197 protein-coding genes and 3 pseudogenes (1 of these 200 only partly in view) are annotated in these 230,686 nt (G+C 71.6%); 104 read left to right on the top strand and 96 right to left on the bottom strand.

All coding sequences use genetic code 11. From position 1 onward, the window contains the following. Positions 1-83 precede the first annotated feature (83 nt). Positions 84-593, top strand: a complete 510-nt coding sequence (locus tag HEP85_RS36025; RefSeq protein ID WP_168531673.1) for a methylated-DNA--[protein]-cysteine S-methyltransferase — start codon at positions 84-86, stop codon at positions 591-593. A 163-nt stretch (positions 594-756) separates the two neighbouring features. Then, positions 757-1,740: an alpha/beta hydrolase gene (locus tag HEP85_RS36020; protein WP_356011111.1), complete on the top strand. Its 984-nt coding sequence runs from the start codon at positions 757-759 to the stop codon at positions 1,738-1,740. 4 nt (positions 1,741-1,744) lie between these two features. On the opposite strand, the gene HEP85_RS36015 is transcribed toward HEP85_RS36020, so the two are convergent. Further along, positions 1,745-2,575 carry a peptidoglycan-binding protein gene (locus HEP85_RS36015; protein ID WP_248002214.1) on the bottom strand — a complete coding sequence of 277 codons (831 nt, stop codon included), beginning with the start codon at positions 2,573-2,575 and terminating at the stop codon, positions 1,745-1,747. Between the two features lie 249 nt (positions 2,576-2,824). Between HEP85_RS36015 and HEP85_RS36010 the strand changes: the two genes are divergently transcribed. The 5 genes from HEP85_RS36010 to HEP85_RS35990 all read left to right on the top strand — a co-directional run bounded on the left by HEP85_RS36010 (position 2,825) and on the right by HEP85_RS35990 (position 9,628). Beyond that, positions 2,825-5,263, top strand: coding sequence for a SpoIIE family protein phosphatase (locus HEP85_RS36010; protein ID WP_369657996.1), 2,439 nt, complete (start codon positions 2,825-2,827; stop codon positions 5,261-5,263). Between the two features lie 120 nt (positions 5,264-5,383). Continuing rightward, on the top strand, positions 5,384-6,070 hold the full coding sequence (locus HEP85_RS36005) for a DUF6445 family protein (RefSeq protein ID WP_369658151.1): 687 nt from the start codon (positions 5,384-5,386) through the stop codon (positions 6,068-6,070). Positions 6,071-6,235: 165 nt separating this feature from the next. Then, entirely contained in the window at positions 6,236-6,631 is a 396-nt protein-coding gene (locus tag HEP85_RS36000; protein WP_168531670.1) for a luciferase family protein, read from the top strand. Between the two features lie 203 nt (positions 6,632-6,834). Next, positions 6,835-7,917 carry an aldo/keto reductase gene (locus HEP85_RS35995; protein WP_168531669.1) on the top strand — a complete coding sequence of 361 codons (1,083 nt, stop codon included), beginning with the start codon at positions 6,835-6,837 and terminating at the stop codon, positions 7,915-7,917. Between the two features lie 532 nt (positions 7,918-8,449). Continuing rightward, positions 8,450-9,628 (top strand): acyltransferase, encoded by a 1,179-nt coding sequence (locus tag HEP85_RS35990; protein ID WP_168531668.1) that lies wholly within the window; start codon positions 8,450-8,452, stop codon positions 9,626-9,628. A 174-nt stretch (positions 9,629-9,802) separates the two neighbouring features. Here the strand turns inward: HEP85_RS35990 and HEP85_RS35985 are convergent, their stop codons facing one another. Then, positions 9,803-11,566, bottom strand: coding sequence for a M48 family metallopeptidase (locus HEP85_RS35985; protein ID WP_168531667.1), 1,764 nt, complete (start codon positions 11,564-11,566; stop codon positions 9,803-9,805). Between the two features lie 474 nt (positions 11,567-12,040). On the opposite strand from HEP85_RS35985, the gene HEP85_RS35980 reads away from it, so the two are divergent. Beyond that, the gene (locus HEP85_RS35980) at positions 12,041-13,297 is read left to right on the top strand and encodes a VanZ family protein (RefSeq protein ID WP_168531666.1); all 1,257 of its coding nucleotides are present in this window, start codon (positions 12,041-12,043) and stop codon (positions 13,295-13,297) included. 291 nt (positions 13,298-13,588) lie between these two features. On the opposite strand, the gene HEP85_RS35975 is transcribed toward HEP85_RS35980, so the two are convergent. Next, a complete protein-coding gene (locus HEP85_RS35975; RefSeq protein WP_168531665.1) occupies positions 13,589-14,086 on the bottom strand; it encodes a GNAT family N-acetyltransferase in 498 nt (165 codons plus the stop codon). Between the two features lie 576 nt (positions 14,087-14,662). On the opposite strand from HEP85_RS35975, the gene HEP85_RS35970 reads away from it, so the two are divergent. Next, positions 14,663-16,123, top strand: coding sequence for an MFS transporter (locus HEP85_RS35970; protein WP_329528254.1), 1,461 nt, complete (start codon positions 14,663-14,665; stop codon positions 16,121-16,123). 177 nt (positions 16,124-16,300) lie between these two features. Here HEP85_RS35970 and HEP85_RS35965 read toward each other — a convergent pair whose 3' ends face one another. Further along, positions 16,301-17,239 (bottom strand): LAETG motif-containing sortase-dependent surface protein, encoded by a 939-nt coding sequence (locus tag HEP85_RS35965; protein WP_369657995.1) that lies wholly within the window; start codon positions 17,237-17,239, stop codon positions 16,301-16,303. Positions 17,240-17,730: 491 nt separating this feature from the next. Between HEP85_RS35965 and HEP85_RS35960 the strand changes: the two genes are divergently transcribed. Together HEP85_RS35960 and HEP85_RS35955 are read left to right on the top strand one after the other, a co-directional pair. Then, positions 17,731-18,399 carry a TetR family transcriptional regulator gene (locus tag HEP85_RS35960; protein WP_168534397.1) on the top strand — a complete coding sequence of 223 codons (669 nt, stop codon included), beginning with the start codon at positions 17,731-17,733 and terminating at the stop codon, positions 18,397-18,399. Between the two features lie 193 nt (positions 18,400-18,592). Continuing rightward, positions 18,593-19,009, top strand: coding sequence for a Zn-ribbon domain-containing OB-fold protein (locus tag HEP85_RS35955; RefSeq protein WP_248002212.1), 417 nt, complete (start codon positions 18,593-18,595; stop codon positions 19,007-19,009). A 66-nt stretch (positions 19,010-19,075) separates the two neighbouring features. Here HEP85_RS35955 and HEP85_RS35950 read toward each other — a convergent pair whose 3' ends face one another. From HEP85_RS35950 to HEP85_RS35930, 5 genes are all read right to left on the bottom strand, one after another. Continuing rightward, a complete protein-coding gene (locus HEP85_RS35950) occupies positions 19,076-19,906 on the bottom strand; it encodes a pectate lyase (RefSeq protein ID WP_168531663.1) in 831 nt (276 codons plus the stop codon). Between the two features lie 31 nt (positions 19,907-19,937). Continuing rightward, entirely contained in the window at positions 19,938-20,918 is a 981-nt protein-coding gene (locus HEP85_RS35945) for a polysaccharide lyase family 1 protein (protein WP_329292660.1), read from the bottom strand. Between the two features lie 339 nt (positions 20,919-21,257). After that, on the bottom strand, positions 21,258-21,485 hold the full coding sequence (locus HEP85_RS35940) for a hypothetical protein (protein ID WP_168531662.1): 228 nt from the start codon (positions 21,483-21,485) through the stop codon (positions 21,258-21,260). Positions 21,486-21,783: 298 nt separating this feature from the next. After that, positions 21,784-22,170: a PPOX class F420-dependent oxidoreductase gene (locus tag HEP85_RS35935; RefSeq protein ID WP_168531661.1), complete on the bottom strand. Its 387-nt coding sequence runs from the start codon at positions 22,168-22,170 to the stop codon at positions 21,784-21,786. A 24-nt stretch (positions 22,171-22,194) separates the two neighbouring features. Then, on the bottom strand, positions 22,195-22,830 hold the full coding sequence (locus HEP85_RS35930) for an HAD family acid phosphatase (protein WP_168531660.1): 636 nt from the start codon (positions 22,828-22,830) through the stop codon (positions 22,195-22,197). Between the two features lie 230 nt (positions 22,831-23,060). Here HEP85_RS35930 and HEP85_RS35925 point away from each other — a divergent pair, with 230 nt between their 5' ends. Then, positions 23,061-24,407 (top strand): NAD(P)/FAD-dependent oxidoreductase, encoded by a 1,347-nt coding sequence (locus tag HEP85_RS35925; RefSeq protein WP_168531659.1) that lies wholly within the window; start codon positions 23,061-23,063, stop codon positions 24,405-24,407. Between the two features lie 107 nt (positions 24,408-24,514). Here the strand turns inward: HEP85_RS35925 and HEP85_RS35920 are convergent, their stop codons facing one another. Continuing rightward, positions 24,515-25,273 (bottom strand): type 1 glutamine amidotransferase domain-containing protein, encoded by a 759-nt coding sequence (locus tag HEP85_RS35920; protein WP_168531658.1) that lies wholly within the window; start codon positions 25,271-25,273, stop codon positions 24,515-24,517. Positions 25,274-25,537: 264 nt separating this feature from the next. On the opposite strand from HEP85_RS35920, the gene HEP85_RS35915 reads away from it, so the two are divergent. Next, entirely contained in the window at positions 25,538-26,920 is a 1,383-nt protein-coding gene (locus tag HEP85_RS35915) for a S1 family peptidase (protein ID WP_168531657.1), read from the top strand. Positions 26,921-26,997: 77 nt separating this feature from the next. On the opposite strand, the gene HEP85_RS35910 is transcribed toward HEP85_RS35915, so the two are convergent. Continuing rightward, the gene (locus HEP85_RS35910) at positions 26,998-27,186 is read right to left on the bottom strand and encodes a hypothetical protein (RefSeq protein ID WP_168531656.1); all 189 of its coding nucleotides are present in this window, start codon (positions 27,184-27,186) and stop codon (positions 26,998-27,000) included. Positions 27,187-27,257: 71 nt separating this feature from the next. Continuing rightward, entirely contained in the window at positions 27,258-28,418 is a 1,161-nt protein-coding gene (locus HEP85_RS35905; protein WP_168531655.1) for an ROK family transcriptional regulator, read from the bottom strand. A gap of 189 nt (positions 28,419-28,607) precedes the next feature. Here HEP85_RS35905 and HEP85_RS35900 point away from each other — a divergent pair, with 189 nt between their 5' ends. Beyond that, positions 28,608-29,810: a Gfo/Idh/MocA family protein gene (locus tag HEP85_RS35900; RefSeq protein ID WP_168531654.1), complete on the top strand. Its 1,203-nt coding sequence runs from the start codon at positions 28,608-28,610 to the stop codon at positions 29,808-29,810. Positions 29,811-29,862: 52 nt separating this feature from the next. On the opposite strand, the gene HEP85_RS35895 is transcribed toward HEP85_RS35900, so the two are convergent. After that, positions 29,863-30,558, bottom strand: coding sequence for a L,D-transpeptidase (locus HEP85_RS35895; RefSeq protein ID WP_168534393.1), 696 nt, complete (start codon positions 30,556-30,558; stop codon positions 29,863-29,865). Positions 30,559-30,963: 405 nt separating this feature from the next. Next, complete coding sequence (locus tag HEP85_RS35890) at positions 30,964-31,830, bottom strand: lamin tail domain-containing protein (protein ID WP_348772462.1); 867 nt, start codon at positions 31,828-31,830, stop codon at positions 30,964-30,966. Between the two features lie 732 nt (positions 31,831-32,562). Between HEP85_RS35890 and HEP85_RS35885 the strand changes: the two genes are divergently transcribed. Beyond that, positions 32,563-34,920: a PAS domain S-box protein gene (locus HEP85_RS35885; RefSeq protein ID WP_282189873.1), complete on the top strand. Its 2,358-nt coding sequence runs from the start codon at positions 32,563-32,565 to the stop codon at positions 34,918-34,920. 261 nt (positions 34,921-35,181) lie between these two features. Here HEP85_RS35885 and HEP85_RS35880 read toward each other — a convergent pair whose 3' ends face one another. Beyond that, positions 35,182-36,096: a YihY/virulence factor BrkB family protein gene (locus HEP85_RS35880; RefSeq protein WP_168531653.1), complete on the bottom strand. Its 915-nt coding sequence runs from the start codon at positions 36,094-36,096 to the stop codon at positions 35,182-35,184. Next, complete coding sequence (locus HEP85_RS35875; protein WP_365220682.1) at positions 36,086-36,529, bottom strand: hypothetical protein; 444 nt, start codon at positions 36,527-36,529, stop codon at positions 36,086-36,088. Before HEP85_RS35875 ends, HEP85_RS35880 begins: the two co-directional genes overlap by 11 nt. A 630-nt stretch (positions 36,530-37,159) precedes the next feature. On the opposite strand from HEP85_RS35875, the gene HEP85_RS35870 reads away from it, so the two are divergent. Continuing rightward, complete coding sequence (locus HEP85_RS35870) at positions 37,160-37,969, top strand: GntR family transcriptional regulator (RefSeq protein ID WP_168531652.1); 810 nt, start codon at positions 37,160-37,162, stop codon at positions 37,967-37,969. Positions 37,970-38,013: 44 nt separating this feature from the next. Here HEP85_RS35870 and HEP85_RS35865 read toward each other — a convergent pair whose 3' ends face one another. Continuing rightward, positions 38,014-39,690: a TauD/TfdA family dioxygenase gene (locus tag HEP85_RS35865; RefSeq protein ID WP_248002211.1), complete on the bottom strand. Its 1,677-nt coding sequence runs from the start codon at positions 39,688-39,690 to the stop codon at positions 38,014-38,016. 307 nt (positions 39,691-39,997) lie between these two features. Here HEP85_RS35865 and HEP85_RS35860 point away from each other — a divergent pair, with 307 nt between their 5' ends. From HEP85_RS35860 to HEP85_RS35850, 3 genes are all read left to right on the top strand, one after another. Next, positions 39,998-40,861 carry an isocitrate lyase/PEP mutase family protein gene (locus HEP85_RS35860; protein WP_329292636.1) on the top strand — a complete coding sequence of 288 codons (864 nt, stop codon included), beginning with the start codon at positions 39,998-40,000 and terminating at the stop codon, positions 40,859-40,861. Next, positions 40,858-41,172: a hypothetical protein gene (locus tag HEP85_RS35855; RefSeq protein WP_248002210.1), complete on the top strand. Its 315-nt coding sequence runs from the start codon at positions 40,858-40,860 to the stop codon at positions 41,170-41,172. The genes HEP85_RS35860 and HEP85_RS35855 overlap by 4 nt, the downstream gene beginning before the upstream one ends. A 536-nt stretch (positions 41,173-41,708) precedes the next feature. Further along, positions 41,709-42,293, top strand: coding sequence for a hypothetical protein (locus HEP85_RS35850; protein ID WP_168531650.1), 585 nt, complete (start codon positions 41,709-41,711; stop codon positions 42,291-42,293). Positions 42,294-42,396: 103 nt separating this feature from the next. Here HEP85_RS35850 and HEP85_RS35845 read toward each other — a convergent pair whose 3' ends face one another. After that, entirely contained in the window at positions 42,397-43,200 is an 804-nt protein-coding gene (locus HEP85_RS35845; RefSeq protein ID WP_168531649.1) for an SDR family NAD(P)-dependent oxidoreductase, read from the bottom strand. 50 nt (positions 43,201-43,250) lie between these two features. On the opposite strand from HEP85_RS35845, the gene HEP85_RS35840 reads away from it, so the two are divergent. Continuing rightward, entirely contained in the window at positions 43,251-43,799 is a 549-nt protein-coding gene (locus HEP85_RS35840; RefSeq protein ID WP_248002209.1) for a hypothetical protein, read from the top strand. Positions 43,800-43,842: 43 nt separating this feature from the next. Here the strand turns inward: HEP85_RS35840 and HEP85_RS35835 are convergent, their stop codons facing one another. The 3 genes from HEP85_RS35835 to HEP85_RS35825 form a co-directional block, all read right to left on the bottom strand. Beyond that, positions 43,843-44,805 carry an SDR family oxidoreductase gene (locus HEP85_RS35835; protein WP_168531648.1) on the bottom strand — a complete coding sequence of 321 codons (963 nt, stop codon included), beginning with the start codon at positions 44,803-44,805 and terminating at the stop codon, positions 43,843-43,845. Between the two features lie 220 nt (positions 44,806-45,025). Then, complete coding sequence (locus HEP85_RS35830) at positions 45,026-45,655, bottom strand: MBL fold metallo-hydrolase (protein WP_168531647.1); 630 nt, start codon at positions 45,653-45,655, stop codon at positions 45,026-45,028. Further along, the gene (locus tag HEP85_RS35825) at positions 45,655-46,740 is read right to left on the bottom strand and encodes an S-(hydroxymethyl)mycothiol dehydrogenase (protein WP_168531646.1); all 1,086 of its coding nucleotides are present in this window, start codon (positions 46,738-46,740) and stop codon (positions 45,655-45,657) included. The genes HEP85_RS35830 and HEP85_RS35825 overlap by 1 nt, the downstream gene beginning before the upstream one ends. Positions 46,741-47,071: 331 nt before the next feature. Here HEP85_RS35825 and HEP85_RS35820 point away from each other — a divergent pair, with 331 nt between their 5' ends. After that, on the top strand, positions 47,072-48,826 hold the full coding sequence (locus HEP85_RS35820) for an ABC transporter ATP-binding protein (RefSeq protein ID WP_168531645.1): 1,755 nt from the start codon (positions 47,072-47,074) through the stop codon (positions 48,824-48,826). Positions 48,827-48,953: 127 nt separating this feature from the next. Here HEP85_RS35820 and HEP85_RS35815 read toward each other — a convergent pair whose 3' ends face one another. Further along, entirely contained in the window at positions 48,954-49,250 is a 297-nt protein-coding gene (locus HEP85_RS35815; protein ID WP_168531644.1) for a hypothetical protein, read from the bottom strand. A gap of 173 nt (positions 49,251-49,423) precedes the next feature. On the opposite strand from HEP85_RS35815, the gene HEP85_RS35810 reads away from it, so the two are divergent. Continuing rightward, on the top strand, positions 49,424-49,789 hold the full coding sequence (locus HEP85_RS35810) for a nuclear transport factor 2 family protein (protein ID WP_168531643.1): 366 nt from the start codon (positions 49,424-49,426) through the stop codon (positions 49,787-49,789). A gap of 63 nt (positions 49,790-49,852) precedes the next feature. Here HEP85_RS35810 and HEP85_RS35805 read toward each other — a convergent pair whose 3' ends face one another. Further along, on the bottom strand, positions 49,853-50,386 hold the full coding sequence (locus tag HEP85_RS35805; protein WP_168531642.1) for a MarR family winged helix-turn-helix transcriptional regulator: 534 nt from the start codon (positions 50,384-50,386) through the stop codon (positions 49,853-49,855). 59 nt (positions 50,387-50,445) lie between these two features. Here HEP85_RS35805 and HEP85_RS35800 point away from each other — a divergent pair, with 59 nt between their 5' ends. Continuing rightward, a complete protein-coding gene (locus HEP85_RS35800) occupies positions 50,446-51,372 on the top strand; it encodes a hypothetical protein (protein ID WP_356011160.1) in 927 nt (308 codons plus the stop codon). Positions 51,373-51,464: 92 nt separating this feature from the next. Here HEP85_RS35800 and HEP85_RS35795 read toward each other — a convergent pair whose 3' ends face one another. From HEP85_RS35795 to HEP85_RS35785, 3 genes are read right to left on the bottom strand one after another with little or no spacing between them, the layout of a single operon-like run. Continuing rightward, positions 51,465-52,184, bottom strand: a complete 720-nt coding sequence (locus tag HEP85_RS35795; protein ID WP_369658150.1) for a CU044_5270 family protein — start codon at positions 52,182-52,184, stop codon at positions 51,465-51,467. Beyond that, positions 52,076-52,435, bottom strand: coding sequence for a hypothetical protein (locus tag HEP85_RS35790; RefSeq protein ID WP_369657994.1), 360 nt, complete (start codon positions 52,433-52,435; stop codon positions 52,076-52,078). Before HEP85_RS35790 ends, HEP85_RS35795 begins: the two co-directional genes overlap by 109 nt. Further along, on the bottom strand, positions 52,428-52,991 hold the full coding sequence (locus tag HEP85_RS35785; protein WP_168531641.1) for an RNA polymerase sigma factor: 564 nt from the start codon (positions 52,989-52,991) through the stop codon (positions 52,428-52,430). The genes HEP85_RS35790 and HEP85_RS35785 overlap by 8 nt, the downstream gene beginning before the upstream one ends. Before the next feature lie 105 nt (positions 52,992-53,096). On the opposite strand from HEP85_RS35785, the gene ctaD reads away from it, so the two are divergent. Next, a complete protein-coding gene (gene ctaD, locus HEP85_RS35780; RefSeq protein ID WP_248002208.1) occupies positions 53,097-54,782 on the top strand; it encodes a cytochrome c oxidase subunit I in 1,686 nt (561 codons plus the stop codon). Continuing rightward, positions 54,779-55,132, top strand: a complete 354-nt coding sequence (locus tag HEP85_RS35775) for a hypothetical protein (RefSeq protein ID WP_168531639.1) — start codon at positions 54,779-54,781, stop codon at positions 55,130-55,132. The genes ctaD and HEP85_RS35775 overlap by 4 nt, the downstream gene beginning before the upstream one ends. A 59-nt stretch (positions 55,133-55,191) precedes the next feature. Here HEP85_RS35775 and glpK read toward each other — a convergent pair whose 3' ends face one another. The 4 genes from glpK to HEP85_RS35755 all read right to left on the bottom strand — a co-directional run bounded on the left by glpK (position 55,192) and on the right by HEP85_RS35755 (position 61,869). Continuing rightward, positions 55,192-56,709: a glycerol kinase GlpK gene (gene glpK / locus HEP85_RS35770; protein WP_168531638.1), complete on the bottom strand. Its 1,518-nt coding sequence runs from the start codon at positions 56,707-56,709 to the stop codon at positions 55,192-55,194. Between the two features lie 23 nt (positions 56,710-56,732). Then, positions 56,733-57,578 carry an MIP/aquaporin family protein gene (locus HEP85_RS35765; RefSeq protein WP_168531637.1) on the bottom strand — a complete coding sequence of 282 codons (846 nt, stop codon included), beginning with the start codon at positions 57,576-57,578 and terminating at the stop codon, positions 56,733-56,735. A gap of 262 nt (positions 57,579-57,840) precedes the next feature. Next, positions 57,841-59,721, bottom strand: coding sequence for a cellulase family glycosylhydrolase (locus HEP85_RS35760; RefSeq protein ID WP_168531636.1), 1,881 nt, complete (start codon positions 59,719-59,721; stop codon positions 57,841-57,843). 159 nt (positions 59,722-59,880) lie between these two features. Next, positions 59,881-61,869 carry a GTP-binding protein gene (locus HEP85_RS35755; protein ID WP_369657993.1) on the bottom strand — a complete coding sequence of 663 codons (1,989 nt, stop codon included), beginning with the start codon at positions 61,867-61,869 and terminating at the stop codon, positions 59,881-59,883. A gap of 278 nt (positions 61,870-62,147) precedes the next feature. On the opposite strand from HEP85_RS35755, the gene HEP85_RS35750 reads away from it, so the two are divergent. Next, the gene (locus HEP85_RS35750) at positions 62,148-63,320 is read left to right on the top strand and encodes an XdhC/CoxI family protein (protein ID WP_168531635.1); all 1,173 of its coding nucleotides are present in this window, start codon (positions 62,148-62,150) and stop codon (positions 63,318-63,320) included. Positions 63,321-63,397: 77 nt separating this feature from the next. On the opposite strand, the gene HEP85_RS35745 is transcribed toward HEP85_RS35750, so the two are convergent. Then, positions 63,398-63,907: a metallophosphoesterase gene (locus HEP85_RS35745; protein ID WP_369657992.1), complete on the bottom strand. Its 510-nt coding sequence runs from the start codon at positions 63,905-63,907 to the stop codon at positions 63,398-63,400. 148 nt (positions 63,908-64,055) lie between these two features. Further along, on the bottom strand, positions 64,056-66,500 hold the full coding sequence (locus HEP85_RS35740) for a SpoIIE family protein phosphatase (protein ID WP_329292604.1): 2,445 nt from the start codon (positions 66,498-66,500) through the stop codon (positions 64,056-64,058). Positions 66,501-66,830: 330 nt separating this feature from the next. On the opposite strand from HEP85_RS35740, the gene HEP85_RS35735 reads away from it, so the two are divergent. Next, positions 66,831-69,005 (top strand): SpoIIE family protein phosphatase, encoded by a 2,175-nt coding sequence (locus tag HEP85_RS35735; RefSeq protein ID WP_168531633.1) that lies wholly within the window; start codon positions 66,831-66,833, stop codon positions 69,003-69,005. 288 nt (positions 69,006-69,293) lie between these two features. Here HEP85_RS35735 and HEP85_RS35730 read toward each other — a convergent pair whose 3' ends face one another. Further along, entirely contained in the window at positions 69,294-70,658 is a 1,365-nt protein-coding gene (locus tag HEP85_RS35730) for a S1 family peptidase (protein ID WP_369657991.1), read from the bottom strand. 195 nt (positions 70,659-70,853) lie between these two features. On the opposite strand from HEP85_RS35730, the gene HEP85_RS35725 reads away from it, so the two are divergent. The 5 genes from HEP85_RS35725 (at position 70,854) to HEP85_RS35705 (ending at position 77,895) form a co-directional block, all read left to right on the top strand. Beyond that, positions 70,854-71,267 (top strand): PaaI family thioesterase, encoded by a 414-nt coding sequence (locus tag HEP85_RS35725; protein WP_168531632.1) that lies wholly within the window; start codon positions 70,854-70,856, stop codon positions 71,265-71,267. A gap of 478 nt (positions 71,268-71,745) precedes the next feature. Further along, positions 71,746-71,961, top strand: a complete 216-nt coding sequence (locus HEP85_RS35720) for a type A2 lantipeptide (protein ID WP_168531631.1) — start codon at positions 71,746-71,748, stop codon at positions 71,959-71,961. 90 nt (positions 71,962-72,051) lie between these two features. Further along, positions 72,052-72,861, top strand: coding sequence for an HlyD family efflux transporter periplasmic adaptor subunit (locus HEP85_RS35715; RefSeq protein WP_168531630.1), 810 nt, complete (start codon positions 72,052-72,054; stop codon positions 72,859-72,861). After that, positions 72,858-75,080 carry an NHLP family bacteriocin export ABC transporter peptidase/permease/ATPase subunit gene (locus HEP85_RS35710; protein ID WP_168531629.1) on the top strand — a complete coding sequence of 741 codons (2,223 nt, stop codon included), beginning with the start codon at positions 72,858-72,860 and terminating at the stop codon, positions 75,078-75,080. Before HEP85_RS35715 ends, HEP85_RS35710 begins: the two co-directional genes overlap by 4 nt. Before the next feature lies 1 nt (position 75,081). After that, a complete protein-coding gene (locus HEP85_RS35705) occupies positions 75,082-77,895 on the top strand; it encodes an NHLP bacteriocin export ABC transporter permease/ATPase subunit (protein WP_168531628.1) in 2,814 nt (937 codons plus the stop codon). 4 nt (positions 77,896-77,899) lie between these two features. Here the strand turns inward: HEP85_RS35705 and HEP85_RS35700 are convergent, their stop codons facing one another. Both HEP85_RS35700 and HEP85_RS35695 read right to left on the bottom strand, forming a co-directional pair. Then, a complete protein-coding gene (locus tag HEP85_RS35700) occupies positions 77,900-78,439 on the bottom strand; it encodes an SRPBCC family protein (RefSeq protein ID WP_168531627.1) in 540 nt (179 codons plus the stop codon). Positions 78,440-78,445: 6 nt separating this feature from the next. Then, entirely contained in the window at positions 78,446-78,799 is a 354-nt protein-coding gene (locus HEP85_RS35695) for a helix-turn-helix transcriptional regulator (RefSeq protein ID WP_168531626.1), read from the bottom strand. Between the two features lie 200 nt (positions 78,800-78,999). Here HEP85_RS35695 and HEP85_RS35690 point away from each other — a divergent pair, with 200 nt between their 5' ends. After that, entirely contained in the window at positions 79,000-80,499 is a 1,500-nt protein-coding gene (locus HEP85_RS35690) for an MFS transporter (RefSeq protein ID WP_168531625.1), read from the top strand. An 11-nt stretch (positions 80,500-80,510) separates the two neighbouring features. On the opposite strand, the gene HEP85_RS35685 is transcribed toward HEP85_RS35690, so the two are convergent. Next, positions 80,511-82,094: a phosphatase PAP2 family protein gene (locus HEP85_RS35685; RefSeq protein WP_369657990.1), complete on the bottom strand. Its 1,584-nt coding sequence runs from the start codon at positions 82,092-82,094 to the stop codon at positions 80,511-80,513. A gap of 402 nt (positions 82,095-82,496) precedes the next feature. Next, entirely contained in the window at positions 82,497-82,946 is a 450-nt protein-coding gene (locus HEP85_RS35680; protein ID WP_168531624.1) for a protease inhibitor, read from the bottom strand. Between the two features lie 350 nt (positions 82,947-83,296). On the opposite strand from HEP85_RS35680, the gene HEP85_RS35675 reads away from it, so the two are divergent. The 3 genes from HEP85_RS35675 to HEP85_RS35665 all read left to right on the top strand — a co-directional run bounded on the left by HEP85_RS35675 (position 83,297) and on the right by HEP85_RS35665 (position 86,458). After that, the gene (locus HEP85_RS35675) at positions 83,297-83,896 is read left to right on the top strand and encodes a hypothetical protein (RefSeq protein ID WP_168531623.1); all 600 of its coding nucleotides are present in this window, start codon (positions 83,297-83,299) and stop codon (positions 83,894-83,896) included. A 244-nt stretch (positions 83,897-84,140) separates the two neighbouring features. After that, positions 84,141-85,736 carry a cytosine permease gene (locus HEP85_RS35670; RefSeq protein ID WP_168531622.1) on the top strand — a complete coding sequence of 532 codons (1,596 nt, stop codon included), beginning with the start codon at positions 84,141-84,143 and terminating at the stop codon, positions 85,734-85,736. Next, the gene (locus tag HEP85_RS35665; RefSeq protein ID WP_365220721.1) at positions 85,736-86,458 is read left to right on the top strand and encodes a cyclase family protein; all 723 of its coding nucleotides are present in this window, start codon (positions 85,736-85,738) and stop codon (positions 86,456-86,458) included. The genes HEP85_RS35670 and HEP85_RS35665 overlap by 1 nt, the downstream gene beginning before the upstream one ends. Positions 86,459-86,474: 16 nt before the next feature. Here HEP85_RS35665 and HEP85_RS35660 read toward each other — a convergent pair whose 3' ends face one another. Beyond that, positions 86,475-87,656, bottom strand: coding sequence for a PucR family transcriptional regulator (locus HEP85_RS35660; RefSeq protein WP_369657989.1), 1,182 nt, complete (start codon positions 87,654-87,656; stop codon positions 86,475-86,477). 113 nt (positions 87,657-87,769) lie between these two features. On the opposite strand from HEP85_RS35660, the gene HEP85_RS35655 reads away from it, so the two are divergent. Together HEP85_RS35655 and HEP85_RS35650 are read left to right on the top strand one after the other, a co-directional pair. Beyond that, positions 87,770-88,939 carry a lactate 2-monooxygenase gene (locus tag HEP85_RS35655; RefSeq protein WP_168531619.1) on the top strand — a complete coding sequence of 390 codons (1,170 nt, stop codon included), beginning with the start codon at positions 87,770-87,772 and terminating at the stop codon, positions 88,937-88,939. Next, positions 88,936-89,904 carry a 2-hydroxyacid dehydrogenase gene (locus HEP85_RS35650; RefSeq protein ID WP_168531618.1) on the top strand — a complete coding sequence of 323 codons (969 nt, stop codon included), beginning with the start codon at positions 88,936-88,938 and terminating at the stop codon, positions 89,902-89,904. The genes HEP85_RS35655 and HEP85_RS35650 overlap by 4 nt, the downstream gene beginning before the upstream one ends. Before the next feature lie 441 nt (positions 89,905-90,345). Here the strand turns inward: HEP85_RS35650 and HEP85_RS35645 are convergent, their stop codons facing one another. From HEP85_RS35645 to HEP85_RS35635, 3 genes are all read right to left on the bottom strand, one after another. After that, the gene (locus tag HEP85_RS35645; RefSeq protein ID WP_369658149.1) at positions 90,346-92,205 is read right to left on the bottom strand and encodes a ricin-type beta-trefoil lectin domain protein; all 1,860 of its coding nucleotides are present in this window, start codon (positions 92,203-92,205) and stop codon (positions 90,346-90,348) included. A 690-nt stretch (positions 92,206-92,895) separates the two neighbouring features. Then, positions 92,896-93,513, bottom strand: coding sequence for a hemerythrin domain-containing protein (locus HEP85_RS35640; RefSeq protein ID WP_168531616.1), 618 nt, complete (start codon positions 93,511-93,513; stop codon positions 92,896-92,898). After that, positions 93,510-95,123 carry a DHA2 family efflux MFS transporter permease subunit gene (locus HEP85_RS35635; protein WP_168531615.1) on the bottom strand — a complete coding sequence of 538 codons (1,614 nt, stop codon included), beginning with the start codon at positions 95,121-95,123 and terminating at the stop codon, positions 93,510-93,512. Before HEP85_RS35635 ends, HEP85_RS35640 begins: the two co-directional genes overlap by 4 nt. A gap of 185 nt (positions 95,124-95,308) precedes the next feature. Here HEP85_RS35635 and sigJ (HEP85_RS35630) point away from each other — a divergent pair, with 185 nt between their 5' ends. Both sigJ (HEP85_RS35630) and HEP85_RS35625 read left to right on the top strand, forming a co-directional pair. Next, positions 95,309-96,262, top strand: coding sequence for an RNA polymerase sigma factor SigJ (gene sigJ / locus HEP85_RS35630; protein WP_329292571.1), 954 nt, complete (start codon positions 95,309-95,311; stop codon positions 96,260-96,262). Then, positions 96,259-97,806, top strand: a complete 1,548-nt coding sequence (locus HEP85_RS35625) for a cytochrome bc complex cytochrome b subunit (RefSeq protein ID WP_168531614.1) — start codon at positions 96,259-96,261, stop codon at positions 97,804-97,806. Before sigJ (HEP85_RS35630) ends, HEP85_RS35625 begins: the two co-directional genes overlap by 4 nt. Here the strand turns inward: HEP85_RS35625 and HEP85_RS35620 are convergent. Then, the gene (locus tag HEP85_RS35620; protein WP_369657988.1) at positions 97,717-100,815 is read right to left on the bottom strand and encodes a glycoside hydrolase family 2 TIM barrel-domain containing protein; all 3,099 of its coding nucleotides are present in this window, start codon (positions 100,813-100,815) and stop codon (positions 97,717-97,719) included. The two genes, HEP85_RS35625 and HEP85_RS35620, sit on opposite strands and share 90 nt — an antisense overlap. A 250-nt stretch (positions 100,816-101,065) precedes the next feature. Between HEP85_RS35620 and HEP85_RS35615 the strand changes: the two genes are divergently transcribed. The 3 genes from HEP85_RS35615 to HEP85_RS35605 all read left to right on the top strand — a co-directional run bounded on the left by HEP85_RS35615 (position 101,066) and on the right by HEP85_RS35605 (position 105,372). Next, on the top strand, positions 101,066-103,450 hold the full coding sequence (locus HEP85_RS35615) for a SpoIIE family protein phosphatase (RefSeq protein WP_168534387.1): 2,385 nt from the start codon (positions 101,066-101,068) through the stop codon (positions 103,448-103,450). 157 nt (positions 103,451-103,607) lie between these two features. Further along, the gene (locus HEP85_RS35610; RefSeq protein WP_168534385.1) at positions 103,608-104,864 is read left to right on the top strand and encodes an arsenic transporter; all 1,257 of its coding nucleotides are present in this window, start codon (positions 103,608-103,610) and stop codon (positions 104,862-104,864) included. Positions 104,865-104,880: 16 nt separating this feature from the next. Then, positions 104,881-105,372: a universal stress protein gene (locus HEP85_RS35605; RefSeq protein ID WP_329292563.1), complete on the top strand. Its 492-nt coding sequence runs from the start codon at positions 104,881-104,883 to the stop codon at positions 105,370-105,372. Here HEP85_RS35605 and HEP85_RS35600 read toward each other — a convergent pair. Beyond that, positions 105,335-106,354 (bottom strand): helix-turn-helix domain-containing protein, encoded by a 1,020-nt coding sequence (locus tag HEP85_RS35600; protein ID WP_168531613.1) that lies wholly within the window; start codon positions 106,352-106,354, stop codon positions 105,335-105,337. The two genes, HEP85_RS35605 and HEP85_RS35600, sit on opposite strands and share 38 nt — an antisense overlap. A gap of 64 nt (positions 106,355-106,418) precedes the next feature. Between HEP85_RS35600 and HEP85_RS35595 the strand changes: the two genes are divergently transcribed. Further along, positions 106,419-107,240, top strand: coding sequence for a phytanoyl-CoA dioxygenase family protein (locus HEP85_RS35595; protein ID WP_168531612.1), 822 nt, complete (start codon positions 106,419-106,421; stop codon positions 107,238-107,240). A gap of 2 nt (positions 107,241-107,242) precedes the next feature. Here HEP85_RS35595 and HEP85_RS35590 read toward each other — a convergent pair whose 3' ends face one another. Continuing rightward, complete coding sequence (locus tag HEP85_RS35590; RefSeq protein ID WP_168531611.1) at positions 107,243-108,193, bottom strand: alpha/beta fold hydrolase; 951 nt, start codon at positions 108,191-108,193, stop codon at positions 107,243-107,245. A 259-nt stretch (positions 108,194-108,452) separates the two neighbouring features. On the opposite strand from HEP85_RS35590, the gene HEP85_RS35585 reads away from it, so the two are divergent. The 7 genes from HEP85_RS35585 (at position 108,453) to HEP85_RS35555 (ending at position 116,702) form a co-directional block, all read left to right on the top strand. Then, a complete protein-coding gene (locus HEP85_RS35585) occupies positions 108,453-109,307 on the top strand; it encodes an endo alpha-1,4 polygalactosaminidase (protein ID WP_168531610.1) in 855 nt (284 codons plus the stop codon). Between the two features lie 12 nt (positions 109,308-109,319). After that, on the top strand, positions 109,320-110,615 hold the full coding sequence (locus tag HEP85_RS35580; protein ID WP_168531609.1) for an ABC transporter substrate-binding protein: 1,296 nt from the start codon (positions 109,320-109,322) through the stop codon (positions 110,613-110,615). 170 nt (positions 110,616-110,785) lie between these two features. Beyond that, positions 110,786-111,748, top strand: a complete 963-nt coding sequence (locus HEP85_RS35575; protein WP_168531608.1) for a carbohydrate ABC transporter permease — start codon at positions 110,786-110,788, stop codon at positions 111,746-111,748. Further along, the gene (locus HEP85_RS35570; RefSeq protein ID WP_168531607.1) at positions 111,745-112,563 is read left to right on the top strand and encodes a carbohydrate ABC transporter permease; all 819 of its coding nucleotides are present in this window, start codon (positions 111,745-111,747) and stop codon (positions 112,561-112,563) included. Before HEP85_RS35575 ends, HEP85_RS35570 begins: the two co-directional genes overlap by 4 nt. Further along, a complete protein-coding gene (locus HEP85_RS35565) occupies positions 112,560-113,567 on the top strand; it encodes a carbohydrate kinase family protein (RefSeq protein ID WP_369657987.1) in 1,008 nt (335 codons plus the stop codon). Before HEP85_RS35570 ends, HEP85_RS35565 begins: the two co-directional genes overlap by 4 nt. Then, positions 113,567-114,886 carry an alpha-glucosidase/alpha-galactosidase gene (locus HEP85_RS35560; RefSeq protein WP_168531606.1) on the top strand — a complete coding sequence of 440 codons (1,320 nt, stop codon included), beginning with the start codon at positions 113,567-113,569 and terminating at the stop codon, positions 114,884-114,886. Before HEP85_RS35565 ends, HEP85_RS35560 begins: the two co-directional genes overlap by 1 nt. 247 nt (positions 114,887-115,133) lie before the next feature. Beyond that, complete coding sequence (locus HEP85_RS35555; RefSeq protein WP_248002548.1) at positions 115,134-116,702, top strand: glycosyltransferase family 39 protein; 1,569 nt, start codon at positions 115,134-115,136, stop codon at positions 116,700-116,702. A 31-nt stretch (positions 116,703-116,733) separates the two neighbouring features. Here HEP85_RS35555 and HEP85_RS35550 read toward each other — a convergent pair whose 3' ends face one another. Next, positions 116,734-117,282 (bottom strand): flavoprotein, encoded by a 549-nt coding sequence (locus HEP85_RS35550; protein ID WP_168531604.1) that lies wholly within the window; start codon positions 117,280-117,282, stop codon positions 116,734-116,736. A 78-nt stretch (positions 117,283-117,360) separates the two neighbouring features. Then, a complete protein-coding gene (locus HEP85_RS35545) occupies positions 117,361-117,819 on the bottom strand; it encodes a nuclear transport factor 2 family protein (RefSeq protein WP_168531603.1) in 459 nt (152 codons plus the stop codon). A 109-nt stretch (positions 117,820-117,928) separates the two neighbouring features. Between HEP85_RS35545 and HEP85_RS35540 the strand changes: the two genes are divergently transcribed. Next, the gene (locus HEP85_RS35540) at positions 117,929-118,516 is read left to right on the top strand and encodes a TetR/AcrR family transcriptional regulator (RefSeq protein ID WP_369657986.1); all 588 of its coding nucleotides are present in this window, start codon (positions 117,929-117,931) and stop codon (positions 118,514-118,516) included. 87 nt (positions 118,517-118,603) lie between these two features. Here the strand turns inward: HEP85_RS35540 and HEP85_RS35535 are convergent, their stop codons facing one another. Both HEP85_RS35535 and HEP85_RS35530 read right to left on the bottom strand, forming a co-directional pair. After that, positions 118,604-118,798: a ferredoxin gene (locus tag HEP85_RS35535; protein WP_168534383.1), complete on the bottom strand. Its 195-nt coding sequence runs from the start codon at positions 118,796-118,798 to the stop codon at positions 118,604-118,606. Between the two features lie 19 nt (positions 118,799-118,817). After that, positions 118,818-120,005: a cytochrome P450 gene (locus tag HEP85_RS35530; RefSeq protein ID WP_168531601.1), complete on the bottom strand. Its 1,188-nt coding sequence runs from the start codon at positions 120,003-120,005 to the stop codon at positions 118,818-118,820. 422 nt (positions 120,006-120,427) lie between these two features. Between HEP85_RS35530 and HEP85_RS35525 the strand changes: the two genes are divergently transcribed. Then, on the top strand, positions 120,428-121,060 hold the full coding sequence (locus HEP85_RS35525; protein ID WP_168531600.1) for a LysE/ArgO family amino acid transporter: 633 nt from the start codon (positions 120,428-120,430) through the stop codon (positions 121,058-121,060). 160 nt (positions 121,061-121,220) lie between these two features. On the opposite strand, the pseudogene HEP85_RS35520 reads toward HEP85_RS35525, so the two are convergent. Then, positions 121,221-121,361, bottom strand: a pseudogene (locus HEP85_RS35520) (ketosteroid isomerase); the annotation flags it as partial. Positions 121,362-121,564: 203 nt separating this feature from the next. Here HEP85_RS35520 and HEP85_RS35515 point away from each other — a divergent pair. Beyond that, entirely contained in the window at positions 121,565-122,008 is a 444-nt protein-coding gene (locus HEP85_RS35515; RefSeq protein ID WP_168531599.1) for a nitroreductase family deazaflavin-dependent oxidoreductase, read from the top strand. Between the two features lie 170 nt (positions 122,009-122,178). On the opposite strand, the gene HEP85_RS35510 is transcribed toward HEP85_RS35515, so the two are convergent. Next, positions 122,179-123,123, bottom strand: a complete 945-nt coding sequence (locus HEP85_RS35510) for a cation diffusion facilitator family transporter (protein WP_369658148.1) — start codon at positions 123,121-123,123, stop codon at positions 122,179-122,181. A 244-nt stretch (positions 123,124-123,367) separates the two neighbouring features. Between HEP85_RS35510 and HEP85_RS35505 the strand changes: the two genes are divergently transcribed. After that, the gene (locus HEP85_RS35505; RefSeq protein ID WP_168531598.1) at positions 123,368-123,706 is read left to right on the top strand and encodes a DUF4235 domain-containing protein; all 339 of its coding nucleotides are present in this window, start codon (positions 123,368-123,370) and stop codon (positions 123,704-123,706) included. Between the two features lie 45 nt (positions 123,707-123,751). Here HEP85_RS35505 and HEP85_RS35500 read toward each other — a convergent pair whose 3' ends face one another. The 3 genes from HEP85_RS35500 to HEP85_RS35490 form a co-directional block, all read right to left on the bottom strand. Then, positions 123,752-124,144, bottom strand: coding sequence for a VOC family protein (locus HEP85_RS35500; RefSeq protein ID WP_168531597.1), 393 nt, complete (start codon positions 124,142-124,144; stop codon positions 123,752-123,754). A gap of 80 nt (positions 124,145-124,224) precedes the next feature. Further along, the gene (locus HEP85_RS35495; RefSeq protein ID WP_168531596.1) at positions 124,225-124,686 is read right to left on the bottom strand and encodes a pyridoxamine 5'-phosphate oxidase family protein; all 462 of its coding nucleotides are present in this window, start codon (positions 124,684-124,686) and stop codon (positions 124,225-124,227) included. A 124-nt stretch (positions 124,687-124,810) separates the two neighbouring features. Next, positions 124,811-125,530, bottom strand: coding sequence for a TetR/AcrR family transcriptional regulator (locus HEP85_RS35490; RefSeq protein WP_168531595.1), 720 nt, complete (start codon positions 125,528-125,530; stop codon positions 124,811-124,813). A 118-nt stretch (positions 125,531-125,648) separates the two neighbouring features. Between HEP85_RS35490 and HEP85_RS35485 the strand changes: the two genes are divergently transcribed. After that, on the top strand, positions 125,649-127,142 hold the full coding sequence (locus HEP85_RS35485) for an APC family permease (RefSeq protein WP_168531594.1): 1,494 nt from the start codon (positions 125,649-125,651) through the stop codon (positions 127,140-127,142). 66 nt (positions 127,143-127,208) lie between these two features. After that, positions 127,209-128,837, top strand: coding sequence for an amidohydrolase (locus tag HEP85_RS35480; RefSeq protein WP_168531593.1), 1,629 nt, complete (start codon positions 127,209-127,211; stop codon positions 128,835-128,837). A 267-nt stretch (positions 128,838-129,104) separates the two neighbouring features. Here the strand turns inward: HEP85_RS35480 and HEP85_RS35475 are convergent, their stop codons facing one another. Both HEP85_RS35475 and HEP85_RS35470 read right to left on the bottom strand, forming a co-directional pair. After that, the gene (locus HEP85_RS35475) at positions 129,105-130,646 is read right to left on the bottom strand and encodes an oxidoreductase (protein ID WP_168531592.1); all 1,542 of its coding nucleotides are present in this window, start codon (positions 130,644-130,646) and stop codon (positions 129,105-129,107) included. A 165-nt stretch (positions 130,647-130,811) separates the two neighbouring features. Further along, positions 130,812-131,969: a transposase gene (locus tag HEP85_RS35470; RefSeq protein WP_248002205.1), complete on the bottom strand. Its 1,158-nt coding sequence runs from the start codon at positions 131,967-131,969 to the stop codon at positions 130,812-130,814. A gap of 376 nt (positions 131,970-132,345) precedes the next feature. On the opposite strand from HEP85_RS35470, the gene HEP85_RS35465 reads away from it, so the two are divergent. From HEP85_RS35465 to HEP85_RS35455, 3 genes are all read left to right on the top strand, one after another. Beyond that, complete coding sequence (locus HEP85_RS35465; RefSeq protein WP_168531591.1) at positions 132,346-132,708, top strand: DUF1304 domain-containing protein; 363 nt, start codon at positions 132,346-132,348, stop codon at positions 132,706-132,708. Further along, a complete protein-coding gene (locus tag HEP85_RS35460; protein ID WP_168531590.1) occupies positions 132,705-133,259 on the top strand; it encodes a TetR/AcrR family transcriptional regulator in 555 nt (184 codons plus the stop codon). The genes HEP85_RS35465 and HEP85_RS35460 overlap by 4 nt, the downstream gene beginning before the upstream one ends. A 289-nt stretch (positions 133,260-133,548) precedes the next feature. Then, complete coding sequence (locus HEP85_RS35455; RefSeq protein ID WP_168531589.1) at positions 133,549-135,966, top strand: SpoIIE family protein phosphatase; 2,418 nt, start codon at positions 133,549-133,551, stop codon at positions 135,964-135,966. 480 nt (positions 135,967-136,446) lie between these two features. On the opposite strand, the gene HEP85_RS35450 is transcribed toward HEP85_RS35455, so the two are convergent. Beyond that, entirely contained in the window at positions 136,447-136,803 is a 357-nt protein-coding gene (locus HEP85_RS35450) for a hypothetical protein (protein WP_168531588.1), read from the bottom strand. 622 nt (positions 136,804-137,425) lie between these two features. Here HEP85_RS35450 and HEP85_RS35445 point away from each other — a divergent pair. From HEP85_RS35445 to HEP85_RS35435, 3 genes are all read left to right on the top strand, one after another. Further along, positions 137,426-139,354, top strand: coding sequence for an N-acetylmuramoyl-L-alanine amidase (locus HEP85_RS35445; protein WP_168531587.1), 1,929 nt, complete (start codon positions 137,426-137,428; stop codon positions 139,352-139,354). Positions 139,355-139,524: 170 nt separating this feature from the next. Beyond that, entirely contained in the window at positions 139,525-140,031 is a 507-nt protein-coding gene (locus HEP85_RS35440) for a DUF6584 family protein (protein WP_168531586.1), read from the top strand. Between the two features lie 474 nt (positions 140,032-140,505). Beyond that, the gene (locus tag HEP85_RS35435) at positions 140,506-141,402 is read left to right on the top strand and encodes an RNA polymerase sigma-70 factor (RefSeq protein WP_168531585.1); all 897 of its coding nucleotides are present in this window, start codon (positions 140,506-140,508) and stop codon (positions 141,400-141,402) included. 76 nt (positions 141,403-141,478) lie between these two features. Here HEP85_RS35435 and HEP85_RS35430 read toward each other — a convergent pair whose 3' ends face one another. Continuing rightward, positions 141,479-141,850, bottom strand: a complete 372-nt coding sequence (locus HEP85_RS35430) for a cupin domain-containing protein (protein WP_248002546.1) — start codon at positions 141,848-141,850, stop codon at positions 141,479-141,481. 437 nt (positions 141,851-142,287) lie between these two features. On the opposite strand from HEP85_RS35430, the gene HEP85_RS35425 reads away from it, so the two are divergent. Together HEP85_RS35425 and HEP85_RS35420 are read left to right on the top strand one after the other, a co-directional pair. Next, positions 142,288-143,034, top strand: coding sequence for an SDR family oxidoreductase (locus HEP85_RS35425; RefSeq protein ID WP_168531583.1), 747 nt, complete (start codon positions 142,288-142,290; stop codon positions 143,032-143,034). 921 nt (positions 143,035-143,955) lie between these two features. After that, positions 143,956-144,117, top strand: coding sequence for a hypothetical protein (locus tag HEP85_RS35420; RefSeq protein ID WP_168531582.1), 162 nt, complete (start codon positions 143,956-143,958; stop codon positions 144,115-144,117). A 409-nt stretch (positions 144,118-144,526) separates the two neighbouring features. Here HEP85_RS35420 and HEP85_RS35415 read toward each other — a convergent pair whose 3' ends face one another. From HEP85_RS35415 to HEP85_RS35405, 3 genes are all read right to left on the bottom strand, one after another. After that, complete coding sequence (locus HEP85_RS35415; protein ID WP_369658147.1) at positions 144,527-145,531, bottom strand: zinc-binding dehydrogenase; 1,005 nt, start codon at positions 145,529-145,531, stop codon at positions 144,527-144,529. Between the two features lie 86 nt (positions 145,532-145,617). Further along, positions 145,618-146,901, bottom strand: coding sequence for an MFS transporter (locus HEP85_RS35410; protein WP_168531581.1), 1,284 nt, complete (start codon positions 146,899-146,901; stop codon positions 145,618-145,620). Positions 146,902-147,422: 521 nt separating this feature from the next. After that, positions 147,423-148,370 carry a GlxA family transcriptional regulator gene (locus tag HEP85_RS35405; RefSeq protein WP_168531580.1) on the bottom strand — a complete coding sequence of 316 codons (948 nt, stop codon included), beginning with the start codon at positions 148,368-148,370 and terminating at the stop codon, positions 147,423-147,425. 70 nt (positions 148,371-148,440) lie between these two features. On the opposite strand from HEP85_RS35405, the gene HEP85_RS35400 reads away from it, so the two are divergent. Together HEP85_RS35400 and HEP85_RS35395 are read left to right on the top strand one after the other, a co-directional pair. Continuing rightward, positions 148,441-149,391: an NADP-dependent oxidoreductase gene (locus tag HEP85_RS35400; RefSeq protein WP_329528196.1), complete on the top strand. Its 951-nt coding sequence runs from the start codon at positions 148,441-148,443 to the stop codon at positions 149,389-149,391. A gap of 255 nt (positions 149,392-149,646) precedes the next feature. Beyond that, on the top strand, positions 149,647-150,027 hold the full coding sequence (locus HEP85_RS35395; protein WP_248002204.1) for an anti-sigma factor antagonist: 381 nt from the start codon (positions 149,647-149,649) through the stop codon (positions 150,025-150,027). A 119-nt stretch (positions 150,028-150,146) separates the two neighbouring features. Here the strand turns inward: HEP85_RS35395 and HEP85_RS35390 are convergent, their stop codons facing one another. After that, complete coding sequence (locus tag HEP85_RS35390; protein ID WP_168531579.1) at positions 150,147-151,064, bottom strand: class I SAM-dependent methyltransferase; 918 nt, start codon at positions 151,062-151,064, stop codon at positions 150,147-150,149. A gap of 272 nt (positions 151,065-151,336) precedes the next feature. After that, entirely contained in the window at positions 151,337-152,290 is a 954-nt protein-coding gene (locus HEP85_RS35385; RefSeq protein WP_168531578.1) for a ribose-phosphate pyrophosphokinase, read from the bottom strand. Between the two features lie 245 nt (positions 152,291-152,535). Between HEP85_RS35385 and otr(A) the strand changes: the two genes are divergently transcribed. From otr(A) to HEP85_RS35365, 4 genes are all read left to right on the top strand, one after another. Beyond that, positions 152,536-154,392 carry a tetracycline resistance ribosomal protection protein Otr(A) gene (otr(A), locus tag HEP85_RS35380; RefSeq protein ID WP_168531577.1) on the top strand — a complete coding sequence of 619 codons (1,857 nt, stop codon included), beginning with the start codon at positions 152,536-152,538 and terminating at the stop codon, positions 154,390-154,392. A 159-nt stretch (positions 154,393-154,551) separates the two neighbouring features. Beyond that, the gene (locus HEP85_RS35375; RefSeq protein WP_168531576.1) at positions 154,552-155,202 is read left to right on the top strand and encodes a DUF4230 domain-containing protein; all 651 of its coding nucleotides are present in this window, start codon (positions 154,552-154,554) and stop codon (positions 155,200-155,202) included. 56 nt (positions 155,203-155,258) lie between these two features. Further along, the gene (locus tag HEP85_RS35370; RefSeq protein WP_248002203.1) at positions 155,259-155,930 is read left to right on the top strand and encodes a VanZ family protein; all 672 of its coding nucleotides are present in this window, start codon (positions 155,259-155,261) and stop codon (positions 155,928-155,930) included. A gap of 135 nt (positions 155,931-156,065) precedes the next feature. Further along, positions 156,066-157,301 (top strand): family 16 glycosylhydrolase, encoded by a 1,236-nt coding sequence (locus HEP85_RS35365; RefSeq protein WP_168531575.1) that lies wholly within the window; start codon positions 156,066-156,068, stop codon positions 157,299-157,301. A 207-nt stretch (positions 157,302-157,508) separates the two neighbouring features. Here the strand turns inward: HEP85_RS35365 and HEP85_RS35360 are convergent, their stop codons facing one another. The 5 genes from HEP85_RS35360 to HEP85_RS35340 form a co-directional block, all read right to left on the bottom strand. After that, positions 157,509-157,889 carry a peptidase inhibitor family I36 protein gene (locus HEP85_RS35360; protein WP_168534373.1) on the bottom strand — a complete coding sequence of 127 codons (381 nt, stop codon included), beginning with the start codon at positions 157,887-157,889 and terminating at the stop codon, positions 157,509-157,511. Beyond that, positions 157,883-158,029: a hypothetical protein gene (locus HEP85_RS35355; protein ID WP_369657985.1), complete on the bottom strand. Its 147-nt coding sequence runs from the start codon at positions 158,027-158,029 to the stop codon at positions 157,883-157,885. Before HEP85_RS35355 ends, HEP85_RS35360 begins: the two co-directional genes overlap by 7 nt. Positions 158,030-158,055: 26 nt before the next feature. Further along, positions 158,056-158,586 (bottom strand): hypothetical protein, encoded by a 531-nt coding sequence (locus HEP85_RS35350; protein WP_369657984.1) that lies wholly within the window; start codon positions 158,584-158,586, stop codon positions 158,056-158,058. Between the two features lie 3 nt (positions 158,587-158,589). Then, positions 158,590-158,988, bottom strand: coding sequence for a hypothetical protein (locus HEP85_RS35345; RefSeq protein WP_168531573.1), 399 nt, complete (start codon positions 158,986-158,988; stop codon positions 158,590-158,592). 263 nt (positions 158,989-159,251) lie between these two features. Next, positions 159,252-159,491 (bottom strand): hypothetical protein, encoded by a 240-nt coding sequence (locus HEP85_RS35340; RefSeq protein WP_148011937.1) that lies wholly within the window; start codon positions 159,489-159,491, stop codon positions 159,252-159,254. 131 nt (positions 159,492-159,622) lie between these two features. On the opposite strand from HEP85_RS35340, the gene HEP85_RS35335 reads away from it, so the two are divergent. Then, positions 159,623-160,660 carry a PHP domain-containing protein gene (locus HEP85_RS35335; RefSeq protein WP_168531572.1) on the top strand — a complete coding sequence of 346 codons (1,038 nt, stop codon included), beginning with the start codon at positions 159,623-159,625 and terminating at the stop codon, positions 160,658-160,660. A gap of 397 nt (positions 160,661-161,057) precedes the next feature. Then, positions 161,058-162,017: an SDR family NAD(P)-dependent oxidoreductase gene (locus HEP85_RS35330; RefSeq protein ID WP_168531571.1), complete on the top strand. Its 960-nt coding sequence runs from the start codon at positions 161,058-161,060 to the stop codon at positions 162,015-162,017. 196 nt (positions 162,018-162,213) lie between these two features. On the opposite strand, the gene HEP85_RS35325 is transcribed toward HEP85_RS35330, so the two are convergent. After that, positions 162,214-163,536: an ROK family transcriptional regulator gene (locus HEP85_RS35325; RefSeq protein ID WP_168531570.1), complete on the bottom strand. Its 1,323-nt coding sequence runs from the start codon at positions 163,534-163,536 to the stop codon at positions 162,214-162,216. Positions 163,537-163,703: 167 nt separating this feature from the next. On the opposite strand from HEP85_RS35325, the gene HEP85_RS35320 reads away from it, so the two are divergent. The 4 genes from HEP85_RS35320 to HEP85_RS35305 are packed head-to-tail and all read left to right on the top strand — an operon-like array spanning position 163,704 to position 168,289. After that, the gene (locus tag HEP85_RS35320) at positions 163,704-165,020 is read left to right on the top strand and encodes a sugar ABC transporter substrate-binding protein (protein ID WP_168531569.1); all 1,317 of its coding nucleotides are present in this window, start codon (positions 163,704-163,706) and stop codon (positions 165,018-165,020) included. A gap of 14 nt (positions 165,021-165,034) precedes the next feature. Next, positions 165,035-166,036 carry a sugar ABC transporter permease gene (locus HEP85_RS35315; RefSeq protein ID WP_329292489.1) on the top strand — a complete coding sequence of 334 codons (1,002 nt, stop codon included), beginning with the start codon at positions 165,035-165,037 and terminating at the stop codon, positions 166,034-166,036. Between the two features lie 25 nt (positions 166,037-166,061). Continuing rightward, positions 166,062-166,901, top strand: a complete 840-nt coding sequence (locus tag HEP85_RS35310; RefSeq protein WP_168534371.1) for a carbohydrate ABC transporter permease — start codon at positions 166,062-166,064, stop codon at positions 166,899-166,901. Between the two features lie 29 nt (positions 166,902-166,930). Further along, the gene (locus tag HEP85_RS35305; protein WP_168531568.1) at positions 166,931-168,289 is read left to right on the top strand and encodes a GH1 family beta-glucosidase; all 1,359 of its coding nucleotides are present in this window, start codon (positions 166,931-166,933) and stop codon (positions 168,287-168,289) included. 124 nt (positions 168,290-168,413) lie between these two features. On the opposite strand, the gene HEP85_RS35300 is transcribed toward HEP85_RS35305, so the two are convergent. Further along, positions 168,414-169,190, bottom strand: coding sequence for an enoyl-CoA hydratase-related protein (locus tag HEP85_RS35300; protein WP_168531567.1), 777 nt, complete (start codon positions 169,188-169,190; stop codon positions 168,414-168,416). A 103-nt stretch (positions 169,191-169,293) separates the two neighbouring features. Here HEP85_RS35300 and HEP85_RS35295 point away from each other — a divergent pair, with 103 nt between their 5' ends. Further along, positions 169,294-170,628: a PLP-dependent aminotransferase family protein gene (locus tag HEP85_RS35295; RefSeq protein WP_168531566.1), complete on the top strand. Its 1,335-nt coding sequence runs from the start codon at positions 169,294-169,296 to the stop codon at positions 170,626-170,628. Positions 170,629-170,770: 142 nt separating this feature from the next. Here the strand turns inward: HEP85_RS35295 and HEP85_RS35290 are convergent, their stop codons facing one another. Continuing rightward, the gene (locus HEP85_RS35290; protein ID WP_168531565.1) at positions 170,771-171,205 is read right to left on the bottom strand and encodes a nuclear transport factor 2 family protein; all 435 of its coding nucleotides are present in this window, start codon (positions 171,203-171,205) and stop codon (positions 170,771-170,773) included. Between the two features lie 222 nt (positions 171,206-171,427). On the opposite strand from HEP85_RS35290, the gene HEP85_RS35285 reads away from it, so the two are divergent. Next, positions 171,428-172,333 (top strand): helix-turn-helix transcriptional regulator, encoded by a 906-nt coding sequence (locus tag HEP85_RS35285; protein ID WP_168531564.1) that lies wholly within the window; start codon positions 171,428-171,430, stop codon positions 172,331-172,333. Positions 172,334-172,336: 3 nt separating this feature from the next. On the opposite strand, the gene HEP85_RS35280 is transcribed toward HEP85_RS35285, so the two are convergent. Beyond that, entirely contained in the window at positions 172,337-173,230 is an 894-nt protein-coding gene (locus HEP85_RS35280; RefSeq protein ID WP_168531563.1) for a DUF3152 domain-containing protein, read from the bottom strand. 213 nt (positions 173,231-173,443) lie between these two features. Between HEP85_RS35280 and HEP85_RS35275 the strand changes: the two genes are divergently transcribed. Genes HEP85_RS35275 through HEP85_RS35265 form a run of 3 tightly spaced genes read left to right on the top strand, consistent with a single transcriptional unit; the run spans position 173,444 to position 176,363 of the window. Next, positions 173,444-174,133, top strand: coding sequence for a response regulator transcription factor (locus tag HEP85_RS35275; protein ID WP_168531562.1), 690 nt, complete (start codon positions 173,444-173,446; stop codon positions 174,131-174,133). After that, positions 174,130-175,779, top strand: a complete 1,650-nt coding sequence (locus HEP85_RS35270; RefSeq protein ID WP_168531561.1) for a HAMP domain-containing sensor histidine kinase — start codon at positions 174,130-174,132, stop codon at positions 175,777-175,779. The genes HEP85_RS35275 and HEP85_RS35270 overlap by 4 nt, the downstream gene beginning before the upstream one ends. Beyond that, a complete protein-coding gene (locus HEP85_RS35265; RefSeq protein WP_168531560.1) occupies positions 175,776-176,363 on the top strand; it encodes a hypothetical protein in 588 nt (195 codons plus the stop codon). Before HEP85_RS35270 ends, HEP85_RS35265 begins: the two co-directional genes overlap by 4 nt. On the opposite strand, the gene HEP85_RS35260 is transcribed toward HEP85_RS35265, so the two are convergent. Beyond that, positions 176,364-177,617 carry an MFS transporter gene (locus HEP85_RS35260; protein ID WP_168531559.1) on the bottom strand — a complete coding sequence of 418 codons (1,254 nt, stop codon included), beginning with the start codon at positions 177,615-177,617 and terminating at the stop codon, positions 176,364-176,366. Positions 177,618-177,699: 82 nt separating this feature from the next. Between HEP85_RS35260 and HEP85_RS35255 the strand changes: the two genes are divergently transcribed. Both HEP85_RS35255 and HEP85_RS35250 read left to right on the top strand, forming a co-directional pair. After that, the gene (locus HEP85_RS35255) at positions 177,700-178,683 is read left to right on the top strand and encodes a DUF5937 family protein (protein WP_168531558.1); all 984 of its coding nucleotides are present in this window, start codon (positions 177,700-177,702) and stop codon (positions 178,681-178,683) included. Positions 178,684-179,006: 323 nt separating this feature from the next. After that, positions 179,007-181,013: a hypothetical protein gene (locus tag HEP85_RS35250; RefSeq protein ID WP_211118117.1), complete on the top strand. Its 2,007-nt coding sequence runs from the start codon at positions 179,007-179,009 to the stop codon at positions 181,011-181,013. Positions 181,014-181,238: 225 nt separating this feature from the next. Here HEP85_RS35250 and HEP85_RS35245 read toward each other — a convergent pair whose 3' ends face one another. The 6 genes from HEP85_RS35245 to HEP85_RS35220 all read right to left on the bottom strand — a co-directional run bounded on the left by HEP85_RS35245 (position 181,239) and on the right by HEP85_RS35220 (position 190,832). Continuing rightward, the gene (locus HEP85_RS35245; protein WP_369657983.1) at positions 181,239-183,461 is read right to left on the bottom strand and encodes a TIGR03767 family metallophosphoesterase; all 2,223 of its coding nucleotides are present in this window, start codon (positions 183,459-183,461) and stop codon (positions 181,239-181,241) included. Between the two features lie 177 nt (positions 183,462-183,638). After that, the gene (locus HEP85_RS35240) at positions 183,639-186,485 is read right to left on the bottom strand and encodes a TIGR03767 family metallophosphoesterase (protein WP_168531556.1); all 2,847 of its coding nucleotides are present in this window, start codon (positions 186,483-186,485) and stop codon (positions 183,639-183,641) included. Between the two features lie 77 nt (positions 186,486-186,562). Next, on the bottom strand, positions 186,563-188,152 hold the full coding sequence (locus HEP85_RS35235) for a GMC family oxidoreductase N-terminal domain-containing protein (protein WP_168531555.1): 1,590 nt from the start codon (positions 188,150-188,152) through the stop codon (positions 186,563-186,565). Next, on the bottom strand, positions 188,149-188,799 hold the full coding sequence (locus HEP85_RS35230; protein WP_248002201.1) for a DUF5987 family protein: 651 nt from the start codon (positions 188,797-188,799) through the stop codon (positions 188,149-188,151). Before HEP85_RS35230 ends, HEP85_RS35235 begins: the two co-directional genes overlap by 4 nt. A 6-nt stretch (positions 188,800-188,805) precedes the next feature. Then, positions 188,806-189,465 carry a hypothetical protein gene (locus HEP85_RS35225; protein WP_168531554.1) on the bottom strand — a complete coding sequence of 220 codons (660 nt, stop codon included), beginning with the start codon at positions 189,463-189,465 and terminating at the stop codon, positions 188,806-188,808. A gap of 428 nt (positions 189,466-189,893) precedes the next feature. Beyond that, positions 189,894-190,832, bottom strand: coding sequence for an Ig-like domain-containing protein (locus tag HEP85_RS35220; protein ID WP_168534365.1), 939 nt, complete (start codon positions 190,830-190,832; stop codon positions 189,894-189,896). A gap of 291 nt (positions 190,833-191,123) precedes the next feature. Here HEP85_RS35220 and HEP85_RS35215 point away from each other — a divergent pair, with 291 nt between their 5' ends. Together HEP85_RS35215 and HEP85_RS35210 are read left to right on the top strand one after the other, a co-directional pair. Then, positions 191,124-192,368, top strand: a complete 1,245-nt coding sequence (locus tag HEP85_RS35215) for a 2-isopropylmalate synthase (protein WP_248002200.1) — start codon at positions 191,124-191,126, stop codon at positions 192,366-192,368. Continuing rightward, on the top strand, positions 192,365-193,069 hold the full coding sequence (locus HEP85_RS35210; protein ID WP_369657982.1) for a hypothetical protein: 705 nt from the start codon (positions 192,365-192,367) through the stop codon (positions 193,067-193,069). The genes HEP85_RS35215 and HEP85_RS35210 overlap by 4 nt, the downstream gene beginning before the upstream one ends. 115 nt (positions 193,070-193,184) lie before the next feature. Here HEP85_RS35210 and HEP85_RS35205 read toward each other — a convergent pair whose 3' ends face one another. After that, a complete protein-coding gene (locus HEP85_RS35205; protein ID WP_168531552.1) occupies positions 193,185-194,186 on the bottom strand; it encodes a hypothetical protein in 1,002 nt (333 codons plus the stop codon). Positions 194,187-194,444: 258 nt separating this feature from the next. On the opposite strand from HEP85_RS35205, the gene HEP85_RS35200 reads away from it, so the two are divergent. Beyond that, a complete protein-coding gene (locus HEP85_RS35200) occupies positions 194,445-196,859 on the top strand; it encodes an NB-ARC domain-containing protein (RefSeq protein ID WP_369657981.1) in 2,415 nt (804 codons plus the stop codon). A 113-nt stretch (positions 196,860-196,972) separates the two neighbouring features. Here the strand turns inward: HEP85_RS35200 and HEP85_RS35195 are convergent, their stop codons facing one another. Genes HEP85_RS35195 through HEP85_RS35185 form a run of 3 tightly spaced genes read right to left on the bottom strand, consistent with a single transcriptional unit; the run spans position 196,973 to position 199,269 of the window. Beyond that, positions 196,973-197,845: an NAD(P)-dependent oxidoreductase gene (locus tag HEP85_RS35195; RefSeq protein WP_168531550.1), complete on the bottom strand. Its 873-nt coding sequence runs from the start codon at positions 197,843-197,845 to the stop codon at positions 196,973-196,975. A 7-nt stretch (positions 197,846-197,852) separates the two neighbouring features. Further along, entirely contained in the window at positions 197,853-198,749 is an 897-nt protein-coding gene (locus tag HEP85_RS35190) for an MIP/aquaporin family protein (RefSeq protein ID WP_168531549.1), read from the bottom strand. Positions 198,750-198,777: 28 nt separating this feature from the next. Then, entirely contained in the window at positions 198,778-199,269 is a 492-nt protein-coding gene (locus tag HEP85_RS35185; RefSeq protein WP_168534361.1) for a carboxymuconolactone decarboxylase family protein, read from the bottom strand. A 110-nt stretch (positions 199,270-199,379) separates the two neighbouring features. Between HEP85_RS35185 and HEP85_RS35180 the strand changes: the two are divergent. Continuing rightward, a pseudogene (locus HEP85_RS35180) lies at positions 199,380-200,820 on the top strand (PLP-dependent aminotransferase family protein). 120 nt (positions 200,821-200,940) lie between these two features. On the opposite strand, the gene HEP85_RS35175 reads toward HEP85_RS35180, so the two are convergent. After that, positions 200,941-201,483, bottom strand: coding sequence for a TIGR00730 family Rossman fold protein (locus HEP85_RS35175; protein ID WP_168534359.1), 543 nt, complete (start codon positions 201,481-201,483; stop codon positions 200,941-200,943). A gap of 300 nt (positions 201,484-201,783) precedes the next feature. On the opposite strand from HEP85_RS35175, the gene HEP85_RS35170 reads away from it, so the two are divergent. From HEP85_RS35170 to HEP85_RS35155, 4 genes are read left to right on the top strand one after another with little or no spacing between them, the layout of a single operon-like run. Continuing rightward, entirely contained in the window at positions 201,784-202,842 is a 1,059-nt protein-coding gene (locus HEP85_RS35170; protein ID WP_168531547.1) for an ABC transporter substrate-binding protein, read from the top strand. Between the two features lie 35 nt (positions 202,843-202,877). Beyond that, positions 202,878-203,888, top strand: a complete 1,011-nt coding sequence (locus tag HEP85_RS35165) for an iron ABC transporter permease (protein WP_168531546.1) — start codon at positions 202,878-202,880, stop codon at positions 203,886-203,888. Continuing rightward, entirely contained in the window at positions 203,885-204,976 is a 1,092-nt protein-coding gene (locus HEP85_RS35160; RefSeq protein ID WP_329528168.1) for an iron chelate uptake ABC transporter family permease subunit, read from the top strand. The genes HEP85_RS35165 and HEP85_RS35160 overlap by 4 nt, the downstream gene beginning before the upstream one ends. Further along, positions 204,973-205,785, top strand: coding sequence for an ABC transporter ATP-binding protein (locus HEP85_RS35155; protein WP_168531545.1), 813 nt, complete (start codon positions 204,973-204,975; stop codon positions 205,783-205,785). Before HEP85_RS35160 ends, HEP85_RS35155 begins: the two co-directional genes overlap by 4 nt. 100 nt (positions 205,786-205,885) lie before the next feature. Here HEP85_RS35155 and HEP85_RS35150 read toward each other — a convergent pair whose 3' ends face one another. Further along, entirely contained in the window at positions 205,886-209,107 is a 3,222-nt protein-coding gene (locus HEP85_RS35150) for a cytochrome P450 (protein WP_369657980.1), read from the bottom strand. Between the two features lie 153 nt (positions 209,108-209,260). Between HEP85_RS35150 and HEP85_RS35145 the strand changes: the two genes are divergently transcribed. From HEP85_RS35145 to HEP85_RS35135, 3 genes are all read left to right on the top strand, one after another. Next, on the top strand, positions 209,261-209,881 hold the full coding sequence (locus HEP85_RS35145) for a PAS domain S-box protein (protein WP_168531543.1): 621 nt from the start codon (positions 209,261-209,263) through the stop codon (positions 209,879-209,881). A gap of 343 nt (positions 209,882-210,224) precedes the next feature. Next, a complete protein-coding gene (locus HEP85_RS35140) occupies positions 210,225-210,995 on the top strand; it encodes a TNT domain-containing protein (RefSeq protein WP_168531542.1) in 771 nt (256 codons plus the stop codon). Between the two features lie 90 nt (positions 210,996-211,085). Then, positions 211,086-211,361 (top strand): hypothetical protein, encoded by a 276-nt coding sequence (locus HEP85_RS35135; protein WP_168531541.1) that lies wholly within the window; start codon positions 211,086-211,088, stop codon positions 211,359-211,361. A gap of 138 nt (positions 211,362-211,499) precedes the next feature. Here the strand turns inward: HEP85_RS35135 and HEP85_RS35130 are convergent, their stop codons facing one another. Next, complete coding sequence (locus HEP85_RS35130; RefSeq protein WP_168531540.1) at positions 211,500-212,531, bottom strand: NAD-dependent epimerase/dehydratase family protein; 1,032 nt, start codon at positions 212,529-212,531, stop codon at positions 211,500-211,502. 122 nt (positions 212,532-212,653) lie between these two features. Here HEP85_RS35130 and HEP85_RS35125 point away from each other — a divergent pair, with 122 nt between their 5' ends. Further along, positions 212,654-213,259, top strand: a complete 606-nt coding sequence (locus HEP85_RS35125) for a TetR/AcrR family transcriptional regulator (protein ID WP_329292433.1) — start codon at positions 212,654-212,656, stop codon at positions 213,257-213,259. Between the two features lie 71 nt (positions 213,260-213,330). Here HEP85_RS35125 and HEP85_RS35120 read toward each other — a convergent pair whose 3' ends face one another. Then, positions 213,331-214,476 carry a hypothetical protein gene (locus tag HEP85_RS35120; protein WP_168524961.1) on the bottom strand — a complete coding sequence of 382 codons (1,146 nt, stop codon included), beginning with the start codon at positions 214,474-214,476 and terminating at the stop codon, positions 213,331-213,333. Positions 214,477-214,535: 59 nt separating this feature from the next. Continuing rightward, a pseudogene (locus HEP85_RS35115) lies at positions 214,536-214,778 on the bottom strand (IS701 family transposase); the annotation flags it as partial. A 21-nt stretch (positions 214,779-214,799) separates the two neighbouring features. Between HEP85_RS35115 and HEP85_RS35110 the strand changes: the two are divergent. After that, positions 214,800-215,429, top strand: coding sequence for a DinB family protein (locus HEP85_RS35110; protein WP_248002199.1), 630 nt, complete (start codon positions 214,800-214,802; stop codon positions 215,427-215,429). 168 nt (positions 215,430-215,597) lie between these two features. Next, positions 215,598-215,948 (top strand): peptidase inhibitor family I36 protein, encoded by a 351-nt coding sequence (locus HEP85_RS35105; RefSeq protein WP_168531538.1) that lies wholly within the window; start codon positions 215,598-215,600, stop codon positions 215,946-215,948. Positions 215,949-216,216: 268 nt separating this feature from the next. On the opposite strand, the gene HEP85_RS35100 is transcribed toward HEP85_RS35105, so the two are convergent. The 3 genes from HEP85_RS35100 to HEP85_RS35090 form a co-directional block, all read right to left on the bottom strand. Next, positions 216,217-216,762 (bottom strand): hypothetical protein, encoded by a 546-nt coding sequence (locus HEP85_RS35100; RefSeq protein WP_168531537.1) that lies wholly within the window; start codon positions 216,760-216,762, stop codon positions 216,217-216,219. After that, positions 216,753-217,340: a thioredoxin family protein gene (locus HEP85_RS35095; RefSeq protein ID WP_211118116.1), complete on the bottom strand. Its 588-nt coding sequence runs from the start codon at positions 217,338-217,340 to the stop codon at positions 216,753-216,755. The genes HEP85_RS35100 and HEP85_RS35095 overlap by 10 nt, the downstream gene beginning before the upstream one ends. 524 nt (positions 217,341-217,864) lie before the next feature. Then, a complete protein-coding gene (locus HEP85_RS35090; protein ID WP_329528160.1) occupies positions 217,865-218,866 on the bottom strand; it encodes a zinc-binding dehydrogenase in 1,002 nt (333 codons plus the stop codon). Between the two features lie 134 nt (positions 218,867-219,000). On the opposite strand from HEP85_RS35090, the gene HEP85_RS35085 reads away from it, so the two are divergent. From HEP85_RS35085 to HEP85_RS35070, 4 genes are all read left to right on the top strand, one after another. Then, positions 219,001-219,624, top strand: coding sequence for an ABATE domain-containing protein (locus HEP85_RS35085; RefSeq protein WP_168531535.1), 624 nt, complete (start codon positions 219,001-219,003; stop codon positions 219,622-219,624). Positions 219,625-219,828: 204 nt separating this feature from the next. Further along, positions 219,829-221,088, top strand: coding sequence for an aromatic acid exporter family protein (locus HEP85_RS35080; RefSeq protein ID WP_168531534.1), 1,260 nt, complete (start codon positions 219,829-219,831; stop codon positions 221,086-221,088). Between the two features lie 53 nt (positions 221,089-221,141). Beyond that, complete coding sequence (locus HEP85_RS35075; protein WP_369657979.1) at positions 221,142-222,188, top strand: hypothetical protein; 1,047 nt, start codon at positions 221,142-221,144, stop codon at positions 222,186-222,188. 131 nt (positions 222,189-222,319) lie between these two features. After that, positions 222,320-223,564 (top strand): lactonase family protein, encoded by a 1,245-nt coding sequence (locus tag HEP85_RS35070; protein ID WP_168531533.1) that lies wholly within the window; start codon positions 222,320-222,322, stop codon positions 223,562-223,564. Here the strand turns inward: HEP85_RS35070 and HEP85_RS35065 are convergent. Next, a complete protein-coding gene (locus tag HEP85_RS35065) occupies positions 223,532-224,257 on the bottom strand; it encodes a DUF2470 domain-containing protein (protein ID WP_168534353.1) in 726 nt (241 codons plus the stop codon). The two genes, HEP85_RS35070 and HEP85_RS35065, sit on opposite strands and share 33 nt — an antisense overlap. 99 nt (positions 224,258-224,356) lie before the next feature. Continuing rightward, positions 224,357-224,974 (bottom strand): TetR/AcrR family transcriptional regulator, encoded by a 618-nt coding sequence (locus HEP85_RS35060; protein WP_168531532.1) that lies wholly within the window; start codon positions 224,972-224,974, stop codon positions 224,357-224,359. 108 nt (positions 224,975-225,082) lie between these two features. On the opposite strand from HEP85_RS35060, the gene HEP85_RS35055 reads away from it, so the two are divergent. Beyond that, positions 225,083-226,567 (top strand): cytochrome P450, encoded by a 1,485-nt coding sequence (locus HEP85_RS35055; RefSeq protein ID WP_168531531.1) that lies wholly within the window; start codon positions 225,083-225,085, stop codon positions 226,565-226,567. On the opposite strand, the gene HEP85_RS35050 is transcribed toward HEP85_RS35055, so the two are convergent. Continuing rightward, a complete protein-coding gene (locus HEP85_RS35050) occupies positions 226,529-227,383 on the bottom strand; it encodes a pentapeptide repeat-containing protein (protein ID WP_168531530.1) in 855 nt (284 codons plus the stop codon). The genes HEP85_RS35055 and HEP85_RS35050 overlap by 39 nt on opposite strands. Before the next feature lie 49 nt (positions 227,384-227,432). Here HEP85_RS35050 and HEP85_RS35045 point away from each other — a divergent pair, with 49 nt between their 5' ends. After that, entirely contained in the window at positions 227,433-227,744 is a 312-nt protein-coding gene (locus HEP85_RS35045) for a hypothetical protein (RefSeq protein ID WP_211118115.1), read from the top strand. Here HEP85_RS35045 and sigJ (HEP85_RS35040) read toward each other — a convergent pair. The 3 genes from sigJ (HEP85_RS35040) to HEP85_RS35030 all read right to left on the bottom strand — a co-directional run. After that, positions 227,725-228,618: an RNA polymerase sigma factor SigJ gene (gene sigJ, locus HEP85_RS35040; RefSeq protein ID WP_248002198.1), complete on the bottom strand. Its 894-nt coding sequence runs from the start codon at positions 228,616-228,618 to the stop codon at positions 227,725-227,727. The two genes, HEP85_RS35045 and sigJ (HEP85_RS35040), sit on opposite strands and share 20 nt — an antisense overlap. A gap of 313 nt (positions 228,619-228,931) precedes the next feature. After that, positions 228,932-230,233 carry an alpha/beta fold hydrolase gene (locus HEP85_RS35035; RefSeq protein WP_168531528.1) on the bottom strand — a complete coding sequence of 434 codons (1,302 nt, stop codon included), beginning with the start codon at positions 230,231-230,233 and terminating at the stop codon, positions 228,932-228,934. Positions 230,234-230,354: 121 nt separating this feature from the next. Then, positions 230,355-230,686: the final stretch of a LacI family DNA-binding transcriptional regulator gene (locus HEP85_RS35030; protein ID WP_168531527.1), read on the bottom strand. 694 nt of this gene lie beyond the right edge of the window; 332 of the gene's 1,026 nt are visible here — the last part of the coding sequence; the start codon falls outside the window, past its right edge — the gene reads right to left on this strand; its stop codon occupies positions 230,355-230,357.

Raw genomic sequence — 230,686 nt, 5'->3', positions numbered from 1 at the left:
CGGACGCCGTGCGGGGAACACGGCAACATGGCAGGTGAAGCGGTGCTCGCACCGCTTGGACCACACGTGAAAGGACACCTCCGATGACGGTCTGGACGACCATCGACAGCCCCTTGGGCGAGCTGCTTCTCGTGGGCGAGGAGTCGGCCACCGCGAGGGGCGGCACGGCGCTCGTGTCGCTCTCCATGCCCGGCCAGAAGTCCGGCGCCGTCGTGCGCGACGGATGGACGCGGGACGACGGCGCGTTCACGGACATCGTCACGCAGCTGAACTCCTACTTCGAGGGCGGCCTGACCGACTTCGCCATCGAGTACGCCGGCGGGGCGGGCACCGACTTCCAGCGGCGGGTGTGGAAGGCCGTCGAGAGCGTCCCGTACGGCACGACGGTCAGCTACGGCGAGATCGCCTCGCGGATCGGGGCGTCACGCGCGGCGGTGCGGGCCGTGGGCACCGCCATCGGCGCGAACCCCCTGCTCGTCGTGCGCCCCTGCCATCGCGTGATCGGTGCCGGCGGCGCACTCGCCGGGTACGCCGCGGGCCTGGAACGCAAGCAGCGGCTGCTGGACCTGGAGGACGCCCGGCGGGGCAGGTGATCCGCGTGCGCGGCGACGGCCCGGTTTTGCCGGATCGGCAACATCACTGGGCCGCGCCCCGCCGCTCCCCGCATGATCACCCGTAGTGCCGACACGAGGAGGACCGGTCCCCCGGGAACCCGCTCGTCGCACCCACCGCAGCCGGAGTGTCCTGGGAGGATCCGTGCCGAAGTCGTCCGCAGCAGACCGCACCCACCGTCTGGTGACCTCGCCGGCCGGCCGGATCCATCTGGTGGAGCAGGGAACCGGCCCACTGGTCCTGCTGGTGCACGGATTTCCGGAGTCCTGGTACTCCTGGCGCCACCAGCTGACGGCGCTCGCCGCGGCCGGCTACCGGGCGGTCGCCCTCGACGTCCGCGGCTACGGCCGCTCCTCCAGGCCCGACGGCGTGGCCGAGTACCGGATCCTGGAACTGGTGGAGGACTGCGCCGCCGTCGTGCACGCCCTCGGTGAGCGGTCCGCGACCGTCGTCGGGCACGACTGGGGCTCCACCATCGCCGCCACCTCCGCGCTGGTCCGCCCCGACGTGTTCCACGCGGTCGGGCTGCTGAGCGTGCCCTACGCGCCGCGCGGCGGTCCGCGCCCCAGCGACGTCTTCGCGCGGATGGGCGGTCCCGAGGAGTTCTACGTCTCCTACTTCCAGCGGCCCGGCCGGGCCGAGGCCGAGATCGAGCCCGACGTCCGCGGCTGGCTCGCGGGCTTCTACGCGGCGCTGTCCGGCGACACCATGCCCGGCCCCGGCACGCCGGACCCGCACTTCGTGAGCCCCGGCGGAACCCTGCGTGACCGGTTTCCCGCCGGACGTCTCCCCCACTGGCTCGACGAGTCCACCCTCGACGTCTACGCCGAGGAGTTCGAGCGGACCGGGACGAGCGGGGCGCTCAACCGCTACCGGAACATGGACCGCGACTGGGAGGACCTGGCCGACCACGACGGCGCGCCCGTCACCCAGCCCTCACTGTTCGTCGGAGGCGCCCTCGACGCGTCCACGACCTGGCTGGCCGACGCGATCGCGGCGTTCCCCACGACCCTGCCCGGTCTGGTCTCGTCCCACATCCTGGACGACTGCGGCCACTGGATCCAGCAGGAACGGCCCGAGGACGTCAACCGCATCCTGATCGACTGGCTCGCCGCCCTGCCCGCCTGACGGCCTACAACGTCGTACGGGATTCCAGGGCGGCGCGGGTGTCGTCGCCGTAGACGCCGGTCTCGTCCCCCCGGATGCCGTACCAGAGCTGGAAGCGGGCGACGGCCGCGGTGAGCGTGGCGTCGTAGCTGCCGTCGGTGGAGCCGCCCGCGTACACGTCCGGGATGCGGAGCAGCCGCTGCTGCAGTGCGCTCACCGCCTGGCCGCTGTCCCCCTCACGGAGGGTGCCCGCGCCGTCCGGGTCCGCGGATCCGGACGGCGCCGGGGCGGCCGCTGTCGCGGAGGGGCCGCTTCCGGGGTGTCCGGCCTGTGCGCGGCTGTCCCCGTCGTCGGGCAGCAGGAGCGCGAGGGCGAAGCCGGTCAGGGCCGCCGCCGTCACCCCCAAGGCGATGGCGGCTCGGCGCCGGATGGCACCGTCGGCGTGACCGCGTCCGGGTGCGCCTTCCCGGCCGGGGGTGGGCTGCCGTCCCGGCCGGGACTGTCTTCCCCGCACGGGCCATGGCCCGTTCCCCTGCGCGACGACGGGTGCGCGCGCGGCCCGCCGCGCGGGTCCCGGTGCGACGCCCGCGGTTCCGGCGTCGCGGGTGTAGTCCTCACCCCCCGGTACGGGCGGCATTTCCTCGGTCTCCTCGTCGGCAGCGGGCAAAACGGCCTTCGCCGAGGTGGCGGACACGGCGACCATCTCGTAGTCGCCGTCCGGATCGGCCCCGTACTGCTGTTCCCGCACCTCCTTCAGGAGCTGCGCCAGTGCCTCCGTCCGGCGGCGCCGTTGCACATGGGTGGGCTCGATGGCCCGTCGCCTGGCCGGCTGGTCCGGTTCGGGCGGTGTAGACACACTGCTCTCCTTCCGCGCGTGAGCTCACGCCATCCCCAGGGAGTGATACGTGACGGCCGGCCCGGGAGTTCAGCGGAGGGCGCCTCCCCGCCGGGCTGCCGGCGGGCTCCCGGCGACCGTCCGTGGGCGTGCGAACGCCGGCCGCTTCCCCGTGACGGGGTCGGACAACGTGAAGAATGGGCACATACGGGGTAGGACCACCTTCGGGGAGCGGAGAGGGTCAACGTGGCCGTGAGCGAGGAAAGACAAGTGCCGCCCCGTCGGCGCTTCGACGTGGCGGATGCCGCGCCGCTTGTGCTCGACGCCCATTTGACGGTGACCGGCTGGACCGCGGACGCCGAGCGGCTGCTGGGATACCGGCCCGCGGAGGTGGTGGGCCACCACGTCGTGGACCTGCTGCTCCCGGAGGACGCGGCGCGGATCTCGGAGCGTGCCGAGCGGTGCCGTGGCGTCGGTGGCTGGGCGGGGCTGCTGTCCGCGCTGCACCGGGACGGCCACGCGGTCCGGGTGATGGTGAGGGCCATCCCGGTGCGGGAGGACGCCGCGCCGACACGGTGGGTGGTGCTGCTGGCCGACCTCGCCGACGGCCCCGGCTGGAACATGAGCCGGTCCGTGCTGGAGCGGATGAACGCGGGCTCCCCGGTGGGCATAGCGATCGTGGACACGGAGCTGCGGTTCGTGTGGTCGAACACCGCGCTGGAGCAGTTCGGGGGTGGCTCGCCGCAGCGTCGACTGGGACGCAGACTCGCCGACGTGCAGCCGGGGCTCGACGCCGAGGCCCTGGAGGCGAGGATGCGCCAGGTGCTGCGGAGCGGTGAGCCGGTGGTCGGATTCGAGCATGTGGGCCGCGTACGGTCCGCGCCGCATCGCGAGACCGCGCACTCCCTGTCGTTCGTCCGGCTCGACGACGACCACGGCCATCCGATAGGTGTGTACTACACGGTCGTCGACGTCACCGAGCGCTACCGCGCCCGGCGGCGGCTGGCACTGCTGGACCGGGCCGGGGAGCACATCGGCCGCAGCCTCGACGTCATGCGGACCGCGCAGGAGCTGGCCGACGTGGCGGTGCCGGGCCTGGCCGACTTCGCCACCGTGGACCTGCTGGATTCGGTGCTCAAGGGGGCGGAGCCGGCCTCCGGCCGGCTGAGCGACACGGACGTGGTACCGCTGCGGCGCGCCGGCCAGCAGTCGACCCGGGCCGGGGTGCCCGAGACCACCGTGCCCGTCGGCGCGGTGGCGACGTACCAGGCGGGCTCTCCCCCGATCCGGTGCCTGGCCGAGGGACGGTCGTGGCGCGAGCAGCGGCTGGATCCGTCGGCCGAGGAGTGGGCCACGGCGGACGAGGGGCGGCAGGCCGCCCACTTCCTCGATCTCGGACTGAACAGCGTCATGATCGTGCCCATCCGCGCGCGGGGTGTCACCCTGGGCATCACCACGTTCTTCCGGCGCCGGCGCCATGACCCCTTCGACGAGGAGGATCTGAGCCTGGCGGAGGAGTTCGTGGGCCGGGCCGCCCTGTGCGTCGACAACGCCCGCCGCTACACCCGCGAACGCGACGCGGCCCTCGTCCTTCAGCGCAATCTGCTTCCGCACCGCTTCCCCGAGCAGAACGCCGTGGAGGTCTCCGCCTGCTACCGGCCCGCGGACGAGCTGACGGGGCTGGCCGGCGACTGGTTCGACGTGATTCCGCTGTCCGGGGCCCGGGTGGCGCTGGTCGTGGGCGAGGTGGCCGGTCACGGCATCGACGGTGCCGCCGCCATGGGGCGGCTGCGGGCCGCCGTGCAGACGCTCGCCGATCTGGACCTGCCGCCCGAGGAGGTGCTCGCACATCTCGACGACCTGGTCAGCCGGGCCGCCCGGGAGGAGGGCAGCGGGGCGGACACCCTCACCAGCGGCATGCAGGCCGTCGGCGCCAGCTGTCTCTACGCCGTGTACGACCCGGTGAGCGGGCGGTGCACCATGGCGGGCGCGGGGCATCCGGCACCCGCGATCGTCGCCCCCGATGGCACGGTCTCGTTCGCCGACCTGCCCCGCGGTCCCGCGCTGGGTGTGGGCGGACTGCCTTTCGAATCCGCCGAGTTCACCCTGGCCGAGGGCAGCCTGCTCGGTCTGCACACGGACGGCCTCATCGCCACGCCCCGTACCGGCCGGGACCCGGAAGCGGGCCGGGAGCGTCTGCGACGCGCGCTGGAGGGATACCGGGGATCGCTGGACGGGTTGTGCCGGACGATCGTGGACGATCTTGTTCCGACCCGTCCGTACGACGACGTGGCGCTGCTGATGGCGCGCACCCGTCGGCTGGGGACCGAGCAGGTCGCGACCTGGGACCTGCCCGACGATCCGGCGGTGGTCGCCCAGGCCCGCAAGGCCGCCACCGGGCAGCTCAAGGCCTGGGGCCTGGACGCGCTGGCCTTCACCACCGAGCTGGTGGTGAGCGAGCTCGTCACCAACGCCATCCGGCACGCCCCGGGACCGGTCCGGCTGCGCCTGATCACCGAGCACGCCCTGATCTGCGAGGTCTCGGACGGAGGCGCCACCGCTCCGCACCTGCGCCATCCGAAGACGACCGACGAGGGCGGCCGCGGGCTGTTCCTGATCTCCCAGTTCACCCAGCGCTGGGGTACCCGCTACACCCCCGAGGGCAAGATCATCTGGGCTGAGCAGTCCCTGACGGAGCCACCGGTGTGACGGACGCGCGCCGCCGGTCCCGCCGCTCCAGCCGGCCACTCGACACCCTTGCCACCAAGGGAAGTTGACAGACTGTTGACCAATTCCTTGGCCAGTGGTGACCGGCGCCGCCACTATGGTCTGCCGCATGTCCCCACACCCCCACGGACTCCCGCTCTCCCCGTCCTCCCCTACCGGAAACCGACCCGCGACCGGGACTACTGGGTTCTCGACGACGTCCTCCCCGACGTGGAAGCCGTCCGGGCCCGTTGCCTCGCCAAGGACGACTGGGTCAAGGGTCACCCGTACACCTCGGAGAGCTGGCCGGGCCTGCGCACGATGCCGGGGCTCGAACCGGCCGAACTCGCCCGCGTGGAGCGGCTGGTGAAGAAGGCCACCGGAGCGCGGGAACTGTGGCAGCAGGCGACGGACTCCGGGGCCACCCTCAACCACAACTGCATCCAGGTGGTCGGCAAGGACGAGGGCGAGCCGCGCCCGCACACCGACTCCCGCGCGCTGTGCCGGTACGCCGCGGTGCTGTATCTCAACCCGACCGTGCCCAAGGACTGCGGAACGAGCTTCTACCGGCAGAACCTGCCCGGCGGCCGCCTCGGCGGCAACGTGGTGGCGGCGCCTCACAACAACCTCGTCGAGGCGCTGGGGACACGCTTCGTACCGCCGGACTCGTTCGTCGAGGACGTCCGTGTGCCGCATCGCTACAACCGGCTGCTGCTGTACAACGCCAACCTGATGCACAGCGCCACCGGTTACGCGGGTACCACCATCGAGGACAAGAGGATGACCGCGGTGTTCTTCTGGATGGCGTGATCCTCCGCTTCCAGTGGCGTGACCGTCCTTTCGCCCGGTCAGGGCGGCACTCCTCCCGCCCGTCACGATTCCCTTCTCGCTATGCCCCGATACGCTCGAACCACAAGTCGGTTACGGCATCCCCAAGTCCTGGTGGCCGGGCGGTGAGCTGGTCATTATGGGGGCATGACGTTGGCCTTGCGTGCCATGACGCAACTGGCGGCCTGGCCGGACCTCTCGGAGGCCCGGCCCAGCTGCGGCACGGGGCGGGCACTGCGCTCGGCCCGGGACGAGATCGTGCACTTCCACTCCGACCACGATGCCGACCTGCATCTCACGACCCGTGCCATCCGCCGCTACGAGGATCACCTCATGGGCGCCGGCGCGGTCCGGATGGTGCCCGGTTCGCGCTGGGTGACCATACGCCTCGAAGTCGACGGCGACATCCATCTGCTCCTGACCCTGGTGAGCCTCGCCCTCCAGTCCCACCAGAGGTGGCCCGCCTCCGGTGACACGGCACCGGCCGACTGCAACGAACACCGCGGCACGTCGCTTCCGCGCACGATCCTCAGCGGCAGCTGAGGAGACGGACCTCGCCCGGCGGGCCGGTGGGGGCGCGCTCACGCCTCGGAAGTCCCAGGGCGTCGCCGGGCAGGCCCGACCGGGGCGAAGCGAAGAGGATCGTGCAAGCACCCGCGCGGATCGGCCTACTCCGGACCCTGCCGCCCGCGCTTCGATGGTGGTGAGCAGATCCGCATCCGTCGCGACACCCCAGGAGCACCGTCATGCCTCTCGACCACTACGTCACCCTCGGCCGGTCCGGACTGCGGGTCAGCCCGTTCGCCCTCGGCGCGATGACCTTCGGGGAGGACCCCGGGGGTGCCGGATGCGGCGTCGAGGAGTCCGAGAAGATCCTGGAGACCTATCTCGACCAGGGCGGGAACTTCATCGACACCGCGAACTTCTACACCAACGGCCACTCCGAGAGCATCCTCGGCGACTTCTTCGCCGCGCGTCCCGGACGGCGCGAGCGCGTCGTGCTGGCGTCGAAGTTCTTCACCAACCTCTTCCCCGGCGATCCCAACGGGGGCGGGGCGGGCCGCCGGTCGATCATCGCCCAGCTCGACGAGAGCCTCCGCCGTCTGCGCACCGACCATCTCGACCTGTACTGGCTGCACAACTGGGACCGGCACACCCCGATCGAGGAGACGCTGCGCGCCCTCGACGACCTGGTCACCGCCGGCAAGATCCGCTACATCGGCTTCTCCAACACCCCTGCCTGGGTCACCGCCCAGGCCCAGACGACGGCGCTGCTGAAGGGCTGGAGCCCGCTGATCGCCCTGCAGGTCGAGTACTCGCTGCTGGCCCGCACCGTCGAGGGTGAACTCGCGCCGCTCGCGCTCGACCAGGGCATGGCGCTGGTGCCGTGGAGCCCGCTCAAGAACGGCTTCCTGTCGGGCAAGTACCGGCGGGACGCCCAGGTCACCGACTCCGCGCGGGCGGCCTTCGTCGGCGGCCCCGGCGAGGACGAGTACCTCGTCATCGACGCCGTGGCGGCCGTCGCCGGCGAACTCGGCACCACCTCGGCGGCGGTGTCGCTGGCCTGGCTTCGGGCCCGCGAGGGCACCGTCGTACCCATTCTGGGCGCCCGGCGCCTCGACCACCTGGAGAACAACCTCGCCGGCCTGGAGGTGACACTCACACCCGAACAGCTCCGACGGCTGGACGAGGTGTCGGCGCCGGACCTGGACTACCCGGCACCGATGCACGGCGCCCTGCGGTCGATGCTGCAGTTCGCGGGAACCACCGTCGACGGTCACACCTCCACCGTGTATCCGCCGCTCGTCCAGAGCGACGTCCGCTACTGAGCCACCACGCTCCCGCACCGGACCAGGGGACGGTGCGGTCGGTCGGCCGGGGTCACCGGGCCATGGGACGTGACCCCGACCGACCGGGCGGACCGGCGGCGAACGGCTCCCCACCGGAGGACAACCGCACAACGGACGGCTGACGGTTCACGCGTCCGCGCGTCCGCGCGTCACCGGGGCACGACCGACCGACCCGCGCGTCACCGACCCGTGCGTCACCGACGCGCGGGTATCCGACGTGTGGGTATCCGACGTGTGGTCAGCCCGGCCGCCGGGTCGAGCGCGACACCACCCCGGCCGGCTCGGTCCACCCCTGGCCCTTGAGCGCGCCACTAGCACGCGACGGTACAAAAAACGGTGTAACTCCCCACCGGAGAAACGCAGTAGCGCGAGGTGACGGACGGCCTCGGCCGGCACCCGACGCCGCGCACGACCAGACCGGGCCGTGCGCTGTACAGACCCGGTCCCTTCCCCCTCGTGCGGGACCGGACACCGCAGGACTCCCCGAGAACGGCCCGACAACGGAGATCCCATGGCCACTGATCAAGTTCTGACCGGCTCCGCGCCGGCCGGTGAGAGCGGCGCCGCCGCGGAGCCGAGACGTCCCGGCCCCTCACGGCTGCCGTCCCTCACCGGCCTGCGGTTCCCCGCCGCGCTCGTCGTCTTCGCCCACCACGCCTTCCTCCCGATACCCCCGCTGCGGCTGCTGGCCGACGACCGCACCGAGTACCGGCTGGCCGACTGGTTCGGGCAGTCCGGCGGACTCGGCGTGGCGTTCTTCTTCGTACTCAGCGGGTTCGTACTGACCTGGTCGGCACGGGACAGCGACACCACGACGGCGTTCTGGCGGCGCCGGTTCGTCAAGATCTACCCGATCTACGTGGTCGCCTGGGCCCTCGCCATGCTGCTGTTCGCCGGTTCCTTCACCTCCACCCGCGTCGCCGTCGCCAACCTCTTCATGGTCCAGGTGTGGGTACCCAGCTACTTCACCAACTTCAGTGTGGACTCGCCGAGTTGGTCACTGGCCGTGGAAGCCGTCTTCTATCTGTGCTTCCCGCTGCTGCTGCACCTGTTCCGGCGTATCGACCCCCGTCACCTGAAGTACTGGATCGCCGGGGCGATCGCCGCGGTGGTGGCCACCCCCGCGCTGGCGTACGCGCTGTTCCCGAAGACCCCGCGGGTGCCCAGCGGCCAGGTCCTCTCGGTCTCGCAGTACTGGTTCGCCTACGTACTGCCCCCGGTCCGGATGGTCGACTTCGCCCTCGGCATCCTGGTGGCGCTCGCGGTGCGGCACGGACGCTGGCGCAACATCGGCATGGTCTGGTCGAGCCTGCTGCTGGTGGGCGGATACGCGCTGACCTTCCACGTGCCCTACCTGTACGGCCAGCGCGCCACGATGATCCTGCCGATCGTGCTGCTGATCGCGGCCACGGCGACCGCCGACATCGAGGGCCGCTTCACCCTGTTCCGCAATCGCACGATGGTCTGGCTCGGCGAGATCTCCTTCGCCTTCTACCTGCTGCACTACACGGCACTGTCCTGGCTGCGCAAGGCGCTCGGCATGCAGCAGATGTACTCCAACACGGCCGGCTTCGCGATGCTGCTCGGCACCGCCGCCGTCACGGTCCTGCTGTCGTGGGTGCTCTACTCCACGGTCGAGGCCCCGCTCATGCGCCGGTTCAGCAGGGCGCGCCGGTCGAAGGCCGGCTGAGCGACGTCGCGGCCGGGGAACTCACCCGGGCACGCGCGTTCCCCGTCATCGGCGGCGGAGGCCGGTTCGGCCCCGCGTCCGCCGAGCAGCCGACCGCCGTCGGGGCACCGGTTCTCGCCGGTGCCCCGACGGCGGTCGCGGGCTGTGTCCCGGGACGCGGGGCGGGCCGACGGGTCAGGGCGCGGTGGAGGGTGACAGGGGCGGTGGTGGCGGGGGCGGTGGTGGCGGGGTGGGGATGTCGATGTTCATGAACTCGGCCCAGGCCGCGCCGGACTCGGTGGACCACAGCAGGTCGAGATCGGGATCGTGGGCGATCCAGTCTCCCGTCAGCGTGCTGTCGGGCGTGCGCAGGCTGCGGTCGAGCTGGTTGAGGGCGGACCGGTTGCAGTCCTGCTGCCAGTGGACGCGTGAGTAGCCCGCCGGCAGGCACTCGTCGGGCAGGGTCATCGCGAGGGCGAGGAAACAGGCCGCGTTGTAGTGGGTCATCCAGCCGGCCGACCCCTTGCGCACCGGCCCCCAGTGCTGAGAGGTCGCCCTGGGATGGGTGATGGTGCTGTGGGTGTGGGCGTCGTGGGCGGAGCCCGTCGTGGTGTGGTCGTCGAAGAGCAGACGGCGGACGCCGGTGCCACGCGCCGGGCGCCGGGTACGGACGAGCACTTCCCTGGCCACGCGGTCGAACGCGAGGGCCACCGCGCGCTGCTGGCGGTCGGCCGCCACACTCGTACGGCCGTGACGGCCGTTGAGATGGAGCTGGGTGAGGTCGTGCGCCGCCAGGGCGATGCGGATCGCCCCCAGGAACGTACGGCGCTGGGACCGCCGTGCCGGGAGGGGCAGGGGCATCAGCCACGAGCCCCAGTACCGGCGCTCTCCGCTGTTGGACCGGCCGCCGGGAATGCTGTTGCGCAGCCAGCGGCGCAGCAGTGAGAGCAGGCGCAGTCGCGCGCAGATGTCGGCGAGGTGTTCCCGGGCCAGGCGCGCCATTCCCTCGAGTTGTGTCATCCGCTCGGGCGGGAGGTCGCGGCCTCGCAGGAGGGGCCGGGCCGCACGGGAATAGGCGATGGCCATGCGGTAGGCGGTCTCGATGTGTTCCGGCCACAGTTCGGTACAGCGCTGGTACGTGGCGATCGCCCGCTGATAATCGTCCGGATGGTGGGCATGCATCAGCTCGATGAGCGCCGCCTCACCGTGCCGGATGAGCAGGTTTCCCGGCGCGAACTTGACGGCCTGGCTGTAGGACCGCAGCGCAGTGCCGTAGTCGACGCCGGCACTCGCGTCGTCCGCTCGGGCCTGTGTGTGCCGACGCTGCTCGTGAACGCCCTTGCGGTAGTGGGTGAAGGCCCGCTCGTCCTCGCCCCAGCGCTCCCAGCGCGGAATCCTGCGCAGCATCTCCGGTTGGTTGCGGACCTGCACGATGCAGTAGACGGCGACCTTCTCGACGAGCCTCTCCTCGTTCTCCTCGGCGACGACGCGGGCGGCGACGATGCGGTTCTTCGGCACCCGCAGTATGCGTACCGACACCCGGCGAACGGCATCGTGGGGTTCCAGCTCGTGGAGGTGGACGGCGTATCCGGGGGGACTGGCGAGGGCGATACGGATCAGGGACTCGACCCAGCCCTGTGCGGGCGTGGAGGTCTGGGGCCGGCTGACTGCCGTGGCGGCGGACGGACTGCCGGGAGCGAGGATGCTGTCCGTCTGGTGCTCGGTGAGGTGGGCGGCGAGATGGGCGGTGAGGTGCGCGCTCGGCGCCGCGGTGCCGTCTTCCTCGGCCGGGTGCTCGGGCAGCAGGATGAGCGGCAGGATCCGGCCCCGGGCGCGTACGCGATGCAGGAACGCCGACACGTTGCGTACGACCCCGAGCGCGATCAGGGCGGCTACGGCCAGGAGGAACCAGTTCGCCACCGTGCCCAGCGCACGCACCATCGCGTCGTCCACACCCATGTCCGCCCCCCGCGGTGTTCACCGACCGTCGCGTGCCGATGTCATATCCACGTATGCACGGAATAAGCCATTCATCGGATGGTGAGATGCTTCTGTCATCGCATGGCCGCCATCCGGAGTGACGCTTCCGGACGGGCTCGACGGAGCCTCAGCGACGGGGCCAGGGACGGCCGCCCAGCCGCTACTCCTCCACCGCGTACAAGAAGACCGGCGGCAGTAAGGCCACGGTCCAGCTCACGATGTCCACCGGGGACGAGCTCTTCCTTGACTCGCAGAAGTCGGTCTCTTCAGGTCAGACCTCTCCCACAGTTGGGGAGGTAAGAAGCATGGCCGTCCCCGCCCGCTCGGTCGCTGGCTACATGAAGGCCAGCACGGGCGGCTACCACACTCCGCCACTCAGCATCTGCTAATCCGTCTCCATGACGGCCGGGGCGCCCGACCGGCGCCCCGGCTTCGTCTTCTGAAGGTCATCCTGTGATCAAAGCATCCATGTCCGCCGTGCCTGACCTGATCGTCTCGTTCCTGATCCTTGCTGCCCTACTCGCAGCGCCCACGGCGCTCATGGCCAAAGCCCGGCAGAAACCATGGCCTTTGAGGACAGGCTTGGCCGCCTACCTGGCCGGCATCGTCGCCGTGACCCTGCTGCCCGGTAGCGCCGGCTTGGAGCCCGGGCAGTGTGACACCGGCATCCCCGCTGACGTGCTCACGTCGGCGAGTTCGCTGCTGAACATCGCCCTTTTTGCCCCCGGCGCATGTCTGGCGGTCCTGCTCTTCAGGCGGCCGGTGACAGTTGCCGCAGCCTTTGGTTGCCTCAGCGGAACCGTGGAACTGATCCAGTCTGCGGGGCACTTGGGCCGCGCGTGCAGCCTGACAGACGTCGCGGCAAACGCGATCGGTGCTGTGCTGGGGTCAGTCGTGGGAGCCATCTGGCTGTATCAACGGCAGCAGCTACCGCGACGGCTTGCGCGAGATCTGCTGTGGGGGGTGTCGCTCGCTGCGGTGACCATTGTGGCCGGGGCAGAGATCTTCCACTCCCGGATCGACTCCGTCGATGTCGTCGCGATGGACGACCAGAGGCATAGCCTTGCTGAATCCGCCGTTCAGGCTGATGAGTGGATGACTACAGCAGCCAAGGGCATCTACGGCGATGATCTACAGGTTCGCGGGACGGCGACCAAGAAATACGGAGACCGTCTGAAGGTCACCATGGAGACGAACCGGGGCAGCATCTCGGGCTGGTGGCCTGAGAAGAGCCTGGAAAGCGCCTGGTCTTCGAACACGCGTGGAGATGACGGCAGCCTCAGCCAAGCACAAGTTGCCGCGGCTGCTGATGAGTTCGCCCACAAATGGTTCCCGAAGGACGTGGCAGGTAGCAAGCAACGGAGCCGTGCGATTGGAGACGGTGCGACACGGGCGTACGTGGTGGCGTACCGGCGCTACGCACACGGGGTCTTGCTTCCCATGCGCCTCGACCTCACGGTCACCACGACGGGCCGGGTCATCGGATTCACAGCCCGGACTGTCAAAGATCCCCAGCTTCCGTCGGTCACGATCGACGTGACGAAAGCCAGGCATCTTGCGCAGGCGGAGACCGGTCTTCCAACCGATTCGACTCTGCTCCTTGCCCAACGCATCAAGGGAAACTGGCGGCCGGTTTGGCTTGTTGGTAGCGGCAAACAAGACATTGCGATCGATGCGGCGACCGGCGAACGTATTGGCGACGAGGGGTGACAGAAGGCTCTCGACAGCATTGACGGTCCACTTCGGATGCCGGTCGAGTCCACGCGCCCTTCTGAAAACCAACGTGGTCACGAGGTCTCAACCACGGTCGTTGGATGGGTGGTGACGTCCGATCCGACGACTGGAGGCATGGTGGCGGAGCCCGTCCGTGTGCGCGTCCTGGCGGCGCAGCGTTGCGAACCCGCCCGCATCCGGAGTGAGAAGGGCATTTGCTGGGGCGGACGCCCCCTCGCCGCCGCAGCCTGACCAAGTGAGGGATCCTGCCGTGCCCGGATGTGGAGATCAGACAGCGGCCAGGCCCTTCGCCATGACCCGCTCCCTGCCCACGCCATCGGGCAGCAGATCGCCGGGCTCACCCGTGTCCGTGAAACCGTGCCGCTCATAGAGCGCGGTCGCCCTGCGGTTGTCCGGCATGACGGACAACCGGAGGGTCGTGGCCCCGCGCTCCGCCCACCACCGCTCGACCTCCTGGATCAGGTAGTCGCCCACGCCCTTGCCCCGAGCCATTGGGCTGACCCACATCGAGATCAACTCCACGTTCCCTGCTCCCTCGCCCGGCACTCCGCTGGCGATGCCCACCGGAAGGCCGTCAAGGAGGGCGACGAGATCGTGCGCGCCAGGGATCGACAGACGGGCACGCCAGCGTTCCTCCCGGTCGCCGGAGCCCTGCCACTGGGCCAGCGTCGATCCGAACGCGTAGGGCGCCTCGGCAAGCGCGGCCAGTCGCAACTCCCGCCAAAGGGGCCAGTCGTCCGATTCCAAAGTACGTAGTTCAAGCATGATCCAGACCCTGCCCGCCCGCCGGGGCGGACAGCAAGTTGATTACAACCATGCAACGGTCGCTCAGCCCTGCGACCAGCCGAAGCCGGGAGCAGCGGCGACTCACGCACCCGCAGACCACGAGACCTCGGCGAACCTGTCCGATCACGGCACTAGCGAGGTGAGCTGCCGAGCCCGAAGGGCCTGTGGTTCGCACGCGGCACGGCGATCCGATGCTCCTGTCGGAGTTCCTGCTGACGCGCGTGGTCGAGGTCGCCGTGCACGGTCTGGACCTGGCCGACGCCCTGGGGCGTGAGCCGTGGCTGACTTCCCAGGCCGCCGATCTGGTGCAGGGTCTTCTGCTCGGACCGGATGGGGCAACGGCACTCGGCCCTCGCCCCAGATCTTCGACGCTCCCCTCGGTCCGGCGCGCTCATCGGGTCCGGCGCGCCGCCCTCGCACGCCATACACGCCTTCCGACGCACCGTCACGCAGAGATATGCAACCTACATTGAATGTGCTTGATACATGTCACGTGTACGATGCATATCGTCCCCCCGCGCCCAGGTCCCGCAGACAAGTACGAGGAGCCCTTCTATGGATGCCATCCAGGCATCGAGCCGCTCGGGCGGCGTGGTCGCCACCCTGGCCTTCGCAGGCATCACGGCGGCGATCATGCAGACCCTGGTGACGCCGCTGATCGCGGAGTTGCCGCAGCTCTTGGACACCACCTCGTCGAACGCGGTCTGGGTGATCACCGCCACCCTCCTGGTGGCCGCCGTCTCCGTGCCGGTCTCCGGACGCCTGGGCGACCTCGTGGGCAAGCGCAGGATGCTCCTCGCCTGCTCGGTACCGCTGATCGCGGGCTCGGTGGTGTGCGCGCTGTCCTCCTCGGTCGTCCCCATGATCGTCGGACGTGGTCTGCAGGGCATGGGCATGGGCATGGTCCCGCTCGGCATCGCCCTGCTGCGTGACGTGGTCCCCGCGGAGAAGCTGAGCTCCTCCATCGCGCTGGTCAGCGCCTCCATGGGCATCGGCGGCGGCCTCGGCCTGCCCATCGCCGCGGCTGTCGCCCAGTACGCGAACTGGCGTGTGCTCTTCTGGGGCGCCGCCGTCATGGCCGTGGTGGTGGCGACCCTCGTCTGGTTCCTGATCCCCGACATCCCCGCCGGCGCCAAGGGCCAGCGCTTCGACCTGCCCGGCGCGCTCGGGCTCGGCGCCGGACTCGTCTGCCTGCTGCTCGCGGTCTCCAAGGGCGCCGACTGGGGCTGGGGCTCGGCCACCACCATCGGACTGTTCGTCGCCGCCGTCGTGGTCCTGCTCGGCTGGGGAGTGTGGGAGCTGCGGACCCGCGACCCCCTGGTCGACCTGCGCACCACCGCCCGACCGCGGGTGCTGCTCACCAACCTCGCCTCGGTCTTCGTCGGCTGCGCGATGTACGCCAGCATGCTGGTCCTGCCGCAGCTGCTGCAGTTCCCCGAGGCCACGGGCTACGGCCTGGGGCAGTCGATGCTCGCGGCGGGCCTGTGGATGGCGCCCGGCGGCATCATGATGATGATCGTCTCCCCGCTCGGCGGAAAGCTCACCGACGCCCGCGGACCGAAGTTCACACTGATCTCCGGCGTACTGGTCATCGCCGCCGGCTACGGCCTGGCCCTGACCCTGATGGGTACCGCCTGGGGCCTGATGCTCGTCGGCATCGTGGTCAACAGCGGCGTGGGTCTCGCCTACGGAGCGATGCCCGCCCTGATCATGAGTTCGGTGCCGCTCTCCGAGACCGCCGCCGCCAACGGTTTCAACACGCTCATGCGTTCCCTCGGCACGTCCGTCGGCGCGGCCGTGATCGGCGTCGTCCTCGCCCAGATGACCACCTCGCTCGGCGGCCACACCTTCGCCTCCGAGGACGGCTTCCGCACCAGCCTGATCATCGGCTGCGGTGTCGCGGTCGTCGCGGCGGTGATCGCGGCCGCCATCCCGGCCGTCCGCGCTGTCGCGGGCGGCGGCGACAAGGCGGACACGGCCGGCTCCCCCGGCCGGCCCATGGCGGTCGAGGCCTGAGCCACCCGGGCGGGAGCGCCGGGCGCGCGACGCTCCGGCACAGCGCAACGGGCCCCGGTATTCACGCACTTGGTGAATACCGGGGCCCGTCGACGCGTCAACGCGGCGGGCCGGCACCAGGGGCGGGACGCTGTGCGTGCCCCCGGTCCGGGTCAGGAGGTGGTGCGGCGCCCAGGGTCAGGACGTGGTGCGCCCCGACCGCCGACGGCGGGTGACCACGGTGATCGCTCCACCGGCCGCGAGGAGAGCGGCGGCGCCGGCGGCGATCGGCAGCGTGCCGCCGCCACCGGTCTCCGCGAGGTCCCCTGGCGGGGTCGACCCACCACCGTTCGGCGTGGGAGCCGGCGGCGTGGTCGACCCGGACGCCGACGGCGTGGCCGGTGTCTGCGGCGGGGTCGACTCCGGCGTCGACGCCGACGGGGTCGGGCTGCCCGGAGTCTGCGCGGGCGGGGTCGAGGCGGGCGGCGTGGTCGCCGGCGGCGTGGTCTCGGGCGTGCCCGGCGGCTGCGCCGTGCAGTCCTTCCCGCCGCCGTTCCACGCCATGATCAGCTTGTCCTTGATGACCGCGCGGTCCGGCCCCTTGGGCAGGTCACCGTGGTCGAAGCCGTCGTTGGCGTCGAACTTGCCGTCGAACTTCACGGCACCGCGGTAGAGGTCGATCTGCGCGTAGCAGCCGAGGTCCGGCACCGCGATGTCCAGGGAGTCGGTGTCACCCGGCTTGACCCGGACGGAGTCGAAGTCGTGGAAGACCTGCTCCCCGGAGGTCCTGAAGGTGGCACCGTGGGTGCGGTAGGCGGCGAGGGACGCGGTGCAGGAGCCGGCGTCGCCCGCCGCGCGGACCTTGATGTGCACCTTGCCGTCGTCGGTGGGCTTGAGGTTCTGGTCGTCGACACGGACCCAGTCGTGGAAGTTCGTCCCGTCGACGGAGAACTCGCAGCGGTCCGCCGCGGTCACCGTACCGGCGCCCTGTCCCGGCTTGTAGCCGCCGCCGTTGTCCCAGCCGTCGCCGCCGGGGGTGCCGTTGGCCCAGGCGCCGGGCGCGGCCCCCGCGAGGGCGAGGACCGCCGCGCCCGTCCCCAGCAGGCAGCGGAAGGTGACACGTCTCGCAATGGACATGCAGATCCCATCTTGGTGATCCATGCCCCGGTCGTCGGCGGCAGGGCAGCACACGGCAGCCGGGGGCCGCACCGGGGATGAGTGGTCGAAGAATCACTGGACCCATTGGTCACATGGGTCACAGCTCGACCACATAGTCGATCACCCCACAGAGTCTGTCAACTTCCTTGACCACACGACGAGTTCACATGCGATCACATTTCATCCGCATCAGGAATAAGTCATTCCTGCGCGGCACGGCAGGCCCACCGGCACCCCGTCGAAGAAGACCGCACCGGGTCACGCCGGTGACGGGCGCACCCGGCCGATCCCACGGCGGACGCACCGTCGAGTCCGGAGCACGCACGACACCTTCCCCGCGGCACAGGGCACTCAGTTCCATCGACCATGCGCACCGAGTGCCATCACGCCCGCGCGATGCTAGGTTCCCGTTCATGAGCGAGGGACCCCGGCGCGGTGACACCGCCGACACGACGACGGCGAAGCCCCCCATGCGGGACGCGCTGGTCGCGGCGGCTTTCCGGCTGTTCCCGGAGCGCGGCTACGAGCAGACCACGGTCGACGACATCGTGGCGCTCGCCGGGGTCGGCCGGCGGTCCTTCTTCCGCTACTTCCCGTCCAAGGAGGACGTGGTCTTCCCGGACCACGAGCGCTGCCTGGCCGACATGACCGCCTTCCTCGCCGACGGCACCGACGAGGACGAGCCGGTGCGACGGGTCTGCGACGCGGCCCGGCTCGTGCTGCGCATGTACGCCGAGAACCCGACCTTCTCCGTACAGCGCTACCGTCTCACCAAAAAGGTGCCCGGTCTGCGCGCCTACGAGTTGTCGGTGGTCTGGCGCTACGAGCGTGCCCTCGCGGAGTATCTGCGCGGGCGCTTCGACGGCCGGCCCGACGGTGCCCTGCGGGCCGACGTGATCGCCGCGTCCGTGGTCGCCGCGCACAACAACGCGCTGCGCTCATGGCTGCGTTCGGCCGGGCAGGGCGACGCGGACACCGCCGTGGACCACGCGCTCGGACACGTGCAGGCCGTGTTCGGTGACCCTTCCGCCGCCGCTCCGGCCGAGGAGCGGGAGGACGTGGTCGTCGTCATCTCCCGGCGCGGGGCGCCCATGTGGCGCGTGGTGCGGGAGATCGAGTCCACGCTCGGACGGGACTGAGCGGACCGGACGGGCCGAAGGACGCCTCCCCCAGATCAGGGTACCGAGTGCCTTTACGGGTGGCACTGAGTGCCATACTCTGTGGCTCGTGCGCGGCGATCCGGGCACCTTCGACTCCGGCCGAGCGCAGGGAGATGACATCGTGCACCACCCAGGAATCGCCCTTCATCCGGGCCCCCGACCTTTGACGGACGTGCTCGACACCGAACCCGACGGCGCCGTACCGGGCACCGCCGCCCTCGGCACCGACCCCGCGTCGCACGGGACTTCACCTTCGGAGGCCCTTCTCTTCCAGCGCTGCCGCTGGTGCGGCAGCGCGATGTACCAGCGTCTCCTGTGTCCGGTCTGCGCCGGCAGTGACTTGCGGACGGAGGCGAGCACGGGGACCGGGGTGGTCCGTCACGCCACCGTCATCCACCGCAACACCCCGGCGGCACGGAACGTCTCCCTCGTCGAGATGGCCGAGGGCTTCACCGTCCGGGGCAGGGTCACGGGCCCGGCCACCGACGTGCACAGCGGTGACCGGGTCCAACTCACCACCGCTCAGGACCCGGTGCGCAGCCAGCCGGTGTTCCAGCTCGTCGACGGGCCCTACCGGAGCCGGAGCTGACACCCCGTACCCAGGCGGTCGCACGAACCGCCGTGCGGAGCGGGTCCGTTCGGCCGGATGCGCGAGTCAGCCGTACGTGATGTCCGAGCTGGTGTAGCGGCAGTACGTGCCGTCGGCGCCACTGCCGGTCTCGGTCGGCTCGGCACCCGTGCTGTTGCCCTGGTAGCGCACGCACGGCTTGATCTTCTTGCTGCTGTCGCCGTGGATGCGGACCTTGGTCAGTGTCGCGGTGTCACCGTAGTTCTGGTTGATGCCGACGATGGACTTGCCGGGCGCGGTCACGTCCACGTCACTGACGACGATCGTGCGCTTGTACTGCGTGGAGCAGTTTCCGCAACTGCGCACCAGCTTGCCGAAGTTCGACACCTGGAAGCCCGTCACGGTCAGCTTCCCCGCGCCGTTGAACTGGAACACCTTGTCCGAGGCCGCCTTCGCGCCGCCACCGGTCACGGTGTACGTGGCGGAGGACGACTTGCCCTTGAAGGTGGCCGCGTCCTCGCCGACGTCCTCCCACCACACGTTCTGCAGCGTGCAACTGCCCGCGCAGTGGATGCCGTCGGCGGCCGGGGCCCCGATGACGACGTTCTTGAGCACGGCGCCGTCCGCGAGGTCGAAGATCGGGTCCTGGTCCTCGGACTGGCCTCCGTCACCGAGGTCGCCGCTGCCGTAGAACCGCTGGAGCTTGCCGTCGTAGGTGCCCGAGACCGGGATCGTCGCCGGGACCGGAACGCTGGTGGTGGGGGTCGGCCAGGCGGCGGCCGCCTCGGCGGGGGCGGCCAGGCCGCTCGCCAGGACGGAGGCGCCGGTCAGGCCGAGCGCGGCCAGCGCGCCGATCAGGGCGCGCCGGCCTACCGGCGGACGGGGTCCGCGGACGGGTCGCTGTGCTGATGAGGTCATGTCCCGATTCCTTCTGCTGCCCGTGGGGTGGTCAGAGCTTTCCGGCGCCCGCGCCGGAGGTCACCGAGGTGACGACGGTCGAGGCGGGCTCGGCGGTGTAGCCGTACGGAGCGCTGGTGAAGGTGCCCACCTGCGAGATCTCGGTGGCGGCTCCGCCGAGGTCGTTGCCGCGCAGGTTGGCACGACCGTCCACGTCGCTGTCGCGGTTCGTGGTGACGGCGACCTTCGTGCCGCGGAAGACGTTGTTCTCGACGAGCATCTGGGCGCCCATCCGGGAGTGCACGGCGGTCTCGGCGCCGACGACGTAGTTGTCGTAGAAGTGGCCGGTGCCGAAGCGCAGGCTGGGGATGCGCGAGTTGACGTTGTCGAAGTAGTTGTGGTGGTAGGTCACATGGAGGTGCCCGGTGTCCTCGGAGGCGTTGCTGTCGCTGTGGCCGACGAGGGAGCCCTTGAAGTGGTCCTTGAAGGTGTTCCAGGAGACGGTGACGGCGTCGGAGCCGTGGGTGATGTCCAGCAGACCGTCGTAGTAGTCCTTGTCGTGGTCGCGGTCCGCGGAGAAGGAGTTGTGGTCGATCCACACCTTCGTCGACGCCTGGACGGTGATGCCGTCCGACGGCGCGACCGGCTTGCTGATGTTCAGGTTGCGGACGACGACATTGGTCACCTTCTTCAGCCGCAAGCCGCCGCCGGTGAACCCGGACGACGAACCGACGCCCAGGACCGTGGTGTTGGAGCCGACGTCGACCTGTCCGCTGAGCGGGATCAGTCCGCTGACACGTACGACCTTGGCCGTGCCGCCCGTGACGGCCGTCTTGAAGGCGTCCAGGGTGGTGACCGTGACGGCGGAGGCGCCTCCGCCGCCGGTGGTGCCGGCGCCGAAGCCGATCGGCGCGTTCTCGGCGGCGCCGGCGGACTGCGGGAGGACGAGCGCGGCGGTGACGGCCAGCGCGGCGGCCGCGCCCGTCGTCAGGGCCAGGGTGCGAGAACGGGTGCGTGGGGGGCGAGTGCGCATGCGGGTGCGTCCCTTCGGGAGTGTTCGTGGGTCATGTACGCGAACGCTGTGCACTTTGCGGAACGACGAGAGAGGGATGTGACATCGGCACGGAGCATCACCGCCTCCGAGGAACTGACTTTCCCAGGTGGTGCCGCTCGGAGATCTGGTGTCTCGTATACGAGATGTCATACACGGGTCACGCCGCTGAACGGGAAACGTAAGGGGTAAGCGCTTTCTGGTCAACGCTTCGCGCAGCACACATCCGGTCGACTCCCGGACCGGGCACCGCCGATGGACGCGAATGCGCCGGAGCCACGGTCCGTCCACGTGGGCTCCATCGATGCGACCGGGGGTGGCTCACCGGGAGTCTGTCCGAGATCCCACGGCCACCCGACCCGGATGAGCGGCGGCACGGACCGCGAGTGTGGGCACCTCGAGCGGATCCGGCGGCGCGAACCGCACGCGGTCGCCGAAGAACTCATAGGGCTCGTGGACGACCTGCTCCGCGTCCCGCAGATCCGGCCCCAGTGGACGCAACGCCGCCCACACGGCCTTGCCGCCCGCGAACCGGCGGTCGCCCAGCACGGCCGAGTCGACCTCCTGACAGGTCCGTTCCTCCAGCCGGTCCCCTCACCCGCTCACCGGACCACCGCGGAACCGGAGCAGTGCCTCACGGGCCGAACTCACCTCAGCCGAGGGCGACTTAGCCGGCCTGCGAAGGAGGCAGAGCACCACCGACACTCGCGTTCTGTCTCCGGTTGCGTGCGGTGTCCGCCATAGGACCGCGGTCGAGATCTCATGCCCGGCTCCGGGGCCGTTCCACGGAGGACGACGGTGCGGGGGCGGACGGGGGACCGGCCGGTGCCGGGCCCCCATCCGTCTCTCACGGGGTCAGGGAGATGCGGAGTCCGACCGTGCCCTCCCGGCCGCGGCGCAGCCTGCTGCCGAAGAGGGTGAGACGGCCGAAGATGCCGTACTTGCGTGCGATCAGGCCGCGGTAGCGCGCCGTCGCGGTCTGGTCCAGGATCTCCGCCGTGGCGGGAACCTGTTCACCGGTCGGGTTGCCACGTACGTCGCAGGGACCCACGAGCACGTCCGGCCGGTTGCGGATCCGCTTCACCTTCCAGGAGTCCGCGACGGTCCAGGCACCGAGTGCGTCACCGTCCCGGACCACCCACACGGGAGTCGGGACCCCCGTGCCGTTCTTCCGATAGCTCGTGATGAGAAGGAACTTGCCCGAACCGAGCGTGTCGAGCCTTGTCTCGTCCATGCCCGGAGTCTAGGCAATCGGAGCTCAGGACAACTGTCCGTCGTAGTCGGGCAGCTTGAAGGTGCGTTCGGCGTGGCCCCCGACGAGGTCGGAGTCGTTGTTGCCGACATTGGCGATGATGCTGTAGCCCAGGGACTCGATCTGTGCCCGCTTGCCGGTCTTGTAGGCGCTGACCTCGTCGAACAGGTCAGGCAGATCACGTGTGTAGAGGCCGGAGACCGGATAGCCGACGGACGTCAGGTTCCACTTCGTCTCGGCGGCGATGATGCCCGGACGCGCGCTGATGAAGAAGATGTCGACGCCGCGGGAGCGCGCGTAGCGAGCGAGGTCGAGCGAGGGCGCGACGGCCGGCGTCGGCAGCTGGTACCAGGGGTGGAAGTCCGTCTCCAGCGAGGTGTTGTCGATGTCGAAGACGAGGGCCAGCTTCTGCCCGGACGCGTTCGCGGTGCGCTGCTGGACGTAGGGCACCGCCTGGTCGAGCACGGCCCGGACGTCCTGCTGCCAGGTGGCGTAGTCGACGTCGGCCGCCTGCGTCGCGGTCACCGCCGTCCGCGCCGGAGCCGCGACGGCGGACCCCGCGACGGTGACCGTCCCTCCGATGCCCAGCGCGACGACCGCCGAGAGCGCGCCGATCCGGCGACCCACACCGCGTCCAGTCATACTCGTCCCCTATTCACGTCGGAGCGGCGACGGCGCTTCGACCATCACCGTGCGACCGATGATCGTGCCTAAGGATGGACGAAAGGGGAAGACGAAATTACTGATCGGTAGAGAATTCCGTGGCCCTCGTCCTCGCCTCCGCCCTGCGGTGGCAGACCGGGACCACCCGTGTGAGCCTTGGCTCGCGGACGACGGACCACGGTGTCGGCACACGGAGAGAGGCATCACGGATGGACGCACCGAACATCGTGATCGTCGGCGGAGGCTTCGCCGGAGTCGAGTGCGCTCGGGGCCTCGAGCGCGCGCTCGGGCCCGGCGCCGCCCGGATCACCCTGGTCAGCCCCACCGACTACCAGCTCTACCTGCCCCTGCTGCCGCAGGTCGCCTCAGGGGTCGTCACCCCGCAGTCCGTGGCGCCCTCGCTGCGCCGGATCCTGCGCCGCACGGAGCTGGTGCCCGGAACGGTGGCCGGCGTCGACCCCGCGTCCAAGATGTGCGTCGTCCGCAAGATCACCGGCGAACTCGTCGACCTGCCCTACGACTACCTGGTCCTCACTCCGGGCAGCGTGACCCGCACCTTCGACATTCCCGGCCTGCTCGACGAGGCCCGCGGCATGAAGACGCTCGCCCAGGCCGTGTATCTGCGCGACCACGTGATCGCCCAACTCGACCTGGCGGCGGCCACGTCGGACGAGGCCGAGCGGGCGCGGCGGTTGCAGTTCGTGGTGGTGGGCGGCGGGTACGCGGGCACCGAGACCGCGGCCTGTCTGCAGCGACTGACCACCGCCGCGTCGAAGCGCTACCACCCGCGGCTCGACCCCCGTCTCATCCAGTGGCATCTGCTCGACGTGGCCCCCAAGCTGCTGCCGGAGCTCGGCGACAGGCTCGGGGCGAGCGCACTGCGCATGCTCACCGAGCGCGGGGTGCAGATCTCGCTGAAGACCTCCGTGGCCTCGGTCACCGAGGACAAGGTCACCCTGACGGACGGCCGGGTGCTGCCGTCACGGACACTCGTGTGGACGGCCGGTGTCGCGGCGAGCCCGCTGGTCGACTCCCTGGGGGCCGAGACCGTACGCGGCCGGATCCTGACCGCGCCGGACTTCACGGTGCCGGGCATGGACGGCGTGTTCGCGCTGGGCGACGCGGCCGCCGTGCCCGACCTCGCCAAGGGGGACGGCTCCTACTGTGTGCCCACCGCGCAGCACGCCGCCCGGCAGGGCCGGCACGCCGCGAAGAACCTGACGGCGCTGCTGCACGGGCAGCCGACCACGTCGTACCGGCACAAGGATCTCGGCCTGGTGGTCGATCTCGGTGGACACGACGCGGTGTCCAAGCCACTCGGCATCGACCTCAAGGGCGTGCCCGCGCAGGTCGTGGCCCGTGGATACCACCTGTACGCGCTGCGCACGGGCGCGGCCAGGTTCCGTACCAGCGCCAACTGGCTCCTCAACGCGGTCGCGGGCGACGACTTCGTCCGCACGGGCTTCCTCGCCAGGAGCAAGGGAACCCTGCGGGACTTCGAGCACACCGAGGCGTATCTGACCCCAGAGGCGGTGGCCGCCCGCACGGGCGGATAGACCACGCCCCCCGCCGCGCGCCGAAGGGCGGGCGGCGTCCGGGGCGGTACCCAAACGGGGGCCCCGCCCCGGACGCCGTCCGCCCGTCGGGCATCATGGGCCGGCCCTCAGTGTTCGGTGGTGCTGTCCAGGAGGGCGAGGTAGCGGCGGCCGAACAGGTAGGCGTCTCCCGGCCAGCGGGCCGAGAGGTAGGGGCCGTCCTGGACGACGAACGCGTGGGTGTCGTCGGTGGCGGTGCCGCGGCGGGTGAGGGTGCGGGGGCCGCGGGAGAACTGCGCACCCGGGTCGGCGAGGGCCGCCTTGACCTCGTCCTCGACGTAGACGGGATACGTACGGTAGTAACGGCCGAGACGCCAGGCAGTGGTGAAGTAGGCCGTGCGTTCCAAGTACTTGGGCAGGCAGGTCGTGCGCCGGCCCGCCAGCAGGCTGCGGCCCGTGGCCAGGTCGCGGGAGCGGGCGAGCACGAGGACTCCGTGACAGATCGCTCCGACGGGCCGCCCCAGGGCCCAGAAGCGGGCGACCTGCCGCTGGAGCGCGGCGGAGCCGAGATACTGCCGCATGCCCGGCGCGTGTCCGCCCGGCAGGAGCAGACCGTCGAAGTCGTCGACGGCCACGTCATCCCAGGACACGGTCGCGGTGAACTCCGGTGTCTCGGTGAGCTGTTGGTAGTAGCGCCGGGGCTCCTCCGCGGCGCCCAACTGTCCGAGGAGCACGCCCGTGAGCAGCCGCGGGTCGGCCGCCGGGCGGGTGGCCGCCCGCTCGGTGGCGAGAACGACTTCGTGCCCCGCGTCGGTGAGGATCCGCCAGGGGACGGCCACTTCGGTGACGTCGGCATCGCGGTCGGGGACCGGCATCAGCACGCGCATGCGTCCATCATGACAGGCCTGGGCGGTCTCCCCCGGGGCGGTCGCGGACGTTGAACTCACGCTGTGCGGTGGTCACCGCGAGGCCGGCCGGGTGGCCCGCCAACTCCCGTAGATCGCCATGGTGGACGGGGCGGGACACACGACGTGGACCGGAGACCGGGCCGGCGGTGAACGCGGTGGCACGGACGCACGTATGGGAGGAGGGCCCACGACCGGGGTCCCGGCGGTGGTGACACCGCGCCGTACGGCTTCGGGAGCCCATGCATGAGGCACGCACGACGACGGATCTTCCGGCGGGGGGCGCGATTCGCGGCCGTCGGCGGGCTCCTCTGCGGTGGGCTGATGGTGACGCACGCCATGGCGAGCGAGCCGTCCGCCTCGTCGCGTGCACCGGAGAGTGCCGCGCGGCTCGCCGCGGACAAGGGCGCCGGCCTGGTCTCCCGCCTCGGCACCGCACGTACGGCGGGCAGTTGGATCGCCGACGACGGCCGTCCCGTGGTCGCGGTGACCGACTCGGCCACGGCGGCCGAGGTGGAGAAGGCGGGTGCCCGTCCCAAGGTCGTACGGCACAGCATGCGGGAGCTGAAGTCCGTGACGCAGGCGCTCAAGTCGGCGCCGCGAGTGGCCGGCACCGCCTGGGCGATGGACTACGTCAACAACGAGGTGGTGGTGCAGGCCGACAGCAGCGTCTCCGCCGCCGACTGGTCCAGGATGACGAAGATGGCCCAGGGCATGGGGAGTTCGGTCCGTATGGAGCGCACCCAGGGCACCTTCACCACGCGGTTGAACGGAGCGCAGCCGATGTTCTCGACCGGCGGGCGCTGCTCGGCCGGCTTCAACGTGACCAACGGGAAGAACGAGTTCATCCTCACGGCCGGACACTGCGGGCCGGCCGGTTCCGTCTGGTTCGCCGACAACCAGGGCACCAAGCAGCTGGGGCAGACGATCACCACGGCGTTCCCGGGCAATGACTTCTCGCTCATCCAGTACAACAACGGCGAGAACGACACCGGCAACAACGTCGTCGCGATCGGGAACGGCAAGGGGGTTCAGATCCTCGGGGCCGCCGACGCGACGGTCGGCCAGCGTGTCTTTCGCAGTGGCAGCACGAGCGGGCTCCATGACGGGCGGGTGAAGGGGCTCAACGCGACGGTCAACTACCCCGAGGGCACGGTGACCGGTCTGATCGAGACCGATGTGTGCGCCGAACCGGGCGACAGCGGCGGGCCGTTGTTCTCCGAGGGCATTGCGCTCGGCGTGACGTCGGGCGGCAACGGGGACTGCACCTCGGGCGGTACGACGTTCTTCCAGCCCATCACCAAGGCGATGACCGCGCTCGCCGTGAAACTGACCGGGCCGGGCGCCCAGGGCCAGGGAGCGTCTGGTGCCACCGCTCAAAACTCCCCGGCGCCCGCAACGTCGCGGGGAACTGCGGTCGCGCCGGGCTCCGTTGCTCCGGGCTCGGTCCAGGCGGTGGGGTCCGGCGGCTCCGTGCCGTTCCTCGACCGGCTGACCGACCCCCAGAACATCGGTCCGGGGCTGCTGGTCATCGCCGGCAGCATCATCGCGCTGGTCGCCACGCGGTACATCCGTACGGAGCAGGACCGCAACCGCTATCGGCGGCAGTACTCGCAGAGTTGGGGCTGAGACGGGGTGGCGAAGGGGGAACGGGGCCGGGACCCGGGTCCCCGTTCGTCACCGGGGTGCGGGGCGGCCGAGCGGGGTCACGCCGCCTGTGTGGGCGACGAGGGGGCGGCCTCCGCCCACTCAAGGACGAGCCGCTGGTACTCCCGCCGCTCCTCCCCGCTCAGCGTCCCACCGGCACGGAACCAAAGGGCCCGGATCTCCTCGTTGACATCGGTGGCAGAGCGCACGGAGTCGCTTTCAGGAGTGGTGGACATGCTGTGAAGCATACGGTTCCTGGCGTGAAGGCGATGTGAGTAAAGGTACACCCCGCGACATTACGGACCGTGAACCTGATCACTCATTCTTCTGCCGACCCCCGCACGAGCACCTGGATCGCCAACACGGCGGCTCCGCGCGCCCAGTCATGGAAGTCGGACACCCTCGTCTCCAGGGCGACGGGATCGGCCAGCGGATGCCGGTGGGCGAGGACGGTCTCCTCGACGACCCGGCCCGACACGTCGACGAGGCCCACCCCCTCCCCGGCGAGCAGGATCTTCTGGGGCATGGCGAAGTTGGCGATCTGCGCGACGAGGACGCCGAGCGCGCGGGCCGCCTCGTCGACGACGCGGGTGGCCAGGGCGTCGCCCGCGGCGGCCCGCGCGAGGATCTCCTCGTACGTCGCGTCCTGCCCGGTGGCGGCCCGGACCTGGTAGCGAATGCTGGGGATGGTGAGCAGCGAGACGGCGCTGCCGCGCTCCCCCTCGGGGGTGAGGGGGCCTTGCGGGTTCACCATCCACCGGCGGCCGACGCCCCGGCCGTCCTCGGGGGAGGGCACGCGTCGGCCGCCGAGGACGAGGCCGTAGCCGATCCCGGCACCGATGGTGAGGACGGCGAAGCGGTCGAGGCCACGCCCCGCGCCGAACCAGGTCTCGGCCTCGACGAGCGCGGCGACGTCGTTCTCGACGACCACGGGCAGACCGGTGCGTTCCTCGACGAGTTCGGCCAGCGGGACGTCGCTCCAGCCGAGGAAGGCGGACTCGACGACGACCGCCCGTTTCTCGACCCGGCCGCCGACACCGATGCCGATACCGGCCGGCGCCGGTAGGGCGTGCGCGAACTCCTCGGTCATCTCCCGCAGGAGGTCGGCGACTTCGGCCGGATCGTGTGTGGTGAGCGGGCGGTCGTGGCGCGCCACGATGTCGCCGCGCAGGGTGGTGACGACCCCGTAGGCCCTGTCCCCGGTGATCTTGAATCCGATGAACGCGCGGGATTCGGCGACGATGTCCAGGGGCTGCGAGGGACGGCCCTGCCGCACCTCCGGCCCCTCCCCCGGCGCGGTGGCCTCGATCAGCAGACCCGACTCGATCAGGGGTTTGGTCAGCCGGGTGAGACTGCCCGCCGAGAGGTTCAGCCGGCGCGCGATCTCGCTGCGCGACAGCGGTCCGTGCACGAGGACCTCGATCGCCACCGCCCGTTCCCCGGGACTCAGTGGCAGCCAGCTCGCGGCGGGTGTGGTCATGGGTGGCGGCCTCCCCCGGGATTTCCTTTTGCCATGGAAGTTATGGCCGCACTCTAAGCCGTTCTGTCCGTACTGGACAGAAGCCCGCGGGACCCTTGACGAACGGATTCTTCCACCTCGAAAGTAAGTGACGCGAGGATGAGCCGCAGCCGGATCACCTGATTCTCGACCAGCGAAGGACACGCATTCATGACGTTCTCCCTCGGCATCGTCGGCGCCGGGCAGTTCTCCGGGCAGTTCGCCAAACTGTTCCTCGCCCACCCGGGCGTCCGCGAGGTCCACGTCACCGATCTCCTGCCCGAGCGGGCCGAGCGGCTGGCCGCCGCCGAAGGACTGTCCGGCACCTTCCCCTCGTACGAGGCGATGCTGGAGTCGAAGGCCGTGGACGCGGTCGCGATCTTCACCCAGCGCTGGACACACGGCCCCCTGGTGCTGCAGGGGCTGAACGCCGGCAAGCACGTGTACTCGGCCGTGCCGATGGCGGTCTCCACGGAGGAGATCGCGGCGATCATCGACGCCGTGCGGGCCACCGGGCTGACGTACATGATGGGCGAGACCAGCCAGTACAACCCGGCGACCGTGCACGCGCGCAACCAGATCGCCGAGGGCGCCTTCGGCCGGCTGTTCTACGCGGAGGGCGACTACGTCCACGACATGGATCTCGGGTTCTACGACGCGTACCGGTACAGCGGCGGCGAGAACTGGAAGGCGACCGCCAGCTATCCCCCGCTTCTCTACCCGACGCACTCGGTGGGCGGGGTGCTCGGGGCCTGGCGGACGCACGCGGTGAGCGTGTCCGCGATCGGGGTGCGCGACGAGCGCGGGGACGGTGTCTTCGACAAGGAGGTCAGCCAGTTCGGCAACGACTTCTCCAACGCCACCGCGCTGTTCGAGGTGGCGGGCGGCGGCTCGTTCCGTACGAACGAATTCCGGCGGGTCGGCTATCCCTCACACATCCGGGAGTCGCGTTTCCGGTTCTTCGGTACCGACGCCAGCATGGAGCAGCTCGCCACGGTGAGCTTCTGGCAGGACAAGAAGGGGGTGCGGGACATCACCGAACTGCTGGAGCCGAAGGCGACACTGGCGCCCGACGATCCGTCGCTCCAGCACATCGCGCCGGCGCTGCGGGCCGCGTTCACGTCCGGGTCGGCGCCCGTCCACGACAGGTCGCGGTTGCCCCGTGCCTTCGACCGTCTCCACAACGGTCACGAGGGCAGCCACCACTTCCTGGCGGACGACTTCGTGACCACGGTCAACACGAGGGCGCTGCCGTCGGTGAACGCGTGGGTCGCCGCCCGCTACACCCTGCCGGGCATCGTCGCCCACGAGTCCGCGCGGCAGGGCGGGGTCAGGATGGAGATCCCGGATTTCGGGGACGCGCCCGAGGCGTGAGGCCCGGTCCTCGAGGAGCCGGGCACGGTCGGGTGCCCGGCTCATGGCCCGGTCAGGTGCCCGGCTTACGGCCGTACACGAAGACGTCGTCGCCGTTCTTCAGCAGCGACCAGTACTTCTTGGCGGTGGCCGAGGTCATGTTGACGCAGCCGTGCGAGCCCGGCGGGTTCCACATGGAGAGGCCGACCGAGTGGAAGGCCTGGCCGCCGTCGAAGAACTGGCTGTAGGGCATCGACACGTTGTAGATGCTCGACACGTGGTCGATGTCACGCCAGTAGATCTTCTTCAGGCCGGTGCGGGTCTCGTAGCCGTTGCGCCCCGTACGGACCGGAACCGGTCCGTAGACCAGCCTGCTGCCGTCCTGGATCCAGCTGAGCTGGAGCGTGAGGTTGACGCAGGCTATGCGGCCCTTGTTGACCGGGCACTTGCCGTCCTTGTTGGGCTTGGTGCCGACGGCCTTCTGCTTGTTCATGAGGTCCATCACGCCCCAGGTGACGGATCCCGCGTACCCCGCGTTCGGGGTGATGCCGTGCTTGGTCTGGAAGGCCTGGGTCGCCTTGCAGTCGGCGGTGGACTGCCTGCCGTCGACCGGACGGCCGAGGAACTTCTCCACCTGCTTCTGGTACGGACCGGTCTGTGTCGTACAGCTCGCGGCCTGCGCGGGCGCCGTGCCCAGCGCGAGCGCCAGCGGCGCGACAAGTCCGGTGATCCCCAGCGCGACGGCTCCCCGTCTGCGTACGTCCCCCATGGCGGGCCCTTCCTTCTGCATGTCCTCGTGGTGATTCCTTCTGTTTCCGTCTGCTAGACACACGTCGGCGCACTTGCGTTGCGCGGCGGATCAGGCTGCGACGAAACAGTGACATTGACCGTAGGAATCGATCGCCCCTCCCGGTGCGGCGATGAACCTCGGGGGGCGTGGGAGCAGACCCGCTCCAGTCGTCGATGAAGTATGCCTCGGACGGTCAAGTCGAGGCGAACCGGGCCCTGTCGGCGCAACGAAGGACATGAGACAAGAGTCGCCTTTATACCTTTGTATCCGCTTTGTCGATATTCTCGGAGCGCGAAAGGGGCGTGCCACCGACCGATGGTCGGTGGCACGCCCTCGTGGGAGGCGAGCGGACGGGTTCGCTACCGCGCCCGCCTGCCGGTGGTGTCAGTGACGGCCCAGGCCGCGACCACCGATGCCCTCGTGACCGCCGGACAGCTGGTGACCACCGCCGATGTGACCACCGGGGAGCTCGGTACCGCGACCGATGTGACCACCGGGCAGCTCGGCACCACGGCCGACGTGACCACCCGGCAGCTCGGTACCACGGCCGATGTGACCACCGGGCAGCTCGGTACCACGGCCGACGTGACCACCCGGCAGCTCGGTACCGCGACCGATGTGACCACCGGGGAGCTCGGTACCGCGACCGACGTGACCGATCGGCAGCCCGTTGCCCCGGCCGATGTGTCCGATCGGCAGCCCGTGACCGCGACCGTTGTGACCGATCGGCAGCCCGTGACCGCGACCGTTGTGACCGATCGGCAGCCCGTGACCGCGACCGTTGTGACCGATCGGCAGCCCGTGACCGCGACCGTTGTGACCGATCGGCAGCCCATGGCCGCGACCGTTGTGACGGCCGGGGAACACATGACCGCGACCGTAGTGACGGCCGGGAAGCACGTGACCGCGGCCGATGGGTCCGCGACCCCAGGTCACCACGTCGATGACACGGTTACGGTCGTTGCGCAGCGTCGCGGTGTCCGCGCGGTTGTCCCAGGCGTAGCCACGGCGGTCCTGGTAGACGTTCCGGCCGGCGTCACGCCCCACTCCCGTGTGCACCCGCACGGTCTCGCGGCCCCCGAGGCGCAGGTCGAAGACGTACGCGCGGCCGTCACGGCCCGACAGCGTCCAGCCGTCCAGGTTCACGCCCGAACGCCCCGTGTTGGTGACCTCCACCCACTCCTTGTTCAACGACGCGTTGCTCCCCGAGTCCCAGCCCGGAGAGTCGTACTGCACCTGGCTGATCTGCACCTGCGCACGAAACGGAAGCCGCCCCTGGTCCGCCGACGCCGGCAGCGCCGCCACACCCACCACCACACCGGCAGCCACCGCGGCCGCAGCAGCACGACGAACCATCACAGACTGCGAAACAGACACGAACGCCCCCTAGAGGGAACGGGCGGACCACACATGAGGATCCGCGATTCTGGGCCCCGGCCCGCTGGCCGAGAACCACACTCTCGCGCCCCACCACGCCACCCGAGCCCGCCACCCGCACCGCATTACCGACCGACAACACGACCATGACCCTCGACTGTAATATGCACCTATCTCCCGATATCAGAAAATTGGCTCCATATCGCCCTGAAATAAAGGGAATCATCCCAAACGCCACCCTCCACGCCACCCCACCCCTCACCCGAAAGTGAGTAACAGCCGCCACTCCATCCACACGGCCAACTCAGCGACACCCCGAACACCCGTCCACCACACACCCACTCCGGGACCGACGGGCCACCACCTCCCGGCGGCGGGACCCGCACGGACTCACTCCCCCGGCCCAGGTCCCGGCCCCTGTCCTCGGCGTCATCGGCCGGGTCACGCGTGGTGCGGTGCCCGGACACGCGGTCCGGCAGCCGCCCCGCCGACTGCGAGACCACTGCGGCGGCAGACGGTCAGCAGACGTAACGCCGCCGGACAGATTCGGCCGTTGTGAAGCCAGTAGCCGACATAGCGGGGCGGACTACACCCCATTCCGCTGGGATGGCCCGATTCAGAGCGAACAGCACACCTGGGGCGGACATGGGCGACTTCGTCGGATCGCATTCAACTCGGGCCGCCGGTGCAGCGTTCCAGGAACCGTGCCGGTGCGGGGCCCTGCTGGACGAGGCAGCGCCCGCGGGTGCCGAGGAGCGGTTCCGAGGGCTTCTGGAAGCCGCACCCGACGCCATGGTCATCGTCGACGACACCGGCACCATCAGACTCGTCAACGCACAAACCGAATCCCTCTTCGGATACCAACGCGAAGAACTCCTCGGCCACCCCGTCGAAATCCTCGTCCCCAGCCGCTTCCACGCCCAGCACACCCACCACCGCAACGGCTACGCCAACAACCGCCAAGTACGCCCCATGGGCGCCGGACTCGAACTCAACGGCCTCCGCAAAGACGGCACCGAATTCCCCGTCGAAATCAGCCTCTCCCCCCTCGAAACCACCGACGGCCTCCTCCTCTCCGCCGCCGTCCGCGACGTCAGCGACCGCAAAGCCGCCGAAGAACGATTCCGAGGACTCCTGGAAGCCGCACCCGACGCCATGGTCATCGTCGACGACACCGGCACCATCAGACTCGTCAACGCACAAACCGAATCCCTCTTCGGATACCAACGCGAAGAACTCCTCGGCCACCCCGTCGAAATCCTCGTCCCCAGCCGCTTCCACGCCCAGCACACCCACCACCGCAACGGCTACGCCAACAACCGCCAAGTACGCCCCATGGGCGCCGGACTCGAACTCAACGGCCTCCGCAAAGACGGCACCGAATTCCCCGTCGAAATCAGCCTCTCCCCCCTCGAAACCACCGACGGCCTCCTCCTCTCCGCCGCCGTCCGCGACGTCAGCGACCGCAAAGCCGCCGAAGAACGCATCAACGAGCTGGCCGGGCTCGTGGAGTCCTCCCAGGACGCGATCCTCGCCAAGACCCTCGACGGCGACATCACGTACTGGAACGCCGCCGCGCAACAGCTGTACGGCTACCTCCCGGCGGAGGTGATGGGCCGGCACGTGTCCCTGCTCGCTCCGCCCGAGCACCGGGACGAGATCGACGCCCTCCTGGAGCGGCTGAGCAACGGGGAGAAGGTCGAGCACTTCGAGACGTTGCGGCTCACCCGCTCCGGTGACCTGCTGGACGTCGACATCACGCTGTGGCCGACCCGGGCGGCGGACGGCACGGTCGTCGGCGCGTGCGCGATCGTACGGGACATCAGCGACCGCAAGCGTGCCGAGGCCGAGCTGACCGCCCTCTACGAGCAGCAGCGGCACATCGCGCTGACCCTGCAACGCAGCCTGATGGGCACCCCTCCGGCCATTCCGGGCCTCTCCACCGCCAGCCGCTACCGGCCCGCGACCCAGGGGGCGGGCGTGGGCGGCGACTGGTTCGACCTCATCCCCCTGGGGGCCGGCCGGGTCGGAGTCCTCATCGGCGACGTCATGGGACGGGGGCTGGAGGCGGCGGCCGTCATGGGACAGTTGCGCTCCGCCGCCCACGCCCTGGCCAAGACCGGCATGCAGCCGCGTCAGCTCATGCAGGCCCTCGACACCTGTGTCACCGACCTGGACGTGCCGGACCAGCTCGTCACCTGCTGCTATCTGGTGATCGCCTCGGACGCGGGCGAGGTGACGATCTGCTCGGCCGGTCACCTGCCCACCCTCGTCGCCACCCCCGGCGACGGCGCCCGCCCGCTCCCGGTGCCCGTGAACGCGCCGCTCGGGGTCGGCGGTGTCCTCTACCAGCAGTCCAGCGTGGTCATCCCACCCGGCGCGACGCTCATGCTCTACACCGACGGGCTGATCGAAACTCCCGGCAGTGACATCGAGGACCAGCTCACCAAGCTGACCACCACGCTGAGTCGGCTGTTCACCACCGCCCCCGACCTGGAGGCGGCGGCCGATCACGTCCTGACCGCTCTCCTGCCCGACGCCGAGAGCCACAACGACGACGTCACCCTGTTGCTGGCCCGGCTGCCCGACGCACCACTGGCCGCTGTCACCACCGGCCTGCCCGCCGTCCCCGAGTCCGTGCCCGAGGGCCGCGCCTTTCTCGGCAAGGCCCTCACCTCCTGGGACTGCACCGCCCTGGCGGACGACGCCCGGCTACTGCTCTCCGAGGTGCTGACCAACGCGGTGCAGCACGCTCTGGGCCCCATCCGCCTGCACGTGTGCCGGACCGCGACCGAGCTCACCGTCGAGGTCAGCGACCACAGCCCGCAACTTCCCCAGCCGCGCCCGGCGGCCGAGGACGCGGAGTCGGGCCGGGGCCTGATCCTGGTACGCGCCCTCGCCGACGACTGGGGCGTACGGCCCACCGACGAGGGCAAGACGACCTGGTTCACCCTCGGTCTCTGAGGAGACGACTCTCCGGCCCGTCTGTCGACCCTGGCTCCCGATGGGCGGCCCGTCGCGTTCCTGTCGGTGCGGCCCTGTCGTCTCCGTCCTCGAAACGGACCGCGGGCCGTCGGCGCGGGGGGTGTGCCGGCCGTGGTAGTGCGGCGGCGAGTCCAGCCAGTAGGCGCCGAGGAGAGCGGCGAGAACCAGCTGCTGCGGGCTGGAGTCATGACGAACGTTCACATGGATACAACGATATCTACACACCAAAGTCACATAGTGTCAGCGAACACTCTCGGGCGCCGCCTTGGCGAGTTCGGCGGTGAACTGCGCTCCGGCGAGCAGGGCGAGGTTGGACAGCCACAGCCAGACGAGGAAGACCACCGCACCGGCCAGCGAGCCGTACAGCCTGCTGTAGTTGCTCAACGCCGAGGCGTACAGGGCGAAGCCCGCGGAGACCGTGAGCCACAGAGCGGCGGCCAGGACTCCCCCCGGCAGGCTGAGGGAACGGCGGCGGGCGGGAGCGGGGCCCGCGTGGAAGACCACGACCACCAGGACCACCACGAGACACAGCAGCAGCGGCCAGCGCAGCAGGTTCCACGCCAGGGCCGCCGTGGTGTCGAGGCCCAGCGCATGTCCCAGCGCCTCGGCGACGGGCCCGGTCAGGAGCAGCAGGAGGGCGCTGACCACCAGCAGACCGAGCAGGGTGAGGGCGGTCAGCACGATGCGGTGAGCCGTGCGCCAGGCGGAACGTGAGTCCTTGACCCGGTGCATGCGGTGCAGGGCGCGGCGGAACACGGCGAGATAGCTGATGGCCGACCACAGCGCGCTCGCGGAACCCGTGACGAGCAGGGTCCAGGCGGCCGAACGTTCACGCAGCGTCCCGGCCAGCACACCGTGCAGTTCGGCCCCGGACTGCGCGGGCGCGTGGGAGGTGACGTGCTCGGTGAACTGCTCCGCGGTGTCCGGACTGATCAGACCGAACGCGATGACCATGACCAGCAGGGCGGGCAGCACGGTCAGGATCGCGTAGTAGGTCAGCGCCGCCGCCCAGTCGGAGACGTCGTCGTTCCACATCGACACCGGCGTGCGGCGCAGCGCCGGCCACCAGGCGGCCGGCGGCCGGAGCGCGGCCGGGCGCGCCGCCCGGAGGGGCCGGGCGTCGGCGAGGCCGTCCGTACGGGGGTCAGCGGACATGAGGGCTCCGATGCGTGCGGGCGCCGAAGGGCGCCCGGGTGACGAGACGGTACGGGGTCACGGCCGCCTCGGCCTCCGCCGTCAGGGCGTCGACGGCGGGCGGCACGGTGGCGGGGGCGGTGTCCGGCACGGTGTCCGGCACGGGTAGTGGCGGTCGGGCGCGGACGCTGTCGCGGAACCGGCCGACGCACGAGAGCGTGAGCGGACGGCGCGCGGCGGTCGAGCGGGCCAGGACGCCGGCCCTCCGCCGGTCCCGCTCACGCGGGCCGGACAGGGCGGCCCGGTCGTGCGGTGCGCCGTCGGGCCGTACGACGACCCACCACGTGGGCAGGTGCGCGGCGGCCGATCCGTCGGGCAGGGCACCAACGGTCCGGGCGCTCACGCCGACGACGGCCGGCGCGATCCGGTCGGCCGCCGAGCGGGGCTGTTCCATCAGTCTTCGTCCTCCTCTCCGGGTGTGTGCCCAGTCGCCGCCGGGACAGGCGGCTGCTACTCCCCGGCCTCGGGTCGCGTCGACCGCCAGGCCGGTTTTCGTGCGCACCACGATCTTGGCCCGCGGGCCGCGACGCGGCCGCCAGCCGGCGAGAACCCGGCGGGTCGCGGCGGTGACGTCGGCGCGCACCGTGGCCCGGCCGCCGAACACGAGGCCGGCCGTTCCGTGCCTCTTTCCGTGTGCCCCCGAAACCCGGGAAGCGATCACCGTGTCCGCGGTCGGCCGTACCGCGTGACAAGACGCGTCCCGTCGGTGTCCACCGGGCGGAACCGGACGAAGGGGGCCGCCGAGCGCCGGGGTCTCGCGGACGAACCGCGCCGGTCTGTTCCCTGTGCGGGCGGCCGAAGCGGACGAGGAGGTGTTCGCCGCGCTCGTGGTCCGGCACGCCCCGGCACCGGTCCGGGTCGCCACCGGACCGCGGGGCGGCCGCGCGTCCCTCGACATCACGACGAGGAGCGGTGCGGGCGGACGTCGGTGTACACCCGGCGAACCCGGCTAGGCTCCCTGGTCGGAGCACATCCGCCGCCCGGTCGAGCAGGGCCGCGGCAGGGCAGGACGGAGAGGCACACGGTGACGGACGGTGCGGCCGGGACCGGGAAACGCGCGACACCGAACAGCGCGACACCGAAAAGCAGGGACCAGGCGCTGTACCGGAAGGTGGCGGCGGACCTGGGCCGGGAGATCGGCGAGGGCAGATACGGCTCCGGCGGACGGCTGCCCGCCGAGGGCGAGCTCGCCGAACGGTACGGCGTCTCCCGGGGCACGGTCCGTCAGGCGATGGCCCTGCTGCGAACCGAGGGTCTGGTCGCCTCGCGGCGTGGTACCCGGCGGGTCGTGATCGGGATGCCCCGCCCGCAGAGCTTCGGCGAACTGCTCAGCTTCACCCGCTGGGCACGTTCGATGGGCGAGGAACCCGGCGGCCTGATGATCGCCACGGAGACCCGGACCGCCGACGCGACCGAGTGCGTACAACTGCGTCTGCCCGAGGGAACCGAGGTCCACCGCGTACGGCGGCTTCGTACGCTGTCGGGCCGCCCCGCGATGGTGGAGCGCACCGTCTTCCCGCCGGCCGTCGGTGAGCTGGTCGCCGAGCTGCCACCGGACACCGTGTCGTACACCGTGGCCCTGGAAGAACGGGGTGTGCTGTTCGCGGACGCCCAGCACACCATCGACCTGTGCCCGGCCGACGCGGAGGACGCCCGGTTGCTCGGCTGCCGGCCCGGCGACCCGTTGCTGCGCGAGCGGCGGTGCAGCACGGATCCGGCAGGCACTCCGATCGAATGGTCCGACGACCGGTACCTGCCGGACACCGTGGCCTTCACCGTCCACAGTTCGGCCGCCTCCGGCTCGCTGGCCCGCCGCCCGGCCGGCGACACCTGACCGCGCACTCGCCCGGCCGGCGTGTTCGGCTGCGGACGGCCTGATCAGGCGGTCCGCAGCAGTGCGGCGAGCAGCGGCCGGAAGTGCGCGAAGTCCGGGGCCGGCGCCTCGGGGTCCTTGCCCTGGTCGTCCCAGCGGCGCACCGCGACCCCGTCCGCCGCGTACGGGTTCGCCTCGTACTCGGCGACCTCGGGCGCGGACATCGGACCGCCCTGCACCTGAAGCGTGTAGACGGAGGCCTCGGTGAGCAGGCCGAAGTACTCGGGCTCGACCGCGCACAGGTACCGCTTCGCCGCCACGTGCAGCCGGATCGGCTCGGTGACCTCGGGGCCGAACCAGTCGGCCAGCCGGTCCGCCCCGGTGTGGCTGTGCCGGTTGTCGGTGCCGGCCATCAGGTCCTCGCCGGTGAGCGGGCCGTGGAAGTGACCGACGTCGTGCAGCAACGCGGCCGCCACCAGCGCGTCGGACGCCCCCGCCTCCTGGGCTCGCGCCGCGGCCTGCAGCATGTGCTGCGCCATCGTCACCGGCTCGCCCAGGTAGGCGCCCGCGCCCTCGCCCTCGAAGAGTTCGGACAGTCCGTCCAGGAACTCCGCGCCCGCCGCGTCCCGTTGGCGGCGCAGTACGGCCAAGGTGCCGGCCAGCGCGTCGATGTCGGCGTAGGCGCCTTGCAGGTGGCGGGCGCCGGTCTCCTCGAAGGCGGTACGGGCGTGCAGCAGCCGGACGTTGTCGAAGACCAGGCAGTCGCCGGGCGAGAGCCTGAAGTCCAGCTGGAGTTCGGGGCGCAGGGTGATCCCGGCGAACGTCCGGCAGGCCCGGTAGAACGCCTCCAGTTCGTTGGCAGGCAGCCGGAGTGTGGACATCGAGCGGTTGTTGAAGCGCACCTCGCGGATCCGGCCGCGGCCGTCCACGTCGATCAGCGGCCGTTCGGCCTCCAGTACGGTGCGGGCGTCGCTGAAGCGGAACGGCACGGGTGTGCGGGTCAGCACCGCGAAGGCCTCAGGGTCCTCGGCGCGCAGCAGCGCGGCGGCCTTGAATCCGTCCACCAGACCCGAGTCGCCGCCGCTCGCCGAGTTCGCGAGGCAGTGCAGCAGTTGGAGGGTGGGCACCGGGTCGCGGTACGGGTTGTCGGTGTGCGGGGTGATGCGCGCGCCGGTGAAGGCCAGGTTGTTGGGGTCCGGTTCGACCCGTACGTCGAACAGCCGCCCGTAGTTGGTCTCGCGGACGTAGCCGAACGTCTCGGCCACCTCCAGCACCTGGCCCGTACGGCACGGAACGTCGCGCAGCAGGGCGAAGCCGAGCCCGAGGACCGAGTCCAGCACGCGGGCCTTGACGACCGGGTCGCCCAGGTAGTCCGCCCAGTCCGCCTCGGGCAGCCGGCCGTCCAGGTCGGCGGCGGTCCACAGTGTCTTGCCCGTCTCACCACGCCGGTCCCCGGGCCTGTCGGCGGCGTCGGCGCCCGTACCGGGACGGTTGGCCGTGAGCCACTGCCTGGAGTACTCCGACCGGTGGCCATCGGGTGCCCAGTCGACCTCGACGCCGTCGGCGGTCCGCCGGACGGCGCCGAGCGCGAGGCCCGCGGGCAGCTCGGTGATCTGGAACAGCTTCTGCCCGTTGCGCGGGTCCCGGCACAGGGCGCAGGCGCAGTTGTCCCGCAGCCACATGAGCGGCATGTCCTCCACCGCGGGTTCCTCGACGGACAGCTGCCTGACTGACGGTGACACGGTCATCACTCTCTCCCCAAGTTGTATAGCCAACTTTGTCGATGCCGTGAATGTCCCAGCCGCAGTTGAGCGGGGGGTGACGCGCGGCTTGCGCGCGGATGAATGGGACGGCGAGGGCATCCGACGACCCGGACGGGCGACGAGTGACGTTTCCCCGGTGAACCGCTTGCGCCGTTGGGGTGAGCAAAGCCCGTCCAAGGAGAGCGTTCCGTATCGCCATAGAGATCCTTTTGTCTTGGCAAAGGGCTGCCGTGTCGCAACGGCCTTTTCCGCCCGCCGTGTTAAACCCCGAGGAAGGAACCGGACGTTGACTTACGGGAAGAAGCTGAGGGAGCAGATCGCCGGGCCGGAGACCACCCCGCTGATCGGCGTGTACGACATGTACTCGGCGTCGATCGCGGCCGAGCACTACGACGGGATGTTCGTCTCCGGCTTCGGCTTCGCGGCCTCGTACTACGGGCTGCCGGACATCGGATTCATCGCGTGGCCGGACATGGTGGCGTTCGTCCAGCGACTGCGGGGCGCGTTCCCGCGGCACCATCTGCTGGTGGACATCGACGACGGGTACGTCGATCCCGAGGTCGCCTGTCACGTGGTCGAGGGACTGGAGCGGATCGGGGCGTCGGGGGTGATCCTCGAGGACCAGAAGCGGCCGCGCCGGTGCGGGCACGCCGACGGCAAGCAGGTGCTGCCACTGGCCGAGTACCTCGCCAAGCTGGAGATGGTGCTGGCGACCCGGCAGGACATGGTCGTGGTGGCCCGCACGGACGCGACCGACGAGAACGACATCCTGCACCGGGCCGAGACGCTCGCCGCGACCGGCGCGGACGTGGTGCTCGTCGACGGGGTGCGCAGCGTGGATTGGATCCGGCGGATCCGCAAGGTGGTCGGTGACAAGCCACTGCTGTTCAACCAGATCGCGGGCGGCAAGTCGCCCCGGCTCTCCCTGGGTGAGCTGTCCGAGCTCGGTGTGGACGTCGCCATCTACAGCACGCCGTGTCTGTTCGCGGCCCACCAGGCGATGCACTCCGCGCTCGCCGACCTCAGGGCGGCGGACGGCCGGCTCCCGGTGGTGGACACGACGAACGGTGTCGGCGTCGCGACCGCCACCCAGCTTCTGGAGCGCAACATCGCGCGTCTGCGGCCGCAGGCCCAGGGCGTGAACGCGTGACACCGCCGCGCGGCCCGTCACCGCGCCCGCGTACGGCCGCCTTGCTGGCGGTGGCCCTGCTGGGTGCCGCGGCGGCACCGGCGGCCGCGGGCGACAGCTTCATCACCGTGCTCGACAACTCGCACGCCGACTCGATCCTCGAGGTGGACCGGGCCGCGAACGTCCAGCAGGGCAGCGGTACGGCCGGCAGCGACCACGAGGGCAGCGCCGTCGACATGGTGGAGGCCCTCGTAGCGGCACACCAGCACGAGGTGGGCACGCAGCACGAGGAGGGCACGCAGCACGACGGAGGTGCGGAGCACGACGACTGACACCCGGGCTCCCCGGGCTCACCGAGGGCACCGCTCGGGGGCGCCGGTGGCGCCCCTTCGACCGACCGACGCTCCTGCCGTCCCGGGCGGGAATCGTCGGCGGGCCGGGCGGTGCCGCTCCTGCTCACGAGGGGTCCGCGAGGTCACGGCGCAGGCGGCCGGGCCGATCGGCCCTGGCGGTTCCGTGCCGCACGTGCTGTCCTGGAGGAGACGGGAAGGACCCGGGAAGGACGCGGAGAAGCGGCCGGCAGCCGCGCACCGCACAATCAGGACACGCGAGAAGCGGGTGGGGCCCTTCCCGCCCCGGCGCCCCGGCCCTGACATCCCTTCACCGGCCCCTCGCGCCCACGGTGCGCACGGGCCGATCGGTCCCCGTTCCGGGACCCGGCGGGGCTTACGAGGCCCCTGCCGGCCGGGACGGAACGGCCCCCGTGCGCGAACGAGGGCCGGACGGCCCCGCGCGCTGTCCGGTCGGCCCCGCCACCCCTCGCTCCCCGGGCGTCACCTGGCCGTAGGCACGACGAGGAGGTGCGGCGATGCACAGGACACGGCGTACGAAGCGGTGGTGCTGGCGGTGGCGGAGCAATCCCCTGCGCCGGCACGACGATGTCGTCGAGGCCTGGATCGTACTGGCCGTCTGGGCCGTCATCCTGGTGGGAGGCGCCGTAGTAGGTCTGGTGGCCGCCCATACCGCCGAAGCGTCCTTCGCCCGGTTGCGGCACGAACGGCACCCGGTCCCGGCCGTCCTCGTCGACAACACGGCCCGGACCCTGCCGACCGGGGACGGCCCCGTCTACGACGGTGTCCGCGCGAGGGTCCGCTGGACGGGTCCGGACGGCGCCACCCACACGGGCCGGACGCTGGTGAACGCCGGACACCTGGCCGGCTCGAAGATCGTGGTCTGGCTGGACCACAAGGGGCGGCTCACCACCCGGCCTCCCGATCCGGGCACGGCGTCCGCCGAGGCGGGAGCCCTCGGCACGGGTGCAGCGATCGCCTTCGGCAGCCTGGTGTTCGCCGGCGGCCGCCTCGCCCGCTGGCGGCTCGACCGCCGCCGCTACGACGAGTGGGCTCGTGCATGGGAGCGGGTGGGCCCGCGGTGGGGGCACAAGACCCCGTGACGCGGAGCGCCCACAGGGTGACGAGGCGCGGACGGCGGTGAGGGCAGGCGCCCGGCACCCGGCGGACGGCACCCGGCGGACGCCTCCCCGCGGATGCCGAGCCCTACTCCGGCCCCTCCGTGCTCTTTCGCAGCGCGTGGCGGAAACCGGTGTTGACCGCCAGTAGCCCCCCGTCCACGCACAGCGTGGTCCCGGTGATCCAGGACGCGTCACGGGAAGCGAGGAAGGCGACGGCCGCCGCGATGTCGTCCGGCTCTCCGACCCGCCCCAGCGGGTAGAGCTCCGCGGCCACGGCGAGGTCGTCCTCGCGCCCCTCCCACGCCGTGGTGCGGACCGTGCCCGGCGCGACCATGTTGACGCGCACCCCCCGGGGCGCCGCGTGACCGGCGAGCGTGCGGGTCAGGGACATGAGACCCGCCTTGGCGGCGCTGTAGGCGTGGTTGCCGAAGTCCTGGATGCCGTTCACGGAGCCGATATGGACGATCGCTCCGCGGCCGGAGGCCACCAGGTGCGGGAGCGCCGCGCGGGAGCACCGGTAGGCGCCGGTCAGGGTGAGGTCGAGGTCGTGGGCCCACACCTCGTCCGGCTCATCCTCGAAGAGCGGCTCGTCGGGGGTGCATCCGTAGGCGTTGTTGACCAGGACGTCCAGCGAGCCGAACGTGTGGACGGCATGCGCGACGGCTCGCTCGATCGACGCGCGGTCCCCCACGTCGCAGACGTACGCCTCGGCCCGCCCGCCGAGTTCACGGATCGACGCGGCCGTCTTCTCCGCCTCGGGCAGGTCCACGTCGGCGAGCAGCACGTGGGCGCCCTCGTCGGCGAACCGGCGGGCGGTGGCCGCCCCGATACCGCGGGCCGCGCCCGTGATCACAACCCCGTGTCCTTCGAAGCGCCTCGTGGCAGTCATGGCAACGAAGGTACTGCCGTGATCGTCGCCGGGACAGATACCGTGCGCCCATGTCCGCGTTCATGCAACAACTCCCGGCGCTGATAGGCGTGGTCATCGGTGCCCTCGGCTCGTATGCGGCGATCGTGCGGGGCGATCGGGCCCGCTTCCGCCGGGAGCAGACGGCGCGGTGGGAGGAGCGGCGGCTGTCCGTGTACGCCGACTACGCGCGCAGTCTGAAGCGGACGGTCACCCTGACGTACCGGGTCGCCGCCCACCTCGGGAACGACCCCCACCCGCACGCCTTGTCGCACGAGGAGGCGGCGCCCCTGCTGGCCGAGGCCGCCGAAGCGGGGGACCCGGCCGGCGAGGCACTCCTGCTCCTCGGCGCCCCTGCGGTCGTGGAGAAGGCCCGCGCGTGGGCCGTCGTCGTGATGGAGATGGAGCGGTTCGGGAGGGAGCGGACCCGTGCTCCCGAGGCATGGCAGGCTCTCCTGCAACGCCAGCGCGAGGCACGTGAGGGGTACTACGCGGCGGTCCGTGCGGACCTGGCCCTGTCGGCCGACCGTCCGCCGGCGTGGCAGGTCCCGCCCCTGCACGTACGCGCCGACGCGGAGTAGTGACGTACGACGGGGTCGGCGGGACGGCCGAGGCGGAGGTGTGTCAGCGATAGGCCTCGACGACCGCCTGGGCGTCGGGCCCGCCACCGTCGCCGCCCCCGTCCGTCCCGTCCGCCGGTTTGTCCGCGTCCTGGACCTCGACCATGTAGCGCCAGGCGTCCGGGCGGCTGCCGTCGCGATCGGTGAAGCCGTACACCGGGGCGAGCTGTCCGCTGGAGAGCGACTGCCCGTTCCAGCGCGCGACGTCCGGGTCGGCGGCCAGCGCGGCCACGGCACGGCCGACGTAGAACGGGGTCTCGGAGATGCCGAAGTGCGGCACACGCTCCGTCGCGTCGCGCCAGTTCTCCTCGGTGACGCCGAAGGCCTCGAGCATGATCTCGGAGCGCAGCCACCCCGGGGTGAGCGCGACCGCGGTGGCGCCGCGCGGGCCCAGTTCGTGTCCCAGCGCGAAGGCCATGCGCAGGACCGACGCCTTGGCGAGGTCGTAGAAGAAGGAGACGCGATAGGTGTCCCGGTTGTACTCCGCGGTGCCGTCGGTCATCTCGACGACGAGGCCGCCGGGGTGGCGCAGTAGCAGGGGAAGCGCGTGGTGGCTGGTGACGGCGTGCGTCTCGACGGCCAGCCGGAGCAGCCGCAGTCCGTTGTCGAGGTCGTGCTCCCAGACCGGGGCGTCCCACTCGAAGAGCTTCTCGCCGCCCCAGATGTCGTTGACCAGGACGTCGAGCCGGCCCTGTTCGTCGTCGACGCGTGCGACCAGGGCCTCGACCTGCGCGGGGTCGAGGTGGTCGGTGGGCACGACGATACCGACGCCGCCCGCCGCTCGCACCAGCTCCGCGGTGTCCTCGATGGTCTCGGGGCGGTCGTACTCGGAGCGCCGTTCGCGGGTGCTGCGCCCGGTCACGTACACGGTGGCGCCGGCCGCGCCGAGTTCCACGGCGATCCCCCGTCCCGCTCCCCGGGTGGCCCCCGCGACCAGTGCGACCTTGCCTTCCAGTGACCCTGACATGTCCGACCTCCATGTGCGTGCGTTCGCGCGTTCGTCCGTGTTCGTAGGGGCCCATGCGGTGGCTTCACCCATGGGCCGCTCCGAGCGTGACGTGGAAGCCGGACATCTTCTGTCAGGTTTCTTGCGTGTCAGGTTTCTCGCCGGTCAGGTCTCCGGGATGTCAGGTCTCCCGTACCTGTGCCGCCCCGTACCTGTGCCGCCCCGTCCCGGCGCGTCGCCGTCAGTGGCCGCGCGCGATCCACTCCTCCAGGTGCGGCGCCTCGGCGCCGATGGTGGTCGAGTCGCCGTGCCCGGTGCGGACGACGGTGTCGCCGGGCAGGGCCAGCAGACGCTCACGGATCGACGTGACGATCGTCGGGAAGTGCGAGTAGGAGCGGCCGGTGGCTCCCGGACCGCCCTGGAAGAGGGTGTCGCCGGTGAACACGGTGCCCAGCCCCTGGTCGTACAGGCAGACCGCGCCGGGGGCGTGGCCGGGCGTGTGCAGGACGGTCAGGTCGGCACCGGCCGCCTCGATCACCTGCCCGTCCTGCAGCCAGGCGTCGGGCAGCCGGTCAGGATGGGTCTGCTTCCACAGCGGCAGGTCGTCCGGGTGGAGCCAGATCGTGGCGCCGGTGCGCTCGGCGAGTGCGGGCGCGGCGTCGATGTGGTCGTTGTGGGCGTGGGTGCACACGATGGCCAGCAGCCGCCGGTCGCCCACGGCCTCGGCGATGGCGTCGGCATCGTGCGCGGCGTCGATGACGATCGCCTCGTGGTCGTCGCCGACGATCCACACGTTGTTGTCGACGTCCCAGGTACCGCCGTCGAGCGAGAAGGTGCCCGAGGTGACGAGGTGTTCGATGCGCGCGGTCATCAGAACATCACCACCGAGCGCAGCACGTCGCCGTGGTGCATCCGCTCGAAGGCGGGCTCGATCTCGTCCAGGGCGATCGTCTCGCTCACGAACGCCTCCAGGTCCAGCCGTCCCTGGAGGTGCAGGTCGATCAGCATCGGGAAGTCGCGGGAGGGCAGGCAGTCGCCGTACCAGGACGACTTGAGGGCTCCGCCGCGTCCGAAGACGTCGAGCAGCGGCAGCTCCAGCTTCATCTCCGGGGTCGGCACGCCGACCAGGACGACCGTACCCGCGAGGTCACGGGCGTAGAAGGCCTGCTTGTACGTCTCGGGGCGGCCGACCGCGTCGATGACGACGTCGGCGCCGAAGCCCCCGGTCAGCTCCTGGATCGCCGCGACGGGGTCGGTCGAGGAGGAGTTGACGGTGTGCGTCGCGCCGAGCTTCGAGGCGGTGGTCAGCTTCCGGTCGTCGATGTCGACGGCGATGATCTTCGCGGCGCCGGCCAGCCGGGCCCCCGCGATCGCCGCGTCGCCGACGCCACCGCAGCCGATGACGGCGACGGAGTCGCCCCGGCCGACGTTGCCGGTGTTGATGGCGGCACCGATCCCCGCCATCACACCGCAGCCGAGCAGTCCGGCGACCGCCGGGGAGACGGCCGGGTCGACCTTGGTGCACTGTCCGGCGGCGACGAGGGTCTTCTCGGCGAAGGCGCCGATACCGAGGGCCGGGGACAGCTCGGTGCCGTCCGTGAGGGTCATCTTCTGCTTCGCGTTGTGAGTGTTGAAGCAGTACCAGGGCCGCCCGCGCAGACACGCACGGCACTGCCCGCACACGGCACGCCAGTTGAGGATCACGAAGTCGCCGGGTGCGACGTCCGTGACCCCGTCGCCGACCGACTCCACGGCGCCCGCCGCCTCATGGCCGAGCAGGAACGGGAAGTCGTCGTTGATGCCCCCCTGCTTGTAGTGCAGGTCGGTGTGGCAGACCCCGCACGCCTGGATCTTCACCACGGCCTCTCCCGGCCCCGGATCAGGCACGACGATGGTCTCCACGCGCACCGGTTCGTTCTTGCCCGGGGCGATCACGCCACGTACTTCCTGCGCCATGGTGGCGAACCCTTCCGTAGATCGACGTTCGTCGACCGACCCTACGGTGTGACCGGCCGGTAGCAGGCCAGGTGGTCCTCGGTCGCCTCGGCCGACGTGTGCCGGGCCGCCGTCCGCCGTCCCGCGAAGGGCGTCACGGCCCACGCCGAACAGAGCCCGGCGGACGCCCCGTTCCGTCCGCCCGACGGCTGCCGAGCGCCCGCACGCGGCTCCCGTGGGCCGCCGTCGACGCGTGGCCGGTCCACCTTGTACCAGGGGGCCGACCGGTGCCCGTACGGTGCCCGTGCCGACGTAGCCTGAGGCATCCTCATCCCCTCCCACAAGGAGCGCCGTGACCATCGCAGGGACGCAAGCCGAACCACCCGCCTGGCGGCTGCTTCTCGGATACGTACGCCCGCACCGGTGGGCCCTGTTCGCGGGCGCCCTGCTGGCGCTGACGACCGGTGGCACCGGTCTGCTGCTGCCGCTGGTGGCGCGCGGACTCATCGACGACCTGTCGCACGACCGGCCCATCGGGCGGGCGCTGATCGGCATGGCGGCGCTCGTGGTGACCAACACGGCGGTGGGCGCGCTGGGTTCGTACGTGCTGCGGCGCACCGCCGAGTCGGTGGTCCTCGGCGCGCGGCGCGCCCTGTCGTCCTATCTGCTGCGGCTGCGCATACCGGCCGTGGACCGCAGCGAGCCGGGCGACCTGATGGCCCGCATCACCTCCGACACGACACTGCTGCGCGAGGTCACCACCGACTCGCTCGTGGGCATCGGCACCGGCGGCCTCACACTCGTCGCGACGGTGGTGATGATGGGGCTGGTCGACGTGGTGCTGCTCGGCGTCACCCTCGGGGTGATCCTGTGCGCGGGAACGGTGCTCGGCCTGATCGTGCCGCGCATCAACCGGGCCAGCAAGCGGGCTCAGGACGCGGTCGGCGTGATGGGCGCCGCGCTGGAGCGGATCCTCGGCGCACTGCGCACGATCAAGGCGTCCGGGGCCGAGCACCGCGAGGAGCAGACCATCCACGCGGCGGCCGAGGAGTCCTGGCGGCAGAGCGTGCGGGCCGCCAAGTGGTCGGCGGCGGCGGGCAACACGGCGGGGCTCGCGATGCAGATCGCCTTCATCACGGTTCTCGCGGTGGGCGGCGCCCGGGTGGCGACCGGCGCGATCGGCGTGGGCACCCTGGTCGCCTTCCTTCTCTACGTCTTCTACCTCATGTCGCCGATCCAGCAGGTCGTCGGCGCGGTCACGCAGTACCAGACCGGCGCCGCGGCGCTCGCCCGGATCCAGGAGGCGCTGCGGCTGCCCGCGGAACCGGCCTCGCTCCCCACGCCGCTGCCGACGCCCGGCTCGGCGCCCGCCTCGCTCGCCTTCGACGACGTCCGCTTCCGGTACGCCGACGACCTGCAGTACGTCCATCACGGCGTGACGTTCGCCGTACCGGCCCGCGGCATGACGGCCTTCGTCGGCCCCTCGGGCGCGGGCAAGACCACCGTGTTCTCCCTCATCGAGAGGTTCTACGACCCCGAGTCCGGCGTGATCACGGTGGACGGCCGTCCGCTGGAGGACTGGAACCTGTCGCAGCTCAGGTCCGCCATCGGGTACGTGGAGCAGGACGCGCCGGTCCTGTCGGGTTCCCTGCGGGACAATCTGCTGCTCGGCAACCCGGAGGCCGACGAGGCGGAGGTGACCCGGGTGGTGAGGACGACGCGTCTGGACGGGCTGGTGGCCCGGCTGCCGCGCGGTCTCGACACGCTGGTGGGGCATCGTGGGACCAAGCTGTCGGGCGGCGAACGTCAGCGCGTCGCGATCGGCCGCGCCCTGCTGCGCCGCCCCCGCCTGCTGCTCCTCGACGAGGCGACCTCGCAGCTCGACGCCGTGAACGAGGCCGCGCTGCGGGACACGGTCGCCGATGTCGCGCGTACGACCACGGTCCTCGTCGTCGCGCACCGGCTGTCCACCGTCACGATGGCCGACCGCATCGTCGTCATGGACGCGGGCCGGGTGCGCGCGGTGGGAACCCATCGGGAACTCGTGGCGGGAGATCCGCTCTACGCCGAGCTGGCGGCCACGCAGTTCCTCGCCACGGCGGGCTGAGGCTCCGCGCCGTGGCCGCCGGGTGCCCGCGGGACGCAGGCTTGTTCACCGGGCGAACAGGGGCGGACGCGATCCTGCCCCCGGCACGCGTGCCGAGGGCAGGATCTGCGGGGCTCGGTCGGCCGTTTCAGGCCTCGATGCCCGGCAGCAACCCGGTGACGGGGGCGGCCAGGTCGGTGAGCTGGTGCAGCTGGTTGAGATCGTTGAGGTGGTTGAGCCCGGCCAGCTGGTTGGCCACCCGCGGGATGTCGTTCCGGTGCTCGGCCGGCAGGCCGCTCGTCGCGAGCGTGTCGAGCTGGGTGATCGGGTTCAGTCGTCCCGCGTCCGGGACCTCGGGGGCGGCCGCGGAGGCCATCGGCGCGGCCAGGCCCGTGACACCGACGGCGAGACCAACGGCGGCGACCATACGTCGTGTTGAGATCATGCCTTCAGCAACGGCACCGGACCCCGCCCGGTCACGGCCGGACCCCGCCGCTCACCCGAGAGGCTCATCGTGAGGGCTGGGCTTGCCGTGAGCTGTGCGGCGGAGGAGTCTCGGAGGAGAGGCCCCTCGCGGCCCGCTCCTCACCGGGCCGCGGCCTTTCGAGGAGGTCATTCATGGGCACCATGGCAGGCCCCGCCTTCGACACCGAAGCGCTGCGCCGCGGAATCGAAGGACACGACGCGGCGGAGATGCTGGCGCTGTACGCGGACGACGCGGAGATACAGATCGTCGACCGCAACACTCAGCCCAGTCACCCGATGGTGAAACACGGTCGTGGCGAGATCGCCGACATGCTGAACGACGTCTACAGCCGGGACATGGTCCACAAGCTCGAACAGTGTGTCATCCAGGGCGACCACGTCGCCTTCACCGAGTCCTGCCTCTATCCGGACGGCGTGCGGGTACTGGCCAGCTCGATGATGTCGCTGCGGGACGGCAAGATCGTCGAACACACGCTGCTGCAGGCATGGGACGAGTAGGGAGGAACTGGCCGAAGGTCCAGGTGTCCTCCCGTCTGACCTGGACCTTCTCGGCCAAGGTGGCTATGGGGCGGTCGCACCGGACTCGGCGGCCACGACCAGTTTCCGCAGCAGGTCTGCGAGTGTCCGCCTCTCTGCTGCGGTCAGCGCTGCGAGCAGCGCGTTCTCACCCTCGTCCTCCGACACCGCGTGCCGTTCGAATGCGGCGTATCCGGCCTCGGTGAGCCGTACCTCCACCCGCCGCCGGTCGGCCGCCCGGTGCGTACGGGTGATCAGTCCCGCGTCCTCCAGTGGGGCGAGCCGCGCCGACAGGGCACCGCGGGTCAGACCGAGCCGATCGGCGAGATCCGACGGGCTCGCCGTATACGGCGGCCCGGCCCTGCGCAGCGTCAGGAGCACCTTGAACTGCCAGTGGCGCAGTCCGTCCGAGTCGAGGGTGTCCCGGCGGGCCTGCGCGGCGTGCCGGGCCAGGATCGCGAGCCGGACGAAGATCGCCTCCTTGACCGGGTCCATCCAGTCGAGCTCCTTGGACCAGAGCGCCACGTGCCGGTCGACGGAGTCCCCGGTCGAGGACGGCTCCCCCGTGTGCTCCCCCATGCCCACCTCCGAAAGTAGTTTTCTTGTGGATAGTTTTCCCGATTACTACCTTCCTCGCCATGACGAACACCACGAGCGACACCGTCACTGCGGTCGTGCCGGCCGACGAACTCCTGTCAGCGGCACATGAGTTGAGGATCGCGGGGCGATGGGAGCGCGCGATGGCCCTGTTGGAGGCCGCGGAGGTGACCGATGCGCGGGCCCGCGTCCGGCTCGCCGTCTCGGCGGCCGAAGTCGCCCTGGAGAGCGACTGGTTCGGCGGGACCGGTCTGGCGGCGGCGAGGCTCGCGTCCGCCGGGAGGACCGTCGAGGACATGGACGAGGAGGTGGCCGGGGAACGCGTCGCGGGGCCCACCGAGGACGTCATCGGCGGATCCCCCCTCGACAGCCGTTGGGACCTGGACTTCCTCCGGCTGCGTCACGGCTACCGTCAACAGGTGCACGTCGACGGCGCGTTCCGCGCCGGACCCGACGGCAAGGACCCCGCCGCCCTCGCCTCGCTGCGCGGCTTCGCCCTGAGCCTGCGGGATGGGGCGCCCGACACCGCCCGCCGTGGCTGGGCCGAGATGTACCTGGGCCTCATCGCCGACAACCTCTTCGCCGAACGCGGGTGCGCGCCCTCGCACTACGAGGCGGCCCTGCGCGCGGGCGAGTCAGGCGACGACCTCCTGTCGCGCGAGGCGCTGCGACACCTCGGCGATCACGATCACGACGCCGGTGACCACGTACGGGCCCTGGAACGCTGGACCCGGGCGACCGAACTCGGCGCCCGCGCCGGAACGGTCCCCGGCACCCTCTCGCAGCAACTGCTCCTGGCGGTCCTGGCCCGCGACGCGGGTGACGAGCCCGGAGCCGCGGCGCTGGCCCGCGAGATCGCGCGCTGGGCGCGGGCCGCCGGCGCCGCCACCGTCGAGGCGCAGGCCGAGGCGTTCCTGGCCGGGACCGACCCGACGGCGCCGCCCACGACCGGCGTGCGCGGCGGTTGAGCGCGGCGGCGGTCCGACGGCGGTCGTCGTGCCGCCGGATCAGCCCGGCACGGGCGGGCGCCGACCGTCGACCCGGTGTCCGAGGCGTGCGCTCAGCGCATCCACGCGCTGTACGACATCACGTCCCCGGCCCGGACGCCGAACTCCGCGTCGTCCTTGGTGACGGTGTCCTCCAGGCCGAGTACGGCGCCGGTCACCGGATTCAGGATCAGCATCCGGCGCACGGCGTGCGCGGTGTCCTCGTACACGTACGCCTGTCCCGGGCGGCCCAGCCGGTCGGTGACCGCGCCGGCCGGACGCAGCCCCTTCGCGTCGGCGAGGAGACGGACCACTGCCGCGTTCTCGCGTGAACCGAGGGTCCAGTTGTCCAGCAACTCACTGACCGCGTCGAGAAGTTGGGACGTGCCCAGCGGTCCGGTGGGGTCGAGTTCGTCGAGGTAGGCGCGCAGCCGCCCGATGTCGCGCGGCGGGGTGGCCTGAGGTGGGGCATCGCTCCAGCTGGGCGGGAAGGTCCGCCTGCTGAGCACATGACCGTCCTCGACGGTGCGCGGGACGGGGTCGGCTCCGGTGATGACGGGCTCGCCCGGACGGCGGGGGTCGGTGGCCACGACGAGTTCCGTGTGGCTGCCGTCCGCCCGCCAGCGGATCACGCGTTCCTCGGGCAGCGTGACCGCCGGCCGGGCGCCGGGGCCCGCGGTCATGCTCAGGCTCCAGGTCTGCGTGTGGGTTCCCTGGCGCAGCCGCTGGGAGCGGTCGGCGGCCGCCCGTGCGGCGATCCGGCCGAGAGGGACGGGGGTGGAGCCGGACTCGATCTGCAGGGGTCGGGGCGCGGCCACCGCGGGGTGGTGGCCGACCCCGAGAGCAGGAGGGTCAGGGCGGTCACGCCGACGGCGGCGGCCGTCCCGACGCTCAGCACCCAGCGGCGCAGCCGGCGGGGGCGTCCGCTGTGCAGCAGCCGGCTGAGGCGGCGCTCGGCGTGCTGGTCGAGGGGCCGGTCGTGGAAGCGGCCGTCGTTGGACGGTACCGGGTTGGCGCGGCGCAGGAGGTCGAGTTCGTCAGCCATGGCCGTGCTCCTTCGGGGTGTCGTGGCAGGGCGTCGCGGTACCGGGGACCGCGGCGAGGTGCGGACGGTCGATCTCGGCTCTGAGCCGGCGGCGGGCGCGGTGCAGGCGCATCGCCGCGGCGCGGGTGCCGCAGCCGAGGGCGACGGCGACCTCGTCGACGCCCAGTTCCTCCCAGGCCGTGAGGCGCAGTATTTCCTGGTCCGCCGGTGAGAGCCGGGCCAGTGCCTCGTGCACCCAGTCGCCCGGTGACCCGGAGTCGGGGCTCTCGACCACCTGTCTGCCGTGCGCGCTCTCGTCGTTGCCCAGCCGATCGAGGAGCCTGCGGCGCCGCCCGTAGCCGCGTACGACGTTGGCCAGACAGTGGCGCGCCACCCCGTAGAGCCAGGGGAGCGGCGACGGCGGAAGGTCGGACCGCCGCCGCCAGGCGACGGTGAAGACCTCCGCCACCACCTCCTCCACATCACCGCTCCGGCCGTCCAGTCGCCTCGCCACGTAGCGGCTGACCGCCCAGTAGTGCTCGCGATAGGCAGCGGCGAAGGTCTCGTCGTTGCTCATGATCCGTATGTGTCCGGCAGTCCCTCTGTCGTCACAGCCGCCGATGTGACGCTCGTCGCTTCCCCCAAGTGTGACGGTGGCCCCGGCGCCGGACACAGGCGGGGCATGGAGAGCACCACTGTCACGACGCCGCCCGCAGCCGTTCCCGGGCGTCCGCGTCGTCCCACAACGGCCGCGGTGAAGTGGCTGACCACCACGGACCACAAGACGATCGGCACGCTGTATCTGGTCACGGCGTTCGGCTTCTTCTGCGTCGGCGGGGTGATGGCGCTGCTGATGCGCGCCGAACTGGCCCGGCCCGGTCTGCAGATCATGTCGAACGAGCAGTTCAACCAGGCGTTCACGATGCACGGCACGATCATGCTGCTGATGTTCGCGACGCCGCTGTTCGCCGGCTTCGCGAACTGGATCATGCCGCTGCAGATCGGCGCGCCCGACGTGGCGTTCCCGCGGCTGAACATGTTCGCCTACTGGCTGTACCTCTTCGGCTCGACGATCGCGGTCGGCGGCTTCCTCACCCCGCAGGGCGCGGCCGACTTCGGCTGGTTCGCGTACTCGCCGCTGTCGGACGCGGTCCGTTCGCCGGGTGTCGGCGCCGACATGTGGATCATGGGCCTGGCCTTCTCCGGCTTCGGCACGATCCTCGGCGCGGTCAACTTCATCACCACGATCATCTGCATGCGCGCTCCCGGCATGACGATGTTCCGCATGCCCATCTTCGTGTGGAACGTGCTGCTCACCGGTGTACTGGTCCTGCTGGCCTTCCCCGTACTGGCCGCGGCGCTGTTCGCGCTGGAGGCGGACCGCAAATTCGGCGCGCACGTCTTCGACGCGTCGAACGGAGGGGCGCTGCTCTGGCAACACCTCTTCTGGTTCTTCGGCCATCCGGAGGTGTACATCATCGCGCTGCCGTTCTTCGGCATCATTTCCGAGGTCATCCCGGTGTTCTCGCGCAAGCCGATGTTCGGTTACATGGGCCTGATCGGCGCGACCATCGCGATCGCGGGTCTCTCCGTGACCGTGTGGGCGCACCACATGTACGTCACCGGCGGCGTACTGCTCCCGTTCTTCTCCTTCATGACGTTCCTCATCGCCGTACCGACAGGCGTGAAGTTCTTCAACTGGATCGGAACGATGTGGAAGGGCTCACTGTCCTTCGAGACCCCCATGCTGTGGGCGACCGGCTTCCTCATCACCTTCGTGTTCGGCGGTCTGACGGGAGTGATGCTCGCGTCGCCACCGATGGACTTCCCCGTCTCGGACAGCTACTTCGTGGTGGCGCACTTCCACTACGTGATCTTCGGTACGGTCGTGTTCGCGATGTTCTCCGGCTTCCACTTCTGGTGGCCGAAGATGACGGGCAAGATGCTCGACGAGCGGCTCGGCAAGATCACCTTCTGGACACTGTTCGTGGGCTTCCACGGCACGTTCCTGGTCCAGCACTGGCTGGGCGCGAACGGCATGCAGCGACGCATCCCCGACTATCTGGCGGTGGAGGGCCTGACCACCCTCAACACGGTGTCGACCATCTTCTCCTTCCTGCTCGGCAGCTCCCTCCTGCCGTTCTTCTACAACATCTGGAAGACCGCCAAGTACGGCAAGAAGGTCGACGTCGACGACCCCTGGGGCTACGGCCGTTCACTGGAGTGGGCCACCTCCTGCCCGCCGCCGCGCCACAACTTCCTCACCCTGCCGCGGATCCGCAGTGAATCTCCCGCCTTCGATCTCCACCACCCGGAGATCGACGCCGCGCGCCCGCAGTTGGAGACGGCGCGCGGGGAGCTGCGATGACCGCCATGGACGACCGCCCGCTCGATCCGCGGACCCTCGTCAGCGAGCTGGAAGGCCATCTGCTCATCGAGGCCGCCCGCGCCGAGGGACGGGCGGAGGCGGCTCGCTTCGCCCGGTCCCTGGCCTGGCTGACGGACACCCAGCGGGAGGAGGTGGAGAAGGCCTACGTGGACAACCACCTGGCGCTCGCACGCCGATCCTGGGAGCGGACGGCACGGCGCGGCCGGGAACTGCGGGCCGAGTACGAGGCGGCGTACCACGCGCTGCGGCGCCGGCTGTGCACCGCTTTCCTGCTCGGCGCGGTCGTCGTCCTGGCCGTGGTGACACTCGGCTCGGTGGGCGCGCGCTGACCGGTGGGCGCGCGCTGACCGGTGGGGACGCCGGACGAGGCGGGCGGCTGGGGCGCGGTCTATTCCACCGCGGCCCAGTCGAGCGTCCGCTGCACCGCCTTCTTCCACCCCGCGTAGCCCTCCTCGCGCCGGTCGTCGGACCACTGCGGCTCCCAGCGCCTGGACTCCTGCCAGTGGGTGCGCAGTTCGTCGGTGTTCCGCCAGAAGCCGGTGGCCAGGCCCGCCGCGTAAGCCGCGCCGAGCGCGGTGGTCTCGGCGACGACGGGGCGGCTGACCGGTACGCCGAGCACGTCGGCCTGGATCTGCATGCACAGGTCGTTGGCGGTCACACCGCCGTCGACCTTGAGCACGTCGAGGTGGACGCCGGAGTCCTGTTCCATGGCCTCGACGACGTCACGGCTCTGGTAGCAGATGGCCTCCAGGGTGGCCCGGGCCAGGTGTCCGTTGTCGTTGTACCGGGCGAGGCCGACGATCGCGCCGCGTGCGTCGGAGCGCCAGTACGGGGCGAACAGGCCCGAGAACGCGGGCACGAAGTACACGCCTCCGCTGTCCTCGACCGTACGGGCCAGCGTCTCGCTCTCCGCCGCGTCCTTGATGATCTTCATCTGGTCGCGCAGCCACTGCACCGCGGACCCGGTGACCGCGATGGAACCCTCCAGGGCGTAGACCGCCGGGCTGTCGCCGAAACGGTAGGCCACGGTGGTGAGCAGGCCGTGCTGCGAACGGACCGGTTCCGTTCCGGTGTTGAGGACCAGGAAGTTGCCGGTGCCGTAGGTGTTCTTGGCCTCGCCGGGCGCGTAGCAGACCTGTCCGACGGTGGCCGCCTGCTGGTCGCCGAGCACCCCGGTGACGGGGACGGCGGCCCGCAGGGGCGGGGAGGTGCTTGTCACCCCGTACGCCTCCCGGTGGGACGAGGGGTTGATGGTGGGCAGCATCGTCCGCGGGATGTCGAAGAATCCCAGGAGTTCGTCGTCCCAGTCGAGGGTCTCCAGGTCCATCAGCATGGTGCGGCTGGCGTTGGTCACGTCGGTGGCGTGGATGCCTCCGTGCGGGCCGCCGGTGAGGTTCCACAGGACCCAGCAGTCCGTGTTGCCGAAGACGGCGTGGCCCTTTTCCGCCGCCTCGCGGACGCCGTCCACGTTCTCCAGGATCCACTGGATCTTGCCGCCGGAGAAGTACGTCGCCGGCGGCAGGCCCGCCTTGCGGCGGATGACGTCGCCCCGGCCCGAGCGTTCCAGGGCCGCGGCGATGGAGTCGGTGCGGGTGTCCTGCCAGACGATCGCGTTGCAGTAGGGGCGGCCGTTGCGCGGGTCCCAGACCACGGTGGTCTCGCGCTGGTTGGTGATGCCGATCGCCGCCAGGTCGGTCGCGGACAGGTTCCCGTTCCGCAGCGCGTTCTGGATCACCGCGTCGGTGCGCTCCCAGATCTCCACCGGGTCGTGCTCGACCCACCCGGAGCGCGGCAGGATCTGGGTGTGCTCCAGCTGGTGCTTCGCCACCTCGTTGCCCGCGTGGTCGAAGATCATGAACCGGGTACTGGTGGTCCCCTGGTCCACGGCGCCGACGAAGTCAGCCATGGGTGCCGCCTTCTGCGTAGGTGTCAGCCCTCGGAGGCCGGGACACGACCGGCGGGCTCGGGCTCCGCCGCGGGCAGGAACCGTCCGACGACGCCCTTGTACAGCGCCCCGCCGAGCAGACCGCCGACCAATGGGCCGACGATCGGCACCCAGAAGTAGAAGTTTCCGTACTGATCCCGCCACGCACTGCGGTACCCGGTGAGGTAACTGGCCAGCCGGGGGCCGAAGTCGCGCGCGGGGTTGATGGCGTAGCCCGCGTTGGTGCCCCAGGCCATACCGATGCCCACGACGACCAGACCGGTGATGAACGCGCCCAGGTTGGCGCCGGGGGGTGTGTTGAGCACGTCCGTGATGGCCAGGATCATGAGCAGCAGCAGGGCGGTGCCGATGACCTGGTCGCGAAACGCGCCCCACTCATGGACCGGCAGGTTCGGGTTGCCGTTGGCGGGCAGCGTGGAGAACACCGTCTGCGTCTTGAAGGTGTGGCCGGGGTCGGCCTTCGCCAGTGCCTCGGTGTAGTTCCAGCGCACGAGGAGCGCCGCCACGAAGGCGCCGGCCGTCTGGGCGAGCGCGTACGGCGCCACCTTGCGCCAGGGGAAACCCTTGAACGTGGCCAGCGTCACCGTCACCGCGGGGTTGAGATGGGCGCCACTGAGGCGGGCCGCGACGTAGACACCCATGGTGACGCCGATGCCCCACGCCCAGGAGATGCTGTCGTGGTCGCCGAGTCCGCCCGGCGGGGTCGTGAGTGCGCCGCCGGCCACCACCTGGGCCACCACGGCGGATCCGAAGAGGATCAGCACCATGGTGCCGACGAATTCGGCGGCCATTTCTCCGACCAGGCCCAGCCTGTTGAACCGCTCCCTCATGGAAGCCCGCTTCCCGCCGGCTCACGACCGACCGTCGACTGCCCGAGCTTTGCCGACCTCAGCATAGGTCGATCATGAGATAACCGCATTTACGGGCAGGTATCGGACGTCACGGATGGTCACGCTTCCAGGGAGCCGGGACACGATGGTCCCCCGGGCGTCGTGAAGAGGGGACACGACGGTCCCCCGGGCGTCGTGAAGAGGGGACACGACGGTCCCCCGGGCGTCGTGAAGACGGGACACGGTGGTCCCCCGGGCGTCGTCAGGAGGCCGGTTGGTCGGCCGCCGTCGCGGCCCATGAACTCAGTTCGGAGCGGGCCGCGCTCAACAGGCCGGCGGACGGTGCCGTCGACCCGTTCGTGACCAGCGCGTAGTGCGGGACCCCCGCTCCCGGTGCGGTGAGCAGCAGACGGCGGGCGCCGGTGCCGCCCGGCTCGGGGGCTACGGCGATCGGCGTGCTCGCGGTGTAGGCGGGCGGCGAGTACGCCGTACCGAGGTCGGACACCACCGTCGTGGCCGAGGTGGCGAAGGACGCCGGAAGATGGAGTTCCGTGGGCGCGGCGCCGCCGTCCGAGCGCCAGACCAGCAGTCCGTACTGGCCCGCTCCCACGAGCTGGGCGACATGGGGCAGGGTGGACGGGACCGGGTTCCAGGTCAGGGTGGTGGAGCCGTCCCGGGAGCGGTCCTCGTAGGTGAAGGCGAGCGTGGTGCCCGCGGTCGCGCTGGGGTAGAGCCGGTCCAGGAGGCGGGCGTCCTGGCGCAGGACGGCCGTGCCGGAGTCGTCGAGGCGTACGGCCGACAGGTCCTCGTCGTTCCAGGCGTCACCGGAGGTGCGGACCTTGCTCGCGTTGCCGTTCATCAGCTCGTGATGGCGGCCGCTGTAGAGGTCCCACTGCCACTGGGTGCCGGAGAGCACCGGCCCGGAGGCCACCGGCCGGGACCACCAACCGGCCCCTGGCAGTCGGGAGTCCAGAGCCTGGTACATCGCCTTGAGGACCGTCGGGGCCTTGTCCGCCACCGATCCCGACAGCGGGTGGCCGAACTCGCTGACGATCGCCGTCGTGCCCGCCGCCGTGGCACGGTCGCGCACCGTGGAGAAGTCGCCGGCGTACTGGCCGTCGCCCGCCTTGCCCCACATCAGGATGCCGGAGATCGCCTTCTGGTCGTAGAAGTGGGTGTTGAACACATACCGGGGGCCCAGAGTGCCCGCGTCGAGCAGGCCGCCCTCCTGCTTCTGCGTGTCGATGTTGGCGTTCCAGAAGAGGTTCGGTTCGACGAAGGCGGGCTTGTCCTGCCAGCCGGCCGCGTCCATGCGGGCCCGGAACCGCACGTAGAACGGCCAGAGCAGGTCACGTTCCCAGCCGCGACCGGCCTGGCCCGGGTCGTAGCTGCCCGCGTACGGCTCGTTGTACGGGTCGAAGCCGACGACGCCCGCGAACTGGGCGGCGGTGAGGTGCTGCTCCACATAGGCCAGGGTCGCCTGGGCCGTGGCCAGGAAGGCGTCCTGGAGGCCGTGGGCGTTGTGCCAGAAGTCGTACTGCGCCTGTTTCACCGCCCCGTTCTGGGTGATGTTCTGGCCCCAGAAGAAGCAGATCCCGCACGACTCAGCCGGGTAGTTCCCCGCCTCCACGGCCCACTCGGGAGCGCCGTCGCCGGTGTACCAACTGCCCGCGTCGAAGAGGTGGCGGGAGTAAAGGTCCTGATGGAAGTCGGGGTACACACGGATTCCGGCGTCCAGGAAGGCGCGCATCTGGTCGGTGGCCGCGGCAAGGTAGGCGGTGTCGACCTGACCGCGTACGGGTTCGGCGTGGGCCCAGGAGAAAAGGAAGCGCACGGAGTTGCCGCCGCCGAGGGCGCGCAGGGCCGTCGCCGACTTCCTGGCGTCGGCGACCGAGGCGAAGGGGAGTCCGCCGTTCTCCTCCAGCTTCGTCTCGCCCGAGACGTTGTAGCCGCGCAGGACGACCTCACGGCCGAGGCCGTCGGTGAACCGTCCGCCGTCGACGGTGAGGCCGGCCGCGGCCGGTGCGTCGAACCACAGGGAGTCGGGAAGCCCGTCCGCGGTGGCCGGTGGCGCGCCCGCCGCCGAGAGGAAGCCGGTGAGGAGGACGAGGACGCCGAGCAGACGCGCACGTAACTTCGCCATGTCCACAACAATCGCCGCGCTGCGTCGAAGGGTCAATACATCTGACTCGTGAGTAAGTCTCACCTCCGAACGGCCGTCCCACGCGTCGGACGCCGGCCTGTGACGGGGCTCCGTGTCACAGGGCCCCGTGTCACAGGCACTCCGTCGTACGCGGTCGCGTCACGCGCCGACCCTTCGCGTCACGTTCAGCAGGTACTCCTTCCGGTCGAGCGGGTTGAGATCGGTCCGCGGCCGGTCCGGGAGCGCGCCCCCCACCACCGGCGCGTAGTGATCGAAGGCGCACTCCAGCTCGCCCTCGCCACGGGTCAGGCCCGGCAGCCGCTGCTGGAGCTCATGGACCCGGGCGACCGGGATCCGGCCCTCCAGCACGCACACGGTTCCGCGCGTCTCGGTGGTCGCCGGCACGGCGTGCTGCCGCACCAGCAGGGGGAGCACCGCCCCCAGCGTGTCGGTCGGGGCCTCCAGCCGGAAGCGGTGCATCGGCTCGTACACCCGGGTACCGGCCGCACGCAGCGCGTCCATCACCACCAGCGGGGTCAGGCCCCGGAAGTCGGCCCCCGTGCTGGACATGCTCTTGTCGAAGCCCTGATGGGCGTGGCTCTGCCGGGGCGAGTAACCGGAGTGGGTCATCGTGACCGTGCAGTCAGTGACCTGCCAGCCGTGGATCCCCTGGGTCAGGGTCTCCCCCACGGTGTCCTCGACCGCCTTGAAGAACGCGTACGGCATCGCTCCGAGTTCGACCTCCAGACGGAACTCCACGCCGGCGCCGGCCGGCGCCGGGTCGATGCGCAGCCCGACGGTCGCGAGGAAGGGATTGGGGTCCTTTCCGTTGAACTCGACCGCCGCGCCGCTGCCGACCGGCCGCTCGACGCACAGCGGTGTCGTCTCCCGGAACAGGACCTCGATGCCGAACTCGTCGGCCAGCGTCGCCTGGACGACCTCCTTCTGCACCTCGCCGTAGAGCGACACGGAGACCTGCTTGCGCAGCTCGTCCTGGCGCAGATTGATCAGAGGGTCCTGTTCCGCCAGTTGGGTGAGCGCGAGATGGAGCGCGCCCCTGTCGGCCGGACGGCGGGGGACAACGACGGTTTCGAGGGTCGGGGGTGAGAAATGAAGCTCGTCGTCCGAGGATTTCCGCGGTACGCCGAGGGTGTCGCCGATGCGGATGTCCCCGAGGCCCCAGAGCTTGCCGATCCGCCCCGCGGTCACGGCCGGCTCCGGCACCGCCGCGCCGCGGTCGAACACACTGATCGCGGTGACCTTCGCCTCCTCGCCGTCGCGCAGGCGCAGCCGGTCGCGGGTCCGCAGCGTCCCGGAGAACAGCCGGACGTAGGCGATCTTCTCCCCGGCCGGACCGCGCTCCACCTTGAAGACGGTGCCGGAGACCGGGCCGTCGGCCGCGCCCTCGGCCGGCGGCAGCAGCTCCCTGATCCCCGCGATCAGCTCCTCGACACCCGCGCCCGTCATGGCCGAACCGAAGAACACCGGGTGCACCAGCGTCTGTCCGGTCTGGCGCACCAGGGCGTCGCGGAACCGGTCGCCGGACACCCGGCCCTCGACGTACGCGGCCAGCAGCGCGTCGTCGTGCTCGGCGAGCAGGTCGGCCCGCGCTCCGCAGAGCCGCTCCGCGGTGAACCGGGCGAAGCGGGCGTCGCGGGTGCCCGACCCGAGCACCTCGCCCATCGGGACGATCGCCGGGGTGAGCCGCGCGACGATGTTCTCCAGAACGCGCTCGTACCGCGCGCCGCCGCGGTCGATCTTGTTCACGAAGACGAGTGTGGGGATCCGCAGCCGCCGCAACGTCCGCATCAGCACCCGGGTCTGTGCCTGTACGCCCTCCACGGCCGAGATCACGAGCACGGCGCCGTCGAGCACGGACAGCACCCGCTCCACCTCGGCGATGAAGTCGGGGTGACCGGGGGTGTCGATCAGATTGACCGTGACGTCGTCGTCGATCGCGAAGGAGACGACGGCGGACTTGATGGTGATACCGCGCTGCCGTTCGAGCGCGAGGGAGTCGGTCTGGGTGCTTCCGTCGTCGACGCTGCCGATCTCGTCGATGACCCCGGCCGAGTGCAGCAGGCGCTCGGTCAGGCTTGTCTTACCGGCGTCTACGTGCGCCAGGATTCCGAGGTTGAGCATATGCACCGGGCGTCATGTCCTTCGAAGTGGGAGTGATTCCTTCCTGGGCGGACATGAACGGTGCGCGCATTGCTGCTCCTTGATCCCGGCGGATGTGTCCCCCGTAGTCCAGCAGCCGGCCAGGTACGGCGGCAACGGATTAACGCTCAACCAACGCCCGGCACGGCCCGGTCGTACCGGAACGGCTGGCGGGGGTGGTGGGAGGAGTGGACCCTTGAGGAGAAACGGGCCCTCGAACGGGCCGCGGTCCACGACGAGCGGGTGAGCGGTGAGCGGAGCGAGCGATGCGTGAGATCCTCCCGGCCCTGAACCGGTGGTACGCGGCGGGCTCCCCCTTCGGGCTCGCCACGGTGGTCGCGGTCAGCCGGAGCGCGCCCCGCGACCCGGGAGCCGCGATGGCGGTGGGGCCGGGCGACGAGGTCGTGGGCAGTGTGTCGGGAGGCTGTGTCGAGGGGGCCGTCTTCGAGCTGGCCCGGGAGGTCGTGGCGTCCGGCGAGGCACGCCTGGAGACCTTCGGGTACAGCGACGAGGACGCGTTCGCCGTCGGCCTCACCTGCGGGGGCGAGATCAGCCTGCTGCTGCGCAGGGTGACGCCCGGCGAGGACCCCTCCTTCGGCGCGGTGGCCGAGTCGGTGGCCGCCGGACGTGCGGTGACCGTGGCGACGGTGCTGGCGGGACCCGCTCCGCTCGGCGCCTCCCTCGCGGTGTGGCCGGACGAGATGGCCGGTTCGCTGGGCTCGGCCGGTCTGGACGCGGCCGTCACCGCCGACGCCCGCGGCGAGCTGGCCCAGGGCGTCACCGTGCAGCGGCACTACGGACCGCACGGTGAGCGCCGCGAGGACGCCGTGACCGTCTTCCTGCAGTCCTTCGCCCCGCCGCCGCGCATGCTCGTCTTCGGAGCGATCGACTACGCCGCGGCGGTGGCCCGCGTCGGGGACTTCCTGGGCTACCGGGTCACGGTGTGCGACGCGCGGCCCGTCTTCGCGACGGCCAAGCGGTTCCCGGCGGGCGTGGAGGTCGTCGTCGACTGGCCGCACCGCTATCTGCGCGGGACGACGACCGACGCGCGCACGGTGATCTGCGTCCTGACCCACGACCCGAAGTTCGACGTGCCCCTGCTGGAGGAGGCCCTGCGCCGCCCCGCCGCGTACATCGGCGCGATGGGCAGCCGCCGTACCCACGACGACCGGACGAAGCGGCTCGTCGAGGCCGGTGTGCCGCAGGACGCGCTGTCCCGGCTGCGCTCGCCGGTCGGTCTGGATCTCGGCGCGCGGACGCCCGAGGAGGTGGCCGTGTCCGTCGCCGCGGAGATCGTCGCGCTGCGCTGGGGCGGCAGCGGGGCACCCCTGACGGCGACGGGCGGGGCGATTCATCCGCGGCGCCTCGGCCCGCCGGAAGGAACGCCGGGAGCGACGCCGGCCGGAACGTCGGCGGGAAGAGAAGCGGCCGCGCCCTGAGCGCACCGCTCCTGTCCCGGCGCGTCCCCGCCTGTCCCGTCTCGTCCCTGGCCGGCCCGTGAGGCGATGCGGTGCGCTCAGTTCCCCGTGCGGGGCGGCAGCCGGTGCAGTGTCAGGTCGGTGAGCCGGCCGTCGGCCACGGTCGCGGTCATGTAGGTGCACTCCGGCCGGCGGCGGCGGTCCGTCGGGGAGCCCGGGTTCAGCAGGCGCAGTCCGGTGCCGGCGGTGGTGTCCCAGGGGATGTGACTGTGGCCGAAGACCAGGACGTCGAGGTCGGGATAGCGCTCGGCGCAGCGCCGCTCGCGGCCCTGGGCGGCGCCGGTCTCGTGCACGACCCCGAGGCGCAGACCGTCCAGTTCCGCGCGGGCGACCTCGGGGAGGCGGGCGCGCAGCTCCGGTCCGTCGTTGTTGCCGTGGACCGCGACGAGCCTGCGCGACCGTTCCTCCAGCAGGTCGAGGGTGGCGGCGTCGACCCAGTCACCCGCGTGGACCACGACGTCGGCGAGCGGGAGTTCGGCCATCAGCCGCGGGGGCAGTTCCTTGGCCCGCGAAGGGAGATGGGTGTCGGACATCAGGAGCAGACGCACGGCGTCCACCCTACGTTCCGGCCCCCGCGCCGAGGCCGCCTCCGGACCGCTGTTCGACCCGGTCCACCTCAGTCCGGTCCACCTCGGTCCGGTTCTGCCCGGCCCGCCGCAGTCCGGTTCTGCCCGGCCCGCCGCAGTCCGGTCCACCTCAGTCCAGGAGGACTTCGCTCCACACCTGCTTGCCGCCGCTGACCGGCAGGCTCCCCCAGGACGCCGACATGGCCTCCACGAGGAGGATGCCGCGTCCGCCGGTGGCCTCCCAGCCGATGCTGGTGGGCTTGATGGGGGTACGGGGAGAGGAGTCGGCGACGGCGATCCGCAGGAGCCGGTTGATGAGGGTGAGGTCGAGTCTGACCTGGCCGTTGGTGTGCACGAGGCCGTTGGTGACCAGTTCGGAGACGACCAGGAGCGCGGTGTCCATGCTGTCGTCGGTCACGCCCCAGGACCGCAGCGTGCGCCGGGTGAAGCGGCGGGCGTGCCGGACCGCCTCGGGGACGCGCCAGATCGTCCAGGTCTCCCGGAGCGGGCGCAGTGACATGCCGTCGTAGCGCATCAGGAGGAGGGCGACGTCGTCGCTGCGGTTGGCGCCCGTGAGCAGTCTGTCGGCGACCATCCCGAGGTGTGCGGGGTCGGACGCGGCCAGCTCCCCCGCGAGCCGGTTCAGGCCGTCCTCGATGTCGACCTCGGCGGACTCGACGAGCCCGTCCGTGGTCAGGGCGACGACCGTGCCGAGCCGCAGCCGGAGCGGGGTCATGGGGAACTCGGCCTGTGTGACCACGCCGAGCGGGGGTCCGCCGTCGGAGTCGGGGACCTCCGTACTGCCGTCCGGGTGACGCAGCACCGGCGGATGGTGGCCGGCGCGTACACACCAGGCGGAGCCCTCCTCCATGTCCAGGTCGACGTAGCAGCAGGTGACGAAGAGGTCGGTCTCCAGGTCCATCAGGAGCCGGTTGGCGCGCGAGACGACGACGTCGGGCGGGTGACCCTCGACGGCGTAGGCGCGCAGGGCCGTGCGCATCTGGCCCATCAGGGTGGCGGCCTGGGCGTTGTGGCCCTGGACGTCACCGATGACGAGGGCGACATGGTTGTCGGGGAGCGGGATCACGTCGTACCAGTCGCCGCCGACCTCGAGTCCCGCCGTGGTGGGCAGGTAGCGGGCGACGGCGACCGCGCCGGGAAGCCTGGGCAGCCGGCGCGGGAGCAGGGAGCGCTGGAGCGTGGTGACCAGCTCGTGTTCGGCGTCGAAGGAACGGGCGCGGGTGAGCGCCTGGCCCGCGAGGCCCGCGGACGCGGTGAGCAGGGCGCGCTCGTCGGGGCCGAAGACGTGCGGTGCGTCCCAGCCGATCAGACACGCGCCGGCCATCTGCCCGCCGGCGGGCAGCGGCAGGATGGCGAGGCCGCCGGGGCCGACGTCGGCGAGTGCGGGTTCCAGCGGGGATCCGGCGGGCCAGACGGCCGGGCGCCCCTCGCTGAGGGCCGCCGCGAGTGTCGGCATGGCGCGTACGGGCGCGTCCGGCCACTCCGAGCGCCATTCGGAGCGCCACAGCTCCGGCCAGGCGGCCGGTTCGGGCGGATCGAGCACGGTGACGACGAGTCGGTCGCCCTCCACCTCGGCGAGGGCGATCCGGTCGGCCCGCAGAGGCCGCCGCAGCGCGGCCACGACGGCCCGGCCCACGTCCCGGACGGTGCCCGCGGTGGCGAGGGCGGCGGCCAGCCGCTGCACACGGGCCACGTCGCTGACGCCGGAGCGGAGTTTCGAGGCGTCGGCGACCGTACCGACCAGGCGTGCCGGGCGGCCGTCTCCACCCGGCACCATGCGGCCGCGCAGCCGCAGCCACTTCGGCTTGCCGGAGGGCTCCGTGATGCGGAACTCCAGCTCGCGTTCCCCGATGGACATGTGGTCCGCCTCCACCACTGACATCAGGGTGGGCAGATCCTCGGGGACGGTGAGTGCCAGCAGGGTCTCGACCTTGCCGTCGAACTCGGCCGGATCCAGGCCGAACAGCTCCAGCATCTCGTCGTCGACCTCGACGTGCCCGGTGTCCATCGCGAGGTCGAAGGCGCTGGCGGCCAGGGCGCCGGGGGCGGTCACCGAGCCGGGCGTCGGGCAGACGGCTGCCTCGGCGATCAGGGCGAGACACTCCCTGTCCTCGGTGTCGAAGCCACCGGGGTGTTCGCTGACCGCGACCAGGCACCCGGAGTCCTTCAGCGGCAGCACGGCCAGCCAGAAGTCCTGGGTCGGATGCCGGCGGGCCTCGGCACAGCGGCCGATCTCCTCCGGACCGAGCCACAGCGGACGGCCCGAGCGGTGCGCGTCCACCGTGGGGGAGCTGCCGGTGAGGACATAGCTGTCGCGCAGCCCGTAGAGCGTTCTGGGGACGCCCGCCGACTCGGCCAGATGAAGTTCACCGCCCTTCTTCGTGGGCGAGTACACCGCGGCGACGGTCGCGCCGGCGAAAACGAGCGCCTGTTCGAGGACACGACGCAGCCGCTCGCGCGGATCAAGGTCCGGCGTGGGGGTCTTCAGGGAGATTTCGGCACGCAACGTCCGTGTTCCGCGTTCCGCAGCGCGCTCACTGACCACGTCCGTCATTACAGCGCTTCCGGAGCGCCTGCGCAGCCCCTGTGACCGTTCCGGCACCGGCGGGCCTGCGGTGGAGCCCGGAACCCGCACGGGGCCCGCGCGTGGCGCTCGCCGTGCGGCGGGAGCCGCCAAGAGGGAGCCTTAGATCATGTCCGACCCTTCGTGCCGGATCGGCGGGCGGTGTCCGGTGCGGCGCGTCGCACGACGGAGGGTCTCCCGTGTACGGGTGTACCCGGGTGATCCGGCCATGCGGCGAGGTGCCGTGCCGGGCGCCGATCGCCCGACGGGAAGGGTCTGACACGACCTGGCCCTGCGAGCCATGGCACGGCCCCGCGAGCCATGGCACGGCCCCGCGAGGAGGTGGTCGGCGTGTCCGACTGGCAGGGGTCCGTGCAGGCACCGGCGGCCGGCCGTACGACCCAGGTCGGGCGGCCTCTGCTCTCGCTGACGCTGGCCTCGCTGGTGGAGGAGGTGCACGCCCACTCCGGCGCGGTGTACCTGCTGGCGAGCGGCGAACCCGTCCTGGAGATGGCGGTGATGGCGGGCATGCCCCGGGCGTTCGCGGCGCCCTGGCAGCGGGTGGGGGTCAACGCTCCCATCCCGGTGGCCGTCGCGGTGCGCGAGCGGCGGCTGGTCTGGGTCAGCGGCGGGGAGGAGATGGCCCGCCGCTTCCCGCGGATCGCCATGGTCCTGCCGTACCCCTTCGCGCTCGCCGCCCTTCCGGTCGCGACCTCGCGGACCACGTACGGGGCCGTCTTCGTGACGTGGCCCGGCTCCCACCCCCTGGAACTCGCCGACCGGGAGCGCGACCACCTCACCGCGGCCTGCGACCGGCTCGCGCTGCGCCTGGAGCGAGCCGCGGAGGAGCACCGCCCGGTCCGCCGGGAACCCGATCTGCTCACGCCGTCCGCCACATCGGTCCCCGGCTCGCTCGGCACCGTGGAGGCGGCGCGGATGGTGTCGCGGCTGCCGTACGGGCTGTGCGCGCTCGATCTGCACGGGCGGATCAGCTACGCCAACCCGGCGACGGCGGAGATGCTCGGCCTGCCGGTCAGCGCTCTGCTGGGCACCCAGTTGTGGGCGTCGGTGCCCTGGCTCAACGATCCCGTCTACGAGGACCGATACCGGGCCGCGCTGATCAGCCAGCACGTGACGTCGTTCGTCGCGCTGCGGCCACCCGGTGAGTGGCTGTCGTTCCGGCTCTATCCCAGTACGACCGGGCTGAGTGTGCGGATCTCCCGGGCGAGGGCGGTCGCGCAGATGAACCGCGCCGGGCCGCAGGGCGACGACGCCCCTCGCCTGGTGACCATCTCCCATGTGCTCAGCCTCGCCGGCGCGCTCACCCAGGCGGCCAGCGTGCAGGACGTGGTGCAACTCGTCGCCGACGAGATCGCGCCCGCCGTCGGCAGCAGGGCCCTGATCCTTCTCGGCTCGCGGGCCGGCCGACTGCACGTACTCGGCCACCGCGGGTATCCGGACGCGCACGTCGCGGAACACCTCGACGGGCTGTCGCTGAGCGCGCCGTCCCCCTGCGCCCACGCCCACAACAGCGGGGTACCCGCCTTCTTCGACTCACGCGCGCAACTGGAGCACTTGTATCCGCCCCGGCACACGACGTCCGACGGCATGGCCGCATGGGCGTACCTGCCGCTGATCGCGTCCGGACGACCGCTGGGCACCTGCGTCCTCGCCTACGCGGAGCCGCACTCCTTCCCGACCGACGAACGGGCCGTGCTGACGAGTCTGAGCGGGCTCGTCGCGCAGGCACTGGAACGGGCGCTGCTCTACGACACCAAGCTTCAGCTGGCACACGGACTGCAGGCGGCGCTGCTGCCGCACACACTGCCGTCGCTGCCCTTCGTGGAGGCGGCCGCACGCTATCTGCCGGCCACCCAGGGCATGGAGATCGGCGGGGACTTCTACGACCTGGTGCCCTCGCACGGCATGGCCGCGGCGGTCATCGGCGACGTCCAGGGGCACAACGTGACCGCGGCGGCGCTGATGGGACAGGTCCGGACCGCCATCCGCGCGTACACGACCGTCGGCCGGCCGCCGGAGGAGGTGATGCGCAGCACCAACCGGCTGCTGATCGACCTGGGCACCGACCTGTTCGCGAGCTGTCTCTATCTGTGCCTGGACCCCGCGCGCGAGGTCGCGGTCATGGCGCGCGCGGGTCATCCGCCCCCGCTGCTGCGACGGCCGGACGGGCGGGTGCGGGTGCTCGACCTGGCCGGCGGGCCGCTGCTCGGGATCGACGCGGACGCCACGTACCAGACGACCGAGGTCCCGCTGCTCCCCGGTTCGCTGCTCGTCCTCTACACCGACGGGCTGATCGAGTCCCGCGGTGTGGACATCGAGGACGCGCTGGGCGACCTCGGGCAGCGCCTCGGCGATGCCCCCGAGCAGCCCCTCGACGAGCTGGCCGACAGCCTGGTGCGGCAGAGCGGGGCGCTGGCGCAGGAGCGGCTCGACGACGTGGCGCTGCTCCTGCTGCGGGTAAGGACGCCCGCGTGACGGAGTCCGTCGACCGGGCCCGGCTGTGTCACCCGACGCACACCGACGTGGTGTCGCACGGTCCGCGCCGACGTGGCCTCACCCGGCCCCGTCGACACCGGCGTCACCCGGCCCACACCGACCGGGCGTCACACTGTTCGCGGCGACCGGGTGCCGCCCCGCGCGCATCGACGGGCGACCGGTCCCGGGACGCGGCGCGGTCCGGCCCTCCCGCCGGAGGGCCGGACCTCCCACCGTCGGCCGGGACGGCAGTTCCGCGGCCGGGTCAGTGGCTCTGCGTCAGCGGTGTCACCCGTTCGAGCTCACCATTCCGGAGCCGTCGTCCGCGCCGGTGCCGGACTGGTTGTCGCCCGCGGCACCGGACTGGGCAGCGCCGGCCCCCGACTGGTCGCCGGTGCCCGACTGGTCACCCGCCCCCGACTGGTCACCCGCCGCCGGATCGCTCGCAGCGGGGTCGCTGGGCTCGGCACCGGCCGTGGCGCTCGCGTCACCCGCACCCGCACCCGCACCCGCACCCGCACCCGCACCCGCACCCGCACCCGCACCCGCACCGAGCGTCGCGCCGGTCGCCGTGAGCGCGGTCGTCACCGGCTGGAAGAAGGTCTCGCCGCCGACGGTGCAGTCGCCGCTGCCGCCCGAGGTCAGGCCTATCGCGCTGCCGTCCTGGGTGAAGAGCGAACCGCCGCTGTCGCCGGGCTCGGCGCACACGTCGGTCTGGATGAGTCCGGTGACCGTGCCCTCGGGATAGTTCACGGTGGCGTCGAGTCCGGTGACGTTGCCGTCGTTGAGACCGGTGGTGCTGCCCATCCGGAAGACCTGCTGGCCCACGGCGGCGTCGGCGGCCTGGTTGATGGCCACGCTCTGACCGTTGCCGACGTTGACCGCGCTGTTGGCCTGCGTGTTCGGGTCGTCGTATTTGACGAGCGAGAAGTCGCCGTCGCCGGGGAAGGTGGCCTGGTCGACGGTGGCGATCGGCGCGCCGTCCTGGGTGTCCGACCACTGCTTGGCCGCGACCCCGCAGTGTCCGGCGGTCAGGAAGGCGGGACTCCCGTCGCTCGCGGTGACGTTGAAGCCCAGCGAACAGCGGGCTCCGCCGCCGAAGATGGCGTCGCCGCCGTCGACGAACGTCTTGAAGGTGCCCGCGGACTTCTTGACGGTGGCCATGCCGGAACCCAGTGAGCCGACCGTCGACGTCAGCTTGTTCCAGTTCGCACCTGTGACCGTGCTGTCGGCGGTGACACGGAGCTGGTTGGTCTTGGGGTCGACGGACCAGGCGGTGCCGGGGATGGTCGCGTCGGTCTTCAGCGTCCGGGCCGCGGACTTGAGGGCGGCGAGGCTGTTGTCGACGCTGCGGGGAACAGCGCCGGCCTTCTTGACCGCGTCGGCGACCTTGCTGTTGTCGCCGACGACGTTGACGACGACCTGCTTCTTGGCCGCGTCGTAGTACGCGCCTCCGTAGGCATCACCCAGCTGGGTGGCGAGGAGCGAGGCGAGGTCCGAGGCGTCCGCGGCCTTCAGCGTCTTGGGACCGGCGTCCTTCGCGTCGGTCTGCGAGGCGTTGGCGTTGGGCAGCAGCAGCGCCGCGGCTCCGAGCGCCGCGACGCTTCCGGCGGCGATGGCGGCCTTGCGCTTGGGAATCCTTTTGTGACTCAACTCTTGACCTCCTGGGGACGGGGTCGATGCCACCGTCCGGCGGCTGACTGGGGGGCGCCTGGATGCCTGTTGATACGTGCGAGTCGCAGGGGTTGTTCAACTCCTCTTGAGAAAGGCAGGAGTCGGACCGGCGAAAGGCATGGATTACGAGGTAATCGCGTCTTCCCTCCGGCCGACCGGGGAAGACTGCTCCGTATGACACTCAACCTCGCCGAAGCCGACAAGATCCTCTCCACCCACTTCGCTCCCTGGGTGCTGGACCTGGGCCTGTCGGTGACGGAGTTGGGTGAGAACCGCGCGGTGCTGCGGCTGCCCTGGTCCGCCCGGCTCGCCCGCGAGGGCGGTTCGCTGTCGGGACAGGCACTGATGGCCGCCGCCGACACGGCGACCGTGATCGCGGTGTCGGCGGCACGCGGCACCTTCGTCCCGATGACGACGGTCCAGCAGTCCACCAGCTTCCAGCGCGCGGTCACGGACGCGGACGTGCTGATCGAGGCGGTTCTCACCAAGCTCGGCCGCCGTATGGCCTTCGCCGACATCACGATGACCGCGGGGAACTCCCGGGACGTCGCGGCGCGCGCGAGCACGGTGTACGCCCTGCTGGGCTGAACGCCACCGTCCGCGAACGGCCGGTGACACTCCGTCCGCCAACAGGGCCGGAATCCTTGCTTCAGCGAATCTGCACATCGAATGCGCAGGCACGTCACGGCGCGCGACGGATCTGCACAGTCGCACGCCCCCCGTGCACCATTGGGACCGGACTGTCCCCTTGCGCCGCCCAGCGGCAAGGGCGGCGCCGAAACAATGCCGTGCAGCATGTGAAGAAGTGGCCGCAATGACGTGCGCACGCCTGCACGGTTGGGCCGAAGTCGCGCTCAAGTTCCCAGGTGAGAGCCCTGGTTGATTGGATACGCGCCTCGCGACCGTGCTTTGATCCGTGCACCGCGGAGGTCGCGGCAAGCTTCCGGAGACGGGAGCCGCACGGCTCCCGGAAACGGGGTCCGCACCCCCGCGGTCGCGGCCGTCATCTGTCCCCAGAGGGGGCCGCTCCCCCCTTATGAATATCCATACGAAGGGAAGTTCCCCCATGAACTCCACCCCCCAGGTTGCCACCGCCGAGATCTCGGACGCGGACCTCGACAACGTCTCCGGCGGCCTGTCGCTGAACGCCGTCGGCACCGTCACCGGCCTGGTCGACGGCGTTGCCCCGGTTTCGGGCATCGTGGGCACGGCCATCGGCACCGTCGAGGGTGTGACCGGCCTGAACACCGCTCCGGTCACCGGCCTGGTCGCCGGTCTCTGACCGCGCCTCATCCCGCTGAGTCCCGGAACCACTCCCCGGTTCCGGGACTCTCGGATGCCGTAGAGCTCTTCGACAGGTGAGGGAAGTCCCGTGCAGTTCCGCCAACAGGCCCTCGCCAAGCTGCAGTCGGCCGAAGAACTCGACCTGCCGGTGCGCTTCGCCCGCCCCCAGGGCTGGCTCGTCCTCTCGGTGACGGTGGTCGTCATGGCGGCCGCGTCGGTCTGGGCCGTGACGGGCACGGTGGCCTCGACGGTCGGTGCCCCCGCCGTCCTCACGCACGCGCAGGGCAGTTACGTCCTGCAGAGCCCCGTCGCCGGCCAGGTCACCGCGGTCCTCGCCAAGGAGGGCGATCGGCTCGCGGCCGACGCCCCGGTGCTGAAGGTCCGTACGGCACAGGGCGGGACATCGGTCGTCCGTACCGTGGCCGCGGGCCGTGTCACGGCGCTCGCCGCGACCATCGGAGCCATCATCTCCACCGGCGCGGACGTCGCCGCGGTCGAGAAGGTCGCGCACGCCGGCGATCCGCTCTACGCGACGGTGTACGTGCCCGCCGAGAGCGCCTCCACCATCCCCGCGGACGCCGCCGTCGACCTCACCGTCCAGTCGGTGCCGACCCAGCGGTACGGGGTGCTGCGCGGTCATGTGAAGGCGGTCGGCCGCAGTGTGCAGACCCAGCAGCAGATCACTTCCTCGCTCGGCGACAGCCAGCTCGGCGAGCAGTTCACCAAGAAGGGCAGGCCGGTGGCCGTCCTGGTCTCCCTCGACCGTTCGTCCCGTACGAAGAGCGGCCTCAAGTGGTCCTCGGTGGACGGGCCTCCGTACCCGCTGACCTCCATGACCCTGGCCACGGGTTCGATCCGGCTGGCCGATCAGCGTCCCGTCGATTGGCTGCTGCCGTGACCACCGCGCAGGACACCCGGGGCAGACGTCGCGCCGCACCGCCGAAGCGCACGGTGCCCAAGAGCACCCGCAAGACCGTCCGCACGCCGACGGTCCTCCAGATGGAGGCCGTGGAGTGCGGCGCGGCCTCCCTCGCCATGGTGCTCGGCCACCACGGCCGGTACATCCCCCTCGAAGAGCTGCGCATCGCCTGCGGCGTCTCCCGGGACGGCTCGCGTGCCAGCAACCTCCTCAAGGCGGCGCGCGGTTACGGCCTCACGGCCAAGGGCATGCAGATGGACACGGCGGCGCTCGCCGAGGTGCAGGCGCCCGCGATCCTGTTCTGGGAGTTCAACCACTACGTCGTCTACGATGGAATGGGCCGCCGTCTCGGACGGCGCGGGGTGCACATCAACGACCCCGGCAAGGGCCGCCGTTTCGTGCCGATGGAGGACTTCGACACCAGCTTCACCGGCGTGGTGCTGGTCATGGAGCCGGGCCCCGACTTCCGCGCGGGCGGCCGCAGGCCCGGGATCCTCGGTGCCATGCCGGCCCGGCTGCGCGGGACGTCGGGCACGATGCCCGCCGCCGTGCTGGCCAGCCTGCTGCTGGTCGCCGTCGGCGCGGCGGTGCCCGCGCTCAGCAGGACGTACATCGACACCTATCTGATAGGTGGTCAGACCTCGCTGCTCGGCGTGCTCTTCGCGTCGATGGGCGCCTGCGTCCTGCTGACCGTGCTGCTGACCTGGCTCCAGCAGGCGAACCTGCTGCACGGCCGGATCATCTCCTCGACGCTCAGCAGCGCACGCTTCCTGCGCCATCTGCTGCGGCTGCCGGTCACGTTCTTCTCCCAGCGCAGTCCGGCCGACCTGGTGCAGCGGCTCCAGTCGAACGACGCGGTGGCCGAGACCCTGGCCCGCGACCTCGCGGCGGCGGGCGTGGACGCGGTCGTCGTGGTGCTCTACGCCGTCCTGCTCTACACCTACGACCCGCAGCTCACGGCGGTCGGTATCGGTGTCGCGCTGCTCAACGTGGTCGCGATGCGGGTGGTCATCCGGCTGCGCGCGACCCGTACGGCGAAACTCCGCGCGGACAGCGCCCGGCTCACCAACACGGCCTACACCGGGCTGCAGTTGATCGAGACCATGAAGGCGACCGGCGGCGAGGACGGCTACTTCCGCAAGTGGGCCGGGCAGCACGCCACCACGCTGGAGGAACAGCAGCGCCTCGGTGTGCCGAGCGCCTGGCTGGGAGTGGTCGCGCCGACGCTCGCCACCCTCAACAGCGCACTGATCCTCTGGATCGGCGGCCTGCGGGCGATGGAGGGACACATCTCGGTCGGTCTGCTCGTCGCCTTCCAGGCGCTCGTCACCCGATTCACCGCGCCGCTCACCCGGCTCAACGGCGTCGCGGGCCGCATCCAGGACTTCGCCGCCGACGTGGCACGCCTCAAGGACGTCGAGAACTTCCAGGCCGACCCGCTGTACACCCGCTCCGGCACCGGCGACTCCACCCGCAGGCTGCACGGCCATGTCGAGCTGGAGAACATCACGTTCGGCTACAGCCCGCTCGACAAGCCACTGCTCACCGGCTTCTCGCTGACCGTCGGCCCGGGTCGGCAGGTGGCGCTGGTGGGCGGCTCGGGAAGCGGCAAGTCCACGGTGTCCCGGCTGATTTCGGGCCTGTACACCCCTTGGGAGGGCACGATCCGCATCGACGGTCAGCGGCTCGAGGACATCCCGCGCGGCGCGCTCGCGGCCTCCGTCTCCTTCGTCGACCAGGACGTCTTCCTCTTCGAGGGCACGGTCCGCGACAACGTGGCGTTGTGGGACCCCTCGATCACGGACGACGCCGTCGTCACGGCGCTGCGGGACGCGGCCCTGTACGACGTCGTGGTGCGGCGTCCCGGTGGCATCCACAGCCGGGTCGAGCAGGACGGCCGCAACTTCTCCGGCGGTCAGCGCCAACGCCTGGAGATCGCGCGGGCGTTGGTGCGCAGGCCCAGCATCCTGGTCCTCGACGAGGTGACCAGCGCGCTGGACGCGGAGACCGAGCAGACCGTCATCGACAACCTGCGCAAGCGCGGCTGCGCCTGTGTGGTGATCGCGCACCGGCTCAGCACCGTGCGCGACAGCGACGAGATCGTGGTGCTCCAGCACGGCACGATCGTGGAACGCGGGCGGCACGACGCCCTGGTGGCGGCCGGCGGTCCGTACGCCGAGCTGGTCAGGGAGCGATGAGATGACGACGGTTCACGAGGGCGACGTCGTCCTCGGCGCGCTCGGCACGATGGGCACGCCGGTCGACTGCGCCGGGCTCAACCGCCTCGACCTGGAAGGGCCACAGGTGCTGTGGCTGATCACCGCGGGCACCCTGGACCTGTTCGCGGTGGACGCCGCCCAGCAGGGCCACTGGCACCACCTCGGCCGTCTCGAAGCGGGCTCGCTGCTGCTCGGCCCGGTCGCGGGTCCCCAGCACACGCTGGTCGGCCGGCCGTTGCGGGACTGCGCGGTGCGCCGGATCGTGCTGCGCGAGCTGTACCAGCCGGCCCCCACCGAGACCTGGTCCTACGACGAGTACGGCAACCCCCAGTACGTGCCGCCGACATCGAGCCCGCTGGAGTACGCCCTCGCCCTCGGCGTCGGCCGCAGCCTCTCCATCCTCTTCCAGGCCCCCACGGCCACGGAGAACGCGGCCGCGCCGACGGACGACGACGTCTTCTGGATGCAGGTGCCGCCGGGGAGTGTGCGGTACGGCTCGCTGTACGGCGCGGAGGCCGCCGCGGACCTGCTGATGGACTCGGGTGTCTGGCAGGGCATGGTCGACCAGCAGTACCGGCTGCTGTCCACGCTGGACCGCTGGATCGAGCAGTTGGAGGCTCGTCACGAGGACCGGACGGCGGCCGGCATCAAGGCGGGCGAGGCCGTCCGCGCCCAGGCCGACCGGACCCTGCTGGCATCCATCGGGACGCCCTCGAAGCGTCCTACGCCGGCCGACACGGACGCCACCTACGCGGCCTGCGCGCTGGTCGCCCGCGCGTCCGGGATCACGCTCGCGGAACCGGCGCAGAGCGGCACGGAGAGCGACCGGCTCGACCCGGTCGAGAGGATCGCGCTGGCCTCGCGCGTCCGCAGTCGCGCGGTGCGCCTGGACGGACCCTGGTGGCGGGACGACATCGGTCCGCTGGTGGGCCGGCGCGCGGTGTCGGGCAGCCCGGTCGCGCTGCTGTGGCGGCGCGGCGGCTATGTGGCCGTACAGCCGTCGTCCGGGCGCGAGACGCCGGTCGAGAAGGCCAACGCGGCCGAGTTCGAGCCGCGGGCCGTGATGTTCTACCGGCCGCTGCCCGAGCGCCGGCTGAGCCCGTTGCGGCTGGCGCGGTTCTGTCTCCAGGGCACCGGCGGCGATCTGCGCAACCTGGCGGTCAGCGGTCTCGTCACGGTGGCGATCGGCGCCCTGGTGCCGATCGCGACCGGCAAGGTGCTCGGCGAGTACGTGCCTAAGGCCCAGCACGGACTCATCGTGCAGGTCTGCCTGGCCATCATGATCACCAGTGTGGTGTCGGCGGCGTTCATGCTGCTGCAGAACCTGACGCTGCTGCGGATGGAGGGGCGGATCGAGGCGACGCTGCAACCGGCCGTGTGGGACCGGCTGCTGCGGCTGCCGACGAAGTTCTTCACCTCGCGCTCGACCGGTGAACTGGCCAGTGCCGCCATGGGCATCAGCGCGATCCGCCGTCTCCTCGCGGGCGTCGGCCCCACGCTCGCGCAGGCCGGCACGGTCGGCGCGATGAACCTGGGACTGCTGCTCTGGTACAGCGTGCCCATGGCGCTGGCCGCGATCGCCATGCTCGTCGTCATCGCGGCCGTGTTCCTGGGGCTCGGCCTGTGGCAGGTGCGGTGGCAGCGCCGGCTGGTCGTGCTCGGCAACAAGCTGAACAACCAGGCGTTCCAGACCCTGCGCGGACTGCCCAAACTACGGGTCGCGGCGGCGGAGAACTACGCGTACGCCGCCTGGGCGGGCGAGTTCGCGCGCAGCCGTGAACTCCAGCGGAGGGTCGGCCGCATCAAGAACCTCACCACGGTGCTGGGTGCGGTGTATCTGCCGCTCTGCTCCCTGCTGATGTTCATGCTGCTCGCCGGCCCGGCGAGCGGCTCGCTGTCGGCGGCGGACTTCCTCACCTTCAACACCTCGGTGACGATGCTGCTGACCTCGGTCACCCAGCTGACCGGCGCCTTCGTCTCGGCGGCGGCCGCGCTGCCGATGTTCGAGGAGATCAGGCCGGTGCTCGACGCCACCCCGGAGGTCCGGGTGGCGAGCACACGCCCCGGCGTGCTGTCCGGGGCCATCGAGGCCCGCAGGCTCTCGTTCCGGTACGCCGACGACGGCCCGCTCGTGCTCGACGACGTGTCGTTCGACATCCGGGCGGGCGAGTTCGTGGCGATCGTCGGCCCCAGCGGCTGCGGCAAGTCCACGCTGCTGCGGCTGCTCATCGGCTTCGACAAGCCGGTCTCCGGCAGTGTGCTGTACGACGGTCAGGACCTGGCGGCGCTCGACCAGTCCGCCGTACGCCGTCAGTGCGGTGTCGTGCTCCAGCACGCGCAGCCGTTCACCGGCTCCGTCCTGGACTGCATCTGCGGCACCGAGCCGTACACGCCCGAGGAGGCGATGGCGGCGGCCGAGATGGCGGGCCTGGCCGAGGACATCAGGCGGATGCCGATGGGGCTGCACACGATCGTCTCCGGCAGCGGGGCGGTCTCGGGCGGCCAGCGCCAGCGTCTGATGATCGCCCAGGCGCTGATCCGCCGCCCGCGCATCCTCTTCTTCGACGAGGCGACCAGCGCCCTGGACAACGAGACCCAGCGCACGGTCATCGAGAGCACCAAGGCGCTCAACGCCACCCGGGTCGTGATCGCGCACCGGCTGTCCACGGTCATGGACGCGGACCGGGTGATCGTGATGGAGGACGGCCGCGTCGCCCAGCAGGGGCCTCCCGCCCGGCTGCTCGCGGACACCGGCGGGCGGCTCCACGAGTTGGTGCGGCGGCAGTTGGCGTGAGGGGTCAGTCCATCCCCGGCACCTGGGCGCCGGAGGGGACACCGGCGGCGAGGTAGGCGCGGTAGATCTCCGGCCAGGGCGCTCCGGCACCGGCGTGCGGGCCCGGCGAGTGCTGCCGGCCGAGGACCTTGGCGTCGAGGGCGGCGAGGCACACCTCCCAGCCGGCGCCGTTGCGGGCGGCGGTGTCCTCGGCCGCGAGCACGTTGGTGAGCGTGAATCGTGTGCGCTTCCCTTCGAGGGCTTCGAGGTCGAAGTGCAGCTCGTCGCCGCCCCAGTCGAAGGAGAGGTGCCGGGGCGGGTCCACGGCGATGACACGGCCCGTGGAGTCGGACATGTTCGGGTCGCCGCTGAACCTGATGGTGCCGCCGGGGCGCAGCTCGATCTCCGCGCGGGACGGGAACCAGCCGGCCAGCTCCTCCGGATCGGTCACGAACTCCCAGACGCGGGCGATGGGGTGGTCGTAGGTACGGCTGAATCGGACGGCGGGGCGGCCGTCGTCGAGGGTGAGGTAGGTGCCGGTGAGGGCGGTGCGTTCGGCCGACATGGTGGCTCAGTCCTTCGCGGAGGGGGCTTCGGGGTCGTCCGACGGCTCCCCCGACGCCTGGTCCAGACGGCGTCCGAGAGTGTCGAGGCTGTCGTTCCACAGCGTGCGGTACGGGGCGAGCCAGGCGTCGAGTGCGGCGATCGGGGCCGGATCCAGGGCGTAGACGCGGCGCTGCGCGTCCTGGCTGACCCGGACCAGGCCCGCGTCCCGCAGCACCCGCAGGTGCTTCGAGGTGCTCGGCTGACTCAGTCCGCATGCCGCCACGATCTCTCCGACGGGGCGCGGGCGCTCCCGCAGCAGCGCGACGATCGCGCGGCGGTGCGGGTCCGCTAGCGCGGTCCAGGGAGTGACGTCGGGCATGCGCCCAATATGCCGCTTCGTTTATATGCCGGTCAAGGCATACACGGACCCCCACGAGGCTCGCGATGTGACGGGCACCTCATCCGACACCACTAGCGAAACGTTGCCGTTTCGCAGGCGGTGCCCTACTGTCGATGTGTACGAAACAGTTTCGTTTACGTCTCCGTCACCCTGAGCGACTTCCCTGGAGTGGTTCTCCCATGTCCCAGACCCTGACCGAAGGTGCCCGCCAGGGCTCCGTGGACTCCTCGTCCGCGCCCTCTTCGAGGCGGTGGTGGATCCTCGCGATCATCGGCATCGCGCAGCTGATGGTGGTCCTCGACGCCACCATCGTGAACATCGCCCTGCCGTCCGCGCAGGCGGACCTCGGCTTCTCCGACGGCAACCGGCAGTGGATCGTCACGGCGTACTCGCTGGCCTTCGCCTCCCTGCTGCTGCTCGGCGGACGCATCGCCGACCTCTTCGGGCGCAAGCCCGCCTTCCTCATCGGTGTCGCCGGATTCGCCGGCGCCTCCGTACTCGGCGGCGCCTCCACCAGCTTCGGCATGCTGGTCACCGCGCGTGCCCTGCAGGGTGTCTTCGGTGCGCTGCTGGCCCCCGCCGCGCTCTCGCTGCTGAACACGACGTTCACCGACGCCAAGGAACGCGCCAAGGCCTTCAGCGTCTACGGCGCGATCGCCGGTGCCGGCGGCGCGGTCGGACTGCTGCTCGGTGGTGTGCTGACCGACGCGCTCGACTGGCGCTGGACACTGTTCGTCAACCTCGTCTTCGCGGTCGTCGCCTTCGCCGGCGGCTGGGTCCTGCTGAGCAACCACCGGGACGCCGCGAACTCCCGGCTCGACCTGCCGGGCACCCTGCTGGTCTCCTCCGGCCTCTTCGCCCTGGTCTACGGCTTCTCCAACGCCGAGACGCACGACTGGAGTTCGCCGCTGACCTGGGGCTTCCTGGCCGCCGGTGGCATCCTGATCAGCGGCTTCGCCTGGTGGCAGACCCGTGCCGAGCACCCGCTGCTGCCGATGCGTGTCCTGCTCGACCGCGACCGCGCCGCGTCGTTCGTCACCGTGCTGATCACCGGTGCGGGCATGTTCGGTGTCTTCCTCTTCCTCACCTACTACCTGCAGCTGAACCTGGGCTTCAGCCCGACGAAGACCGGTGTCGCCTTCCTGCCGATGATGGCCACCCTGATGATCATGGCTCAGGTGTCCACCACCGTCCTGGTGCCGCGTATCGGCCCGAAGATCGTCATCCCCGCGGGCTTCGCGATCGCCGTCGCCGGCATGGCCTGGCTGACCGGTATCGGGGTCGCCTCGGACTTCTCGACCGCCGTGCTGCCGCAGCTGCTCCTGATCGGCGCGGGCCTCGGCATCGTGATGCCGCCCGCCATGGCGCTGGCCACCAGCGGGATCGCCGCCGAGGACGCGGGCGTCGCCTCCGCCACGGTCAACACGATGCAGCAGGTGGGCGGTTCGATCGGCACCGCGCTGCTGAACACGCTCGCCGCGAGCGCCGCCACCAGCTACCTGGCCGGCAAGGACGCCACGAACAAGCTGGTCCGGGCGCAGTCGACGATCGAGAGCTACACCACCGCCTTCTGGTGGTCGGCGGGCTTCTTCGCCGCGGGCGCGGTCATCGCCTTCCTGCTCTACCGCCGTGGCGCCCAGGAGCAGGACCCGGACGCCGTGCGCGCCGTCCACATGTAGGACCCGTGTGATCACCCCGGAACCGAGGGGCCGCCGTCTTCAGGGAGACGCTTACCCCTCCTCCCGTTGCGACGGCCGCTTACCGTAGCGCCCCGCCCGCCCCGCCCGGCGTTCGCGTTCCCCACCGCGGCGGGCCGGTACACGACGAGCGCGCGCCGCTCCTTCTCCAGCCTCAACCCCGTCGGCGCGGGCGCGACTTCACCGTCGTACGCGAGCGTCCGCGTGCCGCCGAGGTCCTCCAGCTCGACCCAGGGCACCGCCTCGGCGCGGTACACACGGGAGCGGCCGAGCGCGCCGACGAGGGCGGAGACCACCACCCGGGTGCGGGCGAGGCGGTGGGCGCCGTCGATCAGCCGCAGGTCGAGGAGTCCGTCGTCCAGGCGAGGCCGGAAGACCGGGGCGAACCCCTCCGGCTCGTAGTGCCCGTTGCCCGCGAAGAGCAGCCACAGACGCCGGTCACGGCCGTTGACGCGCAGGTCGACGGGGGCCGCGGTGCGCAGGACCCGCACCAGGGCGGCCGCCGCGGCCGGCCGCTTGCCCCAGCGATCCTCCAAGCGCTCGCGGATCCCGACGAGTTCGGGATACAGGCCGATGCTGAAGGTGTTGAGGAACAGCACCTCGTGCCCGGCCCTCTGCGGCCTCGCCACACCCAGATCCACCCTCACCGCCTCGCCGCGGCCGACCGCGGTGGCGGTGTCCTCGAAGCGGGGTACGCCCACGTCCTGGGCGAAGTGGTTCAAGGTGCCGCCGGGGAACACGGCGAGCGCGAGCCCGCGTTCGGCCGCCGCCCGCGCGGCGGCGTTGACGCTGCCGTCTCCTGCGCACACCCCGAGCACACCGCCCGCTTTCGTGGCCCTCGCGGCCGCCCGGTCGAGCAGCGCGGCGAAGTCGTCGTCCGGGCCGCGTTCGATCAGGTCGGCCGCGGGCAGCAGCACCCGCAGCCGCTCGGCCGGTGACGACGCCCCCGTCTCCGCCGTCCCCGCCTCGCTGTTGACGAGGACGACGAGCCCCGCGCCGCCGGGCAGCGCCGGGGCGGACACCGAGGGCCGTTCCCGCTCAGGGAGCTCCGGGCGCCGCGGCCACCAGCGGGCGGTGAGGGCTGCCGCCCCGACTCCGATCGCCACGCCGGCCAGCACGTCACCGGGGTAGTGGACCCCCACGTACACCCGCGAGAAGGCGACCGCGGCGGCGACGGGCGCGACCAGCGCGCCGTGTCCGGCCGACTCCAGGGCGACTCCGGTGGCGAAGGCCGCGGCCGAGGCGGAGTGCCCGGAGGGGAAGGAGGTGCTGTGCGGCTGCCGGGCGAGGTGGCGGATCGGCGGTACGAGGTCCAGCAGCGGGCGGGGCCGCCGGGTGCTCCACTTGGCCACGGTGTTGACGGTCAGCGAGGCCAACGCCAGCGAGCCCAGACCCCGCAGCGCCGCCCGGCGGCCGGTGCCGCTTCCGACGAGCGCGAGGCCTGCCGCCGCGCCGAGCCACAGCCGTCCGTGATCGGCGGAGTGGCTCAGCCGTCGCAGCGCCGGATCCGCGCCGGGCAGCCGCGCGGCCGCCACACGTCGGAACAGCCGTCGGTCCGCGTCACTCAGAACACTCATGATCCAGGGCTACGGTACCGGGCCGGACCCGGCATCCCCGGAGACTCGGACCGGTGACGCGGCTGCTCCGCGCGGAGCCTCCCGCACGGGTCGCGCGGCAGCTCTGACCCGAGCCCGGTGTGACGGTCGATCCGTGCCGGGGCGGCTTCCCGGACCTCGGGCCCGCGGGCGCCGTCCCCGGGACTTCCAGCGGTCGGCATGCTTCTTCTGCGGGGCCGAACCCCCTGAGGACGAACCGACTTGAGTCCTGGGCGGGCCCGGAACATGCCGAAGGCCGGCCGGAGGCCCCACTCCGCCCGGCCGACCCTCGGTGCGAGATCGCGCTGCGCTCCGCGACGGGGCTCGCACTCCCCAGCTACGCGCCTCGATCGATGCTCACGAAAAGCGCGCGATCCCGGTCTCTCAGAACGTGAAGACGGTCGTCCCGTAGGAGTTCTTCACGCACTCGTTGGCGAAGGTCCGTTCGTACGTGACCCGCTTGCCCTGCCAGACGCCGGCGACCGTGACGACCACGGGGTCGAACTGCTTCGTACACAAGACGCCGTCTCTGACCGACAGGGCATCGAAGTCGCCGCCGACTCCGCGGAGTTCGGCGCAGGCCTGGACGGCGGCGGGGTGGGTGCCGGAGGCGGTCGGCGCGCAGTTCAGCGTGACCGCGCGTTCCGGGGTGGCGGCGTCGGCGCTCTGCCCGTGCCCCGTGGTGAGCACCAGGGCCGAGGGGGCGTACAGGTAAGAAGCGGGGGCGAGGGCGGGGGCAGGGGCGGGGGTGGCGAGGGCGGACCCTCCGAGGGGCCCGCAGACGGCGGTGGCCGCGAGGGTGAGAGTCGCTGCCCAGCGCGCGGTGTTCGGCATTGTGTGCATCCTTCCGCTCGGTTGAATGCGGCACCGGACTCGGTGTGTGTCGGTGCGGCGAGCGCGAGTCTGCCGAGTCCACACCGGAAACACACATCGACCCCACGCGTTTCGGTAACTTTGAGTATTGAATCACTGGCGCGAAGTAACGAAACTCGAACGTTCGAGCCCTACAACGGCACGGCCGTTGATCGCCCGGGGGCACCTTCATGGCCGGTTTCCCCCGGCTCCGCAATAGGCCTGAAACATTCCGCTCAGCGCCCCCCGGCCCCACCGGACCCCCTTCAGCCCACGGCGGACATCGCTGCGCGACCCTTGCGCATCCACCGCAAGGGAGTAATCGTCATTACATGATTACAACAGAGCAACGCGAGCAGACGCGCGGCTGGTTCGCCGGCCGCCTTCCCGACGATCTCTTCGAGAGCCTGACGGAGGTGACCGTCGACCGCGAGGAGATCACCGTCGTCGGCCGCATCCCGGAGCCCAGGCTCGCCGAGGACGCCTCGGACGCCGAGCGGGAGGCGGCCCTCCAGGCACGCGTCCAGGAGTTCCGGGAGCGCACCCGCGACGACCGGGTCGCGGTCGCGCGCGAGGCGGAGCACCGCTTCCGCAGGAAGGTGTCCTGGGGTGTCGAGTGCGGGGGCGAACGCGCGCTGTTCACCCACGTCGCCGCACCTGTCATGACCCGGCTGCGCCAGCCCGAGCGCCAGGTCCTCGACACCCTCATCGCCGCCGGTGTCGCCCGCAGCCGCAGCGACGCGCTCGCCTGGTGCGTCCGCCTCGTGCAGCGCCACACCGACGACTGGCTGACGGAGCTGCGCGACTCGCTCGCGCACGTGGAGCGGGTCCGGGCCCAGGGGCCGGACGCCGGGCCGCAGGACGCCGCCGCCGCCGGTGAAGGAGGCGAACGGGAAGGGCGGCAGGAGGAACGGGGAGAGCGCGAGCAGTGAACGAGAGGTGACGTCGTAGCGACGGGCCGCTCACCACTATGGAGCAATCGTCCCGCGGCGGCCCGGAAAATGGATGATCCGTCCTCTGGTGTCCCTGCTCCGCGACGCCTTACCGTCAGCAGACCCCAGAAGGACGGCTACCGCTCACGCCGCACACCCCAGCGGCGACAATCGGCCATCCCTCCCCCGGCGCCACCACGCGCTCCACCGCCCGTCCGGGTACAGGCACTTCGCTGGAGCACTCTTGTCCGACAACTCCCCGACCACCTCTCCCTCCCTCACCGAGGTCGAGACCTACGGCGTCGAGCGGATCCCCGACGCGGACCGCAGCGCGTCCCCGCTCGACCTGTTCCGGGTCGCCTTCGGCGGCGCGAACACCTTCTCCACCTGTGTTCTCGGGGCCTTCCCCATCCTCTTCGGCCTCTCCTTCTGGCAAGGCCTCGCCGCCACGCTCCTCGGCGTGGTGGCGGGTGCGCTGATCCTCTGCCCGATGGCGGTGTTCGGCCCGGTCAACGGCACCAACAACGCCGTCTCCTCGTCCGCGCACCTCGGAGTGCACGGCCGTGTGGTCGGCTCCTTCCTCTCCCTGCTCACCGCCATCGCCTTCTTCTCCATCTCGGTGTGGAGCTCCGGCGACGCCCTGGTCGGCGGCGCGCACCGGCTGTTCGGCCTGGAGCGCAGCAACCTGTCGTACGTCGTCGCGTACGCGCTGTTCGCCGGTCTGGTGCTCGCCGTGTGCGTCTACGGCTTCCGGTTCATGCTCTTCGTCAACAAGATCGCGGTGACCTCCGCGACCGTGCTCTTCCTGCTCGGCGCGGTCGCCTTCGCCGGTGACTTCGACCCCTCGTACGCGGGTGTCTTCACCGCTTCGGCGGACTCCGCCACCCAGTCGCTGTTCTGGCCGTCGTTCATCGGTTCCGCGCTGATCGTGCTGTCGAACCCGGTGTCGTTCGGCGCGTTCCTCGGCGACTGGTCGCGCTACATCCCGGCCGACGCGCCGCGCCGCAGGGTCGTCGGCGCCGCGTTCCTGTCGCAGATCGCGACCCTGCTGCCGTTCGTCTTCGGTCTGGCCACCGCGAGCATCATCGCGACGAAGGCTCCGAAGTACGTCGATCCGGGCGCCCCCGACTTCGTGGGCGGTCTGCTGGCCATCTCCCCGAGCTGGTTCTTCCTGCCGGTGTGTCTGCTCGCGCTGATCGGCGGCATGTCGACGGGCACCACGTCGCTGTACGGGACCGGGCTCGACTTCTCGTCGGTGTTCCCGCGGCTGTCGCGGGTCCAGGCGACGCTGGTGGTGGGCGTGCTGTCGATCGCCTTCATCTTCATCGGCCGTTTCGGTCTGAACCTCGTCCAGTCCATCTCCACGTTCGCCACGATGATCATCACGTGCACCACTCCGTGGATGGTCGTGATGATGCTGGGCTTCTACACCCGTCGCGGCTGGTACGACCCCGACGCGCTGCAGGTCTTCAACCGCCGCCAGCGCGGCGGCCGCTACTGGTTCTCGCACGGCTGGAACTGGCGGGGCATGACGGCGTGGTGGGTGGCCGCGGTGGTCGGTGTGCTGTTCACCGACATCCCCGGCCAGTTCGTCGGACCCCTGGGCGACCTGGCGAACGGCATCGACATCAGTCTGCCGCTGTCGCTGGCCGTCGCCGCGGTGCTGTTCCTCACGCTGCTGCGGGTCTTCCCCGAGCCGCGGGCCGTCTACGGGCCGCAGGGCGCGCGGCTCGCCCGTACGGTCGACGTCCCGATCCCGGCGATCACCGGGCCGGGCGCGGAGAAGGACGGCTCACGGACGGACGGCTCGGCGCCGGCTCTCGCCACCGAGGGCCGCTGATGGACTCCTGGATCGATCTGTCCGTCCCCGTGGTCACCGGGATGCCCGTCTATCCCGGTGACCCCCGGGTCGAGGTGACCAGGGCCCTGAAGGTCGCCGAGGACGGCGTCAACGTCCTGCGGCTCCACATGGGTTCCCAGTCGGGCACCCACGTCGACGCGCCCTACCACGTGGACGAGGCGTGGCCCACGCTGGACGATCTGCCGCTGGAACGGTTCGCGGGAGCGGCCGTGGTGGCCGACGTCCGGGGTCTGGCGGCGCGGGAGCCGATCACCCCGGATCATCTCGCGCCGGCGCTCGGCCTCCTCGGGCGGCGACCGGCCGGGATCCTCCTGCTGGCCACCGGGTGGTCGGCGCACTGGGGCACCGACCACTACGCGGCGCACCCCTGGCTCACGCCGGAGGCCGCGCGGGCCCTCGTCACCGCCGGTGTGCGCACCGTGGCCGTCGACGCGCTGAGCGTGGATCCCACGGGTGGAGCGGAGTTGCCGGCCCACCGGGTGCTGTGCGGCGCGGAAGGGGTCATCGCCGAGAACCTGACCGGCCTCGACCGCCTCGCCGAGGCGCAGGCCGCGGGCCGGTCGGTCGAGGTCTTCCTGTTTCCCCTGCGCCTGGCGGGAGCGGACGGCGCGCCGATCCGGGCCACGGCCCGCGTCGGTGACCCGGACCAGGACGTCCGGGCGCGGAGCGGTCCCCCCGCCGTGCCGGACGGACAGGTCTGAGCGGGAGGGACCCGGCTCAGGGCCTGATCGTGCGGGCGATGTCCAGGGTGAGCCGTTGCCAGGCGTCGCGCGGGTCACGGTCGGTCAGTTCGCGGACGCGGCGCAGGCGGTAGCGCAGGGACTGGGCGTGGAGATGGAGTTCACGTGCGGCGGCGTTCGCCGAACCCGTGTCGAGGTACGCGGTGAGCGCCGCCAGCAGGTGTCCCTGCCCCGGATCGGTGAGCGGCCCGAGCACCAGACGGGCGATGTGGTCCGGCGGCGCGGCCGGATGCCCGGCGAGCAGCGCGAGGACATGGGCGTCGGCGTCGGTGAGGAGGCGGCCTGCCCGGTACGCGTGTGCGGGTGCCGTGTCGAGGGCGTCGGCGGCCAGCCGGTGGGCGACGGCGACCCGGTCCAGGCTCTCCGCCGTGATCGCGCAGCCGCGCAGGTCCAGCGCGCGGAGCGCCGCCCCGGCCCCCGCGGCGGCAGCGGCGGGCAGCAGCAGGACGGCGCGGGAGCCCCGTACGGTCGTCGGCGAGGTGACGTCCGGGGTGCCGGCGGTGTCGAGCGCGTCCAGCAACGCCGTCACCACGTCGTGCGTCAGGTCGGGACGGTCCGGGCCGGCCGGCTCCGCCACCAGCAGGCACGCGGGGTCGGGCAGTTGGATGCCCAGCCGGGCCGAGCGGTCGGTCAGCGCGCCCACCGAGGCGTGCCGCCCCGCGATCAGGTCGTCCAGCAGCAGCCGCAGCGCCCGGTCACGGTCCGCGGCGAGGTCCTCGCTGGTGGCCGCGTACGCCGTGGCCATCTCCTCGGAGAGGGTGTCGAGCGCGGTCAGCAGCATCCTGGTGAGCGCCAGGGCGTCCGACGCGATCAGCCGCGGCGCGCGGGCGGCGATCTCGTCCGTGAGGACGGTCGCCGCGACCCGGTAGGCGCGCAGCACCGCCCGCACGGGGCGCCCGTCGGCCGCGCGGGCCGCCGCGATGCCCCGGAAGCGCCTCAGGTCCGACGGCTCCAGTGTGGCGTCGGTGGCCCACAGATGGAGCAGGCGCTCCAGCCCCCAGGCCGCGATGGCCCGCACCTCCGGCAGCCGGCTGTCGTCGAGCGCGGCGTAGGCCGGGACCTGTTCGTGCACGGCGGCGACGACCGCCTCCACGACACGCGGGTCGGCGACCATCTCCTGCCGGACGCGTTCCCTGACGTCCACGGGCCTCTTTGTCACCAGGTGATGATCCCAGCCGCGCGATGTGCGCACCACAGTGGACGGACCTTGTCACATTCGCCAGGATCGACGGCGTACAGCGCGATCTCAGGGACGAGAGGCGGGACGTACGGATGGCGAAGCACTGGGCCGACTTCCAGTACGAGATCTATCTGAACGGAATGACGGGCGCCGTGCCGCGGCTGCCCACCGATCTGACCCGGCTGGAGGAGCTCACCGAGCAGCGCCTCGGCCCCGGTCCGGTCGGCTATGTGGCGGGAAGCGCGGGCAACGGCAGCACCGCGCGGGCCAACCGGGAGGCGCTCGACCGGCGCCGGATCGTGCCGCGCATGCTGCGGGACGTGCACGAACGCGACCTGTCCGTAGAGGTGCTGGGGCGCGCCCTGCCCGCGCCGCTGGCGCTCGCGCCCGTGGGCGTGCTCTCCATCATGCATCCGGACGCGGAGTCCGCCGCCGCGCGGGCCGCAGCAGCGCAGGGTGTCCCGTACATCCTGTCCTCGGCGTCCAGTACGCCGATGGAGCAGGTCGCCGAGGCGATGGGCGACGCGGAGCGCTGGTTCCAGCTGTACTGGGCGAAGGACCGCGAGGTGACCCGGAGCTTCCTGGACCGGGCGAAGGCCGCCGGATACACGGCCCTGTTCGTCACGCTGGACACTCCCCTGCTGGCCTGGCGTCCACGCGACCTCGACCAGGCGTATCTGCCGTTCCTGCACGGCATCGGCACCGCGAACCACTTCTCGGACCCGGCGTTCCAGGCGGGTCTGGCCAAACCGGTGCACGAGGACCCGAACGCGGCCGTGATGCACTTCGTGGGGATGTTCGCCGACCCCGGAAAGACCTGGCCGGACCTGGCCTTCCTGCGGGAGAACTGGGACGGGCCGATCATCCTCAAGGGCATCCTGCACCCGGACGACGCCCGGCGCGCGGCCGACGCGGGGATGGACGGCGTGGTGGTCTCCAACCACGGCGGGCGGCAGGTGGCGGGGTCGGTCGCGGCCGCCGACGCACTGCCCCGGGTGGTCGAGGCGGTCGGCGACCGGCTGACCGTCCTGTTCGACAGCGGCATCCGCACCGGCGACGACATCTTCAAGGCGCTCGCCCTCGGCGCACGGGCCGTGCTCGTCGGACGACCGTACGCCTACGGGCTCGGCCTCGACGGACAGGCGGGCGTCGAACACGTGATCCGCTGTCTGCTCGCGGAGTTCGACCTCACCCTCGCCCTGTCCGGGCACTCCCGCCCCGCCGGCCTCGGCCCCGACGACCTGATCGAGGAAACACCGTGAAGAACGTACTCGCCGTGGTCTCGGCACACGTGGGCGGCCGCACCGCCGGAGCCGCGCTGGCCGGGGTCTTCCCCGGTGAGGCCCGCGTCACCGTCGTCGAGACGACCGACGAGGACCCCGGCGCGCTGCGCGAGGCCCAGGTCATCATCACCGGCCTCGCCCCGGTGACCGCCGGGCACCTGGCCGCCGCACCGGACCTCGAACTGGTGCAGTGCGCCAGCCACGGCTTCGACTACGTGGACCTGGACGCCGCCCGCGCCAAGGGAGTGCCGGTGTGCAACATCGGCTCCAGCGGCGCCGAGAAGCAGAACGTGGCCGAGCAGACCTTCGCCCTCATGCTCGCCCTCGCCAAGCAGCTGATCCCGGCCCACACCGCGCTCGTCGACGCGGACTGGGCGCTGCCGCGGCTGCAGCGGTCCATCACCGAGCTGTCCGGCAAGACCCTCGGCATCATCGGGCTCGGTCACATCGGCGAGGAGGTCGCCCGCCGCGCGGTCGCGTTCGACATGTCCATCGTGTACGCCGGTCCGCAGTCCGTCGGCGCGGAGGCGGAGGCCCGGCTCGGGGGCGCCCGCCACGTCGAACTCGACGAACTGCTGCGGACGTCGGACTACGTCACGCTGCACGCGCCGCTCACCGAGACGACCCGGCATCTGCTCAATGCCGAGCGGCTGGCGCTCCTGAAGCCCACCGCGTTCGTCGTCAACACCTCACGGGGCGCCCTGATCGACCAGGACGCCCTCGCGGACGCGCTCGACGCGGGTGCCCTGGCCGGCGCGGGTCTCGACGTCTTCGATCCCGAACCGCCCACGGCGGCGCTGCGGTTGCTCAAGGTCCCGAACGTGGTGCTCTCGCCGCACGTCGCGGGCGTCACGCGCGAGACCCTCGTACGGATCGCGCTGGCCGCGGTCCAGAACGCCGCCGACTTCGTGGCGGGCAAGCCGCTGCGGGACGTGGTGACGTAGGGGGCTCGGCCCGGTCCCCCGGCGCGGGCGGGTCGGGGCGGGGCGGGTCAGGTCCCGTGTCCCGGCTGGTCGAGCGGGGCGCTCCGGGCTGGGGGCCACCGGTCACGCCAAGCGCACCGTCCCTGCGGGCCCACCCGGTCTCATCGGGCGCGGTGCGCCTGCGGGGCCACCTGGTCCCGTCACACGCTCCGTCCCCGCGGGGCCAACCCGGTCATGTCAGGCGCACCGCCCCGCACAGGCCGGTTCCCGTCCGCCGGATCGGTCCCGTGGTGCGGGCCCATCCCGTCCGCCGGTTTGCTCCCACGGCCCGATCCCATTCCGTCGGCCGGACCATTCCCATCGGACGGACCGATCCCACCGGACGAGCCGATCGAGTCCACCGGGCCGGTCCCGTGCGGTCCCGGTCCCCCGACGGCTCATGCGCGCCGGGGGATCGTTCCCTCAGAGGGCCGTCTCCGCCGTCTCGGCCGCCGCGGGCGGAAGTCGTGCAGGCAGCGGCAGCACGGACTCCGGGCTCGTGCGGTCGTCGGCGCTCACCGGGCGGGGTTCGTCGGGGGCGTCCGTCCCGGTCACCTCCGGGGCATCGGTTCCCCGCGTCGGCTGCCCGCCGGACGGGTCGCCGGACGGGTCGCCGGACGGGTCGCCCGGCTGTCCGGCCGTCGTGCCGCCGGCGGACGCCGGCTCGGTGACGGGACGCGTCGACGCGCTCGCCGTGCCCGCGATCGACAACGACCGGGGTGCCGCCGGCGAGGAGTCGGTGCGCCAGCGCTGCGCGTCGGAACCGCTTCGGTCCTTGACGACGATGTCGGCGTCCGGGTCGGTGGAACCGGGCGCGACCGCGAGCCGATTTCGCGCACGAGGCAGCAACTCACCGCGCACGGTGAGGTCATAGCGAACGTCGTCGCGGTGCGCGTCCCCGGAACCGACGCAGCGGTCGAGCGCGACGACGCCGTCGACCGCCCCGGAGTCCAGGCACATTCCGGGGTCGGCGACACTGCGCAGCAGCCCGTCGTCCTCGTACGACCACTGCTGGGTCCCGGCGGAGGAGCAGGCGGCAAGCTCCGTCTCCGCGCCGGACGTCGCCCGGCCGCCCCGGATGTCGAGGCACAGGTCGGCGGCGAGGTTGCGCAGTCGCATCCGCTCGGTACCGGTGGGCAGTCCGGCCGAGGTCGGGGGCGAGGAACCCGGGGCGGCCGGAACCGTGCCGGTGCTGCCGACGCCCGTGGAGGCGGCCGGGTCGGCTCCGCCGCTGCCCGAGGACGACAGACTCACGGCGAGGACGGTCACGAGCAGCAGGGCCGAGACGGTGCCCGCTCCCGTGAGCAGGGCCTTGGAACGTGCCTGTCCGGTCAGGATCCGGCGACCCTGCGCGGAAATCCTGGCCGACGGTCGATGGCGTCCACCGCTCCCGGCACGCCCGCCCGCCGCGAGACCTCCGTCATCGCCAGGGCCTCCGTCATCGCCCGGACCCCCGTGACCTCCCGCGTCACGGCCATCGCCACGCCCAACTCGCGGGCCGCCGGGTACGCCGGCACCGACCGGAAGCCTGCCTCCGAACGCCGGCCCGTCCAGGGGGCGCACTCCTCGCTGCGCGCCCCCCGTGCGGGTGTCGAGATAACGCCGCGCGCCCCATCCGAGCACGGCCTCGGCCAGGAGAACACCCAACTCACCTTCACACAGGCTGAGTTGCTCCTCGGCGTGCCGGCAGTGGGCGCACCCCGCGAGATGGTGCCGGTCCTCCGGCAACGGCGCGCCGCCGCGACGCGTCGGGACATCCAGCAGCCGGTTGTAGGAGCCGCATTCCCCGCTCGGCGCGAGTTCCCGATGGGCGCGCACACAACCCTGCCGGAATTGCTCACGGGCCTGCTCCAGAGCGGCCACCGCGGTCCCGAGGTCCATGCCCGACAGACCGGCCGGTACGGATATGGGCTCGGCCTCGACCTCGGTGTGCCACAGCAGACACTGCGCGGAACCCGGGAGAGTGTGGAAGGAACGCTCGGCGAGCTTGCGATTTTCGGCTGTCAGGGATCCCGAGGATCCCGCCACCCGCATACCACGCCCACCGGCGGGTTTCCCCAGATCCGGCAGAACACCGGATATCCGGTCCTCCGCGGACCATTCCTTGACGGTGTCCCGCACCGTCACCAGGAGCCGGGGCCGCAGGGCCGCTCCGGACTCGCCGCGTATCAGGCAGTCGAGCGCGTAGTGGAAGGAGGTCGCGGCGACCATCGAGGCGATGTGCGACGAAGAGGCGAGGCAGACGACCGCGTAGTCGTACGTCGACTGCCAGTGCCGGGCCATCAGCAGGGCCACGGACTGGTGGCCCCGCCCTCCGGTCGGCCTCTCAGTCGGGCGGCGAGACTCTCGTCGCATTCACCGAAGGCGCCGCCGGGAGGATGGGCGGGACGAGGGGGGTGGGGGTGGGCACGGAACGGGTTCCTTCCACGGTGCAAGGAGGCACACGGGCTATTTCCGGCCGCCGAAAAGCAGCCCTGCCTGATGCGTGCCTTTTTGGCGATGCGCCGGGAGAACAGCCGGGCGGGAAGGTCGGCGAAGACCCTCGTCCGGAGCCTTTCGAGCTCACCGACGGTCCGAAATGACGAACACGGATTTCACACCCGGCCATTGACCACGCGCAGTAAGTTCACCCTCGCACAACACGCTCACGACCAACAAGGCGCCTGGGAAACATCCGCACTTTTGAAAGATGGTCAATTGCCCTGCCAACTCGGCCCACTCGCACCGGCTTTCGAAATTCCGTGCGCCCCGTGTGAACCACACGCTCGCGCCGGAGCCCGTCGCACGCTACCGGCGCACGGAATCCGGTAGTCCACTGGAACCCGGCCCTTCTCGGAGGCCCCGCGCAGGACGGCGGCTCTCCCGCGCGAAACCCGCCGGCTTACCCCGATCCTCCCGCCCTCGGCCGGCGGCCCCGGGATACGGGCCGGGCGTCCGGACGGAGCCGAAGCCCCGTCCGCACGCCCCTCGACTTCAGGACTGCCACAACCCGCGCCTGCGGTAACCCGCCTCCCAGAAGAGCCGGTTGAGGACCCGCACGGGTGGCGGCAGCGCGCCGAGGAACCGGGCCCGGTCGGCGGCCGGGGCGCCGTCGACGATCCATGGCACGAAGAGCGCGGCCCCCCGCAGCCCCTGTGCCTCGCGGATCTTCCCGGTGAAGGCACCCCAGTCCGCCGGCGTCAGGACCTCCTGGACGAGCGGAAGGGCACTGTCCTCCTCGTGCGTGAGGTGGTCGCCAAGGGCGGCGGCCAACGCGTGTACACAGGCGGGGAGTTCGGCCGACCGGTCACGCAGCGCGGTGTCGACGGCCGTCAGCAGCGCGCCGAGGCCCGCGTGCTCCGCCTCCATCGCGGCGAGCAGGGCGACGTCCCTGGGCCGCCCCGCGGCCCCGCGCTCCACACGCGGCCACAGGTCGCTGTCCTCCGCGGTGTGATGGATGTGCAGCTGATGCTTGAAGTTGTCCCAGCCCGCGCGGACTTGAGGAGTGGACGCGGTGCCGTCCACCGCGGCCTTGGCGAGACGCTCCAGATCGCGCCGGAAGGCGTCGTGGGCCGCGTACATCACGGTGAGGTCGATCGTGTCGGTGGTCATGAGGCCGCTTCCTCCAGTCGGGGTTCGTACACGGGCAAGGCGTGCGGGTTGGCCGACGGCCCCCGGTGACGGCGTACGGCGAGGCAGGCGAGCGCGCCGGCCAGCAGAACGGCGGCGGCGACCAGGACGGCGGGCCCCATCGCGTGCACGAAGCCATGGCCGAAGACCTGGCTACCGAGTTCGCGCATGCGGTCGGCGACGTCGTGCGGGACGCCGTCCGGCACCCGCGCCGACTGTCCCGCGTTCACGTCGGCCTCCCCCTTGGAGAAGGCGCCGACGAAACCGTCGCGGTACGCCGCGGGCAGCCGGCCGGCGCGCTGCTGTGCCTGCTCGGGGAGCGAGGACGCCAGCCGGGCCTGGAGCACCGCACCGACGACGGCTCCCGCGAGTACCGAACCGACCTGCCGCAGCGCGTTGTTGAGGCCGGAGGCGGCTCCGGAGAGCCTCGCGGGCACGTTGCGCATGACCTCGGTGGCCATCGGCGCGAAGGTGAACCCGGCTCCCAGGCCCGCGAGCAGCAGGGGAAAGGCGACCGCCGTCCAGCTCGACCCCACGTCCACCGCGGCCACGATCCACACCAGGGCCGCGGCCCAGGCCAGCAGCCCGGTCATCAGGATGAACTTGCCGCCGACCTTGTCCGCGAGGACTCCGGCGGGCCCCGCCGTCACGAACGAGCCGATCGCGAGCGGCAGCAGGACGAGTCCGGACTTGAGGGCGCTGAACCCCAGCACGGACTGCAGGTAGATCGTCAGCGGCAGGAACATCCCGATCACGCCGAAGGACACCGTGACGCCGACGAAGTTGATGAGGGTGAAGTTGCGGTCCCTGAAGAGCGAGAACGGGACGAGCGGATCGTCGTCCTGCCGGCCGCGCTCGTGGCCGAGGAATCCGGCGAAGAGCAGCGCCGCGGCACCGAACAGGGACAGGATCCAGCCGTTCCAGTCGTAGCGCTGCCCCTCCGTCAGCCCGAAGGCCAGGCAGAACAGGGCACTTGACGCGAGCAGCACGCCGGGGGTGTCGAAGCGGTGGCGGACGGTGCGGCGCGAGGCCGGGATGATCGCCACGGCGAGCACCAGCACCAGCGCCCCGAGCGGCAGGTTCACGAAGAAGATCCACCGCCAGTCCAGGTGCGTGATCAGCGCGCCGCCGATGATCGGGCCGAGCGCGCCGGAGATGCCCGCGACCGCGCCCCAGACACCCATCGCGGCACCGCGCCGGTCGGCCGGGAACACCTCCGCGATGATCGACAGGGTCTGTGGCATGAGCAGCGCCGCGCCCAGTCCCTGGACCGCCCGGAACGCGATCAGTTGGGCCGGGTCCCGTGCGAGGCCACAGGCGAGGCTGGCGAGTGTGAACAGGGCGACGCCGGCCAGGAAGAGGGCGCGTTTGCCGCGCAGGTCGCCGAGGCGGCCCGCGGTGATGAGCAGCACGGCCAGCGCGAGCGTGTAGGCGTTGACGACCCAGAGGATCTCGTCCAGTGAGGCGCCGAGGTCCTGGCCCATGTCGGGGATCGCGATGTTGACGATGGTCAGGTCGAGCAGGGTCATGAAGAAGCCCAGGGAGAGCGTGATGAGGATCGCCCAGGGGTTGCCGTGCCATTTCTTGAACACGATGTCCGTCTCCTAGTGCCGAGTTGGGTGCCGGGTGATGCCCCGGGCATCGGACTCGCGTTCAAGAGGGCACGGCGCCGGGACCGCGTGACGCCGTGAGACGTACGTCACTCTTTGGCCTCCGGATGTCACATTCGGACCCTCTCCGGGGCTCGCAGTGGTGAGCGCACCCAGGGAGGAATGGCATGTCCGAGAGGACCGAGAGCGCCACGCAGGTGTTCGTCGACCATCGCGAGCTGCTCTTCGCGATCGTCTACAACATCCTCGGCAGCGTCGCCGACACCGAGGACGTCCTCCAGGAGGCCTGGCTGTCATGGACGGGCCGTGCCCGGCGGGCACCGCTGGACGCGATCACCAACCCACGCGCCTACCTCGTGCGGATCGCCGTGAACCACGCGCTCGCGCGCCGCGCCGCGATCACCCGGCGCCGTGAGACGTATGTGGGGCCCTGGCTGCCGGAGCCGCTGCTCGACGAAGCGGGCCCCGACGACTCGACCGACCGCACTCTGCGCACCGAGTCGGTGTCGCTGGCGATGCTGGTGGTCCTCGAGTCGCTCACCCCGCTGGAGCGGGCGGTCTTCGTCCTCAACGAGGTGTTCGGCTACGCGCACACCGAGATCGCGGAGGTCATCGACCGCAGTCCGGCGGCGGTGCGCCAGCTCGCGCACCGGGCGCGGGAGCACGTGCACGCCCGCCGCCCGCTCTACCGGGCCCATCCCCGTGTCCGCCGCCAGGCGACCGAGCGTTTCGTCGAGGCGGCGCTCGGCGGGGACATCGCCGCGCTGATGGAGATCCTCGCGCCGGACGTGACCGTGTGGACGGACGGCGGCGGCAAGGCGCCGGCGGGGCTGCGGCCGGTGCGCGGCCGGGACAAGGCGGCCCGGCTGTTCGCCGGTTACGCCGCCCGGCGTGGCGCCGGCCTCGACATCCGCTACCGGCGGGTCAACGGCGACGACTCCGCGGTGCTCTTCGCGGGCGAGTCGCCGTACGCGGTCATGGTCATGGATCTCACCCCGGACGGCGAGCAGGTGTCCGACGTCTACATCGTCACCAACCCCGAGAAGCTCGCGCGCGTACGGCGGACCGATGAGACCGATGAGACCCACGCGACCGACGCGACCGAGGAGGAGCACGCATGACGGACACCGTGACCACATCGGGGAAGACGTCCTCCGGTGAGCGACTCGCCGACTGGTTCGACGGCCGTCTCGGCCTCCACACCCTCGGCAGGCGGTATCTGCGCAAGGTCTTCCCGGACCACTGGTCCTTCCTGCTCGGCGAGATCTGCCTGTACAGCTTCGTGGTGCTGGTCCTCACCGGGGTGTACCTGACGCTGTTCTTCCATCCGTCCATGAACGAGGTGACCTACCACGGCGGTTACGTCCCGCTGAACGGCATCCGCATGTCGGAGGCGTACGCGTCCACGCTCGACATCAGTTTCGACGTGCGCGGCGGGCTGCTGATCCGGCAGATCCACCACTGGGCCGCGCTGATCTTCCTGGCGGCGATGCTGACGCACATGATGCGGCACTTCTTCACGGGTTCGTTCCGCAAACCCCGTGAGGTGAACTGGGTGTTCGGCTGGACGCTGCTGCTCCTCGGCATGTTCGAGGGCCTGTTCGGCTACTCGCTACCGGACGACCTGCTGTCCGGGACGGGACTGCGGTTCGTGGACGGCGTGCTGCTGTCGGTCCCGGTCGTCGGCACGTATCTGTCGTTCTTCCTGTTCGGCGGGGAGTTCCCCGGCCATGACATCGTGTCCCGCTTCTACTCGCTGCACGTCCTGCTGATCCCGGGGATCATGGCGGCGCTCGTCGTCGCGCATCTGATCCTGGTCGTGTACCACAAGCACACCCAGTTCGGGGGGCCGGGAAAGACCGAACGCAACGTAGTGGGGACCCCGTTCCTGCCGGTGTACCTGGCGAAGGCGGGCGGTTTCCTCTTCCTCGTGTCCGGCGTCATCACGCTGGTCGCGGCCGTCGCGACCGTCAACCCGGTCTGGGCATACGGTCCTTACCGCGCCGACCAGGTGTCGACGGGCGCCCAGCCGGACTGGTACCTGGGCTTCGCGGAGGGTCTGGTTCGTGTCATGCCGGGCTGGGAGATCGATGTCGCGGGGCACACTCTGGTGCTCGGTGTGCTCATCCCCGTCGTCGTCTTTCCGCTGCTCCTGGTCGCCATCGGCGTGTACCCGTTCGTGGAGGCCCGGTTCACGGGGGACCGGCGCGAGCACCATCTCCTGGACCGTCCGCGCAACCGGCCGGTGCGTACGGCGATCGGGGCGGCGTGGATCAGTGTGTATCTGATCCTGCTCGCGGGCGGCGGCAACGACATCGTGGCGACCCGCCTGCATCTGTCCATCAACAGCGTGACCTGGGCCGTGCGGGTCTCCCTGTTCGTCGTCCCGGTCCTCGTCTTCACGGTGACGCGCCGCCTCTGTCTGGGACTGCGGCAGCGCGACCGCGAACTGGTGGCGCACGGCCGTGCGACCGGCGTGATCACACGCCTGCCGCACGGCGAGTACGTCGAGGCGCACCGCCCGCTCGGCCCGGCCGAACTCCACACGCTGACCGAGCACGAGCATCGCGATCGCTCAGACCACCGGGACCTCCAGCCGGCTGATGCGCAGCCCGCCGTCGGCGGCTCCGGGGTGCCCGCTGGTCAGGAGGATCCGCAGCCGTGATCCGCGGGCCCGGTCGAAGGTGATCACGGTCGGGGCGTCGGACGCGGTGGCCCAGTCGACGGCCGTTCCCTTCACCGGCACGTAGCGCTCGCCGTCCCACACCGAGACCTCGGCCGAGGCGGGCAGGGCGTGCGTCGCGTCGACGGTGAAGGAGACCTCGACACGGTCGACGGCACGGGGGCGCGCCCAGGTGACCGAGACCCAGTCCTCGGCGCGGGCTCCGCTGAAGGCGGGCAGCAGAGCCGTGGCCGACTTGAAGAAGGCGTTGGACCAGCCGGTGGCCGCGTCACCGTCGAGCATGGCCGCCGGCAGGGAGTCCGGGCGCCCCGAGTAGCCGGCGTCCGCGAACGGGTAGGCGGGGGCGCCCGGTCCCGGGTCGGGTGCGAAGCGTGCGGCCGGGGTGGTCGCCTTCGTGCGCGCCGTGGTGGCGGGCACGGAGACGGTGGCGCTCCGCAGCCCCTCGGAGCGGGCCGTCACCCGCAGTGCTCCCGGGCGCGTGCCGCTGCGGACGATCGCGAGGGCCTTGCCGTGGAAGGCCGTCCGGGTGCTCGCCTGATAGCGCTCGGCGCTCTCCTCCTGGCCGTTGTCGAGACCGGCGAGCGAACCGCCGTGGGCCTCGAACGCGATCAGGTGCTGGGCGTCGGGCACGACCACGCCCCGGGCGTCGACCACCTCCGCCGTCACGAACACCAGTGAACGGCCGTCCGCGGGAAGGGACTTGCGGTCCGCGGTGAGGCGCACCCGGTGCGGCGGGCCGGCGGTGCGCAGCACGTCGGTGGCGACGGTCCGGCCGCCGCGGCGGGCCACCGCCTTCAACTCGCCGGGGGCGTACGGCACGTTCCAGGTGAGGTGGAGTCTGCCCGCGCTGCCGTTCGGACTGGTGTAGCTGCCCGGGTAGGGGCCGGAGGTGAACGTCTTGTCGTCGCCGGTCGCCTCGGTGGTCTCCAGGTACGTACGGCCGTCGACGGTCCGCTTCGTGTCGAACTTCCGTGTGCCGAGGGACTTTCCGTTGAGGAAGAGCTCCACGGTGTCGACGTTCGCGTACGCCCACACCTGGACCGTGTCGCCGATCTCGTGGTTCCAGGTCATGGGCACCAGATGGACCATGGGCTCGCTCACCCACTGGCTCCGGAACAGGTGGTACATGTCCTTGGGGAAGCCCGCGGTGTCGACGGCGCCGAAGAAGGACGCCTTGACCGGGAAGACGTCGTAGGGCGTCGGTTCGCCGATGTAGTCGATCCCCGACCAGAGGAACTGGCCCGCGAACCACTTCCGGTCCCGGTCCTTCTTGTGGCCGTACTCGCCGCTCATCGTCCAGGAGGCGAGGTTGTTGTCGTACGAGGAGGTCGCGCGCCGGCCCGGAGTGTGGTTCTCGCCGGTGTTGAGGTGCTCCGGCTCCTGGTAGGTGCCGCGCGTGGAGGTCTCGGAGGAGGACTCCGACTCGAAGAGGAAGAGGTGGGGGTAGGCGGCGTGCAGCGCGTCGACCGACTGGGCGGTGTTGTAGTTGAGGCCGAGCCCGTCGAGTTTGGCGAGCATGAGGTCGGCCGCGGAGCCCTTGGTGGGCGTGCGGCGGTACTTGTCGGAACCGATGACCAGGGGGCGGGTGTCGTCCGCGGCCCTGATGGCGCCGATGACACGGTCGGCCATGGCCAGTCCGGCGGTGGAGGTGGAGTCGGGGACCTCGTTGCCGATGGACCACAGGACCACGGCGGGCGAGTTGCGGGCCGCGAGGACCATCTCGGTGGCGTCCTTCTCGCACCACTCGTCGAAGAAGCGGCCGTAGTCGTACCGCGTCTTGCCGGTCCGCCAGCAGTCGAAGGCCTCCACCATCATCACGATGCCCAGCTCCTCGCAGACCTGGATCATCTGCGGCGAGGGCGGGTTGTGGGAGGTACGGAAGGCGTTGACGCCCATCGACTTCATGACGGTCATCTGCCGACGGACGGCGTCGATGCTGATCGCGGCGCCGAGGGCGCCCTGGTCGTGGTGGAGGTCGACGCCCTTGATCTTGGCGTGGGTGCCGTTGAGGTGGAAGCCCTCGTCCGGGTCGAAGCGGAACGAGCGGATACCGAAGGACGTGCGGCAGGTGTCGACGGTCGTGCCGCCGACGCGCAGTTCGGTCTCCAGGGTGTAGCGATGGCCGGGGGTCTCGAAGTCCCACAACCTCGGTCGCTCGACTATGAGTTCGTGGGTCTCGTCGGCGCGGTCCCCGACCGTCGCGGTGGTGGACGTGCGGGCCGCGGTTCGGCCGTCGGGGTCGAGGATCGTCGAGATCACCTGGACCTCGGCCGTGGCGCCTGTCTGGTTGACCACGCTCGTCCGGGCCCGGACGACCGCCCGTCGCGCGGTGATGTCCGGCGTCGTGACGTAGGTGCCCCAGCGCTCGATGTGCACCGGTTCGGTGACCACGAGACGGGCCTCGCGGTAGATGCCGCTGCCCGAGTACCAGCGACTGCTGGGGAGTTGGTTCTGGACCTTGACCGCGATGACGTTGGCGGTGCTGCCGTCCGTGTGCAGCAGGCCGGTGAGGTCGAGGGCGAACCCCGTGTATCCGTAGGGGTGGTGGCCGGCTTCGGTGCCGTTGCAGTAGACGTACGAGTCCATGTAGACGCCGTCGAACTCCACCGAGATCCGCTTGCCGGCGAGGGCGGGCGGCAGGGTGAAGGCGATGCGGTACCAGCCGAGGCCGCCCGGGAAGAACCCGGTGCCGCTGGTGGTGCCGTGCTCCGTGGTGGGGGTCTGCTCGATGCTCCAGTCGTGCGGGACGGCCACCTCGCGCCAGGCCGAGTCGTCGTGACCGGGCTGTGCCGCGCCCTCGTACGCCCCGGTCGGGTCGGTGATCCCACCCGGATCGACCAGGGCGAAGCGCCAACCGTCGCGGAGTTCGACGATACTGCGGCCCGCCGCGTGCCCGGACGAGGCCGCCCGGGCGTCGGCGGCACCCACGAACGCTCCGGCCGTGGGTGCGGCGGTTCCTGCGATCAATACCGATCTCCGAGTGACCGTCAAGGCGGCTCTCCCTCATCAGGACCCATAACTCATCACAACTGATCGTGAACAAACAGATTCTGACGTGCTGACACATGGGGCCGTCAAGGGGCGGGCACCCACTTCCGCTCCGGGGGCCACATCTGCCGGAATACGTCGCGCCGATGCGCTCCCGGGCGGCTCGTGTGCGGGGTGCGCGACGCGCCCGCGCACTAGGCTGAGACCCCAGTGACGCGTGTTCACCGCGAGTGACGGTAAGGGAGTGGCGACGATGCCCCCGGTCCACCCCCTCGACGAGGCCGCCACGGCGCGGGCGGTGATCGACGCCGACGGCACCCTGCTCCGGTGGAGCGAGGGGGCCCGCCGTCTGCTGGGCCACGCTCCGGAAGACGTCGAGGGCCGCCCCGCCTCCGGCCTGCTCGCCGACCGCGCGGACCTGCCGAACGAACCGCCCGGCAGCCGCTGGAACGGCACCGTCGCCCTGCGCCACCGCGACGGCCACGCCCTCCCCGTATGGCTGCTGGCCCACCGCCGACAGTCGCCGGACGGCGGCCCGGTCAGCTGGCTGGTGGTCACACCACTGGAATCCCGGGGCCCGCGCGAGCCCGGAGACCCGCTGACCGAGGCGATGCCGCTGCAGTCCCCGTGCCCCGTCGCGGTCTACGACGAGCGGCTGCGCCTGTTCGCGGTGAACGACGCCATGGCCGACCTCATCGGCCTCCCCGAAGCCCGCATCCAGGGCCTGCGGATGTCCGAGATCGGCGGCAAGGAGGAGAGCGAGCGCCTGGAGACCCAGCTGCGCGACGTCCTCGTCTCCGGAGTCGGACGCGACGTCGAGACGTACCTGCGAGCGGGCGGCGAGTACCGCGCGCACGCCTGGCTGGCCCGGATCGCCCCGCTGACCGGCGCCGACGGCAAGGTCGTGGGGGTGTGTCTGTCCGCGCACGACTTCAGCGAGCACTACCTCGCCCGGGAACGCCTGCAACTGGTCAACGAGGCCGGCCTGCGCATCGGCACCTCCCTCGACGTCACCCGAACAGCGCAGGAACTCGCCGACGTCTGCGTACCCGCGCTGGCCGACTTCGTCAGCGTCGACCTGCTGGACCCGCCGGAGCACGGGGGCGAACCCCCGGTCGGGCCGCCGCTCACGCCGGTCGCACTGCGCCGCGCCGCTCACCGCTCGGTGCACCCCGGCTCCCCCGAGGCCGTGCTCAAGCCCGGCCAGGTGGACGTCTACCCCGCCGCCTCACCGCAGGCCGACTCGCTGGCGGCCGGCCGGACGATCGTGGCGCCCGATGGCGCCACCACCCTGACGCAGTGGCTCTCCTGGGACGCGCTGCGGCGCGAACGTGCCGCGGAGTACGGGTTCCACGCCCTCATGTGCGTACCGATCACGGCCCGGGGCCAGACCCTCGGAGTCGCCGTCCTCGCCCGCTCCCGGCGCCCCGACCCCTTCACCGCCGACGACGTGCTGCTCGCCGAGGAGGTGACGGCCAGGGCCGCTGTCTGCATCGACAACGCCCGGCGCTACTCCCGCGAGCGCGAGACCGCGCTCTCCCTGCAACGCAGCCTGCTGCCCCGGACACTGCCGCGCACGGCCGCCCTGGAGGCCGCCTCCCGTTATCTTCCCGCCGCACGGGCCGGGGTGGGCGGCGACTGGTTCGACGTGATCCCGCTGTCCGGGATGCGGGTGGCCGTGGTCGTCGGTGACGTCGTCGGACACGGCGTCCAGGCGTCCGCGACCATGGGCCGGCTGCGCACGGCCGTCCGGACACTCGCCGACATCGACCTCGCCCCGGACGAACTGCTCACCCACCTGGACGACCTCGTCGTACGGCTGTCCGCGGAGGACGGCTCGGAGGACACCACGGGCGAAGTCGGCGCGACCTGCCTCTACGCGGTGTACGACCCGGTCACACGGCGCTGCACGCTCGCGCGGGCCGGCCATCCACCGCCCGTCATGCTTCCGCCGGGCGGCTCTGCCCGGCAGATCGACCTTCCCGCGGGACCACCGCTCGGGCTGGGCGGGCTGCCCTTCGAGTCCGTCGAACTCGCCCTGCCCGAGGGTACGGTGCTCGCCCTCTACACCGACGGACTGGTGGAGAGCCGCGAACGCGACGCCGACATCAACCGCGACCTGCTGTGCGACGCGCTGGAGCGCTCGGCGGACTCGCTGGACGGGGCCTGTCACGCGATCCTCCAGGCCCTGCTGCCCGCCGGTGGCGCCCCGGACGACGTGGCCCTGCTGCTCGCCCGGACCCACGGGCTGCCGTCCTCGCAGGTGGCGACCTGGAACATTCCCGCCGACCCGGCCCTGGTGGCGCCGATCCGCGGCCAGGTCGTGGAGCAGCTCGACCGCTGGGAACTCAGCCAGGCGACGTTCACGGTGGAACTCGTGGTGAGCGAGCTGGTCACCAACGCGATCCGGTACGGCGAGTCGCCCATCAGGCTGCGGCTCATCCACGACGCGGACACGTTGATCTGCGAGGTCTCCGACAGCAGCCACACCGCGCCGCATCTGCGCCGGGCCAGGACCTTCGACGAGGGCGGGCGCGGCCTGCTGCTGGTCGCCCAGCTCACCCAGCGCTGGGGCAGCAGGCACACGACCGACGGAAAGACGATCTGGGCGGAGCTGAGCCTCGTCCCGGAGGTCTGAAAGGCCCCGGAGGCCTCAAACGGCCCCGGCGGTCCGACCGCCGCCGGAGGCGCGACGCGTTCCCGTTCCCGGAGGTCTGACCGCGTCCCGTCGGGGCAGGTGGTGCGGCATCTGATGTGATGGACGGGCACCCGACCGTGCCCTGGAGGACCGAACCCTGAACACCCCGTTCGCCGAAACACTGTCCGTCGTGCTGCTCGCCGCCGTGCTCGTCTGCGCGGTGGTACGGCCGTTCGGCTGGCCCGAGGCGGTCGTCGCGGTCCCGGCCGCTCTGCTGGTGATGGCCACCGGCGCGATCTCCTGGGAGCACGCCCGCGAGGAGGCCGCGCACCTCGGGCCGGTGATCGGCTTCCTGGCGGCCGTACTGGTGCTCGCCCGGTTCTGTGACGACGAAGGCCTCTTCCACGCGTGCGGCGCCTGGATGGCGCGCTGGGCCGCCGGTCGGCCCCGGCGCCTGCTCACCGCCGTCTTCGCGCTCGCCTCCGCGATCACCGCGGTGCTCAGCCTCGACGCCACCATCGTGCTGCTCACGCCCGTCGTCTTCGCCACCGCGGCCCGGATGGGCGCCCGCCCCAAACCGCACGTCTACGCCTGCACGCACCTGTCGAACACGGCCTCGCTGCTGCTCCCCGTCTCCAACCTCACCAACCTGCTGGCGTTCACCGCGAGCGGGCTGAGCTTCACCCGGTTCGCCGCGCTGATGGTCCTTCCGTGGCTGGTCGCGATCGGCGCCGAGTACGTGGTCTTCCGGCGCTTCTTCGCCCGCGACCTGGCCGCCGCCGCTCCGCAGCCCACCCTCGACGAGCCGCCGGAGCTGCCGCTGTTCGCACTGGTCACGGTGGGATGCACGCTGGCCGGTTTCGTCGTCGCCTCCGCGGTCGGGATCGATCCGGCGTGGTCGGCGGCGGCCGGGGCGCTGGTGCTCGCCGTCCGGGCCATGGTGCGTGGGCGCGCCACCGTGCTCACCGTGGTCCGGGCCACCGCTCCGGCCTTCCTGGCCTTCGTCCTCGCCCTGGGCGTCGTCGTCCGCGCGGTGGTCGACAACGGACTCTCCGACGCCCTCGGCCGGATCCTGCCGGACGGCAGCGGGCTGCCCGCGCTGCTCGGGATCGCGGCGCTCGCCGCCGTGCTGGCCAATCTGATCAACAACCTGCCCGCGGTCCTGGTGCTGCTGCCGCTCGCCGCCACGTCCGGCTCCGGCGCGGTGCTGGCCGTCCTGCTCGGCGTCAACATCGGCCCCAACCTCACCTACGCCGGTTCCCTGGCGACCCTGCTGTGGCGGCGTATCGTCCACCAGCACGAACACGGCGTAGACCTCAAGGAGTTCACCCGGCTCGGCCTGATCGCCGTGCCGGCCGCGCTGGTCCCCGCCGTACTGGCACTGTGGACCTCGCTCCACGTCATCGGAGGCTGAACGGAGGACGTTGCCCATGCGGGTGATCGCCTGGCTCGTCGAAGGAACCTGGCCGGCATGTGTGGACGCGGTGCGCGAGCACGCGCCGCGGGCGACGGAGGTCGTGCTGCTGCACGTCAGCGAGCCGGGGGTGCCCGGTCTCGCGCACGGCGCCTTCGCCGGACTGCTCGGCCGCGGGCACCGGGAGCGCGACCCCGAGGTTCTGCTGGAAGATCTCGGTGCCTCCTCCGCCGTACGGCTGCTCGACGCGGCGGCCGAGCGCCTGGGCCGCCCGTGCGACCGTCTGGAGCGCGCCGGCCGTGCCGAACGGGAGGTGGTCGCCGCCTCCGACGGCGCCGATCTGCTCGTGTTCGCCCGTGACGGCGACCGGGCCCGCCTGGGCCCGCACAGTCTGGGCCCGGCCGGACGGTTCGTCGTCGACCACGCGCCCTGTCCGGTCCTGCTGGTCTGGCCGGAGCCGGCGCCGGACGTCACGACCTTGCCGCCGCCTCCCCCGCACCACCCTTAGGGCCTGTCGTTCGGGTCAGGTCGCGGGTCGACCGGGCACCGCGCTCCGGCGCCGTCCGGTCCGAAGGACAGGCCATGGCCGTACCACGGCGGTAGGCCCCCGGCGAGGTCCCGTAGCGCTGCCGGAAGGCCCGGTGGAAGTGCGGGGCGCTGGAGAATCCGGAGACCGCGGCCACCCGTTCCACCGGAAGCCCGGTGGCCTCCAGAAGCCGGGCCGCGTGCAGCAGCCGGGCCTCGCGCAGCGCCCGCATCGGGGAGCGGCCGAGCTGTTCGGTGAAGAGATGCGCGAATCGCGACGGCGAGAGCGCGACCGCCCCGGCCAGCGAGCGGACGGTGTGCGCGGCGGCCGGGTCGGCGGCGATCAGCGCCTCCGCCCGCAGCACACGGGCGTCCACCCCGGGCCTGTCGCCCTCCGCGCGGGCGGTGCCGAGCAGCACGATCTCCTCCAGCGAGCACAGGGCCAGTTCCCTGGCCGCGGTGCCGTGCGCGACCGCGACCGCGCCGTCGGCCGGTTCCGCACCGTCGGCCGGTTCCGCGCCGTCGGGCGGTTCGCCGTCCCCCGTCCAGCGGGCGTCGGCGAGCATCCGCCGGAACGCCGACCCGATACGTTCCCGGCTCCGGGCGGCCCGCACGGCGTACACCCCGTCAGCGAGGGCGTACGGCCGCAGCCACCGGTCCCAGGACGGCCTGGCCCGGCAGTGGGTCCACCAGAACGCCCAGTGGTCGGCGCCCGGTTCGACGCCGTAGCGGTGCGGTACGCCGGGTCCCAGAACCACCAGGTCGCCCGCGCCGGCCGTCGTCCGGGCCACGCCCTGCCGAAGGCTGCCCCGTCCGGCCGTGGTCCAGGTGAACAGCCAGCTGTCACTGCCGTGCGGCCGGTGGACCCGGTATCCCTCCCGCTGGTCGTAGCGCCCGATCGTCACCAGGTCCGGCGGCGGGGACGGGACAGCAGGCTCGGGCAGGACGTCAGCACGCACAGGCATCCTCCCGGAAGGGTCACCGTCCTAGCGTGAGGCACCTCGCACCCCGAACGGAAGGGACGGTCGGATGACGGTCACGGACAGGAACGGGCGGCACCCGCGCACCTGGGAGGACGCGTTCGCGGAGAACGGCTTCGTGGTGGTCCGCGGGCTGTTCACCGGTGCCGAGATCGACGCGCTGTGCGCGGAGTTCGCGGCGCTGCACGCCGCCGGGCCGGTGCCGGGGCACTTCGAGCCCCGCGCGACGAGGCCCGGCGGCACGGCCGATCCGCTGCACGGCCACCCCCGGGTGATGCATCCGCACCGCATCAACGCGCTGTCCCGGCGCACGCTGCTCGATCCCCGGCTGCGGGAGATCCTCGAAGTCCTGTCGGGCGAGGAGGTCCTGGCCGCGCAGAGCATGTTCTACTTCAAGCCGCCCGGCGCCCGTGGCCAGGCGCTGCACCAGGACAACTTCTATCTGCGGGTGGAGCCGGGCACCTGCGTGGCCGCCTGGATCGCCTGCGACACGATCGACCGGGGCAACGGCGGCCTGGAGGTCGTGCCGGGCACCCATCGCATGGACCTGTTCTGCCCTCAGGAGGCGGACGAGGAGCTGTCCTTCGTCCGCGAGTACGTGCCACCGCCGCCCGGTCTGGTGGCCGTGCCGGTCGACATGGCACCGGGTGACGTGCTGTTCTTCAACGGCAGCCTGGTGCACGGCTCGGGCCCCAACCGCAGCGCCGACCGCTTCCGCCGCTGCTTCATCGGCCACTACGTCGGGCGGTCTACGGCCCGCATCGGCGTCCACTACCGCACCCTGACGATGAGCGGCGAGCCGGTCGCCCTGCCCGAGAGCGAGGGCGCCGGCCCGTGCGGCGAGGAGTTCGCCGCCGCGTCCCCCCACTGACCTCACTCCTCCGGTTCGGGCAGCGCGTACCGGAAGGGGACCGAGGCGGGATCGGTGAGCGCTTCGGCGGCGAAGGCGAGGACCGCGGCCGCGACCGCGCCGGGGCTCTCCAGGAGCATCGCGTGCGTGCCGTCGATCCCGACGACGCGCACGTGGGGGCGCTGTGCGGCCAGTGCCGTGAGATCCCTGGCGAGCCCCATCCCGTAGGCCCTCATCAGGTCGTCGAACCACTCCTTGCCAGGCACCGGGGGCGTCGGGCGGAGCGCGCGCCCCAGCAGCAGCGGGCGGTCCATCCGCGCGAAGAGGGCGAACAGGTCGAGCGAGTCGATCGCCGCCAGCATCTCGAGCGCGTGCTCGCGCCGCGGCCTCAACTCCAGCCGCCCGTCCGGTGTGTGACGCACGGACCTCAGCAGTGCCGTCTCCAACAGCTCATAGGGAACGCCGAGTTGTCCGGACAGGGCGCGCTGCTGGGCGAGCAGGGTCTGCAGGCCGTCGACGGGCAGCGGGCCGCCCGGCAGCCCGGCCGTCGCCGACTTCCTCACCTGGACGAGACGTTCGTCGACATAGGCCGGGTCGAGGCCCACGTACTGGTCGGGGCGGCCCCACCCGTATCCGTCCAGGTTCGCCGCGCCGGGCGTGACCTCCGGGTGGTCCAGCGCGTACCGCACCGCGATCACCCCGCCGAGTGAGTGTCCGACCGGGAGCGCGCCGGGCAGGCCGTACTCCTCCAGGACCCCCTCGATGTCCTCGATCACCCGGGGCAGGGTCCAGGTCCCGGAAGGCGAGAGACCGTGTCCGCGCAGGTCGACGGCGAGCACCCGGTGCCGGGGTGTCAGGAGAGGGGCGACGGCGGCCCAGTCGGCCAGCGTGCGCCCGGCTCCGTGCAGCAGGAGCAGCGGCGGGCCGTCGCCTCCGTGGTCGTGGACGGCCAGTGCGATACGGTCTCCGGTCATGTCCTGACCATAGGGCCCGGGTCGGGGCTGCTCCCGGAGGACATCGTGTGTCGGTGGCCGTCCCGCAGCCCTCCCGTGCCGGCGTGGCCTTGACGGGGGCGGCGTCGAAGCGCTTTGATCCTGGCGTGCCGTGGCGCGTGCAGCCGGGCACCCAGAGGTGCGCCCAGCCGGTAACGGACACGGTTCAAGTCCGGCCAAAGTCGCCAGGATCGCGGGAAGCGTCCGAGGCGGGGTCGTACTCGCGATTGATGGAGCGGACATGCCCGTCAAACGTGTTCTCCGCGTCGCCGGTCCGGGGGCAGCCGCTGCCCTGATGGCGCTCGCGACACTGGTGAGCTGTGCTTCCGGACCGGCGAAGAGCACTCCGCCCCGAAAGCACGGGACCTCGGGACCGAGCCCGCGAACCGTACGGCTCCCCCCGCTCCACGCCGGTTTCGACTACCAGATCGGCGGCGCCTACCGGCCGCCGTCGGGTGTCCGCATCGTCAGCCGCGACCGTACGGCGACGCCCGCGCCCGGCCTCTACAACATCTGTTACGTCAACGCCTTCCAGGTCCAGCCGGGCGAGGAGCGGCAGTGGCCCGCCGACCTGCTGCTGCGGGACGCGTACGGCAAGGTGGTCGTCGACCGCGACTGGGACGAGGCGCTGCTCGACATCGGTACGCCGGACAAGCGCGAGCGGGTGGCCGCGCGGGTCGGCCGGTGGATCGACGGCTGCGCGGACAAGGGCTTCGACGCGGTGGAGCCGGACAACTACGACAGCTACACCCGGTCGCGGCATCTGCTGGGCGCCGACGACGCCACCGCGTTCATCACGCTGCTCTCCGCCCGCGCGCACGCCCGCCACCTGGCCATCGGGCAGAAGAACACCGCGGAACTGGCCGGCCTGAGGGCACGGACCGGCCTCGACTTCGCGGTGGCGGAGGAGTGCGGCGAGTACGACGAGTGCGGGACGTACGCGACGGCGTTCCACGACCGGGTCGTCGTCATCGAGTACACCGACAGCGGGCTGCGCAAGGCCCGCGCGCGGTACGGGAAAAGGCTGAGCATCGTGCGCCGGGACGTGGACGTCTCGACACCGGGCAGCGCGGACTACGTCCGCCGGACGCACTGACGGGAGGCCCTGATGACCTCCTCGATCGCACGTCGCCGCCTGCTGGCCGGCGCGGCCGCCGCCCCGTTCCTCGCCGCCTGCGGCGGTGGCGCCTCCGACGGCGTCGGCGCCGACGGCACCGTGACCGTCGAGCTGTGGCACGGGCAGAGCGACACGGGCAGGAAGGCCGTGGAGGCGCTCGTCGCCGAGTTCAACCGCACCCATCCGCGTATCCGCGTCGACAGCGCGGGCGGCGGGGTGCTGTCCGACGCGATGCTCCAGAAGGTGACGGCCGCGCTCGCCTCGGGCTCCTATCCCGACATCGCGTACATCTTCGGCTCGGACCTGGCCAGCATCGCGCGCAGTCCCCGCGTCGTCGACCTGACGTCCGCGCTGCACGCGGGCCCCACGCCGTGGCGGTCTCTCTGGGCCCCGGTGCGGGAGGGAGTCACCGTCAACGGCAGGGTGCGGGCCGCCCCGGCGCTGCTCGACTCCCTGGCCGTCGTCTACAACAGGAAGCTGTTCCGGCAGGCCGGGGTGGACTTCCCGCGGGCCGGCTGGACCTGGGACGAGTTCACCGACACGGCACGGAGACTGACCGAGCCCGGCCGCGGGGTCTTCGGTACGGGCTGGCCCGGGACCGGCGACGAGGACACGGTGTGGCGTCTGTGGCCGATGATCTGGGACCTGGGCGGTGACGTCGTGGCCGCCGACGGCAAGCACATCGGCTTCGCCGACCAGGGCGTACGGGCCCTGGAGACCCTCGCCGGGCTGAGCCGCGACAAGAGCGTGTACGTCGATCCGAAGCCCGGCGGCGAGCAGATGTACCAGGTCTTCATGGCCGGCCGGATGGCCATGGTGGGGACCGGGCCCTGGCAGCTCCCGGACATCATCGGCGCCGGGGTCGACTACGACGTCGTGCCGCTGCCGACCTACAGCGGACGGCCGGTCACCATCTCGGGCCCGGACACCTGGACGGTGTTGGACAACGGCTCGGCCCGTTCACGGGCGGCCGTCGAGTTCGTGCGCTGGATGATGCGCCCCGCCCAGGACGCCCGCTGGGACATCTCGGCGGGCAGCCTTCCGCTGAGCTCGGCCACCGCCGCCCGGCCGGAGTGGCGCCGGCACTCCCAACAGACCAGAGGCCTCGACGTGTTCACCGAGGCGCTGGGCTCCGCCCGGGTGCGCCCGGTCCACGCGGCCTATCCGCAGATCTCCCAGGCACTCGGCGAGGCGATCGTCTCGGTGCTGCTCGGCAAGGACTCCCCCGCCGGCGCCCTGCGCCGGTGCGCGGAACGGTCCGACGCCGCCCTGCTCATCCCCCGGTGACCCGGGCCGGGCATCCGAGAACCTCCGGCATCCACCGACGCGTTCCCCCCGTTCCTCGAATTCCCCCCGTTCCCTGAATTCCGCCCGTTCCCTGAATTCCCCGCGCTCCCCGTGTTCCGCCGTCCGTGTCCAGGTGACTCTCAGGTGACTTCCAGGTGAGGGAGGCCGTCTTGTCCACTCTGCCCCGCGCCATCACGCTCGCCCCGCAGGCCGCGGTGCCCCCGGCCGCCGCACGGCGCGCCGCACGCCGTCGCGCCCGCCGTGAAACGGCCACCGCCTGGGGGTTCATCGGCCCCTCGGTCGTCGTGATCCTCGGCCTCGGCATCGTCCCCGTCCTGTGGTCGCTGCTGCTGTCCTTCCGGGCCGACGACCTGGTCACGCCGGGCCGCTGGGTCGGCCTCGACAACTACCGGGCCCTGGCCGAGGACCCCGGTTTCCATACGGCCGTGAGCAACACCCTGCTGTACACGGCCCTCTACGTGCCGCTCAGTCTGGTCGGCGGCCTCGCGCTCGCCCTGGCCCTGAACCGTCGGCTGCGGCTCATCGGCCTGTACCGGACGCTCGTCTTCATCCCGTTCGTGGTGTCGGCGACGGCCCAGGGCGTCCTGTTCTCGTTCATCCTCGACCCGGAGTTCGGGGTCGCCAACTCACTCCTGCACCAGCTCGGCATCTCGCCGCAGGGCTTCCTCTCCGACCCCGACCAGGCGATCTACCTGCTGGTCCTCATCTCGCTGTGGAGTGGCGTCGGCTTCTGCGTCGTCGTCTACCTGGCCGCGCTCCAGGACGTGCCGCCCGAACTCGTCGAGTCCGCCCGCATCGACGGTGCGGGCCGCGCGCTGATCCTGCGTCACATCGTGCTGCCGACCCTCACACCGGTCACCGTGTTCCTGCTCCTGTGGCAGGTGATCACGGCGCTCCAGGTCTTCGACCTGATCTATGTGACGACCAAAGGCGGACCCCTCGGCTCGACCACGGTCGTCGTCTACTTCGTCTGGCAGCAGGCCTTCCAGACGTTCACGGCCGGATACGGGGCCGCGGCGGCGTACGTCCTGGCGGCGGCCCTGATGGTGGTGGGCGCGGCGCTGCGGGTCGTACGGCGCCGCCAGAACCGTACGGAAGGAGTCGTCCGATGAGGACGCCGAAGGTGAGCGGCTGGCATCTGCTGCTGGCGCCGCTGGCCCTGTGCTTCGCGCTGCCGCTGGTGTGGCTGGTGCTCAGTTCCGTGATGACCAACGCGGAGATCAACCGGTTCCCGCCCGCGCTGTGGCCGAAGGGCATCGACCTGGGCGGATACCGGTACGTGCTCGGAAACGCGCTGTTCCCACGGTGGTTCGCCAACTCCTTCCTGGTCGCATCGGTCGCGGTGGGATCGAATCTGCTGTTCGGGGCGCTGGGCGGCTACGCGTTCGCGCGGATGCGGTTCGCCGGGTCGCGGCTGCTGCTCGGGCTGATGCTGGCGACCATGGTGATCCCGTTCCAGCTCACCATGATCCCCACCTTCCTGGTGATGAAGGAGCTGGGTCTGATCGACACGCTCGGCGCGCTGATCGTGCCGTCGCTGGTCACCCCGTTCGCGGTCTTCCTGTTCCGGCAGTTCTTCCTCTCGCTGCCGCGGGAGATGGAGGAGGCCGCCTGGATCGACGGGTGTTCACGGCTGCGGGTCCTCTTCTCGATCGTGCTGCCGCTGGCCCGCCCCGCGCTGGCCACGGTCGCGGTGCTGACGTTCCTGTCGACCTGGAACGACCTGTCGTGGCCGCTGATCGCGCTCAACCACGACACGCGGTACACGCTCCAGTTGGGGCTGACGACTTTCCAGGGACAGCACCACACCCGGTGGTCGGCGGTGATGGCGGGGAACGTGATCACCGTGCTGCCGGTGCTGGTGGCGTTCCTGCTGGCGCAGAAGACGTTCGTGCAGTCGCTCACGTCGAGCGGTCTGAAGGGGTGACGGCGGTGCGGGATTTCGACCTTGTGGTGATCGGCGACGCGAATCCGGATGTGGTGGCCGGTCCGCTGTCCGGTCCCCTTTCCTTCGGGCAGCGTGAACAGCTCGTCGCTCACGCCGGGTTGGTGCTCGGCGGATCCGCGGCGATCATGGCGTGCGGGGCCGCCCGGCTGGGGCTGCGGGTCGCCTTCGCGGGCCGGGTCGGCGCCGATCCCGCGGGCGTGTTCGTGCGTGACGCGCTGGCGGGACGAGGGGTCGACGTGAGTTTCCTGGTCACCGATCCCGAACTGGCCACGCCCCTCACGGTCGTGGTCACCACCGAGGACGGTGACCGGGCCATCCTCACCGCGCCGGGCTGTCTGACGGCGACCGACGCCGAGGACGTCCCGCGGGAGTTGCTGGCCGCCACCCGTCACGTACACGCGGCGTCGTTCTTTCTGATGCCCCGTCTGGCGTGCTCCCTCGCCGCGGTGTTCGCGCGGGCCCGCGCCCTGGGGGCGACGACCTCGCTCGACACCAACGACGACCCGGCCGGACGCTGGGACCGCGGCCTCCTCGATCCGGTCCTGGCGGTCACCGACTTCCTGCTGCCGAACGCGGCCGAGGCACGCGCCCTCGGTCTGCACCCCGCCACGGGTGCGGGGCCGTACCCCCGACCGCCACGGGGAGAGGGCGTGAGCGGCGACGAGGTGGCCGCGCCCCCGCGACAACCGCCGACCGTCGTCATCAAGGACGGCGGGAACGGCGCCCTCGCCCTGCGCGGGACACGACTGCTGCGCGCGCCCGCCGTGCCCGTCGAACCCGTCGACACCGTGGGCGCCGGCGACAGCTTCGACGCCGGATTCGTCGCCGCGACCCTGCGCGGGCTGGACCTCGCGCCGGCCATGGCCCTCGCCGTGGCCTGCGGTTCGCTCTCCACCCGCGGCCACGGCGGTACCGCGGCACAGCCCACGTGGGACGAGGCCCGCGCCGCCACCTCGGACAACTCGGAAAGAGGGATTCACTGATGTACGACGTCACCGCCGCGAAGATCGCCTTCATCGGGGCCGGGAGCGTGGTGTTCACCCAAGGACTGCTCGCGGACCTCTTCGCCTTCCCCGAACTGGCCCACGCCCGGATCGCGTTGCACGACATCGACCCGGAGCGGCTCGCGACGGCGGAGGGCGCGGCCCTGCGCATCGCCGCCGCCCGTGGGGCCAAGCCGGTGATCACCGCGCACCTGGACCGGCGGGCGGCCCTGGCCGACGCGGACTTCGTCATCAACATCATCCAGGTCGGCATGAACGAGGCGACACGCGTCGACTTCGAGATCCCGGCCCGCCACGGCCTGCGCCAGACCATCGGCGACACGCTCGGCATCGGCGGTATCTTCCGCGCCCTGCGCACCTTCCCGGTCCTGCGCGCGCTGGCCGGGGACATGGCCGAACTGTGCCCGGACGCCATGCTCCTGAACTACACCAACCCCATGGCGATGAACGTCCTCTACCTCAGCCGCATCGCCCCGGACCTGCGCGTGACGGGCCTGTGCCACTCGGTGCACTGGACGATGCACGACCTCGCCGCGCTGGTCGGCGTGCCCTTCGAGGAGGTGTCCTATCTGGCGGCCGGGGTCAACCACCAGGCCTGGGTGCTGCGCTTCGAACGCGCCGGCCAGGACCTCCACCCGTTGCTGGACGAGGCGATCGCCAAGGATCCCGGGCTGCTGCGCCGGGTCCGCGTCGACATGTACCGCAGGCTGGGCCACTACCCCACCGAGACCAGCGAGCACTCCTCGGAGTACGTGCCCTGGTATCTCCACCACGACAGCGAGATCGAACGCCTCCGGCTGCCGGTGGGCGCCTATCTGAAGATCATCGAGGAGAACACGGCGAGCTACGAGCAGACCCGCGACGCCCTGGCCAGGGACGCGCCGCTGCCCGTCGAGGGCACCCTGGAGTACGCCCCGCAGATCATCCACAGCACCCTCACCGGCACCCCGCGCACGATCTACGGGAACGTCCCCAACCGCGGCCTGATCGACAACCTGCCCGCCGACTCCGTGGTAGAAGTCCCCTGTCTGACCGACGCGCTGGGCGTCCAGCCGACCCGCGTCGGCTCGCTACCGCCGCAGTGCGCGGCCCTCAACAGTGCCTACGTCGCCGTCAACGACCTGGTCGTGCGGGCCGCCACCGACGACGACCCCCGCCACATCCGGCACGCCGCCATGGCCGACCCCGCCACGGCCGCCGCGCTGCCCGTCGAACGGATCTGGGACCTGTGCGACGACCTCGTACGCGCCCACGGCGCCCTGCTCCAGCCGGAACTGCGGGCCGAGCTCGGCCACTGAGCACGCGCCCGGCCGCCCTTCCGCCGCACCCGGACGGCCCGTGAGGCGCACCCGCGCCGAACCCGGGCCGTGTCGGATGAGCGGCGGGCCACCGACGGGCGTATCAAGAGGCATGTCGACCTCCATGGCGGACAGGCGGGAAAGCCGCCTGCCGACGAGCACCACCGAGCCGCCGCGACGATACGCACGACTGCGGCGGCACCGGCGGTGGCTGCTCGCGCTCGCCGTGGCCGCCCTGCTGGCGCAGATGGCGGTGGCGATGGTCACGGCCGCCGCGCGGCAGACACCGACGATCGACGAGCCGGTGTACGTGGGCACGGCGGTGGTCTACACACGGGAACACAGCCTGCGCTACAACCCGGAGCATCCGCCGCTGGGCAAACTGATCATCGGCGCCGGGCTGGTGTTCGCCCACCCCCACCTCGATGCCCACGCCGCCGACGATCAGACGGCGCTCGGACGGCGGCTGCTGTACGAGTCGGGCAACGATCCCTGGCGGGTGATGTTCTGGGCGAGGCTGCCGGTGATCGTGCTGACGCTGCTGTTCGGCCTGGCCGTTCTCGCGTTCGCCCGTGAACTCGTCGGTGCCGTGGGCGGGTTGGTGGCGCTCGCCCTGTACACGTTGTCTCCCGACGTCATCGCGAACGGGTCGCTGGCCACCCTCGACGTACCGGCGGCGGGATTCGTGCTGACGTCGGCCTGGCTGGTGTGGCGGGCGCGGCGCGGGCGGCCGCTGCCGCACCTCGCGCTCGCGGGGGTGGCGCTCGGCGCGGCGCTCGCCACGAAGATGAGCACCTTGCCCGCCGCCCCGGTGCTGCTGCTTCTGGCGGTCCTCTCCTTCCGGCACGCGCGCCGTGTCCCCGGCACGGGCCCGCACGCCCAGCGGCGGCTCGTGGCGCGGAGCGTGGCGGTGGCGGCCGGCATGGTGTTGCTGGCCCTCGCCGTGGTGTGGGCCGGCTACCTCGTCGTCGACCCGCGACTGCGCTGGGCCACGCCCGCGGACGTGCCGGCCGTGCACGGTCTGCGCGGGCTCGCCCTGCACTGGCTGCCCGTCCCCCGGCCGTACCGCGACGGGATGCGCGTCCAGTTCGGGTTCGAGGACGCGACGTGGGGCGGTTTCCTCTTCGGCAGGGTGTACCGCGGCGCGCTCTGGTACTACCTGCCGGCGGCGCTGCTGGTGAAGACTCCGCTCGGCATGCTCGTGCTCTGGATGACCGGCGCGGCGGCCATGGTCCGCGTCCCCCGGCTGCGCGCCGCCGCCCCGTACGTCCTCCTCCCTCCGGCCGTCCTGCTCGCCGTGGCCATGACAGGATCCCGCGATCTGGGGGTCCGGTACGCCCTGTTCGTTCCGGTGTTCCTGGCGGTCGCGGCGGCAGGGGTCCTCGCGCTGCGGCCCCGCCGGACCCCTCTCGCCGCCGCGGCGCTGGTGCTGTTCGTCGCGGTCAGCTCGCTGCGCGCGTTCCCGTACTACCTGCCGTACTCGAACGAGGCGTTCGGCGGACCGTCGAAGACCCGTCTGCGGCTGCACGACTCGAACGTCGACTGGGGGCAGGACCTGGGACGGCTCGCCGACCGGCTGGCCGAGCGGTATCCGCGCGAGCGGGTCTGGCTGGTCTACAAGGGCAGCGGCGTGCCCTCCGCGTACGGGATCGAGGCGGCCGATCCGCGCAAGGCGCCGCCGGGCGAGGTGCACGGCCTGCTCGTCGTCTCGGACTCCTCGGTCGCGAAGGCGGACGGCCGCCTGGCGGCACTGCTCGACGGCAGTACGCCCGTGGACGACGTCGGCCACTCGATCACGATCTTCCGGAGGCCTTAGGCGACGGACCGGCCCGTCACACCGTCCGCCCTCAGGTTCGGGCGGCGAGCAGGTCGAGCACCCGATCCCAGCGGAACTCCGCACGCCGTCCGTCCGCATCCGGCTCCCCCGAGTACCGGTCCCCGAAACGGACGCCCATGCCGCGCAGCCGGTCGAGGCTCGCGCGGTACGCGGGGTGAGCCGCCAGCGCGTCGCTCACACAGGGCAGTACGGCGATCGGGACGCCGAGACCGTACGCCTCGCACAGGGTGCCCAGGGCGAGGGTGTCGGATATGCCGGCCGCCCACTTGTTCACGGTGTTGAAGGTGGCCGGAGCGAGGGCCACCGCGTCGGGGGCCGGGAAGGGGCGCGCCTCGCCCGGGGCCCGCCACGCGGACCGGATCGGGCGGCCGGTCCGCGCCCCGACGGCCTCCGCGTCGAAGAACCCGAGCCCCTGCGGGGTGGCGATGACGCCGACCTCCCAGCCCCGCTCCTGTGCGGCGGCGATCAGCCTGCCGACGTCCTGCGCGATGCCCGCCGCGCAGACGACGACGTAGAGGAAGGGCTTCGCGGCGGGGGCCCGCCCGGTGTGTTCGGTCATCCGGGAACCCTAAGGGCTGACCCGAAGCCCCGGTGCGGCGCGCGACGAGGTGGCGGACCCGGGCCGGAGCCGCGGACCCTAACGGAGAGGCAGGGACGCCCCGCGTTCGGCGTCGGAGCGCGGGCCGAAGAGCCGGCGGTCGTGCTCCTCGATGCGCACGTCGTCGATGCTCGCCTCGCGGCGGGTCATCAATCCCTGATCGTCGAACTCCCACAGTTCGTTGCCGTACGAGCGCCACCACCGGCCGTCCGCGTCGCGGGACTCGTACTGGAAGCGGACGGCGATGCGGTTGCCGTCGAAGGACCAGAGGTCCTTGCGCAGGGCGTACTCCCGCTCGCGCGCCCACTTCGCGGTGAGCAGCTCGACGATCGCGGCGCGGCCGGTGACGAAGGTGTCCCTGTTGCGCCAGACCGAGTCCTCGGAGTAGGCGAGCGAGACCTTGTGGGGATCACGGGTGTTCCAGGCGTCCTCGGCGGCCCGGACCTTCTGGAGGGCGGTCTCACGGGTGAAGGGCGGCAGGGGCGGGCGCGGGGACATGAGCGGCTTCCTTTCGGACGCGCGGGGCGACAAGGCGGAGAACGTACGTTCTCCGGGCTGGCTGTTAACGTAGAGAACGTTGGTTCTCGCGTCAAGGAGCCCCCTGCCCATGGACATCACGAGTGCTCGCGAACAAGCCCTCGCGCAGGCCCGGGAACAGGCGCTGGACGCCGCGGAGGAGCTGTTCTACGCCCGCGGCATCCAGACCGTCGGGATGGACGACATCCGGAGCGCCTCGGGCGTCTCCCTCAAGCGGCTCTACCAGCTCTTCCCCGCGAAGGAGCTGCTGGTCGAGGCCTATCTGGAGCGGCGCGACATCCGCTGGCGGCGCCGGCTGGCCGAGCACGTCGACCGGTACACGGAGCCCGAGCGGCGGATTCTGGCCGTGTTCGACTGGCTCCGGCTGTGGTTCGAGGAACCGGACTTCCGCGGGTGCGCCTGGATCAACTCCTACGGAGAACTCGGCGCCACCTCACCTCGCGTGACCGTCCAGGTCCGCGCCCACAAGAAGGCGTTCAGGGACTATCTGGGCGGCCTCGTGACCGACGCGGGGCTGCCGGACTCCCTCGCCGATCAGGTCTGTCTGCTCGCCGAGGGAGCCATGGTCACCGCGGGCATCACACGCGAGACGGCGGCCGCCGGGCACGCGGCCGCCGCGGCAGCGGCGCTCATCTCGTCGCTCCGGCGTGCCGGCTAGCCGGCACGCCGGAGCGACGACGGACGGACCCGAGGACGGCGTCCTCGGGTCCGCGGGAGGTTTCCTCAGGGTCCGTGGGAGGTGTCCTCAGGCCTCCGAGACGGTGATGGCACCCACCGGGCAGGCCCGCGCGGCCTCCCGGACCAGTGGGGCACCGCCGCCGTCCTCACGGCCGGGGAGCACCTCGCTGAATCCGTCGTCGTCCTGCGTGAAGACGCCCGGCGCGGTCAGCGCGCACTGTCCCGCGCCGATGCAGACGTCCTTGTCGATTGCGATGTCGATGGTCATGCGGGTAAGCCTCTTACCAGGTCACGGGGAGTTCCAGCATCCCCTGGATCGTGTCTCCGGGTTTGAAGGGGATGTCGTCCGCGGGCGCGTCCAGCCGTAGTCCGGGCAGCCGGTCGAACAGCGACAGCAGGGCGATCTCCATCTCGGCGCGCGCGAGGTTCTGGCCGAGGCACTGGTGGATGCCGAAGCCGAACGCCACGTGGTGACGGGCCGGACGGTGCCAGTCGAGGGCGTCCGGCTCGGGGAAGGTGTGTTCGTCACGGTTGATGACGGAGGTCGAGAAGACGACGCCGTCGTCGGCGCGGATCGTCGCCCCGGCCACCTCGATGTCCTCGGTGGCCACCCGCAGCAGCCCGTCGGCGATGGAGAGGAAGCGCAGCAGCTCCTCGACGGCGGCGGGCATGAGCGTCGGCTCCGCGCGCAGCTCCGCCAGCTGCTCGGGGTGCCTGAGCAGGGTGAACGTGCCGAGCGAGATCATGTTCGCGGTCGTCTCGTGGCCGGCGACCAGCAGGATCGTCGCCAGGCTGATCACTTCCTCGCGGTCCACCGCGCCCTCGCGCAACCGGTCCTGGATGAGCTCGTCGAGAAGCCCGTCGCCGGGATCCTTCTGCTTGCGGTCGATGAGCGACCCGAAGTACGCGTCCAGCTGGTCGCGGGCGTCCTGGGTGTCCGCGGCGGCGGGGCCGCGCAGCAGCCTGCGGGACTGCTCCTCGAAGAACTCGTGATCGGCGTACGGGACGCCGAGCAGCGCGCAGATCACCATCGACGGCACGGGCAGCGCGAAGTCGCCGACCAGCTCGGCGGGCGGGCCCTTCGCCTCCATGACGTCGAGCAGCCGGTCCACGGTTTCCTGGATGCGGGGTCGCAGGGTCCCGATCCGCTTGAGGGTGAAACTGGGGACCAGCATCCGGCGCTGGGTGTGGTGCGCGGGATCGTCGAGCCCGAGGAGTGCCACCCGGCGGTCGCGGGCGGAGGCGAACCGCTCCGTGGGCATCGGGAACGCCGGACGGGTCCGGTCGGACGACAGCCGTGGGTCGGTGAGGAGGTCGCGGGCGGTGCCGTGGCCGGTGACGACCCAGACGCTGCGGCCGTCGTACAGGGAGACCCGCGACAGGGGGCGCGCCTCACGCAGGGGATCGTAGGCGGTGGGGGGGTGGTAAGGACACGTACGGTCCTGGGGGAAGGCAACGGTTTCTGTCATGAGTGACCTCGCATGCGATGGTTCCCTCTTGCCGATCTTGCCGCTCCTCATTAGATGCCCCAGGCATCTACAGGGCCACTCGAAGTTCGGCCAGATGCTCCGGTCGGGCGGTCTGGCCGAACGCCGTCGCCCGGCGGGGCGCCGACCGGGCGCCCGGCGGACGGCGGGGCGGCGCGGAGGCGCGGCCATGGCTCGAACCGTCCGCTCCCGCCACGGTGGACACCCGTTCCCCGTGGCTCGGCGGTGTCCCTTGTGATCCCGGCGGCGGCCCCCGTAATTCGGTTGCACGGGCCGCCGCCGGGGCCCGAGGATCTGCGCATGTCCATGTACGAAGCCTTCCTGCCGCCGACCTCCGCCGCCACTCGTCCGGTGCGGGTCCAGCAGCAGCCCGGCCGACCGCGGAGGCCCTCGCTTCCCCGATCGTGACCGCCGCGCTCGTCGCGGGGCTGCTCGCGGGCTATGGCATCGCCATCCCCGTCGGAGCGGTCGCGACCTATCTAGTGTCCCTCACTGCTCGTACGTCACTGCGGATCGGCGGGTCCGCCGCGCTGGGCGTCGCGACCGCCGACGGGGTGTACGCCCTGCTCGCCGCGCTCGGGGGTGCCGCGCTCGCCGCCGCGCTCCAGCCGGTGCTGGCGCCCTTGCGCTGGGTGTCCGGGCTGGTGCTGGTCGCCCTGGCGATACGGGGCGCCGTCACCGCACTGCGCCAGTACCGCGAGCGGCGGCTCACCGCCCGCTCCACGAAGGATCCGGCGCACCCGGCGAGGGCGTATCTGACGCTGCTGGGGATCACCCTGCTGAACCCCACCACCATCGTCTACTTCGCCGCGCTGGTCCTCGGCAGCCGTGCGACGGAGGCCGTACGGCCGCTGGAGCAAGGGGTGTTCGTGCTCGCCGCGTTCGTCGCGTCCGCGAGCTGGCAACTGCTGATCGCCGGGAGCGGCGCACTGCTGGGCCGGGTCCTGACGGGACACCGGGGGCGGCTGGTCACGGCGCTCGCGTCCAGCGTCGTGATCATGGTGCTCGCCGTGCGGATGCTCGTCCCCTCACCGTGAGCACGCGGACCTGCCGTGACCGGCGTGACCGGTGTGAGGTGACCGGTGTGACCTGCCGCGATCCGCCGCCAGAACCCGGCGGGTCGGCCGGCGAGGTCACCGGTCGCGGCGAGGGGCGGACGGAGTGGTCGCGGTGCCCGGTCGGACGCCGGCGCCGGGTTCGAAGGCGAATCCACGGGGTCGCGGCGCTTCCGTGCTCGTCCATCGGCCGGCCGAGCTTCCAGTCGATCCGTTCGGCGTACAGCTCGGCGATCCTTTCGGGGACGCCGGCGCCGATCCGGCGCAACAACTCCTCGGTCACGGCGCGGGTCGTCGGAACGTGTGCGGTGACTGCTCACATGGGGGCGGCCCCTTCGTGGTCGTCGTCCGGGAACGTCCCCACCGTCGCGCACGCGTCCCGCGTCCGCGATTACCCGCGGGGTCATGGTGCGGATGAATCGCGTCCGCGCTGGTGTTGAATCATGCCGAGACAGGTCCAGTACGACGCGAGATGGGACGCAAGTCATGCCTCTTGAGGGTGAGTACGAACCCAGCCCGACGCAGTGGGTGCGCGAGCAGGTGGAGCTGTACGAGAGCTCCGGCGGCACCGAGGGGACCACACTGCAGGACACGGGACTGCCGGTAATCATTCTCACGACCCGCGGTGCCAAGAGCGGCAAGATCCGCAAGACCCCGCTCATGCGCGTCGAGCACGACGGCCGTTACGCGGCGGTCGCCTCGCTCGGCGGAGCCCCCAAGCATCCGGTCTGGTACTACAACGTGAAGTCGGATCCGCACGTCGAACTCCAGGACGGCGCCAACCGCCAGGAACTGCGGGCCCGTGAGGTCACCGGTGCCGAGAAGGACCAGTGGTGGGAGCGCGCCGTCGCGGCGTACCCCTCGTACGCCGACTACCAGAAGAAGACGGACCGCGAGATCCCCGTCTTCGTGCTGGAGCCGACGGACTGAGCGGCGCGGGCGCGCGGGCGACGGCGCGCGGTGCGTGACCGGAGCCCCGGCCGCGCGGGACCGGGGCCCCGGCCGCGTTTGCGCCGAGGTCCCCGAAGGGGGCGCGAGTCCGCCGCCGGGATCCCGCGGACATGCCGTGCATGAGCCGTCGCCCGCTGGGCACCCGTACCTCAGGCCCCGCCGCGCTCCCCCGTCGCGGCGGGGTCTTCCGCTGTCCCGTCCCCGCGCGACGCTGCCCGTGCCGCCGCCGCGTCGGTCACGTCCAGGAAGATCTGGTCCGCCTCCGGCACGATGTTCGCGACGGAGCGTTTGATGCGGACGGCGACCTCCTCGACCTCCTCGCTGTCCAGGCCCGGCACGAGGTCGATCCGGGCGGCGACCAGGGTCGAGTCGAGGCCGATCTCCATGGTGAGCAGCGCCTCCACGCTGTCGATCTCGGGCTGCGCCTCCAGCAGGGCCCGTATCCGGCCGCTCGATTCGGGGTCGGCGGCCCGGCCGATGAGTTGCTCGCGCGCGTCCCGGCCCAGCCAGTAGGCGACGCCCACCAGGAGTGCCCCGATGGCGAAGGATGCCGAGGCCTCCCAGACGATCTGCCCGGTGATCATGTGCAGCGCCATGCCGATGATCGCGAGCGTCACGCCCAGCACGGCGGTGCCGTCCTCGGCGACCACCGTGCGCAGGGCGGGGTCGCGCAGCCCTCCGGCGCCGCCCTGCCTGCGCACCTGGTGCAGCGCGCGGAACAGGGACGCGCCCTCGGCGAGCAGGGAGACGGCCAGGACCGCCAGCCCCGCCACATAGCCGCTGGACGACTCCTCGCTGCCGCTCCTGAGCGCCTCGAAGCCCTGGAAGAACGAGAAGCAGCCGCCCATCACGAAGATGCCGACGGCGGCGAGCAGCGACCAGAAGAACCTCTCCTTGCCGTAGCCGAACGGGTGCCGGCGGTCGGCCGGCCGGCGGCTGCGGCGCAGGGCCGCGAGCAGGAAGACCTCGTTGAGGCTGTCGGCCACCGAGTGCGCGGCCTCGGAGAGCAGTGCGGGCGAACCCGTGAGCAGTCCGCCCACCGCCTTGGCCACGGCGATCAGGAGATTGGCTCCGAGGGCCACGAATACGGTCAGGCGCGTCCCGTGGTCCTGCCCCTTCGGCTTCGGCGACGGCTCCGACCGCGCCGGTTCCCTCGGTTCCGTCGGCTCCGTGGATGGCGCCGACGGCTTCGGCCGGTCCGACCGGTCCTGCGATGTCCGATTCACCCCGTCCGGCTGCCCAGGCCCGCGCACCTCACACATCGGCGGATGGTGCGGCCCTCTACCAGGCGTCCGGATTCGGTGACACCGTCGACTCGGACCACGGAAGGAGACCCACATGCCCAAGAAACGGAAGAAACTCAAACTCCCTCTCGCCTACAAGCCGTTGGGATTCGCGCTGGGCTGGGCGAGCGGAGCCCTGGCCGGGCTGGCGTTCGAGGCGGCGTGGAAGGCGGTGCGTCACGAGGAGGACGCCCCGGACGCGCTGGACAAGGACCGCGGCTGGGGTGAGGTGCTGCTCGCCGCGGCCCTCCAGGGCGCGCTGTTCGCCGTCGCCCGCAGCGCGGCGGACCGTACGGGCGCGAAGGCCGTCGAGCGGTCCACGGGGATCTGGCCGTCCCCGGACAAGGGGAAGGGGAAGGGGAAGGGCAAGGTCACCCGGGGTGGCCGGAGTTGACGACCGTGCTCGCCGGGCCGGGGCCGGGCCGGGGCTCCGGCGGGTTCAGCCCAGCTTCGGCGCCATGGTGGGCGTGAGGCACAGGGTGAACGAGTGCCCCGACGGGTCGGCGTAGCCCCGCTCCTCGAAGGGTCCCGCGGCGTCCTTGGTCTCGATGGGGCGCCCGCCGAGACCGACGATCCGGCGTTCCGCCTCGTCCAGGTCCGCCACTTGGAAGTCCAGATGGACCTGGAGGGAGTTCTCGGGGCGCGGCCAACTCGGCGGCGTCGCCGTGAGGTCCCTGCGGAAACCCATCCGCGTCCCGTCCGCGCCCCTGATGTCGATGCGGTTCGCGCTCGTGTCCGTCTCCTCGCCGTCGAGGAGTTCCTTGTAGAACGCGGCGAGCTTCTCGGGCTCGGCGCAGTCCAGCACCACCACGCCTGCCAGTACCAGTGCCATGGTTCCTCCGTCGGGGATCGGGGGCGCGGTCGGCCGGGCCGTCGCTGCCCCGCGCCTCCCGGATACCCCGTCCCACGGAATCAGTCGTCCACGAGCCACTCTCCGTCCCGCATGAGGTCGCGGCCGGCGATCTCGTCGGCCTCGCGCCAGGCCTGTACCCGTCGTGGAGTGACGCGGAAGTAGAGGTAGGCGGTGGTCAGGCGGCGTGGATCGAAGCCGGTCCGCTCGGCGAAGGCGTCGCCGACACCGGCGGGCAGTCCGGCCGGTTCCAGTGTCTCGACGGTGCCGTCGACCATGACCACGTCGCGGGTCGGCCCGAAGCCCAGCCGTACCGTGCCGGTCGCACGCAGGTTGCGGCCCGTCGGACTGGCGCCCGGGGTGGACAGCAGCACGGTCGTGCCGTTCCAGAGGTAGGACAGCGGGATCAGGTGGGGCGCCGCCCCGTCCGGGTCCGCCGTGGACACCCAGACGTCGACGTCCTGTTCCAGCCGGCGGAGCGTGTCCTGCGTGCGCAGCTTCAAGGTGCGGGCGGGCGGGGTCATGTGCGGTCAGCCTCCTGGGGCCGAGGTGCGGACAGGTCCGGTGGAACGACGAGCGAACGCCCGTCGGTGTGACAGGCGCCCTCCGCTCGCGTCTGCGTCTGGTGTCTGCCGTCTGGCGTGTCCCTCACGTCCCCGGGAGCTCCTGGATCTCCTCCAGTCGGGCGGCCGCCGCGGACAGCAGCAGGTCGAGCGCCGCCGGGTAGGCGCTGCGCCGCATGTCCGCCACCAGATGACGCGCCGTCGCCGCGATGTGCGGGTGCGTGTCGGGGGACAGTCGCGCGTACGTCGCCCGCCACACCCCCGCCTCGGCCTCGCGCGCGGCCCGGGGAAGGGCCACGCTCGCCGCGTCGAGGGCCGCGAAGGCCAGCGCCTGATCGACGAACGCGTGGTAGATCCGTACGGCCTCGACGTCGGGAAATCCGGCGCCGCGCAGCACGCCGAGGATCGTCTCCACCGCGGCGATCTCGTGGACCCGGCCCGTGACGCGATACGCGCTGAGCACCGCGGCCTGTGGATGGGCGAGCGATCCTGAGTGCATCCGCAGGCCGAGGTCGCGCAGGTCGGCCCGCCAGTCGCCGGTGGGGCGCCAGGTGCGCAGCGTACGGCCGATGAGTTCGTCGGCGATGGCGAGCAGCAGGTCGTCGGTGTCGCGGAAGTACCGGTACAGGGCCGTGGGATCGGCGCCGAGGGCGAGGCCGAGGCGGCGGACGGTCAGGGCGTCGGCGCCGTGCTCCTTGAGCAGCCGCAGCGCCGTCTCGACGATGAGCTCCTCGGAGAGGACGACACCCGTCTTGGTGGGGCGTCGGCGCCGCCGGGCGGCGGGCGGGACGACTCGTTCGGCCATGGGCTCTCCCTCCGGTGCGGGCACCTTATGTCAACAGCGTTGACCTGTTAAGGCCCCGGGCAGTTTCATTTCCGGTCATCGGGCCGGAACCAGGCCCCGGGTGCGATCGGAGCAGGCCATGACGCAGAAGCCGTACGGTGTGGATCCCCCGTCCCTGCGCAAGTCCCTCGGCGTCGTGGACGGCGTCGCGATCGCCGCGTCCAGTACGGCGGCGACGACCAGCATCGGCATCGGGCTCGGCGTGACGGCGGGGGTGGTCGGTCTGCATCTGCCCGCCATCATGCTGCTGGCCTTCCTCCCGGTCCTGGGGATCGCGGGCGCCTACTCCCGGCTGAACCGGGTCGAGCCGAACGCGGGCAACGGCTATGTCTGGGTGGGCCGTTCACTCACTCCCTGGCTCGGTTTCCTGGTCGGCTGGGTGAACATCGTGGCCACGGTGGCCTTTCTCGCCTACACCACCGCCGTGACCGGCTCGACGATGCTGCAACTCGCCGGTGAGGCCGGGCTGCACGAGGCGGCCGGGTTCACGCTGGACCCGGGTTCCACCGCCCAGACGACCGCGGTGGGCGTCGTGGTCCTCGTCGCCGTCACCCTCACGGCGGTCACCGGGGTCAGAACCGCCGCCCGGTTGCAGGGCGGGCTGCTGGTCTTCGAGTACGTCGTCCTGCTGGGCTTCTGCGGATACGGCATCGTCACCGGTCCGCACCCCTTCCGCCTGAGCTGGTTCGACCCGTTCGCCATCCCCTCGGCCTCGGCCCTCGCGCAGGGCATGCTGCTGTCGGTGTTCTGCTACTGGGGGTTCGAGGCGGCGTTCACCGTGAACGAGGAGGTACGTGACCCCAAGGACGCCTCACGGGCCGGGACCATCACGCTGGTCACGATGCTCGGACTCTTCCTCCTCGGCTCGGTCGCCTTCCAACGCGTGCTGTCCGAGGACGAGTTGGCGGGTCACGGCGCCCAGGGGCTGGCGTACTTCGGTGACCGTCTGGCCTCCCAGCCCCTCGCCGCGCTGCCTCTGGTGGCGCTGATGTTCTCGGCCGTCGCCTCACTCCAGGCGGGGGTGATCCCGACGGCTCGGGGGATGTTCGCGATGAGCCGGGACGGCACGCTGGGTCCGGTGTGGTCCAAGGTCAGCTCCCGGTACGGGACTCCGGCGGCCGGGACCCTGCTGATCGGCGCGCTGGCGGCGGCGGTGGCGGCGCTCGCCCTGGTCATCCCCCGGCTCGCCGACATGATCATGGCGACGGTGAACGCGGTCGGGATCGTCGTCGCCCTGTCCTACGCGCTCACCGCTCTGGCGGCCGCGGCGCGCTTCCGCGGCCTGCTGCGCGAGGACTGGCGGCAGGGGATACGGGCCGTGGTGCTCCCCTCCCTGAGCGCCGCGGCCCTGCTCGGCCTCGGCGGCTACCTCGCCTGGTCCTTCTACACCTCCACCGACCATCTCGAAGTCAGCGCGGACAACGGGTGGTTCCTGCTGCTCGTACCCGCACTGATGATCGCCTCCGGATGCGTGGCGGCCGCCTGGGCCAAGTGGGTGCGCAGATCCCCGTACTTCCGCACCGGCCGCGGCACCGACGCCGACGCGCCCCGGCTGCTGACCGCACCGCACTGACCCCTCCCCGCACTGCCCACCCGACCCAGACCCCCGACCCCCGACCCCCGACCAAGGAACGGACTCATGCACGCTGACCTCCTGTTCACCGGTGGACCGGTCCTCACCCCCGAGGGCCCCACTGTCACCGAGGTCGCCGTCACCGGCGACCGGATCACCGCCGTCGGGACCGCGGCGCGCGATCTGACCGGCCCCCGGACCGAGGTCGTCGACCTCGCGGGACGGCTGCTGCTGCCCGGCTTCCAGGACGCGCACCTCCACCCGGTCCCGGCGGGACTGGAACTCGCCCAGTGCGATCTCACAGGCGCGCGGACCGCCGAGGAGACCGTGCGCGCCGTCCGGGCGTACGCCGACGCGCACCCCGGCCGGGAGTGGATCACGGGCGGTGGCTGGTCCATGGAGGCGTTCGAGGGCGGTACGCCGACGAAGGAGGTACTGGACGCGGTCGTGCCCGACCGGCCGGTGTACCTGCCGAACCGGGACCACCACGGTGCCTGGGCCAACAGCCGCGCCCTGGAGCTTGCGGGTGTCACACGCGACACCCCGGACCCGGCCGACGGGCGCTTCGAGCGGGACGCCTCGGGCGAGCCCACCGGGATGCTCCAGGAAGGAGCCATGCGGTACGTCGGCCGGCTCACTCCCCCGGCCACCCCGGCGGACCGGCTCGCCGCGCTGCTGCACGCCCAGCGGCATCTGCACGCGCTCGGCGTCACCGCCTGGCAGGACGCGCTCGTCGGCGCCTTCCTCGGCATGGAGGACCCGTCGGACGCCTATCTGACGGCGGCCCGCGAGGGCTCGCTGACCGCGCGGGTCGTCGGCGCGCTGTGGTGGGACCGGGAACGCGGGGCCGAGCAGATCCCCGAACTCGTGCAACGCCGGGCCGCGTTGAACCATGGCCGGTTCCGCGCCACCAGCGTCAAACTGATGCTGGACGGGGTCGCCGAGAACGGCAGCGCCGCCTTGCTGGACCCCTATCTCGACACGTGCGGCTGCGCCACCGCCAACCGGGGCACCAGTTTCATCGATCCGGCCCGGCTTCCTGCGTACGTGACCGAGTTGGACGCCCTCGGTTTCCAGTGCCACTTCCACGCGCTGGGCGACCGGGCCGTACGGGACGCCCTGGACGCGGTCGAGGCGGCACGGAAGGCGAACGGCCCGAGCGACACGCGTCCGCACCTGGCCCACCTCCAGGTCGTGCACCCCGACGACGTACCCCGCTTCGCGCGGCTCGGCGCCACGGCCAACATCCAGCCCCTGTGGGCCGCGCACGAACCGCAGATGGACGAGCTGACCATTCCCTTCCTCGGGCCCGAACGGGCCGCCCGGCAGTACCCGTTCGGCTCGCTGCTGCGGTCCGGGGCGCGACTCGCGGCGGGCAGCGACTGGCCGGTCAGCAGTCCCGACCCGCTCCAGGGCATCCATGTCGCGGTCAACCGGACGGCCCCGGACGGGACGGAGCCGGTGTTCCTGCCGGCCGAACGCCTCGGGCTGACGGCCGCGTTCACGGCGTACACCGCGGGGTCCGCGTACGCCAACCATCTCGACGACACCGGCAGCGTACGCGCGGGAGCGCTGGCGGATCTCGTGGTGCTGGACCGCGACCCGTACGCCGGGCCGCCCGAGGAGATCGGCGCGACGGGGGTCGCGCTGACCTATGTGGGGGGTGAGCGCGTCCACGAGGCACCGGACGCCTGAGGGCGGCGGGCCGCGGTGGCGGCGGTCGCGGTGCGCGCGGCTCGCGGTGCGGGCTGCGGGCCGCGGGCTGCCGAGCGTCGTCTGCGATCGCCCGTCCGCGCGGGGCGGGGGCGGGGGCCCGCGAGCCGCGCGGAGGTCGTCCGGGGTCCGGTCGCGAGCCCGCTGCGTCCGGCGGGCACCGCACCCCCGGCGGTCTGCCCCGTCACCGCGGCCCCGGCCGAGGCCCGGACCGCCTCGGCCGAGGCCCGGACCCGTCTCAGGTGTGTGTCAGTTCCTGCGGAGAACGCGGTTGGCGCCCGCGGCGGCCGTCGTCGCGAGCAGCCAGCCCAGGCAGACTAGGACCACGGCCGCCCACTGCAGGCCGCCCCGTGGGCTGAACGCCTGCTCCTGCCCGAAGTCGACGAGCGGCAGCACCAGGTCGAAGGTGTAGATGGCCGCCTGGAAGTGGGGCGGCTTGCCCGGGTCGACCGCCTGCGGCGGCCAGCGCGTGAACAGCAGGATCCCGCTGAGCATGATCGCGCACAGCCACCACACGGCGCGCATCGGCCGGTATCCGTAGCCGACGGTGAGGTCCTGGAAGCCGCTCCACACCCGTCCCGGCCATGGCAGTGTGCCGCGCAGCCTGCGCTGCTGGGCGAGCAGCACCGTGCGGGCGTCACGGTCGTGGCCGTGCTGCCGGTAGGTGGCCGCCAGCTGTTCGTACGGCTGCGGGGTGAACCCCTCGGGGGGGGCGAGCAGCGGAAGCCTCTGCCGGGCGGGCAGTTGGGGCAGCAGGCTGTCGTAGACCATGCCGTCCATGCGCACTGCCCTGGGCCAGGTCTCCGGGGTGGCGTTCAGTACGGTGACGCGGGTGTGGCTGAGGGAGACCCAGCCTTTGACGGGTTCCCGGAAGCGCAGGTCGAGTTCGGAGGCGGTGGAGCGCCGGCTGATGAGGGCCGGCTGTCCCGCGGGGGCGTCGATGAGGCTGTCCTTGAAGCAGAACCGGCTGCGCACCGTGATGCTGCTCATGGAGAGCCTGCCGAGCGCGGTGAACCCGTCGCAGAGGTTGAACTCGGCCCTGACGTCTATGCCGTGGGCTCGCAGGGCCGACCCGTGCCCGGCGGAGAGCGAGGCGTCCTCGAAGAGCGCACCGCCGCCCACCCTGGCGTCGCACAGGTCGACGGTGCCCTCGGCGACGAACCCGCCGCGGCAGTTCAGGTTCCCGCCTATGTGCAGCCGGTTGGCTTTGAGCGCCGTGCCCGACGGGTTGCGCAGCTCGGCGCCCGTGAGCACGACGCTGCCGCGTACGGAGGTGTCCCGCAGGTCGGTGCGGCCGTCGACGGTGAAGCCCGAACCGGCCTGGATGTCGCCTCCGACCGTGGCGCACAGGAGGTGCAGGGCGCGTTCGCCGCGTCGCTCACCGTGCCCGGTCAGGCGGCTGTTCTCCAGGTGCAGGGTGCCGCCGATCGAGGCGCCGTAGAGATCCGTGGGCCCTTCCACCCGGCACCCGGTGATCTCGCACTTCCCGCCGATGGTGACGCCGACCCCGGAGAGTCCGGGCAGCACGCAGTCGCGCAGTTCAAGGGCGCCCAGTGCCGCGCCGTCGAGACAGGGGGCCTGCTCGAAGCGGCAGTTGCGCAGCCGCAGGGTCCCGGCGACGACGGCCTCGGCGAGGTCGAGCCGCCCGGTGATCCGTACGTCCCTGATCCGCAGCCGGGGCAGGTGGCCCGGTTCGGCGGGCGGCGGTGCGAGCAGCAGCCTGCGGACGACCGCGGCCCGTACCTCTCCCCCGTCCGCGTACCACTCGCCCCTCCGGAAGGCGGCCCACATTCCCCGCTCACTCCCGCTCCATCCCCCTGGCGCGAGGCTGCCCGACACGTCACCTTCTCGGCCGTGAACGGCCGAGCTTGTACGGCTCAGCGGTGTTCACGCCTTGTCGCGCTCCCGACTGTCCCCTACGACGGGACGGTCACGGGTCGCATCTCCCGCCTCCGGCTACACCGATGGCAGGACGGGCATGGTGACGAATACCCACACCGAGCGTGCACGGTCGCGCACGTTGACCCCGGCGACGACATCGGCGGGCCCAGCGAGGCCGCACCGACGACAACAGAAACCGTCCCGGGTGGGCCGGTTGGCCCGCTCCGTGTGCCCGCAGCGCGGGCAGCGCTGCGAGGTGTAGGCCGGATCCACTTCCAGGAACGGCACCCCGGCCCGGCGGGCCTTGTAGGCAAGGTGCTGTCCGAGCTGGCGGAACGGCCAGGAGGAGAGCGTGCCCCGCTGGTCGCGGCGTAGCCGTACCCGCTCGCGGATCCCGTCCAGTCTCTCGACGGCGATCCCCCGACCGGTGCGTTGCGCGACGGACACGATCTCCTTGCTGATCACATGATTCACGTGGGTGGCATGGCGCTGTTCCTTGCACTTGCGGCGGGAAAGCCGACGCCGGGCGGAACGAGCCTTCTTCTTCTGCAGTTCGGCTCGTTTGCGGGCCTGCCACCTGCGGTAGCGCGACAGGCGGCGGCCCTGGTAGTTGGTCCCGTCAGACGTGGTCGCAAGGTTGGCGATGCCGCGGTCCACCCCGATCCAGTCCACCGGCTCGAACATCTCGGCGTCGGGGATCTCGCAGGTCGCGATCAGGAACCACTTCCCGCCGCGCTGGATGAGGTCACTCTCGCCGCGCCGGTACTGGACCAGGGCCTTGAGCTGGTCGGGGTGGCCGGTGTAGCGGATCCCCTTCATCCGCCCGTCCACGGTCCAGATGGAGACGGTGCGCGCGTCGTGCTGCCATGACAGGCAGCGGTCGTCGAACGGCTGAGCCGCCTCCGGCCGGAAAACGATCGGCGTACTCAGCGCCTTGCGATACCGCCGGGATGTCGAGGGCCCCAGATTCCCGGCGTGCAGGTTGGCCCGCAGGGTGGCGTAGGCGTCGACCACCTTCTTCACCGCCCGCACCGCCGGCTGCGCGGACAGCCCGAAGGCCGTCTTCAGGTCCGCGTACACCTCCTTCTGCAGACCGTTGCGGTCCCTCACGCCTCGGTTGAAAGCGACGGCGGAGGCATGCGTGGCGGCCCTGTTGCATGCGCGCAGGGTCGCCTCCAGTGCCGACGCCTGCACAGGCGTCGGCAGCAGCTTCACCTGCACCACCAGCTTCACAACCCCGGACCGTAGTACGACCACCGCACACATGGCCGCCCCATGACCGGAAATCACCACCGCCGGTGACCTGCAGGGCGGTTGTTCGTATTTCCTGGCTCCGCCAGGCAGCCGTGCGGGCGCTCCGCGCCCGCCGAGTGCAGATGCGGCGACGCTCCGCATCGCAGCCGCAGGAGGCGATTCCTCCCCGGCGTGAACGCCGGGGCATCCTCGCCAGAACCAGGTGAACTCCCCCTCCGGCAAAGGAAACCGCTGCATCGCTCCACCCAGGGGGCGCACGGGACAACCAGGGGTACCCCCAGACTTCCTGGACAGGTGTCCAGCTATAGTGGACACCTGTCCAGGATTTCTGTTCGTACGAGGGAGCTTGCTGACGATGGAGACGGTCGCGAACGTGCTGGTGGGCCTGGTGGCCGCGCTGCACGTGTACATCCTGGTGATGGAGATGTTCCTGTGGGAGAAGAAGCCGGGGCGGGGGCTGCACGGCTTCGATCCGGAGATGGCCCGGGCGACCGCGCCGATGGCCGCCAACCAGGGGCTCTACAACGGCTTCCTCGCCGCGGGCCTGGTGTGGGGGCTGCTCGCCGCCGATCCGACCGGCTTCCGCGTGCAGGTCTTCTTCCTCGTGTGCGTCGTGGTCGCCGGGGTGTACGGAGCGGTCACGGCGAACCGGCGCATCCTCTTCGCGCAGGCGCTGCCCGGCGCGCTCGCCCTGGCCGCCGTCCTCGTCGCCCGGTGACGGCGGAGGATCCCCGGGCGGCCCGCACCCGGGAAAGGCTGCGGCAGGCCCTCCTCGCGGAGTGCGCGGAGCGCCCGCTGGAGGAGGTCGGCGTCGCCACGCTGGTGCGGCGCGCCGGGGTGGGCCGGGCCACGTTCTACGTGCACTACGCCGACCTGGAGGCGCTCGCGGTGGACGCCTGCGCCGATGTCGTACGAGAGGCCGTGGACGCGCTGCACGCGTGGCCCGGGCGGCCCGACCCGGTGTCGGCGCCGCCCGCGCTCCAGGCGTTCTTCACCGGCCTCGCACCGCACGCCGGCCTCTACCGGGCCCTCCTGAGTCCCGGCGGCGGCGGCCCGCTCGGTCATGTCCTGCACCGGGATCTGCGCGCCCGCAGCCTGACCGAGCGGACCCTCGCGGGCGCGCCGGACGCCGCCCTCGTCGCCTCCGCGGTCGCCGCCACCTTCGCGGGGGTGCTCGCGGACTGGCTGCACGGTCTGCTGGAGGGGACGCCGGAGGAAGTCGCCCACCAGGTGTGGCAGTTGCTGGTGACCCTGCACATGAGCCGGTGACACCCCGGCCCGACGGCTCCCGTCCCACTGGACGCTGTACAAGTACATGACAGCGGGGACCCGGAGATCGTGACGTCCCGGCTCGCGCCCGCGGTCACCCCATGGGGGCTGTCGTGTGGGCGGTCGAAGGGCCCTGAGTCGCCGGACCACATCCGATCGACCCGTCACCGATGTCACGAATTGGGCGCATAAGCGGTCATACCTGGAAAGCCCGCGACTGTGACCTGCTCGGAGCCCCCGCGCGCTCGACAAGCCGGGCAGTGGTCCCCGACTCCGTTAGGAACAGTGCGTGATCACCTCTCCGACTCTCCCCCACCCCGCTGTGACCTCCCGGTGGACCACCGCCCCCGGCCTCGGCGCCGGCCGGGACGGTGTCCGCCACAGCTCCCCGCGGTCGCGTCTGCGGCTGTTCGCCGTACTCCTGGTCCTGGTGGGCGTCATCGTGCTCGACGGGGCGTACGTCCCCGCCGTCGGCTGGGCGACCCTGCTCGCCGCGGTCTCGGCGGCGGCAGCTACGTTCGCCGGCCCCACGCTCACCGCAGGAGTCGTCCTCGTGTCGGGCGCGGCGAGAGTCGGCCTCGGCCTCGGCTGCCCTCGGCTGCTGTTCGCCACCGCCTCGCAGTCCGTGACCACGCTCGTCGTCTGCGCGGTCGTCATCGTCCTCTGCGCCCTGCGACAGCGTCACCGCATGGAGGTGAACGCCCTGCGCGCCGTCTCGGAGATCGCTCAAGGGGTCGTTCTGCGTCCCCTTCCCGATCGGCTCGGCCCGCTGCGTATCGCGGCCACGTATCAGGCGTCCGACGCGCACGCCACGGTCGGCAGCGACCTGTACGGGGCCGTCCGCATCCCCGGTGCCACGCGCGTCCTGATCGGCGACGTCCGCGGCAAGGGACTACAGGGCATCCACGAGGTGGCGGCCGCGCTCGGCGCGTTCCGCGAAGCCGCCCGCTGCTACCCCACCCTCCCCGAAGTGGCCGCTCACCTCGAGGCCAGTATCCGCAGCCACCTGGACGAGGCCATCGAAGACGACCACGAGGCCGGCGAGCGCTTCGTCACCGCTCTGCTGCTGGAGATCCCCGACGACCACCGGGTGGTCCACACGGTCAGCTGCGGCCATCCCGCGCCCCTGCTCTCGGGCGGGGGCCGCGCGACCCTCCTGAAGCCTCAGCGATGCAGCCCGCCCCTGGGCCTGGGGAGCTTCTCCGCATGCGACCACCACCAGGACACCTTCCCTTTCGCCGCCGAGGACGTCCTGATGCTCTACACCGACGGCATCACCGAAGCCCGCGACGGGGCAGGTGCCTTCTACCCCCTGAGGGAGCGGGTCGCCTCCTGGGGCGGCGCCGACCCGGAGCAGCTCCTCCGGTACGTCCAGGGCGACCTCTCCGAGCACACCAGCGGCCGCTTGAGCGACGACGCCGCCATGATCGCCCTCCAGCGAGCCCCCGGCTCCACGAGACCCCTGGTACGTGAACCGGAAGCAGCCGGAACACCGGTCCAGGCACGTGCGGGCGACCGCGGCGACTGCGCTCCCCGCTCACCGCGGGCCCTGCCCCCGCCCGCGACAGCGGAGAGACGCGCGGGGAAGGGACAGACCGTTCCCGCCCGGCCGCGCGGTGACCGGTCCGCGGGGGCCGCCCGGCACACGGCGCGTCATCGCGTCCTTGTGCTGATGTTCGACGGTGTGCAGTCGCTGGACGTCACCGGGCCCTTGGACGTGTACGCGGCGGCCAACGAGTACGGCGGCGACTACCGGCTGACCACCGTCTCCCCCGACGGGCGGCCGGTGCGCACCACCGCCGGGCTCCGGCTCGTACCGGACATGGCGCTCGGCGACTTCGATTGCGGCGTCGACACGCTGGTCGTCCCCGGAGGTCCCCAGTGGTGGAACGCGGTCGCCGACCCACCGCTCGTCGAGGGCATCACTCGGCTCGCCGACAGGTCCCGCACCGCCACGGTCGCGGCCGTCTGCGCCGGCACGTTCCCTCTGGCCGAAACCGGGCTCCTCGACGGGCGCCGGGCCGCCACCCACTGGAAGCTCGCCGCGGACCTCGCCGCCCGCTACCCCCACGTCCGGGTGGACTCCGAGGCGATCTTCGTCAGGGACGGCAGGTTCATCACCTCTGCCGGGATCACCGCCGGCATCGATCTGACGCTGTCGCTCGTCGAGTCCGATCTGGGTCCGGATGTCGCTCGCGCGGTCGCCAAGTACCTGGTGGTCTTCATGGCCAGGCCCGGCGGACAGTCCCAGTTCAGCGTGCGTCAGCAATCCCCTCGCCCCGAGAACTCGCCGTTGCGTGACGTCCTGGACCGTGTGGCCGCCGACCCTCAGGGTGACCACAGCCTGCGGGTGCTGGCGGACAGAGCGGCCTTGAGCTCGCGGCACCTGACCCGGCTGTTCCGCACGGAGATCGGCACCACGGCCGGCGAGTACGTGAAACGCATCCGTCTGGAAGCGGCACGAGCGCTCCTCGAAGGCGGCGACGAACCGCTCGACACCGTCGCGCGACGCAGCGGATTCCGAACGGAGGAAACCATGCGGCGGGCCTTCCGCAGCCAACTCGGCGTGAGCCCCGGCATCTACCGGGACCGCTTCCGCACCACACGCCCGGCCGGCGCTCCCAGGACCGCGGGACGAGCGGCATCCCTCGATTTCGGCGTCCCGTCCCGGTGCCTGGAATCCTCCACGACCACGGATTCCTCGTGAGCCGCGCGTCGTTCGGGACACGGGCCGTTCCGAGGACCAGCGATTCGTTACCTGTCCGACCATGACCATGCGCTTCCGGTGTGCCAGGGAAGTTCCGCGACGGCGTTCCGTACGGTTCCCGCCTCCGCTCCGCCCGCCTTCCCCCGCTTCCTCCCCCGCACGTTGCCGTGCGGGGGCGGACCGGCGTACGCCGTCCGCGAGACCGAGCCGGCCGCTCCGGCCTCTTCGGGGAAGACCTCTCCGACCGGCTCTCTTCCATCATGCGGGGCGGCCTCGGCGCCGGCCCGGTGCGTCCAGGACATCGGGGCCACGGATCGGGCCATCCGGATGCCCCACGGCTGAGCACCGCTGGGCTCAGGGCTCTACGCGGATTCCGGGCCCCCGCCCTCCCCCGACAGGACGTCCTCGCGGAGGAGGCTGTCGCCCGGGAGTCGGGGAGTCGGGGAGTTGGGACGTCGGGGAGTTGGGGCGTCGGGGAGTTCAGGAGCGACGTGCGAGCGTGACGTTCCCCAGTACGTCCTGCAGTATCCGTTGGACTTCGACACGCTCGATCCGACCAGCCTCGCCGGGCCGTCCCCAGGCAGCCCTCTCCGGAGCGCTGTCGGCGCGCTGAAGTGCCTCCTGGGACGCCTGGCAGGAACTGCGGGCGTGATCCACGACGTAGTACCGCCAGACAGGCAGACCATCCGTGGTGCGTGTCTCAAGACCTACCAGCCACATCTCGGGGGAAGGCGGCGGGGGCCACTCCTCGGCGGCCAGGTCATCGGCGGAATACCCCGAATCGGTGAGGGAGCCGCCGGCATCCTGTGGATTCTCCGATGCGGAAGAAACGGTCACGTATGCACCTCGACAGATGCATGTGTCGGCCTCGAGCAACATGGCGTCTCGCCTCCCATCCTGGGGTTCTCGCGGCACCGGGGGTGCCACGGCGTTCAGTCCAAGCTGCGGTTGCACATCGGGCTGACTTGATTTTCTGCGTATACCTGAATGACTGGACGGCACGCTGATTTGTGACAGCCATCACATCGCCGAGCGACGCGCTGAACCGCGTGACGGAGACCGCCCGGACAGCGAACCCCTGGTGGCCGCGCAGGATCTCGGACCCTTCCGAGTCGGTGCGCTCGAGTGCCGAGCGGCACTACCCGGTCTCCGAGCCGTCGGCGAGCAGGCCGACGCCACTCTCAAAGGCCGGAGGCCTGCCGCGCAGACCCCGTCCCGGCACCACCCGCGTCACGGATCGGGCCGGACCCGCACGTCCAACCACCGGACGTGGAACCGACGACCACCCGCAGCCGTCCTGAACCTCCGGATCGAGTACCGCAGATGTCACAACTGGCTCAGCCCGCCGGTCATAGAGTTGTCGGCGCATCGAGTCGGCGACATCCGTCCTCCTGCTCGATCGCCTGGTCGTGGCCTACTTGACGACCACTCATCTCGAATTTCCCTAAGGATCAGCATCTTGCATCAGAGGAAGAAGCGGCTGCGGCTCTCGACCGTGATCGCCGTCAGCGCACTGGCCGCAGGCGGCCTGGCCACCCTGCCGTTCACCGCGCTGGCCGACACCACCGGTGACGCGGCCAACGCCTCCCGGCAGCAGGACTTCGCATCCGCCGCCGCCCAGTACCACATCCCCCTCAACGTCCTGCTCGGCGTGGCCTACCAGGAGTCGGGGTGGCGGTCGCACGGCGAACTGCCCAGCACCGACGGCGGCTTCGGGCCCCTGCACCTCACCGACGTGACCCCCGCCATGATGGCCGGCGGCGACGCCGGCGCCGCCGGACGCGACGACCTCGCCTCGCTCGCCGCACAGCCGGCCCTGCACACCCTGCAGGCCGCCGCGAAGCTGACCGGCCTGTCCGTGGAGACGCTGCGCAAGGATCCGGCCGCGAACATCCGCGGCGGTGCGGCACTGCTCGCCTCCTACCAGGAGAAGTTGACCGGCGGCACGCCGTCGGACGCCTCCCAGTGGTACGGAGCCGTGGCCCGCTACAGCCAGTCGACGCAGAAGCAGGCGGCGGTTCGCTTCGCCGACCGGGTCTTCGACACCATCCGCGACGGCGCGGCCGGTGTGACGGAGAACGGCCAGCGGCTCCGGCTGGCCGCCGCCCCGCAGGTGCGTCCCGAGGACGCGCAGGTGGACCGGCTGCACCTGAAGGCGGCGGCCACCGCCGACACCGAATGCCCGGCCAGCGTGGACTGCACGTTCGTGCCCGGTTCCGCGGCCGGCGGCCAGGTCTCCAACCGGCCCGCCAACGGCATCAGGATCGACACCATCGTCATCCACGACCTGGAGTCCACCTACCAGGCCGGGATCAACACCCTCTCCGACCCGAAGAACGCCGCCTCCACGCACTACGTGATGCGGTCCTCGGACGGTGCGGTGACCCAGATGGTGCCCACCAAGGACATCGCCTTCCAGGCCGGGAACTACTCCACGAACCTGCACTCCATCGGCATCGAGCACGAGGGCTACGCGGCCGAGGGCGCCACCTGGTACACCGAGGCCCAGTACGAGGCCACCGCCGACCTCGTCAAGTACCTCGCCGGCCGGTTCCAGATACCCCTGGACCGTCAGCACATCATCGGGCACGACAACGTTGCCGGACCCAACTCCTCCCTGGTCTCCGGCATGCACTGGGACCCGGGCAACGGCTGGGACTGGGACCACTTCATGCGCCTGCTCGGCCATCCCCTCAGCGGCGTGCACGCCGTCCCCTCCGTGGGCTCGGTCGTGACCATCGACCCGTCCTTCGCCGACAACGTGCAGAGCGTCAACGTCTGCCCCGCCGACGACCCCACCGGCTCCACCCCCGCCTGCACCGACAAACAGCAGGCGTCGAACTTCGTGTACCTGCGCACCGCCCCCGACGCCACCGCCCCGCTCTTCGGCGACCAGGCCATCCACCCCACCGGCGCGGGCACCAACCGGATCAACGACTGGGGCAGCACCGCGCAGACCGGCCAGCAGTTCGTCGTCGCCGACGTCCAGGGCGACTGGACCGCGATCTGGTACAGCGGCGCGGAGGTGTGGTTCCACAACCCCGGCGGCCAGAACACCAAGTGCGCCTACGGAGTGAAGATCATCAAGGCCGCGGGCACCACCCCCACGGCCGTCTACGGCTCCAGCTACCCCGACAAGTCGGAATACCCCGCGGGCCTCGGCGCCTCCACCCAGGCCCCCCTCAGCATGTACACCGTCCCGGCAGGCCAGGCCTACGTCGCCACCCAGCCCCCGGCCGCCACCGATGACTACTTCACCTCCGGAGCAGTCGTCATCGGCGCCAAGAAGATGTACACCATCCAGTACAACCACCGCGTAGCACTCGTCTACGCCAACGACGTCACCGCCACCACCGCCATCCACCACTGGGAAGACGGCGCAAACTGACCGCCCCGCCCACTCCTTGAGGGGCCCGGCCCGGTGGCGTGCCACCGGGCCGGGCCCCTCACCCGTACGAAGCCCGTGGCCACGCGATGTGACCACCGGGGGCGCGCGGGCAAGTGCTGAGAGGAGAAACCAGGTCGACCGCGGTCACCGGGATACACGATCATGCGCGTATGCCTCTCAGAGACACCCTTGCCCGAGTCGACGCGGACCTTGCCGCCGGCCGGGTTCCGGTAGCGCGCCAGCGCCTGCGCGGGCTGGTGTCGTCCTTTCCGAACGACCTGAAGCTTCGCCGCCGCCTGGCCGAGGTGTACCGCCTGTACGGGGACCCCGCGGAGGCCGGTCGCTGGATGTACCTCGAGCAGGACCGGGACGCCGCTGAGACCTCCGCCTTCGAGGCGAGATACCGCACACCTCCGCAGCGGATGCGCGCCCTTGCGTGGCACGGCCCCGAGTCGCTTGCCCGATCGACGTTCGCGAGGGAGCAACTGGCGGCGGTGCGGGCAGCCTGCTCCGATGACATGGGACGCCCTGTCGACTGGGACACGGTGCCGCCCGGCTCGAAGGCGGACAGCGGGCGAAGTGGCTTCGCCTGCTTCCTGACAGGGGCAGGCTGCCTGGTGGCGGTCCTCGCGTTCCTCGCGATCTGGGTGAACGGACTCGTTGCCCTCTTCGACTGACTCCGCTCGCCGCGGGACGGGTCCCGCGCCGCCCGGTCGACGCGGGCGGCACGGGACGCGTCAACGGCGCCGTGCGCTCACCCGCGGAGTTCGGGTTCGATGCACCCGACGGTCGGGCCGGCTGTCGTGTCGTCCCCGTCAGGCGTCCGCATCAGGCTCTGCGCCTGTGCCTTGAGCGCGTACATCGTGCCTGTCGCGGCCCCCAGCGTTCTCGGGCCGCCGTTGAACGCCTGGCCAGTTGGTGGAGCAGCAGGTATGACCGGATCGCCGCCGGATCTGTGACAGCCCCGACGAGATCGGTGGCGATCCGCACCTTTTCGGTGGCCGTGACCGCGAGCTTCACCTGGCTCGCCCCGCCGGGGGCAGCGCCGACTCGGGTGAGCGTCGGGGCCGGAAGAGACCACCCCCCTTACTCGGACATTTTTTGTCCGTGAGAATATTTGCGTCGTGGCGGTCGCGAACTGGAGGACACCTATGCACGCCGGGGATGACGCAGACTCCCTAGACCGGGCAACGAGGGATTTCGTCGCGGCCCGTCCCCAGCTCTTCGGTATCGCGTACCGCGTGCTCGGCAGCGCCGTGGAAGCCGAGGACATCGTCCAGGAGGCCTGGCTGCGGTGGCAGAGCACCGACCGCACCGACATTCGCGAGCCCGCGGCGTTCCTGGCCACGGTCACCGCCCGCCTGGCCATCAACCTCGCGCAGTCCGCCAGAGTGCGGCGTGAGACGTACATCGGACCCTGGCTCCCGGAACCGGTCGACACCAGCGTGGACCCGCAGTTGGGCGCGGAACGGGCCGAGGCACTCGACCTGGCCGTTCTCTTCATCCTGGAGAAGCTGAACCCCGTCGAACGGGCCGCCTACGTCCTGCGGGAAGCCTTCGACTACCCCTACGGACAGATCGCGGACATCCTCGAGACCAGCGAAGCCAACACGCGTCAGCTGGTGAGCCGCGCCCGCAAACACCTGTCGGCGGAGCGCAGGGAACCGGTCAGCCCCGACGCTCACCGCAGGCTGCTGGAAGTCTTCCTCGTCGCCGCCCAGACAGGCAGCCTGTCGGCCCTCGAGGAAGTACTCAGTGCCGATGTGGTCAGCTACGCCGACGGCGGAGGCATCCGCGGGGCATCGAAGATCCCGGTCGTCGGCCGTCCCCACGTCTCCAAGTACCTCGTCGCCTTCGCCCCCCGATTCTGGCCGGAGACGGACATCCGCTGGGTCGAGAGCAACGGCAGCCCGGCCGTCCTCGTCTCGTCCCACGGAAACCCGATGGTCCTGCTCTCCGTGGACACCTCGGAACGCGGCATCGAACGCATCATGTGGGTCATGAACCCCGACAAACTCGGCCCCTACGTGGCATCACTTGACAAGTGATGCCCTCATGAAGGGATCTCTGCCGCGCCCTCCCACGAGCGGACGGGTCCATCGGTCCGGGTGAGGGGGCGCGGGGTCAGGTGGTGGGGCGCGGGGCGCGCAGATGGGCACGCTGGGCGAGTTCTGCCTCGTCGACCAGTTCGAGCATCGGCCTGCCCGGCGCGCACAGCATGGTCACCACGAAGCGGGTTCGGGCGTCGGCCAGCGCGTTGCCGTCCTGGTAGTGGATGGCGTCGCCGCCGGGCTCCCAGAACGTACCGCCGGCCTCGATCACGCGCTCCGGCTCACCTTCGAGCTCGAAGCGAACCGCCCCCTCGACGACGTACCCGAACGCCGGGCCCGAGTGGCGGTGCGGAGGGGTTCCCGGATCGCCGGGCTCCCATTCGGCGTGGATCGTCATCGCCGAGGCACCCTCGGGGACGGTGATCGGCGACGCGTCCTGCAGCATCTTCGCGGCCCGCGTCCAGCTCGGCCCGTCCTCGCCGTTCCCGTGTCCGTGCCCGCCGTGCGCGTGGTCGTGCGCTGAGTCCTTGTCCGACACTGTGTCGCACCTTCCGTAGATCATCCACATGGCCGGCCGCGAGGCCCCGTCTCCGGTTGCCATGACCGTTTTCGTGATGACCGGGTGACCCGCGGATCTGTGACACGGGTCAGGGCCTGGTCCTGTCCGGGTCACATGGTCGACGGCGCGTGGCAGGGTGCCGCGGCGTGCCGGCTCCACTCCGCTGAGCAAGCACGGCGAGTGCGGTGTCACACGGAGCACCGCTGCCCTGTCTCTGTTCGTACAGACACTGCCGACCTGTGCGAACGAGCCCCTGTCCGGGGTGGACCACGTCGCCGGCTGCGGCGCGCCGCACAGCGGCACCTATCCGAGAGGACCCCATCATGAAGGTTGTAGTCATCGGCGGAACCGGACTCATCGGATCGAAGCTGGTGGGCAAACTCGCCGAACACGGCCACGAGGCGGTGCCGGCCTCTCCCAACAGCGGTGTGAACACACTGACGGGTGAGGGCGTGGCCGAAGTCCTGCGCGGAGCCCAGGTGGTGGTGGACGTCTCCAACTCCCCCTCGTTCGCGGACGACGACGTCATGGAGTTCTTCCGTACCTCCACCACGAACCTCCTGAAGGCCGAGAAGGAGGCCGGCGTGACCCACCATGTCGCGCTGTCCGTGGTCGGCACCGAACGCCTGCAGGAGAGCGGCTACTTCCGTGCCAAGCAGGTGCAGGAGGGGCTGATCAAGGAGTCCGGGATTCCCTACTCCATCGTTCACGCCACGCAGTTCTTCGAGTTCATGAAGGGCATCGCGGAGTCGGGCACCCAGGGCGACACCGTGCACCTCGCCCCGGTCGGGATCCGCCCCGTCCACTCCGACGACGTCGCCGCCACCGTGGGCGCCACCGCCGTCGGCGCACCGGTCAACGGCGTGGTCGAGGTGGCCGGTCCCGACACGTTCCAGCTGGACGAGCTGATCAGCAAGGGCCTCGCGGCCAAGAACGACCCCCGTACGGTCGTCGCCGACCCCAAGGCTCCCTACTTCGGCGCCCAGCTGCAGGAGACCACCCTGCTCCCCGGCCCCGACGTCCGCATCGGCAAGGTGCGTTTCGCCGACTGGGTCGCCCAGCAGCAGTAGTCCCGCCCCGGCGTGGCTCCACTGCCGGGGCCCTGCCTCCCGCGAAGGCCGCTCCCGCACCGCACACCGGATGCGGCGGCGGCCTTCGTCTCGGGGGCGACCGGTCACCACGCCGCACTGAGGGCCGCGTCCGCCACGGCGGCGACGCACGCCCGCGTCCGTGATCGCCCCGATCGGACACGTGGAGCCCGTACCGCGGCGCATCCGCGGGCTGATCGGTGGCCGCACCGTCTTCGACACCCGGCGCTATACGTGTCGGAGTAGCTCGCCTATCCCCGGTTCAGCATCCCGGTCGAGGACATGGCCGAGGTTGTACTGACGGACGACGAAGCCAGTCCACGGGTCCGCTCAGCGGAATCCTGGCCGCTCGGCCCACGGAATCCTGACCACGACGTCCACCATCACCTCGCCACAGAACACTTGGCACGGGCGCTGAGAACCCGTCCGTGAACCCCGGGCGATCCCGCGGTGACTCGATTGTCAGTGGTCTGTCGTAGCCTCCGGCGGATCAGAGGATCTCGCCAGTGCCACTCTCGCGGTGGACTGGCTCTCGAAGCCGGAGATGTCCATGCCGTACATAGACGACGTCACCTCACCGTGGAGCAGGATCCGCCGATGGCTGCGGGACCATGCCCCTGCCGGCGCGCAGGCACTCAACCCCCCGGCCACCGACCCCTAACCTGGACTCCGACATCTTTCCCGTCGGCAAGGTCTTTCTCGACTGCCGGAGCATCGTCGACCACCACCGGCAGTTCCTCCGTATCGCCGATGACATCGGCGATACGGACTATTGGAAACCTTCGTGGATCCCCGTCCTGGCCGAAGCGGACGGGCACTACGGACTGCTCCTCGACGCCGGTCGGGCCGTCGGGAGTGGCACGGTCCTGTACTACTGCGAGACCGAGTACGCCAAAGGAGCACGTGCAGGTCGCGAACCGTCTCGAGACCGTCTTTCGGCAGATCGACTCCGAACCCTATGAGGCTCAGGGGGCGTTCTGGGCGTCGTTTGTCCACGATGTCTCCATCGGTGATTTCTCGACCGAGGACGTCGACTGGTGGCCTCCGGATTCCGAGATGGAGTGATGGCCCGAAGGGGGCTGATCCGGCGCGGACGCAGCCCGTCATGATCGTTGGCGGTGCATGGTGGGCAACGGATTGGTACAGCAGTTTCCGTGGCGCTTGATCGGCAGGTCCGCGAGCGACTCGTGAGGACGGTGGCTTCAGCCAAGTCCGAGGTGCGGGCGGTACTGCGTGCCCGGATCGTGCTTGCGGCGGCAGACGGGATTGCCAACAGTGCGATCGCTCGGGACTGGACGTCAGCGTCAAGACAGTGCGCAAGTGGCGCGGCCGGTTCGCTGCCCTGGGCCTGAACGGCCTGCGGGACGCCGAACGGACAGGACTTCACCGCCTTCCTGGAACGACTCGACCTGGCCATCGCACCCAGCTAGGAGATCCACGTCGTCCTCGACAGCGGCTCGTCGCACACCGCGCACTAGGTACTGGACACCACGCCCACCTCATGCCGGACCCGGACGACGAGTTTGCCGGTGGCGCGGTCGTGCTCCATGTCGTCGTGGGCCTGCGGCACCTGCTCCAGGCCGTCGTAGACGCGGTCCACGGGGAAGGCCAGCCGGCCGGCCGCGACCGCGTCGAGGATCTCCTGGAAGGCCTCCCGCGGCAGGTCGGCGGCGTCGCCGAAGTAACCCGCCAGGCGCACCCCTCTCGGCAGGTACTCGTTCGGGGAGAAGTCGCGCACCGTCCACTGGTTGGAGAGGCTGCCGCCGAAGCAGGCCGTGCCGTGCACGCGCACCGCGCGCAGTGTGTCGGGCAGGGTCGGAGTGCCGACGAGATCGAGGGCGGCGTCGACGCCGTCCGGGTACAGCTCGCGCACCGCGGGCGCGACCTCGCCGGTGTCGAGCAGCGGGTGGTCGACACCGTGCCGCTTCAGCGAGGCCAGGCGGCCGGGCCGCCGGGTGGTGGCCAGCACCGTGGCGCCGCGCCAGGTGGCCAGCGCGGCGGCCGCCAGGCCCACCGAGGAGGTGCCGCCGCGGATCAGCACGGACTGACCGGGCCGCAGGTCCAGACCGACGGTGAGCGAGCCGTACGCGGTCTGCACCATCTCCGGCAGGGCGCCCAGCGACTCCCAGGGCAGGTCGGTGTCGACGGGGATGACCTGGGCCAGCGGCACGGACGTGTACTCGGCGTAGCCGCCGTCGTAGGTGCGCCCCATGTCCCCCATCATCGCGACGACCTTCTGCCCCACGGCCAGCCCACTGCCGGCCGGAGCCGCGTCGACGGTGCCCACGGCCTCGATACCCGGCACTCGGGGAAAGCCGACGCCCACGCTCAGACCCAGTCGAAGTTTCAGCTCCGAGCGGTTGAGGCCGAACGCCTCGACGCGGATGCGTACCCAGCCGTCCCGCCGGGGCGGGAGCGGGAGTGTGATCAGACGCAGATTGTCCACAGGGCCGGGGGCGGAGAGCTGGACAGCGCGCATAGTGGTCGGCGAGGACGTCACGGGCCTGCCTTCTTCCCTGGGGAGGAGAGTCGGTCGGCGGTGGTCAACATGCGGCCGCCGCGGATTCATTCCCAACTCGCGCTGATCGCCGCCCGGTTGCGGATGTCCTCCTCCTCCCGGACAGCGCCGGCGACCACGGCCGTACGGTCGCCGCCTCGGCGGACGTGCACGGCGTGCCGGACGAGGACGATTCCCGCGAGCAGCACGAAGCCCAGTCCGCTGCCCACCACGCCGCCCCATCCGAACGCGGAGAACATCACCCCGGCGACGGCGGATCCGAGGGCGCCTCCGGCGAACACCGCGAAGATGTAGACGGTGTTGAGGCGGGCCCTGATCGCGGGCTGCGCGCCGAAGATACGCGCCTGGTTGGCTATCTGGCCGCTGGTGGTCCCGTAGCCGAGAAGGTTGCAGCCGACGGCGAGGGCGATCAGCGACTGGCCGGCGAACCCGAACAGGGCGAAGGCGAGCAGCGTCGACGTGAGCGCCAGGGCGTTGACCCTTCGCGCGCCCCAGCGGTCGGTGAGTCGCCCCGAGTAGCGGGCGGCCAGTGCTCCGGGGACGCTGAACAGGCCGAAGAGGCCGATGACTGCGGGTCCCAGCGCGATCGGGGCCTCGGTGAGGTGGAAGGCGAGTGACGACCAGAAGGCGGAGAAGGCCGCGAAGACCGTCGCTCCCAACGCGGCCGAAAGCCGCAGCGGCGCGTGCTCGGTGACCAGCCTGGGAAGTGAAGCCAGCAGGCGGAGATAGCTCTGCCGTGGTCCGGCCGGGGACGGCGGCTCGGCGGGCATGTAGCGCGGCAGGACCAGGAGCAAGGCGCCGGTGGCCACGGCGGCGACGGCGAAGCCGGCCCGCCAGGTTCCGGTGGCCTCGGCGATGAGGCCGGAGGCTGTGCGCGAGAGCAGGGCTCCCATCGTCAGGCCGGTCCCCACCGCCCCGAGGACCCGGCCGGCATGGCCCGGAGTCGCCATGGAGACGATGGTCGGCATGATGACCTGCGGGAGGACGGTGCTGGCGGAGAGTACGAGGGTGGCCATGCTCAGCAGGGCGATCGACGGGGCGGCGGCGCCCGCGAGGAGGGCCGCGGCGGTGACGACCAGCAGCAGGGTCGACAGGCGGCGAAGCCGTACGCCGTCAGCGAGCGGCACGATGGCGATGATGCCCAGCGCGTAGCCGATCTGCCCTGTCGTGGCCACCAGTGCGGCAGTTGAGGACGATGTGTGGAAGCCCCGGGCGATCTCGTCGAGGAGCGGCTGGGTGAAGTAGATGTTGGAAACGGTGATGGCAGTCGCCGTGGCGAAGACGGGGATGGTTCCCCGCTTCACGTCCGGGCGGGTGGCTGGACTGGTCATGGGGTTGGTCCTCATGTGCGGGATTCACTGCTGTGACGGGCCAGGACGCGATCGCTGGCAGGCGGACCGCGGCTGCCGGCCGAAGAGGCGCTCCTCCGCGGCCTGCGGTTCGCGACACCTCGGCGCTCCGTACGGGCCTCGCCCTCGAAGCGGGCAGTCGGCAGACCTGTCCCCAGGGCGGCGCATGCGGCGAGCGACGCGGTTTCCACTCCATTGTGGATGATACGAAACATCCAGAAATCAAAATGACGCGAGTCGCCCCGAAAGTCAACCGAAGATCGCGGAAAGCTCCCGCACCGGGCATGGGTGCATGACGCACATCATCCAGATGCGCCATGACCGTGCCGCGTGGCCCGCACATGGCAGAGCCGGCCCGGAACGCTCACCGGCGAAGAGGGCGTCGACTCGGACGCGAAGAGGGAGCACCCGGCACGAAAGAGCGTCGGGGAAACGCCGAACGGCCCTTCGTCGTACGAGCCACGCGCGTGGCTCGTACGACGAAGGGCCGTTCGTCCGTCAGGTCAACGGGCCGCGTGGAACGTACGGCGATAGGCCTGCGGCGAGACGCCGATCGCCGCGTGCAGGTGCTGACGCAGGGAGGTGCCGGTCGCGAAGCCGACCTCGCCGGCGATCTGGTCGACCGAGAGGTCGCTGGCCTCCAGCAGATGACGGGCCCGGGTGACGCGCTGCTGGATGAGCCAGCGGCCGGGGCTGAGACCCACCTCGTCCTGGAAACGCCGGGCGAAGGTGCGCAGGCTCATCCGGGCGTGACCGGCGAGGTCGGCCAGGGACAGCGGATCACCCAGGCGGGCCAGTGCCCACACACGGGTCGCGGCCGTGCTGGTCGCCACGGGGTCGGGAACGGGCTGCTCGATGTACTGGGCCTGACCGCCGTCGCGCCAGGGCGGCACCACACAGCGCCGGGCCACACTGTTGGCCAGCTCGCTGCCGTGGTCCTTGCGCAGGATGTGCAGGCAGATGTCGACCCCGGAGGCGGCACCGGCGGACGTGAGGACCGTGCCGTCGTCCACGAAGAGGACGTCCGGATCCAGGTCCACCCCGGGATACGTACGGCGGAACTCGTCGGCGAGCTGCCAGTGCGTGGTCGCCCGCCGGCCTTCCAGGAGCCCGGCCGCCGCCAGCACGAACGCGCCGGTGCAGATGGAGACGAGACGGGTGCCCGGCCGGATGAGCGCGAGCGCCGCGGCGACCTCGGCGGGCAGCTCCGCGGTGACGCTCGAAGGCGTGATGGCCGGGATCACCACCGTGTCCGCCGTGCGCAGCACCTCGGGGCCGTGCTCGACGGTGATCGAGAAGTCCGCGTTGCTGCGCACCGGCTCGCCGTCGACGGTGCAGGTCAACACCTCGTACCGGCCGTCCGCCGCACCGAGGATCCGGCTGGGGATGCCGAGCTCGAAGGGGTAGACGCCGTCGAGCGCCAGGACGACCACTCTCTCCACATGCCGCATGGCACGATCCTATCGGAGATTGGCAATCGTGCCATTTCACGGAGCGTCCGGCCCCGGCAGGCTGGGTGTCATGAGTACTAAGAACACGATGCGCGCGATCAGTCAGGACGTTCTCGGCGGACCCGAGGTCCTCAAGGAAGTACAAGTGGAGCGACCGGTTCCCGGGCCCAGCGAGGTGCTGGTGCGGGTGCGGGCGGCCGGGCTCAACCCGACCGACTGGAAGCACCGGGCGTCGGGCCTGTTCCTGGGCGAGCCGCCCTTCGTCCTGGGCTGGGACGTGTCCGGTGTGGTGGAGGCCGTCGGTATCGGCGTCACCATCCACGCGCCGGGCGACGAGGTCTTCGGCATGCTGCCCTACCCGTTCGGGCACGGCTCGCACGCCGAGTACGTGACCGCTCCCGCGCGTTCCTTCGTGCGCAAGCCGGCCGGCATCGACCACGCGGAGGCCGGCGCGCTGCCGCTGGTCTCCCTCACCGCCTGGCAGGCACTCGTCGAGACGGCCGATGTACGGCCCGGGCAGCGCGTACTGATCCACGCGGCCGCCGGCGGAGTGGGGCATGTGGCCGTGCAGATCGCCAAGGCGCGGGGCGCGTATGTGATCGGCACCGCGAGCGCGGGCAAGCACGAGTTCCTGCGCAAGCTGGGCGCGGACGAGCTGATCGACTACCGGGAGACCGACTTCACCGAGGCCGTCCGGGACGTCGACGTGGTCCTCGACACGATCGGCGACGACAACACCTTCCAGTCACTGCGGGTGCTGCGCGAGGGCGGGATCGTGGTGTCGATCCTGCCGGTGGGCCCGGAGGAGCTGTACGAGGAGGCCGCGCGGCTGGGCGTACGGGCGGCGCGGATGCTGGTGGAGGCCGACCACGCGGGCATGCGGGCGATCGCGGATCTCGTCGACAAGGGCCTGCTGCACGCGACGATCGCCGGTACGTTCCCCCTGGCCGATGCCGCCGAGGCGCACGCACTGGGAGACACCGGCCGGACCGTGGGCAAGCTGGTGCTGCTGGCCGACTGACGCCGAACGTGGGCACGGGCGCGATCATCCCGCCCGTGCCCATGCCCCGTGATTCCTCCGCACCACCCGGTCCCCCCACCGCCCGACGTGCGCACCGAACAGACGACTCGAGGACTCGTCGCCCAAATCGAAGACATATGTCAATCGAACATGCTGAAATTCACTCCAACGAGGGTAACTTGCAGAGCAGGGGCCGGAGTTGTGGGTCCCCGGCCATCAGGAGCGGTTCAGCAGCCGGTTGGAGGCGATGTCGTCGTGACCCACGACCCCGCGCCGCCGCACCGGCATCTGCGCGTCCGTCGGGACCGCGGCCACACCGTGCTGGAACTCCACGGGGAGATCGACATCCTCACCGCCCTGGCGATCACGCCGTACCTGGACTCGGCCACCGGTCGGCCGGAGCCACGGGTCGTGATCGACCTGCGGCCCGTCGAGTTCTTCGACTGCTCGGGGCTGCGCCTGCTGTACCGGGCCAGGAGCCGGGTGCTGGCCCGGGGCGGACGGCTGCACCTGGTCTGCGACCGTCCGCTCACCCTGCGCATGCTGCGGGTGACCGGCCTCGACCGCCTCCTGCCGCCCTCCGCGTCGCTCGACGAGGCGCTGGGGCAGCCGGAGGCGGCGTCGGGCACCGTATGACGGCGGCCCCGCCGACCCCGGACCGCATTCGTCGGCAGCCGTCCGGGTGGAGAAGAGGCCGAAGTCGCCTCTGGAGGCTGTCTCCTGACCGGGGTGGTACGTCAGATCAAATCCGCACGTCAGTGGCTCTCCGCGACGGCTACGCGACCTGACTGCAAGGATTTCCGCCCGCGTGCCGGGCTGCCGAGGGTGTGTGCGACGGTGAGGAGGTTGTCGTCCGACACCACCCGCAGGCCGTACTCCGCGAGCAGTGCGGCCATCCGCTGCGGCGTCCACAGCGAGCGCCACGGCTCGCCCGAGGTGACGGAACTGCCGAGCACGCGTGTCAGCAGCCGGCCTGCGGCCGCCCTCGCCGACGGCGCCTGGTAGTTGACGACGAGTGCGCTGCCCGGGACCGTCCGGGCTGCGAGTGCGGCGACCGTGGCGCGCACCTCGTCGCGCGTGAGGTACGGGACGACGCCCTCCCACAGCCATGTCGTCGGCGAGGAGGGGTTGTGCCCGGCGGCATCCAACGCCGCACCGAGGTCATCGACGGCGAAATCGACCGGCGTGAACCGCACGGAACGGGCGACGGCCGGCAGCTCGGCGGCGGGGCGACTGCTCTCCTCCGGTCCTCCGAGGACTGACGTGGCCTCGGCGAGGCGGGCGCGCTTGTCCTGCTGGGAGGCCGGATGGTCGACCTCCCACACATCTGTCCGCGCGAGCTCGGGCAGACGCCACGCGCGCGTATCCAGACCGGCTCCGAGGATCACGAGCTGGCCGCTCACGCGGGCGCACAGGGCCTCGTCGATCGCGACCGTCCGCGGCACGACGACCTCTGCGCACGCCCGCACACTCTCGTACCCGGTGCGCTCCCGCCAGCCCTTCGGCGGAGTGTTCGCGCGCACCTCGTCCACGGGCGTACGTTCCGCGACGCGCAGCAGCCGTACAGCCACCGGATCCGCGAACCGGCCGGTGGCGGCCCTCCCGTTCGCGGCCGCCCGCCCCTGGCAGACCAGCACCGCCGTCCGGCTCGCCGCACGCCCGCTCTCGCTCATGGCGCCATATTCAACACCACCCCCGCGGCGGCCGTCGCCGCCCCGTACGCGGACCAGGCTGCGGTCCCGCCTCAGCTCCCGTTGCGCGGGGAAACCCGCGACGGCTCCATGTGCGCTGGGCCGAACTTCGCCCGGAGCAGGCCGGTCATGACGGCGGTCCGCACGCTGGGCCGGTCCGCCCGCCGGACTGCCCGTCCCCCGAGGTCACGCGCCACGAGGGCTGATGTATTGCCGAGGGACAGGCTTGCTTGCCAAGTCCCTCTTTCTCGCGCCTATTCGCTCTGAGGCGCGTCGAACAGGGCGCTGACGGACTCACCGTTGTGAATGCGCCGCACGGCCTCCGCGAGTGCCGGGGCGATGGACAGGATGCTCAGCTTCTCGGTGTGCTCCTCGTGCGGCACGGGCACGGTGTTGGTGCACACGATCTCCAGCACGTCCTCCTGCTCGCTGAGCCGCTTGAGCGCGCCCGCCGCGAACAGCCCGTGGGTGCAGGCGACCCGGATCGAGCGCGGCCCCAACTCCCGCAGCCGCTCCAGCAGTTCGAGAACGGTGCTGCCCTTGGCGATCTCGTCGTCGAGCACGATGACATCGCGTCCGGCGATCTCACCGATGACGGAGCTGATGCTCACCCGGTCGTCGGCGAACCGCTGCTTGGCACCGGCCGCCACCTGGGCGCCGATCAGCCTCGCGAAGGCCGCCGCCTCCTTGGCGTTGCCCAGATCGGGCGACACCACCGTCGTACGGGACAGGTCGTGCCTGCGGAAGTGCGCGGCCAGCTCGCGCAGCGCGTGCAGATGGTCGACCGGCACCGAGAAGAATCCGTGGACCTGCGGGGAGTGCAGCGTCATCGCCAGCACCCGGCTCGCCCCGGCCGCCACCAGCAGGTCGGCCACCAGCCGCCCGCCCATGGAGATCCGCGGCATGTCCTTCTTGTCCGAACGTGCATACGAGTAATGTGGCATCACCACCGTGATCCGCCCGGCGGACGCCCCCCTGGCCGCGTCGCACATCATCAGCAGCTCCACCAGGTGTTCCTGCACCGGAGTGACGAGCGGCTGCACGAGGAACACGTCACGCTCACGGCAGTTGGCCTGGAGCTGCACCTCCAGGCAGTCGTTGGCGAACCGGCTGACCCGGGTCGGGCTGAGGGGCACGCCGAGATGCGCGCAGACCTCTGCCGCCAGCTCGGGATGGGCACTACCGCTGAACACGGCGATGTCACGCACGACCGCTCCTCGCAAGATCGAACCGGGTGCGCCGCCGGCTGGCATGATCGCCGGGATGCGTGCTTCATCGTACTGGGCCCCGACCGGGTACCCCACCGGGGAAAACCGGTTGCGCACAGTCACCGTCCGCACGCCATGATGGTCCCGCCCCGCGCTCCTCACCCTCGTGGAGAACGACATGCGCCGATTCCTCGGAACGTCTCAACACCCCCGCCGGACGACCATCCCCGAGGACCGCACCACGCATGCACACCCTGAACATCGGCATTCTGGCCCACGTCGACGCCGGTAAGACCAGCCTCACCGAGCGGCTGCTGTTCGACGGCGGCGCCCTCGACCGGCTCGGCAGTGTCGACGCGGGCGACACCCGCACCGACGACGGCGAGATCGAGCGCCGGCGCGGCATCACCATCCGCTCGGCCGTCGCCGCCTTCACCGTCGGTGACGTCCAGATCAACCTGATCGACACCCCCGGGCACTCCGACTTCATCGCCGAGGTCGAGCGGGCCCTGGAGGTCCTGGACGGCGCCGTACTGCTGCTCTCCGCCGTGGAGGGCGTGCAGGCGCAGACCCGCGTGCTCATGCGGACCCTGCGACGGCTCCGGCTGCCCACGCTCGTCTTCGTCAACAAGATCGACCGGACGGGAGCGCGGGAGGAGGCGCTGCTCGACGACGTCCGGCGCCGTCTCACCCCGTACGTCGTCCCGCTCACCCGTGTGCGGGACATCGGTGGACCCCACGCCCGTGTCGTACCGCGTCCGCTCGACGAGTCGGCGATCGGCACACTCGCGGAGGTGGACGCGCACGTCCTCGCCGGGGTCGTGGACGGTCCCGCGCCGACCCCGCAGGCGCTGGACGCCGCCCTCACCGCGCGCACCGCCGACGGCTCCCTCCATCCGGTCCTCTTCGGATCCGCCCTGGGCGGCCAGGGTGTTCCCGAGCTCGTCGAGGCGCTGGTGCGGATGGTGCCACGGCCGCCGGCTCCCGACTCCGGACAGCCGCGCGGCACGGTCTTCGCCGTACGGTCCGGCCCCGGCGGTGAGCGCACCGCCTATCTGCGCCTGTACGAGGGCGAGGTGACGCGGCGTCAGCGGCTCACGTTCCTGCGGCGCGAGGCCGACGGCCGCACCTGCCCGGTGCCCGGCCGCGCACGTGAACTGGACGTCGTCGGGCGGCCCGGGGCGGCCGCCCTCACCGCGGGCGACATCGCCGCGCTCCGCGGCGTGAGCGGCGTCCGTGTAGGCGACCGGCTCGGTGACGCCACCGACCGTACGCCGCAGTTCGCCGCGCCGACGCTGGAGACGGTGGTCCGGGCGAAGCACCCGCACCAGGCCGCCCCGCTGCGCTCGGCACTGCTCGCCCTGGCCGACCAGGACCCGCTGCTGCGGGCCCGCCCCGCCCCCTCCGGTGCCACCTCGCTGCTCCTCTACGGCGAGGTCCAGCTGGAAGTCCTCGCGGCTACGCTCGCCCAGGACTTCGGCATCGAGACGGAGTTCGAACCGAGCCGGGTGCGGTTCCTGGAGCGGCCGGACGGCACCGGGGAGGCGTGCGAGGAGATCCAGCGACACGATCACCTCGGGTACTGGGCGACCGTGGGCCTGCGCATCGGGCCGGGACCGCTCGGTTCGGGCGGTGTCTTCACGTACGAGACCGAACTCGGCGCTCTTCCGCGCGCCTTCCACCAGGCGATCGAGGACGCCGTCCACGCGACCCTGCTCGCCGGTCCGCACGACCGGCCGGTGACGGACTACCGCGTCACCCTGATCCGCTCCGGATTCGTCGCACCGCTCAGTACGGCCGCCGACTTCCGGGGCCTCACCCCCCTCGTGCTGCGGCGCGCGCTGGAGCGGGCGGGAACGCGGGTGTACGAGCCCTGTCACACCTTCGAGGTGGAGGTCCCGCTCGACGCGCTGGCCCCGGTGACCGCGCAACTCGCCTCAATGGGAGCCGAGTTCGGGGAGACCACCGGTGGGCGCACCTCCTGGCTGGTCACCGGCGAGCTGCCGGCCCGGCGGGTGCGGGACATGGAGCTGCGGCTGCCGGGGCTCACCCACGGGGAAGGCGTCTGGTGGTCACGCCCGTCGGGCGACCGGCGCGTGTAGTCCGGCGGTCGCCGCGGGGGCCGGGAGCTCACCCTTCCTGCCCCCGCACCTGCCCCGCCACGGAAACCCGTGCACCCCGCACTGATATTGGGCCGCCAACGGAAGGGTCTAGCAACGGGATTGGCGGGCATCCGTGGAGCAGGAAGGAGGGCCGTCGACATGACGACGTCCATCAAACGCATGCCCGTGTGGGCCAAGGTGATCACCGCCGTGGTACTGGTGCTCGTGGTGCTGTTCGCCGGGCTGCGGCTGGCCGTTCTCCCGGGGCTGCGCGATCTGTTCGGCACGGAGACGCACGACCGCTCCGGGCCCACGCTCCTGCAGTCGATCCAGGACATGAGCCGCTACGACGCCGCGTCGGGCAACTTCCAGGTGGTGGTCGATCTGGAGAAGGACGCGAAGTTCCTGCCCGACGCCATCCGCGGCTCCCGCACGCTCTACGTGGGCGCCGGTACGGTCGACGCGTACGTCGACCTCGGGTCGCTCGCGAAGAACGACGTGACGGTCAACTCCGACCGGACCTCGGCCACCCTGCGGCTGCCGCACGCGGTGCTCGGCAAACCCGCCCTCGACCCCAACCGCTCGTACGCCGTCTCCAAACAGCGCGGTCTGCTGGACCGGCTCGGCGACTTCTTCTCCGACAACCCGAACAGCGAGCGGTCCGTGCAGAAACTCGCGGCGAAGCACATCGGCGACGCCGCGAAGGACAGCCATCTGACGGCACGGGCCGAGAAGAACACCACCAGCATGCTCGACGGCCTGCTGCGCTCCCTCGGCTTCACCGACGTGACCGTCACCTACGGCACCTGACACGAGTGGTGCACGGCATCGCGGGTAACAGCCTTCGACCAGAGAAATGTTGAAACGTGGAGGATCAAGTGATCCGTACGGCGTTGGGCACGCGTGCCGGGAAATCCGGCCGCCCACAGGACAAGGGAAAGGCGTCCGCTCAGGGCAAGCGCAAGACACCGTCCGGGGACAAGGCGAAGGCCTTCCGCCGCCGTCCGGGGAAACCGGCCAGGAACACCCGCACCGCACCGGCCAAGGATCAGCGCAGGTCGCTCCCGCTGCTGGTCCGGCTGCTGGTCATGCTGCTGGCCTTCGTGGCCATGGTGGCGTTCGCGGTCGCCCTGGCCCGGCTGACGCTGGAGCCGTCCCCGGCGTCGAAGGCTCTGATCCACACCAATCTGCACCCCGGCCGGTCCCTGCGTGCCTACCTCGACCAGCCGGCGCTGCGTGACGCCGTGAAGCAGATCGGCGGGAACATCCTGCTCGGTGTGCCTTTCGGCGTGCTGCTGCCGGTCCTCGTCCCCCGCACCCGCGGGATCCTGCGCGTGGTGCTGCTCACCGCGGCGGTGATGCTCCTCGTGGAACTGGCCCAGGGTGCGTTCATCACCGGGCGCGCCTTCGACATCGACGACGTCATCCTCAACACCAGTGGCGCGCTGGTGGGTTATCTGCTGCTGGGGCGGCGGATGGGCCGGGCCGTGCACCCACGCCGTCGCTTCCGGAACCGGCGCGACTCCCGGGAGGCCTGAGCCGAACCCGAAATGCTGGTCCGTACCAAAGTATTGACACCCCCTTACCTCACTCCTTAAATCAAGAGGCGAAGCACGCACCCCCCACCTCAGTCGGCGCCCCCTTCCCCGGGGCACCGTACGGAAGGGAGAGTCTTGAACTCCCCACGCCTGCTCCGCAGATGCCTCTTGGCAGTGCTGTCCGCAGCGCTCGTCACCGCGGCCGCCGTCGTTCCCGCCCAGGCGGATCCCCCGACGGCGGTCGCGGCCGTCACCACCTTCTCGGACACGTTCGACGGTGCCTCCGGCGCCGGCGTCGACTCCTCGAAGTGGCAGGTCGAGACCGGCGACAACGTCAACAACCACGAGCGCCAGTACTACACGTCCGGCAACAACAACGCGAAGCTGGACGGCCAGGGCCACCTGGTGATCACCGCACGCCGGGAGAACCCGGGCAACTACCAGTGTTGGTACGGACGTTGTGAGTACACCTCGGCCCGGATGAACACGTCCGGGAAGTTCACCGGCACCTACGGTCATGTCGAGGCGCGGATGAAGATCCCACGCGGGCAGGGCATGTGGCCCGCCTTCTGGATGCTCGGCACACCGGTCAACTGGCCGGACTCGGGCGAGATCGACATCATGGAGAACGTCGGCTTCGAGCCCTCGACCGTGCACGGCACGATCCACGGGCCCGGGTACTCCGGCTCCGGGGGCATCGGCGCCGGCTACACCCTGCCGGGCGGCCAGGCCTTCGCCGACGCCTTCCACACCTTCGCCATCGACTGGGCCCCCGACTCGATCACCTGGTCGGTGGACGGCAACGTCTACCAGCGGCGCACGCCCGCCGACCTGGGTGGCAAGACCTGGGTGTTCAACAAGCCGTTCTTCATGATCCTCAACCTCGCGGTCGGCGGCTACTGGCCGGGCGACCCCGACGGCTCCACCGCCTTCCCGCAGCAGTTGGTGGTGGACGAGGTGAAGGTGACGACGAGCGACGGTTCGGGACCCACCGGCGGCCGGATCACCGGACTGGCCGGCAAGTGCGTGGACGTGGCAGGGGCCGGCTCGGCCAACGGCACGCCCGTACAGCTCTACGACTGCAACGGCACCGCGGCCCAGCAGTGGTCGGTCTCGTCCGACGGGACGATCCGCGCGCTGGGCAAGTGCCTGGACGTCACCGGCGGCGGCACGGCGGACGGCACGACCGTCCAACTGTGGGACTGCACGGGCGGGCCCAACCAGAAGTGGGCCGTCAGCGCGGCCCACGACATCGTGAACCCGCAGGCCAACAAGTGTCTGGACGCCACGGGCAACAGCTCGGCCAACGGCACCCGGCTGCAGATCTGGACGTGCTCGGGCGGCGCCAACCAGAAGTGGTCCGTGGGCTGAGATTCCACCTCGGGGGACGGGGGGACGGGGGGTCCGGTGGGGGTTCGCACCCCGGCCGGACCCCCGTACATGTCCCCCATTGCACCGGCAGATGCCCCCGTACCTGCCCTTGTACATTTCCGCGCGTTCAGCACCCGGGGCGTGCCCGCCGTAAGCGGTCCGCCCACGGCCTCGCACCGCGGGCGGACCGCGCGGGTCGGCGGCCGGTCAGCAGCCCATGGACCAGGTGTGCGAGTCGCCGCGGTCGTTCGCAACGGCGTTGTAGCCGACCTCCTCGCCGGGACCGAGACAGATGGTCAAGGCGCCGCCCTGCCAGGCGTTCTCGTAGACCTTGACGTGGTCCTTGACGCCCGGTCCCGACAGTCCGTGGTTGGCCCACGAGGAGTCGGTGTCGGCGATCCAGCTCTCCCACCAGCCGTCGTCCCCGGACCAGTTGGCTCGCTGGCCGTCGAAGTTGGCGTTCTCCCACACGCAGAAGTTCCCGCTGGGGCAGTCGGCCGCGCCGGAGGGGGTGGCCAGGGCCAGACCGCCGGTCAGGGCGAGCAGGGACGCTGCGGCACAGAGCGCGAGGCGCTGGGTGATCACGATGAGGTACTGCCTTTCTTCGGGGTTGCGGCGACGGTCCGCTCGGCGTAGAGCGCCGCCGCGCGGTGCAGTGCGCGGGTGCGCAGCTGCCGGTAGGTGGTCAGCGGCCCGTGCCGCTCGGCGCGGACCCGGGCCAGCAGCACCGGTTCCAGGCGCGTACGCAGCCGGGTCAGACCGCTCTCACGGGCGCAGCGCTCGGAGTCGGCGGGGTCGGGACGGCCGGGGCGGGGTCCCCGTGCCGGGGTGGCGCAGTGGGTCCAGCGTGCGGCCGCCGCGCGAAACCGGTGTCGCGCTTCATACGCTGCTGGGCCTCGGCCCGCAGGTTGTCGACCACGACCCGGGTACGGAACCAGAGCTCCTGGTCCCCGTACAGGTCGCGCTGGGCGGCGGCGAGACAGCCGTCCGTGTGGGCGGTGACGGTGTAGCCGGTGGCGAGGGTGACGGCCAGTTCGGGCCGGCCGCGGCCGAAGAGGGCGCCCTGCAGTCGGCGGTCCGCTCCGTCGGAGGTGTGGCGCTGGGTCAGTCCCTGCCGGGCCAGGCAACGGTCCACGAGTACCTGCTGCGCGGCGTCGATGAGATGGTCCCGGTCACGCGCGGTCCTGGGCAACGGCGGCGCGGTCCGCTCGGCGGGCGTCGTGGCGCAGCCCGCCACCGCGAGCGCCGCCAGCGTGGTGGCGCACAACGCGCGAAGGAGTCGCACGGGTCAGCCGACCTCGCAGCCCATCGTGGTGTCGGCGACACCGTCCAGGCGGGCGCCCCAGGGCCAGTTGTCGGCCAGGTCGTGCGCCCGGATGAGCCGGGCGTAACAGGTGCCGCGGCCCCAGTCGATGGCGTACACCGCGGTGTCGGCGTTGGACCGGAAGGACGCGGCCTTGTCGTGCAGGAACTCCGGGACGTCCGTATAGCCGGGCGGGGTGTAGCACCAGGACGAGCCGTGTTGTCCGGCCGCCGTCCAGAAGCACACGTCGCCGGCCCGTGAAGCTCCGGAGGCCGGGAGCGGCGCGGAGAGCGAGGGAGCCGCGGCGGCCGTACCCGCCGAGACCGAGGCGAGGAGCGCGGTCGAGGCGAGGAGGGTCGCGGGCACGGCGAAGCCACGGAACATGAGGACTCCCGAGGGGACGGAGGGGTTCGCCGGAGCGGCTGCTGCTCGCCCGGCAAGATCAACCGTGCCCTCGTGACCGCGGGCCCATGCCCGGTTCCCGACAATTGATGATCTTTACGGGGGTGCGGGGTCATTCCTCCTGAAACAGCTCACACCGGCGCAGAATCCGCAGGTCCGCGCGCTCCCCCACGCCCTCGACCGGTGCCGTCGCCAGTTCCGCTGTCAGTGCCACTGTCAGTACCGGCGCCCGTTGAGTACCGCTGCTAATGGCGCGGCAGCCACGTGAACTTGTCGCCGCCCACCCAGCGGACCACGTCCGGGTCGTCGAGATCGTGGACGGTGATCCCGTAGGCGGCGGCCGTCACGAGTACGTCGGTGATGGCCCTCGCCTCGCAGACCACTTCGCCGTCGATCTCCATGATCCGGAACGGCGGCGTGCCCGGCTGTACCCCGAGCACCAGGATTCGTGGTTGGGAGATGTGGGGGCTCGCGATTTCGGTCATGAGTAGAGCGTAGATCGATTCGCGCACGTGGGCGGGGGCGCGCGTCCAGCCGGGTGAGCCTCCCGCCGTGCGGGCGCACGGCGCCTGCGCGAGGCTGGAAGGGCCCGTGGAGCCGGGGGAAGGTGGCGCCGATGGATCCCGTCGAGGCCCTGGACCGGATCGCGTTCCTGCTGGAGCGGTCCCAGGCCCCCACCTATCGCGTACGGGCCTTCCGCACCGCCGAGTCCCTCCTGGCCGGGCTCCCCGGTGGCGAGGTCGAACGGCGCGCGGCCGACAGGACCCTGGAGTCGCTGAAGGGCATCGGGCCGAAGACGGCACAGGTGGTACTGGAGGCGCTCGACGACCGGGTGCCCGGCTATCTGGAAGAGCTGGAGCGGACGGCCGGGGAGCCGCTCGCCCAGGGTGGTGAGGCGCTGCGGGCGCTGCTGCGCGGCGACTGCCACCTGCACTCCGACTGGTCGGACGGCGGCAGCCCGATCGAGGCGATGGGCCGGACCGCGGCCCGGCTCGGACACGAGTGGGCGGTGCTCACGGACCACTCGCCGCGGCTCACCGTGGCGCGGGGCCTGTCCCCCGGGCGCCTGCGCGAACAGCTGACGGTGGTCGGGGAACTCAATCAGCGGTGGGCTCCGTTCCGGCTCCTCACGGGGATCGAGTGCGACATCCTCGACGACGGGGCACTGGACCAGGAGCCCGAGCTGCTGGAGCAACTGGATGTCGTGGTGGTGTCGGTGCACTCCAAACTGCGCATGGACGCGCGTTCGATGACCCGCCGCATGATCGCCGCCGTGCGCAATCCGCTCGCGGACGTGCTGGGACACTGCACGGGCCGTCTGCTCACCGAGCGCCGACGGCCCGAGTCGGAGTTCGACGCGGACGCCGTCTTCGCGGCCTGCGCCGAATCCGGTACGGCCGTGGAGATCAACAGCCGCCCGGAACGGCTCGACCCGCCGCGCCGGCTGGTGCGGCGGGCGGTCGACGCGGGCGTGCTCTTCTCCGTGGACACCGACGCGCACGCCCCCGGTCAGCTCGACTGGCAGATCCACGGCTGCGCGCGGGCGGAGGAGTGCGGGGTGCCCGCCGGGCGTGTGATCACCACCTGGACCGCGGACGAGCTGCTGACCTGGACCCGGGACCGGACGCCCCCGTCGCGCGCGACAGGCGCCTGACGCCGGTGGTCGTGGGGCACGGTGGCCGGCGCCGCCGGTCCCGCCATCTCCCGTTCGGGGTGACCCACATCACCGCTCCCGCCCCGGCCCCGGGGGAACACCCGCCGGTAGTTCCCCGTTAAACCAACCGTGGGTATGGAGGGGACAGTGTCCCCGGGCCTCACCTATAGCCCACAGGGATGATCGTTCGGCTGATGCCCTGTGGAGCCTTCCGCCGAGAGGCGACCGCCCTCCGTGCCCACCACAGACGGCCCCGACCGCGATTCCCCCGTCCGGTCGGGGCCTTTCTCCTGCCCATGGCCGGCGCCGCGAGGGCGGGCCACCGTCACCCGCCCCGGTCCCCGGCACGACGGCGCGCGTTTGACTTCGAGTGCTCTCCAATCCGTACCGTCGTCGCATGACCACTGCACAGCACAAGATCGGCTCGGGGTTCGGCGCCCGCAGCACCGCCGCCGACGTCCTCCAGGGCCTCGACCTCTCCGGGAAGCTCGCGATCGTCACCGGCGGATACTCGGGGCTCGGCCTGGAGACGACGCGCGCGCTCACCGGGGCCGGCGCCCACGTCGTCGTCCCCGCACGGCGTCCCGACGTCGCCCGGGAAGCGGTGGCGGGCATCGACGGTGTCGAGGTGGACGAGCTCGATCTCGGCGACCTCGACAGCGTCCGCGCCTTCGCCGAGCGGTTCCTCGCCTCGGGCCGGACCATCGACATCGTGATCGACAACGCCGGGATCATGGCCTGCCCGGAGACCCGGGTCGGGCCCGGCTGGGAAGCCCAGTTCGCCACCAACCACCTCGGCCACTTCGCGCTCGTCAACCGGCTCTGGCCCGCGATCGAACCCGGTGGCGCGCGGGTCGTCTCGGTGTCCTCCACCGGCCACCACAACTCGGGCATCCGCTGGGACGACGTGCACTGGCGCGACGGCTACGACAAATGGGAGGCGTACGGACAGGCGAAGACAGCGAACGTCCTGTTCGCCGTCCAACTCGACCGGCTCGGCCGGGACTCCGGTGTGCGCGCCTTCGCCCTCCACCCCGGCGGCATCCTCACACCGCTCCAGCGTCACCTCGCCAAGGAGGAGATGATGGAGCGCGGCTGGATCGACGAGAACGGCGTGCCGCTGAACCCGGACGCCTTCAAGTCGCCTGCCCAGGGCGCCGCGACCCAGGTATGGGCCGCGACCTCGCCGCAACTGGCCGGTCTGGGCGGGGTGTACTGCGAGGACTGCGACATCGCCGAGGTCACTCCCGTGGACGGCGAGCGGACCGGCGTACGGGAGTACGCGATCGACCCCGAGCAGGCCGCCCGGCTGTGGGAGCTTTCGGCGGAGCTGACCGGGGTGAACGCGTTCGCGTGACCTGACCTCGGGCCGACGCGTGTTCGGGTCGGCCGCAGCGGGGGCCGGCCCGGTCACCGATCCACCCGAGCGAAATCCTTCCGAAGGCACCGGCTCACCGAGGCTACCGGTCAACCGAAGTCACCCCCCGGCCAAAGCACGGCTCACGCGGCGGGCCGGTGAGCCGGTGCGTCAGCTCGACGCGCACGCCGGGACGTCAGTGCGGCGCGCGCTCCTCCAAGGCGGCACGCCAGGCCGGGGAGGGCCCTTCGTTCACCGGCTCGGCGCGCCTGCCGCCCCGGGCGAAGAAGTCGGCCAGCGGAAGGATCGCGGCGCCGACGGTCACCGCGTCAGGTCCGAGCCGGCCGAGGTCGATGGAGACGCGCTCGGCGGGATAGCGCAGGGAGTACGAGGTGGCGTACCGGCGTACGGCGGGCAGGAAGCGGGTGCCGAGCTGGAGTCCGGCCCAGCCGCCGATGAGGATGCGCTCGGGCTGGAACAGGTTGATCAGGTCGGACAGGCCCGCGCCCAGGTACTCGGCGGTCTCCTCGAGCACGGAGAGCGCCACCGGATCGTGCTCGGCGTCCCCGTCGGGGTACGCGGCGGCGAGCATCGCGGTGAGCGCGGTCTCCTCGTCGGTGCCCTCCGGCGGGCGTCCGCCCTCCTCGCGCCAGCGGTCGAGCAGCGCCTCCGCACCGGCGTAGGCCTCCAGGCAGCCCAGGGAGCCGCAGCGGCAGCGGCGCCCCCTGACCCGTACGGTGAGGTGCCCCCACTCGACGGACCGGCCGTTCTCCACGTCCTCCGTGACCAGGCAGGCGCCGACACCGGAGCCGAAGAGGACGACGACCGCGTTGCGCGCGCCGCGTCCGGCGCCGAACCACATCTCGGCCTGGCCGAGGGTCCGGGCGCCGTTGTCCGCGAAGTACGGGACGGTGTCGGGGAGCCGGCAGGCCGAACGGAGCAGGGACTCCAGTGGGACGGCGTCCCAGCCGATCGTCTGGCCGTGCACCACCGCGCCGCGCTCGGGGGTGCGGGCCACGATGCCGGGGACGCCGATGCCGACGCCGAGGAGCTGCTCCGGGTCGATCCCCGCCTCGGCGAGCACCTCGGCGATGCCGTCGCGGATGTGCCCGACGATGACGTCGACGTCGTACTCCCGACGCTGCGAGGGCCGGTCGACCTCGAACCCCTGGCGCTCCAACGGCCGCTCGGTGCGGGCCAGTTCGGTGAGAGTGAGGTCGAACAGCTCGACGCGGACCCGGGTCTCGCCGACATCGACGCCGATCATGTGGCCGCTGCCGGGCGCCACGCGCAGCAGGGTGCGGGGCCGACCGCCGTCGGACTCGACGCTTCCGGCCTCCTCCACCAGTCCGTCGGCGACGAGTTCGGCGACCACGTTGCTGATGGAACCGGAACTCAGCCCCGTGGCCGGGCCCAGTTCGTACCGGCTCATCGGGCCATCGAAATACAAACGTTGCAGTACGGCGGTGCGATTGCCCCGCCGCAGGTCACGCACTGTCCGACCGTTGCGCCCCGCCATGTGAATCCCTTCCGGCCTGCCCGACCTGCAAGATACAGCTGCGCGATCCCTTGACGCGACTTTCTTCCGGGTCTTAACTCACGTCCTAAATTAAGCCATGAGGGTCGTTCGAGAAGTGAACGGACCCGACCCTCCTGGCTCCCTCCGGGAAAGGGACATACGCAGCCATGCGCAGAATCCGAGCCGCGGCCGCCGGTGCGGTCACCATCTCCCTGCTGACCGCCGCGACCGCCTGTGGCGGCGGCTCGTCGAACGGCGGCGGGTCCAACGACTCGCCGAAAACGCTCACGTACTGGGCGTCCAACCAGGGCGCCAGCATCGAGATCGACAAGAAGGTCCTCCAGCCCGAGCTCGACAAGTTCGAGAAGCAGAGCGGGGTCAAGGTCAAGGTCGAGGTCGTGCCCTGGTCCGACCTGCTGAACCGGATCCTCACCGCGACCACCTCGGGCCAGGGCCCGGACGTCCTCAACATCGGCAACACCTGGAGCGCCTCCCTGCAGGCCACCGGCGCGCTGCTGCCGTGGGACGCGAAGAACTTCGCCAAGATCGGCGGCAAGGACCGCTTCGTCGACTCGGCGCTCGGCTCGACGGGGGCCGAGGGCAAGGACCCGGCCGCGGTGCCGCTGTACTCGATGGCGTACGCGCTGTACTACAACAAGAAGTCGTTCGCCGACGCCGGCATCGCGAAGCCGCCGGCCACCTGGGACGAGCTGGTAGCCGACGGCAAGAAGCTGTCCAAGGGCGGCAAGTGGGGCCTGGGCGCCGAGGGCTCGAACGTGTCGGAGAACATCCACCACGTCTTCGTCTTCGCCAAGCAGCACGGGGCCGACTTCTTCACCGCCGACGGCAAGGCCGACTTCACCAACGACGGCGTGGTCGCGGCGGTCCAGCAGTACGTCGGGCTGATGGCGAAGGACAAGATCATCGCGCCGGGCAACGCCGAGTACGCGCAGAACCAGTCCGTCAGCGACTTCGCCAAGGGCAAGAACGCCATGCTGCTGTGGCAGTCCGCGTCCGCCAACCTCAAGTCGCAGGGCATGAGCGAGGACGCGTACGGCATCGCGCCGGTCCCCGTGCAGTCCGGCACCCCCGGCACGGGCACGAACGTCAACTCGATGGTCGCGGGCATCAACCTCGCCGTCTTCAAGAACACCAAGAACCTCGACGGCGCCGCCAAGTTCGTGAAGTTCATGACCAGCGACGCGGAGCAGAAGATCCTCAACACGGCGTACAGCTCGATCCCGCCGGTCAAGAACGCCCAGGGCGACAGCGCCTTCAACTCCCCCTCGAACGTGGTCCTCAAGGACACCCTGGCCAAGAGCGCCGCCGCACTTCCGCAGGTCGCCGACGAGTCCCAGTTCGAGACCACGGTCGGGACCGCCGTGAAGGAGCTGTTCGCGGCCGCCGCGGCGGGACACCCGGTCACCACGGCCTCGGTGAAGGCCGAGCTCGAGAAGGCCCAGCAGCAGATGCCGAAGAAGTGAGTGCGGACAACCTCATGACCACCACGACCGCCGCCTCCGCCGACCCCGGCGAGCGGACGGTGCGCAAGGACTCCCCCGGTGCGGCGCGCGGCCCGCGCCGCACCGGGCGGATCCGCCGCATCGGACTGCCCTACCTGCTGCTCCTGCCCGCGCTGCTCCTCGAACTCCTCGTCCATCTGGTGCCGATGGTGATCGGCATCGTGATGAGCTTCAAGGAGCTCACCCAGTTCTACATCCGTGACTGGGGCACCGCGCCCTGGTCCGGCCTCGACAACTACAAGGTCTCGGTGGACTTCAGCGCGCCCGTCGGCAAGGCGCTGCTCCACTCGTTCATGGTCACGGTCGGCTTCACCCTGCTCTCGGTCGGCCTGTGCTGGCTGATCGGCACCGCGGCCGCGATCTACATGCAGGACACCTTCCGCGGGCGCGGCCTGCTGCGCGCGCTGTTCCTCGTCCCGTACGCCCTTCCGGTGTACGCGGCGGTCATCACCTGGGTGTTCATGTTCCAGCACGACAACGGCCTGGTGAACCACGTGCTGCACGACCAGCTGCACCTCACCGACAAGCCGTCCTTCTGGCTCATCGGCGACAACAGCTTCTACGCGCTGCTCGTCGTCTCCGTGTGGAAGGGCTGGCCGTTCGCCTTCCTGATCGTCATGGCCGGCCTGCAGAACATCCCGGGCGAGCTGTACGAGGCGGCCGCCCTCGACGGCGCGGGCCTGTGGCAGCAACTGCGCCGTATCACCCTGCCGTCGCTGCGCGCGGTCAACCAGGTCCTGATCCTGGTGCTGTTCCTGTGGACGTTCAACGACTTCAACACACCGTTCGTCCTGTTCGGCAGGACGGCCCCGGAGTCCGCGGACCTCATCTCGGTCCACATCTACCAGGCGTCCTTCGTCACCTGGAACTTCGGCACCGGGTCCGCCATGTCGGTCCTGCTGCTGCTCTTCCTGCTCGTGGTGACCGGCGCCTACCTGCTGCTGACCTCCCGGGGAAGGAAGACCGCCGATGTCTAGCACCTCGCAGGCACACCGCTCGCCGATGGCGCCGCCGCGCTCCTTCCTGTGGTCCCGGCGGATCTTCCTGACGCTGCTCACGGGCTTCGTCCTGGTGCCGGTCTACGTGATGGTCTCCAGCTCCCTGAAGCCGCTCGCGGACGTCTCGGGCAAGTTCCGCTGGGTGCCGAGCGGTCTGACCATCCGCCCGTACATCGACATCTGGTCGACGGTCCCGCTGGCGAGGTACTTCGTCAACTCGCTGATCGTGGCCGGCGCGGCGACGGTCTGCTCGGTGGTGATCGCGGTCTTCGCGGCGTACGCCGTCAGCCGTTACGAGTTCCGGGGCAAGCGGACCTTCACGGTCACCGTGCTGTCCACGCAGATGTTCCCCGGCATCCTCTTCCTGCTCCCGCTGTTCCTCATCTACGTCAACATCGGCGACGCGACGGGCATCGCCCTGTTCGGCTCCCGCGGCGGGCTGATCCTGACGTACCTCACCTTCTCGCTGCCGTTCTCGATCTGGATGCTGATCGGGTACTTCGACTCGGTGCCGCGTGATCTGGACGAGGCGGCGCTGGTGGACGGCTGCGGTCCGCTGGGCGCGCTGTTCCGGGTCGTCGTGCCGGCCGCGATCCCCGGCATCGTCGCGGTCGCCGTCTACGCCTTCATGACCGCCTGGGGCGAGGTGCTGTTCGCGTCGGTGATGACCAACGACACCACGCGCACACTCGCCGTCGGGCTCCAGGGCTACTCCACGCTCAACAACGTGTACTGGAACCAGATCATGGCCGCGTCGCTCGTGGTCAGCGTCCCGGTGGTCGCCGGGTTCCTGCTGCTCCAGCGCTATCTCGTCGCCGGGCTGACGGCCGGAGCCGTCAAGTGACCCACTCCACCACCCCCGAAGGGACTTCCGTGACCATCGACCTTGCCGCACTTCCCGAGGGCTTCCTGTGGGGCACGGCCACGTCGGCCTACCAGATCGAGGGCGCCGTCACCGAGGACGGCCGCTCACCCTCCATCTGGGACACCTTCTCGCACACCCCCGGCAAGATCGACAACGGTGACGACGGGGACCTCGCCTGCGATCACTACCACCGCTGGCGCGAGGACATCGCTCTGATGCGCCAACTCGGCACCAACGCCTACCGGTTGTCGGTCGCCTGGCCCCGCGTCGTGCCGGGCGGTGACGGCCAGGTCAACACGAAGGGCCTCGACTTCTACGACTCCCTGATCGACGGCCTGCTGGAGGCGGGCATCACCCCGTCGGTCACCCTCTACCACTGGGACCTGCCACAGGTGCTCCAGGACCGTGGAGGCTGGCCGGCCCGCGAGACGGCGCTGCACTTCGCCTCGTACGCGGCGGTCGTCGCGGAGCGGCTGGGTGACCGCGTCAAGCACTGGACCACCCTCAACGAGCCGCTCTGCTCGGCCTGGATCGGTCACCTGGAAGGGCGGATGGCCCCCGGCCTCGCGGACATCACGGCCGCGGTCCCCGCCTCGTACCATCTCCTCCTCGGGCACGGACTGGCCACCCAGGCGATCCGCGCGGCGGTCCCGGACGCCCAGGTCGGCATCGTGAACAACCTGGCCAGCGTGGAGGCGGCCACCGACCGCCCCGAGGACGTCGCGGCGGCCCACCGGCTCGACGGGCACACCAACCGCTGGTGGCTCGACCCGGTGCACGGCCGTGGCTTCCCGGCCGACATGCGCGAGGTGTACGGAGTCGAACTCCCGGAGCATCCGGGCGACTTGGAGACGATGGCCGAGCCGCTGGACTGGCTGGGCCTCAACTACTACTTCCCCTCCAGCGTCGTCGACGACCCCACCGGACCGATCCCCCAGGTCAGCGCGCTCCGCCGTCCCGGAGTGCCCCGCACCGCCATGGACTGGGAGGTCGAGGCCTCCGGCATCGAGCGCCTCCTGCACCGTCTGACGGACGACTACGGCGCCCGCAAGCTGTACGTCACGGAGAACGGCTCCGCCTACCCGGACGTCGTCCGACCCGACGGAACGGTCCACGATCCGGAGCGCACGGACTATCTGGAGCGCCACCTCGCCGCCTGCGCGTCGGCGGCCCGTAAGGGTGTCCCCCTCGCGGGCTACTTCGCCTGGTCCCTTCTCGACAACTTCGAGTGGGCCTACGGGTACGACAAGCGCTTCGGACTCGTGCACGTCGACTACAAGACACAGAAGCGCACGGTGAAGGGCAGCGGACACCGGTACGCGGACATCATCCGCCAGTACGGGGAGCGGGGGCGCAACGCGGCGTAACAGGGACCCGGCGGCCTCCCGAGGGTGTTCCCCCTCGGGAGGCCGCCGGACGCGCTCTCCCGAACGCGGCGCACGATGTCGACGGGACGTAGAAGTCGCCGAGTCGGACCTCGCGTGCGCCTGTTCAGCGGACCTCGGTCGTGCGGTCGAGGAACCGCCGCAGCCCGATCCGTACGCCCTCGGTGGGCACCGTGGCAGCGAAGCACGCCGCCTCGAACGCGAGTCCTTCGTCGATGGGCAGGTTGACACCGCGGGTGACCGCGCGCAGGCAGGCCGCCACGGCCGTCGGTGCGTGCCGGGTGATCCGTCGGGCCAAGTGCCGTGCGGCGTCCAGGAGTTCGTCGGCCGGGACGACGGCGTTGACGAGTCCGGTCTGCTCGGCGCGTGTGGCGGCGACCGGGTCGCCGGTCAGGATCATCTCGAGGGCACGCTTGCGGCCGACGTGCCGCGGCAGCCGCTGCGAGCCACCGAAGGGCGGCGGGAAACCCAGGGAGATCTCGGGTTTGGCGAACGTGGCGTGTTCTGCGGCGATCGCCAGCGGGGCTGCCTCCGTGATCTCGCAACCACCCCCGTACGCGAGCCCGTTGACGGCGACGATGACGGGCTTGGGGAATTCCTCGATGCTCCGGGTCAGTGTGTGTCCCCGTCGCACGATCTCGCGCAGCGCCCGTTCGGGACCGCCCGCGACGCTCCTCGCCAGGGACGGAATGTCCGCGCCCGCGCTGAACGCCCGTCGCCCGGCGCCGGTCAGGATGACCGCCCGGACGGAGTCGTCGGCTTCGACCCGGTCGAGGCTCGCGAGCAGCGCGTCGATCGTCGGGTAGTCGAGGGCGTTGAGCTTGCGTTCCCTGTCGATGGTGATCGTGACGACGAACTCGTCCTGGTCGATCCGTACGGCCATCCCACCTGCTCCGTTCCGCCTGTGCTTGGACGCGTCGAGGCTAGGAGCCGTAACCTGTGCCGATCCACTCATTGTCCTAGATACAGGTCAGTGCAGGTGCCCTATGCGGCCGTCCTCCTACAAGGCCGTCGTCGACGAGTTCGCGGCGTCGATCAGGTCCGGCAGGCTCCCCGCGGGCACCCGCCTGCCGACGCACCGCGCTCTCGCGCGCGAACGACGGGTCGCGCTGGCCACGGCCACCCGGGTCTACGCCGAACTCGCCGCCATGGGCCTGGTGGTGGGGGAACCGGGACGCGGGACGTTCGTACGGGTGCGATCGGGCTACGACGGCCTCGAGCCCTCCCGGTCCCTGCCGGTGCCGAGGGTCGCGGACCTGTCGTTCAACCAGCCGCTGGGCGAGGACCAGTCCGACCGGCTGCGCCGGGCCCTGCGTGCCCTCTCCGTCTCGGGCGGGGCCGAGGCGCTGCTCCGGCAGGACCCGCCGGGCGGCCGCCCGCACGAGCGGGCGGTCGTGGCCACCTACCTGCTGGGGCGGGGGATCGACACGGCGCCGGCGAACGTCCTGCTGACGAGTGGCACGCAGCAGGGTCTCGACTGCGTGCTGCGTTCTCTCACCAGGCCCGGTGACGTCCTCGCGGTCGACGCGCTCAGCTACCCCGGCGTCAGACTGCTCGCCTCGGCCCACGGACTCGACCTGGCCCCGACCCCGGTCACGGCGACCGGGCCCGACCTCGACGCGCTCGACCGCCTCTGCCGCACACGCCCCGTCCGCGCGATCTACGCGATGCCCACCCTGCACAACCCGCTCGGCTGGGTCCTCGACCAGGAACGGCGTGACCGTCTTGTCGCCCTCGCCCGCGCACACGACTGCCTGATCATCGAGGACGGCACCTACGCCTTCCTCGACCCGTCACCGCCGCCTCCCCTTCAGGCACTCTCCCCCGAACGCACCTGCTACGTGGCCGGACTGTCCAAGAACGCGGCTCCCGGACTGCGGTTCGGTTTCGCCGTCCTGCCGGGCCGCCACGTGGAGACCGTCATCAGGAGCCTTCGTCTGGCGGCCTGGGGCGCTCCTGGGCTGATCACCGCGCTCGCCACGGGCTGGCTCGCCGACGGCACGGTCGCCGGCTGGGAGGAGGACCGCCGCCGCGACGCCGCCGCCCGGCAGAACATCGCCCGCGCCGCGCTGGCGGGGATGCCCTTCACGGCGCATCCGGTCTCGTACATGGTCTGGCTCGGTCTCGAGCCGCACCAGCGCCCGGATCACGTCGCGGCTCAACTCGCCCGGGCAGGAATCCTCGTGTCCACCGCGGACGCCTTCGCCACGGGCCCCTGTCGCCCCCGGGCGCTGCGGCTGGCACTCGCCACGCCGCCCCGGAACGAGCTCGGGACGGTGTTGCGGAACCTGCGGGACGTATTGGACGCGATCCCTCCGTGAGCGAGGAGGGCCGTCGGGGCGACGCGGCGTGGGCAGGAGCCGAGTCGCTCGGGCTGCCGTGAGGCGAACCGGCCGGACCCTGCGTGAGGCGTCGGCCGGACCCTTCGTGGGGCGACCCGGCCGGCTCGGAACCGCGTCGGCGTCAGCGGGTGCCCGCCTCGGCGCGTGCGTAGAACGCGGCCAGTTCGTGCGGGTTCTTGGTGTAGACGTCGATCTTGCGCACCGTGCCGTCCTCGACCTGGTGGATCTCGACCATGGTCAGTGGGAACTCCTCACCGGTGGTGTGGGCCGTGAGCGTTCCGGTGAGGGTTCCGACGACGCCGGTGGGGCCCTCGAACACCTCGGCGGCGGTGATGGCGACATCGGCGTGGCCCGTCATCGCGCCCAGGACCGACCGCACGAACACCTCTCGGCCCTGGTGCACGCCGCCGTAGGGGAGTTGGTCCGGCTCGTCGACGATCACCTCGGGGGCGAGCCTGGCCAGGACACCCGGCACGTCACCCTTGCTCAGCGCGTCGTACAGCCCCCGCACGACGTCCGCGCGGCTCGCCGGGACCGTCTCGCTCTCGTGGCTCATCCGTCTTCCCCTTCAGTCCTGTCCAGGTACTCGAGCCCTCATCCGCAACCCGGCACCGAGACGATCGTCCGGCCGGGGCTCGTGGGTCCTCGCACCGGTCGTGCCCCGAGCGGATCGGGACAGGCACCATGCAACGGGAGACGGCCGTGCCGGGGGAGTCCTCGCCGTGAGGGGTACCGACAGGGACCCCCACCCGTCGGGCGGCCCTCCTACCCTGTCCTCATGGACAACCGGGACGCAGTCAGCGCATTCCTCCGCTCCCGGCGCGACAGGATCACCCCCGAGCAGGCGGGTCTGCCGACGTACGGTCAGCGGCGGGTGCCCGGACTGCGCAGGGGCGAGATCGCCGCGCTCGCCGGGGTGAGCGTCGAGTACTACACGCGCCTGGAGCGCGGCAGCCTCGGAGGGGTCTCCGAGGGCGTGCTGGACGCACTCGCCCATGCCCTGCGGCTCGACGACACTGAGCGCATGTACCTGTACGACCTCGCCCGCGCCGCCGGACCGGCGTCCGGGGCCCGCGGGCGGCAGCGGGCGGGCCGGCCCACGGTGCGGCCGAGCGTGGCGCGGATCATCGAGGCCATGCCGGAGCTGCCGGCGTACGTGATGAACAACCGCCTCGACACGCTGGCCGCCAACCCGATCGGCCGGGCCCTGTACTCGGAGATGTACGCCGACCCGGCCTGCGGAGGGAACGTCGCCCGGTTCGCGTTCCTCAGCCCCGCGGCCAGGCGGTTCTACACCGACTGGGAGCGCATGGCCCGCTTCGCCGTGGGCGCGCTGCGCGTCGAGGCGGGGAGGAAACCCTACGACCGGGAGCTGACGAACCTGATCGGTGAACTGTCCACCCGCAGCGACACCTTCCGCGTGCTGTGGGCCTCCCACGACGTGCATGTCTTCCGCGACAGCACCAAGCGTCTCAACCATCCGCTCGTCGGTGACCTGGAACTCGATCAGGAGACCATGAGTCTGCCGGACGAGAGCGGTCTGAGCGTCGTCGTCTACAGCCCGCCGCCCGGGGCCCCCGCCGAGGACGGCCTGAAGCTGCTCGCCACCTGGTCCGCCACGACCGGACAGGAGCAGGGCGCGCACTCCACGGTCGTCTCGCCGCGAGGGGAAGAGCACGGGTGACGTTCACAGCACGTGCGGCCCGGAGACGAAGTGACCGTTCCGGTCGTAGGGCCAGGCGTTGGCGACGCATCCGTGCAGGCCCTTGATCTGTTGCATCATGACGGGAGCCAGTTGACCGGGGCCCGCGCAGGTCATGTGCGTGTAGCCGAGGAAGTGCCCCATCTCGTGGTTGACGATCAGGGCCCGGTAGTCGTGGATCGGACCGTCGAACGTGGGTGACCCCCTGACCCAGCGCCTGAGGTTCACCACCACCCCGCCCGGGGTCTCGCAGTTGTACTCGCCTCCGGTGTCCTGGTGGATGCCCGCCCAGCACAGGGCGTCCGCCGTTCCCGGTGTCGCGATCCTCACCGTGAGGTCGTGCGGCGCCTCCGCGCTCACCAGCTGAAACGAGTGGGCGTCGTCGCGGGTCCAGCCTCGGGGCGCGGCAAGGATGTCGGCGATCTCGTCCGCCGCTCGGGCCGGCGAGATGTCGATCCCGGTCTCGACCTCCACCGCGTAGCGCAGCGGACGCGCACCGTCGCCGACCTTCGCGCCGGTGGCGTGCGCGGCGACGAACGTGCCGGTTCCCGTCGAGGGGACGTCGATCTTCGTGGAGGTCGGGCTCGGGGACGGGCTCAGTGACGGGGTCGGGGTGGGCGTGGGCGTGACGCGCACCGTGCTCGGTGGGCGCGGCGCACCGCTCGACGCTTCGCCGGACGCGTCGCTCCGTCCGCTGCCGAGCAGGAACGTCGCGGAGCCGAGCAGGCCGGCGGCCAGCAGCGTGCCGAGGAGGAGGCCCAGGCCCCGGCGGCGCGGACGGCCCCGGCGGTGGGAGGACCGGTACGGCCGGCCACCGCGCCGGGGGGCGCCGTCGATGTCGGTGGGTGGTGCGGATGCCAGCTCTCGTGCCGAATGCATGGCAGCCGAGACTGGTCATGCCAGATGATGACCATTGGTTCGGATCATAACGAAAGAGTAACGAGTGGTTTCCCCTGGCGGGTTGGCCGCCCGGCGACACCCGGACCGGAGACCGCCCGCGCACCCCCAGCCGTTGTGACCCTTCTGTAACAGCTCCCGGCAGCGGCCCTCCTCTCGAACAGTCACCGAACACGTCCCGTGCATACTGTCGAAGTGCCACGAGTCCTACTTGTCGAAGACGACCCAGATGTCCGTAAGGCCGTTCAGCTGGCGCTGCGACATCAGGGGCACGACGTCTTCGCCGCCGCAACGGGTGAAGAGGGACTGGAACGACTCCGGCCCTTCCGTCCGGACGTCGTCGTTCTCGACCTCATGCTGCCCGGCATCTCCGGCCTCGACGTGTGCCGCCGGATCAGGGACCGCGACCAGGTGCCGATCATCATGGTGACCGCCAAGGGCGACGACATCGACGTGGTCGTGGGGCTGGAGGCCGGCGCGGACGACTATGTGGTCAAGCCCGTGCAGGCCCGGGTCCTCGACGCGCGCATACGGGCCGTACTGCGCAGGCAGGACGCGTCGGTGTCCGTCGCCGTCCGCCCCCGGGCGGAGGCGCACGGCGAGCTGGTCATCGACCGGGCCGGACTCCTCGTGTCACATCGGGGGGAACGCGTCGCGCTCGCTCCCTCCGAGCTTCGGCTGCTGCTGACCCTGTCGGCCTCGCCCGGCCAGGTGTTCAGCCGCCAGCAACTGCTGGAAGCGGTCTGGGAACACAGCTACCACGGCGACATACGACTGGTGGACGCCTGCGTGAAGCGACTGCGCGGAAAACTCGGTGAGCTGGGCGGCGATCCCCGGTACATCCAGACCGTACGTGGCTTCGGCTACCGCTTCGGTTCCTCATGAGCGGCCCGAGAGTCGCGCGGGCACGAAAGACCGTACGCAAACGCGATGCCGTACGGAATCGCGAGGTGGTGGGGGATCGCGAGGTGGTACGGAATCACGAGGCCGTCGCGGCCGGGGAGGGCCGCGGGCCGGTGCGGTTCCTCCGGGCGGTCCTGGCGAAGACCCCGCTTCCGCTGCGGGGCCTGCGCCCCCGCCTGGTGGTGGCCTTCGCCCTGGTGGCCGTGGTCAGTGCCCTGAGCACCGGAGCCCTCGCCTTCCGGGAGGCGCGCACCGGGGTGTTGCAGCAGAGCCAGGACTCCGTCATCCGGCAGTTCCGGACCAGCGTCGACGCCGTGGCCGTCTACACTCCGCTGCCGCCGCGCCGGTCGGACCTGGAGACGGCGGTGAACCAGGTGCTCCGCGCCAACCAGTCACAAGGCTGGCAGGTCATGGCCACCTACGGCAGCCTCCGCGCCTTCACGCCGGGTGACATCTCCGACAAGCTGAGCCCGGAACTGCGCCGGTCCGTGGGAACCCACCGCGCCGCGGTGTTCCAGCGGGTGAACGCCGACGGGCATCCCTATCTCGTCGTCGGAATGCCGGTCACGTACGACACCAGCGAGGAGAAGGAGCCCAGGCTCTCGGGGTTCGCGATGTACCTGGTGGTGCCGCAGAACACCGAACAGGCCTACGTCCAGGCGATGGTCGGCGGCATCGAGCGCGCCACGCTGGTGGCACTGTGCCTCGCCGTCGTCCTGGCGCTGCTGGCCGCGGGCGGTGTGCTCCGTCCCGTGCGCGCGTTGCGCCGGGCGACGCGTCGGATGGCGGAGGGGCACCTCGACATCCGGCTGGCCGTCAACGGATCCGACGAACTGGCCGACCTCTCACGGTCCTTCAACGACACGGCGGCCGCACTGGAGCGGTCGGTCGCGGAGTTGCGCCGCCTGGAGGCCCGGGCTCGCCGTTTCGCCGCGGACGTCTCCCACGAACTGCGGACGCCGCTGGCGGCGATGTCGGCGGTCACCGACGTACTGGACGAGAACGCGCCGCACCTGGACCAGGAGACCGGCGACGCGCTGCGGCTCGTCAGCGAGGGAACCAGTCGGCTGAGCGTGCTGGTGGAAGACCTGATGGAGATCTCCCGCTTCGACGCGGGTGCCGTTCGGCTCAACCTGGACGAGGTCGACCTGGCCGAGTCCGTCCGGCGCACCCTCGTCGCTCGGGGGTGGCAGGGCCGGGTGGAGACCCGTCTGCCCCGGCCCGGCACACTCAGGACGCGCGTGGATCCGCGCCGGCTCGACGTGGTGATGGCCAACCTGGTCGGCAACGCGCTGCGGCACGGGGCGCCGCCTGTGCGGTTGACCATGACGGTGAGGGAGGAGCGGGCGGACGTGTCCTGGGCCGTGATCGAGGTGACCGACAGCGGACCGGGGATCGCCGAGGAAGCCATGCCGCACATCTTCGAACGCTTCTACAAGGCGAGCACCGCGCGCACCAGGAGTGAGAGCAGCGGTCTTGGCCTGGCCATCACGGCGGAGAACGTGTACCTGCACGGAGGGCGCGTGAGTGCGGCGAACCGGCCGGAGGGCGGATCGGTGTTCACGGTCGAACTCCCCCTGCGCCGTGAGTCCCCGGACACCGACGAGACCACCGAGGGTGCCCGGTGAAGGGCTCGCGCGCGGGCGGGCTGCTGGTCGGTCTCACGGCCGCGCTCACGCTCGCGGCGTGCGGAGTCCCGCCGTCCGACGTCATCCAGGCCGGCGTACCGGCGAGCGGCATGACCTCTCCCAGCGCGACGCCACGGGCGCCCGTCGCGATCCCCCTCTATTTCCTGCGCGACGGTGATCTGGTGTCCTATCCCCGCAAGGTCTACGACCCCGGGAACCTCGGAGCCGTCGTACGTCTGCTGTTCGACGGACCGACCGGGAGCGAGGCCGAGACGGCCACCACGGAACTGCCGCGTCTGACGGACACACCGGATGTATCGGTCGACGACGGCAAGGTCTTCTCCGTCCAGCTCCCGAAGAACGTCCCGCCCCTCAGCCACCTCGCCATGCGGCAGTTGGCGTGCACGATGGCTCGGGTCACTCTGCCGATCTTCGCCCTGCCCACGGGCGCGAGTCCGGACAGCGCCGCCTCGATTCCTCCCGCCCCGGCGCGACGCTCCCTCGCGGACAGCAGCGTCCAGGTGCTCGGGGACGGATGGGCGATGACGCAGTCGGCCGCGTCGTGCCCCGACCCTCAGGGCTGATCATCCGCGCGGCTGCGCCTCCCCCCGTACGGTCCGCAGCACCGCGAGGACGCACAGGGTGCCGATCGCGCAGGACCAGCCGCTCACCAGATGGACGGGCACGAACTCCGCGGCGGCGCCGGCCGCCGCCATCCCCGCGCCCTGGATCGTCATCAACCCCGCCGACTGCACGGTCATCGCCCGCCCGCGCATCTCCTCCGGCACGGCGTCGACGAACCACTGGTCCACGCCCAGGGTGTAGGCGCCGGTGAGGCCGGCCACGAACATCGCGGCGAGGGACCAGGGCAGCGAGGGCCGTGCCAGGAAGACGGCGTAGGGCAGCAGGGTGCAGGCCACCAGCGGTCCGGCGATCCGGCCGCGGACCGTCGGGCTCAGACACCCGCCCGCCAGGGACTCCCCGAGGATCATGCCGACCGGCATCGCGGCCATGAAGAGGCCGAGCCCCGTCGTCCCGGCGCCGGCCGAATCCGCGTACGGCGCCGCCAGCGCCTCGGGCACGACGGAGAAGAACGACGGCACCCACCCGAGCAGCAGGAGCGACCGCACCCGGCGGTCCGCCAGCAGCCGGCCCGTGCCGCCACCGTCCGCGCGGTCCCGGGTACCGCGTGCGGGCCGCCGACGGGTGCCCAGGCGCAGCAGCAACGCCGAGCCGAGGAAGGCGGCCACGGTGAGCAGCAGCGCGCCACGCGGCGGCACGACGATCAACAGCAGCCCACCGACCCCGAATCCGACGACCTGCGCCCCCTGCGCCACGATCCGGATCAGGGAACGCCCGAGCACGAAGGCGTCGCCGGGGAGGATGTCGGCCAGGCTCGCCGCCCGCGTCCCGGTGAAGACCGGGCCGACCGTCGCCATGAGGCCGCGCAGGACGAGCAGGACGGCGATCGGTGTGCCGGGCAGCACCATCCCGGCAGCGCACACCGCGCACAGCAGGTCGCAGACGACCAGGACCCGGCGCGGCGGACAGCGGTCCGCGATCCCGGCCAGCAGCGTCCCGCTGACCGCGTACGGCACGAAGCCCAGCGCGAAGGTGAGTGCCGACAGCAGCGGCGAGGCGGTGAGCCGGAACACCAGCACCGCCAGGGCGATCTGGGCCACGACGGTGCCCTGCAACGACAGTACGTGCGCCGCGAAGACGGCCCGGAACTCCCGGACGGCGAAGACCGCGCGGTAGCCCCCGGACGGGGCGGCGACAGCGGGGGCCGGGTCGGCGTCAGGGGCGGCGTCGGCGTCGGCGTCGGCTTTCAGCGTCATGGACCGCAGCCTGGCGGCCCGGGGCCGCGGCCCGTAGTGTTTCGGCTGGGGACGAAAGTCCCACCCCAGAGGAGGTCCATCGGTGCCCGTCCACATGCGCTTCGGGCCGGACGACCTGCTGCGCTGCCGGTTCGGGATATCCCCGCTCTGGGAGACGCAGGGCGCGGTCCGCGCCCTCAAGCAGGTACGGCTGCAGGGCTACCACCTGCCCTGGCTGCGGCAGACGGAGGCGGCGGCGCGTGCACTCGACCTCACACCGCTGTGGCTGTTGATGCCGTACCCCGGTCACACCCCGGACTTCCTCTGCCCGCCACCGGACGGGCCGCTGACCTCCATCGAGGAGGATCTGGCCCGCGTACGTGCCACCGACCCCGACACCGCCCGCGACGACCTGGCACGCTCCCTCGCCGACACCCCGGGCGCGGCGGACACCCCGCAGGGCCGTGCCATGCTCGCCGATCCGGCCCGCGCCGTACGGGAGTTGGCGGATCTCTGCGAACGGGTCTGGCACGCTCTGGTCGCCCCGTACTGGCCCCGGCTGCGCGCCGTGCTGGAGGCCGACATCGCCTTCCGGGCGCGCCGGCTCGCGGACGACGGGCTGACCGGGCTCTTCGCCGATCTCCATCCCTCGCTGAGCTGGGCGAACGGCACGCTGACGCTGCACAGGCGGACGGAGCACGACCGGGACCTCGGCGGCGACGGCCTGGTCCTCGCGCCCAGCGTCTTCGTGTGGCCGGACGTGGCGGCGGGATTCGACCCGCCCTGGCAGGGCACCATCGTCTATCCGGCGCGCGGCATAGGCGGCCTGTGGCAGGCCCCGCCGCCCGGTTCCGACGCCCTCGTGCGACTTCTGGGCGCCAACCGGGCCGCCATCCTCGGCGGTCTCGGCGAGCCGGCGACGACCAGCTCGCTCGCCCACCGGCACGGGCTCGCCCTGTCGTCCGTCTCGGCCCACCTGTCGGTGCTCCGTGAGGCGGGTCTGCTCACCTCGCGCCGCTACGGCCATCAAGTGCTCTACGAGCGCACGCCGCTGGGCACCGCGCTCGCGGACGCCGGACCCGCCTGACCGGTCTCGCCGGTCTCACTGGTCTCACCGTGCGACCGACGGCCGACGGACCCACTACGGGCACGCGTCGGCGCGGCTCTGCCGACGGAGCCGCGGCGTGCGAACCGGGTCGCGCCCTCCTCGTCCGTCGCTGGTCCCGGCCGCCCCGCTCCTCATACCGTGTCCATCTCCCGTGCGGCTTGCGGCTGTTCCCCCGCTACGGCCTCTGCGATAGGCTCACTCGCCGTCCCCCGCCTGTGGCAAGGCCATCGATCACGACCGACGCGGCGGTCCGGCCGGCTTCACCTGGCGTTGTCGAGTGCACCCAGGAGAGAAAGACAGCCGTGAACAATGTGGATGCGCCCGTTCGGAACACGTCCGGTCCGACCGGACCGGACGCACGCCGGGCCGGTGAACTTCAGACGCTGCTCGACGAGGGCACCCGTGCCGTTGTCGACGACGGCGATCTGCGCACCGGCCGGGACCGCTTCGAACGCGCCTTCCGGATCGCCGAGTCGGTGGGCGAGGAACGGGCGATGGCGGTGGCCGCCCTCGGCTTCGGCGGGCTGTGGGTGCACGAGCACCGCACGGTCGCCGGCTCGGTACTCCTGGAATCGCGGATACGCCGGGCCCTGGAGTTGCTGGACCCTCAGTCCTCGCTGGCGCTCCGGCTGCGGATCCGGCTGGCCGGGGAGGGCGACTACCGCAACAGCGACAACACGGCGGTACTGGCGCTGCTCCAGCAGGCGCGGGCACGGCGCAACCCGATGGCGCGTGCGGAGGCCTTGAGCCTGGCACATCACTGCCTGGTCGGCCCGGAGCACGGCGCACTGCGCCGTCAACTGGCCGCCGAGCTGGTCGCGGAGAGCTTCCGTACCTCCCGCCGCAGCGATCTGCTGATGGGCCTGCTGTGGCAGACGGTCGACATGTTCCTGGCCGGCGACCCGCACGCGGAACGCTGTCTGTCGGAGCTGCGCGGCCTGCTGGCCGAGCAGGACCATCTCGCCGTGGGCTTCGTCGTGAGCGCGATGGAGGTCATGCTCGCCGTCCGCGCGGGCCGCCTCGACGAGGCCGAGGCCCTGGCCAGGGCCTGCACCGAGCGCGGGATCGCCGCCGGTGACGTCAACGCCACGGTGTGGCAGGCAGCGCAGCTGGTGACCATCCGCTGGTACCAGGGCCGGGTGGTCGAGCTCGTGCCGCTGCTCAGCGAAGTGGTCAACTCCCCCACGTTGAGCGCCGTGGACGATCATGTCCTGGCCGCGCTGGCGGTCGCCGCGGTGACGGCCGGGGACCGGCGGAAGGCCGTCAGCGCGCTGGCCACCCTGTGCGGTCACGACCTCGGCGACCTGCCGCGGTCGAGCAGCTGGATGGTGACGATGCACGGTGTCGCGGAGGCCGCCTATCTCCTCGACGACTCCGCCACGGCCGCCCGGGTCTACGAACTGCTGCGCCCGTACGGTCATCTGCCCATCGTGGGCAGTCTCGCCGTCGCCTGCTTCGGTTCGGCCCACCACGCCCTGGGCGTCGCCGCGCTGACCATGGGAGACGTCGACCGGGCCGTGACCCATCTGCGGGAGTCGGTACGGCAGAACCTCGCCCTCGCGCACTGGCCCGCGGTCACCGCCTCCTGGGAGCGGCTCGCGGTGGCGCTCGTACGGGCCGGGCGGCAGGCCGAGGCCGACGCCGTCCGGCAGGAGATGGCCGCGGCCGCCGAGGAGGCCGCGGCGCCGCCTCCGGAGACCGAAGGACCTGGCGGCGCGGATGAGCAGAGCGAGGACGCGCAGAGCGACGACGGGCAGACCGACGACGGGCAGGGACAGCCCGCGGCGTTCTGCACCCGGCTGGGCCGTAAGTGGCGGATCGGGTTCGGCGGCCGCAGCGTCCTGGTGGACCACAGCGTGGGGATGCTCCATCTGGTGGTGCTGATCGCCAACCCGCGCCAGGAGATCCGGGCCGTCGACCTCGTGGCGGGGCTGACCGCGCTCAACGGGGCCGCCGAACACACGGCCCTGTCCGGGCAGCGGACACTGGACCGGGTGGCGACGCAGGAGTACCGCAGCCGTCTGGCCCGGCTGCGCGTCGAACTGGACGAGTTCGAGGCGGCGGACGACCATCAACGGGCCGCCGTGGCTCAGGCCGAACACGACTGGCTGGTGCGTCAGTTGGCGGGAGCCACGGGATTGGGCGGACGCGCCCGCCGCTTCCCCGAGGGCGAGGAACGCTCCCGGGTCGCGGTGAGCAAGGCCGTCCGCCGGGCACTGGACCGGATCGCTGCGGCCGACCCGGTGATCGGTGAACACCTGCGGCACGCCGTGCACACCGGGGTGCGGTGCTCGTACTGGCCCGCTTGACGCGTGCCCGACCGCGCCGACAGGGCCTTCCGGTGCGCGTACGGACGGGTCGACTCGCCCCCGTGGGACGGAACGCCGTCCGGCCCCGGCGCAGGTGAAGCACCCGTTGGGGCCGGCGGCGGCACCGCACCACCCCCGGTCAACCGCCCGCGCGGTGCGGCGTTCGCGCGTCGCGGCGGCAGCGGGCGGACATCGGCCGGTCCGCGGTCCCGCGGACGGTCCGCGTCACGGGGCGGTCAGCGTCTGCCAGGTCGTGGACGCGACGACCCCGTCGGCCGGCAGGCCGTGCGCGGACTGGAAGGTCCGCACCGCGCTGCCGGTGGACGAGCCGAAGGACCCGTCCACGCTCAACGCCGCTCCGTGGACGTTGAGTTGACGCTGCAACGCGGTGACGGCGGGCCCGTCGCCGCCCTGCTGCACCGTGATGGCGAGGGCCCGCCAGGTCGCGGGTCCGACGATCCCGTCGGCGGACAGACCGCGGCTCGTCTGGAAGGACCGCACCGCGCTGCCGGTGGACGAGCCGAAGGACCCGTCCACGCTCAACGCGCTTCCCCGGGCGTTGAGCAGGTACTGCGCGGTCCTGATCCGCTCACCGCTCGCCCCCTGCTGAACCACCGGCCAGCCGGCGCTCGGCAGCGGCGTACCGCGTCCGGCGGGCAGGGAGAACGGCATGGGGAGGAGAAGCTGTGTGTTGCGGGCGTCGGCTGTGCCACGGCGCCTGTCGATACCGGCCGCCACCGCCTGGAGGTCGTTGGCCGCCAGCTCGCGTCCCAGCGAGGCCAGTGCCGCGGGGGTGCTGATGTCCCCGCCGCACGACAGCGGTGCGTCGGAGTCGACCATGGTGGTGAAGACGGACAGGATGCCCCCGCCTTCGGCGATCTCGAGGATCCGGCTCTGGATGGGCCAGTCGATGTGCGAGGCCGTGTTCACCTCCCAGAAGCCGTTGCCGATGGCGGACGGCCAGGAGGCCTTGTGGGCCGAGATGTTGTTGGTGTGAGTGTGACCGTCGACCATCAGGATCACGTTCGGGAAGCGCAGCAGCAGGTCGCGGAGTTCCGCGCCGCCGTACGGGGACCCACTGTCCGTGTTGTCCATGGAGTCGAGGGTGTGATGGCAGCAGATGACCATGAGCCTGTCGGTCACGCCGGACTGCTCGACCACCGTCCGGGCCCGGGACCCGTCCGAGTCGTCGAGTTCGTAGCGTGAGCTGTTGGCCTTGAGCTGGGCGTTCAGCCAGGTCCACTGGTCCTTGTCGAGGGCGCCGTCGGCACCGCCGCTGGTGTTGGTCGTGTCCAGCACCAGGAACTGGAAAACGTCGTCCGGACCCGGGGGAATCGCGTAGTAGCCCTTGTCGCCGCCGGAGGTGAAGCCGTGTCCGCGAGGGGTACCCGTGGTGTTGAAGTGCTCGGCGATGAAGTCGCCCCGCGCGAGCAGCCGCCGGGCCGGGTCCGCCGTCACATGGGCGGTCCCCAGGGTGAACTCGCCCGTCAGTACGTCCTTCAGCAGGTCCAGGTAGTACGTCGCGGTGTTGTCGAAGACGTCCGGGACTCCCTCGACCTCCGTCAGTTTGGTGGAGCCGGTGGCGACGGCCTTGAGCGGGTCGAAGGGGAGGATGTCGATCGGGACGTTGCCCTGGACGAGCGCGTCGTGGTTGCCGTAGGCGGCGTACCAGGGCATGCCCAGTCCGGTCGCCGTGAACGGTCTGCGGGCGGCCGCCAGCAGACCGTTCACGACCGGAAAGCCGTGGAGGGCGTTGTTGTCGGGAGGGGTCTGCCGTGCTTCCGGATGCCAGTAGTGGGTCTCCGTCCCGAACTGGCCGCCGGCCACGCTCTCGTCCTTGGTGAGGTCACCGGAGTCCGGTCGCACCGGGTTGCCGTCGAGCAGGTCGATGTACCACCGAGACTCGTTGTACTGGCAGTTGTCGACCGCGTCGCCCGTGACGACGGTGAAGGCCAGCGGGGCGCTCGTCCGCGGGCCGCGGAGGACCTGCCGGACGGCTCGGCACATCGCGTCGGTCGTCTGTGTCGAAAGGAACTCGTGCGCGCGGTACGCCGATTCGGTCGGGTACGAGTTGTAGTGCGGGGGCCCGTAGTCCGCGAGCCGGTCCAGGCACTCGACACGCAGCGGCGACTGGTCGTCGACGATGTGCAGGTCGGACATCTGGGCGAAGGCGATCAGCGACCGGGTGACCTGCGGCGTGACCGCGGGCGCGAGGTCGTCGCGGACGATGTGCGGTTCGCCGGGACCGGCGGCCACACCGTGGTATCCCGTCCCCAGGTCGGGACCGACCCGTACGGTCCGGTCCAACGTGGTGAGCCCGAATGCCGCCCCGGTGCCGGGAGGCGGCGAGGCGGCCACGGCGGCGGCGCGCAGACCGCCGACGTCGATGGCCGCGGCCACCACGGCCACTCCGGCAGCGGTCAGGATCCTGCGACGGGAGATTGCCATGTCGATTCCTTCGGTGTGGGGGTATGACATGCCGCGAGGCCGGTCTTCGCCCGTCCTGTCTCCACGGCCAAAAGCCCGCACGGGTGCCCGCGGGCGCCTGCCCCCACCGCCGAACGGCGGGAGCGGGCACCCGCGTTCAGGCGGGAGAGCGGGACGGTTCGGGAGTCGCCGGACCGGTCACAGACCGGCGGAGGTGTGCGTGGCGCGCAGTGAGAACTCGCAGGACTCCCAGGCCGACCAAGTGGTGCTGCCGGGGCCGGTCTGCGTGCAGTGGTACAGCGTGCCCGTGTCGTCGACGGCGAACAGTTCGATCGTGCCGGCCCCGTTCCGCTCGGCGCAGACGTGGCGCATCCGCAGCGTGGTGGTGCCGAACTGGGTCGGCACCTGGGCCCAGGACTGCCACGTGCCGGCGGCGGGGGCGGTCTCGAAGCGGCGCCAGAGCATCCCGTCGGGGTTGGTGCCGAAGATGGCCAGGCGTCCGTCGAGGTTGCGGGCCATGTCGACGGAGTCGAGGATGCCGTCGAGCGGCAGCACACCGCCCCACTCGCTCTCCGTCTGCGCGTTGGCGACGTTCATCCTGCGCTGGATGAGAAGGCCGTCCTCCTTGATGGCGACCAGCACGGCGCGCCCGTCGGAGCCGGTCTCGACGGCGAGTTGGATCGCGGTGCCGCCGAGCTGGGTCCACGGGGTGAACCAGCCGTTCGAGGCGGTGTCGTCGTTCAGGAAGTCCTGCCAGCGGTGGCGGATGGTGTTGTCGCCGCGTGTCGCGTAGACCTGCAGGCCGCCCCACTGGTCCTGGACCGCGGTCGCCGAGGTGAAGGCTGAGTCGAACTGCTGGGGCGACGTGTAGGTGCTGCCGCCCGCGCTGGTCTGCGCGCGACGGGTCACGTAGCCGTTCTGGTCGATGGCGAACACCTCGACCCGGCCGTCCTGGTGGCTGCCGGCGGTGACGGACTGCCACCCCGGTCCACCGGCGAGCTTCGTCCAGGACCGCAGGGCGCCGCCCGTGCTCTGCTGGCCGGTGTTCCACAGATTGCCCTGCGCGTCCGTGCCGAACAGCTCCAGGCGCCCGTCCTTGTTGCGGGCGGCGGCGATCGGGGAGCCGAGCGGGTGCGGAGCGTGCAGCGGGAAGGGGGCCGGCAGAAGCAGTTGCGTGTTGCGGTCCTGGCTGACGCCCATGCGGTTGGTGATGCCGTGGTTCACCTCCTGCGGGTCGTTGGTGGCCAGCTCCCGTGCCAGGGAGGCCAGTTGTGCGGGCGTGCTGGTGTCGCCCCCGAAGGAGAGCGGCGCGGCGGGGTCGACCATGGTGGTGAAGATCGAGATCGTGGCGGGTCCGGCGGAGGAGCCGAACTCGCCCGCGTTCTGTGCGTCGGGGCTCGCCATGATCTCGATGATGCGGCTCTGGATCGGCCAGTCGATGTGCGAGGCCGTGGAGATCTCCCAGAAGCCACCGGCGATCGGGCTGGCGGCCGGCGTCGGATGGGGGACGATCTTGTTCGCGTGGGTGTGCCCGTTGACCATGGCGATCACGTTCGGGTAGCGCAGCAGCAGTGCCTTGAGTTCGTCGCCGGTGTGCCGGTCACCGAAGATGCCGCCGAAGATGCCGTCGTCGAGGTTGTCCATGGTGTTGAGCGTGTGGTGGCAGAAGAGGACGTACATCCTGTCCTGCACACCGCTCTGCGTGACGATGCGGTTGTCGGTGTCGATGTAGCGAGAGCTGTTGGCCCTGAGCTGCTGTTCCAGCCAGTTGAGCTGGTCGGTGTCGATGGACCCGCCGGCGGCGCCGGAGCCGAAACCGTCGGTGTTGGTGTTCGTGGAGTCGAGCAGGTCGCCGGAGCCGGACGGGATCGCGTAGTAGGCCTTGTCTATGCCGACGCCCTGGAATCCGTGACCGACCGGCAGGCCCGCGGTGTTGAAATGGTCCTGGATGAACGCCTTGCGGGTGAGCAGCCGCCGGTTGGGGTCGGCGACGACTCTGGTTCCTTCCAGGTCCCAGGCGACCATCAGCTTGCCGAAGGTGCCGAGGTCGCTGTAGTCGTCCGGCAGGTCGGCGGAGGTGCCGGTGGTCTTGGACGAGCCGACCGTCATGCCCTGGACGTCGACGAGGTTGTTGTCGATGGGCTCGTTGCCCTGCCACAGGCCGTCGTGGTTGCCGTACGCCGCGTACCAGGGCATGCCCAGGCCGTGGGAGACGAACGGCCTGCGGGCCGCGCCCACCGCGCCGCTCGCGTCCAGCAGGCCCGGGACATAGGGGAATCCGAGCCCTGACGTGCCGGTGTACTGGTTGCCCGGCACCTGCTGCGGGGGCACCGACGGGTAGTAGTAGTGGTTGTCCCCGGTGCCGCCGCCGGTCAGGGCGCCACTGGCGAAGCTCTGGTCCAGGCCGATGCGGCCGGAGTCCGGGACGATGGTCTGGCCGCCGTCGAGCAGGTCGATGTACCAACGGTTCTCGTTGTGCTGGCAGTTGTCGATCGCGTCGCCGGTGACGACGGTGAACTGCAGCGGCCTCTTGCTTCGCGGGCCCTTGCCGATACCGGCGATGGCCTGGCACATCGCGTCGACGACCTGCGTCGACAGGAACTCGTGGCCCCGGTAGGCGGAATCGGTGGGGTACGAGGCGTAGTGGGGGGCGCCGGGGTCGGCGTAGCGGTCCATGAACTCGAGGCGGGCCGGTGACTGGTCGTCCACGATGTGCAGGTCGGTCATCTGCGCGAATGCCGCCAGCGCCATCGTCGGAGGGCCGAAGCGGGACCAGAGGTCGGTACGTATGGTGTGCGGCTCCCCCGGACCGGCAACGAGCCGCTGGTAGCCCGCGCCCTGGGCGTAGCTCGCCCGCTGCACCGTCCGGTCCCACGTGGTGGCCGCCGGCACGTCCGATGTGGAGGCTGCCGCCGCGGCGGCGTTCCGGCCGGCGCCCGTCCGTGTCGCGGCTTCGGCGGCGGCGCGGAGACCGCCCGCGTCGATGGCCGCCGCCACCACGCCCGCTCCGGTCGTCGTCAGTAGCCTTCTTCGTGAGATACCCACGCCATGTCTCCCAGGAAAGGTCGGACTCGTCTCCTCTTCCGGCGTTCCATTCCGTTCCGCCCCGTTCCACGGGCCCGTCAACGGCCGGGAAGCGGAACGCCGCGGCGGAGCGCGACCCCGGCGTCGGCGGTGCGGGTGACGATCGTGGCGACGGAGCGTTCGGCGAGCGCCGCGATGGTCAGTGAGGGGTTGACGGTGAGCGAGGTGGGGACGGCGGCGCCGTCGGTGACGAACAGTCCGCTGTGGCCCCGCAGTTCGTGGCCGTCGGTGAGCGCGCTGGTGGCGGGGTCGTCGCCGATCCGCGCGGAACCTAGTGGATGGGCCGTGACGGTGTCGGCGACGCCCTCGCTCCATGGGCGGACCCGGGACAGGCCGTCCTTCTCCAGGATGTCCCGCAGTGCGGTGTCCGCCCGGTCCCATGCCCCGCGGGTACGGGAGGTGGGGTGGTAGGTCATCGTGCCCTGTCCGAGCCCTGGCGCCAGCCGGGTGAAGCTCCCGGTGAGCGGGACGACGCCGAAGGTGCCTTCGTTGTCGTCCTCGGTCATGGCCAGCAGCGTGAGCCAGGAACGCCACCGGGCCCGCATGTTCCGCTTCTCGACGCCGAACCAGGCGGGCGAACCGGCGGCCTGGGCCAGCAGGTTGGTCAGCGGAGGGAAGTAGATCTGCTGGAGGGTGAAGCGGCTGTACTCGGGGGCGGTCGGGTCCAGGTGGTCGTAGGTGGCGGCGGTGATGGGCCGGCCCACGGGCAACCCCAGGTAGGCGGACCCGTCGGGACGTGACAGCCCCAGCAGTGTGCGTGCCTTGTCCTCGACGATGTCGGCGACACTGACACGGTCGCCGTTGCCGGAGAAGTAGCGCCCCACAGCGGCCGGGATGCCTCCGAGGAGGAGAGCGGAGCGCTGGAGGATCACGGGCGTGCCCACGGCACCGGCGGCGACTACGACGACCTTGGCGTGGATGACGCCGGCCTGCGCGGTACAGCTGTAGTCGTCGGGGTCCAGGACGGTGTAGCCGACGGCGTAGCGATAGCCGGACAGCGGCGACGGGGTGACGGTCTGCGCCTCGTGCAGCGGACGGATGTCCGCGCCGTGGGCCTCGGCCGCCGGCAGGTAGTTGAGCAGCAGGGAGCGTTTGGCGTCGAAGCGGCAGCCGGAGAGCATCCAGTTGCAGTTGGTGCAGGCGCTTGTGTCGACCGCCACCGGCACGGGATTGCAGGTGTGTCCGGCCCGCCGGCAGGCGGCGGCCAGGACCCCGCCGGCGTAGGACACGTCCGGCCAGTCGGTCCGGGTGACCGGCAGTGCCTCCTCGACCCGGTCGTACCAGGGGTCGAGGGCGGCCCGGGTCAGGGCGGCCGGCCACAGCCGGCGGCCGAGGCTGCCGTGTCGCTCGAAGACGAAGGACGGCGCGCGCAGTGAGGCGGCGAAGTAGACGACGCTCCCGCCGCCGACGCAGTTGCCGGCGACCACCGCGACGCCGTCGCCCTGGATCACGTCCACGATCTTGTTGTAGGTGCCCAGGCGCATCGAGTGGGTGAAGTCGGCGGCGGCCGCGCGGGGGCCGCGCTCCAGCACGGTGACGCGCGCTCCGCCCGCCGCGAGGTAGTAGGCCGGGATCGCGCCGCCGAAGCCGCTGCCGATCACCAGGACGTCCGTGGTCTGCACCGTCATGCCGGGCTCCCCGAAGCGGTCGTGTTCGGATGAGGTACTGCCAGCGGGCGGCCGTAGGAGAAATCGGGGAAGCGCCAGAGGCCGTCCGGGTCGGGCTCGGGGAAGCGCAACCACGCCAGTCCGGGATGGCCCTGGCCGAGTGCCTCGACGGTGTCCTGCTGTCCGGCGGTGTCGAACGCCAGCCCCACCAGCAGGCTCATCACCTGCCAGATCGGCCGGTCCAGGTCATCGGGGTCGAAGAGGCCACCGACCAGGGCGGTGCGGTCGGCGAAGGACAGGCCCACGAACGGCGGGCGGGTCGGTGGCAGCCAGATCAGCCGGAGGGCGGCATAGGCGACGGCGCGCGCGTCCAGCAGCGCCGCGATCGCCGGGAGCAGCGGCGCCACCGGCAGTTCGGGCGAGGCGAGGAGGCCGATGGCACCGGCCTGTACCGCACCCGGCCCGGTGACCGCGCCGGCGACCACCACGTCACCGGGAAAGCGGCGCTGGCCCGGGATCAGGGTGTCGGCGAACGCCTCGAGCGTCTGTGTCGTCCAGCTCTCGGAGGCGGAGGCGGCGGCCACGGGTGAGTCCAGTCCGCCGACGGACAGTGCCGCGAGCGTGGCGACCAGTGCCTTGAGGACGGATCTCCGGTCGGGTCCGGTCATGACGGCTCACCCGGCCAGTGCGCAACGCAGGTCGTAGGGCAGCGACACGGTCAGTCCGGTCTCGCCCGCGGCCTGGCCGTAGTCGCTCAGCGCGCGGGCGACGTCGGGGAAGACCGGTTCGAGGGCCGTGACCGCGTCTCCGACGCCCACCGTGTGTCCGTCGACGCGGAAGTTCGTCAGGCGGGCTCCGGCCCGTCCCGCCGCCTTGTCCCACCAGTACTGACCGTCCCACGCCACCCACGGCGTCGCGCCGTGGGTGGACTGCACGCTCCAGTGGTCCTTCTGGTAGTAGTGGCAGGTCACCATGGCGATGGCGAACCGGGAGGGTTCGGCCACCAGGAACCGCAGGGCCCCTCCGTCGTCGACGGTGATGTCCCGCTTGCTGTACTCCACGCACAGCGGGTCGGCGAACGTCAGCCACCACGGCGGCTGTTCCCCCTCCCCGAACTCGTGCCAGGTGCAGCCGGCGGCGAACCCCGGCTCGGTGAACGGACCCGTGGACGTGTCGACGGACCCCGCGGAGCCGGGCGTCTGCCGGTCCGGGCTCTCGCGGACGACCGGCTTCGACGGTGCCGCGTCCGCGGGGCTGCTCGCGAGCAGCCCCGCGGACGCTCCCAATAGCAGCGCGCAGCCGGCTGCGGAGACACGAAGGCGCAGAGGAAACACGGGACCTCCCGTAAGCGGAGCAGGGTGAACGTCACGCGGGACCGCCGCCGTCACAGCGCGCTGGGCGGGGCGGCGGGCATACCGAGGATGGGGCACACCTACCGCCCAGTACAAGAGGTGGGTCAGTGACTCAGCCACTGGACCTGCGGCGAGGAGCGCCGTCAACTAGGCCGCGTGTACTGGTTGTTGTGCTTCCGACCTGGGACAGCATCCCGGCGCGGCCGTCCCCGCGGACGGCTCACCCACCCATATTTCGCATCACCGTGCCGCCCGCGGTCGATGTCCGCGGCCGACTCGCGCACCCACTCCCGTCGTCCGGCCTGCCGGACGGACCTCCGCATGCGGTTCGGCGCTCATCCGCCATCACGCGGAGGAGATACGGCGGTGCCGCGACATCGGCGAACCTGATGTCGCGGCACGGTGGCGCGTCACAGCGTCGCGGTCGTCCCCTCGCCGGAGGCGCTGCCCGCGAGCCATTGGTCCCAGCCCAGGTTGAAGGCGGCGTAGCCGTTGTCGGCGGGCGCCTGGGCACGGGGCGAGCCGGTGATGGTGACGGGGTCGCCCTGCTTCACCTGGCCGTAGAACCACTTGGCGTCGGACATGGACAGGTGGACGCAGCCGTGCGAGCCGCGGGCGCTGCCGCTGCCCGGATTCGGGTCACCGGTCGAGTAGTGCACGTAGGTGCCGGACTGGGTGAGGTGTACGTCCCAGGGCAACGTCAGGTCGTAGTAGTTGGGGCTGCCCTTGTCGCAGCTGATACCGACACTGCAGGAGGTCATGTGGACCTTCTCCTGCTTGTCGATGACGGCCATCGTGCCGTTCCACGTCGGATACTGGGCGCTGCCCGCGTTGATCGACAGGGTGCGTACCGCGGCGCCGTTCCGGGTCACCTTCATGGTGTGGCCGGTCACGGAGACGTTCGCGCGCACGTCGTCACCGATCTTGAAGGTGTGCGTGTAACTGCGTACGCCGTACCGTCCGTTGCCGTTCTCGACGCCCTTCATGTCGGCGTCGATCTTCACCGTCGTCCCGGAGGGCCAGTACGCCTTCGGGCGCCAGTCGGCGCGCTTGTCGCCGAACCAGTGCCAGGCACCGGCCACCGGCTGCGAGGCGCTCACCTTCATGTGCTTCTCGACCGTGGCCCGCGCCTTGGCCGCCACCGGGTTCGTGAAGACCACCGAGATCGGCATGGCCACACCGACCGTGGTTCCCGTCTGTGGCATGATCGTCTCCAGCAGCATCGGCGGACCGGCGGGCTTCGTCGGTGACGGCGAGGCACTCGCGCTCGGCTTGCCCGGAGCCTTTGCGTCGCCCCCGCCCGCCTTGTCACTGCCGCCCCCGCCACAGGCACTCGCACCCAGCAGCATCACACCCGTGACGAGTGCGATCCCTATGCCACCCTTGCGCCGTCCCACGACCTGCTCCGCTCTCTCGCCCCACGGCCCTGCCGGGCCCGCCTCACTGTCAGACAGCCACGGCACGGGCCGCAGTTGCACGCATCGCGTAAAACGTGTCCCAAGACTCGGTGCGCAGAGGTCCGCGTGCCCCCGATCGTGTGAAACATCCCGCTGCGCCTGCGGCGGGAACCCGCGCCGGGTGATCGTTCTCCGGGGCGTGACGGGCCCGCCGTCCACGGCCCGTGATCGAAGGGTGTGGCGGTGGCGGTCGATGTGGTGCGCGAGTCCGCGCGGGCGGGCCGGGTGGTGCTGTGGGAGGAGTCCCCGCGGGACGGGGCACAGGCCAAAACCCTGATGACGGCTGACTTCCGGGTGCGTCTGGCCCGTGCTCAGGGCCGGATCTTCGGTGCGGACGGTCCGCGGCACGTGGTGTTCGCCGCCGGATTCCCCGCCGTGTGCGCGGAGGAGTTCGAAGCGGTCCGGCAGGTGGCGGTGGAGGCCGGTGGGACGGTGAGCGTGTCCGCGGTGTGCCGGGGCACCGCCGGTGACGTACGCCAGGCGCTGGCCGCGGTCCGGGGCAGCGCGCACGCCAGGATCATGGTCATCGTGCCCGCGTCCGAGGCCATGGCCCAGGTGATGACCCACGGCTGCGCCGAGCGGGCACTGGCCGCCGGTGCCGCTCTGGTCGCGCAGGCCAGGGACACCGACGACAGGGTGGCCGTCGATGTGTGCCTGGCCGACGCCTCCCGGGCCGATCACGCCCTGACCGGCGAGCATGCCGCGCGGATGACGGAGGCCGGCGCCGGGGTGGTGGTGCTCGCGGACACGGTCGGCGACCAACTGCCGCAGGACGCCGCGGCCATGTTCACCGCCGTACGCCGCCGTGCGGGCGACGACGTGGTCCTGGCCTCGCACCTGCACAACGACCTCGGGCTCGCTCTGGCCAACACCCTCCAGGCACTGCGCGCGGGCATCCGCGTCCTGTCGTCGTCCTGGCTGGGCATCGCCGAACGCAGCGGGATGGTCGCCACCGAACAGCTCCTGTTCCTGCTCGCCTACCGCCCCGACCGCACCCGTGAACTCCTCGGCGACGGCCGCGCCCCGTGGTGGACCGCCCCCGATCTGACCCTGCTGCCGGGCATCGCGCGCATGGTGGCCGCCGAGACCGGCGCGCCGCTGGGTGTGACCACACCGATCGTGGGAGACGGCGTCGGCACGATCTCGACCGGCACCCCGTTCGTCCATCCCCGCCTGTTCGAACCCTACGATCCTCGCGCGCTCCTCGGGATCGAGCCCCGCGTGATCCTCACGCACCTCGCGAGCGCCCGAGTGATCACCGCCGTCGCCGCACGGCTCGGACACCGGCTCGACCCGGAGCAGACACGCAGCGCAGTAGCCTGGGTGAAGTCACACGCCTACCGGCAAGGACACGCTGTGATCGAGGAGACGGACTTCGGCGACTACCTCACCGGCCTGACCGTGCCCACCGCCCGGACTCCGCGATGACCACGCCGCGCGCCGGCGGCGTCGACGCCGTGCACGCGAGCCTGTCCCTGGGCCGGGCCGCCGTACTGCCCAACCCCGCACCCCTGACCTTCGTCGTCACCGCGGCCACGGCGCACGCGGTCAACCGGGCCAAGGACCGGCCCGCCGACCAGCCCGTCGCCCTGTGGACCCATCACCCGCACACCACCGAGCTCGTCCTGCGGGCACTCGAGCTGGCGCCGCACGCGGCCGAGTCCGCCCGTCGGCTGCTGGCCGACGAGCGTGTCACGGTGCTGGCCCCGCTGCGTCACGACCACACGCCACCCGACTGGCTGGCCCCCGCGACCCACGACGGGTGGACCCTGCTGTTCGGCGCCCGCTGGAGTCCCCTGCGGCCGGTCCTGGACGAGTACCCCGTCCTGTATGTCAGCAGCGCCAACCGCACCGGCCGGCCCCCGGCGCCGACCGCGGCCCAGGCACGCGCGATGTTCCCCGGCCACGTTCCCGTCCTCGACCCGGCCGCGCTTTCCGGCACCACCCCGGACACCCCGGACTCTCCGCCGCGCGCGGCGACCACCACCCTCCGCCTGCACCCGGACGGCCACCTGGAACTGCACCGCTCCGGCGCGCAGGACGCGACGCACTCCGGCCCCACCGCCTATCTGCGCCACCTGCGGGCCACCGGCCGAGGCGGACCCGACCTCACCGGGCAATACACCTAGGGCGTGGTGCGCAAGTCCCGCCTGCCTCACGAGGCCTGGCACGCTCGGGGCAGTCGACGGCGGTGACCGGGTCGAGGACGGGCCCCGGCCGGCCGGTGCGGCGTGCTCCCGCCGGTCAGCTGTACGTCAGGACCCACAGGAAGACGGCGACCGCCCGCACCAGGTCGTCCGTCTCCTCGGTCTGGACCCGCAACGCTCCCGGCACGTGGGCCAGTTCCCAGGAGGCCGGGTCGGCGGGCTCGTGCGGCTCGGCCGCCCACAGTCGCCCGATCTCCTCGGCGCTCGCTCTCAGCGCGTCGCACGCACGGGCCGTGGCGACGAGCACCTGGGCCAGCGGCCCCGGGCTTCCCTGGCTGTCGCGCGGCAGCGTGTCGGCGTCCGTGGACAGGGCGTCCGCGAGGTCGACCAGGCGTGCCGCCCGCACCGGCCAGCCCGACGCCCGGTCTCCCGGGGCGGCGCGTTCGCCGGCCGGTTCACGGTCCAGGCCGGTGCGCGCCCAGGTGGACCGTTCCCGGGCGGTGGGCTGCCATGTCCCGCGCTCCCGGAGGTCGTCCGCACGCCCCATGGCCTGACGAGCCAGGACGAGGGTCGCCGGCCAGTCGCCGCGCTCCCAGTCCGGCGTAGCCAGGACTTCCCGGACACGGTAGCCGAGCGTCAACCGCACCCCGGCGGGGCGGGGTCGGGGGAGTTCCGCCGCGACGTGGGCCCGCAGTACGTGCCTGACCCCGGCCACCGACTCGGCGCTGCCGACCCCGATACCGCCCATCCGGGCGGCGTCGGGCAGGGGACCGGCCGCCAGCGGGACGGCCTCGGGGTGGCAATAGCGCAAGGTGTCGGCCAGGAGAATCTCGTCGACCAGGATCCCGGCGTCGTGGGCGGCCCGCCACAGCAGCAGGCCCACGGTGTGCGGGCCGCTTCCCCACGGCCACTTGGCATGCCGGCCCGAACGGGCGTGGGTCCGCCGGGGTGGCGGGGCGTGGAGGAAGAGTTCCTGCTCCTCGTACCAGGCGGCCAGCAGGTCTCCCTGCCGGCAGGCCCGCTCCCATGCCCCGCACCCGTACGCGGCCCGGTGCCCCGACTCCCACCCGTCCACGTCCACGTTCGCGTTCACGTTCACCGGATGAACCGTACCGGGAGCCGCCGGCCCCGGACGCCGGTCGCGCATCCGCACCGCCACCCGCCGACGTGACCAGAACCAGGGACCAGGGACCACGGCGATCGGAACGCCGGTGAAATGGAGTTCGCCGGGCTCTGCCGCGAGGCGGGGTGCCCGGCTTTACTGTCCGGTGTGGCCGTGAGCCCGGCCCGCGGGGAAGACATGACCGGCCGACGGGCGACGCGCGGCCCTGTGGCGAGGGGCGGACGGGGGCATGCGATGCGGCGGGAGCGGGTGCCGGCGCTCATCGGCGTGGTCTCCGGACTGTTGTCGGTGCTGCTCGCGGTCGCCGTCAACGTCGCCACCGGAGGCAGCCTTCCGCCCCCTCTCGACGCGGTCGCCTGGCTGTCGTGGCCCGCGGTCGGCGTCCTGGCCGCGGTCGTCGTGGGGCTCGCCGTGTGGCAGCAGCGTCTCACCACGTCGCCGAGTGCGGGGGCCGCGGACGGCCGGGAAGCAGCCGGGCGGCCGGCCGAACTGCCCGCCGCGCCGGGTCTGACGGGCCGGGCCCGGGATCTGGCCGCGGTCGACGAGGCGCTGGAGCAGCGGTACGGCGTCGTCACCTTCGTCGGACCACCCGGCGTCGGCAAGTCCTCGCTCGCGCTGCGCGTCGCCCACGATCTGCGCGGCCGTTACCCCGACGGGCAGTTGTTCGCGGCGCTGCGGGGCGCGAGCGCGGACCCGGCCGCGCCCGAGGCCGTACTGGCCCGGTTCCTCGGTGCGATGGGTGTGGCCGAGGACGAACGGCGCGGTGCCGTCGAGAATCTCGCGGCGAGGTTCCGGTCCGAACTGGCCGATCGTAAGGTCCTGTTGGTGCTCGACGATGCTCGGGACGCCGAGCAGGTGGCGCCGTTGCTTCCCGGCGACGCGGGCTGTCTGGCAGTGGTCACCAGCCGCCGCGTGCTCGCGGGAATCCCGGGGTCCGCGACCCACCTGGTCGGCGGGCTGGATCCGGCCGAGGGACTCGCCCTGCTCACCGAGGCCGTCGGGGCGGACCGGGCGGCCGCCGACCCCGACGCGGCGGTTCGGATCGTCAGGGCCTGCGGCGGGCTGCCACTCGCCCTCCGCATCGCCGGTGGCCGGCTGCGGGCGCGGGTTTCCTGGCAACTGGCGGACTTCGCGGACCAGTTGGAGGACGAACGACAGCGACTCGACGCCCTCCGGCTCGGCGACCTGGCGGTCCGCGCCAGCTTCGACGCCTCGTACGAGGAGCTGCCCGCCGTGGACCGGCTGGTCTTCCGGCGCTGCGGCTCGCACCCCGGCCAGATCTTCGGTTCCGCGGCGGCAGCGGCGCTCGCGGGGCGGGAGCCACCGGCGGTGACGGCCGCGCTGGAGCGGCTCGTCGACGCCCAGCTCGTCGAGTCCCCCGCCCCCGGCCGGTACCGACTGCACGACCTGCTGCGGTTGTTCGCGGTGGAGCGTACGGAGGCCGAGGACACTCCGGAGGTACGCGTCGCGGCCCTGGCCCGGCTGCTGGACCTGCTGACGGGACACGCCGCTGTCGGGAACTGGCTTGCCGACGAGCGGGAAAACGTGGTGGCGGCACTGCGTCAGGCCGTGGCCTCGGGGCTGTACGAGCCCGCGTGGGCGCTCGCCTCCGCCGTGGGCCCGCTGCTGAGCCGCGCGGAGGATCACGTCGACCGGCTGCCCCTCTGGCATGCGGCGGCGGAGGCGGCCGACGCGCTCGACGACGACCCGCGCAGGGTCCGCGCCTTGCTCCAGATGTCGTACGCGTGCCGCAACTCCGGGGACGTGACGGCCGCTCTGGACTCGGCGACGCGGGCCCTCTCGGTCGCGGAGCGGCTGGGCGGACGGCCCGCGCTCGCCGAGGCCCTGCTGTGTCACGGCGAGGCGCTGCGTGACCTGTACCGCTTCGACGAAGCGGCGGAGGCGCTCACCCGGGCGGTGGTCCTGTACGCCGAACTCGGCGACGAGGAGCGGGAGATACAGGCCCGTACGGCGCTCGGCGCGCTCTACATGGCGTTCTGGCACGCGGACGAGGCCGTGGAGGTACTCGAACGCGCGGTGGCGCTGCTGCCCGCCCAGGACAGCGTTCAGCACGCGTGGACGATCGGGGGCCTGAGCACGGCGTACCGGCTGTCCGGGCGGCGCGGCGAGGCGATCGCGCTCAACGAACGGGCGCTGCGGATCGCGCGGGCCGGCGGAGGCGACCTGTTCGCCCTCGGCTATCAGCTCGCTGGACGCGCCTGGCTGGCGCACGAGGACGGTCGGACCGACGACGCGCTGACGGACATGCGGGAGATGCTCACCGTCTTCGAGAGGATGCGGCACTCCACCGGTGCCGGCCTCGCGCTCGAGGGAATCGCCGGGATCGCCATGGCGGCCGGGCGCCACGACGACGCGATCGAGGCGAGTGAGGCGGCAGCCGTGCGGTTCGACCGTACCGGCGACCGGGTACGCGCGGGCCGCGTCCGGCTGCAACAGGCCGTCGTGCTCGCCGAGGGCGGCCGCACCGACGCGGCCGGAGCGCTGTGGCGCACCGCGGATGCCCTGATCGGCGACGCGGAACCACCGGAGGTCCCCCGCCTGCGTGACCGTCTGCGCGAACTCCTCGGAGACCGGTCCCCGTCCGGTCCCGGGCCGACGGCGGACGGTGCCACCGGACGACCCGGGTAGCGGCCCGCGTCGATCGGACCGCTTCGGCGTCGGGCCTGGATCCGGTGACGCACAGAGTTCCGCGAAGTCCGTGGGCGAACCCCTGTGCGTCAGATGTGCGTCGGACACGTGTGTCAGACGTCCTGCGCGGCGAAGCCGTACCGCCACGTCGTGTGTTCGGGTTCCCATCCCCGGGAGCGGGCCCGTTCGTTGGACGCGCCCCTGGCCTCGTTCTGCCGTCCTGTCCGTTCCTCGGGTGCGGGCACACCGAGGGCGGCTGCCAGGACCGGCAGCCACTGGCGGCCCTCGGCCGGCTCGTCGTCCACGATGTTGACGGGCCCGGAAGGCCAGCCGAGGGCGGCGACGGTGGCCCTCGCGGCGTCGGCGACGTGCACGAACGATGTCACCGAGAGATCCGCCTCGAGGTTGGCGAGAAGACGCGCGTTCGGGTCGCCGGCCAGGGCCGCGGCCACGGCGCCGCCCGGCGCGTACCAGGTACCCGGGCCGTACAGGATGCCGTAGCGCAGGGCCACGCAGGTCTCCATCTCGGCCGCGGTCTCCTCCAGTGCCCGGATGCCCTCCACCATCCCTCGTCGCGGCTCGGCCGCCCCGAGATCCAGCGGTTCGGTCTCGTCCGCCGGGGTCTCCCCCGGTACGTACGCCCAGGAGATCGACTGAGCGACGATCCGTTCCACTCCGGCGGACCTGGCCGCGTCCACGAGATTGCGCGTGCCCTCGCGGCGTAGCCGGTTGGTCGTCTCCCCGTCGGCGTCCGACAGGGCGGTGAGCTGGTGGATCACCGCGTCCGGAGCGGTCGCGGCCATCACCCGTCGCAGGGCGTCCCTGTCGAACGCGTCCGCCTGGACGGCTGACGCGCCCTGCCGTCGTACTCGTTCCACCCCCTCGGGCGTACGGGAGACTCCCGTGACCTGATGTCCTTCTTTCAGCAGCAAAGGGACGAGGAGTCGGCCCACTGCGCCGGTCGCACCGGCAACCAGGATGTTCATGAGGGAATCAGCCCTTTCGATCGGATGAGTGTCCATCTTGTACTGATATGGGTGGAGTGGGAGCTGTAGCCCGGCCCGGCGCGCGAAGGGCGGCGTGCCCGTTCACGGCGAAGGCGGGGACACCGCCCTCGCCCGACGGGTCGACACTCGCCGCCACCCGCGTCGCACCTGCGGGAAGGCGCCGCCGGAGCCGTCCGAGGAGGCGGTCGAGCCAGGCGCCGAGCGCGGCTCCCAGGACCGGCGCCACCAGATAGATCCACAGGTCCTCGGTCCGGCCGGCGAGCACGGCGGGCCCGAGCTGGCGGGCCGGGTTGACCGAGCCCCCGCTGCGGGTACCGAGCAGGGTGATCACCAGCGCGACGGACAGTCCGATGGCGTACGGCAGCAGGTGTGAGAAGCGGGTATGGGCCATGAGGAACCCGACGACGAGGACGATGGCCGCCATGCCTCCCGCCTCGGCGAGAAAGACGGCCGAGGGCTGCCAGGCGGGCGCGGGCCCGATCGCGGCGTAGTCGACGGACGGGAGGGTCACCGGGCGCCCCCACACCAGGCGCGCCAGCCCCGTTCCCGCGGCGGAGCCCGCGAGTTGCGCCAGCACATAGGGCAGGACGCCGCGCCCCGGGAAGGCGCCCATCAGCCACAGGGAGACCGTCACGGCCGGATTCATGTGGCCCCCGCTGCGTCTCCCCGGCGGGGTGAGGATGAGCACGGTGAGGACGATCCCACTGAAGGCGCCGATGACCGTGATCGCGACGTCGAGGTCGGCGACGCAGAGCACGGAGCCCGGATCGCGCAGCCACCGTACCGCCGTCACCGCGAGGAACAGCAGGGCGGTGGCGAGCACGAACTCGTCGACGGCACGGGCCGGCGACACCCGGCGCGCGCGAGAGGGAACGGTACTCACCAGGATCTCCTTCGCATGTGTCGTCAGGTCAGATGGCGGATGCGCAGTGGCCGGGGACGAGGCAGGTGGACACCCCGAAGCCGTTCCGGCCGTTGAGCGTCGTGATCACGGCGACGAGACGGGCCAGCTCGCTCTCGTCGAACTCGGCCGCGACCCGCGCGTACACCTCGTCCGGCACGGAACCGTCCGTGCGCACGGTGATCGCCTCGGTCAGCTCGATCGCCGCGATCTCCTTGGCCTTGTAGAAGTGCATCGACTCCCGCCAGGCGCCGAGCCGGAGGATCCTCCCCGCCGACTCACCGGCCGCGAGCGCGTCCCCGCTGTGCATGTCCAGGCAGAGGGCACAGTGGGTGATCTGGGCCGCGCGGATCTTGACCAGGTTCAGCAGGACGGGCGCGAGCCCCCGCTTCGCCGCCGCGTCCGGGCGGCCCACGGCCTCGAACGCCCGCGGCGCGGGTTCCGCCGGGCCCGGACGGGGCGGATGCTCGCGAAGGCGGCCGAGGCTGTCCAGACTGTCCATGTTGTATGTGTTGCGTTGGTTGTATGGGTTGTCACGGTTCTCATTCGCTTCGTTCGTGTTCATGACTGCAACGCTACGCATCCAGTGGCACTGAAGTAGGGTCCAGTTCCGTGACAGATTCCCAGACCAATTCGGGGACCGACTCGCCCGCCGGACCCGGCACCGACCTCCATCTGGAACTGCGCGGCCCCGGGCTGCGCGCCGGCCTCACCAACGCGCTCCGGGACGCCGTACGTACGGGGCGGCTGGCACCCGGCACCCGGCTGCCACCGTCCCGCTCGCTCGCCGCCGATCTCGGTATCTCCCGCAACACCGTCACCGACTCCTACGCCGAACTCGTCGCGGAGGGCTGGCTCACCGCCCGGCAGGGCTCCGGGACCCGGGTGGCGGAGCGGGCCGAACCGAGCCGCGCCGAATCCGACACTGAGGGCGCGCGGCCGGCCCCGAAACGCCCGACGTACGGCCTGCGGCCGGGTTCACCGGACCTCGCGAACTTCCCCCCGCGCACAGTGGCTCACCGCCGCCCGCCGCGCCCTGACCGCCGCACCGCACGAGGCCTTCGGGTACGGCGACGCCCTCGGCCAGATCCGTCTGCGCACCGCCCTCGCGGACTACCTGGCGCGGGCCCGCGGGGTGTACGCCGAGCCGGAGCGGATCGTCGTCTGCTCCGGCTTCCACCACGGGCTCGCGCTGATGGCGCGGGCACTCCGGGCGCGGCGGGTACGGGCGGTGGCCGTCGAGTCGTACGGACTCGATCTCTATCGCGACCTGCTGACCGACGCCGGCCTGCGCACTCCGTCCGTCCACGTCGACGAACACGGCGCGCGCACCGACGACTTGGAGCGGCTGGAGGACATCGGCGCGGTACTGATGACACCCGCCCACCAGTACCCGACGGGGGTCGCGCTGCGCCCGGACCGGCGTACGGCGGCCGTCGAATGGGCGCGGCGCACCGGCGGCCTGATCCTGGAGGACGACTACGACGGGGAGTTCAGATACGACCGTCAGCCGGTGGGTGCCCTGCAGGGCCTCGGCCCCGACCGGGTGGTGTACTTCGGCTCGGTGAGCAAGTCACTGGCGCCCGGAGTGCGGCTGGGCTGGATGGTCCTGCCGCGGGATCTGGTCCCGGACATCGTCGCCGCCAAGGGGTACGGCGACTACATGTCGAGTGCGCTCGAACAGCTCACGCTGGCCGAGTTCCTGACGTCGGGCGCGTACGACCGTCATGTGCGCTCGATGCGACTGCACTACCGGCGCCGCCGAGAGCAACTCGTCACGGCCCTGGCCCACAGGGCCCCCCACGTCCACCTGAGGGGTATGGCCGCGGGCCTGCAGGCGGTTCTCGAACTCCCCCACGGAACGGAGCACTCGGTCACCCAGGAGGCAGCGCGGCGGGGTCTCGCGGTCAGCGGCCTCGCGGAGTTCCGCTACGAGACGCCCGAGTCCGGCCGGCAACTCCCCCAGCAGGACGCGCTCGTGGTGAACTACGCGGCTCCCTCGGACAGTGCGTGGAAGGGTGCGCTGGACATCCTGTGCGGGGTGATGCCCTAGACGTATCACCATGTATCGCCACGCATGGACGCGCATGGACGCGCAAGGACGCGCATAGGCGCGTCCTTGCGTGTACCGCCGTGAGTGGTTGCGGCCGCGGACGGGCCCGCCGCGGCCGGCTCATCGTGGTCCGACGACCGATTCCTCCAGGTGGGCGAAGGCGTCCGCGGCCGCGTCGGCGAGGAAGAACAGCCCGCTCAGGGGCACCGGCAGGAATCCCTCCGCCTCCATCCGGCGGAGCTGGAGTGTCAGACCGTCGTAGAACCCGGCCGAGTTCAGCAGCACCACGGGCTTGTCGTGCAGGCCGTGCTTTCTCAGCTCCAGGACCTCGGTCACCTCGTCCAGCGTGCCCAGACCGCCCGCCATCACGACCACCGCGTCCGCGCGGGCGAGCAGCAGGGCCTTGCGTTCGGCGAGGTCGTCGGCGAACACCATCTCGTCGGCGTCCCGTCTGGCCCACTCGCGCAGAAAGGCGACCGAGACCCCCACCAGCCGTCCTCCGGTCTCCCGCACCCCGTCGGCGACGACCTTCATCAGACCGGTGTCGGATCCGCCCCACACCAAGGTGTGACCACCCTTCCCGAGCAGCTCCGCCAGTTCGCGGGCCGGCCGGGTGTAGCGCTCGTCCAGGTCCGCGGCGGAGAGGAAGACGCAGACGTTCATCGGGGTGGGAACTGTGGCGGAGGCTGCTGTCATGATCCCGACCCTACGTACCGGGCGCCTCGGCCACCGGGGCCAATTCCCGGCTCGGGAACGGGACCAATCCGGCGCCACGCCCTCCACGGCAGGGCGGTGCGACGGGGTGTGCGCGGCTGTCCGGGCACCGCGGCGACCTGGGGACCGGCGGTTTCCCGGGCGCGCGGTCCGGCTCGCGCACCCCCGGTCGCGTCCCGCACACGGGCTTCTCATAAGGTTAGGCTCACCTAATACTTCAAAGGTGAACCACAGCTAGGAGCCCATCCCATGTCTCTTCGGCGCCGCGGCACAGCCGCAGTCGCTCTCGCCGTCGCCGCCGCACTGTCGCTCGCGGCGTGCGGCAGTGATTCCTCCGGGAACGGGAAGGGGGACAGCGCCTCCGCACAGGCCGGGTCGGGCGCGAAGGACTCCAAGTCGGTGGCGAAGGGCGGCAAGGACTTCGCCGACGCCGCCGAGAAGACCGCCGCCCTCGGCACGGACGCCAGGGCCGGCCAGTGGCCGCGTACGGTCAAGCACGCGATGGGCAGCACCGAGATCAAGGCGCGGCCCGAGCGCGTGGTCGTCCTGGACGTCGGCGAGCTCGATAACGTTGTCTCCCTCGGTGTGAAGCCGGTCGGTCTGGCCCCGACCGAGGGCTCGCCGGAGCTGCCGTCGTACCTGAAGAAGAACGCGGGCGAGCCGAAGAACATCGGCACCATCAACAGCCTCAACCTGGAGGCGATCGCGGCGCTCAAGCCGGACCTGATCCTGGGCAGCCAGTTGCGCGCGGCCAACTCCTACGACGAACTGTCGAAGATCGCGCCGACCGTCTTCTCGATCCGCCCCGGCTTCACGTGGAAGCAGAACTACCTCCTCAACGCGGCCGCGCTGGACAGGACGGCGCGGGCCGAGGCGAACCTCGCCGCGTACGAGAAGCGCGCGAAGGCCCTCGGGGAGAAGCTCGGCGCCCACAAGCCGACCGTGTCGATGGTCCGTTACCTGCCCGACGGCGTCATCCGGCTCTACGCCAACGACTCCTTCATCGGCACGATCCTCAAGGACATCGGCATCCCGCGCCCGAAGAACCAGGACATCGCGGACCTGGCCGCCGAGATCAGCCCCGAGAACATCGACCAGGCCGACGCCGACTGGATCTTCACCGGGGTCTACGGCGACGCCAGGGCCACGGACAAGAGCAAGGCCCAGGCCAATCCGCTGTGGAAGAACCTCAAGGCGGTCAAGGACGGCCACGCCCACGACGTACCGGACGAGACCTGGTACCTGGGGCTCGGCGTCACCGCCGCGAACGCGGTGCTCGACGACCTCCAGAAGTACCTGACCGCCTGAGAACAGAGTCCGAGAACAGAGAGGGAGCGCGGCGCATGTCGCCACCCGACCCCACCCGCCGCCGGGCCGGCCTGCTGCTGGCGGGTACGGCGATGCTGCTGGCCGCCGTCCTGCTGAGCCTCGCCGTGGGCAGCCGGCAGATCGCGCCGGGCGAGGTGATCCAGGCACTGCTGCACGGCGGCACCAGCGACAACGCCCAGGTGGTGCGGTCGTTGCGGGTACCACGCACGGTCGTCGGCGTGCTGGCCGGCGCCGCGCTCGCGCTCGCCGGGACGGTGATGCAGGGCGTCACCCGCAACCCCATCGCGGAACCGGGCATCCTCGGTGTCAGCCAGGGCGCCTCGGTGGGCGTGGTGTGCGCGATCGCGTTCTGCGGCGTGCACACCCTCGACGGCTACGTGTGGTTCGCGTTCGCGGGCGCGGCACTGGCGGCGGTGGGCGTCTACGCCGTCGCCAGCGGCGGCCGGGGCGGCGCCTCGCCGGTCAAGCTCGCGCTCGCGGGCGCCGCCATGAACGCCTTCCTCGCCTCGCTCGTGTCCGGGATCGCCACCACCAACGCCCGTGCCCTGGACGAGTTCCGCTTCTGGCAGGTCGGTTCCCTCAGCGGGCGTGGCAGCGAGGTCATCGGTGAGATCTGGCCGTTCCTGCTGGGCGGTCTGGTCCTGGTCGCGGCCACGGCCCGGGGCCTCGACGCCCTCGCCCTCGGCGACGACGCCGCCAAGGGACTCGGCCACAACGTCGCTCTGCTGCGCGTGCTCGGCGCGCTGGGGGCGACCGTGCTGACCGGAGCGGCGGTGGCCGCCGTCGGCCCGATCGCCTTCACCGGCCTCGCCGTTCCGCACATCGCCCGCGCCCTGGTCGGCACCGCGCACCGCTGGGTGCTGCCGCTGGCCGCGCTCCTCGGGCCGGTGATGATCCTCGGCTCCGACGTGCTCGGCCGCGTCGTCTTCCCGCCCTCGGAGGTACCGGTGGCCGTCATGACCGCCCTGATCGGCGTGCCGTTCCTGATCGCGCTCGTGCGGCGCCGGGCGGTGGTGCCCGCATGAGCCCCGCGAGCCGCGACGACACCGTGCCCGTCCGGGCCGCCGTACACCCGGCCGGGCACGCCGTCCTTCGCGGGGGACGCGCCAGTTTCCTCGTGCACCGCAGGGCGGTCGCCGTCGCGGCGGTGCTCGCGGTGCTGCTCGCCTGCGCGGTGGTGGCCTACCTGTGTGTCGGCGAGTCCTTCGTCGCACCGGTGGAGGTCGTCCGCGTGCTGTTCGGGCGGCCGAGCCCCGACGAGCTGGTCGTGGGCACACTGCGCCTGCCGCGGCTGGTCGTCGGGCTGCTGGCGGGGGCCGCGTTCGGCGTGGCGGGCGCGCTGGTGCAGACCGTCGCGCGCAATCCGCTGGCCAGTCCCGACGTCATCGGTGTCACGCACGGCGCGGGCGCGGCGACCGTCGCCGCGATGAGCTTCGGCGCCGTCGGCTACGGCGCGCTGCCGTACGTCTCCGTCGGCGGCGGCGTCGCGGCGGCCCTGCTGGTGTACTCCTTCGCGTGGCGGCGCGGGCTGAACTCCTCGCGCTTCGTCCTGGTCGGCATCGGCGTGTCGGTCGCGCTCGGCTCGCTGACGCAGCTGTTCCTCACCAAGGGCGACTATCTGGTGGCCCAGCAGGCCAAGGTGTGGCTGACCGGCTCACTCAACGGCCGCGGCTACGAGGAGGCGCGCCCCCTCGCGCTCGTGCTCCTGGTCGGCGTCCCGGTGGCTCTGTGGGCGGCGCGCGCGCAGCGCGGCGCGTCCTTCGACGACGACACCGCCACCGCCCTCGGTGTGCGCCTGGACCGGGTCCGTCTCGGCCTGACCGCGTTCGGTGTCGTCCTCGCGTCGGTGGCGACCGGCGCCGCGGGACCGGTCGACTTCGTCGCACTGCTCGCTCCGCAGGTCGCCCGCCGGCTCACGCGCACGGCGCAGATCCCGCTGCTGTCCTCGGCGTTGACCGGCGCGCTGGTCGTCGTGGTCGCGGACCTGCTGGCCCGCCGCTTGTTCTCCCCGATCGAGCTGCCCGTCGGCGTTCTCACCGCCGTGGTGGGCGCCCCGTACCTGATGTGGCTCATAGTCCGCACCCGCAGCCGTACCGGAGGCATCTCCTCATGAGCCGTCCGCCCGTCAGCCGCCTGACGGCACACGACCTGACCCTGGCGTACGAGGACCGCACCGTCGTCGAGGGGCTGGACCTGGAGATACCCGACGGCGAGGTCACGGTCGTCGTCGGTCCGAACGCCTGCGGCAAGTCCACGGTCCTCAGAGCGCTGGGGCGCCTCCTGAAACCGCGCGGGGGCGCCGTGCTGCTGGACGGCGCCGAACTCGCCCGGGTTCCCGCCCGGCAGATCGCGCGGACCATCGGGGTCCTGCCGCAGTCCCCCACCCCGCCGGACGGCATCACCGTCGCCGACCTCGTCGCCCGTGGCCGCCAGCCGCACCAGAAGTGGTGGCAGCAGTGGTCGGAGGCCGACGAGCGGGCCGTCACCGACGCGCTGGAGCGCACCGACACGGCCGACCTCCACGACCGGCCGGTGGACGAACTGTCCGGGGGCCAGCGGCAGCGGGTGTGGATCGCCCTGGCGCTGGCCCAGGACACGGACCTGCTGCTCCTGGACGAGCCGACGACGTACCTGGACATCGCGCACCAGGTGGAGGTCCTCGACCTCGTCCGCCGGCTCAACCACGAGCGCGGCCGCACCGTCGTCGCCGTCCTCCACGACCTCAACCAGGCAGCGCGTTACGCCGATCACCTCGTGGCCATGAAAGCGGGCCGCATCGTCGCCCAGGGGCCGCCGGCCGAGGTCGTCACCGCCGATCTGGTCCAGGACGTCTTCGGCCTCTCCTGTGTCGTCGTCCCCGACCCGGTCACCGGCGGCCCGCTCGTCGTCCCCGCCCGGGTGTGGGACGCGCGGACGCGTTGACCGCCCGGCCGCGGCCCACGGCCGCCGCCGACCGGACCGGCCGGCAGGTCCGTCCGTCCGGTGGACCCACCCGGCTCGGTGGGCCCACCGGCCGGAGCGTCTATCCGGCCGTGTACACGTCCTCGACGTAACGCCCGCCGGCGATCAGGTCGTCGAGCCAGCGTTCCGAATCCTCGCCGGGGGCCCGGTCCGCGTGCAGGGCGCGGAAGGCGCTCCGCACGCCGGGTGCCATGCGCGAGCCGTCGCCGCACACGTACACCCGGGCGCCGGACTCCAGCAGGTCCCACACCTCGTCCGCCTCGGCGGCGATCCGGTGCTGCACGAAGCCGACGCCCTCGACCGGGGCCGCGCTGAAGGCCGGGCGCAGGGAGACGGCTCCGGCGGCCTCCGCGGACCGGAGCTCCCGGGCGTGCAGGAAGTCGGCGTCCGGGGCGTCGCAGCCGAAGTAACAGAGCGCGGGCGGAAGTCGGTCGCCCGCGGTCAGCCGGGCGAGGCGGTCGGCGACGGCCGCCCGGAACGGGGCGAGTCCGGTGCCCGCCGCGATCATGACGGCCGGGGCCGAGCCGTCGATCCGGAAGGCCTCCCGGCACGGCTGGACGCGGGCGAGCACGGTCTCGCCCGGCTTGACGGTGTGCAGGTAGCCGGAGCCGACTCCTGTGTACATGCCCTCGCCCGAACGCGCCGGCGCCTCCAACAGGGAGACCATCAGGTCGGCATGGGCCGGATCCGTGACCGGCGAGGAGGAGACCGAGTAGGAGCGGGGGCGCAGCGGGGTGAGGAGATCGAGGAGCGTCGGCCAGTCCAGCGCGCCGCGCAGGGCCGGGTGCGCCTCGATCACCTCGATCAGGGTCCGGGGATCGTCCGCCGGTGTCCCCGAGCCGGTGGCCGAGGCCGTGAGGGCAGCGCGTTCCGGCGGGCACGGGTTGGCGGCGGCGAGGGCGGACAGCTGGCGGGCGGTCGGACGCTCCAGCAACTCGACCTGGTGGGTCAGGAGGTGACGTACCGTCACAGGCCGGTCCACCACCGGACCGTCGCGGCGGGTGCGAGCGGCCCGGATGTCGAGGAGCGTGTCCAGGTCGAGGCCGAGGGCGGTGGCGGTGCGTGCGACGAGGACCGGGTCGTTGACGGGGAGCACCGTGAGGTGGTCGCCGGTGCGATAGGCGGCGCCTTCCGGCAGGGCCAGGCGGACGAATCGCTTGGTGCGCGGATGGCCGGGCGCGGTCAGGTCGTACGCCTCCGTGACGGTCATGGGGACCAGGCCGTGGCGCGCGGCGAGGGCGTCCAGCGGGCCGCCGGTCAGCGCCCGGACCTCGTACGCCGCCGTGGGCTCCACCGTGTCCGTGGCGGGGGTGGCGTGCGGGTCGCCGTGCCGCTCCAGGAGGGCGGCGCGCAGCCGGGCCGTGAAGGCGCGGACCGTGCCGACGAGGTCGCCCGACGCGTCGGCCGCCGTGCGCTCCAGGAGCCGGATGCCGCCGCGTTCCGCGAGGCGTTCGTCGATGCGTGCGGGGACGTGCTGGTAGGTGGCGGCCCAGTTGCGGTCGCCGACGCCGAGGACGGCGTACGTCACTCCGGCGGCCTGCGGGTCCGCCTGGAGCCAGGCCTCGAAGGCGGTGGCGTCGTCGGTCGGCCGGCCGTTGTAGGACGCGGCGGTGACGACGACGGGCCGGTCGGTGGGCAGCCCGTCGGCGTACGCGTCCAGCGGTGCCACCTCCGTGCCGCAGCCGATCGTGGCGGCCTCCTCGGCGAGCGAGGCGGCGAACTCGCGGCAGGTGCCGTAGTTGCTGCCGTGCAGGAAGAGAACGCGGGTGCCGGGGCGTACCCGGACGGGCCGGGAGCGGGCGTCGGCCGGGGTCCGTTCGGGAGTCGGGAGAACGCCGGGCAGCGGCGGGTGCACGCGGTCGGCGGCGGTGCGCGAGGTGAGGGCGAGGGTGAAGCCGTCGGGTTTGAGGGTGAGGGTCTCCTTGACCGTCAGCGTGTAGTCGGCGTGGTCGTGCAACCGGTAACGGTGGACGAGCATGGCGAGGAGCATGGTCGCCTCGTGCAGCGCGAACTGCCGCCCGATGCAGGCGCGTTCACCGGTTCCGAACGGCTTGAAGGCGTGCGGTGAGCGCGCGGCCTCCGCCTCTGCCGTGAACCGGTCGGGGTCGAACAGCTCGGGATTGTCGCCCCACACCGGCTGCCGGTGCAGCATCGGCGCGAACACGGTGACCGGCTGACCGGCGCGCAGCGGGATACGGCCGCCGAGCAGCGTGTCCTCGCGCGCGTGCCGGCTGAAGGCGGCGGCGGTCGGCCACAGCCGCAGCGCCTCGTTGAGGACCTGCCGGGTGCGGGTGAGGCGTCCGATCTCGTCGAACGTCGGATCGGGGTCCGCCGTGTCGCCCCAGAGCGCGTCGACCTCGCGTCGCACGAGGTGGAGCACGGCCGGGTGCTTGGTCAGGTAGTGGAGCGCGAACGACATGGCGCCGGAGGTGGTCTCGTGGCCGGCGATCAGGAAGGTGATCACCTGGTTGCGGATGTTGGCGGTGTCGAGCGTGGTGCCGTCGGCGGGGTGCTCGGCGGTGAGCATGAGCCCGAGGAGATCGTCGGCCCGGTCGCGCGCGGCCGCGCCCCGGCCGGCGGCGACCCGGGCGGCGATCACGTCGTCGACGACCCGCGCGAGGTGGTCCGCGTCCGTGCGGAAGGCCGCGTCCGCCGCCGCGTGGTCACTGCCGGGTGTTCTGCTCAGCCGGTTCATGCTCCACTCCAGACAGCGGACCATGGATTCCACGAAGGGGTGCGGTTCGCTGCGCCGGAAGGAGCCGAAGTCGTAGCCGAATCCGGCCAGTCCGATGGTGTCGAGCGTCATCCGGGTCATGTCGTCGGGGACGTTCACGTGCTGTCCGTCGCGGGCTCCGCGGTCCCAGGACTCGATCAGTCGGCGTGCCACGCGCAGCATCACGGGGTGATAGGTGCGCATCGAGCCGAGCGCGAACGCGGGCATCAGGATGTCGTGCGCCTTGGCCCAGTTCGGCTCGTCGTTGTAGGCGGTGAACAGGCCGTCGGCGGCGAACTCCCGGACGTTCTCCAGCGCGGGTCCGACAGCCTTGCTGAAGCGTGTCTCGTCGGCCAGGTCGGTGACCAGGTCCAGGTCGCTCACGAACAGCGCGTCCCGGCCGTGCAACCGCCGTACGAGTACGGGGCCGTGATGGCGCATCAGCCGCATCACCTGCTGGAGCGGAGTGCGGCCGGGCCCGGTGTCGGTGATGTCGACGACCGGTACGCCGGGGAGGGAATCCGCGGGCTGCGGGTCTGTGGCTTGCGGGTGCGGCGCGGTGGGGGGCATGGGCGCGACAACTGCCTTTCGCGGTACGGAGGTCCTGCCCGTCCAGCTTGGTCCCGGCACCCGGCGTGACCGCACCTGATCACTACATGATTGTGTAGTCACCGGGGCCGTGAGGTGCTTGCCACGGACGGTCCGGGATGCCAGGAGGTGCGGATGGACGCGGTGGTGTGGCGCAACCGGGCGATGACGCTGTTCGACCGCATCCCGATGCCGGTCGCGGTCTGCGACGTGTACGGGGCGATCGTCCTGGCCAATCCCGCGATGGCGACGGAGTGGGGTCCGACGCCGAGCGGTCTGCGGGGACGCGACGTGCTGGAACTCTTCCGCCCGCAGGAGCCCCTGCAGATCGAGCGGATCGCGCAGGCGCTGCGGTTGCGCCATCGCTCGCGCTATCCGGTGGCGGTGTGCTGGGACGCGGCCGACGGCACGCGGCGCGCCGGTGAGCTGACCGCGGACCCGGTGAGCGACTCCGCGGAGGCGAGCACCGCGCTGCTGGTGACGGTGCGGGTGCTCGGCGAGTGCCGCGGCGCGCAGCGGATGCCCGAGCCGTGGGCCTCCACGGCCGAGGCGCATGTGCTGGAACTGCTGGCCGCAGGCGCGACCACCGCGCGGGCCGCCCGGGAGACCGGCCTGACCGTGGACGGTGTCAACTATCACCTGCGGCGCCTGTCCGAGCGCTGGGGAGCGGCCAACCGTACGGAGCTGGTCGCCCGTGCCTACGCGCTCGGCGTGCTGGCGCCGGGAGTGTGGCCGCCCACCGCCCCCGCTCCCTGAGGCGCGGTGCGGGGAACGGACCCCGGGCCCCTTAGTTCCGCCTCCGTCCGCACGTCCGCACGTCCGCCCGGCCGACGTGGCGCGGGTCCGGACTTCCCGCTGCCACGCCGGTCCGTAGGGCCGTACGGCTCCGCGTGGTTGAAGCAACGGGATGAAGCCCCGGACCCGTTCGGACGCGTTTCGGCACGTCCGCTCGCTCGGTCGGATCCCTTTGACTTGTGTATGTGCCGACATTCCGGTCGCCCCACGACGCCTTTCCAGGGCGCGCGGCGGCGTGCTCCGGACACACGTTCCCGCAGGAGGTTTGGTGAGATCGTCACATTGGTGTGCGAGCCTGGCGGCGGTGGGAGGCCTGACCGGCTCCCTGGTTCTGGGCGCCTCCGTCTCGTCGTCCGCGGCACCCGCGGACAGGGACGGCGCCCGTCGGGGTGCTGCCGCGCACGCCTGGCCCGTCCAACCGGTTCCGGCAGCGGCGGGCTCGTCCGCACAGCCGACGGCCGTACTCGGCGGGCTCGTCAGGCCGTGGGTGTGCAGGGGGCTCGTGCCCGCTCCCATCGCGCCGGCGTTGCGCCCGTACTTCTTCTGCGGTGACTGGCGGCTCGGCCCCAAGTGGCTGCCGACGCACGGAGTGCTGGGGAGCATCCTCCACAGGTACGACCGGCTCGGCGGCCTCACCGCCGTGCGGTTCCTGGACCGGTGGTGGGACCCCGCCGCCGACTCGGGCCAGGGCGACTGGCGTTACCCGCCGGACGACGGATACACGCACAGGAACCAGAAGGTGCTCGCGGCTCCCCTCGTGCTCCGCGTGGGCCTGAAGCTGGACCGGTTCGGCGCCGAGGCGGGACGGTTCCTCGCCCCGGTGGGCACCAAGTACGGGAAGCGGACGATCCCGCCGTCGAGCCTGAACACCATGGACCCGCGCTACCCGTACGACTACCACGTGTACAAGGTGGCCAAGAACGTGACGGTGTGCGCGGGGAAGACCGCCCCCGGGTTCGAGCAGCCGGGCCTCGGCGTCCAGTACGTGACGTCGAGCCAGTTCTGTCCCGACATCCCGCGTACCACGGTCGGGGACCTGGTGCGCAACGGCACCCTGGTGCGGGTCAGCAAGTAGCCCCCCTCTGCCGCAACCGCGCAGGATCCCGCCGAAGCCGGGCCCGGTCGTCTCCGGGCCCGGCTTCGGCCCTGATGAAGGACGGACGCCATGGACCGGTTCGAGCTGTGCCAGGCACTGCGGGCGGCCGGGGTCCCCTCCGCGTACTACGAGATCCCGGACTGCCCCGGCGACCATCGTGCGGCGGACCGTTACTTCCTCGAGGAACGTGACGGGGAATGGGTGGTGGGCGTCCACGAGCGGGGACGGCGAGAGGTCTTCGAACGGTTCGCCGAGGAGACCCGGGCATGCGGCTGGATCTACGACCGTCTCACCGACGAGGGACCGGCCCCCGGATCCGGTCAGGAGCACGGTAGGGCGAGATGAACCGGGTCCGCACGCCGGCCTCGGAACGCGGACTGCCGCTCGTCGGCGACCCCGGCACCGGAATCGCGGCGGGAATCGCGCCCACGCGGCACCACGGGCGTCCTCGCCTCCGCCGGGCCGCCGGCCCGGCCCCTACGCTCAAATGTTCTCGACGGCGCGGTGCTCGATGAGGCTTCGGGCGCAGTCCAGTACGGTCTCGCGGGCGGGCCGTGGCTGCCAGCCGAGAACCCGCCAGGCCTTCTCCGTGCTGTGGCGGTTGCGGCGGCCGAGGGCCGGGGTGATCTCGCGCAGCGACGGGTCCCGGAACCGGGCCGCGATCCGGACCACGAAGTCCGGGACCTGCCGGGTGGGGACCCGGCGGCCGTCGGCACCGAGGCCGTCGCGCAGAATGCGGGCCATCTCCGACATCCAGGTGAACTCGCCGGTGGCGAGGAAGCGTTGGCCCGCGGCGTCCGGCGACGTCATCGCCCGGATGTGGATGTCCACGAGATCACGGACGTCCACGATCTCCAGTCCGATCCGTGGGATGCCGGACATGGCGCCGGAGATCATCCGTCCGACGATGCCGACGGAACCGATGTTGCCCGTCGTGAGGATGGGGCCGAACACGGCGCCGGGGAGCACGGTGGTCAGTTCGGTGGGGCCCGGGTGGCTGTCCATGAAGTCCCACGCCGCCCGCTCGGCGAGCGTCTTCGAGCGGCGGTAGGGGATCAGCGTGGGGTCGTCGGGGTCGGTCCACAGCGTCTCGTCGGTCACGCCTTCCGTCGCGTAGGACGACGGGCTCGCGGCGTTCGCCGCCGAGGTCATCACGACGCGCCTGACCCCGGCACCGGTCGCGGCGCGCAGCACCCGCAGCGCGCCGTCGCGGGCCGGGGCGATGATCGCGTCCGGGTTGCCGGGGTCGGCACCGCCGAGCGGGGAGGCGACGTGCAGCACACGGTCGACGCCCTTGACCGCGGCGTCCCAGCCGTCGTCCGCCGTGAGGTCCGCGACGGCGAAGCCCAGCCGGCCCGCGGGGTCGACGACGGTCGACACGGCGTCGACGACGGCCTTCCTCTTCCCCTCGTCCCGCACGGTGGTGCGCACTTCGTAGCCGGCGCGCAGAAGCTCGGCGATGCACCAGCCCGCGATGTAGCCGCTGCCACCGGTCACCAGAACCACTTCGGCCATGGCTGTTCTCCGCTTCGTCAGGTGGGTGTGGGAAAATGAAACGGAAGCCCCTCCGTTACGGCTTCGAACGTACCGGAAGCCCTTCCGTTTCGCAATCCGCACTGAACGGACCACCGACACCCGTGAACTCGCTGCCACCGAAACCGACACGTTCCGACGCCCGCAGCAACCGGGCGCGCATCCTGGCCGCCGCCACCGAGGCGTTCTCGGCCTCCACCAGCGCCTCCATGACGTCCATCGCCAAGCAGGCCGGGGTGGGCGTCGGAACCCTGTACCGGCACTTCCCGACCCGGGAAGCACTCGTCGTCGAGCTCTACCACCAGGAGATCCAGAAGCTCATCGACCTCGCCCACACCCTGGCCGGTTCGCTCCCGCCGCTGGTGGCTCTGCGCGGCTGGTTCGAGGAGGTGGCCCGTTACGGCCAGCTCAAGTACGGCGTGGCCGAGGTCATCCACGCGGCGACCAACGGCGGCCTCGACGACGAGCACTACGGGCCCTTCCTCGGCGCGATCACCGCCCTGCTCGACGCGGGCGCCGCCGCGGGCACGCTGAAGCCGGGGACCGACCCGGAGGACGTACTCCTCCAGCTCAGCGTGTTGTGGCGGATCCCCCCGGGGGCCGGCAGCCAGGAACGGGCCGCGCGGATCCTCGACCTCGTCGCCGACGGCCTCCGCACCCGGCCGCCGGAATCCAGCCAGGGCCTGTCCGACGCTCCTTCGCCCGGGTGACGGCTTCGCTGCCCCCGCTGCCCGCGATCGCCCGATCGGAAGTCCCGTTCGATCCGCAAGATCCTTGATCGCTACGGCAACGGCCTGTGAGCAGTCCGGCGAGCGAGGGCCGCGAGGATGAGCTTGAGGGTGGGCCGGTACTTCACGGTGCCGGCCAGACGGCCGAGTTCGGCGTAGGCGTCCTCGTGCCCGAGTTGGGTCAGCGCCTGCACGGCGGCACTGGCCGTCTTGGGTGATCGCCAACCGATGCCGGGGAGGCGTATCAGGGCCGCTTCCACCAGTTCGCCCAAGGCGGCCGCGGACCGCGGATGCGCCGGAGTGAGCGCCAGGAGTGCCGCGAAACCCTGCAGCGCACGCGCGTTGAACGGGTCGAGCTCAAGTTCGGCGATACCGGTGCCGTACTGGGAGTTCACCGGCACGGTACGGGGCTCACCTGCCCGGGCGACCCAGGACGCCATCGCCTCGCGGGCACGATCAGGTCCCACGTCCGCCAACAGTCCGCGTCCAAGGCGTTGCCACTTGCCGGTGGGGCGGGAGCCGGCGGCGGTCAGCGCATGGGCGACCAACGCATGCCACGCGGGTTCGGCCCCGGTCAGATGCGTGATCACCTGCTCGGCCCACGGTTCGCCGGGGTTCAGCACAGGCTCCACGATCGTCGCGGCGAGGGCGCGCAATTCACCAGGCGTCTCGGAGGTCAACGCGGTCCTGCGGACGGTGGCGACCACCGGATCGGGCACATCTCGCCCCGCCGCCTGCTCCACCTCGACCAGGCAGGTCAGTCGCCAGCCCTCCCACAGGGTCATCTCTCCGGCCGCCATGGCCATCAGAGGCTCGCGCCAAGCGGCCAGTTGGTCGACGGGCAGGCCGTGTGCCACCAGAACGATCAGCGACGCGAGGCCCCGGCAGCGCCCCGGGTCGTGCACGGCCGTCTCCTCCAGCCCCTCGGTCATCCGTCGCAGCAGCAGGACCCGGGTAGGGGCGGGCATGACGCGCAGCAGGCCGATCAGTCGGCCGCCGTCGAAGGTCCAGTCGCCGTCGATGTCAGCACTCAGGCGATACAGGCTCCGATCCAGGTCCGTCACATCACCGGCGTCCACAAGCTGCTGGACCCTGGCAGCCCACGCCGCTTCTTCGTTCTCCCGCAACATCGGCTGACCCTCCGCAGAACGCACGTCACCTTGGCTACCCACGAAAATAGACGAGGCCACCGACAACACGACCGGTGCGCGGCACCGACCGCGATCATCCGAGACCGGCACCCCGCTCGCTCGGCGTTGACGGCGTCGTCGTCCCACGTGGCGCGGTTCACCAGGTTCCGCATCCCGTCCGGAGTCGCCTCTCCGGCCCACTCGGCGATCGTCCAGCAGTTCTTCCGGGGCAGGTCCGAGAGCAGGCTGAGCACCAACCGCCGTATCCGGCAGCGGGGTTCAACCCGGGTGAACCGGCCCGCGATCCGGCCCATCAGGACATCGAATGTCTCCTGCCGGCGGGCGGGGTCTACTCTGTGACCCGTGGCCACCGAATGATCATTTGTCTTCACATGTCGATGACCGACGGTGGCCGCCTGTCGGCGAACCTGGAGCAGCCAATGACCTCGTCCGGCCCCGTCACCCGCGACCTGCTCGAAACCTTTGACGACGTACGTTCCAGAACCTTCGCTCGCCTTGACGGCCTCACCGACGCCGAATACCTCTGGGAGCCCGTCGCCTCATGCATGACACTCCGGGCTGATGCGGACGGCGCGTTCCGTGCGGACCCGCGGCCCACAGGCGGTGTCCGCCCGGCGCCCTTCACGACGATCGCCTGGCGAATCTGGCACATCGGGGCTGACTGCCTGCGCGGCTACGGTCGCTTCTTCGAGGGCCAACTCCAGAGCGGCGACGACCGGCACCTGTGGCCGGGCACAGCGACCGAGGGCGTCCAGATGATGGCCGCCGACTGGTCCCGATTCCGAACCCAGGTCGAGTCCCTCGGCGATGACCGTCTCCTCCGACCCATGGGTTCCCGCGCCGGCGTTTACGGTCACGAGAGCTACCTGCTGCTGGCCCTCCACGCCTTGGACGAAGCCGCTCACCACGGTGCCGAACTCGGCGTCCTTCGCGACCTTTACCTTCACGGCTTCGCCGCGGAGGAAGGCCCGCGCGACGACGTGGTCGGCACGACGCCCTGACGCCTGCCACCCTCCTGACGCACAGTCAGGCAGCGAGATCACGATCTCCAGCTGGAGCGCCAAGCGCTCTACGGCATGCGACATTTGACGTCACGTCACATGCTCGTGCGACTATGTGCTCTGAGTTAAGATCCAAAAGTTTGTCGATCAAGGATAGCGGGACTTCGTATGAGCATGCTCAAGAAGAGTCTGACGACGGTGGCTGTGGCCGGTGCGTTGCTGGGCGGCACGTTCGTCACACCGGCCGCGGCGGCTGATCCCAACACCTGTCCGAAGGGATATGCGTGTGGATGGACGGGAGCGAACCGGACTGGTGAGAGGCACGTCAACTCTCTGACACCCGGCTGCTATCCCCTCGAAAGGGTCAACCGGTCCGTCTCGAACCAGACGTCCTATCGCGTAGTGCTCTGGCACGTCACCAGCGGCTGCGGCAGCGGCACCAAGCTGGCCACTCTGAACCCGGGCACCTACGCGGACAACCCCGGCGCCGTTACCGGGATCGAGGTTTACAAGATCTAGTGTCGCGGCCTTCATGTCGAAGGCCGAGCCCGAGACGCACCGACGGTGTTCCGCCCGTGACGGGCGGAACACCGCGCTTTGCCGCCCACAGCGTCCGCCCCCACTGGAGCCGTCCTGACCGGCAAAATGAGGCCTTGGTACTCCAGCCGTAGTTCGGTATCTGGGCTGGTCAGCGGCCCGGTGGTGTGTAGCGGGGCGTCAGGTGGGCGGGAGATCATCGCCCTGCCAGAGACGCCCGGCCAACCCATCCCACATGCGTCAGGGGGTCTCAGTCCGCCGAGCCCAGGTGCAGGGTCACCTCCTGGTCACGCACCGGCGGCAGGCAGCCGGCGGTCTCGCTGCATGCCCCGTAGGTGAGGAACACCTTGGCGCTGTCGGTGCCTTCGACCCGCCGGACCGGAAGTTCGAGGGTGACCAGCCCGTCCTCGTAGACCGGCAGCCCGACGTCGAGGCCGGCCGGGCGCAGTACCCGCGGCTTCGCGTCAGTGGTCGCCGGGCCGGTGGCCCTCAGGCCGCCTTCGGCACGGATTCGGGTCGGTATGCCGATCCCGTCGATGCCGCCGTTCGGAAGGCTGAGGCTGTAGAGGTGAAAACCCGTCCGCTCCGGCCTCAGTTCCGCGAGGATGCGCAAGGTGCCGTCGCGGGGTTGCGTCCGGACCGTGACGGCCACGCCGCCGGCCGTGAAGGGGTCGGCATGCGCCGTGGTCCCGCTCTCCCCCGCGCCCGCGCACCCGATGAGTGCGGCACCGGCCGCCGCTACGAGCGCGCAGCCGGCCTTCACGCGGCGGGCCCGGAGCCGGACGACTACTGCCATCGCTTCAGGAACTCCTCGACCTGCGCGGCCGACATGGTGCGTGCGTTGGCGAACTCGCCCCGGTTGGTCGCCACTTGGACCCGACCGGACGCGGAGTCCAGGACGGTCAGGGCAGGTATGCCACTCGTCCGCAGGTCGACGTAGCGTTCGGCCACGTTGAGGTTGTGGTCGAAATCGCCGACGTCCACCTTCACCACGTGGTACTTGGCCAGCAGTGCGGACGGCCCGGACTCCTTGAACCGGGCGTTCAGGACACGGCAGTCGAGGCACCAGTCGGCGCCGAAGTCGACGAGCACCGGACGGCCGTCCTGCCTCGCCACCCTGAGAGCGGTCTCTATGTCGGCGGCGGCGTTCGCCTTCGGGTCGTAGTCGGGGGCGTTCTTCGTCGCCGAGGGTGCCGGCGAAGTCCTGTCCGGTGACGCCGATTTCGGGGCAGGCGACGCCGACCTGACAGCAGGAGCGGCCGAGACGCCGTCAGTGGTCCCGCGTGAGGTGGTGGCCTCGCTGTCACAGCCGCTGAGTGCCGGCAGGGCGAGTGCGGCCAGTGCCAGTGCCGCGGGAAGCAGGGGGCGTCTCACGTGACTCCTTGTCGTTCTTTCGTCGGAACCCGTCGCAGGTGCGGGCGCCGCTGATGTCCGGGGTGTGCTGCCGGAAGTGGTGGATGCGCGCGCGTAGTTTCGCACAAGGGCTGGTAGGCGACCCTCCGCCCTCCGGGTTTCTCCGACCGCTCGCAGCGGGCCGAGCACACGGCGGTATCCACCTCGTCGATCCGCGAGGCGAAGGTCAGCGCGGTCCCGCCCGACCGACGCCCGTACGCAGCAGGGCTATTGGCACTGGTGGACCAAGCGGTGGACGTACGCGTCAGTGCTCTGTCGCCCGGCGAACCCGCTGCGGCGCCGCCCGCCTCGCACGGCTGCTCCGCCCTGGCGCTCGGCCACTTCGACCGGCCCGGCCCCCCGTTCCTCGGAGAACATCCCCCTGGAGTACTTCGCCACCTCCGCCCACCCGCTGGCCGCACAACCCGAGGTCGAGCCCAGGTGGAGGCCGGCGACGTGGCTGTTCGGGTCTTGTCGTGCGACCGGGATCACGCGGACTCCGTGGGTCACACCCCGTCGTGAACGGCGAGCACGATCTTGCCGCGGTGTTCCCTCCGCTCGAGACGCTCGTGCGCGGCGCGTGCCCGCTCCAGGGGGAACACCGCCTCGACCGGCACTCGGTAGCGGCCCGCCGCGACCCGCTCGGCCAGTTCCCGCAGGTCCGCGCGGGGGTCGTAGCCGTGGATCTGCAGGTTGGTGAGCTGGAAGCCGAGGACGGACGCGTTCTTCGGGTAGAAGTCACGGGTGTCGACGACGCTCGGCTCCAGGGCCACGTTGGCGAGGGCGACCACCCGTCCGCCGTGTCCGACCTCGCGCAGACTCCGTCCGAAGGCGGGGCCCCCGACGGTGTCGAGGACGATGTCCGCCCCGCGCCCCCCGGTCAGCCGCAGCACCTCGTCGACCTCGGCGTCGTCGGGGTGCACGGAGGTGTCGACGATGTCGCGCGCACCGAACCCGGCGGCCCAGGCGGTCTTCTCCGGCGAACCCGCCGACGCGATGACACGGGCGCCGGCGCCGGCCGCGATCTGCACCGCCGCACTGCCCACCCCGCTCGCGGCGGCCTTCACCAGGACGGTGTCGTCCTTGGTCACCTTCGCGAGTCGGAGCAGGCAGTACCAGGCGGACAGCCATGCCACGGGCAGGGTGGCGGCCTGGGTCAGCTCGACACCCTCCGGGAGTACGGTCACCCGCTCGGCCGGTACGACGACCAACTCGGCGTAGAAACCAGGTGCGTTCACCCCGTCCAGGGCCATGACCCGTTGTCCGGCGCCGACTCCGGTCACCCCCTCCCCCACGGCGAGCACGACCCCGGACGCCTCGACGCCCGGGATCAGCGGCGGACGGCCGGCCCGGTGGTACACCCCGGCCCGCACGAGCGCGTCCGCCCGGTTCACCCCCGCCGCCGCGACCCGCACCAGCACCTGGCCGGGGCCCGCGACCGGGTCCGGCACCTCCACCGGGACCAGCACCTCGGGCCCGCCGAACTCGTCGATCCGCACCGCACGCATACCGCACCTGCTCTCTCGGGACATCGGACACACCGGGACACCCCGCGCCGGACAGGCGTGCACGGTGACACCGGTTGAAGTGGTGTCACTCTGCGACACCTTATGAACAGGTGTCAAGGCGTTAGACTCGGACCATGCCCGCAGCCTCCGCCTCCGCCCCCGCCCCCGAGCCCGCGACGGCATTCCCCTTCATCGGAGGACGTCCCGCCCTGAACTTCGTCGCCACGCTCGGCAAACGGCACACCACGCCGCTCGAGCGGCTCCCGGACCCCGCGGCCCTCGCCCGCTGGATCACCGAGGCGGGCCTGCACACGGGAGCGGACGACGGGCCGGTGCGGATCGGCGAGGCCGATCTCGGTCACGCCCGCACGCTGCGCGAGGCCGTCTACCGCCTCGTACGCGCCGCGATGCTCGAAGAGGCCCCGGACCCGGACGACGTCACACGGGTGAACGAGGCGGCGGCCCTGCCCGATCTCGCGCCCCAGTTCGCCGAGCCGTACGCCGGGCCGCGCCCGGTCCTGCGCTGGACGGCCGCGCGTCCCGGACCCGCGGCCCTCGCGACCGTGGCCCGGGACGCCGTCCTCCTGATCGGCGGCCCTCTGCTGGGCAGGGTCAAGGAGTGCGAGAACCCCACCTGCTCCCTGCTCTTCCTGGACGACTCCCAGGCCCGTCGGCGCCGCTGGTGCTCCATGGACCGCTGCGGCAATCTCGCCAAGGTGGCCGGCTACCGGTCCCGCGGCCGCGCCGCCACCCGATGAAGACGAAGGGGAATGCCGTCCCCGTCCGGTGAGAGCGGGGCCCGCGAGCCGGCGCGTCAGCCGACACCCGCGTACCGGCGGACGGTGCGTCGGCGGGGCAGAACGGGGAAGGGGCCCGGCGACGACAAATTTGGCTTCGTTGCGGACAGTTACGGTCCCCAATCGGCACGTTCGGTACAGGGGCGAAAGGGGAAAAGGCCAAGGATGCGAGACGTACGTGGCGTGTGGGCCGTGGTGGGACGACAGTTCCGGAAGTGGCACCAGGAACCCGTGGTCGTCCAGTCGGTGCGGTCGGCCGCGGCGGCGAGCATCGCGTATGTGATCGCGGTCCGGCTCAGCCCCGAGCCCGCACCCCTCACCGCACCACTGACCGCGCTCCTCGTCGTACAGGTCACGCTCTACTCCACCCTCACCACCGGCATCCGCCGGGTGAACTCCGTGGTGGCCGGCGTCATGGTCGCCATCGGCTTCAGCCTGCTCGTGGGACTGACCTGGTGGAGTCTGGCCCTGCTCATCCTCGCCTCACTGGCCGTAGGCCATCTGGTCAGGGTCAGCGAGTTCGTGCCCGAGGTGGCGATCAGCGCCATGCTCGTCCTCGGCGTGACCCGGGTCGGGGACACGGCCTGGGCCAGGGTCCTGGAGACGCTGATCGGCGCGGTGGTCGGGCTCGGCTGCAATCTGCTCTTCGCTCCCCCCGTATGGGTGGGCGCGGCCGGCCAGTCCATCGAGGACCTGGCACGGCGCGTACGTCAGTTGATGCTGCGCATGGGAGAGGAGGCGGCGGGCCGTACCCCCGTGGAGCACGCCACCGCCCGGCTGCACGAGGCGCGGCGCCTGGACCACGACATCGTCGGGGTGGACGCGGCGCTGCGGCAGGCCGAGGACAGCCTGAAACTCAATCCCCGTGTCCGCGAGGGCCTGCTGCACCGGATCGTGCTGCGCACGGGACTCGACACGCTGGAGATCTGCACGGTGGTGCTGAGGGTGCTCGCGCGCACCCTCACCGACCTCGCCAAGGAGCGCGATCCCGAGCCCTTGTTCGAACCGCAGGTGGGCGCGGTGCTGGAGCAGTTGCTGAGCGAAGTCGCCGACGCCGTGGTGAGTTTCGCCGTCCTGGTGACCACGGACGTCAGCCACAACGCCGAGTCGGCCGAGACCCGGCTCGCGGCGGAGCTGGCCACGGCATCGGCGACCCGCGACAAACTGGCCCAGTTGCTGCTCGAGGGGGTCCAGCGGGACGCTCGCCAGTGGCAGCTGCACGGCGCCGTCCTCACGGAGGTCAACCGCATCCTGGACGAGCTCGACACGGAGCACCGCTCACGGCGGCTGATGGAGGAACTCGACCGCGGCGCGCGCGAACAGCGCGAGCGCCGGCCGCACCTCACCCGTCTGCGGGAGTACCTGCGCGTCCCGCTGCCGCGCCGGAGCCGGAACCGTACGGCGGCCTCGCGGCGTTCTCTGTAGGAAGCCCGTGCCATGCCGGGCAGGCGCGGCACCGAGGACGAGGGGGAGAGCCGATGACCGAAGGCACCGTACGGATCGAGGGGAACTCACTGCTGCTGCCGGGGGGTGTGCGGATCCGCTTCATGCGGACGCTGCGCCTGCCCGAGACGGGTACGCACGGCCTGCCGCCCGGCCTCGGAGAGTTCCCCCTGCGCCGCGTCGAGGACTACGCGGACACGGTGCCCGCCGAGTGGCGTGCGCGCGGCGGTGTGATGCTCCCCGTCTATCTGCGCGAGGCCATGTGGCTGAGCTTCGCGGGCTCGGCGGAACCGGCCGCGTTGCAGGTCGGGGTGGGCAAGGTGTGCGCGATCTCGGGCAGGCCGTGGAGCCCGCGGCTGGCCCTGACCCCGCAGAATCACGTGGTCCTCCCGCGACAGCCCTGGCTCGACGGCATCAATTCCGGCGAGGGGAAGGTCCGCCAGTTCGTGGCCGTGCCCCTCGGGCTGGGGGCCACGGTCGAGGGGCAGGTGACCGGTGAGGAGGTGTGGGGCGGCATCCAGCTGCAGTCGTTCCCCCTCCGTGCGGCGGAGCTCGCGAAGTGGCGTGAGCAGGAGCGCCGCCGGGCCGAGATCAGCCGGTCGGCCGCGCTCATGTCCGGCTACGGGGCCCCTCCCCCGGCGCCCGGCGCCGCGCTTACCCCCATGGCCGCTCCCGCCGCCGCGGGCCGTGCGAGAAGCGCGCCGGCCATGGGGCTCGGGGTGGGCGGCTCGATGCGCCAGGAGATCTACCCGGCCGACCGGCCCCTCGATGCCTGGGCCAGGGAGCCGGCCGGCCGTGTGTTCGTCCATCTCGTGACGCCTCCCGAGTGGCGGCGTGTCACGGGCGAGGCTCCCCCGCCGTCACCCGTGGACCGCGCGGCCTACACCCGGGCCGGGCTGCCCTGGTTCGAGTACTACGACCAGGACGCCGGGGATGTGGCCCCCACCGACACACTGGGCGCGGTGCGGCCCGTCGGCGAGTGGCTCGGCGCCGACCACGAGCCCTGGCAGACGCCCTCGCCCGACCAGGTGATCCCGCTCGGGGACGCATCGGGCAAACCGGTTGCGGACGGTGACTGGTAGGAACCGCACCGTGTCCGGGAACCGGCGCATGTTGCGTATCGCGCAACGGCCGGCGTCGCCTTTGCACCGCACGGGTGTCGCGCGCCATGGTGGGTGTCACGGCTGAGGCAACCGACACCCGAGGTGCAGGCATGAGCAGTGGTGCAGAACCGGCACGTGGCGCGGACGGCGGCTGGAGCAGGCGCCGGTTCGTCGGAGCGCTGACGGGAGCCGTCGCGGCGACGGCACTGCCCGCGCCGGCGGCACCCCCCGCCGAACCCGCGGACGCCGCCGGCGTCGGCTCGCCCCCGACCGGCGGCCCGCCCTCCCCGGCCGGTTCACCTTCCTCCGGCCGCTCGCCCGCACCCACCGCCCGTCGCCTGTTCCTCGGCACGTACACCTCGGTCGACGGCGGCGGGAAGGGGATCGGACTGGCCACGTACGACTCCGCCACGGGCGCCATCAAGTCCACCGGCACGGTGACCGGCGTCGCCGACCCCTCGTATCTCGCCGTGCATCCGGACGGCCACACCCTGTACGCCGTCGACGAGCGGCCCGAGGGCGGGGTGACGGCCGTACGGCTCGCGGGCGACAAGGTGCTCGGCACCCGCAGCACGGGCGGCTCGGGCCCCTGTCACCTGTCCGTGCATCCGAGCGGGCGCTGGCTGCTGAGCGCCAACTACGGCTCGGGCAGTGTGGCCGTGCATCCCATCGACGCCTCGGGCGCGCTCGGCGAGCGCGCCGCTCTCGTCAAGCACACCCGCCCGGCTCCCGGCCCCGGCCAGCAGGGCCCGCACGCCCACCAGTTCCTCACCGGGCCGGACGCCGGCCATGTCCTCGCCGTCGACCTGGGCACCGACACCGTCTACACCTACCGCCTGGACACCTCCGAGGGCACTCTCGCCGAGGTCTCCCAGGCGCACACCCGTCCGGGCGCGGGCCCGCGCCACCTCACCTTCCACCCCGGCGGCCGCTTCGCCTATCTCGCCAACGAGGTGGACAACACGGTCGTGGTCTGCGGGTACGACCGGACGAGCGGGCGGCTCACCCTGGGGAACGCGCAGTCCACGGGGACCGGGACCGGCACCAACTACCCCGCGCAGTTCCTGGTGACGTCGGACGGCGCGTACGCCTTCCTGGCCAATCGCGGCGCCAACAGCCTGACGCGCTACGCGGTCGAGGCGGACGGTGCGCGGCTGAGGCTCCTGGACACGGTGCCGGTCCACGGCGACTTCCCGCGCCAGATCGCCTTCTCGCCCGACGAGCGGCTGCTGTTCGCGGCGAACCAGCGCTCGGGCACGGTCAGCGTCTTCCATGTGGACGGCTCGAGCGGCGGCCTCCGGCTCGCGGGCGAGCCGTTCGCGTCACCCGTCGCCGTCTGCGCGCTGCCGCTGTAGCGCGCGGGGGCAGGCGGTGGAACTCGCCTGCGTGAGCAGCACATGCATCCGCTCGGTGAGCTGGGACACGTCGTCGGCGGGCGCGTGGAAGGGCAGGCGCACGTCTCCGTCGCCCCGCGCCCGCTCGATGCGCAGCGTCAGGCCGTGCCGGTCGACGGCGAGCGGCTGGACGCGGACCGCGCCGTGCAGGCTCTCGGGCTCGACGAGGCGGGTCAGCCGTTCGACGGCGTCGGGGTGCGCGTCGGCGAGGTGGGTGAGCAGGGCGGCCTCGGCCGTCGCCAGTGGATCGGGGACGGCGTCGGCGAAGTCGTCGAGGCCGACCACCACGGCGCCGGACGCGTCACGCAGCACGACGCGCGAGGCCTGGAACTCCAGATGCGCCTCCCCCACCACGAACCAGCCGGCCATCCACAGGCGGGTGCGGATCCGGCGGCGTACGGGAACGGGCGCGGCGTCCGCGAACTCCAGGACGGCCGACGGCTCGCCGCGGGGCGCGCAGATGGCGGTGGCGAGCAGCGCGCTGTCCTCCGGCACGTGCAGGAGGACCCTGCCGTCCGGGGTGACGGTGTGCGCGCCGAGGAGTTCCTCCCGGCCGCCCTCGGCGGTCACCGCGCAGGACCAGGCCGCGGCGAGCACCGAGCGGGCGCGCTCGGCCACGGAGGGCGCGGCCGTCCAGACATGGCGGTCGCCCATTCGGTCACCCATTCCAACCTCCATTAGGTAAGCCTTGCCTAACCTATCGAAGATCCGGGTGTACGCCAACCATGCCACCCCTCATGACACCCTCAGGGGTTACGGAGCGATCGCGCCCAGCAGCGCCCGCGCACAGAGATCGCGCAGCTGTTCCCGCGTCAGCTCGGCTCCCCGCAGCCACTCCAGACACACGGCCGTCGTGAAGGCGAGCCAGCCGCGCACGGCGATCCGCAGCTCGGGCCGCTCCACGGCCGCGCGGCCGAAGTCCGGGTCCGTGGCGAGCGTCTCCAGGATCTGCCGCTCCTGCGCGGCCAGCGCCCGCCGGTAGACCGCACGCACCACCTGGTCACCCGCCGCGTCGGCACGGTGGAAGGCACGGAAGCCGTGCGCATGCGTCTCGACGTACGCAAGGAAGGTGTCCAGCCCGGCGACGAGCTGCTCCCGCACGGCGACCCCGGGCACCGCCGCCGTCATGCGCAGCATGCGCTCGCTCTCGCGCTCCACGACGGCGGCGAAGAAGTCCCGTTTGGTCGGGAAGTAGTGGTAGAGAAGACCGCGCGACACTCCGGCGATCTCGGCGACCTGCTCGATCCACACCTCGTCGTACGGACTCTCCGAGAACAGCCGCGCCCCCACCGACAGAAGCTGCTCCCGGCGTTCCGCGGTACTGAGCCGACGGCGCGTGCGCTCCTCCCGTTCCCCCCGTTTCCCGGCCATGTCCGCACCTTACTTGACGTCGGTTCAGCAACGGGAACAGACTGGAATCCGCTATTGAACCCGCGTACAACAGAGCCGGACGGCCGCAGGCACAAGGGAGATCGCGTGATGGCGGAGACGACAGGGGCCCTCCTGCCCAAGGGGTTCCGCAGTGCCGAGCTGGGCTGGCCGGAGCTGCACCGCATCCCGCACCCGCCGTACCGGATCCCGGTGGTCGGGGATGTGATCGGCTCCAACGTCCGCTCCCCGTTGCAGGATTCGATGCGCTTCGGGCGTCAGCTCGGGCCGATCTTCCGGCGCAGGGCCTTCGGCAAGGAGATCGTCTTCGTGTGGGGCGCGGAGCTCGCGGCCGAACTCGCGGACGAGGCCCGGTTCGCCAAGCACGTGGGACTCGGGGTGGCCAACCTCCGGCCGGTCGCCGGGGACGGGCTGTTCACGGCCTACAACCACGACCCGAACTGGCAACTGGCGCACGACGTGCTGGCCCCCGGGTTCAGCCGTGAGGCCATGGAGGGCTACCACCCGATGATGCTGGCCGTCGCCGAGCGGCTGACCGACCGCTGGGACCGGGAGCGGGCCGCCGGACGCGCGGTCGACGTGCCCGCCGACATGACGAAGCTGACGCTGGAGACGATCGCCCGCACCGGCTTCGGCCACGACTTCGGTTCCTTCGAGCGCTCCCGGCCGCATCCCTTCGTGACGGCGATGGTCGGCACCCTTACCTACGCGCAGCGCCTCAACGTGCTCCCCGCGCCCCTGGCACCCGTGGTGCTGCGCGGCGCCACCCGGCGCAACGCGGCGGACATGGCGTACCTCAACCGCACGGTCGACGGAGTCGTGGCGGCCCGCCGGCGATCCGCCGGCGCGGGAGACCTGCTCGACCGGATGCTGGAGACCGCCCACCCCGGGACCGGAGAGCGGCTGACGCCCGAGAACATCCGCCGTCAGGTCATCACGTTCCTGGTCGCGGGTCACGAGACGACCTCGGGCGCACTCTCGTTCGCCCTGCACTACCTCTCCCGGCACCCCGGCATCGCCGCCCGCGCCCGGGCCGAGGTGGACCGCGTCTGGGGCGACACGCCCCGGCCGGGCTACGACCAGGTCGCCAAGCTGCGGTACGTGCGCCGCATCCTCGACGAGTCGCTGCGGCTGTGGCCCACGGCGCCCGCCTTCGCGCGCGAGGCCCGGGAGGACACGGTGCTGGGCGGCGTCCACCCGATGCGGCGGGGGGCGTGGACCCTGGTCCTGACGGCGATGCTGCACCGCGATCCGGACGTCTGGGGAGCCGACGCGGAGGCCTTCGACCCGGACCGCTTCGACGCACAGGCCGTACGGTCCCGGCCCGGCCACACCTTCAAGCCGTTCGGAACCGGCGCCCGCGCCTGCATCGGCCGCCAGTTCGCGCTGCACGAGGCGACGCTGGTCCTCGGGCTGCTGCTGCGCCGTTACGAACTGCGCCCCGAGCCCGACTACCGGCTGCGGATCGCCGAGCGGCTGACACTGATGCCGGAAGGGCTGCGGCTGCACCTCGAAGAGCGGGCGCCCGCACCGGAGTCAGCGCCGGACCGTCCAGTGATCCGGTCGGCCGACTGAACCCGGCAGCCTGGTGCCGGACCCGCCCCGGGCCGCGTTCACCTGGGGCTGGGTCAGGAAGAACGCCCCGGTCAGGTCGGCGTCCGTGAGATCGGTGTCCCGCAGGTCGGCGCCGATCAGGTCCGCGCCGCGCAGATCCGCACCCGTGAGGTCGGCGGCGATGAGGTAGGCACCGCGCAGGTCCGCACCCCGCAGGTCGGCGCCTTTGAGACGGGCTCCCATCAGGTCGGCGCCCCGGCGGTCCTTCTTCCCGCCGTTCTTCCCGCGTCCAGTTCCCGCCCGCACCAGTTCGCTGGTACGCAGCAGCAGCACGTTGACCTCCTGCCGGTGCGGGCCGACGTCCAGTTCCCCCAGCTCTCCGGGGGTCAGGCCGGTCAGCCGTTCGGTGGTGGCGAGCGCACGGCGGACGTCGGCATGCACCGGGCCGGCCGCGGGCAGCGTCAGCGCCTCGTTCAGGTACCAGAGCAGTTCGTGGAGCTGGCGGACGACCGGGAACACGCCGAACATCTGCCGGGCGCGCTCCCGCGGGACGGAATGCCAGTCCTGGCCGCCGAAGGTGACCTGGGAGACCTTCTGCCCGGCACCGAAGCAGTCGTACACCGTGCAGCCCGTGAAGCCCTTCTGGCGCAACCGCGTGTGGATCCCGCACCGGGAGTCGGCCGCCAGGTTGGGACACGGCTTTCCGGCGTCCTTGTCGATCGCGAAGTCGGCCGAACGGGCGAAGGGCAGCGCGACGCAGCACAGCCCGAAGCACTCACCGCAGTCGGCCCGCAGTTCCAGAAGCCGGTCCGTGGCTGTTCCGCTTTCTTCCCGCATGCCCCCAGCCTACTGACCCGGGACCCACGCCCTGAACTGGGCTGATGACATGACCGGGAACCGAGGAGGACAGGCCAGGCTGGGCACCTGGGTGACCACGGCGGTGTGCGCCGTACGGGACGCGGAGCGCATCGCGGAGGTCTTCGACGGGTGCCCGCTGCCCGGCGTCCTGGTGAACAACGCGGCCGCCAACCTCCCTGTGCCGGCTGAGGACATGACGCCGAACGCCTGGTGGACGGTCGTCGGCATCACTCCCACCGAAACCGTCCTGATGACGCGCGAGTTCGGCCGCGGTGCCGGTGCACGACCGGTCGGGCCTCGTCCCCTGCACCGGCTGCCGGTCAGTCGCCGAACGGGGTGAGGTCGAGGCGGGCCAGCCGCTCGGGGTCGGACAGGATGTACATCCCGGTGATCCTCCCGTCGGCGACGGTGACGCCCATGACCGCCAGCGGCAGGCCTCCGGGCGCCGTGACGACGCCGATGGCGCCGTTGACCAGCGCGAGCCGCGAGGAGTCCGCGAACTGCCGGAACATGAGCGCCTGCCCGGCGACGGTCCGGGCACCGCGCACCAGCTTGGACGCGGCCGCGCCGCCGACGAGGGCGCCGGAGTCGGCGCGGAGCACGACGTCGGGGTCGAGGACGGCGACCAGTGCCTCGAAGTCCCCCGCGCGTGAGGCCGCGAGGAAGGCGTCGAGGACCTTCTTCTGCCGGCCGAGATCCGGCTCGGCCTCCGGGGCGGCTCCCTGGACGCGGCGCCGTGCGCGGCTGGCGAGCTGGCGGGTCGCGGCCGGGGAACGGCCCACCACGGGCGCGATGTCGTCGAAGGGCACCGCGAACATGTCGTGCAGCACGAACGCGAGCCGCTCGACGGGCTCCAGTGTCTCCAGCACCACGAGCAGGGCGAGCCCGACCGAGTCGGCCAGCAGCGCCTCCTGTTCGGGATCGACCCGGTCCAGGGGACTCACGACCGGATCGGGGACGTAGGTGTCCATCGGCTCCTCACGACGCGCGGCGCGGGAGCGCAGTATGTCCAGGCAGACCCGGCCTGCCACGGTGGTCAGCCAGGCCGCCAGGTTCCTGATGCCGGTCGCGTCGGTCCGGCTCAGCTTGAGCCAGGTCTCCTGCACGGCGTCGTCCGCCTCGCTCAGTGAGCCGAGCATCCGGTAGGCCACCGCTCGCAGGCGGCCCCGGTGCTCCTCGAACCGCTCGGCGAGAAGCCCTTCGTCGTCCCTCACCCGTCCCCCTTCCCCACCGCACGCGACACCGTGCGGAACCGTTCGCCGTGCCGGGCCGGACATCAGCCGATGCCGGACACGGCGCCGAACCCGTCACCGTGCCCGGTCCGGCGTCCGCCGGGCCGGACGCGGCTCCCGACCGCGCCCGATCAAAGCACGCCGGTCGGTTCCCCTCGAACCGCGGCACGCGGCACATGCCCTTCGCCGCGGCCCCGGCGGCGACGGCACGGGCGACCGCGTCCGGTGCGTCGCGGGCGATCACGAGCGGGACCGGATGGAGCCGCTCGGCGGTGCGGATCCCTCCGCGGGGGCCTCAGACCTCGTCGCGCGTCAACGCCAGCAGACGGTCCAGGACGCGCGGTCCGCCCGCCCGTACGCCGTCGTGCTCGAACTCGTCGGTCACCCACGTGCGCAGACCGCCGATGGCGCGGGCGGTGCGCAGCGCGTGCCCGGTGTCGACGTACATGTCGTCGTGGTAGACCGCCGCGGCCACCGGGACCTCGTTGGCGGCGAGGCGGGCGGGGTCGTACAGCGGCCGCCAGTCGGTGCGGGCGGCCAGTTCCGCGGCGGTCTCGCGCAGTGGCCGCAGCGCGGGGTCGGTGTCGAACATCCAGGGATGCACGGACTCGCCGGTGAACAGCAGCGGCCCGTCGTCGGCGAGTGTCTTGGCCGCGTCGAACTGCGGGAACTCGGCGCGCACCCGCTCGGCCGACCAGGCGGTGGGCCGGTCGTCCTGTCCGTAGATCGCCTCGTGGATCAGCGCGTACAGCGGGTGGCCCGCGTACGAGAGGAGCCCCTGCACCTCCTCCTGGAAGGCGTCGGAGAGGGCCGGCCCCTGCGGGGTACGCACGAAGGCCTCCTCCAGGAGGTAGTGCAGCCGGTGACTGCCCTCGCCGCCGCCGAGGAGGATGCCGAGCGACTGGAAGGCCTCGACGGTGAGGCGGTAGCCGCCACTCAGGACCGGTTCGTGCCGCAGGAGGTACTCGGCGATCTGCCGGGCCCGCTCCACGTCCTGGGGGTAACGCGCGTAGTGTGCCGCCACTTTGCGTTCGATACGGGGATACGCGGCCCGGTAGACGTCGTCCGCGTGCGCGTCCAGCGAGGGCAGTCCGCCGGTGATCAGGGCCGCGCGCAGACCTTCGGGCGCCGTCGAGAGGTAGTTCACCGCGCAGAAGCCGCCGAAGCTCTGGCCCAGTACGGTCCAGGGCGCGCCGCCGGTGAGCCGGGGGCGGATGGCCTCGCAGTCGCGGACGATGGAGTCGGAGCGGAAGTGGGTGAGGTAGTCCGCCTGTGCGCGCGGGCCACCGCGCAGCGGGAGTGTCTGGCGGTTGGCCGGCGTGGAGTGGCCGGTGCCGCGCTGGTCCAGCAGCAGGACCCGGAACTCCTTGAGCGCGCGACCCAGCCAGGCCTGCTTGCCGACGAAGCGGTTGGCGCCGAAGCCGGGGCCGCCTTGGAGGTAGACCAGCCAGGGGAGCTCCTGGTGCGCCTTCTCGCTCGCGACGGCCTCGCGGGCGAACAGCTGGATGCTCTCCCCCATCGGCTCGTCGTGGTCGAGGGGCACGGTGAAGCGGTGGTCGGTGAGGACGACACCGGGCTGGCGGTAGCTGACGGTCAACGGGACTCCCCAGACGTACGGATTCCAGGCTGCGTCCCAGTTGAACACATGGTCCCGGGCCGGCCGAGTCCGGGGATCAAGAAACGGTACTGAATGGCCGCTCAGCAGCGGGTGGGGAGGATCAGCGTGCCGAGAGGCTGGAGCGGCGTACCACCAGCTCCGGCTGGAGTACCACGCGCCGGTGTTCGTGCGGCACCGGAGCCGTCTCGGCCTCCGTCTCCTCCAGCAGCAGTTCGGCGGCGAGGGCACCCATCGTCATGGCGGGCTGGCGCACGGAGGTGAGCGGGACGGCCGCCGCGGCGGCGAACTCGATGTCGTCGTAGCCGACGATCGCGAGGTCGTCGGGGACGCCGACGCCCGCCGCGTACATGGCCTGCAGGACACCGAGTGCGAGCAGGTCGTTGGCGCAGAAGACGGCGGTCGGTCGCACGGCCAGGCCGAGCAGCCGGGCGC

Source organism: Streptomyces sp. RPA4-2 (assembly GCF_012273515.2).
In the GTDB taxonomy this organism is placed as follows: domain Bacteria; phylum Actinomycetota; class Actinomycetes; order Streptomycetales; family Streptomycetaceae; genus Streptomyces; species Streptomyces kaempferi.
Note: the sequence above shows the minus strand (reverse complement) of the source record. Positions and strands in the feature narration are given on the sequence as shown.

Bases quoted from the DNA above. Each gene is read 5' to 3' on its own strand.
- HEP85_RS36025 (WP_168531673.1), top strand. From the start codon at position 84: ATGACGGTCTGGACGACCATCGACAGCCCCTTGGGCGAGCTGCTTCTC.
- HEP85_RS36000 (WP_168531670.1), top strand. From the start codon at position 6,236: ATGACGTTGGCCTTGCGTGCCATGACGCAACTGGCGGCCTGGCCGGAC.
- HEP85_RS35995 (WP_168531669.1), top strand. From the start codon at position 6,835: ATGCCTCTCGACCACTACGTCACCCTCGGCCGGTCCGGACTGCGGGTC.
- HEP85_RS35990 (WP_168531668.1), top strand. From the start codon at position 8,450: ATGGCCACTGATCAAGTTCTGACCGGCTCCGCGCCGGCCGGTGAGAGC.
- HEP85_RS35985 (WP_168531667.1), bottom strand. From the start codon at position 11,566: ATGGGTGTGGACGACGCGATGGTGCGTGCGCTGGGCACGGTGGCGAAC.
- HEP85_RS35975 (WP_168531665.1), bottom strand. From the start codon at position 14,086: ATGCTTGAACTACGTACTTTGGAATCGGACGACTGGCCCCTTTGGCGG.
- HEP85_RS35970 (WP_329528254.1), top strand. From the start codon at position 14,663: ATGGATGCCATCCAGGCATCGAGCCGCTCGGGCGGCGTGGTCGCCACC.
- HEP85_RS35965 (WP_369657995.1), bottom strand. From the start codon at position 17,239: ATGTCCATTGCGAGACGTGTCACCTTCCGCTGCCTGCTGGGGACGGGC.
- HEP85_RS35960 (WP_168534397.1), top strand. From the start codon at position 17,731: ATGCGGGACGCGCTGGTCGCGGCGGCTTTCCGGCTGTTCCCGGAGCGC.
- HEP85_RS35950 (WP_168531663.1), bottom strand. From the start codon at position 19,906: ATGACCTCATCAGCACAGCGACCCGTCCGCGGACCCCGTCCGCCGGTA.
- HEP85_RS35945 (WP_329292660.1), bottom strand. From the start codon at position 20,918: ATGCGCACTCGCCCCCCACGCACCCGTTCTCGCACCCTGGCCCTGACG.
- HEP85_RS35935 (WP_168531661.1), bottom strand. From the start codon at position 22,170: ATGGACGAGACAAGGCTCGACACGCTCGGTTCGGGCAAGTTCCTTCTC.
- HEP85_RS35930 (WP_168531660.1), bottom strand. From the start codon at position 22,830: ATGACTGGACGCGGTGTGGGTCGCCGGATCGGCGCGCTCTCGGCGGTC.
- HEP85_RS35925 (WP_168531659.1), top strand. From the start codon at position 23,061: ATGGACGCACCGAACATCGTGATCGTCGGCGGAGGCTTCGCCGGAGTC.
- HEP85_RS35920 (WP_168531658.1), bottom strand. From the start codon at position 25,273: ATGCGCGTGCTGATGCCGGTCCCCGACCGCGATGCCGACGTCACCGAA.
- HEP85_RS35915 (WP_168531657.1), top strand. From the start codon at position 25,538: ATGAGGCACGCACGACGACGGATCTTCCGGCGGGGGGCGCGATTCGCG.
- HEP85_RS35910 (WP_168531656.1), bottom strand. From the start codon at position 27,186: ATGCTTCACAGCATGTCCACCACTCCTGAAAGCGACTCCGTGCGCTCT.
- HEP85_RS35905 (WP_168531655.1), bottom strand. From the start codon at position 28,418: ATGACCACACCCGCCGCGAGCTGGCTGCCACTGAGTCCCGGGGAACGG.
- HEP85_RS35900 (WP_168531654.1), top strand. From the start codon at position 28,608: ATGACGTTCTCCCTCGGCATCGTCGGCGCCGGGCAGTTCTCCGGGCAG.
- HEP85_RS35895 (WP_168534393.1), bottom strand. From the start codon at position 30,558: ATGGGGGACGTACGCAGACGGGGAGCCGTCGCGCTGGGGATCACCGGA.
- HEP85_RS35885 (WP_282189873.1), top strand. From the start codon at position 32,563: ATGGCCCGATTCAGAGCGAACAGCACACCTGGGGCGGACATGGGCGAC.
- HEP85_RS35880 (WP_168531653.1), bottom strand. From the start codon at position 36,096: ATGTCCGCTGACCCCCGTACGGACGGCCTCGCCGACGCCCGGCCCCTC.
- HEP85_RS35875 (WP_365220682.1), bottom strand. From the start codon at position 36,529: ATGGAACAGCCCCGCTCGGCGGCCGACCGGATCGCGCCGGCCGTCGTC.
- HEP85_RS35850 (WP_168531650.1), top strand. From the start codon at position 41,709: ATGCACAGGACACGGCGTACGAAGCGGTGGTGCTGGCGGTGGCGGAGC.
- HEP85_RS35845 (WP_168531649.1), bottom strand. From the start codon at position 43,200: ATGACTGCCACGAGGCGCTTCGAAGGACACGGGGTTGTGATCACGGGC.
- HEP85_RS35840 (WP_248002209.1), top strand. From the start codon at position 43,251: ATGTCCGCGTTCATGCAACAACTCCCGGCGCTGATAGGCGTGGTCATC.
- HEP85_RS35835 (WP_168531648.1), bottom strand. From the start codon at position 44,805: ATGTCAGGGTCACTGGAAGGCAAGGTCGCACTGGTCGCGGGGGCCACC.
- HEP85_RS35830 (WP_168531647.1), bottom strand. From the start codon at position 45,655: ATGACCGCGCGCATCGAACACCTCGTCACCTCGGGCACCTTCTCGCTC.
- HEP85_RS35825 (WP_168531646.1), bottom strand. From the start codon at position 46,740: ATGGCGCAGGAAGTACGTGGCGTGATCGCCCCGGGCAAGAACGAACCG.
- HEP85_RS35815 (WP_168531644.1), bottom strand. From the start codon at position 49,250: ATGATCTCAACACGACGTATGGTCGCCGCCGTTGGTCTCGCCGTCGGT.
- HEP85_RS35810 (WP_168531643.1), top strand. From the start codon at position 49,424: ATGGGCACCATGGCAGGCCCCGCCTTCGACACCGAAGCGCTGCGCCGC.
- HEP85_RS35805 (WP_168531642.1), bottom strand. From the start codon at position 50,386: ATGGGGGAGCACACGGGGGAGCCGTCCTCGACCGGGGACTCCGTCGAC.
- HEP85_RS35800 (WP_356011160.1), top strand. From the start codon at position 50,446: ATGACGAACACCACGAGCGACACCGTCACTGCGGTCGTGCCGGCCGAC.
- HEP85_RS35790 (WP_369657994.1), bottom strand. From the start codon at position 52,435: ATGGCTGACGAACTCGACCTCCTGCGCCGCGCCAACCCGGTACCGTCC.
- HEP85_RS35785 (WP_168531641.1), bottom strand. From the start codon at position 52,991: ATGAGCAACGACGAGACCTTCGCCGCTGCCTATCGCGAGCACTACTGG.
- ctaD (WP_248002208.1), top strand. From the start codon at position 53,097: ATGGAGAGCACCACTGTCACGACGCCGCCCGCAGCCGTTCCCGGGCGT.
- HEP85_RS35775 (WP_168531639.1), top strand. From the start codon at position 54,779: ATGACCGCCATGGACGACCGCCCGCTCGATCCGCGGACCCTCGTCAGC.
- glpK (WP_168531638.1), bottom strand. From the start codon at position 56,709: ATGGCTGACTTCGTCGGCGCCGTGGACCAGGGGACCACCAGTACCCGG.
- HEP85_RS35765 (WP_168531637.1), bottom strand. From the start codon at position 57,578: ATGAGGGAGCGGTTCAACAGGCTGGGCCTGGTCGGAGAAATGGCCGCC.
- HEP85_RS35760 (WP_168531636.1), bottom strand. From the start codon at position 59,721: ATGGCGAAGTTACGTGCGCGTCTGCTCGGCGTCCTCGTCCTCCTCACC.
- HEP85_RS35750 (WP_168531635.1), top strand. From the start codon at position 62,148: ATGCGTGAGATCCTCCCGGCCCTGAACCGGTGGTACGCGGCGGGCTCC.
- HEP85_RS35740 (WP_329292604.1), bottom strand. From the start codon at position 66,500: ATGACGGACGTGGTCAGTGAGCGCGCTGCGGAACGCGGAACACGGACG.
- HEP85_RS35735 (WP_168531633.1), top strand. From the start codon at position 66,831: ATGGCACGGCCCCGCGAGGAGGTGGTCGGCGTGTCCGACTGGCAGGGG.
- HEP85_RS35725 (WP_168531632.1), top strand. From the start codon at position 70,854: ATGACACTCAACCTCGCCGAAGCCGACAAGATCCTCTCCACCCACTTC.
- HEP85_RS35720 (WP_168531631.1), top strand. From the start codon at position 71,746: ATGAACTCCACCCCCCAGGTTGCCACCGCCGAGATCTCGGACGCGGAC.
- HEP85_RS35705 (WP_168531628.1), top strand. From the start codon at position 75,082: ATGACGACGGTTCACGAGGGCGACGTCGTCCTCGGCGCGCTCGGCACG.
- HEP85_RS35700 (WP_168531627.1), bottom strand. From the start codon at position 78,439: ATGTCGGCCGAACGCACCGCCCTCACCGGCACCTACCTCACCCTCGAC.
- HEP85_RS35695 (WP_168531626.1), bottom strand. From the start codon at position 78,799: ATGCCCGACGTCACTCCCTGGACCGCGCTAGCGGACCCGCACCGCCGC.
- HEP85_RS35690 (WP_168531625.1), top strand. From the start codon at position 79,000: ATGTCCCAGACCCTGACCGAAGGTGCCCGCCAGGGCTCCGTGGACTCC.
- HEP85_RS35685 (WP_369657990.1), bottom strand. From the start codon at position 82,094: ATGAGTGTTCTGAGTGACGCGGACCGACGGCTGTTCCGACGTGTGGCG.
- HEP85_RS35680 (WP_168531624.1), bottom strand. From the start codon at position 82,946: ATGCCGAACACCGCGCGCTGGGCAGCGACTCTCACCCTCGCGGCCACC.
- HEP85_RS35675 (WP_168531623.1), top strand. From the start codon at position 83,297: ATGATTACAACAGAGCAACGCGAGCAGACGCGCGGCTGGTTCGCCGGC.
- HEP85_RS35665 (WP_365220721.1), top strand. From the start codon at position 85,736: ATGGACTCCTGGATCGATCTGTCCGTCCCCGTGGTCACCGGGATGCCC.
- HEP85_RS35655 (WP_168531619.1), top strand. From the start codon at position 87,770: ATGGCGAAGCACTGGGCCGACTTCCAGTACGAGATCTATCTGAACGGA.
- HEP85_RS35645 (WP_369658149.1), bottom strand. From the start codon at position 92,205: ATGGCCCGGCACTGGCAGTCGACGTACGACTACGCGGTCGTCTGCCTC.
- HEP85_RS35640 (WP_168531616.1), bottom strand. From the start codon at position 93,513: ATGACCACCGACACGATCGACCTCACCGTGATGTACGCGGCCCACGAC.
- sigJ (WP_329292571.1), top strand. From the start codon at position 95,309: ATGTCCGAGAGGACCGAGAGCGCCACGCAGGTGTTCGTCGACCATCGC.
- HEP85_RS35625 (WP_168531614.1), top strand. From the start codon at position 96,259: ATGACGGACACCGTGACCACATCGGGGAAGACGTCCTCCGGTGAGCGA.
- HEP85_RS35615 (WP_168534387.1), top strand. From the start codon at position 101,066: ATGCCCCCGGTCCACCCCCTCGACGAGGCCGCCACGGCGCGGGCGGTG.
- HEP85_RS35605 (WP_329292563.1), top strand. From the start codon at position 104,881: ATGCGGGTGATCGCCTGGCTCGTCGAAGGAACCTGGCCGGCATGTGTG.
- HEP85_RS35600 (WP_168531613.1), bottom strand. From the start codon at position 106,354: ATGCCTGTGCGTGCTGACGTCCTGCCCGAGCCTGCTGTCCCGTCCCCG.
- HEP85_RS35595 (WP_168531612.1), top strand. From the start codon at position 106,419: ATGACGGTCACGGACAGGAACGGGCGGCACCCGCGCACCTGGGAGGAC.
- HEP85_RS35590 (WP_168531611.1), bottom strand. From the start codon at position 108,193: ATGACCGGAGACCGTATCGCACTGGCCGTCCACGACCACGGAGGCGAC.
- HEP85_RS35585 (WP_168531610.1), top strand. From the start codon at position 108,453: ATGCCCGTCAAACGTGTTCTCCGCGTCGCCGGTCCGGGGGCAGCCGCT.
- HEP85_RS35580 (WP_168531609.1), top strand. From the start codon at position 109,320: ATGACCTCCTCGATCGCACGTCGCCGCCTGCTGGCCGGCGCGGCCGCC.
- HEP85_RS35570 (WP_168531607.1), top strand. From the start codon at position 111,745: ATGAGGACGCCGAAGGTGAGCGGCTGGCATCTGCTGCTGGCGCCGCTG.
- HEP85_RS35560 (WP_168531606.1), top strand. From the start codon at position 113,567: ATGTACGACGTCACCGCCGCGAAGATCGCCTTCATCGGGGCCGGGAGC.
- HEP85_RS35555 (WP_248002548.1), top strand. From the start codon at position 115,134: ATGGCGGTGGCGATGGTCACGGCCGCCGCGCGGCAGACACCGACGATC.
- HEP85_RS35550 (WP_168531604.1), bottom strand. From the start codon at position 117,282: ATGACCGAACACACCGGGCGGGCCCCCGCCGCGAAGCCCTTCCTCTAC.
- HEP85_RS35545 (WP_168531603.1), bottom strand. From the start codon at position 117,819: ATGTCCCCGCGCCCGCCCCTGCCGCCCTTCACCCGTGAGACCGCCCTC.
- HEP85_RS35540 (WP_369657986.1), top strand. From the start codon at position 117,929: ATGGACATCACGAGTGCTCGCGAACAAGCCCTCGCGCAGGCCCGGGAA.
- HEP85_RS35530 (WP_168531601.1), bottom strand. From the start codon at position 120,005: ATGACAGAAACCGTTGCCTTCCCCCAGGACCGTACGTGTCCTTACCAC.
- HEP85_RS35515 (WP_168531599.1), top strand. From the start codon at position 121,565: ATGCCTCTTGAGGGTGAGTACGAACCCAGCCCGACGCAGTGGGTGCGC.
- HEP85_RS35505 (WP_168531598.1), top strand. From the start codon at position 123,368: ATGCCCAAGAAACGGAAGAAACTCAAACTCCCTCTCGCCTACAAGCCG.
- HEP85_RS35500 (WP_168531597.1), bottom strand. From the start codon at position 124,144: ATGGCACTGGTACTGGCAGGCGTGGTGGTGCTGGACTGCGCCGAGCCC.
- HEP85_RS35495 (WP_168531596.1), bottom strand. From the start codon at position 124,686: ATGACCCCGCCCGCCCGCACCTTGAAGCTGCGCACGCAGGACACGCTC.
- HEP85_RS35490 (WP_168531595.1), bottom strand. From the start codon at position 125,530: ATGGCCGAACGAGTCGTCCCGCCCGCCGCCCGGCGGCGCCGACGCCCC.
- HEP85_RS35485 (WP_168531594.1), top strand. From the start codon at position 125,649: ATGACGCAGAAGCCGTACGGTGTGGATCCCCCGTCCCTGCGCAAGTCC.
- HEP85_RS35480 (WP_168531593.1), top strand. From the start codon at position 127,209: ATGCACGCTGACCTCCTGTTCACCGGTGGACCGGTCCTCACCCCCGAG.
- HEP85_RS35475 (WP_168531592.1), bottom strand. From the start codon at position 130,646: ATGTGGGCCGCCTTCCGGAGGGGCGAGTGGTACGCGGACGGGGGAGAG.
- HEP85_RS35465 (WP_168531591.1), top strand. From the start codon at position 132,346: ATGGAGACGGTCGCGAACGTGCTGGTGGGCCTGGTGGCCGCGCTGCAC.
- HEP85_RS35440 (WP_168531586.1), top strand. From the start codon at position 139,525: ATGCCTCTCAGAGACACCCTTGCCCGAGTCGACGCGGACCTTGCCGCC.
- HEP85_RS35435 (WP_168531585.1), top strand. From the start codon at position 140,506: ATGCACGCCGGGGATGACGCAGACTCCCTAGACCGGGCAACGAGGGAT.
- HEP85_RS35430 (WP_248002546.1), bottom strand. From the start codon at position 141,850: ATGCTGCAGGACGCGTCGCCGATCACCGTCCCCGAGGGTGCCTCGGCG.
- HEP85_RS35425 (WP_168531583.1), top strand. From the start codon at position 142,288: ATGAAGGTTGTAGTCATCGGCGGAACCGGACTCATCGGATCGAAGCTG.
- HEP85_RS35415 (WP_369658147.1), bottom strand. From the start codon at position 145,531: ATGCGCGCTGTCCAGCTCTCCGCCCCCGGCCCTGTGGACAATCTGCGT.
- HEP85_RS35410 (WP_168531581.1), bottom strand. From the start codon at position 146,901: ATGACCAGTCCAGCCACCCGCCCGGACGTGAAGCGGGGAACCATCCCC.
- HEP85_RS35405 (WP_168531580.1), bottom strand. From the start codon at position 148,370: ATGCGGCATGTGGAGAGAGTGGTCGTCCTGGCGCTCGACGGCGTCTAC.
- HEP85_RS35400 (WP_329528196.1), top strand. From the start codon at position 148,441: ATGAGTACTAAGAACACGATGCGCGCGATCAGTCAGGACGTTCTCGGC.
- HEP85_RS35390 (WP_168531579.1), bottom strand. From the start codon at position 151,064: ATGAGCGAGAGCGGGCGTGCGGCGAGCCGGACGGCGGTGCTGGTCTGC.
- HEP85_RS35375 (WP_168531576.1), top strand. From the start codon at position 154,552: ATGACGACGTCCATCAAACGCATGCCCGTGTGGGCCAAGGTGATCACC.
- HEP85_RS35345 (WP_168531573.1), bottom strand. From the start codon at position 158,988: ATGTTCCGTGGCTTCGCCGTGCCCGCGACCCTCCTCGCCTCGACCGCG.
- HEP85_RS35340 (WP_148011937.1), bottom strand. From the start codon at position 159,491: ATGACCGAAATCGCGAGCCCCCACATCTCCCAACCACGAATCCTGGTG.
- HEP85_RS35335 (WP_168531572.1), top strand. From the start codon at position 159,623: ATGGATCCCGTCGAGGCCCTGGACCGGATCGCGTTCCTGCTGGAGCGG.
- HEP85_RS35330 (WP_168531571.1), top strand. From the start codon at position 161,058: ATGACCACTGCACAGCACAAGATCGGCTCGGGGTTCGGCGCCCGCAGC.
- HEP85_RS35325 (WP_168531570.1), bottom strand. From the start codon at position 163,536: ATGGCGGGGCGCAACGGTCGGACAGTGCGTGACCTGCGGCGGGGCAAT.
- HEP85_RS35320 (WP_168531569.1), top strand. From the start codon at position 163,704: ATGCGCAGAATCCGAGCCGCGGCCGCCGGTGCGGTCACCATCTCCCTG.
- HEP85_RS35315 (WP_329292489.1), top strand. From the start codon at position 165,035: ATGACCACCACGACCGCCGCCTCCGCCGACCCCGGCGAGCGGACGGTG.
- HEP85_RS35310 (WP_168534371.1), top strand. From the start codon at position 166,062: ATGGCGCCGCCGCGCTCCTTCCTGTGGTCCCGGCGGATCTTCCTGACG.
- HEP85_RS35300 (WP_168531567.1), bottom strand. From the start codon at position 169,190: ATGGCCGTACGGATCGACCAGGACGAGTTCGTCGTCACGATCACCATC.
- HEP85_RS35295 (WP_168531566.1), top strand. From the start codon at position 169,294: ATGCGGCCGTCCTCCTACAAGGCCGTCGTCGACGAGTTCGCGGCGTCG.
- HEP85_RS35290 (WP_168531565.1), bottom strand. From the start codon at position 171,205: ATGAGCCACGAGAGCGAGACGGTCCCGGCGAGCCGCGCGGACGTCGTG.
- HEP85_RS35285 (WP_168531564.1), top strand. From the start codon at position 171,428: ATGGACAACCGGGACGCAGTCAGCGCATTCCTCCGCTCCCGGCGCGAC.
- HEP85_RS35280 (WP_168531563.1), bottom strand. From the start codon at position 173,230: ATGCATTCGGCACGAGAGCTGGCATCCGCACCACCCACCGACATCGAC.
- HEP85_RS35270 (WP_168531561.1), top strand. From the start codon at position 174,130: ATGAGCGGCCCGAGAGTCGCGCGGGCACGAAAGACCGTACGCAAACGC.
- HEP85_RS35260 (WP_168531559.1), bottom strand. From the start codon at position 177,617: ATGACGCTGAAAGCCGACGCCGACGCCGACGCCGCCCCTGACGCCGAC.
- HEP85_RS35245 (WP_369657983.1), bottom strand. From the start codon at position 183,461: ATGGCAATCTCCCGTCGCAGGATCCTGACCGCTGCCGGAGTGGCCGTG.
- HEP85_RS35235 (WP_168531555.1), bottom strand. From the start codon at position 188,152: ATGACGGTGCAGACCACGGACGTCCTGGTGATCGGCAGCGGCTTCGGC.
- HEP85_RS35230 (WP_248002201.1), bottom strand. From the start codon at position 188,799: ATGACCGGACCCGACCGGAGATCCGTCCTCAAGGCACTGGTCGCCACG.
- HEP85_RS35220 (WP_168534365.1), bottom strand. From the start codon at position 190,832: ATGCTGCTGGGTGCGAGTGCCTGTGGCGGGGGCGGCAGTGACAAGGCG.
- HEP85_RS35210 (WP_369657982.1), top strand. From the start codon at position 192,365: ATGACCACGCCGCGCGCCGGCGGCGTCGACGCCGTGCACGCGAGCCTG.
- HEP85_RS35200 (WP_369657981.1), top strand. From the start codon at position 194,445: ATGCGGCGGGAGCGGGTGCCGGCGCTCATCGGCGTGGTCTCCGGACTG.
- HEP85_RS35195 (WP_168531550.1), bottom strand. From the start codon at position 197,845: ATGAACATCCTGGTTGCCGGTGCGACCGGCGCAGTGGGCCGACTCCTC.
- HEP85_RS35185 (WP_168534361.1), bottom strand. From the start codon at position 199,269: ATGGACAGTCTGGACAGCCTCGGCCGCCTTCGCGAGCATCCGCCCCGT.
- HEP85_RS35175 (WP_168534359.1), bottom strand. From the start codon at position 201,483: ATGAACGTCTGCGTCTTCCTCTCCGCCGCGGACCTGGACGAGCGCTAC.
- HEP85_RS35170 (WP_168531547.1), top strand. From the start codon at position 201,784: ATGTCTCTTCGGCGCCGCGGCACAGCCGCAGTCGCTCTCGCCGTCGCC.
- HEP85_RS35165 (WP_168531546.1), top strand. From the start codon at position 202,878: ATGTCGCCACCCGACCCCACCCGCCGCCGGGCCGGCCTGCTGCTGGCG.
- HEP85_RS35160 (WP_329528168.1), top strand. From the start codon at position 203,885: ATGAGCCCCGCGAGCCGCGACGACACCGTGCCCGTCCGGGCCGCCGTA.
- HEP85_RS35155 (WP_168531545.1), top strand. From the start codon at position 204,973: ATGAGCCGTCCGCCCGTCAGCCGCCTGACGGCACACGACCTGACCCTG.
- HEP85_RS35150 (WP_369657980.1), bottom strand. From the start codon at position 209,107: ATGCCCCCCACCGCGCCGCACCCGCAAGCCACAGACCCGCAGCCCGCG.
- HEP85_RS35145 (WP_168531543.1), top strand. From the start codon at position 209,261: ATGGACGCGGTGGTGTGGCGCAACCGGGCGATGACGCTGTTCGACCGC.
- HEP85_RS35135 (WP_168531541.1), top strand. From the start codon at position 211,086: ATGGACCGGTTCGAGCTGTGCCAGGCACTGCGGGCGGCCGGGGTCCCC.
- HEP85_RS35130 (WP_168531540.1), bottom strand. From the start codon at position 212,531: ATGGCCGAAGTGGTTCTGGTGACCGGTGGCAGCGGCTACATCGCGGGC.
- HEP85_RS35110 (WP_248002199.1), top strand. From the start codon at position 214,800: ATGTCGATGACCGACGGTGGCCGCCTGTCGGCGAACCTGGAGCAGCCA.
- HEP85_RS35105 (WP_168531538.1), top strand. From the start codon at position 215,598: ATGAGCATGCTCAAGAAGAGTCTGACGACGGTGGCTGTGGCCGGTGCG.
- HEP85_RS35100 (WP_168531537.1), bottom strand. From the start codon at position 216,762: ATGGCAGTAGTCGTCCGGCTCCGGGCCCGCCGCGTGAAGGCCGGCTGC.
- HEP85_RS35090 (WP_329528160.1), bottom strand. From the start codon at position 218,866: ATGCGTGCGGTGCGGATCGACGAGTTCGGCGGGCCCGAGGTGCTGGTC.
- HEP85_RS35085 (WP_168531535.1), top strand. From the start codon at position 219,001: ATGCCCGCAGCCTCCGCCTCCGCCCCCGCCCCCGAGCCCGCGACGGCA.
- HEP85_RS35080 (WP_168531534.1), top strand. From the start codon at position 219,829: ATGCGAGACGTACGTGGCGTGTGGGCCGTGGTGGGACGACAGTTCCGG.
- HEP85_RS35075 (WP_369657979.1), top strand. From the start codon at position 221,142: ATGACCGAAGGCACCGTACGGATCGAGGGGAACTCACTGCTGCTGCCG.
- HEP85_RS35070 (WP_168531533.1), top strand. From the start codon at position 222,320: ATGAGCAGTGGTGCAGAACCGGCACGTGGCGCGGACGGCGGCTGGAGC.
- HEP85_RS35065 (WP_168534353.1), bottom strand. From the start codon at position 224,257: ATGGGCGACCGCCATGTCTGGACGGCCGCGCCCTCCGTGGCCGAGCGC.
- HEP85_RS35060 (WP_168531532.1), bottom strand. From the start codon at position 224,974: ATGGCCGGGAAACGGGGGGAACGGGAGGAGCGCACGCGCCGTCGGCTC.
- HEP85_RS35055 (WP_168531531.1), top strand. From the start codon at position 225,083: ATGGCGGAGACGACAGGGGCCCTCCTGCCCAAGGGGTTCCGCAGTGCC.
- HEP85_RS35050 (WP_168531530.1), bottom strand. From the start codon at position 227,383: ATGCGGGAAGAAAGCGGAACAGCCACGGACCGGCTTCTGGAACTGCGG.
- HEP85_RS35045 (WP_211118115.1), top strand. From the start codon at position 227,433: ATGACCGGGAACCGAGGAGGACAGGCCAGGCTGGGCACCTGGGTGACC.